At 73.5% G+C, this 230686-nt stretch carries 188 protein-coding genes, 1 pseudogene and 1 riboswitch (2 of these 190 cut by a window edge); of the genes and pseudogenes, 104 read left to right on the plus strand and 85 right to left on the minus strand.

All coding sequences use genetic code 11. The annotated features are described in order from the left end of the window. Together BJ982_RS28510 and BJ982_RS28515 are read left to right on the plus strand one after the other, a co-directional pair. Positions 1–156, plus strand: the 3' portion of a protein-coding gene (locus BJ982_RS28510) for a hypothetical protein (protein ID WP_184885094.1). The gene continues 18 nt to the left of window position 1, outside the view; the window shows 156 of its 174 coding nt (coding positions 19–174); the start codon falls outside the window, past its left edge; it ends in the stop codon at positions 154–156. A 309-nt stretch (positions 157–465) separates the two neighbouring features. Further along, on the plus strand, positions 466–1410 hold the full coding sequence (locus tag BJ982_RS28515) for an exonuclease domain-containing protein (protein WP_184885096.1): 945 nt from the start codon (positions 466–468) through the stop codon (positions 1408–1410). Here BJ982_RS28515 and BJ982_RS28520 read toward each other — a convergent pair. The 6 genes from BJ982_RS28520 to BJ982_RS28545 all read right to left on the minus strand — a co-directional run bounded on the left by BJ982_RS28520 (position 1388) and on the right by BJ982_RS28545 (position 6841). Beyond that, positions 1388–2044: a response regulator gene (locus tag BJ982_RS28520; RefSeq protein ID WP_184885098.1), complete on the minus strand. Its 657-nt coding sequence runs from the start codon at positions 2042–2044 to the stop codon at positions 1388–1390. The genes BJ982_RS28515 and BJ982_RS28520 overlap by 23 nt on opposite strands. Beyond that, entirely contained in the window at positions 2035–3861 is a 1827-nt protein-coding gene (locus BJ982_RS40635; RefSeq protein WP_184885100.1) for a sensor histidine kinase, read from the minus strand. The genes BJ982_RS28520 and BJ982_RS40635 overlap by 10 nt, the downstream gene beginning before the upstream one ends. After that, complete coding sequence (locus BJ982_RS28530) at positions 3858–4220, minus strand: response regulator (protein ID WP_184885102.1); 363 nt, start codon at positions 4218–4220, stop codon at positions 3858–3860. The genes BJ982_RS40635 and BJ982_RS28530 overlap by 4 nt, the downstream gene beginning before the upstream one ends. Positions 4221–4459: 239 nt before the next feature. Continuing rightward, positions 4460–5275: an SAM-dependent methyltransferase gene (locus BJ982_RS28535; RefSeq protein WP_239123006.1), complete on the minus strand. Its 816-nt coding sequence runs from the start codon at positions 5273–5275 to the stop codon at positions 4460–4462. Positions 5276–5369: 94 nt separating this feature from the next. Next, positions 5370–6179 carry an SAM-dependent methyltransferase gene (locus BJ982_RS28540; protein WP_184885104.1) on the minus strand — a complete coding sequence of 270 codons (810 nt, stop codon included), beginning with the start codon at positions 6177–6179 and terminating at the stop codon, positions 5370–5372. A 182-nt stretch (positions 6180–6361) separates the two neighbouring features. Beyond that, positions 6362–6841: a GNAT family N-acetyltransferase gene (locus BJ982_RS28545; protein WP_184885107.1), complete on the minus strand. Its 480-nt coding sequence runs from the start codon at positions 6839–6841 to the stop codon at positions 6362–6364. Positions 6842–7025: 184 nt separating this feature from the next. Here BJ982_RS28545 and BJ982_RS28550 point away from each other — a divergent pair, with 184 nt between their 5' ends. The 3 genes from BJ982_RS28550 to BJ982_RS28560 are packed head-to-tail and all read left to right on the plus strand — an operon-like array spanning position 7026 to position 9483. Beyond that, entirely contained in the window at positions 7026–7466 is a 441-nt protein-coding gene (locus tag BJ982_RS28550) for a hypothetical protein (protein WP_184885109.1), read from the plus strand. Beyond that, positions 7463–8686 (plus strand): NRAMP family divalent metal transporter, encoded by a 1224-nt coding sequence (locus tag BJ982_RS28555; protein ID WP_184885111.1) that lies wholly within the window; start codon positions 7463–7465, stop codon positions 8684–8686. Before BJ982_RS28550 ends, BJ982_RS28555 begins: the two co-directional genes overlap by 4 nt. Beyond that, positions 8683–9483, plus strand: coding sequence for a hypothetical protein (locus tag BJ982_RS28560; protein ID WP_184885114.1), 801 nt, complete (start codon positions 8683–8685; stop codon positions 9481–9483). Before BJ982_RS28555 ends, BJ982_RS28560 begins: the two co-directional genes overlap by 4 nt. 87 nt (positions 9484–9570) lie before the next feature. Here the strand turns inward: BJ982_RS28560 and BJ982_RS28565 are convergent, their stop codons facing one another. Both BJ982_RS28565 and BJ982_RS28570 read right to left on the minus strand, forming a co-directional pair. Next, a complete protein-coding gene (locus tag BJ982_RS28565) occupies positions 9571–10005 on the minus strand; it encodes a YjdF family protein (RefSeq protein ID WP_184885116.1) in 435 nt (144 codons plus the stop codon). 214 nt (positions 10006–10219) lie between these two features. Further along, a complete protein-coding gene (locus BJ982_RS28570) occupies positions 10220–10960 on the minus strand; it encodes an aspartate/glutamate racemase family protein (RefSeq protein ID WP_184885118.1) in 741 nt (246 codons plus the stop codon). A gap of 489 nt (positions 10961–11449) precedes the next feature. Between BJ982_RS28570 and BJ982_RS28575 the strand changes: the two genes are divergently transcribed. The 10 genes from BJ982_RS28575 (at position 11450) to hpnR (ending at position 23864) form a co-directional block, all read left to right on the plus strand. After that, positions 11450–12865 (plus strand): CBM96 family carbohydrate-binding protein, encoded by a 1416-nt coding sequence (locus BJ982_RS28575; RefSeq protein ID WP_184885127.1) that lies wholly within the window; start codon positions 11450–11452, stop codon positions 12863–12865. Between the two features lie 126 nt (positions 12866–12991). Next, a complete protein-coding gene (locus BJ982_RS28580; RefSeq protein WP_184885128.1) occupies positions 12992–13987 on the plus strand; it encodes a TolB-like translocation protein in 996 nt (331 codons plus the stop codon). Positions 13988–14167: 180 nt separating this feature from the next. After that, a complete protein-coding gene (locus BJ982_RS28585; protein WP_184885130.1) occupies positions 14168–15982 on the plus strand; it encodes an ABC transporter ATP-binding protein in 1815 nt (604 codons plus the stop codon). Further along, positions 15979–17865, plus strand: a complete 1887-nt coding sequence (locus tag BJ982_RS28590) for an ABC transporter ATP-binding protein (RefSeq protein WP_184885131.1) — start codon at positions 15979–15981, stop codon at positions 17863–17865. Before BJ982_RS28585 ends, BJ982_RS28590 begins: the two co-directional genes overlap by 4 nt. 18 nt (positions 17866–17883) lie before the next feature. Next, a complete protein-coding gene (locus BJ982_RS28595; protein ID WP_184885133.1) occupies positions 17884–18960 on the plus strand; it encodes an iron-siderophore ABC transporter substrate-binding protein in 1077 nt (358 codons plus the stop codon). A gap of 117 nt (positions 18961–19077) precedes the next feature. Then, on the plus strand, positions 19078–19347 hold the full coding sequence (locus tag BJ982_RS28600) for a metal-sensitive transcriptional regulator (protein ID WP_184885135.1): 270 nt from the start codon (positions 19078–19080) through the stop codon (positions 19345–19347). Between the two features lie 77 nt (positions 19348–19424). Beyond that, positions 19425–20804, plus strand: coding sequence for an MBL fold metallo-hydrolase (locus BJ982_RS28605; RefSeq protein ID WP_184885137.1), 1380 nt, complete (start codon positions 19425–19427; stop codon positions 20802–20804). Positions 20805–20869: 65 nt separating this feature from the next. Beyond that, positions 20870–21448 carry a rhodanese-like domain-containing protein gene (locus BJ982_RS28610; RefSeq protein WP_239123005.1) on the plus strand — a complete coding sequence of 193 codons (579 nt, stop codon included), beginning with the start codon at positions 20870–20872 and terminating at the stop codon, positions 21446–21448. A 58-nt stretch (positions 21449–21506) separates the two neighbouring features. Next, positions 21507–22259 carry a sulfite exporter TauE/SafE family protein gene (locus BJ982_RS28615; protein WP_184885139.1) on the plus strand — a complete coding sequence of 251 codons (753 nt, stop codon included), beginning with the start codon at positions 21507–21509 and terminating at the stop codon, positions 22257–22259. A gap of 129 nt (positions 22260–22388) precedes the next feature. Further along, positions 22389–23864 (plus strand): hopanoid C-3 methylase HpnR, encoded by a 1476-nt coding sequence (hpnR, locus tag BJ982_RS28620; RefSeq protein ID WP_184885141.1) that lies wholly within the window; start codon positions 22389–22391, stop codon positions 23862–23864. Between the two features lie 47 nt (positions 23865–23911). On the opposite strand, the gene BJ982_RS28625 is transcribed toward hpnR, so the two are convergent. The 3 genes from BJ982_RS28625 to BJ982_RS40640 all read right to left on the minus strand — a co-directional run bounded on the left by BJ982_RS28625 (position 23912) and on the right by BJ982_RS40640 (position 46611). Continuing rightward, positions 23912–25402, minus strand: coding sequence for an MFS transporter (locus tag BJ982_RS28625; protein WP_184885142.1), 1491 nt, complete (start codon positions 25400–25402; stop codon positions 23912–23914). 372 nt (positions 25403–25774) lie between these two features. Continuing rightward, positions 25775–25984, minus strand: coding sequence for an MbtH family protein (locus BJ982_RS28630; protein WP_184885143.1), 210 nt, complete (start codon positions 25982–25984; stop codon positions 25775–25777). Positions 25985–26040: 56 nt separating this feature from the next. Next, the gene (locus tag BJ982_RS40640; RefSeq protein WP_203959082.1) at positions 26041–46611 is read right to left on the minus strand and encodes a non-ribosomal peptide synthetase; all 20571 of its coding nucleotides are present in this window, start codon (positions 46609–46611) and stop codon (positions 26041–26043) included. A 162-nt stretch (positions 46612–46773) separates the two neighbouring features. On the opposite strand from BJ982_RS40640, the gene BJ982_RS28640 reads away from it, so the two are divergent. The 4 genes from BJ982_RS28640 (at position 46774) to BJ982_RS28655 (ending at position 50984) form a co-directional block, all read left to right on the plus strand. Beyond that, entirely contained in the window at positions 46774–47799 is a 1026-nt protein-coding gene (locus BJ982_RS28640; RefSeq protein WP_184885144.1) for a FecCD family ABC transporter permease, read from the plus strand. A gap of 3 nt (positions 47800–47802) precedes the next feature. Next, a complete protein-coding gene (locus tag BJ982_RS28645) occupies positions 47803–48891 on the plus strand; it encodes a FecCD family ABC transporter permease (RefSeq protein ID WP_184885145.1) in 1089 nt (362 codons plus the stop codon). A gap of 3 nt (positions 48892–48894) precedes the next feature. After that, positions 48895–49689: an ABC transporter ATP-binding protein gene (locus tag BJ982_RS28650; protein WP_184885146.1), complete on the plus strand. Its 795-nt coding sequence runs from the start codon at positions 48895–48897 to the stop codon at positions 49687–49689. Between the two features lie 113 nt (positions 49690–49802). Continuing rightward, the gene (locus tag BJ982_RS28655) at positions 49803–50984 is read left to right on the plus strand and encodes an anhydro-N-acetylmuramic acid kinase (protein WP_184885148.1); all 1182 of its coding nucleotides are present in this window, start codon (positions 49803–49805) and stop codon (positions 50982–50984) included. Positions 50985–51032: 48 nt separating this feature from the next. Here the strand turns inward: BJ982_RS28655 and BJ982_RS28660 are convergent, their stop codons facing one another. Continuing rightward, entirely contained in the window at positions 51033–51980 is a 948-nt protein-coding gene (locus tag BJ982_RS28660) for a methionyl-tRNA formyltransferase (RefSeq protein ID WP_184885149.1), read from the minus strand. Between the two features lie 115 nt (positions 51981–52095). On the opposite strand from BJ982_RS28660, the gene BJ982_RS28665 reads away from it, so the two are divergent. Both BJ982_RS28665 and BJ982_RS28670 read left to right on the plus strand, forming a co-directional pair. Then, positions 52096–53430: a lysine N(6)-hydroxylase/L-ornithine N(5)-oxygenase family protein gene (locus BJ982_RS28665; protein ID WP_184885150.1), complete on the plus strand. Its 1335-nt coding sequence runs from the start codon at positions 52096–52098 to the stop codon at positions 53428–53430. Between the two features lie 53 nt (positions 53431–53483). Continuing rightward, positions 53484–55061 carry an SIP domain-containing protein gene (locus BJ982_RS28670; RefSeq protein ID WP_184885151.1) on the plus strand — a complete coding sequence of 526 codons (1578 nt, stop codon included), beginning with the start codon at positions 53484–53486 and terminating at the stop codon, positions 55059–55061. Positions 55062–55143: 82 nt separating this feature from the next. On the opposite strand, the gene BJ982_RS40645 is transcribed toward BJ982_RS28670, so the two are convergent. Then, the gene (locus tag BJ982_RS40645) at positions 55144–55968 is read right to left on the minus strand and encodes a hypothetical protein (RefSeq protein WP_184885152.1); all 825 of its coding nucleotides are present in this window, start codon (positions 55966–55968) and stop codon (positions 55144–55146) included. Positions 55969–56357: 389 nt separating this feature from the next. Between BJ982_RS40645 and BJ982_RS28680 the strand changes: the two genes are divergently transcribed. Beyond that, on the plus strand, positions 56358–56954 hold the full coding sequence (locus BJ982_RS28680; RefSeq protein WP_184885153.1) for an HD domain-containing protein: 597 nt from the start codon (positions 56358–56360) through the stop codon (positions 56952–56954). 30 nt (positions 56955–56984) lie between these two features. Here BJ982_RS28680 and BJ982_RS28685 read toward each other — a convergent pair whose 3' ends face one another. Next, positions 56985–59387, minus strand: coding sequence for a S8 family serine peptidase (locus BJ982_RS28685; protein WP_184885155.1), 2403 nt, complete (start codon positions 59385–59387; stop codon positions 56985–56987). Between the two features lie 108 nt (positions 59388–59495). Beyond that, complete coding sequence (locus BJ982_RS28690; RefSeq protein ID WP_184885157.1) at positions 59496–62123, minus strand: ATP-binding protein; 2628 nt, start codon at positions 62121–62123, stop codon at positions 59496–59498. Positions 62124–62283: 160 nt separating this feature from the next. Here BJ982_RS28690 and BJ982_RS28695 point away from each other — a divergent pair, with 160 nt between their 5' ends. Then, positions 62284–62763: a hypothetical protein gene (locus tag BJ982_RS28695; RefSeq protein ID WP_184885159.1), complete on the plus strand. Its 480-nt coding sequence runs from the start codon at positions 62284–62286 to the stop codon at positions 62761–62763. Positions 62764–62935: 172 nt separating this feature from the next. Here the strand turns inward: BJ982_RS28695 and BJ982_RS28700 are convergent, their stop codons facing one another. After that, a complete protein-coding gene (locus tag BJ982_RS28700) occupies positions 62936–63472 on the minus strand; it encodes a hypothetical protein (protein ID WP_184885161.1) in 537 nt (178 codons plus the stop codon). A gap of 360 nt (positions 63473–63832) precedes the next feature. Here BJ982_RS28700 and BJ982_RS28705 point away from each other — a divergent pair, with 360 nt between their 5' ends. Beyond that, positions 63833–66151: an ATP-binding protein gene (locus tag BJ982_RS28705; RefSeq protein ID WP_184885162.1), complete on the plus strand. Its 2319-nt coding sequence runs from the start codon at positions 63833–63835 to the stop codon at positions 66149–66151. An 83-nt stretch (positions 66152–66234) separates the two neighbouring features. Beyond that, positions 66235–68244: a hypothetical protein gene (locus BJ982_RS28710; RefSeq protein ID WP_184885164.1), complete on the plus strand. Its 2010-nt coding sequence runs from the start codon at positions 66235–66237 to the stop codon at positions 68242–68244. Positions 68245–68255: 11 nt separating this feature from the next. Here BJ982_RS28710 and BJ982_RS28715 read toward each other — a convergent pair whose 3' ends face one another. Then, positions 68256–69188: a DMT family transporter gene (locus tag BJ982_RS28715; protein ID WP_184885166.1), complete on the minus strand. Its 933-nt coding sequence runs from the start codon at positions 69186–69188 to the stop codon at positions 68256–68258. A gap of 120 nt (positions 69189–69308) precedes the next feature. Between BJ982_RS28715 and BJ982_RS40650 the strand changes: the two genes are divergently transcribed. Next, the gene (locus BJ982_RS40650) at positions 69309–69938 is read left to right on the plus strand and encodes a TetR/AcrR family transcriptional regulator (protein WP_184885168.1); all 630 of its coding nucleotides are present in this window, start codon (positions 69309–69311) and stop codon (positions 69936–69938) included. Between the two features lie 135 nt (positions 69939–70073). After that, positions 70074–70448, plus strand: coding sequence for a VOC family protein (locus BJ982_RS28725; RefSeq protein WP_184885170.1), 375 nt, complete (start codon positions 70074–70076; stop codon positions 70446–70448). 97 nt (positions 70449–70545) lie between these two features. Here BJ982_RS28725 and BJ982_RS28730 read toward each other — a convergent pair whose 3' ends face one another. After that, positions 70546–71964 (minus strand): LVIVD repeat-containing protein, encoded by a 1419-nt coding sequence (locus BJ982_RS28730; RefSeq protein WP_260414592.1) that lies wholly within the window; start codon positions 71962–71964, stop codon positions 70546–70548. Between the two features lie 187 nt (positions 71965–72151). Here BJ982_RS28730 and BJ982_RS39800 point away from each other — a divergent pair, with 187 nt between their 5' ends. Together BJ982_RS39800 and BJ982_RS28740 are read left to right on the plus strand one after the other, a co-directional pair. Continuing rightward, positions 72152–72787, plus strand: a complete 636-nt coding sequence (locus BJ982_RS39800) for a DUF305 domain-containing protein (protein WP_184885172.1) — start codon at positions 72152–72154, stop codon at positions 72785–72787. 107 nt (positions 72788–72894) lie between these two features. After that, a complete protein-coding gene (locus tag BJ982_RS28740) occupies positions 72895–73659 on the plus strand; it encodes a lytic polysaccharide monooxygenase (RefSeq protein ID WP_184885174.1) in 765 nt (254 codons plus the stop codon). A 286-nt stretch (positions 73660–73945) separates the two neighbouring features. On the opposite strand, the gene BJ982_RS28745 is transcribed toward BJ982_RS28740, so the two are convergent. Next, positions 73946–75454, minus strand: coding sequence for an FAD-dependent monooxygenase (locus tag BJ982_RS28745; RefSeq protein WP_184885176.1), 1509 nt, complete (start codon positions 75452–75454; stop codon positions 73946–73948). Positions 75455–75553: 99 nt separating this feature from the next. On the opposite strand from BJ982_RS28745, the gene BJ982_RS28750 reads away from it, so the two are divergent. The 4 genes from BJ982_RS28750 to BJ982_RS38655 all read left to right on the plus strand — a co-directional run bounded on the left by BJ982_RS28750 (position 75554) and on the right by BJ982_RS38655 (position 78328). Further along, positions 75554–75757 (plus strand): helix-turn-helix domain-containing protein, encoded by a 204-nt coding sequence (locus tag BJ982_RS28750; RefSeq protein ID WP_184885178.1) that lies wholly within the window; start codon positions 75554–75556, stop codon positions 75755–75757. A 7-nt stretch (positions 75758–75764) separates the two neighbouring features. Continuing rightward, positions 75765–76244 carry a Clp protease N-terminal domain-containing protein gene (locus tag BJ982_RS28755; RefSeq protein ID WP_184885180.1) on the plus strand — a complete coding sequence of 160 codons (480 nt, stop codon included), beginning with the start codon at positions 75765–75767 and terminating at the stop codon, positions 76242–76244. Positions 76245–76419: 175 nt separating this feature from the next. Then, positions 76420–77532 carry a nitronate monooxygenase gene (locus BJ982_RS28760; RefSeq protein ID WP_184885182.1) on the plus strand — a complete coding sequence of 371 codons (1113 nt, stop codon included), beginning with the start codon at positions 76420–76422 and terminating at the stop codon, positions 77530–77532. A gap of 529 nt (positions 77533–78061) precedes the next feature. Continuing rightward, a complete protein-coding gene (locus tag BJ982_RS38655; RefSeq protein WP_221482386.1) occupies positions 78062–78328 on the plus strand; it encodes a hypothetical protein in 267 nt (88 codons plus the stop codon). A 265-nt stretch (positions 78329–78593) separates the two neighbouring features. Here the strand turns inward: BJ982_RS38655 and BJ982_RS28770 are convergent, their stop codons facing one another. From BJ982_RS28770 to BJ982_RS28785, 4 genes are all read right to left on the minus strand, one after another. Next, on the minus strand, positions 78594–78764 hold the full coding sequence (locus BJ982_RS28770) for a recombinase family protein (RefSeq protein WP_184885186.1): 171 nt from the start codon (positions 78762–78764) through the stop codon (positions 78594–78596). 62 nt (positions 78765–78826) lie between these two features. After that, positions 78827–79015: a hypothetical protein gene (locus BJ982_RS28775; protein WP_184885188.1), complete on the minus strand. Its 189-nt coding sequence runs from the start codon at positions 79013–79015 to the stop codon at positions 78827–78829. A gap of 462 nt (positions 79016–79477) precedes the next feature. Further along, complete coding sequence (locus BJ982_RS28780; protein ID WP_184885190.1) at positions 79478–79696, minus strand: DUF397 domain-containing protein; 219 nt, start codon at positions 79694–79696, stop codon at positions 79478–79480. Then, on the minus strand, positions 79693–80568 hold the full coding sequence (locus BJ982_RS28785) for a helix-turn-helix domain-containing protein (RefSeq protein ID WP_239123003.1): 876 nt from the start codon (positions 80566–80568) through the stop codon (positions 79693–79695). Before BJ982_RS28785 ends, BJ982_RS28780 begins: the two co-directional genes overlap by 4 nt. A 222-nt stretch (positions 80569–80790) precedes the next feature. Between BJ982_RS28785 and BJ982_RS28790 the strand changes: the two genes are divergently transcribed. Next, positions 80791–81243: an ATP-binding protein gene (locus BJ982_RS28790; protein ID WP_376697701.1), complete on the plus strand. Its 453-nt coding sequence runs from the start codon at positions 80791–80793 to the stop codon at positions 81241–81243. Positions 81244–81278: 35 nt separating this feature from the next. On the opposite strand, the gene BJ982_RS28795 is transcribed toward BJ982_RS28790, so the two are convergent. Then, positions 81279–82082, minus strand: a complete 804-nt coding sequence (locus BJ982_RS28795) for a helix-turn-helix transcriptional regulator (RefSeq protein WP_184885193.1) — start codon at positions 82080–82082, stop codon at positions 81279–81281. 105 nt (positions 82083–82187) lie between these two features. On the opposite strand from BJ982_RS28795, the gene BJ982_RS28800 reads away from it, so the two are divergent. After that, positions 82188–83015: an SDR family NAD(P)-dependent oxidoreductase gene (locus tag BJ982_RS28800; RefSeq protein ID WP_203959081.1), complete on the plus strand. Its 828-nt coding sequence runs from the start codon at positions 82188–82190 to the stop codon at positions 83013–83015. A 140-nt stretch (positions 83016–83155) separates the two neighbouring features. Here the strand turns inward: BJ982_RS28800 and BJ982_RS28805 are convergent, their stop codons facing one another. Beyond that, positions 83156–83431 carry an isoamylase early set domain-containing protein gene (locus BJ982_RS28805; RefSeq protein WP_184885195.1) on the minus strand — a complete coding sequence of 92 codons (276 nt, stop codon included), beginning with the start codon at positions 83429–83431 and terminating at the stop codon, positions 83156–83158. A 305-nt stretch (positions 83432–83736) separates the two neighbouring features. Between BJ982_RS28805 and BJ982_RS28810 the strand changes: the two genes are divergently transcribed. The 5 genes from BJ982_RS28810 (at position 83737) to BJ982_RS28830 (ending at position 88326) form a co-directional block, all read left to right on the plus strand. Then, complete coding sequence (locus BJ982_RS28810) at positions 83737–84051, plus strand: hypothetical protein (protein ID WP_184885196.1); 315 nt, start codon at positions 83737–83739, stop codon at positions 84049–84051. A 315-nt stretch (positions 84052–84366) separates the two neighbouring features. Then, positions 84367–85539 carry an ATP-binding cassette domain-containing protein gene (locus tag BJ982_RS39810; protein ID WP_239123002.1) on the plus strand — a complete coding sequence of 391 codons (1173 nt, stop codon included), beginning with the start codon at positions 84367–84369 and terminating at the stop codon, positions 85537–85539. 332 nt (positions 85540–85871) lie between these two features. Continuing rightward, on the plus strand, positions 85872–86630 hold the full coding sequence (locus tag BJ982_RS28820; RefSeq protein WP_184885198.1) for an ABC transporter permease: 759 nt from the start codon (positions 85872–85874) through the stop codon (positions 86628–86630). 69 nt (positions 86631–86699) lie between these two features. Further along, a complete protein-coding gene (locus BJ982_RS28825; RefSeq protein ID WP_184885200.1) occupies positions 86700–87560 on the plus strand; it encodes a class I SAM-dependent methyltransferase in 861 nt (286 codons plus the stop codon). A gap of 109 nt (positions 87561–87669) precedes the next feature. Continuing rightward, positions 87670–88326 (plus strand): TetR/AcrR family transcriptional regulator, encoded by a 657-nt coding sequence (locus BJ982_RS28830; RefSeq protein WP_184885202.1) that lies wholly within the window; start codon positions 87670–87672, stop codon positions 88324–88326. Between the two features lie 14 nt (positions 88327–88340). On the opposite strand, the gene BJ982_RS28835 is transcribed toward BJ982_RS28830, so the two are convergent. Then, complete coding sequence (locus tag BJ982_RS28835) at positions 88341–89333, minus strand: glucosyl-3-phosphoglycerate synthase (protein WP_184885203.1); 993 nt, start codon at positions 89331–89333, stop codon at positions 88341–88343. Positions 89334–89476: 143 nt separating this feature from the next. Next, positions 89477–91003 carry a sensor histidine kinase gene (locus BJ982_RS28840; RefSeq protein ID WP_184885205.1) on the minus strand — a complete coding sequence of 509 codons (1527 nt, stop codon included), beginning with the start codon at positions 91001–91003 and terminating at the stop codon, positions 89477–89479. A gap of 170 nt (positions 91004–91173) precedes the next feature. Here BJ982_RS28840 and BJ982_RS28845 point away from each other — a divergent pair, with 170 nt between their 5' ends. Further along, on the plus strand, positions 91174–91833 hold the full coding sequence (locus tag BJ982_RS28845; RefSeq protein ID WP_184885207.1) for a response regulator: 660 nt from the start codon (positions 91174–91176) through the stop codon (positions 91831–91833). A 28-nt stretch (positions 91834–91861) separates the two neighbouring features. Here BJ982_RS28845 and BJ982_RS28850 read toward each other — a convergent pair whose 3' ends face one another. Then, positions 91862–92245, minus strand: a complete 384-nt coding sequence (locus BJ982_RS28850; protein ID WP_184885209.1) for a response regulator — start codon at positions 92243–92245, stop codon at positions 91862–91864. A 261-nt stretch (positions 92246–92506) separates the two neighbouring features. Between BJ982_RS28850 and BJ982_RS28855 the strand changes: the two genes are divergently transcribed. Beyond that, entirely contained in the window at positions 92507–93271 is a 765-nt protein-coding gene (locus tag BJ982_RS28855; RefSeq protein ID WP_184885211.1) for a sensor histidine kinase, read from the plus strand. Here BJ982_RS28855 and BJ982_RS28860 read toward each other — a convergent pair. Beyond that, on the minus strand, positions 93256–94731 hold the full coding sequence (locus BJ982_RS28860) for an XRE family transcriptional regulator (protein ID WP_239123000.1): 1476 nt from the start codon (positions 94729–94731) through the stop codon (positions 93256–93258). The two genes, BJ982_RS28855 and BJ982_RS28860, sit on opposite strands and share 16 nt — an antisense overlap. 367 nt (positions 94732–95098) lie before the next feature. Here BJ982_RS28860 and aceA point away from each other — a divergent pair, with 367 nt between their 5' ends. The 4 genes from aceA to BJ982_RS28880 all read left to right on the plus strand — a co-directional run bounded on the left by aceA (position 95099) and on the right by BJ982_RS28880 (position 100699). Continuing rightward, positions 95099–96388 (plus strand): isocitrate lyase, encoded by a 1290-nt coding sequence (gene aceA, locus BJ982_RS28865; protein WP_184885213.1) that lies wholly within the window; start codon positions 95099–95101, stop codon positions 96386–96388. Between the two features lie 186 nt (positions 96389–96574). Next, positions 96575–97846 (plus strand): carboxylate-amine ligase, encoded by a 1272-nt coding sequence (locus tag BJ982_RS28870; protein WP_184885215.1) that lies wholly within the window; start codon positions 96575–96577, stop codon positions 97844–97846. A 423-nt stretch (positions 97847–98269) separates the two neighbouring features. Beyond that, on the plus strand, positions 98270–99751 hold the full coding sequence (locus BJ982_RS28875; RefSeq protein WP_184885217.1) for a cation:proton antiporter: 1482 nt from the start codon (positions 98270–98272) through the stop codon (positions 99749–99751). 48 nt (positions 99752–99799) lie between these two features. Beyond that, positions 99800–100699: an aminoglycoside phosphotransferase family protein gene (locus tag BJ982_RS28880; RefSeq protein WP_184885219.1), complete on the plus strand. Its 900-nt coding sequence runs from the start codon at positions 99800–99802 to the stop codon at positions 100697–100699. Positions 100700–100758: 59 nt separating this feature from the next. On the opposite strand, the gene BJ982_RS28885 is transcribed toward BJ982_RS28880, so the two are convergent. The 9 genes from BJ982_RS28885 to BJ982_RS40670 form a co-directional block, all read right to left on the minus strand. Then, positions 100759–101598 (minus strand): ABC transporter ATP-binding protein, encoded by an 840-nt coding sequence (locus BJ982_RS28885; protein WP_184885221.1) that lies wholly within the window; start codon positions 101596–101598, stop codon positions 100759–100761. A 184-nt stretch (positions 101599–101782) separates the two neighbouring features. Next, positions 101783–103399, minus strand: a complete 1617-nt coding sequence (locus BJ982_RS40655; protein WP_184885223.1) for a serine/threonine-protein kinase — start codon at positions 103397–103399, stop codon at positions 101783–101785. A 284-nt stretch (positions 103400–103683) separates the two neighbouring features. Continuing rightward, complete coding sequence (locus BJ982_RS40660; protein WP_275411686.1) at positions 103684–105105, minus strand: alpha/beta hydrolase; 1422 nt, start codon at positions 105103–105105, stop codon at positions 103684–103686. A 125-nt stretch (positions 105106–105230) separates the two neighbouring features. Next, positions 105231–105644 (minus strand): MarR family winged helix-turn-helix transcriptional regulator, encoded by a 414-nt coding sequence (locus BJ982_RS28900; RefSeq protein ID WP_239122999.1) that lies wholly within the window; start codon positions 105642–105644, stop codon positions 105231–105233. A 194-nt stretch (positions 105645–105838) separates the two neighbouring features. Beyond that, entirely contained in the window at positions 105839–107377 is a 1539-nt protein-coding gene (locus BJ982_RS28905) for a serine hydrolase domain-containing protein (RefSeq protein WP_239122998.1), read from the minus strand. Positions 107378–107561: 184 nt separating this feature from the next. Then, complete coding sequence (locus tag BJ982_RS28910; RefSeq protein ID WP_260413873.1) at positions 107562–107915, minus strand: VOC family protein; 354 nt, start codon at positions 107913–107915, stop codon at positions 107562–107564. A gap of 154 nt (positions 107916–108069) precedes the next feature. Then, a complete protein-coding gene (locus tag BJ982_RS28915; RefSeq protein ID WP_184885227.1) occupies positions 108070–108963 on the minus strand; it encodes a LysR family transcriptional regulator in 894 nt (297 codons plus the stop codon). Between the two features lie 175 nt (positions 108964–109138). Next, on the minus strand, positions 109139–109306 hold the full coding sequence (locus BJ982_RS40665; RefSeq protein WP_203959080.1) for an AAA family ATPase: 168 nt from the start codon (positions 109304–109306) through the stop codon (positions 109139–109141). 185 nt (positions 109307–109491) lie between these two features. Further along, positions 109492–109689, minus strand: a complete 198-nt coding sequence (locus BJ982_RS40670; protein ID WP_307784633.1) for a hypothetical protein — start codon at positions 109687–109689, stop codon at positions 109492–109494. On the opposite strand from BJ982_RS40670, the gene BJ982_RS28925 reads away from it, so the two are divergent. The 3 genes from BJ982_RS28925 to BJ982_RS28935 are packed head-to-tail and all read left to right on the plus strand — an operon-like array spanning position 109631 to position 111872. After that, the gene (locus tag BJ982_RS28925; RefSeq protein WP_311772307.1) at positions 109631–110269 is read left to right on the plus strand and encodes an ABC transporter permease; all 639 of its coding nucleotides are present in this window, start codon (positions 109631–109633) and stop codon (positions 110267–110269) included. The genes BJ982_RS40670 and BJ982_RS28925 overlap by 59 nt on opposite strands. Continuing rightward, entirely contained in the window at positions 110262–111068 is an 807-nt protein-coding gene (locus tag BJ982_RS28930; RefSeq protein ID WP_239122997.1) for an ABC transporter permease, read from the plus strand. Before BJ982_RS28925 ends, BJ982_RS28930 begins: the two co-directional genes overlap by 8 nt. A 6-nt stretch (positions 111069–111074) precedes the next feature. Next, positions 111075–111872 (plus strand): ABC transporter ATP-binding protein, encoded by a 798-nt coding sequence (locus BJ982_RS28935; protein WP_373869637.1) that lies wholly within the window; start codon positions 111075–111077, stop codon positions 111870–111872. Between the two features lie 57 nt (positions 111873–111929). Here the strand turns inward: BJ982_RS28935 and BJ982_RS28940 are convergent, their stop codons facing one another. Then, positions 111930–112436 carry a hypothetical protein gene (locus BJ982_RS28940; RefSeq protein WP_184885229.1) on the minus strand — a complete coding sequence of 169 codons (507 nt, stop codon included), beginning with the start codon at positions 112434–112436 and terminating at the stop codon, positions 111930–111932. A 190-nt stretch (positions 112437–112626) separates the two neighbouring features. Here BJ982_RS28940 and BJ982_RS28945 point away from each other — a divergent pair, with 190 nt between their 5' ends. Continuing rightward, positions 112627–113202 carry an MFS transporter gene (locus tag BJ982_RS28945; protein ID WP_184885231.1) on the plus strand — a complete coding sequence of 192 codons (576 nt, stop codon included), beginning with the start codon at positions 112627–112629 and terminating at the stop codon, positions 113200–113202. Between the two features lie 155 nt (positions 113203–113357). Continuing rightward, positions 113358–114128 carry a YcnI family copper-binding membrane protein gene (locus BJ982_RS28950; RefSeq protein ID WP_184885233.1) on the plus strand — a complete coding sequence of 257 codons (771 nt, stop codon included), beginning with the start codon at positions 113358–113360 and terminating at the stop codon, positions 114126–114128. Positions 114129–114166: 38 nt separating this feature from the next. On the opposite strand, the gene BJ982_RS28955 is transcribed toward BJ982_RS28950, so the two are convergent. From BJ982_RS28955 to BJ982_RS28965, 3 genes are all read right to left on the minus strand, one after another. Further along, positions 114167–115189 (minus strand): ABC transporter permease, encoded by a 1023-nt coding sequence (locus BJ982_RS28955; RefSeq protein ID WP_184885235.1) that lies wholly within the window; start codon positions 115187–115189, stop codon positions 114167–114169. Then, a complete protein-coding gene (locus BJ982_RS28960) occupies positions 115176–116132 on the minus strand; it encodes an ABC transporter ATP-binding protein (RefSeq protein ID WP_239122996.1) in 957 nt (318 codons plus the stop codon). The genes BJ982_RS28955 and BJ982_RS28960 overlap by 14 nt, the downstream gene beginning before the upstream one ends. A gap of 104 nt (positions 116133–116236) precedes the next feature. Continuing rightward, positions 116237–117343 carry a LolA family protein gene (locus BJ982_RS28965; protein WP_239122995.1) on the minus strand — a complete coding sequence of 369 codons (1107 nt, stop codon included), beginning with the start codon at positions 117341–117343 and terminating at the stop codon, positions 116237–116239. A 243-nt stretch (positions 117344–117586) separates the two neighbouring features. On the opposite strand from BJ982_RS28965, the gene BJ982_RS28970 reads away from it, so the two are divergent. The 3 genes from BJ982_RS28970 to BJ982_RS28980 all read left to right on the plus strand — a co-directional run bounded on the left by BJ982_RS28970 (position 117587) and on the right by BJ982_RS28980 (position 121480). After that, positions 117587–118261, plus strand: a complete 675-nt coding sequence (locus BJ982_RS28970) for a response regulator transcription factor (RefSeq protein ID WP_184885239.1) — start codon at positions 117587–117589, stop codon at positions 118259–118261. After that, a complete protein-coding gene (locus BJ982_RS28975) occupies positions 118251–119771 on the plus strand; it encodes a sensor histidine kinase (protein ID WP_184885241.1) in 1521 nt (506 codons plus the stop codon). Before BJ982_RS28970 ends, BJ982_RS28975 begins: the two co-directional genes overlap by 11 nt. 269 nt (positions 119772–120040) lie before the next feature. After that, on the plus strand, positions 120041–121480 hold the full coding sequence (locus tag BJ982_RS28980) for a pyridoxal phosphate-dependent decarboxylase family protein (protein WP_184885243.1): 1440 nt from the start codon (positions 120041–120043) through the stop codon (positions 121478–121480). A 65-nt stretch (positions 121481–121545) separates the two neighbouring features. On the opposite strand, the gene folP is transcribed toward BJ982_RS28980, so the two are convergent. Both folP and BJ982_RS28990 read right to left on the minus strand, forming a co-directional pair. After that, entirely contained in the window at positions 121546–122394 is an 849-nt protein-coding gene (folP, locus tag BJ982_RS28985; protein ID WP_184885245.1) for a dihydropteroate synthase, read from the minus strand. A gap of 108 nt (positions 122395–122502) precedes the next feature. Beyond that, on the minus strand, positions 122503–123372 hold the full coding sequence (locus BJ982_RS28990; protein ID WP_184885247.1) for a LysR family transcriptional regulator: 870 nt from the start codon (positions 123370–123372) through the stop codon (positions 122503–122505). Between the two features lie 1065 nt (positions 123373–124437). Here BJ982_RS28990 and BJ982_RS39835 point away from each other — a divergent pair. Then, positions 124438–125409: a neutral zinc metallopeptidase gene (locus BJ982_RS39835; protein WP_311772287.1), complete on the plus strand. Its 972-nt coding sequence runs from the start codon at positions 124438–124440 to the stop codon at positions 125407–125409. A 269-nt stretch (positions 125410–125678) separates the two neighbouring features. Then, the gene (locus BJ982_RS40675; RefSeq protein ID WP_184885249.1) at positions 125679–127256 is read left to right on the plus strand and encodes an LCP family protein; all 1578 of its coding nucleotides are present in this window, start codon (positions 125679–125681) and stop codon (positions 127254–127256) included. A gap of 30 nt (positions 127257–127286) precedes the next feature. On the opposite strand, the gene BJ982_RS29005 is transcribed toward BJ982_RS40675, so the two are convergent. Next, positions 127287–129332, minus strand: a complete 2046-nt coding sequence (locus BJ982_RS29005) for a spermine/spermidine synthase domain-containing protein (RefSeq protein WP_184885251.1) — start codon at positions 129330–129332, stop codon at positions 127287–127289. 211 nt (positions 129333–129543) lie between these two features. Between BJ982_RS29005 and BJ982_RS29010 the strand changes: the two genes are divergently transcribed. Then, a complete protein-coding gene (locus tag BJ982_RS29010) occupies positions 129544–130911 on the plus strand; it encodes a S8 family serine peptidase (protein ID WP_184885253.1) in 1368 nt (455 codons plus the stop codon). A gap of 57 nt (positions 130912–130968) precedes the next feature. Continuing rightward, entirely contained in the window at positions 130969–131199 is a 231-nt protein-coding gene (locus BJ982_RS29015; RefSeq protein WP_184885255.1) for a hypothetical protein, read from the plus strand. Positions 131200–131230: 31 nt separating this feature from the next. Here the strand turns inward: BJ982_RS29015 and BJ982_RS29020 are convergent, their stop codons facing one another. The 5 genes from BJ982_RS29020 to rpsD form a co-directional block, all read right to left on the minus strand. Then, positions 131231–132730, minus strand: coding sequence for a sensor histidine kinase (locus BJ982_RS29020; protein WP_203959074.1), 1500 nt, complete (start codon positions 132728–132730; stop codon positions 131231–131233). Continuing rightward, complete coding sequence (locus BJ982_RS29025) at positions 132727–133458, minus strand: response regulator transcription factor (protein WP_184885257.1); 732 nt, start codon at positions 133456–133458, stop codon at positions 132727–132729. Before BJ982_RS29025 ends, BJ982_RS29020 begins: the two co-directional genes overlap by 4 nt. Positions 133459–133491: 33 nt before the next feature. Beyond that, positions 133492–134370 (minus strand): ABC transporter permease, encoded by an 879-nt coding sequence (locus BJ982_RS29030; RefSeq protein WP_184885259.1) that lies wholly within the window; start codon positions 134368–134370, stop codon positions 133492–133494. Beyond that, positions 134367–135314, minus strand: coding sequence for an ATP-binding cassette domain-containing protein (locus tag BJ982_RS29035; RefSeq protein WP_184885261.1), 948 nt, complete (start codon positions 135312–135314; stop codon positions 134367–134369). Before BJ982_RS29035 ends, BJ982_RS29030 begins: the two co-directional genes overlap by 4 nt. Positions 135315–135515: 201 nt before the next feature. After that, on the minus strand, positions 135516–136130 hold the full coding sequence (gene rpsD, locus BJ982_RS29040) for a 30S ribosomal protein S4 (RefSeq protein ID WP_184885263.1): 615 nt from the start codon (positions 136128–136130) through the stop codon (positions 135516–135518). 142 nt (positions 136131–136272) lie between these two features. Between rpsD and BJ982_RS29045 the strand changes: the two genes are divergently transcribed. Then, entirely contained in the window at positions 136273–136950 is a 678-nt protein-coding gene (locus BJ982_RS29045; RefSeq protein ID WP_239122990.1) for a DUF2470 domain-containing protein, read from the plus strand. On the opposite strand, the gene BJ982_RS29050 is transcribed toward BJ982_RS29045, so the two are convergent. After that, positions 136868–138130, minus strand: coding sequence for an ROK family transcriptional regulator (locus BJ982_RS29050; protein WP_184885267.1), 1263 nt, complete (start codon positions 138128–138130; stop codon positions 136868–136870). The genes BJ982_RS29045 and BJ982_RS29050 overlap by 83 nt on opposite strands. A 152-nt stretch (positions 138131–138282) precedes the next feature. On the opposite strand from BJ982_RS29050, the gene zwf reads away from it, so the two are divergent. The 4 genes from zwf to eda are packed head-to-tail and all read left to right on the plus strand — an operon-like array spanning position 138283 to position 143433. Continuing rightward, positions 138283–139818 (plus strand): glucose-6-phosphate dehydrogenase, encoded by a 1536-nt coding sequence (gene zwf, locus BJ982_RS29055; RefSeq protein ID WP_184885269.1) that lies wholly within the window; start codon positions 138283–138285, stop codon positions 139816–139818. Continuing rightward, positions 139815–141776 carry a phosphogluconate dehydratase gene (gene edd, locus BJ982_RS29060; RefSeq protein WP_184885272.1) on the plus strand — a complete coding sequence of 654 codons (1962 nt, stop codon included), beginning with the start codon at positions 139815–139817 and terminating at the stop codon, positions 141774–141776. The genes zwf and edd overlap by 4 nt, the downstream gene beginning before the upstream one ends. Then, complete coding sequence (locus tag BJ982_RS29065) at positions 141773–142822, plus strand: glucokinase (protein ID WP_184885274.1); 1050 nt, start codon at positions 141773–141775, stop codon at positions 142820–142822. Before edd ends, BJ982_RS29065 begins: the two co-directional genes overlap by 4 nt. Next, complete coding sequence (gene eda, locus BJ982_RS29070) at positions 142819–143433, plus strand: bifunctional 4-hydroxy-2-oxoglutarate aldolase/2-dehydro-3-deoxy-phosphogluconate aldolase (RefSeq protein WP_184885276.1); 615 nt, start codon at positions 142819–142821, stop codon at positions 143431–143433. The genes BJ982_RS29065 and eda overlap by 4 nt, the downstream gene beginning before the upstream one ends. A gap of 255 nt (positions 143434–143688) precedes the next feature. Here the strand turns inward: eda and BJ982_RS29075 are convergent, their stop codons facing one another. The 3 genes from BJ982_RS29075 to BJ982_RS29085 all read right to left on the minus strand — a co-directional run bounded on the left by BJ982_RS29075 (position 143689) and on the right by BJ982_RS29085 (position 147704). After that, positions 143689–145125 carry an MFS transporter gene (locus BJ982_RS29075; RefSeq protein ID WP_184885278.1) on the minus strand — a complete coding sequence of 479 codons (1437 nt, stop codon included), beginning with the start codon at positions 145123–145125 and terminating at the stop codon, positions 143689–143691. An 88-nt stretch (positions 145126–145213) separates the two neighbouring features. Further along, a complete protein-coding gene (locus tag BJ982_RS29080; RefSeq protein WP_239122989.1) occupies positions 145214–146593 on the minus strand; it encodes an MFS transporter in 1380 nt (459 codons plus the stop codon). 169 nt (positions 146594–146762) lie between these two features. Continuing rightward, the gene (locus BJ982_RS29085; RefSeq protein ID WP_239122988.1) at positions 146763–147704 is read right to left on the minus strand and encodes a DUF418 domain-containing protein; all 942 of its coding nucleotides are present in this window, start codon (positions 147702–147704) and stop codon (positions 146763–146765) included. Between the two features lie 333 nt (positions 147705–148037). Here BJ982_RS29085 and BJ982_RS40680 point away from each other — a divergent pair, with 333 nt between their 5' ends. Next, positions 148038–148823 carry a histidine kinase dimerization/phosphoacceptor domain-containing protein gene (locus BJ982_RS40680; RefSeq protein WP_239122987.1) on the plus strand — a complete coding sequence of 262 codons (786 nt, stop codon included), beginning with the start codon at positions 148038–148040 and terminating at the stop codon, positions 148821–148823. After that, positions 148820–149464 (plus strand): annotated as a pseudogene (locus tag BJ982_RS29095) (response regulator); the annotation flags it as partial. The gene BJ982_RS40680 and the pseudogene BJ982_RS29095, both read left to right, overlap by 4 nt. A 39-nt stretch (positions 149465–149503) precedes the next feature. On the opposite strand, the gene BJ982_RS29100 reads toward BJ982_RS29095, so the two are convergent. Continuing rightward, entirely contained in the window at positions 149504–150355 is an 852-nt protein-coding gene (locus BJ982_RS29100) for a LysR family transcriptional regulator (RefSeq protein WP_184885284.1), read from the minus strand. Positions 150356–150482: 127 nt separating this feature from the next. On the opposite strand from BJ982_RS29100, the gene BJ982_RS29105 reads away from it, so the two are divergent. Continuing rightward, positions 150483–151376, plus strand: a complete 894-nt coding sequence (locus tag BJ982_RS29105) for an MBL fold metallo-hydrolase (RefSeq protein ID WP_184885286.1) — start codon at positions 150483–150485, stop codon at positions 151374–151376. 269 nt (positions 151377–151645) lie between these two features. Beyond that, on the plus strand, positions 151646–152353 hold the full coding sequence (locus BJ982_RS29110; RefSeq protein ID WP_184885288.1) for a polysaccharide deacetylase family protein: 708 nt from the start codon (positions 151646–151648) through the stop codon (positions 152351–152353). Positions 152354–152634: 281 nt separating this feature from the next. Here the strand turns inward: BJ982_RS29110 and BJ982_RS29115 are convergent, their stop codons facing one another. The 5 genes from BJ982_RS29115 to BJ982_RS29135 are packed head-to-tail and all read right to left on the minus strand — an operon-like array spanning position 152635 to position 158448. Then, positions 152635–153651, minus strand: coding sequence for a LacI family DNA-binding transcriptional regulator (locus BJ982_RS29115; RefSeq protein ID WP_203959073.1), 1017 nt, complete (start codon positions 153649–153651; stop codon positions 152635–152637). A gap of 10 nt (positions 153652–153661) precedes the next feature. Next, entirely contained in the window at positions 153662–155290 is a 1629-nt protein-coding gene (locus BJ982_RS29120) for a glycoside hydrolase family 13 protein (RefSeq protein WP_184885291.1), read from the minus strand. Positions 155291–155338: 48 nt separating this feature from the next. Beyond that, complete coding sequence (locus BJ982_RS29125) at positions 155339–156187, minus strand: sugar ABC transporter permease (RefSeq protein WP_239122986.1); 849 nt, start codon at positions 156185–156187, stop codon at positions 155339–155341. Further along, a complete protein-coding gene (locus BJ982_RS29130; RefSeq protein ID WP_184885293.1) occupies positions 156184–157152 on the minus strand; it encodes a carbohydrate ABC transporter permease in 969 nt (322 codons plus the stop codon). Before BJ982_RS29130 ends, BJ982_RS29125 begins: the two co-directional genes overlap by 4 nt. A 3-nt stretch (positions 157153–157155) precedes the next feature. Further along, positions 157156–158448: an extracellular solute-binding protein gene (locus tag BJ982_RS29135; protein WP_184885294.1), complete on the minus strand. Its 1293-nt coding sequence runs from the start codon at positions 158446–158448 to the stop codon at positions 157156–157158. A gap of 412 nt (positions 158449–158860) precedes the next feature. On the opposite strand from BJ982_RS29135, the gene BJ982_RS29140 reads away from it, so the two are divergent. Beyond that, positions 158861–160144 (plus strand): ABC transporter ATP-binding protein, encoded by a 1284-nt coding sequence (locus tag BJ982_RS29140; protein ID WP_184885295.1) that lies wholly within the window; start codon positions 158861–158863, stop codon positions 160142–160144. Positions 160145–160158: 14 nt separating this feature from the next. On the opposite strand, the gene BJ982_RS29145 is transcribed toward BJ982_RS29140, so the two are convergent. Continuing rightward, positions 160159–160788, minus strand: coding sequence for an ACT domain-containing protein (locus BJ982_RS29145; RefSeq protein ID WP_184885296.1), 630 nt, complete (start codon positions 160786–160788; stop codon positions 160159–160161). Between the two features lie 153 nt (positions 160789–160941). Next, positions 160942–162240, minus strand: a complete 1299-nt coding sequence (locus BJ982_RS29150; protein ID WP_184885297.1) for a right-handed parallel beta-helix repeat-containing protein — start codon at positions 162238–162240, stop codon at positions 160942–160944. Positions 162241–162463: 223 nt separating this feature from the next. Here BJ982_RS29150 and BJ982_RS29155 point away from each other — a divergent pair, with 223 nt between their 5' ends. The 4 genes from BJ982_RS29155 (at position 162464) to BJ982_RS29170 (ending at position 168411) form a co-directional block, all read left to right on the plus strand. Next, positions 162464–163816, plus strand: coding sequence for a sensor histidine kinase (locus BJ982_RS29155; RefSeq protein ID WP_184885299.1), 1353 nt, complete (start codon positions 162464–162466; stop codon positions 163814–163816). Between the two features lie 232 nt (positions 163817–164048). Then, complete coding sequence (locus BJ982_RS29160) at positions 164049–166109, plus strand: N-acetylneuraminate synthase family protein (RefSeq protein WP_184885301.1); 2061 nt, start codon at positions 164049–164051, stop codon at positions 166107–166109. Positions 166110–166178: 69 nt separating this feature from the next. After that, complete coding sequence (locus BJ982_RS29165; protein WP_184885303.1) at positions 166179–167123, plus strand: glycosyltransferase family 2 protein; 945 nt, start codon at positions 166179–166181, stop codon at positions 167121–167123. Positions 167124–167142: 19 nt separating this feature from the next. Further along, on the plus strand, positions 167143–168411 hold the full coding sequence (locus tag BJ982_RS29170; protein WP_184885305.1) for a polysialyltransferase family glycosyltransferase: 1269 nt from the start codon (positions 167143–167145) through the stop codon (positions 168409–168411). Between the two features lie 68 nt (positions 168412–168479). On the opposite strand, the gene BJ982_RS29175 is transcribed toward BJ982_RS29170, so the two are convergent. Continuing rightward, complete coding sequence (locus tag BJ982_RS29175) at positions 168480–168905, minus strand: DUF4267 domain-containing protein (protein WP_184885307.1); 426 nt, start codon at positions 168903–168905, stop codon at positions 168480–168482. A gap of 79 nt (positions 168906–168984) precedes the next feature. After that, positions 168985–169626, minus strand: coding sequence for a hemerythrin domain-containing protein (locus BJ982_RS29180; protein WP_184885309.1), 642 nt, complete (start codon positions 169624–169626; stop codon positions 168985–168987). A gap of 106 nt (positions 169627–169732) precedes the next feature. Between BJ982_RS29180 and BJ982_RS29185 the strand changes: the two genes are divergently transcribed. Continuing rightward, on the plus strand, positions 169733–172987 hold the full coding sequence (locus tag BJ982_RS29185) for an ATP-binding protein (RefSeq protein WP_184885311.1): 3255 nt from the start codon (positions 169733–169735) through the stop codon (positions 172985–172987). On the opposite strand, the gene BJ982_RS29190 is transcribed toward BJ982_RS29185, so the two are convergent. Continuing rightward, the gene (locus tag BJ982_RS29190) at positions 172984–174249 is read right to left on the minus strand and encodes a DUF6716 putative glycosyltransferase (protein ID WP_239122985.1); all 1266 of its coding nucleotides are present in this window, start codon (positions 174247–174249) and stop codon (positions 172984–172986) included. The two genes, BJ982_RS29185 and BJ982_RS29190, sit on opposite strands and share 4 nt — an antisense overlap. A gap of 14 nt (positions 174250–174263) precedes the next feature. Continuing rightward, positions 174264–175250, minus strand: a complete 987-nt coding sequence (locus tag BJ982_RS29195; protein WP_239122984.1) for a hypothetical protein — start codon at positions 175248–175250, stop codon at positions 174264–174266. A 703-nt stretch (positions 175251–175953) separates the two neighbouring features. Further along, positions 175954–176105, plus strand: a riboswitch (cyclic di-AMP (ydaO/yuaA leader). A 14-nt stretch (positions 176106–176119) separates the two neighbouring features. Here BJ982_RS29195 and BJ982_RS29200 point away from each other — a divergent pair. The 9 genes from BJ982_RS29200 to BJ982_RS29240 all read left to right on the plus strand — a co-directional run bounded on the left by BJ982_RS29200 (position 176120) and on the right by BJ982_RS29240 (position 186687). Next, complete coding sequence (locus tag BJ982_RS29200; protein WP_184885317.1) at positions 176120–176836, plus strand: CHAP domain-containing protein; 717 nt, start codon at positions 176120–176122, stop codon at positions 176834–176836. A gap of 395 nt (positions 176837–177231) precedes the next feature. Then, positions 177232–178572, plus strand: a complete 1341-nt coding sequence (locus tag BJ982_RS29205) for an ABC transporter substrate-binding protein (RefSeq protein ID WP_184885319.1) — start codon at positions 177232–177234, stop codon at positions 178570–178572. A 113-nt stretch (positions 178573–178685) separates the two neighbouring features. After that, a complete protein-coding gene (locus BJ982_RS29210) occupies positions 178686–179651 on the plus strand; it encodes a carbohydrate ABC transporter permease (RefSeq protein WP_184885321.1) in 966 nt (321 codons plus the stop codon). Next, entirely contained in the window at positions 179648–180520 is an 873-nt protein-coding gene (locus tag BJ982_RS29215) for a carbohydrate ABC transporter permease (protein WP_184885324.1), read from the plus strand. The genes BJ982_RS29210 and BJ982_RS29215 overlap by 4 nt, the downstream gene beginning before the upstream one ends. Continuing rightward, positions 180517–181974 carry a GH1 family beta-glucosidase gene (locus BJ982_RS29220; RefSeq protein ID WP_184885326.1) on the plus strand — a complete coding sequence of 486 codons (1458 nt, stop codon included), beginning with the start codon at positions 180517–180519 and terminating at the stop codon, positions 181972–181974. The genes BJ982_RS29215 and BJ982_RS29220 overlap by 4 nt, the downstream gene beginning before the upstream one ends. Positions 181975–182002: 28 nt before the next feature. Further along, positions 182003–183022, plus strand: a complete 1020-nt coding sequence (locus BJ982_RS29225; protein ID WP_184885328.1) for a LacI family DNA-binding transcriptional regulator — start codon at positions 182003–182005, stop codon at positions 183020–183022. Positions 183023–183191: 169 nt separating this feature from the next. Next, a complete protein-coding gene (locus BJ982_RS29230; RefSeq protein ID WP_184885330.1) occupies positions 183192–184388 on the plus strand; it encodes a cytochrome P450 in 1197 nt (398 codons plus the stop codon). 280 nt (positions 184389–184668) lie between these two features. Next, entirely contained in the window at positions 184669–185562 is an 894-nt protein-coding gene (locus BJ982_RS29235) for an aldose 1-epimerase family protein (RefSeq protein ID WP_184885332.1), read from the plus strand. 126 nt (positions 185563–185688) lie between these two features. Then, positions 185689–186687 carry a phosphotransferase family protein gene (locus BJ982_RS29240; protein WP_184885334.1) on the plus strand — a complete coding sequence of 333 codons (999 nt, stop codon included), beginning with the start codon at positions 185689–185691 and terminating at the stop codon, positions 186685–186687. A 147-nt stretch (positions 186688–186834) separates the two neighbouring features. Here BJ982_RS29240 and BJ982_RS29245 read toward each other — a convergent pair whose 3' ends face one another. Then, complete coding sequence (locus BJ982_RS29245) at positions 186835–187398, minus strand: hypothetical protein (RefSeq protein WP_184885336.1); 564 nt, start codon at positions 187396–187398, stop codon at positions 186835–186837. 307 nt (positions 187399–187705) lie between these two features. On the opposite strand from BJ982_RS29245, the gene BJ982_RS29250 reads away from it, so the two are divergent. Further along, positions 187706–189046, plus strand: coding sequence for a class II 3-deoxy-7-phosphoheptulonate synthase (locus BJ982_RS29250; protein WP_184885339.1), 1341 nt, complete (start codon positions 187706–187708; stop codon positions 189044–189046). A gap of 63 nt (positions 189047–189109) precedes the next feature. Here BJ982_RS29250 and trxA read toward each other — a convergent pair whose 3' ends face one another. Both trxA and BJ982_RS29260 read right to left on the minus strand, forming a co-directional pair. Next, positions 189110–189508, minus strand: a complete 399-nt coding sequence (gene trxA / locus BJ982_RS29255; RefSeq protein ID WP_184885340.1) for a thioredoxin — start codon at positions 189506–189508, stop codon at positions 189110–189112. Positions 189509–189613: 105 nt separating this feature from the next. Continuing rightward, a complete protein-coding gene (locus tag BJ982_RS29260) occupies positions 189614–190576 on the minus strand; it encodes a LysR family transcriptional regulator (protein ID WP_184885341.1) in 963 nt (320 codons plus the stop codon). Positions 190577–190706: 130 nt separating this feature from the next. Here BJ982_RS29260 and BJ982_RS29265 point away from each other — a divergent pair, with 130 nt between their 5' ends. The 5 genes from BJ982_RS29265 (at position 190707) to BJ982_RS29280 (ending at position 194690) form a co-directional block, all read left to right on the plus strand. Beyond that, the gene (locus tag BJ982_RS29265; RefSeq protein ID WP_184885342.1) at positions 190707–191558 is read left to right on the plus strand and encodes an SDR family oxidoreductase; all 852 of its coding nucleotides are present in this window, start codon (positions 190707–190709) and stop codon (positions 191556–191558) included. Positions 191559–191889: 331 nt separating this feature from the next. Then, a complete protein-coding gene (locus tag BJ982_RS29270; RefSeq protein WP_184885343.1) occupies positions 191890–192099 on the plus strand; it encodes a ferredoxin in 210 nt (69 codons plus the stop codon). Beyond that, complete coding sequence (locus tag BJ982_RS29275) at positions 192089–193117, plus strand: NAD(P)/FAD-dependent oxidoreductase (RefSeq protein ID WP_239122983.1); 1029 nt, start codon at positions 192089–192091, stop codon at positions 193115–193117. Before BJ982_RS29270 ends, BJ982_RS29275 begins: the two co-directional genes overlap by 11 nt. Beyond that, the gene (locus BJ982_RS39845) at positions 193114–193458 is read left to right on the plus strand and encodes a hypothetical protein (protein ID WP_239122982.1); all 345 of its coding nucleotides are present in this window, start codon (positions 193114–193116) and stop codon (positions 193456–193458) included. The genes BJ982_RS29275 and BJ982_RS39845 overlap by 4 nt, the downstream gene beginning before the upstream one ends. A gap of 35 nt (positions 193459–193493) precedes the next feature. Further along, positions 193494–194690: a cytochrome P450 gene (locus tag BJ982_RS29280; protein WP_184885344.1), complete on the plus strand. Its 1197-nt coding sequence runs from the start codon at positions 193494–193496 to the stop codon at positions 194688–194690. A 72-nt stretch (positions 194691–194762) separates the two neighbouring features. Here the strand turns inward: BJ982_RS29280 and BJ982_RS29285 are convergent, their stop codons facing one another. The 3 genes from BJ982_RS29285 to BJ982_RS29295 form a co-directional block, all read right to left on the minus strand. Continuing rightward, positions 194763–195143, minus strand: coding sequence for a DUF8711 family protein (locus BJ982_RS29285; RefSeq protein ID WP_184885345.1), 381 nt, complete (start codon positions 195141–195143; stop codon positions 194763–194765). 114 nt (positions 195144–195257) lie between these two features. Beyond that, complete coding sequence (locus tag BJ982_RS29290; RefSeq protein WP_184885347.1) at positions 195258–195800, minus strand: hypothetical protein; 543 nt, start codon at positions 195798–195800, stop codon at positions 195258–195260. Between the two features lie 131 nt (positions 195801–195931). Beyond that, on the minus strand, positions 195932–198364 hold the full coding sequence (locus BJ982_RS29295; protein ID WP_184885349.1) for an ExeM/NucH family extracellular endonuclease: 2433 nt from the start codon (positions 198362–198364) through the stop codon (positions 195932–195934). A 208-nt stretch (positions 198365–198572) separates the two neighbouring features. Here BJ982_RS29295 and BJ982_RS29300 point away from each other — a divergent pair, with 208 nt between their 5' ends. Next, a complete protein-coding gene (locus BJ982_RS29300; protein WP_184885351.1) occupies positions 198573–200057 on the plus strand; it encodes a pentapeptide repeat-containing protein in 1485 nt (494 codons plus the stop codon). Between the two features lie 172 nt (positions 200058–200229). Next, entirely contained in the window at positions 200230–200511 is a 282-nt protein-coding gene (locus BJ982_RS29305) for a hypothetical protein (RefSeq protein ID WP_184885353.1), read from the plus strand. Positions 200512–200556: 45 nt separating this feature from the next. Here the strand turns inward: BJ982_RS29305 and BJ982_RS29310 are convergent, their stop codons facing one another. After that, a complete protein-coding gene (locus tag BJ982_RS29310; protein ID WP_184885354.1) occupies positions 200557–201999 on the minus strand; it encodes an alpha/beta hydrolase in 1443 nt (480 codons plus the stop codon). 149 nt (positions 202000–202148) lie between these two features. Between BJ982_RS29310 and BJ982_RS39850 the strand changes: the two genes are divergently transcribed. Beyond that, positions 202149–203471 carry a sensor histidine kinase gene (locus BJ982_RS39850; protein ID WP_239122981.1) on the plus strand — a complete coding sequence of 441 codons (1323 nt, stop codon included), beginning with the start codon at positions 202149–202151 and terminating at the stop codon, positions 203469–203471. Further along, on the plus strand, positions 203459–204106 hold the full coding sequence (locus BJ982_RS38675; protein WP_203959071.1) for a response regulator transcription factor: 648 nt from the start codon (positions 203459–203461) through the stop codon (positions 204104–204106). The genes BJ982_RS39850 and BJ982_RS38675 overlap by 13 nt, the downstream gene beginning before the upstream one ends. A 31-nt stretch (positions 204107–204137) precedes the next feature. Here BJ982_RS38675 and BJ982_RS29320 read toward each other — a convergent pair whose 3' ends face one another. Beyond that, a complete protein-coding gene (locus BJ982_RS29320) occupies positions 204138–205019 on the minus strand; it encodes an NmrA/HSCARG family protein (protein ID WP_184885356.1) in 882 nt (293 codons plus the stop codon). A gap of 110 nt (positions 205020–205129) precedes the next feature. On the opposite strand from BJ982_RS29320, the gene BJ982_RS29325 reads away from it, so the two are divergent. Continuing rightward, the gene (locus BJ982_RS29325) at positions 205130–205666 is read left to right on the plus strand and encodes a TetR/AcrR family transcriptional regulator (protein ID WP_184885358.1); all 537 of its coding nucleotides are present in this window, start codon (positions 205130–205132) and stop codon (positions 205664–205666) included. A gap of 24 nt (positions 205667–205690) precedes the next feature. Here BJ982_RS29325 and BJ982_RS29330 read toward each other — a convergent pair whose 3' ends face one another. Together BJ982_RS29330 and BJ982_RS29335 are read right to left on the minus strand one after the other, a co-directional pair. Further along, positions 205691–206749: a peptidase gene (locus BJ982_RS29330; protein ID WP_184885360.1), complete on the minus strand. Its 1059-nt coding sequence runs from the start codon at positions 206747–206749 to the stop codon at positions 205691–205693. Beyond that, the gene (locus BJ982_RS29335) at positions 206742–207326 is read right to left on the minus strand and encodes a hypothetical protein (protein ID WP_239122980.1); all 585 of its coding nucleotides are present in this window, start codon (positions 207324–207326) and stop codon (positions 206742–206744) included. The genes BJ982_RS29330 and BJ982_RS29335 overlap by 8 nt, the downstream gene beginning before the upstream one ends. A gap of 479 nt (positions 207327–207805) precedes the next feature. On the opposite strand from BJ982_RS29335, the gene BJ982_RS29340 reads away from it, so the two are divergent. Both BJ982_RS29340 and BJ982_RS29345 read left to right on the plus strand, forming a co-directional pair. Then, a complete protein-coding gene (locus tag BJ982_RS29340; RefSeq protein WP_184885362.1) occupies positions 207806–208717 on the plus strand; it encodes a hypothetical protein in 912 nt (303 codons plus the stop codon). A gap of 177 nt (positions 208718–208894) precedes the next feature. Beyond that, entirely contained in the window at positions 208895–210007 is a 1113-nt protein-coding gene (locus BJ982_RS29345; protein ID WP_184885364.1) for a Vgb family protein, read from the plus strand. Positions 210008–210025: 18 nt separating this feature from the next. Here BJ982_RS29345 and BJ982_RS29350 read toward each other — a convergent pair whose 3' ends face one another. Beyond that, positions 210026–210529, minus strand: a complete 504-nt coding sequence (locus tag BJ982_RS29350; RefSeq protein WP_239122979.1) for a GNAT family N-acetyltransferase — start codon at positions 210527–210529, stop codon at positions 210026–210028. A gap of 216 nt (positions 210530–210745) precedes the next feature. Here BJ982_RS29350 and BJ982_RS29355 point away from each other — a divergent pair, with 216 nt between their 5' ends. Further along, entirely contained in the window at positions 210746–211438 is a 693-nt protein-coding gene (locus tag BJ982_RS29355; protein ID WP_184885366.1) for a permease prefix domain 1-containing protein, read from the plus strand. Positions 211439–211460: 22 nt separating this feature from the next. Here the strand turns inward: BJ982_RS29355 and BJ982_RS29360 are convergent, their stop codons facing one another. Then, positions 211461–211799 (minus strand): PadR family transcriptional regulator, encoded by a 339-nt coding sequence (locus BJ982_RS29360; RefSeq protein WP_184885368.1) that lies wholly within the window; start codon positions 211797–211799, stop codon positions 211461–211463. 84 nt (positions 211800–211883) lie between these two features. Here BJ982_RS29360 and BJ982_RS29365 point away from each other — a divergent pair, with 84 nt between their 5' ends. Genes BJ982_RS29365 through cydC form a run of 4 tightly spaced genes read left to right on the plus strand, consistent with a single transcriptional unit; the run spans position 211884 to position 217493 of the window. Continuing rightward, a complete protein-coding gene (locus BJ982_RS29365; protein ID WP_184885370.1) occupies positions 211884–213068 on the plus strand; it encodes a cytochrome ubiquinol oxidase subunit I in 1185 nt (394 codons plus the stop codon). A 33-nt stretch (positions 213069–213101) separates the two neighbouring features. Then, positions 213102–213908 (plus strand): cytochrome d ubiquinol oxidase subunit II, encoded by an 807-nt coding sequence (locus BJ982_RS29370; RefSeq protein ID WP_184885372.1) that lies wholly within the window; start codon positions 213102–213104, stop codon positions 213906–213908. A gap of 7 nt (positions 213909–213915) precedes the next feature. Beyond that, complete coding sequence (gene cydD, locus BJ982_RS29375) at positions 213916–215742, plus strand: thiol reductant ABC exporter subunit CydD (RefSeq protein ID WP_184885375.1); 1827 nt, start codon at positions 213916–213918, stop codon at positions 215740–215742. 8 nt (positions 215743–215750) lie between these two features. After that, on the plus strand, positions 215751–217493 hold the full coding sequence (gene cydC / locus BJ982_RS29380) for a thiol reductant ABC exporter subunit CydC (protein WP_184885377.1): 1743 nt from the start codon (positions 215751–215753) through the stop codon (positions 217491–217493). A 174-nt stretch (positions 217494–217667) separates the two neighbouring features. Here cydC and BJ982_RS29385 read toward each other — a convergent pair whose 3' ends face one another. After that, entirely contained in the window at positions 217668–218984 is a 1317-nt protein-coding gene (locus BJ982_RS29385) for a S1C family serine protease (protein ID WP_184885379.1), read from the minus strand. 313 nt (positions 218985–219297) lie between these two features. Here BJ982_RS29385 and BJ982_RS29390 point away from each other — a divergent pair, with 313 nt between their 5' ends. Beyond that, a complete protein-coding gene (locus BJ982_RS29390; RefSeq protein ID WP_239122993.1) occupies positions 219298–220212 on the plus strand; it encodes a M12 family metallopeptidase in 915 nt (304 codons plus the stop codon). A gap of 117 nt (positions 220213–220329) precedes the next feature. Here BJ982_RS29390 and lon read toward each other — a convergent pair whose 3' ends face one another. Further along, on the minus strand, positions 220330–222708 hold the full coding sequence (lon, locus tag BJ982_RS29395) for an endopeptidase La (RefSeq protein WP_184885384.1): 2379 nt from the start codon (positions 222706–222708) through the stop codon (positions 220330–220332). A gap of 492 nt (positions 222709–223200) precedes the next feature. On the opposite strand from lon, the gene BJ982_RS29400 reads away from it, so the two are divergent. Further along, on the plus strand, positions 223201–224847 hold the full coding sequence (locus BJ982_RS29400; protein ID WP_184885386.1) for an MFS transporter: 1647 nt from the start codon (positions 223201–223203) through the stop codon (positions 224845–224847). A gap of 122 nt (positions 224848–224969) precedes the next feature. Here the strand turns inward: BJ982_RS29400 and BJ982_RS29405 are convergent, their stop codons facing one another. Together BJ982_RS29405 and BJ982_RS29410 are read right to left on the minus strand one after the other, a co-directional pair. Further along, complete coding sequence (locus BJ982_RS29405) at positions 224970–225659, minus strand: hypothetical protein (RefSeq protein ID WP_184885388.1); 690 nt, start codon at positions 225657–225659, stop codon at positions 224970–224972. Positions 225660–226249: 590 nt separating this feature from the next. After that, positions 226250–226879, minus strand: a complete 630-nt coding sequence (locus BJ982_RS29410; protein WP_184885390.1) for a Uma2 family endonuclease — start codon at positions 226877–226879, stop codon at positions 226250–226252. Positions 226880–227479: 600 nt separating this feature from the next. Here BJ982_RS29410 and BJ982_RS29415 point away from each other — a divergent pair. Then, a complete protein-coding gene (locus BJ982_RS29415) occupies positions 227480–228379 on the plus strand; it encodes a hypothetical protein (protein ID WP_184885392.1) in 900 nt (299 codons plus the stop codon). A 175-nt stretch (positions 228380–228554) separates the two neighbouring features. On the opposite strand, the gene BJ982_RS29420 is transcribed toward BJ982_RS29415, so the two are convergent. From BJ982_RS29420 to BJ982_RS29425, 3 genes are all read right to left on the minus strand, one after another. After that, positions 228555–228764: a DUF397 domain-containing protein gene (locus tag BJ982_RS29420; protein WP_184885394.1), complete on the minus strand. Its 210-nt coding sequence runs from the start codon at positions 228762–228764 to the stop codon at positions 228555–228557. Next, positions 228746–228919 carry a Scr1 family TA system antitoxin-like transcriptional regulator gene (locus BJ982_RS41005; RefSeq protein ID WP_376697703.1) on the minus strand — a complete coding sequence of 58 codons (174 nt, stop codon included), beginning with the start codon at positions 228917–228919 and terminating at the stop codon, positions 228746–228748. The genes BJ982_RS29420 and BJ982_RS41005 overlap by 19 nt, the downstream gene beginning before the upstream one ends. A 174-nt stretch (positions 228920–229093) precedes the next feature. Then, on the minus strand, positions 229094–229747 hold the full coding sequence (locus BJ982_RS29425) for a TetR/AcrR family transcriptional regulator (RefSeq protein ID WP_184885396.1): 654 nt from the start codon (positions 229745–229747) through the stop codon (positions 229094–229096). Positions 229748–229864: 117 nt separating this feature from the next. Between BJ982_RS29425 and BJ982_RS29430 the strand changes: the two genes are divergently transcribed. Continuing rightward, positions 229865–230686 carry the 5' portion of a glycoside hydrolase family 113 protein gene (locus tag BJ982_RS29430; protein WP_184885398.1) on the plus strand. 204 nt of this gene lie beyond the right edge of the window, so 822 of the gene's 1026 nt are visible here — the first part of the coding sequence; its start codon is at positions 229865–229867; its stop codon lies beyond the right edge, outside the window.

Here is a 230686-nt window from a genome sequence, read left to right on the forward strand (position 1 = left end):
CGGCTCATCGTCATCGCCGTCGTCGCCACCGGGGGGTTCGTGACGGCCGGCGCCATGACCTCGGCCCACGCCGCGTCGCACGTCGTGCGGATCGCCGACCACGCTCACGCGAGTTCGCCGCACACGGTGTGGCGGGGCAACACGCCCTGGGGCTGAGCCCCTTCGCGGCGGGGCCGGCGCGGACACGGACGCGGCGGTGGTCACGGGACCGCCGCCGCGTCCGCCTTTTTTTCGCGCCGATTCCCATTCCCGCGCGCTTTCCGGCGCGCCGGGACATGATGTGGGAATGATGCGGCACCCCGCCGTCCGGCCCACGTCGTTTCCCGCGTCCTTCCCCCGGAATCGAACCGGCGAACGGCCCGCCCGGCGCCCGGTGACGAGCCGGTCACGGTCCCCCGTTTCCGTGATCATCGGCCGCGCGCCGGGTGAGATCATCGGATGAGGCGGCGACCGAAAGGCGATCCGATGGCGCACGACCTCGCGGATCCCGCGAGCTCTTCCGAGGCGGCGGACCCGCCCGGTTACGCGGTGGTCGACCTGGAGACGACCGGCCTGCGGTCCTCGTGGCACGACCGCGTGATAGAGATCGGCGTCGTCCACCTGAGCCCGGCCGGCGAGGTCACCGGCGAGTGGAGCACGCTGGTGAACCCCGGCCGCGACCTCGGGCCCCAGCACGTCCACGGCGTCCGCGCCGCCGACGTCCGCCTCGCCCCCGCCTTCGGGCAGGTCGCCCGCCGGCTCGCCGGGCTGCTGCGCGGGCGTGTCCTGGCCGCGCACAACCTGCCCTTCGAGGTCGGCTTCCTGGCCCGCGAGTTCGAGCGGCTCGGCGTCCGCGCGCCGCTGCGCACCGAGCTCGGCGTCTGCACGATGGCCGAGGCCGCGCGGTTCCTCCCGTACGGCGGGCGGGGGCTGGCCCGGTGCTGCGCGCTGGCGGGCGTGCCGCTGCAGGACCACCACGACGCGCTCGCCGACGCCCGCGCCGCCGCGGGGCTGCTGCGCCACTACATCCGATTATCCGGCGGGTGGCGGGAGCGGCTGGAGGCCGCCGCCGCCACCGTCTGGCCCGCGCCGTCCGGCCCCGACCTGCCGTGGGTGCGGCGTGGCGCGGCCGGTCCCCGCACCCGGCCCGCGGGACCGGAGCTGCGGCTGAGGCCGGGAGACCTGGTGGCGTTCACCGGGGACCTGCCCGGCGGCCGGGAGGGCTGGGAGGCGCGCGCCGAGCGGGCCGGGTACACCGTGCACCCGCGCGTGACCCGGCGGGTGCGCGTGCTGGTGGCCGCCGACCCCGACACTCTCTCGCGCAAGGCCGGCACGGCGCGCGCGTACGGCGTCCCCATCCTCACCCCGCCGGAGTTCGCCGGCCTGATTCCCCCCGACGTCCCGGTCCTCACGCCTCGACGCGGCCGGTGAGGTAGGCCAGGACGGCGTTGACGCGCCGGTTGCTCGCCGGGGCGTCGGCGATGCCGAGCTTGCGGAACACGTTGTGCGTGTGGGTGCCGACGGTCGTGACCGACAGGGTGAGCCGGTCGGCGATGCCCCGGTCGGACAGGCCCTGCGCCATGAGCGCCAGCACGTCGCGCTCGCGCCCGGTGAGGCGGGCCAGGGCGTCGTGCTCCCGGCGCGGCGCGAGCAGGTGGGCCACGACGTCGGGGTCCACGGCGGTGCCGCCGGCGTGCAGGCGGCGCAGCACCTCGTCCAGCATGGCGGCGTCGAGCAGGCGCTCCTTGAGCAGGTATCCCAGCCGGGCGGCGCCGTTCTCCAGCAGCGCGGCGGCGTAGGAGTTCTCCAGGTAGTGGGACAGGATGAGCACCGCCACCCGCGGGTGCCTGCGGCGGATCGCGGCGGCCAGGCGCAGCCCCTCGTCGGTGAAGGTCGGGGGGAGGCGGATGTCCAGCACGACCGCGTCGGGGCCGTGCCGGGCCACCAGGCCGAGCACCTGCTCGGCGCGGGTCGCCGTGGCGACGACCTGGTGGCCGAGCCCGCCCAGCAGGCGGTTCAGCCCCTCCCTGACCAGCAGCGAGTCCTCGGCGATGATCAGGCGCATGACGGGTCCACGGTGAGCTCCACGGTGAGCACGGTGCCTTCCCCTGGCGGGCTGTGAAGGGTGAACACGCCGTCCACGGCGGCGACCCGGTCGGCGAGCCCGGCGAGGCCGGAGCCGGGGCGGGGGGCCGCGCCGCCCGCCCCGTCGTCGGACACCGAGACGACCAGCCTGCCGTCCGCGGCCGAGGCGGCGACCTCCACGCGGCGGGCCGCCGCGTGCCGCAGCGCGTTGGTCAGCGCCTCGGCGGCGACGAAGTAGGCCGTGGCCTCCACCGCCTCGGGCAGGCGGGGCAGCTCCCCCGCCCGCAGGCTCACCGAGGGCCCGGCGCGGAGGACGAGCTGGCGCAGCGCGGCGCGCAGCCCCTGGATGGTGAGCACGGCGGGGTGGATGCCGCGTGCCAGCTCGCGCAGCTCGCGCGTCGCCGCGTGCAGTTCCTCCTCGGCCTCGCGCAGCAGCTCCAGCGTCTCGGCGGTCGCCTCGCCCAGGCTCTGGCGCAGCAGGTTGAGGGCGAGGCCGACGGCGAGCATGCGCTGCTGGGCGCCGTCGTGCAGGTCGCGTTCGAGCCGGCGCCGCGCCTCGTCGCCCGCGGCCACGATGCGGGCGCGCGAGGCGCGGACCTCGGCGAGCCGCGCCCGCACCGCGGCCTGCAGCCGGGCGTTCTCCAGGGCGAGGCGCGCGGTGGCGCTGACGGCCTCCAGCAGCGCGGGCTCGGTGCGCAGGCTCGGGTCGTGGACGAGCACGGCGACCGGGGCGCGGGGGTCGCCGACGACGGTGAACCGGCGCGGGTCCAGCTGCACGGGCACCTCCAGCGGCGCCCCGGAGGCGTCGACGTACCCGCCGGGCACCGGGAAGGCGACCCGCAGGTGGGGGTCGCCGAGCGCCTCCGCCAGCGCGGGCCCGAGCCGCTCCGCGGGCATGGCGGCGATCTCCCGGACCAGGTCGGAGACCCGCGCCTCGTCCAGCCGCTCGCGCAGCAGGCCGAGGAAGAACGAGGCGGGCACCGCGACGAGCGCGGCGAACTGGGCGAGCGCCAGGGTGGAGTCGCCCTCGGAGGACCAGTCGCCCGGCGCCCGGGCGGCCAGCAGGCCGACCGCCGCCCACAGCAGCGCGGTGGCGACCATCGCCGTTGCGGGAAAGGCCAGCAGGCGCCGCTCCCTGGTCCCGGCGCGGACCGCGCGCCGTACGATGACGCCACCGCCGACCAGCACGAACACCGCGGTCCCGAGCGAGACGCCCCGGGCCGCGGCCTCGGCGAGGCCGGGCGCGTCGAGCAGCGGCATGGGCGCGCACACGTCGCGGCAGCCCCGCACCGGCACGGCGGGCCCGGCCAGGAGCAGCGTCAGGGCGGTGAGCCCGCCGAAGGCGTAGCCGGCGCGCATGACGACCCGTCCCATGCGGTCGCGGATGACGCCGGAGGGGTAGGCGAGGAAGACGTGCGCGCCGAGCGGGAGCTGGAGCGCCGTGAGCAGCAGCGCGACGGTGACGAGGACGCGCATCCCGGCGCCGCCGGCCTCCAGCGCGAACGCGGCGGGCGCGTCGGCCGCGAGCAGCACGCCGAGCAGGGCCATCAGCACGCCCATGGGCGTGCCGGGGCGCACCCGCTCGACCAGGAAGCCCGCGGCCAGCCACACCAGGATCTGGGTGACCTCTTTGACGTAGAAGAGCGGTTCGGCCGCGCCCCAGCGGGTGGCGAACCAGACGTCCAGGGCGGTGAGGGCGAGCCCGGCCAGGACCAGGGCGCCGTGCCGGCGCCGGGTGCCCTCCGTTCCCGCGGGCGGCGGGGCGACGGCGGCCGGGGAAGGGAGGGGCGTGGTCACGGGCGTAACCCGGCCAGCTCGGCGAGGCGCTGGGCGGTCAGCTCGTCCTTGGGCAGGAAGCCGCGCACGTTCGGGGCGCCCGCCTCGGCCCCGAGCTCCAGGGGCGAGTGGCTGGAGATCAGCACGACCGCCGGGGGGTCGGGCAGCTCGGCGAGCATCGCGGCCACGGCGAACCCGTCGATGTCGGGCAGCAGGACGTCGAGGACCACGACCTCGGGGCGCAGTTCGGCGGCCAGGGCCACGGCCTGCCGCCCGTCGGCGGCCTCCCCTATCACGCGGAGCCCGCCGGCCTCCAGGAGCCGCCGCGCCATGCGGCGGAATCCCGGGTGGTCGTCCACCAGGAGAATGCCCTCGTCCATCGCCTCATGATGACATTCCACGAGGACGCGGAGATCTTCGCCGGGCGTTCCCCCACGGTTCTCAAGGTTTTCCAGGAAGACTTGTGAACCCAGTCCTCGGGCACGCCGGTGGCCTGACCGAGGAGTGGGCGAGCGCGAGGAACGAGTGCTCGTCCACGACGAGGGAAGGCCGCCGGCTCAAAGGCGCCCGAGCACCGCGCGAACGGAGTTCGCGCCATGGACACGAGGCGGCGCTCCGCTCAGGAGATCGTGCCGACGGCGCCCACGATGCCGATGCCGCCCCGGTGCGGGAGGATCACCGTCTCGGGGTCGGGACGCCACTCCTCCACCGGCACCACGCCGGGCGCGAGCAGTTCGAAGCCCTCGAAGTAGGAGCGGATCCGCGCGTGGGTGCGCGGGATGATCCCGCCGGTGGCGGTCGCGGTGTAGACGTCGCGGCCCCGCCGGATGTCCTCCTCGCTGAGGTCGCCGGGGGTGATGTGCGAGATGGCCACCATGCTCCCCGGGGCCAGGGCGCGGCGCACGGTGCGGACGATCTCGACGGACTCGGCGTCGTCGACGACGAAGTGCAGGATGGCCAGGAGCAGCAGCCCCACCGGCCGGTCGAAGTCCAGGTGGGCCCGCACCTCGGGGTGGTCCACGATGCCCTGCGGGTCGCGCATGTCGGCGGAGACGACGACGGTCCTGGCGTTGTCGGCGAGCAGGGCGCGGGCGTGGGCGAGCACGATCGGGTCGTTGTCGACGTAGGCGGTGCGCGCGTCCGGGTTCACCCGCTGCGCCACCTGGTGGACGTTCTCCTGGGTGGGCAGGCCGGTGCCGATGTCCAGGAACTGGTCGACGCCGGACTCGACCATGACGCGCACGCTCCTGCGCAGGAATGCGCGGTTGGACCGCGCGATCTCCCTGGCGTTCGGCACCAGCTTGATGATCTTCTCGGCGGCTTCGCGGTCGGCGGCGAAATTGTCCTTACCGCCCAGGTAGTAGTCGTACATGCGGGCGACGCTGGGAGTGGTGGGGTCGACGACCCAGGGTTGAGCCCTGTCCCGTTCGGTCACGTCGCCGCCTCCCCCACGCCGTACGATCTTCCGTCCTGACCAATCTATCGATCATGTGGGCACGATTTCCGGATTCTTCATGGCGCGTCGCGGATCATGGCTTTATGCCGACACCTCCCCATGCGTCCACATCGACGATGGTGGAGGGGTCCGTCTCAGGACGCCACCGGGCGATCGGCACCACGCCCGGCTCGACCGGTTCCAGCCCGTCGAAGAAGCCGGCGAGCTCGGCGGGGCCGCGCAGGTGGTACGGCGCCGCGCCGGACTCGTTGTAGCGCCGGGTGGCCTCCAGGTTGGCCGCGTTGGTGTCGGCGCTGTCGTTGAACGCCAGGTAGCTGCCGGACGGGAGCCCGGCCATCAGGCGGCGTACGAGAGCGTGCGCCTCCCCGGTGTCGTGGACGTGCCCGGTGATCTGCATGAGCACCAGCGCGACCGGTCGCGTCAGGTCCAGGGTGCGGCCGGCGGCGGCGAGGATCGCCTCGGGGTCGCGCAGGTCCGCGTCGATGAAGCTGGTCGCGCCCTGCGGGGTGCTCGTGAGCAGGGCGTGGGCGTGCACGAGCACCAGCGGATCGTTGTCGACGTACACCACGCGCGACTCCGGGGCCACCCGCTGGGCCACCTCGTGGGTGTTGTCCACGGTGGGCAGGCCGGTGCCGACGTCCAGGAACTGCCGGATTCCGGCCTCGCCCGCGAGGTGGCGCACCGCGCGGCTCAGGAAGTGCCGGGACGCCCTGGCGAGCTGCTCGATCCCCGGGAAGACCCGCGCGAAGCGGTCCCCGGCCTCCCGGTCGACGGGGTAGTTGTCCCGGCCGCCGAGCCAGTGGTTCCAGATGCGGGCCGAATGCGGCACCGAGGTGTCGATCTTCACCGACTCCGGGACGGGAAAGGCCGCGTCGTCCGGCACTGGACACCAACTCCCGAGGAGAACGTAATCCGATTTTCACCGAATAACGTAGATCCTGATTCGGTCGCGTGCCAGAGCGCGCCGACGTGACGGTTTCCTTTACCGCCGGGGCGAGCGGGCCGAAAATCCGGACGCCGATGCCCTGCCGCCGCGCGCCGATGAGACGGGATCACCGGGGCCTTTCACAGATCGCGCCCGAAACCGAGCAGCCGGAGGTTCGGCACGGGAGCCCAGTCGAGCTCGGGCCTGCGCGTGAACCCTTCGGCGAGATAGATGCGCTGGGCGCCGGCCATCGCGGGCTGGCTGGACAGCAGCAGCGCCCGGACCCCTCTCAGCGCGGCGCGCTCGACGACCGCCCGCACCAGCGCGGTGCCGACGCCGCGCCCGCGCGCCTCCGGGGCGACGGCCAGCCCTCGGATCTCGGCCTCGTCCGGCCTTTTGGCCACCTCGCTCCCGGCGTGCCAGGTCTCCAGCATGACGGTCCCGAGCAGCCGGTCGCCGTCCACCGCGACCAGGACCTCGCCGGCGCCGTCCGTCCCGAGGGCGCGCAGCGCGCCGGCGTAGGAGGGGTTGGCGTCCAGCAGCCGGTCGGCCTGGTAGGCCGCCACGCGCAGCGCGCCGGCGGCGTCCATCTCGTCGGGAAGAGCGTCACGCACCACCATGGCGGCATTCAACCAGCATCCCCGCGCGGAACCCGCGCCGGGTTCCCGCCCGGCCCCGGCATGAGGCCACGGCGGGCGGGCAGTGGGGCCGGGTGGTGGACGAAGGGCTGGTGCTCCTGCTGGCGTGGGGCCAGATGCTGGTCCTGCTCGGCTTACTGGGATATTTCCTGCTGAGAGGCCGGTCATGAGACGCGCGGCCGCCGTCCCGCCCGTCCTGCTCGCGGCGCTCCTCCTGTCCGGGTGCGTCAGCCCGGCCTGGGACGACCACGACTACGGGCTCAAGGCCGCCGCGACCGCCGAGGCCGCCGCCTCCGGGGTGGAGCTGGCGCGGCAGGCCGTGCGCGGGGCCGGCCGGCTGACCACGCCGTACCTGAAGACGCTGCTCACCCAGGCGGCCGACGACGTGGGCGGCGTCGGCGACCAGTTCGGCCGCGTCCAGCCGCCCTCCGACGACTCCGACCGGCTGCGCGCCGAGGTCACCGGCCTGACCTCCGCGGCCGAGGACGAACTGCGCGGCCTCCTCATCGAGGTCAGGCGGGACGGGCTGCACGACCCGGCGAAGGCGGACCGGGAACTCGGCGACCTGGCGCGGCGGCTGCGCGCCATTGAGGAGACGTACGGGTGAAGCGGCTGTTCGCGGTGACGCTCGGCATCCTCACCGCCTTCGGCGGGTTCGTCGACATCGGCGACCTGGTGGCCAACGCGCTGGTCGGGGCCAGGTTCGGCATGTCGCTCGCCTGGGTCGTCGTGGTCGGGGTGGTCGGCATCTGCCTGTTCGCCGAGATGTCCGGCCGCATCGCCGTGGCCTCGCGGCGGCCGGTGTTCGACCTGGTGCGCGAGCGGCTCGGCCCCCGCGCGGGCCTGGCGAACCTCGGGGCGTCCTTCTTCATCAACGTGCTCACGCTGGCCGCCGAGATCGGCGGCGCCTCCCTGGCGCTGGAGCTGGTCACCGGCGTGAACTACCTGCTGTGGGTGCCCGCTGTGGCGCTGGTGGCCTGGCTGGTGATGTGGCGGGTCAAGTTCGAGACCATGGAGAAGGTCTTCGGGCTGGCCGGGCTGGCGCTGGTGGTGTTCGCCGTCGCGGCGTGGCGGCTCGGCCCCGACTGGGGCGAGCTGGCCCGCCAGGTGACCCATCCCCCGCCCGACGAGGGCGCGCCGACGTACTGGTACTACGCGGTCGCGCTGCTCGGCGGCGCGATGACGCCGTACGAGGTGTTCTTCTTCTCCTCCGGCGGCGTCGAGGAGCGCTGGACGGCCAAGGACCTGCTGACCTCGCGGGCCAACGTGTTCGTCGGCTTCCCCCTCGGCGGCTTCCTGTCGCTGGCCATCGCCGCGTGCGCGGCCACCGTCTTCCTGCCCCTCCACATCCAGGTCGGCACGCTGGACCAGATGCTGCTGCCCGTCGGGCTCGCCCTCGGGAAGGCCGGGCTGGTGGTGGTGATCTTCGGCGTGTTCGCGGCGACGTTCGGCGCGACGCTGGAGACCGCGCTGTCGTCGGGGTACACGCTCAGCCAGTACTTCGGCTGGCAGTGGGGCAAGTACGTGCGGCCCAAGGACGCGGCGCGCTTCCACGCCGTCGTCCTGGTCGCCACGATCGTGGCCGCCGCGCTGGTGCTCACCACGGTCGACCCGATCAAGGTGACCGAGTACTCCCTGGTCTTCTCCGCCGCCGCGCTGCCGCTGACCTACCTGCCGGTGCTGATGATCGCCAACGACCCCGACTACATGGGCGAACGCGTGAACGGGAAGTTCTCCAACGCGCTCGGGACCGCGTACATGGTGCTGCTGCTGGTGGTCGCCGTGGCGGCGATCCCGCTGATGCTCGCGACGAAGGCGGGGCAATGACCGGAGCGCGGATCCTGCACGCCCAGCTCCACCTGCTGGACCGCCAGGTGGTGCGCGCCCGCGACGGCCGGCAGGTCTGCAAGGCCGACGACCTGGAGCTGAAGCACGACGCCGAGGGCCGCCCGTACGTGTCGGCGATCCTCGCCGGGCCGCTCGCGCTCGGGCCGAGGATCGGCGGCGTGCCCGGCAGGCTGATCGTCGCCGTCACCGAGCTGTTCCGGCCCGAGGAGGACCCTGCGCCGCGGCGCGTCGACATGGCGCAGGTCTCCGGCATCGACGCCGCCCTGTCGGTGGACGGCGACCCGGAGGAGCCGGCCCTCGAACGCTGGACGCGGCGCAACCTCATCGCCCCCATCCCCGGCAGCGGCGCCGGGGAGGACACCGCCGCGCCGCCGGGACCGGCCGGAGTGCGGGCGGAGGAGGGCGCGACGCGGATCAGCGAGATCATCGGCCGTCCCGTGAGCGACGCGACCGGCACGCCGATGGGCCAGGTGGCCGACGTCCAGCTCACCCAGGACGGCCCGCTGCTGCGCGGCGTCCAGCACGCCTTCCGCGTGTCCGGCCTCATCGTGGCGCCCCGGCACACCGGCCAGCTCTTCGGCTACGAACGCGGCCCCGGCGGGCAGGCCCCCCTGCTCGTGCGGATGATCGTCCGGCGCCTGCACCGGGGCAGCAGGTACGTCACCTGGGACCAGGTGGCCTCTCTCGGCACCCCGCCCGCCCCGATCCGCCTGTCCGTCCCCGCCGCGGAGACCGCCCCGTTGACGGAGCTCTACGAACGCGACCCGGCCACGTAGGGGCCGCCCCTGCCGGGCCACCTGGACCGGCGAGGTCTCGCGAACGCTCTCCCATCGGCACGGACGGCGCCGGTCCGGGCGGCGGGATCAGTGGCCGCGCTTGCGTTCGCGGCGCTTGGCGCGGGCGGCCTCGTAGCGGCGCTCGGCGTCGGCCGCCTTCCTGGCCCGCAGCCCGGCGGACGCCTCGGCCTTGCGTTCCTCGTACTCCAGGCGGACGGCCTCCTGCGACGCCGTGCTCCGCCGGCCCCGCGCCACGCGGGCGGCCTCCCGGGCGGCCAGCTTCGCGGCCCGCTTGGGGTTGGGCCGCCGCAGGGGCCGCGCGTCGCTCGGGACGGGCGGGTTCGCGGCGGCCCTGGCGAGCAGGGCGGAGCCGTCGCGCAGCAGGAAGTCGTGCAGCTCGGCGTCCGTCGGCTCACCGCCGAACACCACCCGGGTGGCGCGCACGGCACCGCCCTCGTCGATCTCCAGGTAACCGACCCAGAACGGGTCGGCGAAGCACACGGTCAGCGTCACGGCGCTCATGTCCCCTCCAGCGGGCATACCGATCACCGGCCTGACGAGGCCGGATTCCGGCATGCCGGACATCCCTGGAGAGGGCGGATACAAACCGTCGGACGACGGCGCCTGGGCTACCGACCAGGCCGCGTTTTCGCATGCGCCGACGAGTATATCGGCCCTGGTCCGCCCGGCCCTGGTCCACTCGACCCCGGGCCACTCGACCCCGGGCCGCCCGGCCTCAGCTCGGCGACGGGCCGGGGCCGCCGCGCCAGGCCGGCACGGGGCGCAGGCCGGTGGCCACCTCGAAGGCGGCGCGGGCGAGCAGGCGGGTCGAGTCGAGCGTCGGAAGCGGGGACACCTCGGGCGTCACCAGAAGCGGGATCTCGGTGCAGACCAGCGCCACCGCGTCGCAGCCCCGCGCGGCGAGCCGCCCGATCACCTCGGCGTACCTGCGGCGCGACTCTTCGCTGAAGACGCCTTCCAGCAGCTCGGTGAAGATGATCTCGTCCACGGCCGCGCGGTCGGCGGCCGCGGGCACCTCGGCGGCGATCCCCCGGGCGGCGAGCGCGCGCGGGTAGAGCGGGCCGTCCATGGTGTACCGGGTGCCGAGCACGCCGACGCGGGTGCGGCCGTCCCGGGCGGCACGGTCGGCGACGACCTCGGCGATGTGCAACCCCGGGAGGGCGAGGTCCTCGCCCGGCAGGTCCAGGGCCATGTGCGCGGTGTTGTCGGGGCAGGCGAAGAAGTCGGCGCCCGCGCCGGCGAGCCGCCGCACGCTTTCGGCGAGCGTGTCCCGGATGGGCGCGTGGTCGCCCGCGTCCCAGTACGGCATGCTGCGCGCCAGCGGAATCAGGTCCAGGGTCACGTCGGGATGCCGGTGCGGCCCGAGCGCGCGGAACCCCTCCCCGCAGAAGGCCCGGAAGCACAACGCGGCCCCCTCGGCGCTGTGCCCCAGGATCCCGAAGTGCAACGTCTCCACCCCATCACCCCACTGAACGCCGAACCGGACATCCCACCTTCACCCTACTGATGGCGTCCACGGTGCCGCGGGCCCGCCGCGACGGCGGGCGCGACGGGGGCTCAGGACCGACCGGCACACGCGGGACGGGCCGCTCGGCACGGTCGCGCGACGGAACCCGCCCGATCCGGGGACCGGCACGACGCTGTCCGAACGGTCGTACGGCAGGACTCGCCGGAATCCGGGGGGCACGACGCCGGTCGGCACGACGACCTCACCTTCCGTTAACGCGTCCGTGGTCGTGTACCGCCATCGCGGCGGCGTGACGGCGCCGGATGCGCCGCCCGCGGGGCTGCGCGATATGTCGGCTTCGTACCTCACGCCGCGCGACCGGGCACTCCCGGCATTAACCCTCTGGACTCCCTTCGCTCTCTCGCCGCTCATCGGGCCGAGCGGAAGCCGATCTAGCGTCCGTGTAGCCCCCCCGACCCCCGCACGAGGAGCAAGCACATGTTCCGACGCAAGACCCTGACGGCGGTGTTCGTGGCCGCCGTCTCGGGCGCGGTCGCGATCGCGGCCGTGACGCTGCCGGGAGGCGTGGCCAACGCGGCCACGTCGACCTTCGCCCCGGTCGCGGACACCTACGTGGACAACGGCGCGACCGGCACGAACTACGGCACCTCCGGGCAGCTCGGCATCGACAACTCGCCGGTCAAGCGGTTGTTCCTGCGGTTCACGGTGTCCGGCGTCTCCGGCACGGTCACCAGCGCCAAGCTCCGCCTGCACACCGACGACGTCAGCGGCGCGGAGAGCCCGAACGGCGGCACGTTCCGCGCGGTGAGCAGCACGACGTGGTCGGAGACCGCCACCACCTGGAACGACCAGCCGGCCATCGACGGCGCGACGCTCGGCACGATCGGCTCGGTGGCCAGGAACGCCTGGTACGAGGTCGACGTGACCTCGTACGTGACCGGCGACGGCTCCTACAGCATCGGCGTGACCTCGCCGAGCTCCGACGGCGCCGACTACGACGCGCGCGAGAGCGGCGCGGCGACGGCGCCCCAGCTCGTGGTGACCACCGGCACGACCTCCAGCCCGACGCCCACGGTGACCACGTCGTCGGCCGCGGACCCGGTGCTGGTCGGCGCGGGCGACATCTCCAACTCCGGCTCGGGCGACACCGCGACAGCGGCGCTGCTCGACGGCATCGCGGGCACGGTGTTCACCCTCGGCGACAACGTGTACGACAACGGGACCGCCTCCGAGTTCAACACCTACTACAACCCGACCTGGGGCCGGCACAAGGCGCGCACCCGGCCGGTGCCGGGCAACCACGACTACAACACCTCGGGCGCGTCGGGGTACTACGGCTACTTCGGCGCGAGCGCCGGCGACCCGAGCAAGGGGTACTACTCCTACAACATCGGCTCGAACTGGCATGTCGTCGTGCTGAACTCCAACTGCTCGGCCATCGGCGGCTGCGGCGCTACGTCCGCGCAGGTGCAGTGGCTCCGCTCGGACCTGCAGGCCAACCCCAGGCCGTGCACGGTCGCGATGTGGCACCACCCGCGCTTCACCTCCGGAGCCAACCACTCGCCCGACACCTCGGTCGCGCCGCTCGTGCAGGCGCTGTACGACAACAACGCCGACCTGATCCTGACCGGCCACAACCACCAGTACGAGCGGTTCGCGCCGATCAACCCTTCCAACCAGCTCGACAACGCGCGCGGCATCCGTCACTTCGTCGTCGGGTCCGGCGGCGCCGGCCACTACGGGTTCGGCACGATCCTGGCGAACAGCCAGGTGCGCAACAGCGACACCTACGGCGTGCTGAAGCTGACCCTCCACGCCAACAGCTACGACTGGCAGTTCGTCCCGCAGTCGGGCAAGACGTTCACCGACAGCGGCACCACCGCCTGCCACTGAACGTGCGCCTGAGCGGCCTCGACGGAAGCGGCGCCGCCGGTGGGCCCATCGGGTCCCGCGGCGGCGCCGTGCCCGCCCGGGGCGCCGGCCTCCGCCGTCCCGTCCTCCTCCCACCGCGAGGTCCCGATGACCCTCAGCACGCGCACCCGCGTCCTCGTCACCGTCCTGGCGGCCCTGCTGCTCGCCGGGGCCGCCGTCGCCTACGCGGCCTCCGCCCGGTCGGCGCGGTCGGCCGCCGAGGACAGGCGGGCCGCCGCCGTCCCGTCCGGTCCCGTGGGCGGCGGGCCGCGCCTGCAGGTGCTGACCAACGGCCTGCTGTCGACCGTCTCCCGCGCCGACCCCGGCGGACCGCGCGAGGTGTCCCGCCGGACGTGCGACCGCGCCTACGCCGCCGCCGGGACGGTCGCCTGTCTCACGCCGGTGGACCCGCTCGGCGCGACCTCGCTGCTGGTGCTGGACGCGTCCCTGCGGGAGCGGAGGTCCGTGCCGCTCCGCGGCTTCCCGAACCGGCTGCGCGTGTCGGCGTCGGGGCGCATGGTGGCCTGGACGCTGTTCATCGACGGCCACTCCTACGCCACGACCGGCTTCTCCACCCAGGCCGGCGTCCTGGACACCCGTACGGGACGGCTGGTGAAGTCCCTGGAGGGCTTCACGATCACCCTGGACGGGCGGCCGTACCGGAACCCGGACGTCAACTTCTGGGGCGTCACCTTCACGCGCGACGACAACCGGTTCTACGCGACCCTGTCCACGGGCGGGCGCCGCTACCTGGTGGAGGGCGACTTCGCCGCGGGGACGGTGCGGACGCTGCGCGACAACGTGGAGTGCCCGTCGCTGTCCCCCGACGGCGCGCGGATCGCCTACAAGTCGGCGGTGGGCGGCGACCCGAAGAAGGGCTGGCGTCTGTCGGTGCTGGACCTGGCCTCGGGACGGATCACGCCGCTGGCCGAGACACGCAGCGTGGACGACCAGGCGGTGTGGCTGGACGAGCGGACGGTCGCCTACGCCCTGCAGACGAGCGACGGCACCAACAACACCTGGGCGACCCCCGCCGACGGCACCGGCACGCCCCGCCTCCTCGTCCCCGGCGCCAACTCCCTCTCACCCACCGACGGATCCTGATCCGCGGACTTCCCCATGCCCGCCGGCGGATCCTGATGCCGCCGGTCTTCCGGCCTCCGGCTGCCCCGGAGGCCGTTTCCTTCCCGTCCTGTCCCGACGGGACCAGGGGTCTCCTGCTGCCAGATGTACTTAGTGTAGCCTTACCTAAGTTCTGTGGCGGGCGGTTCCGGAGGGAGACGTGTGGGCACGTCAGGGCGGCAGGTACTGGCCCGTTCGATCAAGGGGCAATGGCGCGGCGTGGCCACCGGCTCGGCGCTCGGCTGCGCCCACCAGGCCGGCGAGGCGCTGGTCCCCGTTCTGATCGGCGTCGTGGTCGACCAGGCCGTGGCCAAGGGCGACGCCGGGGCGCTGCTGTGGTGGCTGGCCGTCCTCGCCGTCGTCTACGTCGCCCTGTCGTTCGGCTTCCGCTTCGGCGCCCGCGCCGGGGAACGCGCCGCCGAGCAGGCCGCCCACCTGCTGCGGGTCGCGCTCGTCCAGCGCGTGCTGCACCCGGGCGGCGGCGCGGAGACCGGCAGGCCGCCCGGCGCCCTCACCTCGATCGCCACCGAGGACGCCCGGCGCGTCGGCGCGGTCAACATGGCGGTGATACTCGGCGTGGCGGCGCTGGCCGGCGTGCTCGTCGGCGCGGTGGCGCTGCTGCGCACCTCGGTGCCGCTCGGCCTGACCGTGCTGGCCGGCACGCCGGTGCTCCTCTGGCTCGGCCACCTGCTGAGCAAGCCGCTCGAACGCCGCAGCGAGGCCGAGCAGGAACGCGCCGCGCACGCCTCCGGCGTCGCCGCCGACCTGGTCGCCGGGCTGCGCGTGCTCAAGGGGCTCGGCGCGGAGGCCGCCGCGGTCGCCCGCTACCGGCGCACCAGCCGCGCCTCGCTCGCCGCCACGCTGCGCGCGACGCGCGCCGAGGCCGTCCAGAACGGCGTCGTCGTCGCCCTGACCGGGGTCTTCATCGCCGTCGTCGCCCTCGTCGGCGGTCGGCTCGCCGCGCAGGGGGACATCAGCCTCGGGCAGCTCGTGTCGGCGGTCGGGCTCGCGCTGTTCCTGATCGGCCCGCTGGAGACGTTCTCCTGGGTCAACGCCGAGCTGGCCCAGGGCCGCGCCTCGGCCGCCCGCGTCGCCGCGGTCCTGTCCGCGCCCCCCGCGGTGTCCGGCGGCGCCTGGCCGCCGGCCTCCGGCCCCGTACGCGGGACGGTGCGCATGCGGGGGGTCGTGTACGGCGGGCTGCGGGGGTTGGACCTGGACGTGGCGGCCGGAGAAATCCTCGGCGTGGCCGCGACCGGCCCGTCGGACGCCACGGCGCTCCTGCGCCTGCTCGACCGCAGGGCGGATCCCGACGAAGGCGTCGTCGAACTGGACGGCGTCCCGCTGTGCGACCTCGACCCGGCCGGCCTGCGCACGGCGCTCCTGGTCGCCGAACACGACGCCGAACTGTTCGCGGGCACCCTGCACGAGAACGTGACCGCCCCCGGCGCCTCCGAGGCCCGGCAGACCATGCGCGCCGCAGAGGCCGACGTGGCACGGGTGATGCGCCCCGTCGCGGCCGAAGCCGAGGTTTTGCAGGAAGGACACACCGTCGAGGCGGAGGTCCCGCAGGGGATGCGCGCCCCCGAGGTCGAGTGGGCGATGCGGGCCGCCGCGGCCGACGAGGTGGCTCAGGCCTTGCCGGACGGCGCGGCGTCGATGATCGGTGAGCGCGGGCGCTCCCTGTCGGGGGGGCAGCGGCAGCGGGTCGCGCTGGCGCGGGCGCTGGCGGCCCGCCGTCCCGTGCTCGTCCTGCACGACCCGACGACCGCGGTCGACGCCGTCACCGAGGCCCGCGTCGCGGCCGGGATCCGCGAGACGCGCGCGGGCCGCACGACGATCCTCGTCACGACCAGCCCCGCGCTGCTCGCCGCCGCCGACCGCGTCGTGCTTGTCCACGAGGGCCGCGTCACCGCCTCGGCCCCGCACGCCGAGCTTCTCCGTCACCACGCCCCCTACCGGACGGCGGTCCTGGCATGAGCGATCTCCGCGCAGAACCCTCGCCCCGGGCCCCGCTGCGGCTGCCCGTGGCCACCCCCGCGCGGACGCGGGCCGCGGTGCGGGAGCTGGTGCGCCCGCACCGGCGGCTGGCCACGGCCGGGTTCGCGGCGCTGGTGGCGGCCACCGCCATCGGCCTGCTCGTCCAGCCGCTGCTCGGCCGGGTCGTGGACCTGGTCGCCGGGCGGCATCCGGCCGCCGCGCTCACCCTGCCCGTGGTACTGCTGGCCGCCGTCGCGGTCGCGCAGGGCCTCGCGACCATGCTCGGGCTGTCGCTGGTGTCCCGCCTCGGCGAGACCGTGCTGGCCCGGCTGCGGGAGCGGTTCGTCGACCGGACGCTGCGGCTGCCGCTGGAGCGCCTGGAGCGCGCGGGCTCGGGTGACCTGACGGCCCGCGTCACCTCCGACGTCTCGCGGGTGGCCGAGGCCGTGCGCACGGCGCTGCCCGAGCTGGCCCGCTCGCTTCTGGCCATCGTCCTCACCCTCGCCGCGATGGCCGTGCTGGACTGGCGGTTCCTGCTCGCGGCGCTGGTGGCGGTGCCCGTCCAGGCGCACACCGCCCGCTGGTACGTGCGCCGCGCCGTCCCGCTGTACGCCGAGCAGCGCGTCGCCGCCGGGGACATGCAGCAGCAGCTCCTGGACACGATCGGCGGCGCCGCCACCGTGCGGGCGTTCCGGCTGGAGGAGGAGCACGCCGAGAAGGCGGCCGAGCGGTCGCGGTGGGCGCTGCTGCTGACGATGCGCGGGGTCCGGCTGGTGCTGCGCTTCTACAGCCGCCTGCACGTCGCCGAGTACGCGGGGCTGGCCGCGGTGCTGGTGACGGGGTTCCTGCTGGTGCGCGGCGGTTCGGCCTCCATCGGCACGGCGACGGCCGCCGCCCTGTACTTCCACAGCCTGTTCGGCCCGGTCAACTCCGCCCTGGTGCTGATGGACGACGCGCAGGTGGCCGTCGCGGGCCTGGCCCGCCTGGTCGGCGTCACCGACCTCGCGGATCCCTCGAAGCTCACAGAAGCCTCTGATGGCACCGCCCCCTCCGGACCGGAGGACCGCCCGGCGCCCACGGCGAACGCGGCGCCCCGTCCAGAGGTGGCCCCGGCCACCGCGGCGGACGGCGGCGCGGCGGTGGCGGTGGCCGGGCTTGAGCACTCCTACGAGCCCGGCAGGCCCGTGCTGCGCGGGGTGGACCTCGCCCTGGCGCCCGGCGAGCGGGTGGCGCTGATCGGGGCGAGCGGGGCGGGCAAGACCACGCTGGCCAAGCTCGTCGCCGGCGTACACTCCCCCACCGCGGGCACCGTGCGGGTGGCCGTCCCTGGAACCGAGGACCCGGCGAAGGTGGTGCTGGTCACCCAGGAGACGCACGTCTTCTCCGGGCCGCTGGCCGAGGACCTGCGCCTGGCCGGGCCGGACGCCGGCGACGACGAGCTGCGCGCGGCGCTGGCCCGCGTCGGCGCGCTCGGCTGGGCCGAGGCGCTGCCCGAGGGCCTGGCCACCGAGGTCGGCGAGGGCGGGCACCGCCTCACCGCCACGCAGGTGCAGCAGCTCGCCCTCGCCCGCCTGGTGCTGGCCGCCCCGCCGGTGGCCGTCCTGGACGAGGCGACGGCCGAGGCGGGCAGCGCCGGCGCCCGCGTGCTGGAGGAGTCCGCCGAGCGGGCGGTCGAGGGCCGTACCGCCCTGGTGGTCGCCCACCGGCTCACCCAGGCCGCCTCCGCGGACCGCGTCGTCGTCATGGACGGCGGCCAGGTCGTGGAGAGCGGCGGCCACGACGACCTTCGCGCCGCGGGCGGCCCGTACGCCGCGCTGTGGGAGGCGTGGTCGGACGCGAGGTCCGGCCTCCCCTCCGCCCACGACCCTTCCACCCATGTCTGAAACACAAAGGATCCACTGATGTTCCGCATTCTGAGAGGGGCCAGGACCGCCGCGGCCCTCGCGTCCGTCCTGTTCCTCGGCACCGTCGCCGCCTGCGGCTCCGGCTCCGGCGACGGCTCCGCCGAGCCCTCCGGCTCCGCGGCCCCGGCCACGTCCGGCCAGGCGGGCGCGGCCTACCCGGTGACCATCGAGCACAAGTACGGCAGCACGACCATTCCCGCGCAGCCGAAGCGCGTCGTCACGGTGGGGCTGACCGACCAGGACGCCGCGCTGGCGGTCGGCACGGTCCCGGTCGGCACCACCGAGTGGCTCGGCGGCTACCCGGGCGCGGTCGGCCCGTGGGCCAAGGACAAGCTGGGCACGGCCACCGCCCCGACCGTCCTCAAGGACACCGGGACCGGCCCGCAGGTGGAGAAGATCGCGGCGCTGGCCCCGGACCTGATCCTCGCCCTCTACTCGGGGGTGACCAAGGAGCAGTACGAGACGCTGTCGAAGATCGCTCCGGTGGTGGCCCAGCCCAAGGACTTCCCTGACTACGGGGTCCCCTGGGAGCGGCAGACGGAGATCATCGGGAAGGCGCTGGGCAAGGAGGCGGAGGCCAAGGCGCTGGTGCGGGACGTCGAGGGCCGTTTCGCCCAGGCGCAGTCGCAGCACCCGGACTTCGCGGGCGCGACCGGCGTCGTCGCCACGCCGTACGAGGGGATCTTCGTGTACGGCCCGCAGGACAACCGCGCGCGCATCCTGTCCTCGCTGGGCTTCACGTCACCCGAGGGCCTGGACAAGGCCGTCGGGGCGGAGTTCGGCGCCAACATCAGCAAGGAGCGCACCGACCTGCTGGACGCCAAGGCCGTCGTGTGGATCGTCGCCGACCCGGCCGCCGACGCCGCCAAGCTGCACCAGGACAAGCTGTACGCCGACCTGGACGTGGTCGCGCAGGGCCGCGAGGTGTTCGTCAAGGAGACCGGCGACTACGGCAACGCCTTCTCGTTCGTGTCAGTGCTGAGCCTGCCGTACACCCTGGACCGGCTGGTGCCGCAGCTCGCCGCCGCCGTCGACGGCGACCCCGCCACCGAGGTCGCGCAGCCGCAGTCGTAACCCCCTGCCCTGACCGCACGCCGCCGCCCGGCCCCCGGGCGGCGGCGTCGTGCGTACGAGGCCGGTGAGCTGGGTGGATTTGCGATCTCGGATACGCCCGGGGGTATAGTGGCAGGCATGGAGCTGAACGAGGGCATGATCGGTGACGCGCTGACCCGGTTGAAGCGGGCGCAGGGCCAGCTCGCCGGCGTGATCGCGATGATCGAGGCAGGCGAGGACTGCACGAAGGTCCTCACCCAGCTCGCCGCCGTCTCCAAGGCGCTCGACCGCGCCGGTTTCAAGATCGTGGCTACGGGGCTGCGGCACTGCCAGGACGCGCAGAACCGCGGCGACCAGCCGCCCATGAGCGTGGCCGAGCTGGAACGGCTCTTCCTCGCGCTCGCCTAGACACGCGGCCGCGGAGGCTCCGCGGCCGCCTCTTTTTGACACCGTGATACCCCCGGGGGTATGGAAAGGAGCAGGCGATGGAGGTCGTGACCTTCCGGACGCCCGGCCTGGGCGACCAGACCTACCTGCTGACACATCAGGGCCAGGGCGTCCTCGTCGATCCCCAGCGCGACATCGGCCGCTTCCTGCGCGCCGCCGCCGAGCGCGACGTGGACCTGCGGTTCGTGCTGGAGACCCACCTGCACAACGACTACGCCTCCGGGGCGGAGCAGGCGGCGCTGCGCACCGGGGCCGAACTGGTGATGCCCGCCGCCGCGGCGCCCGCCTACCGGCACACGCCCGCCTTCCACCAGGAGGAGATCGACGGCGGCGCGCTGACCGTGCGTCCCCTCCACACGCCGGGCCACACGCCCGAGCACACCAGCTACCTGGTACTCATCGAGGGAGAGCCGGTCGCGTTGTTCTCCGGTGGCAGCCTGCTGGTCGCCTCGGCCGGGCGGCCCGATCTGCTCGGCCCCGAGCGGGCCCGCTCGCTGGCCCGCCTCCAGTACGCGTCGCTGCGCAGGCTCGCCGCGCTGCCCCCCGCCGTGGGCCTCTACCCGACGCACGGCGAAGGGTCCTTCTGCACGGTCTCCGGCGCCGGGCGGACGACCTCGACGATCGGGGACGAGCGCGCCGGCAACCCGCTGCTGGCCCTCGCCGGTCCCGACGAGTTCGCCGACGCGCTGCTGGCCGCCCCCATGCCCATCCCGGCCTTCTACCAGCACATGAGCCCCGCCAACACGCGCGGCGTTCCGCCCATGCCGCCCCTGCGCGTCCCCGAACTGGGGGTGGCGGAGATCCCCGCCGGGTCGCACGTGGTCGATATCCGGCCCCGCCAGGCGCAGGCCCAGGGCATGCTGCCCGGCTCGCTCGGCGTCGAGCTGGACGACGACTTCGGAAGCTGGGCGGGCTGGCTGCTGCCGTACGCCGAGCCGATCACCCTGGTCGCGGAGCCGGGCCAGGACGTCGCCGAGGCGGTCACCCAGCTCGCCAGGATCGGCGCCGACACCGTCCAGGGCGTCGTCCTCGACCTCGGCGCGACCGCCACGCAGACCTACGAGCTGCTGGAGCTCGACGCCTTCACCACCCTGCTCGCCCGCCCGGACGCCCAGCTCCTCGACGTGCGCATGCCCGCGGAACACGAGCAGGCGCGGCTGGAGGGCGCGACCGAGCGGTTCCTGCCCGATCTCATCACCCTGGGCATCCCCGACGCGCTGGACCCGGCGCGGCCGGTCCTGGTCGCCTGCGCCTCGGGCCGCCGCGCGAGCATCGCCGCCTCCCACCTCGCCCGCGAGGGCTTCCGCCCGATCGCCCTGACCGGCGCCGGCCTCGCCGAGGCCGCCGCCGCGCTCCGCGATCGCGACCGCGCCCCCGACACCGACACCGACACCGACACCGACACCGACACCATCTGACCGGCGCGACGGCCGGTCCGCCCCATCGCTCGTCCGTGAGCTCGACAGAACCTGGAGAAGTCCCCGTGTCCCGTATCGACGCCGCCACCGCCCGCTCGTGGATGGCATCCGATCCCGGCGTCCGCGTCCTGGACGTCCGCACCCCGGGCGAGTTCGCGTCCGCGCACATCGCCGGGGCCGTCAACCTGCCCCTCGACCAGGCCGCCGCCCACCTGCGGCGCGCCGTCGCCGGCGTGGACGGCCGCGTGCTGCTCGTCTGCCAGTCCGGCGCGCGCGCCGAGCGGGCCAGGACGGCGCTCGGCGACACCGGGCCGGCCGGGGTCGCGGTCCTGGACGGCGGCATGAACGCCTGGACCGCGTCCGGAGGGCCCGTCGCGCGGGGACGCGCGCGCTGGTCGCTGGAGCGGCAGGTCCGCCTCGTCGCCGGGAGCGTCGTGCTCGCCTCGGTCGTGGCGAGCCTGTGGATCCCCGCCGCGGCGGCGGTCGCCGCCCTGATCGGGGCGGGGCTGACGGTGGCGGCGCTCACCGACACCTGCGCCATGGGCATGCTGCTCGCCAAGCTGCCCTACAACCGGGCGGGAGGCGTGAACGTCGAGGCCGCCATCGCCCGGCTGCGTCAGGGCCCGTCCGAAGCGGGCGCCTGATCGTGGCACGCGGCGCACCGGGCCGGCCCATGTCTCCCGAATACCCCCCGGGGTATCGATGTTCGCCCTGACCCTCGCCGCCGCCGTCCTGGTCGGCGTGACGCTCGGCCTGTTCGGCGGCGGCGGGTCGATTCTCACCGTGCCGGTGCTGGTCTACCTCGCCGGGGCGCCGGCCAAGGCGGCCATCGCGATCTCGCTGTTCGTCGTGGCCGTGACCAGCGCGGTCAGCGTCATCGGGCACGCCAGGGCGGGGCGGGTCCGCTGGCGTACCGGGCTCCTGTTCGGCGTGGCGGGCATGGCGGGCGCGTACGGCGGCGGGCTGATCGGCCCCTACCTGCCCGAGTCGCTGCTCATGGCGGCCTTCGCCGCCATGATGCTCGCCACCGCCCTCGCCATGATCCGCGGCCGCCGCACCCCCGCCCCCGCCGCACGGCACCGCGAGCCGCCCGTCGCGCACGTGGCCGCGGAAGGCGTCGCCGTGGGGCTGGTGACCGGGCTCGTCGGGGCGGGCGGAGGGTTCCTGGTGGTGCCCGCCCTCGCGCTGCTCGGCGGCCTGCCCATGGACGTGGCGGTGGGCACCTCGCTGCTGGTCATCACCATGAAGTCCCTGGCCGGCCTCGCCGGATACCTCCACAGCACACCCGTCGACTGGAGCCTGGCGCTCCCGTTCAGCGTGGCCGCCGCCCTGGGCGGCCTGGTCGGCGGCGCCCTGACCGCACGCCTCGACGCCACCCGCCTCCGCACGGCATTCGGCTGGTTCGTCCTGGCGATGGGCGCTTTCGTCCTCCTCCAGCAACTGCCGGCCACCTGACCCACGCCCCCGCGGCCCCGGCGCGCACGGCCCGTCGATTACGCGGAGCCACGACCGGGTAGCAGGCTGCTATGGGGCGTCGTGGGCGCCGCCGGCCGACGCGCGGTCCGACCAGGACGGGGAGGGTGGATGCGCACCCTGTTGGTACACCCCAGCGGCCTGATGTACTCCGAGATCTTCCTCCGGCTGGAGCCGCTCGGCCTGGAACGGGTGGCCGCCGCGCTGCGCCGGGCGGGACATGAGGTGCGCCTGCTGGACCTGCAGATCTTCACGCACCGTGACCTGCGCCGCGAACTGCTCGCCTTCGAGCCTCAGGCCGTCGGATTCGGCCTCAACTATCTCCCCAACGTGCCGGAGGTCCTCGATCTGGCCAAACGGGTGAAAAGTCTGCTGCCACGCTGTTTCGTCTTCGCGGGCGGGCACAGCGTCTCGTTCATCGCCGCGCACGTCCTCGCGCAGTCCGAGGGCGCCCTGGACGCGATCCTGCGCGGCGAGGGCGAGGCGGCGGCCCCGCTGCTGCTGGCCGCCGCGCGGGACGGCGGTCTCAGCGAGGTTCCCGGCGCCGTGACCGCCGAGGGGTCGTGCGCGAAGCCGCCGCTGCTGCTGGACAGCCTGGACGAGCCTCGCCCCGCGCGGGACCTGACCCGGCGCCGCGACAAGTACTTCATCGGCGTGATGGACCCCGCGGCCTCGGTCGAGTTCACCCGCGGCTGCCCGTGGGACTGCTCGTTCTGCAGCGCGTGGACCTTCTACGGCCGCAGCTACCGCAAGATGTCGCCGGAGGCCGCGGCCGAGGAGGTGGCCTCGATCCGGGAGCCGGGCGTGTTCATCGTGGACGACGTCGCCTTCATCCGGCCCGAGCACGGCGACGCCATCGCCGCGGAGCTGGAGAAACGGAAGGTGAGGAAGGAGTACTACCTGGAGACGCGCGCCGACGTGCTGCTGCGCCATCCCGAGGTGTTCGAGCGATGGCGGCGGCTCGGGCTGAACTACATGTTCCTCGGCATGGAGGCGCTCGACGAGCAGGGCCTGGACCTGTATCGCAAGCGGACCAGCCCCGACCAGAACGTCAAGGCGCTCGAAGTCGCCCGCGACATGGGACTCACCGTCGCGATCAACCTCATCGTCGACCCGGCCTGGGACACCGCGCGGTTCCGGCTCGTACGCCGGTGGGCGCTGTCGGTGCCCGAGATCGTCAACCTCACCGTCATGACGCCCTATCCCGGCACCGAGATCTGGCACACCGAGTCGCGCAAGCTCACCTCGCGCGACTACCGGCTGTTCGACATCCAGCACGCCGTGGTCCCGACCACGCTCCCTTTGCACGAGTTCTACCGCGAGCTGGTGCGGACCCAGGCGGTGATGAACCGCAAACACCTCGGCGTGGCGGGCGCGGCCAAGACCCTGCGGATCATCGGCCGCAACCTGCTGCGCGGGCAGACCAACTTCGCCACGGCGGTGTGGAAGTTCCGGTCGGTGTACGACGCCGACCGGCAACATGGCGATCATTTCCGTGAGGTCCGCTACGAACTGCCGGTTCCCGACCGGCGTGCCGTCGGGCCGGCCGACCGGCGCGAGCTGTACGTCCACCGGCGTCCCCGCTGAGCCCTGCCGGACCCACCCCGCTACCGAGCCGTGCCGGGCACGCTCGGCTACGGGTGTCCCCGCGCGCCACCGGAGGCCGGGCCGCGCAGCCGCGTGTTCTCCTCGGAGACGACGGCCGCCGCGACGTCCTCCGGGTAGGAACGCCGGGCCCACAGCAGGATGGCCCCGTTGGCCGCCAAGGGGATCAACATGAGCAGGAAGGTGTACTCCAGGCCGTCCGCCCTGCCTCCGTGGCTGAGCGCGTCCGCCAGCATGCCGAACACCACCGGCGCGCCGGCCTCCGCCGACATCCGCAACGCCGTGCGCACGCTCTCCGCCCGGCCCCAGAGCCGGTGGTGGACCACGTCGAGGCGCGCGGCGTCCAGCGGCGGGTTGGCCGCCGCCAGGCAGAACGCCGCCGCGGTGAACAACGGGAGGGCCTTCTCGGTCGACGTGGTCATCAGCGCGGGCAGGAACAGCACGGCGGAGACGAGGTAGGCGATCGCGGGCACGCCGACCCGGGCTTCCACGTGCCCGCGGCGCACCAGCCGGTCGGCGAGGCGTCCCCCGGTCAGCACCCCGAGCAGCGCGCCGGCCCCCACGATCGGCAGTATGCCGCTCACCTGGATCTTGGTCAGCCCGAAGTGGGCGGACACGAACTCGACCGCGAACGTGCGCAGCCCGGCGAAGAAGAAGTACCCGACGACCGAGGCGATGATCATCAGCCGGTTGGTGGGGATGCGCAGCACGTAGATCACCGCCGCGCGCAGCGACATGTCCGTCGGATCCTCGTGCAGGACCAGGGCGGGGTCCGGGGCCACTCCCCGGCGCCGGATCTGCCGGCGCGCCGTCGCCTCCGGTTGAGGGCGCACGCCGTGCTTCCCGCCCAGGGCCGGCATCCGGTCGCGGCCGCCGCGCGCCGGTTCGCGCAGATGGCGGACCACGACGTAGAGCAGGGCCAGCGCGATCAGCGCGAGAAGGCCGAAGGACCAGCGCCACGACAGCAGGTACCCGAGGTCGCCCACCATGATCAGCCCGAAGCCGGCGCCGAGCGTCTCACCCGCCAGGATGAACCCGTAGACGCGCCCCCGTTCGGCGACGGGGAAGTAGTCGCCGATCAGGGACGCCAGTGTCGGCCCCGCGGTGGCCGTCACCGCGCCCAGCGCCACGCGCGACATCAGCAGCGTCGAGAACGACCCGGCCAGCGCGCCCGCGACCATGGCCGCGCTCCACAGGACGATGCTGGCGGCGAGCAGCCGGACGCGGTTCACCCGGTCGGTCAGCATGCCGACGGGCACGGCCGCCAGCGCCCCGACACCGGAGGAGATCGCGACCAGGGCGCCGATCTCGGTGTTGCCGACGTGGAGGTCGCGCTCCAGTTCGGGGGCCAGCGCGCCGACCGTCCCCTTGTCGGCGGCGTCGAGGGCCATCACGCAGGCGAGGATGACGATCACCTCGGTGCGCGCCGGACCGCCCAGCGCGGCGTTGAGCCGCGCCAGCCCCCATTGCGCGGCCCTCCGGAGAGGGCCGCTCTTTTTCCTGGCAAAGCGGTATGGCATGGGCATAACCGACTTCGCTCAACGCTCTCCGGCAGGTCCGGGCCACCGGCCCCGCCACCAGGCCTGACGCCTCCATTGTCCCGGTCCGCCCTCGGCCCCCCACCGCGGCCCCGCCCCCGAACGGCGCGCCCTCGCACGCCGGCCACCGACGGCGCGACGGCCGCCTGCCCGCAGGTTTTCCCAGGTCGATGCGCTACGCGTGAACCAGCACGACCTGGCACGGGCAGAGCCCGGCTTGACCGCCCACCGAGCGGAAAACCTCGGCAAGCGTTACGGCCACGCGTCCAACACCGGGCAAAAGGCCGCCGCCCCCGGAAACCGCCGGGGACGGCCGATCACGCCACGCCGCCGAGCGCTCCGCCTGTCACCCGGTCAGGTCGTCATGTGGTCGATGAGGCTCTGCGGGCGCATGTCGGTCCAGACGGACTCGATGTGCTCCAGGCACTCCTGGCGGGTGCCGGGGCCGTGGGCGACCGTCCAGCCCGCGGGGACCTCGGCGAACTCCGGCCACAGGCTGTACTGCCCCTCGTCGTTGACGAGCACGGAGTAGACACCGTCGGGGTTCTCGAAGGGGTTGGTCACTTTCTCTCCTCTGAATCGATGTGCGGTTGACGTGCGGATGGTGGTGACGTGCCGGGTCAACGCCCGTCGCCGGTGGCGCGGGCGACCAGGGCCCGCAGCACCTGGAACCAGGTGCCGGCCAGGTCCTCGATCTGGGCCTCGGTCAGCAGCTCCCCGGCGAAGGACCACTGGGCGACGAGCACCGGCCCGCCGGGGCGGTCCTCGGTGAGGGCGTTGACCGTCAGCGGGTGCGACAGCGGCATGCCCGGGTCGGCGTCCAGGTCGGTGACGTCGCCCTCCGGCGCGTACGCCCAGTCGTCCTCGTCGAGGCCGCCGAAGCGTCCCAGGTAGTTGAACTCGATCCCCGGCGAGCCCAGCCGGGCCAACTCGGGACCGGCCTGCGGGTCCAGGTGGCGCAGCAGGCCGTACCCGATGCCCGCCGTGGGCAGCGCGGCCAGCCGCTCCCTGACCCTGGCCACCGCCGCGTCCAGCGCGGGGCCGCCCGCGAGCGCGTCGTCCAGGCCGGGGCCCGGGTCCAGCAGGACGGGGACGACGCTCGTGAACCAGCCGACCGTCCGCGACAGGTCCGCCTCGCCCGCCAGCGCCTCCTCGCGACCGTGGCCCTCTAGGTCCACGAGGACGCCGTGCCCGGCGTCGCCCGCGTGCCGTCGCCGCCACCCGGCGACGGCGACGGCGAGCGCGGTGAGCAGCACGTCGTTGACGGTCGCGCCATATGCGGCCGGGACGCGGCCGAGCAGCGGCTCGGTGACGTCCTCGGGCAGCGTGCGGGACAGGTAGCGGGCGGTCGCGACCACGTCGCGGGACGGGTCCAGCGGGCGGGGCGCCGGGAGCGGGGAACCGCCCTCCAGCGTCCGCCGCCACAGCGGCAGCTCGCCGCGCAGGACCGGATCGGCGGCGCGCTCGCCGAGCAGCTCCGCCCAGCGGCGGAACGACGTCTCCACCGGCGGCAGGTCCGGAGTCCTGTCCTCGGTGACGTCCCGCCAGGCCGAGGCGAGGTCGGGCAGCAGGACGCGCCACGAGACGCCGTCGACCGCCAGGTGGTGGATCGTGAGCAGCAGACGTCCCTGCCCCTCCGGCCCCGCGTCGAACCAGACGGCCCGCACCATGACGCCCGCGTCCGGGTCGAGACCGGACCGCGCGGCGAGCGCGTGCCCGGCGATGACCGCCCGCAGGTCATCGCCTTCGACGCCACGAACATCGACCCTGGTCACCAGCCCCGCCGCGTCCACGGCTCCCGCGGCCGGCACCCGCAGCACCCACCGCTGAGCCTCGTTCGCCGCAGACCCCTCCGCGGGCCGGTCCAGGCGGGCGCGGAGCATGTCGTGGTGGTCGAGCAGGGCCTGCAGGACGCGGCGCAGCCGGTCCTCGTCCAGGTCGCGCGGGGTGCGCAGGAGAGCCGCCTGGTGGAAGCCCCCGATCGGACCGCCCAGCTCGCGCACGGCGTGCATGATCGGCGTCAGCGGGACGGTGCCGGTGCCGTCGTCGTGGGTCGCGGGGGCCCCGCCGGGGCCGGTCACGACGGCGACGGTGGCCAGGGCCGCGACCGTGCGGTGCAGGAAGAGCTGGCGGGGGCTGAACCGCACCCCCGCCTCCCGGGCCCGCGCGGCCAGGCGTATCGCGACGATGCTGTCGCCGCCGCAGGCGAAGAAGTCGTCGTCGGCGCCGATGCGCGGCAGGCCCAGTACTTCGGTGAACACGGCGGCCAGGGCGCGCTCGACCTCGCCGGACGGTTCCCTGCCGCTCGCGGCGAGGGTGAAGTCCGGCGCGGGGAGCGCCTTGCGGTCGAGCTTGCCGTTGGGCAGCAGCGGCAGCGCGTCCAGAACGACCACGGCCGCGGGCACCATGTAATCCGGCAACGCCGCCGCCACGAAGGCCCGCAACTCCGCCGAATCAGGCCCACTCGTCTTCCTGGCGAACGCACCGCTCCCAGCGGCCTCGTCCGGGACCTCCGCAGGACGCGATCCATCCGAAGACGGACCGTCCAGGGAAGGAGCATCCGGAGAAGCGCCGTCGACCGGAGAGTCGTCGCCGGTGAGGACCACGTAGGCGACCAGGCGGGTGACGCCTGGGGTGTCCGTGCGGGGGGTGACGACGGCCTGGGCGACGGACGGGTGGCGGTCGAGGACGGCTTCGATCTCGGCGGGCTCGACGCGGAACCCGCGAATCTTGACCTGGTCGTCGGCGCGCCCGCCGTACTCCAGCCGCCCGTCGCGGGTCCAGCGGGCCAGGTCGCCGGTGCGGTACATGCGCGTGCCGGGCACGCCGTACGGGTCGGCGACGAACCGTTCCGCCGACTGGCCGGGACGGCCCAGGTACCCGCGAGCCAGACCCTCGCCCGCCAGGTACAGCTCCCCGGTCACGCCGGGCGGCACCGGCCGCAGCCGGTCGTCCAGCACGTAGGCGCGGGCCCCGGAGACCGGGCGGCCGACCAGGGGCCGCTCGCTGTCACGGATCCGGGCGGCCAGGGCGTCCACGGTGGCCTCGGTGGGGCCGTACAGGTTGAACGCCTCGGTGGCCGGCAGCGCGGCCAGCCGCCGCCACAGCGAGTCGGGCACCGCCTCGCCGCCCACGCCGACCACGGCCAGCGGGCAGACGCCGTCCTCGATCAGCCCCGCCTCGGCCATCTGCGCGAAGAAGGACGGCGTGACCTCGATGAAGTCCAGCCTCTCCCGCCGGGCGAACGCGGCGGCCAGCTCGGCGTCGCGGCGCTCCTCATCGTTCAGGATGTGCAGGGCGTGCCCGTCGAGCAACCACAGCTGCGGCTGCCAGGAGGCGTCGAAGGAGAACGACCAGGCGTGCCCGACGCGCAGGGCGGTCCTGCCGGTGGCCCGCTTGGCCGGGTCGTACAGCGTCGCGCGGTGGCTGTGGAACAGGTTGACGACCCCGCGGTGGCTCACCACGACGCCCTTCGGGCGGCCGGTGGAGCCGGAGGTGTAGATGACGTAGGCGGGGTTGAGCGGGTGCGGCCCGGCGTCCAGGTCCTCGCCGGGCAGCCCGGCCAGCGCCGCGACCGTCCCTGGGTCGTCCAGACGCAGAACGGGCACGCCCGCGTCGGTCGGTGACGACCTACCAGGCCCGGCCTTCTGCGGCGATTCCGCCTCCGGCGACGGTCCGGCGTCGTCGCCCGTGGTCAGGACGAGTACGGGGCGGGCGTCGCCGAGCATGTCCCGCACCCGGTCGGCCGGGAGTCCGGGATCGACGGGCAGGTAGGCGGCGCCGGACTTCATCACGGCCAGGATCGCCGTGACGAAGTCCGCCGAGCGCGGCAGCGCCAGGGCGACGACGCGTTCGGGGCCGGCGCCGCGCGCGGCGAGCAGGCGGGCGAGCCGGTTGGCGCGCTCGTTCAGCTCGGCGAACGTCCACCGGACCGCGCCGCAGACGACGGCGACGGCATCCGGCGTGGCCACGACCTGCGCCTCGAACAGCGCGGGAACCGTGGCCGGACCACCCGCGACCAAAGCGGCCGTCTCCGCAACCGCGGTGACACCGTCCGCCGCCGAGGCGTGCCCGTGCGCGGCCGTGGCGGACCCCTCTGGAGCCGCGGTGACGCCGGTCGTCGCGGGAGTGCGCGAAGGCGTGGGGAGGGGGGTGGTGCTCCAGGTGGTGAGGATGGTGTGGCGTTCTTCGGCGGCCAGGAGGTCGATCTGGCCGACCGGACGTTCGGGGGCCTCGGCGATCTGGGTGAGGACGCGGACCAGGCGGGTGGCGAGGAGGCCGGCGGTGTCGGCGTCGAACAGGTCGGCGCTGTACTCGATCCAGCCCGAGATGCCCCGGCCCTCGCCGTGGTCGACGAAGTCGAAGCTCAGGTCGAACTTGGCGGACTCCTGGCCGAGCGGCTCGGGGCTCGCGGTCAGCCCGGCCAGCGCGGGGGTGGCGCCGCCGCCGGTGAGGTAGGCGACCATCACCTGGAACAGCGGGTGCCTGGCCAGCGAGCGGGCGGGGTTGAGCGCCTCCACCAGCCGCTCGAACGGCACCTCCTGGTGCTCGTAGGCGGCGAGGTCGGCCGCGCGGACCCGGGCGAGCAGTTCGGCGAAGGTGGGGTCGCCGGACACGTCCGTGCGCAGCACGAGGGTGTTGATGAAGAACCCGACCAGGTCCTCCAGGCGCTCGTCGGCGCGGCCGGAGATGGGCGCGCCGATCGGGATGTCGTCGCCCGCGCCGAGCCGGTGCAGCAGCGTGGCCACGGCGGCCTGGACGACCATGAACATGCTGACGCCGTGCTCGCGTGCCAGGCGGCGCAGGCCCGGCTCCAGGCCGGACGGCAGCGTGAACCCGGCCGCGCCACCGCGGTGGCCGCTCTCGGACGGCCGGGGGCGGTCGGCGGGCAGCGGCAGTTCCTCGGGCAGCCCGGCGAGGGCCCGCGTCCAGTAGGCGATCTCGCGGGAGTGACGGCTTCCGGGGTCGGCGGGGTCGCCGAGCCGTTCGCGCTGCCAGAGGGTGTAGTCGGCGTACTGGAGGGGCAGCGGCGCCCAGTCCGGGGCGTCCCCGGACAGCCGGGCCCGGTAGGCGGTGGCGAGGTCGCGCCACAGCGGCGCGTCGGACCATTCGTCGCCGGCGATGTGGTGGACGACGAGCGCGAGCACGTGCTCCTGTGGTCCCACCCGGAACACCCGGGCGCGCAGCGGCGGCTCGTGGTCCAGCGCGAAGCGGTGCCCGGCGGCCTCGGCCAGCCTGCCGGGCAGCTCCTCCTCGGTGACCGGCTCCGGCTCCCGGACGTCCAGCGCGCCGGCGAGCCGGCCGGGGGGAAGGACGAGCTGGCAGGGGTGGCCGTCGCGTTCGGGGAAGACCGTGCGCAGGCTCTCGTGCCGCTCGGCCAGGTCGCGCAGCGCGGCCTCCAGCGCGGACGGGTCGAGCGGGCCGGTCAGGCGCCAGGCCATGGGGATGTTGTAGGTGTCGGTCGGGCCTTCCAGCCGGTACAGCACCCACAGGCGCCGCTGGGCGAACGACAGCGGCATCGGCTCGTGCCGTGCCACGGCGGCCAGGTCCGTGCCGCCGCCGTCGCGTGCCTGTTCCAGCCTGCGGGCCAGGCGGGCGACGGTGGGCGCCTCGAACACCTCGCGCAGGGTGACCTCGGCGCCGAGCGCGGTGCGGATCCGGCTGACCAGCCGCATGGCCAGCAGCGAGTGGCCGCCGAGCGCGAAGAAGTCGTCGTGGACGCCGACGCGCCCGGTGCCGAGGACGGCGGCGAACAGCTCGGCGAGGATCTCCTCACGAGCGTCCCTCGGCCGCCGCCCCGGCGCCTCGCCGGCCGAGTCCGGCGGTGCGGGCAGAGCGCGCCGGTCCAGCTTCCCTCCGGCCGACCTCGGCAGCGAGGCCACGGTCACGTAGACGGCCGGCACCATGTGCTCCGGCAGCGTACGCGCGAGGTGCGCCCGCAGCCCGGCGGAGTCCGGCGCGGCCGGGGCCAGGGCGGGGATCGCGGCGGGGACCACGTAGGCGACGAGGCGGCGGACGCCGGGGGTGTCCTCGCGGACGGTGACGGCCGCCTGGGCGACGGAGGGGTGGGCGCGCAGGGCGGCCTCGATCTCGCCGAGTTCGACGCGGAAGCCGCGCAGCTTGACCTGGTCGTCGGCGCGGCCGAGGAAGACCAGGGTGCCGTCGGCGCGGCGCCGGGCGAGGTCGCCGGTGCGGTACATGCGGGTGCCGGGCGGGCCGTAGGGGTCGGCGACGAACCGTTCCGCGGTGAGCGCGGGACGGTTCAGGTACCCCTGGGCGAGTCCGGCCCCGGCCAGGTACAGCTCGCCGGGCACGCCGGGGGGCACGGGCCGCAGCGCGGCGTCGAGCACGTGGGCGCGGATGTTGGCCACCGGCGCCGCCCAGACGCCCTGGCCGCCCGCGTGCCAGCCGTAGGCGTCCACGGCGCACTCGGTCGGCCCGTACATGTCGTGGACCGCCGTGCCGGGCGGCGCGGTCAGCCGTTCCCACAGCTCGGCGGGGGTGGCCTCGCCGCCGACGGTGATGACGCCCGGCTGGTGCGCTCCGGGCGCGAGGAACCCGTGGTGCAGCAGTTCCTGGACGTAGGTGGGGGTGAGGTCGACGTAGTCGAGGCGCTCGGTCTCCAGGTAGGCGAGCAGGGCGGCGGGGTCGGTCATCGTGGCCTCGTCCAGGACGTGCAGCTCGTGCCCGGCGAGCAGCCACAGCATCGGCTCCCATGAGCCGTCGAAGCCGAACGAGGCCGCGTGCATGGCGCGCAGGGTCTCGCGCCCGGCGGCACGGCGCGCGGGTTCGATGACGTCCTCGTACTGGCCGCCGAACAGGTTGCTCAGCCCGCCGTGCGTCCCGACGACGCCCTTCGGCGTGCCGGTGGACCCGGAGGTGTAGATGACGTACGCGGCGGCCTGCGGCGGCGTCCCGACGCGCGCCGGGACGGTGCGGTCCCGCCTCGGCGGCGCGTCGCCCCGTTCCGGCGCGGGCGTCCCGGTCGCGTCATCGGCGGACGGCGGCACGGACAGGCCGGGGGCCGGATCATCGACGCGATCGTCCGGTACGGAGGAACCGTCCGGATCGCCGAGGACCAGGGACGGCAAGCCGCCCGGGAGCGGCGGGGCGGCGTCGGTGGTCAGGACCAGCGTGGGGGCGGCGTCGGAGAGCACGTATGCCAGCCGCTCGGCCGGGAGGCCGGAGTCGAGGGGCAGGTAGGCGGCGCCGGCCGTCAGGACGCCCAGGATCGCGGGGACCATCTCGGAACGGGGCAGCGCGAGCCCGACCAGGTCGCCCCGGCCGACGCCGCGCCAGCGCAGCAGGCCGGCGATGCCGTTCACCTTGGCCGCCAGATCGGCGAACGTCAGCCTGCGCCCGCCCGCGACCAGCGCGACCCGCTCGCCGTGGGCGCGGGCCGCCGCGGCGAAGATCTCGGGCACGGTGCGCCGTTCGACGGGCCTGGCGGCGCCGTTCCACGCGCCGAGGCTCGCCGCGTGCTCTTCGGCGGTGAGCACCGGCGCCTGCCCGATCGGCTGCCGGGGGTGGGTGGCCAGGTGGCCGAGCAGCGCGACGGTGCGCGCGACCAGGGCGTGGGCGGTCTCCTCGTCGGCGAGGTCGGCGGCGTACTCCAGCAGGACGACGACGCGGTCCTCGCCGGTGTGGTCGGCGAAGGTGAAGTCCAGGTCGAACTTGGCGGTGGTGATGCGGGCGGGCAGCCACTCGGTGGGCATGCCGAGCACGTCGGGATCGCCGCCGGGGCGGTGGTGGTAGCCCATCATCACCTGGAACAGCGGGTTGCGGCCGGGCACGCGCGGCGGGTTGAGCGCCTCGACGAGCCGCTCGAACGGGAGGTCCTGGTGCTCGAAGGCGGCCAGGTCCGCCTCGCGCACCCGGGCGAGCAGCTCGGTGAAGGCGGGGTCGCCGGACAGGTCGGCGCGCAGGACGAGGGTGTTGACGAAGAAGCCCACCATGTCGTCCAGCGCGCTGTCGGTGCGCCCGGCGATGGGCGAGCCGACGACGATGTCGGTGCCCGCGCCCATGCGGTGCAGCAGGACGGCGAGCGCGGCGTGGAACAGCATGAACATGCTGGTGCCGGTCTCGGCGGACAGGGCGCGTAGTGCCCTGACGGTCTCGGCGGGCAGTTCGGCGCGCACGGTGCCGCCCCGGCCGGTGGGGTCGGCGGGCCGGGGCCGGTCGAGGGGCAGCGGCGTCTCCTCGGGCAGGCCGGCCAGCGCGGCCGTCCAGTGGGCGAGCTGCCGGGCGGCCTCGCCGCCGGGGTCGGCGGGGTCGCCGAGCAGGCGGCGCTGCCACAGGGTGTAGTCGGCGTACTGGACGGGCAGCGGCGCCCAGTCCGGGGCGCGCCCGTCGCGGCGCGCCCGGTAGGCGGTGGCGAGGTCGGCGAGGAAGGGCCGGTCGGACCATTCGTCGGTGGTGATGTGGTGCAGGACGACGGCCACCACGTGGTCGTCGGGCCCGAGCCGCAGCACCTCGGCGCGCACGGGCAGCCCGGCGGCGAGGTCGAACGGGCGTGCCACGGCGGCGGCGACCCGGGCCTCGACGTCCCCGGCGACGCAGTCGGCGACGGCGAACTCGGGCCGCGCCTCGGCGGCGGGGACGACGTGCTGGTACGGCTCGCCCTCGTGCTCGGGGAACCGGGTGCGCAGGGCCTCGTGCCGGGCGACGACGTCGCCGAGCGCCTCCCGCAGCGCGGCCGTGTCGAGGGCGCCGCGCAGCCGGAAGACCAGCGGGAAGTGGTAGGCGTCGCCGCCGCTGAGGCGTTCCGCCAGCCACAGGCGGCGCTGCGCCGGGGAGGCGGGGACGCGCTCGGGCCGTTCGGCCGCGCGCGCGACGGCCGGGCGGGCGGGCCGTCCGGTCTCGGCGCGGGCGGCGAGCGCCTCGGGGGTGGGGGCCTCGAACAGGTCGCGGATGGCCAGCTCGGCGCCGAGCTCGGTGCGGGCGCGGCTGACCAGGCGGGTGGCGAGCAGCGAGTGGCCGCCGAGGTCGAAGAAGTCGTCCTCGGCGCTCACCTTCGGCAGGCCGAGCAGCTCGGCGTACAGGCGGCAGAGCACCTGCTCCTCGCGGGTGCGCGGCTCGCGCCCGCCCGTGGCGGTCACCGGCTCGGGGTCGGGCAGCGCGCGCACGTCCAGCTTGCCGTTGTCGTTCATGGGCAGCCCGTCCACGACGACCAGCGCGGTGGGCACCATGTAGTCGGGCAGGGCGGCGCGCAGGTCGTCGCGCACGCGCCGCACCAGCCCGCTCGCGCCGCGCGCCACGCCCGGGGCGTTGGCGTACGGGGGCGTGCCGCCGCCGGGGCGGTACAGGCCGCCGGTCAGGCGGGCCGCGCCGCGCACGAGGACGGCGTCGTAGTGGCCGGGCTCGGCGGACGGGGTGGTGAGCAGCCGGTGGCCGTGCTCGGCGGCCAGGGCGTGCAGGGCTTCGGGCTCCACTCCCCCGGCGATCGCCGAGCCGGGTTCGGAGGCGGCGCGGGCGTCGGGGACGCCGGTCACCCGCAGCGGGCCGGCGCCGTGGTCGCGCAGGAGGCGGCCGAGCGCGTCCGCGCGTCCGGCGGGCCAGGCGATCTCGGGCCCGGCGCCGAGCGCGACGTCCGGGTTCCCCTGGTACAGGACGACGTCGTAGCGGTGGCGGGTGAGCTCGTCGTGGTGGTGGCCGCGCTTGGTGCGCAGGTCGGCGCCGTAGCCGAGGGTGGTGAAGAAGTCGGGGTGGACCAGCAGTTCCTTCTCCAGCGCGAGGCCGCGGTCCACGGCGCGGCGCACGGCCTCGTGGTCGGCTCCCTCTCCGGCGCGGGTGAGCTGGATGGCGGTGTGGAAGGCGCGGGCGGTGCGCAGGTCGCGCACGTCGCCGACGAACAGGGCGCCGCCCGGGGCCAGCAGCCGCATCGCGCCGTGGATCACCTCGGCCAGGTGGCCGGCGCTCGGGAAGTACTGGACCACCGAGTTGATCACGACGGTGTCGAAGAAGTCCCGCGGCAGGCCGTCGGTGACGTGGGCGGCCTGGCAGCGCAGCTCCACCTTGGCGGCCAGCGCGGGGTCGCGCCGCAGGTCCGCGCCGAGCTTGCGGATCACGGGGGCGGCGAAGTCGGTGGCCCAGTACGCCTCGGCGTCCGGGGCCAGCCGCGACAGCAGCAGGCCCGAGCCGACGCCGATCTCCAGGATCCGGCGCGGGCGCAGCTCGCGGATCCGCTCGACCGTGCGCTCGCGCCACTCGCGCATGTGCTCCAGCGGGATCGGCCGCCCGTCGTAGCTGCTGTCCCACCCGGCGAAGTCCTCGGCGAACAGCGCGGTGCCGATGCGCTCGTACTCGTCGGAGTAGATGTCGCGCCACTCGCCGATCTGCTCGCGCTCGGCGGACTCGCGCTCCTCTCCGTCCTGCTCGGCGGGCACGAGGTAGCCGACGAGGCGGCGGGTGCCGGGGGCGGCCGGGTCGTCGCGGGCGACGACGGCCGCGTGCGCGACCTCCGGGTGGCGGGCCAGCGCGGTCTCGACCTCGCCGGGCTCGACGCGGTGCCCGCGGATCTTCACCTGGTCGTCGGTGCGGCCGAGGAAGTCCAGGTTGCCGTCCGTGCGGCGCCGCACCAGGTCGCCGGTGCGGTACATGCGCTCGCCCGGCGCGCCGAACGGGTCGGCGACGAACCGCTCGGCGGTCAGGCCGGGCCGGTCCAGGTAGCCGCGGGCCAGGCCGACGCCCGCGATGTACAGCTCGCCGGGGACGCCGGCGGGGACGGGCCGCAGCCAGGGGTCCAGGATCCGGGCGCGGGTGGCGCGGATGGGACGGCCGACGGTGGGCGTGGCGCTGTCGCCGGTGCCGCCGCCGAGGGTGTTGATGGTGTACTCGGTCGGCCCGTACAGGTTGTAGCCGTAGGTGCCGTCGGTGTCGCGCAGCCGGTTCCACACCGTCTCGGACACGGCCTCGCCGCCGAGCAGCACCAGCGGCGGCCGGTGCCCCTCCAGCAGGCCCTCCTCGATCAGCAGGTGGGCGTAGGTGGGGGTGACGTTGACGACGTCGATCCTGTGCGCCTGGCAGTAGGCGACCAGGGCCCGCGCGTCGCGCCGCAGCTCCTCGTCGCAGACGTGCACCTCGTGTCCCTCGACGAGCCAGAGCAGCTCCTCCCAGGACATGTCGAACGCGAACGACACCGTGTGGGCGACGCGCAGCCCGCGTCCCCCGGCGGAGGCGACGGCCGGGGCGAAGATCTCCTTCTGGTGGTTGAGCTGCATGTTCGTCAGGCCGCGGTATGGCGTGACGACGCCCTTGGGGCGGCCGGTGGACCCGGAGGTGTAGATGACGTACGCCGGGTGGTCCAGGCTGAAGGCGGGACGGTCGGCCTCGGTGACCGGACCGGCGTCCAGCCCGGCGAGCGCTTCGGCGACGGCGGGGTCGTCGAGGACGATCCGCCGCCCGTCCGGGACGCCGCCCGCCAGGCGGGCCGAGACGGCCGAGGTGCACAGCATGAGCGCCGGGTCGGCGTCGTCGAGCGTGGCGACGAGCCGGTCGGCCGGGTGGTCCAGTTCCAGGGGCAGGTAGGCGGCGCCGGTCCGCAGCACGGCGAACAGCGCGGCCACCATGTCGATCGAGCGGGGCAGGCCGAGCGCGACGACCTTCTCCGGGGCGGCGCCGCGCGCGAGCAGCAGCCTGGCCAGGCGGTTGACCCGGGCGTCCAGCTCGGCGTAGGTGACCGACAGGTCGCCGAACACCAGGGCGGTGGCCTCAGGAGTGCGGGCGGCCTGGGCGGCGAGCAGGTCGGCGATGGTCTGCTCGGGGACGGGGACGCGGCTGGCGGCGTCCTCGCCTTCGAGGGCGGCGCGCTCGCCGGGCAGGAGCGGGTCGAGGCGGCCGGTGGGCGCGCCGAGGTCGCGGACCAGCCGTGCCAGGGTGGCGGTGAAGCGGTCGAGCAGGGCGCGCGCCCGGTCGGCGCCGACGACGTCCGGCCGGTGGGCCAGGGTGACGCGGACGCGGCGGCCCGGGGTGACGATGACGGTCACCGGGTAGTGGGTGGCGTCCACGTTGGCGACGGCGGTCGCGCCGTGCCGTGCCGCCAGCTCGGCCAGCCGGTCCTCGGTGTCGGCGTTGCGCAGCACGAACAGGGTGTCGAACAGCCGCCGGTGCCCGGTCTCGGCCTGCAGCACGCCCAGGCTGAAGTACTCGTACGGCATCAGGGCGAGGCGCTCGCGCTGGACGCGGCGCAGCAGGTCCAGCACCGGCTCCTCGGGGGCGAAGGCGACGCGGGCGGGGACGGTGTTGAGGAACATGCCGATGACGTTCTCGACGTCCGGCACCTCGCTCGGCCGCCCGGCGACGGTCGTGCCGAAGACCACGTCGCCGCGCCCGGTGACGGCGGCCAGCGTGAGGCCCCAGGCGGCGGTCAGGACGGTGTTGAGCGTGAGGCCGTTGCCCCGGGTGACCTCGCGCAGCCGTTCGCCGAGGGCGGCGGGCAGGTCGGCGTCGAGGCTCTCGGGGATGACCGGGTCCAGGTCCTGGCCGGCGGTCCCGGCGATCAGCGTCGGCTCCTCCAGGCCGGCCAGCGCGCCGCGCCAGGCGCGGGCGGCCTCGCCGGCGTCCTGGGACTCCAGCCAGGTGAGGTAGTCGCGGTAGGACCCGGGGCGGGCAAGGCCGGCCGCGTCGCCCCCGGACTCGTACAGGGCGAACAGCTCCTCCAGGAACACCCAGGCCGACCAGCCGTCCCACAGCAGCAGGTGGCGTCCGATGACCAGGCGGTCGCCCAGCCCCGCGCCGCGGTGGATCAGCAGCATGCGGAACAGCGGCGGCGCGGCCAGGTCGAAGCCGCGGGTCCGCTCCTCCTCGACGAGCGCGCGCATCCGCGCGTCCCGTTCGGCCTCGGGAAGGCCGGACAGGTCCGCCTCCTCCAGCGGGATCTCGGGGTCGCGGACGATGAACTGCAGCGGGCTGCGCAGGCCGTCGGCGGTGAACCCGGCGCGCAGGCCGGGGGTGCGGGCCAGCAGCGCGCGGGCGGCGGCGCGCAGCCGGTCCGGGTCCAGCGGCGCGGCGAAGTCGAACGTCTCGTGGACGGTGTAGACGTCCAGGACGCCCTGGTCGTAGGTGGAGTGGAAGAACAGGCCCTCCTGCAGCGGCGCCAGCGGCCAGACGTCCTCGACGTCCCCCGCCGTCCGCCGCACCCGGGCGACCTCCTCCTCGTCCAGGCCGAACCCCGTCCCGGCCTCCTCGTCGAGGCCGAACCTCGTCCCGGCCCGTGGCTGCGGGGCGGTCGCCCCGGCCTTCGCCGCCGCGGCGACCGCGAGCGCGGCCGGGGTGCGGTGCTCGAAGACGTCGCGCGGATCCAGCTCCAGGCCGGCCCGGCGGGCGCGGCCCGCGACGCCGATGGAGGAGATGCTGTCGCCGCCGAGCATGAAGAAGTCGTCGTCGGGCCCGGCCTCGTCCAGGCGCAGCACGGCGGCGAAGATCTCGGTGAGGACGCGCTCGCGCTCGTCACGCGGCGCGCGGCTCTCGGCGCGCACCGCCTCGGGGGCGGGCAGCGCGTCACGGTCCAGCTTGCCGCTCGGGGTCAGCGGCAGCGCGTCCAGCACCACGTACGCGCCGGGCACCATGGCCGCGGGCAACACCCCGGCCACCTCGGCCGCGAGGGCCCGCACATCGATCCCGCCCGCGACCCCGCCGTCCTGGCCGCCGCCGGTCCCGCCACCGCTCCCGTCCCCGGCCACGACATCGGTCACGGAGCCGGTCCCGGCCACGGCCACGGCGCCGGTCCCGTCCTCCGTCACGGATGCGATCGCAGAGGCGGTCGCGGGGGCGGTTTCGGGGGCGGTTTCGGGGGCGGTTTCGGGGGCGGTCGCGCCGGGCTGTGGGGAGGCGGGGACGACGTAGGCCACGAGCGTGGTGCCGCGGACGGCCACCGCCGCCTGGGCCACCGACGGCCGGGCGGTCAGCGCCGCCTCGATTTCGCCCGGCTCGATGCGGTTGCCGCGCAGCTTGACCTGCCGGTCGGTGCGGCCCAGGTACTCGACCGCGCCGTCGCCGCCGACGCGCACGAGGTCGCCGGTGCGGTACATGCGGGTGCCGGGCGGGCCGTAGGGGTCGGCCACGAACCGCTCGGCGGTCAGGCCGGGACGGGCGTGGTAGCCGCGGGCGAGCTGGACGCCGGTCAGGTACAGCTCGCCGGGCACGCCGCGCGGCACCGGCCGCAGCGCGGCGTCCAGCACGCGCAGCCCGGTGTTCCACACCGGCCGCCCGATCGGGACGGCGGACTCCCCGGACCTGGCCCCCGAGGACCCGGCCTTCTCGATCGGCGACGAGGCGGCGACGCTGGGCCCGTCGCAGGGGTGGTAGGTCACGTCCACGGCCGCCTCCGTGGGGCCGTAGAGGTTGTGCAGGGAGACGCCGGTCAGCTCCCGCCAGCGGGCGGCGGCAGGGCCTGGCAGCGCCTCGCCGCTGCTGAACACCCGGCGCAGCGACACCGCCCAGGACGGGTCGGCGGTGATCTCGCCCGCCGCGAGGAACGCCTCCAGCATCGACGGCACGAAGTGCATCGTGGTGATCCGCCGCTCGCGAATCAGCTCGGCCAGGTAGGCGGGGTCGCGGTGCCCGTCGGGCCGGGCGAGCACGACGGCGGCGCCCTCGCACAGCGCCCAGAAGAACTCCCAGACGCTGACGTCGAAGCTCGACGGCGTCTTCTGCAACACCCGGTCGTCGGCGCGCAGCCCGTACTCGCCCTGCATCCAGGCCAGCCGGTTGACGATCGCGCGATGCGTCACCACGACGCCCTTGGGGCGTCCGGTGGATCCCGAGGTGTAGATGAGGTAGGCGGCGTCGTCCGGCCCCGCCTCCACCGCGTTCCCCGACGCGTCGGCCTCGTCCGCTTCCGCGGTCAGCGCGTGTTCCTGCGCGTCGGCGGGAGGCTCGTTCCCGGGCTCGGGGGCGTCGAGGAGCAGCGGGGTGAGGGTGGCGAGGCGGGGCAGGCGCGGCGCGGCGGAGGTCGTCGTGACCACGGTGTCCGCGCCCGAGTCGGCGAGCATGTAGGCGATGCGGTCGGCCGGGTAGTCCAGGTCGACGGGGAGGTAGGCCGCGCCCGACTTCAGCACGCCCAGCAGGGCGACCATCAGCTCCGCCGAGCGCGGCACGGCGACGGCGACCACGCGCCCCGGTCCCGCGCCGAGCCCGCGCAGGCGGCCCGCCAGGGCGGTGGCGTGGGCGTCCAGCTCACGGTAGGAGAGGGTCTCGTCCTCGTAGACGACCGCCGTGGCGTCCGGGGTCCTGGCGACCTGGGCCGCGAAGGCGGCGGCCAGCGTGGTCGCGGGGACCTCCACGACCTCCCCCTCGGGGGTGGCGGCGGCCAGGTCCTCGGGAGCGGCCGGGTCCACGCGGGCGACCAGGCCCCGGGGCGTCTCGGCGACGGCCCGCAGGACGCGGCCCAGACGGTCGGCGAGGGCGCGGACGGCGTCCCCGGCCAGGCGCTCGGCGTGGTGCTTGAGGCGCAGGTCCAGCCGCCGGCCGGGCTTGACGATCAGGGCGAGCGGGTAGTGGACGGCGTCGTGGAACTCGTGGCCGGTGACGGCGACCGTACCGGTGGGGTCGGTCAGGCCGGTGGCGGAAGGGTAGTTCTCGACCACGACCAGCGTGTCGAACAGCTCACCGCCGCCCGCGAACCCGGCGACGCGCTGGATCTCGGCCAGGCCGAGGTGCTGGTGGTCCAGCAGGCGGGCCTGCTCGTCCTGGAACCGCTCCAGCAGGCCGGAGAGCGTGTCGGCGGGGCTCCAGCGCAGGCGGGTCGGCAGGGTGTTGATGAACAGGCCGACCATGGACTCGATCCCGTCCACCTCGGCGTCGCGGCCGGAGACGGTGGTGCCGAAGACGACGTCCTGGCGCCCGGTCAGCCGCCCGAGCACCAGACCCCACGCGACCTGCACGATCGTCCCCAGGGTGACGCCCCGTTCCCGCGCCACGGCGGCCAGCCCGGCGGTGATCCGCTCAGACACCTCGACCCGCACCTGCGCGGGCCGAAGCGGCGCGCCACCCGCCGGCACACCGGCCAGCCGTGCGGGCTCCTCGACGCCCGCCAGAGCCTCCCGCCACGCGGCGCGCGCCCCCTCCCGATCGGCCCGCGCCAGACGCCGCAGGTGCTCACGGTACGGGGCGGGCGCGGGGAGAGACGCGACATCCACGCGACGATCCCGCGTGCCCGTCTCCGCGTCGGTCGCCTTTGCCGCCTCGGGTACCCCGGTGGCCTGGGGCGCCTGCGCCACTTCGGCCACGGGCACGTGGCTGGCCTGGGCCGCCTCGCCCACCCGGCCCGACTCCACCACGTCGTGTCGCGTGCCGTCCGGCAGTTCCCAGGGATGGGCGTACAGGGCCATCAGTTCGCGGTGCAGGATCGGGAGGGACCAGCCGTCCGCGATGATGTGGTGGAAGGTGAGGAGCAGGCGGCTGCGGTCGTCGGCGAACCTGACCAGCGCGCAGCGCACCAGCGGCGGCCGGGCCAGGTCGAAGCGCCGGGTGCGCTCCTCCCTCGCCACCGACCGCGCCCGCTCCTCCGCCGCCGCCGGGCCGTCCGCCCGCAGGTCCACCTCGCGCCAGGGCAGGTCGAGGTGCTCGGCGATGAGCTGCACGGGGCCGCCGTCGGCGCGCCTGCGGAAGAAGGCGCGCAGGGGGGCGTGCCGGTCCAGGAGGCCCTGGGCGGCGCGGCGCAGGGCCGCGCCGTCGACGGGTCCGCGCAGGTCGAGCGCCTGCTGGACGACGTACGCGTCCCCTGCCGGGCCGTCGATCACGGAGTGGAAGAAGAACCCCTGCTGCAACGGGCCGAGCGGCAGGACCTCCTCGACGGGGATCGGGTCCTCGCCCTGCAGTTCCGCGATCTCGTCCGGGGCGAGGGTCAGCAGCGGGCCGCCGGCCTCCTCGCCGGGCGGGGTCCCGGCGTCCTCGGTCCGTCCGACCACCTGGGCGAGCGCGGCGACGGTGCGGTGGCGGAAGACGTCGCGCGAGGTCAGGCGCAGGCCGCACTCGCGGGCGCGGACGAGCAGCCGGATCGCCACGATGCTGTCGCCGCCGAAGGCGAAGAAGTCGTCGTCGACGGTGACCGACTCGACACCCAGCACCTCGGCGTACAGCGCGCAGAGCAGTTTCTCGCGCGGGTCGCGGGGCGCGCGGCCGGAGCTGAGCGCGGCCGGGTCGGGCAGGGGCAGCGCGGCGCCGTCCAGCTTCCCGCTCGGGGTGACCGGCAGCCGGTGCAACGGCACGAACGCGGACGGCACCATGTACTCGGGCAGCCACTCGGCGGCATACGCACGCAACGTCTTCATGAGAACCGCGACATCCCGGAACGGCACCGGCCGATTGGCCTGCGGGAACGCCCCCGCACTCCGATAGACGCCCTGGAGCGCGCCGCCACCGGCCACGTCCTCCGCGTGACCGGGCACGTCGTACGTCCGGCCGGCGTCGTGCGGGTAGGCGGCCGTGTCGTGCGAGTGAGCAGGCACGTCGTGCAGGTCGGCGGGCACGTCGTACGCCTGGCCGGGCGCGTTGTGCGAATGGTCGGGTGCGTCATACGTCCAGCCAGGCGCGTCGTCCGGGTGGGTGGGCGTGTCGTGCGAGTGGGTGGGGAACTGGGCTTGGGCGTCTTGGTGGGTGGCGGGGGTGAAGAGGGCGTCGAGGGCGCCGTCGGCGGCGTGGGCGTTCCAGGTGACCGCCACGTGGCGGTGGTGGCGGGCGGCGAGGGCGTGCAGTGCCTCGGGGTCGGCGCCCGAGAGTGGCAGGGCCGGGCCGCCCTCTTCCTCGACGGCGTACAGCGCGGCCAGGTCGTCGGTGAGACGGGCGTTGGGCACGCCGACGACGCGCAGCGGACCGGGGTGCCCGGCGAGGCGCGCCTCCAGCGCCTCCAGGGCATCCAGCGCGTCCCGGACATCCAGCGCGTCCCGGACATCCAGCGTGTCCCCAACATCCAGCGAATCTCGGGCATCCAGCGAATCTCGGGCATCCAGCGAGTCAAGCGCGTTCAGCCTGCCAAGATCGGCCCACCGGACTTCCTCGGCATCGGCCCGTGACCCGCCGTCGGCGTCCCGGGAGGCTCGGTCCGGCTCTGTGTCGCCGACCTCCCCTGAGGTGGCGTTCTCGAGGCGGGCGTCGGTGGGATGGAGGACGACGTCGTATCGATAACGGGTCAGCTCGTTGTGGAAGACGCCGCGCTTGACGCGGATGTCGGCGTCGAAGCCGGGCAGCGCGGCGAAGTAGTCGGGGTCGAGGAGCAGCTCGCCCTCCCAGGCGACCGACCGCTCGACCGCCGTCCGCAGCGCGTGCTTGTCCTGCCCGTCACGCCCGTCCCCGGCACGCCCGTCTTCGGCACGCCCGTCTTCGGCACGGACGGCGCTGTTACGCCCGTCCCCTTCGCGTCCGTCCCCGGCACGGACGGCGCCGGGCGACTGGCGGCGGGTTTCGACGGCTGCGCGCAGGCAGCGGAGGAGGCGCAGGTTGCGCACGTCGCCGACGAAGACGCGGCCGCCCGGTACGAGCAGCTCGCTCGCCTGGCGCAGGACGCCGGTCAGGTATTCGGCGTCGGGGAAGTACTGGGCGACGGAGTTGATCACGATGGTGTCGAAGAAGCCCTCGGGCACCCCGGCGAGGTCGTGCGCGGGGCGGGTGAGCAGTTCGACACGCCCGACGAGCTCGGGCATGGCGGCGACCTGGGCGCGCAGGGCGTCCACGGCCTCGTGCGACAGGTCGGTGCCCCAGTACGCCTCGCAGCCGGGCGCGACGCGGGACAGGATGAGCCCGCTGCCGACGCCGATCTCCAGCACCCTGCGGGGCCGCAGTTCACGGATGGCGGCGACGGTGGCCTCCCGCCACTCGCGCATCTCCTCGACCGGGATCGGCAGCCCGTCGTACATGCTGTTCCAGCCCGCGAAGTTCTCCCGGATCCCGCCCGCGCCCGCGAAGCCGGCGGCCTGGGAGGCGTCCGCGCCGAAGCCCTCCTGGACGCCACCCGCGAAGCCGGCGGCCTGCGAGACGTCCGCGTCGAAGCCCTCCTGGACGCCGGCGCTCGCGTAGGCGCCGTCGGATCCTGCGGCCGAGTACAGCAGGTCGTGGAGGTCCTTCCATTCCTCGACCCGGCCGGGGCCGTCGGAGCCGGTCTCCGGGGCGAGGGCGGGGACGACGTAGGCGGCCAGCCGCCGGTCGCCGGGACGGTCCTCGCGGACGACCACCGCGACCTGGTCGACGGCGGGGTGGGCGCGCAGCACGGACTCGATCTCGCCGGGCTCGACGCGGAAGCCGCGGATCTTCACCTGGGTGTCGGCGCGGCCGAGGAAGTCCAGCCGTCCGTCGGCCCGCCACCGGACGAGGTCGCCGGTGCGGTACAGCCGCTCGCCGGGCTCGCCGAAGGGGTCGGCGACGAACCGCTCGGCGGTCAGGCCGGGCCGTCCGAGGTAGCCGCGCGCGAGCCCGGCGCCGCCGAGGTACAGCTCGCCGGTGACCCCGGCGGGGACCGGGCGCAGGCGGGCGTCGAGGACGTAGGCGCGGGTGCCGGGGTCGGGGACGCCGATGGGGACGATGGACCCGGCGGGGGTGCCGGGGTCGCACAGGCCGAGGGTGGAGTTGGTGGTGGCCTCGGTGGGGCCGTAGGCGTTGAACATGTGGCGGCCGCGCGCGTAGCGGGCGACCAGCTCGGGTGAGACGCGCTCGGTGCCGGCGAGCAGGGTCGCGGGCGGCAGTTCGACGTCGCCGGGCATCGCGGCCAGCAGGGCCGGGGGCAGGATCATGAACGTGATGCCGTTGGCGTGCGCGTAGTCGGCGAGCGCGGCTCCCGGCACGCGCAGCTCGGCGGGGACGACGACGAGCCGGCCGCCGGACAGCAGGCCGAGGCACAGGTCCCAGAAGGCGACGTCGAAGCTCGGGGAGGCGAACTGCAGGACGCGGCTGTCGGGGCCGACGCCGAACCGCTCGCTCTGGGTGGCGACGAGCTTGGCCACGCCGGCGTGGGACAGCACCACGCCCTTGGGGCGGCCGGTCGAGCCGGAGGTGTAGATGACGTAGGCGGCGTTGGCGACCGACAGCGGCCCCCGGTCGTCCTCGCCCGGGTCGTGGGCGGGGCCGGCGGCCAGTTCGCGGACGGTGCCGGCGGCGTCGAGGACGAGCGTGCCCGTGCCGGGGGGCGGTTCGGGCAGGTCGCCGGCGACCTCGTCCGTGGTGACGAGGCAGGCGGGGGCGGCGTCGGCGAGCATGTAGGCGACGCGGTCGGCCGGGTAGTCGGTGTCCACGGGCAGGTAGGCGGCGCCGGACTTGAGCACGGCGACCTCGGCGACGATGAGCTCGGCCGAGCGGGGCACGGCGAGGGCGACGACGCGCTCGGGGCCGGCGCCGCGCGCGATGAGGGCGTGGGCGAGGCGGTTGGCGCGTTCGTCCAGTTCGGCGTAGGTGAGGCGGGTGTCCTCGAAGACCAGCGCGACGGCGTCCGGCCGCTGCCGCACCTGCGCGGCGAACATCTCGGGCCAGGTCAGGAGCGGGACGTCGTGCGCGGTGTCGTTCCACTCGTGCAGGACGCGGCGCAGTTCGTCCGCGCCGAGCATGTGCAGGTCCCCGACCGGAGCCTCCGGCCGCGCGAGCGCGTCGGCGAGCAACGTCGTGTAGTGCCCGAGAATCCGCTCAACGGTCTCCTCCAGGAACAGATCCCCCCGGCATTCGACCCGGACCTCGTCCCCGACGACTCCAAGCACCAGATCCAGCCCCTGGCTCCCGGCGTGACCGCCCTCGCCGTCAGCGACGGCCCGTCCGGCCACGCCCGAGTCCTGCGTATGAAGCGCGCCGTAGGAGGAGGCGGGGTCTGTGGTGAAGGCGGTGTTGAAGAGGAGGCCGCCGCCTCGCATCGGGGCCGGGCGCAGGGCGTCGAGCAGGGCCGGCAGAGGGACGCGGTGGGCGCGGGCCTCCGTGCGGGCGGTCTCGACGCGCCGGGTCAGGTCGGCGAAGGTGGTGTCCCCGGTGACGGCGACGCGCAGCGGCAGCCCCTCGTACCCGACCGTGACGTCCCCCGCGCCTCCGTACCGGTGGAGCAGCGCGACGAACGCGGCGAGCAGCACCGGCTCGGGCGCGGCGACGTCGAGGGCGCGGACGCGGGTGTCCCAGTGCCCGGTGGGCGACAGCGGGTACGGGAGGTCGGCCGGCAGCGCGGCTTCCTGCGGAAGCGGGGAGAGACGCCGGTTCCAGTACTCCGTTGCTTCTTCGATGCCGGACACAGGTGACAAAGCCTCCCAACTCAACGAATCAGGGCCGAGATCCAGCCGTGACCGGCCACATACTAAGGTAAGGTTTACCTAAGTCACATCCCTGGGGCGCATGGTTTTCCGACCGAAAATCAGGTATGCCTCACTTAAGGAAGTCACAGTGGAGACATCGCGGTGACCCGCGCCCAAGGGCTACGGCCCGCGTTCCTCCTGGTGCTGCTCGGTGCCGTCCTGCTCGTCCTGTGCCTGCTCTCCATCGCGCTCGGCGCACGAGGGATCCCCCTGGACCAGGTGCTGCGCGCGCTCGCCGGCCATCCCGACAGCCGTCTCGTCGACAACGTCGTCTGGACGGTCCGCGTGCCGCGCACGGCGCTCGGGGTGACCGCCGGCGCGGCGCTCGGCCTGGCGGGCGCGCTCATGCAGGCCCTCACCCGCAACCCGCTCGCCGACCCCGGCGTGCTCGGCGTCAGCGCCGGCGCCGCGTTCGCCATTGTGTTCTCCGTCGCCGTGCTCGGCCTCGGATCGCTGCTCGGGTACATCTGGTTCGCCTTCGCCGGCGCCTTCGCCGCGGGCGTCCTGGTGTTCCTGCTCGGCAGAATGGGACGCTCGGGGCTGACACCGGTCAAGCTCGCGCTCGCGGGCATCGCGATGACGTCGCTGCTCACCTCGCTGACCAGCGCCATCGTCCTGACCGCCCCCGACGCGCTGAACCGCTACCGCTTCTGGTCGGCGGGGTCGCTCGCCGACCAGGGAAGCGAGACCGTGCTGCGGGTGCTGCCGTTCGTGGTCGCGGGGGCGCTGCTGGCCATGGCGTGCGCGCCCGCCCTGAACAGCCTCGCGCTCGGGGACGACGTGGCCGCCTCGCTGGGCCGGCGCCTCGGGCTCGTCCGCCTGCAGGGCGTGGCCGCGGTCACGCTGCTGACCGGCGCCACGGTGTCGGTCATCGGCCCGGTGGTCTTCCTCGGCCTGGTCATCCCGCACGCCGCCCGCGCGCTCGCGCAACGTGCCGGGATAGGGCCGGACCACCGCTGGCTGCTTCCGCTGTCGGCGGTGCTCGCGCCCTGCCTGCTGCTGGCCGCGGACATCGCCGGGCGCATGGTCGCGCGGCCGGTCGAGATCCAGGCCGGGGTGCTCATCGCGTTCCTCGGCGGGCCGTTCTTCATCGCCATGGTCCGCCGTCGCAAGCTCGCGGAGGTGTGAGCCGTGGTCCGCACCTCCGGCGAGACCCGGGCCGGCGACACCGCCGCCGTCCCCGCGCGCCGGCACTTCCGCCTCGCCGTCCCGCCCGTCTCCGGCGTCCTGCGGCCCCGCCTGGTCGCGGTGTGCGCGGCGCTGCTGGCCGCGACGTTCCTGGTGTTCTGCTGGGGCGTCTCGATGGGCGACGTCCCCATCGGGCTCACCGCCGTGATGAAGGCCCTGGCAGGCCAGGGCGACCCGGGGACGCTGCTGGTCGTCAGGGAGCTGCGGCTGCCGCGCGCCCTGGTCGGGCTGCTCGCGGGCGTCGCCTTCGCCGTGTCCGGCGCCCTGTTCCAGACGATGACCCGCAACCCGCTGGCCTCCCCCGACATGATCGGCCTCACCGAGGGCGCGGGGACGGCCGTGGTCGCGGGGATCGTGCTCGGCTGGGACGCCGGCATCGGCGTGCAGGCGCTCGGCCTGACCGGCGCGCTCGCCACCGCGCTGCTGGTCTACCTGCTGGCCTGGCGGCGCGGCACGACCGGCTACCGCATCATCCTCGTCGGCATCGGCCTGTCGTGGATCTGCACCAGCGCCACCGACTTCCTGGTGGCGCGGGGCGGACGGTTCCAGGCGCAGGCGGCGCTCGGCTGGCTGGTGGGCAACCTCAACGGCCGCTCGTTCGAGGACGCGATCCCGCTCGCCGTCGCCGTCGCCGTGCTGGTGCCCGCGACACTGGTCCTCGGCCGCCTGCTGCGCACCCTGCAGCTCGGCGACGACGTGGCCGCCGCGCTCGGCACCCGCGTCCAGGCCGTGCGGCTCGGCCTGATGCTGACCGGCGTGGGGCTGGTGGCGTTCGCGACCGCGGCGGCGGGGCCGATCGCGTTCGTGGCGCTGGCCGCGCCGCAGATCGCCCAGCGGCTGGCCGGGGCCGCCCACCCTCCCCCGGTCGCCTCCGCGCTGACCGGGGCCCTGGTGGTGCTCGGCGGCGACCTCGCCGCCCGCACGATCATCCCCGGCACCGAGCTCCCCGTCGGCGTCGTCACCGGCGTCCTCGGGGCGCCCGTCCTGCTCTGGCTGCTCATCCGCGTCAACCGCGCGGGGTCAGGAGGCTGAATCATGGATCCGGACCTGCGGGCGAGCGGCCTGCGCCTGGCGTACGGCGACCGTACGGTGGTCGACGGCCTGGACGTGGTGGTCCCGCCGGGGCGCATCACGGCCATCGTGGGCGCCAACGCGTGCGGCAAGTCGACGCTGTTGCGGGCGCTGGCCCGGCTGCTGGCGCCTTTGGAGGGCGCGGTGCGGCTGGACGGCCGGGCGTTGCGCTCGATCCCGACCCGCGAGCTGGCCCAGCGTCTCGGCATCCTGCCGCAGACGCCGGTCGCGCCCGAGGGGCTGACCGTCATCGACCTGGTCGGCCGGGGCCGGTCGCCGTACCAGACGTGGTGGCGGCAGTGGTCGGCGGCCGACGAGCAGGCCGTGCACGGCGCGCTCGCCGCCACCGGGCTGACCGCCCTGGCCCACCGCCCGGTGGACGAGCTGTCCGGGGGGCAGCGGCAGCGCGCCTGGATCGCCATGGCGGTCGCGCAGGGCACGCAGGTGCTGCTGCTCGACGAGCCGACGACGTACCTGGACCTGGCGCACCAGATCGACGTGCTGGACCTCATCACCGACCTGAACCGTCGCGAGGGCCGGACCATCGTCATGGTGCTGCACGACCTCAACCAGGCCTGCCGGTACGCCGACCACATGATCGCCATGAAGTCCGGCAAGATCGTCACCGAGGGCGCCCCCGCCGACGTCGTCACCGCCGCCACGGTCGAGGACATCTTCGGCCTCCGCTGCCAGGTCACCATGGACCCGATCAGCGCCACCCCCCTGGTGATCCCGAAGGGCCGCCACCACGACGCCTAGCCCGACCGGCGCGGCGCCGGGTCTCGCTCTTCCCCGTTCTCCCAGGTGACGGCTGTCCCGGTCGGGAACGGGAGCGGCGGTAGGCTGCCTGTGGGCGTACGCGGAGAGCGGTCATGAGAATTCTCGGCATGATTTCCGGCACCTCCCACGACGGCATCGACGTGGGCGTGGTCGGCTTCGACCCGGCCTACGCCGGGGGCACGCTGGCCGGGGCGGTCGAGTACACGGCGGTCACCCCCTACCCGTCCGGGTTGCGCGCGCGCCTGGTCAGGGCGCTTCCGCCCGCGGCGGTGACGTTCGCCGAGGTGTGCGAGCTGGACACGCTCATCGGCCAGAGCTTCGCCGAGGCCGCCGGGACGGCGATCGAGCGGGCCGGGCCGGTGGACCTGATCGTCTCGCACGGTCAGACCGTCTTCCACTGGGTCGACGGTCCGCGTGCCCGGGGGACGCTGCAGATCGGCGCCCCCGCCTGGATCGCCGAGCGCACGGGGACGCCTGTGCTGTCGGATGTGCGCGTGCGCGACATCACGGCCGGCGGGCACGGCGCCCCGCTGGTGTGCCTGCTCGACGTCCTGCTGCTCGCCGGGCACCCGGGGACCGCCGCCGTGCTCAACGTGGGAGGGATCGCGAACATGACGGTGGTGCGCGGCCCGGACGAGCCGCTCGCCTACGACATCGGACCGGGCAACGCGCTCATCGACGCCGTCGTGGCGGACCGAGGGCTGAACGCTGACGGGTTCGACCGGGACGGGCGCATCGCCGCCTCCGGGACGGTCGACGAACGCCTTCTCGCGGTGCTGCTCGACGACCCGTTCTACCGGTTGCCCGCCCCCAGGAGCACCGGCAAAGAACTCTTCCACGGGGCCTACGTCGAGGACGCGATGGCGAGGGCGGGCGTGCGGCCGGACGACGCCGGCCTCGTCGCCACCCTCACCGAGCTCACCGTGCGCACCGTCGCCCGCGAGGTGACGGAGTCCGGCGCCGACCTGCTCGTCGTCTCCGGCGGCGGATGCCACAACCCCGTGCTGATGGACGGCCTGCGCCGCGCGTGCCCGGGGGTGACCGTCACCTTCTCCGACGACTACGGCGCGCCGGCCGACGCCAAGGAGGCCATCGCCTTCGCCCTCATCGGCTGGCACACCGCCCACGGCCTGCCGGCAACCGTGCCCGCCGGCACCGGAGCACGCGGCCCGCGCATCCTCGGCGCCCTCACCCCGGGCTCGGGACCGCTCGTCCTCCCGGCCCCGCTCCCCGAGCCTCCCCGGGCTCTGAAGCTGACCCGGCGACGACCCTGACCCGGCGCGGCGGCGGCCCTGAAGACGACCGCCGCCGCGCGGGCCGTGTCAGGGGTGGGCGGTGAGGTAGCCGCCCATGGTGGTGAAGTAGTCGGTCGCGGAGTGCTCGGCGCCGTCGTCGGTGCGCACGCGCCGGACGAGCAGGCCGGGGAGGCGGCCGGTGTGGGCGTCGGCGCCGGCGACGATCACCACGCCGTCGCCCTCGCGGATGAACACCCGGCCGGGGGTTCCGCCGTACCTGGCCTCCGAGACGGCGGCGGAGACGATGCGGATCCTGCGGCCGTCGTGGTAGGTGTACGCGTTGGGGTAGGGGTCGGACTGGGCGCGGACGAGGCGTTCCAGCCGTTCGGCGGGCCAGGTCCAGTCGATGCGGCCGTCCTCGATGGAACGCTTGTGGAAGAAGCTCGCCCGGGCGCGGTCCTGCGGCGTCCAGCGGGCCCGGCCGGAGGCGATGAGGTCGAGCGACTCGCGCACGACCGGGCCGATGAGGTCGACGGTGCGGTGGAACAGGTCGGTCGCGGTGTCGTCCGGCCGGACGGTCACGGCGCGCTGGAGGACGATGTCGCCGGCGTCCAGGCCGGCGTCCATGCGGTGCGCGGTGACGCCGACCTCCTGCTCTCCGTTGATGAGGGCCCAGATGATGGGGGAGAAGCCCGCGTACGCCGGCAGCAGCGAGTCGTGGACGTTGAGCGTGCCGTGCGGCGGCAGGTCGAAGATCTCCGGCGGGAGCCAGGTGCGCCAGTTGTTGGCGACGATGATGTCGGGGGCGGCGTCCTTCACGGCCTGGAGCAGCTCGGCGTCGCCGGGGCGGCGGCGCAGCAGGACGGGCACGTCGTGCTTGGCGGCCAGCTCGGCGACGGAGTCGTCCCAGATCTTCTCGTAGGCGTGGTCGCTCTTGGGGTGGGTGACGACGAGGGTCACCTCGTGACCGGACTCGATCAGGGCCTGCAGCGTGCGATGGCCCCAGGTCTGGTACCCGAACATGACGACCCGCATAAATGGTTCCCCTCTCGAAACCACGAAGACAAAGAAGGTTAGCCTAACCTCATGATTGCAAGGTAAGGCTAACCTTATCTAGCATGTCCATGGCGAAAAAGGAGGAGATGCCGCGGTGAACGCACTGCCCAGCGGGCCGGACGTCGTCTACGACATCCTCGGAGTGGGATTCGGGCCGTCCAATCTGGCACTGGCCATAGCACTCGACGAGCACAACGCGAAGGCCGGCGCGGCGGACCGCCTGCGGGCGGGGTTCCTGGAGAGGCAGCCGAGCTTCGGATGGCACCGCGGCATGCTGATCGACGACGCGACGATGCAGGTCTCGTTCCTGAAGGACCTGGTCACCCTGCGCGACCCGTGCAGTGACTACAGCTTCCTGTGCTACCTGCGCGAACGCGGCAGGCTCGTCGACTTCCTCAACCAGAAGACCCTGTTCCCGCTGCGGGCCGAGTTCCACGACTACCTGGAATGGGCCGCCGCCCGGGTGGACCACCTGGTGGACTACTCCTCGGAGGTGCTCGCCGTCGAGCCGGTCACCTCCCCCGGCGGCGAGATCGCCTGGTTCGACGTGGTCGGCCGCGGCGCCGACGGCCGCACGGTCGTGCGCCGCGCCCGCAACGTCTGCCTGGCCGTCGGCATGGAGCCGCACCTGCCGCCGGACACCGTGCTGTCCGACCGCGTCTTCCACAACAGCGAGCTCGTCCCCCGCGTGGCCGCCCTGGTCGCGGGCGGCTCCCCGGTGCGGCGCGCGCTGGTGCTCGGCGCCGGGCAGAGCGCGGCCGAGGCCGTCGAATACCTGCATCGCTCGTTCGGCGACGCCGAGGTGTGCGCGGTGTTCGCCAAGTACGGCTTCACCCCGGCCGACGACAGCCCGTTCGCCAACCGTATCTTCGACCCCGAGGCGGTGGACGTCTACTTCAACTCCCCGCCCCACGTGAAGCGGTCGCTGTTCGACTACCACCGCGGCACCAACTACTCGGTGGTCGACATGGAGCTGATCGAGGCGCTGTACGCCACCAGCTACCGGGAGAAGGTGCAGGGCCGCGAACGGCTGCGCATGCTCAACGTCTCGCGCATCCGCGACGTGCGGGAGACCGGCGAGGGCCTGGAGGTCACCGTGGAGTACCTGCCCACCGGCGAGCGCGAGGTGCTGGCCGCCGACATACTCGTCCACGCCACCGGCTACCGCTCCCGCGACATCTCCGCGCTGCTCGGCGAGGCCGCCAAGCTGTGCCTGCGCGACGAGGAGGACGGCGTGCGGGTCGGGCGCGACCACCGCGTGGCGGTCGCTCCCCCGGTCACCGCGGGCGTCTACCTGCAGGGCGGCACCGAGCACACGCACGGCATCTCCTCCACGCTGCTGTCGACGACGGCGATCCGCGCGGGCGAGATCCGTGACTCGCTGCTGACGCACCGCGCCACGGCCGCCGTCCTGTCCCCGCCCCGCTGACGCCCCCTCCCCGGGCGGCGCCGCGCCGCACGTCATCCCCGAAAGGCCCGCTCGTGACCGACCTGCTCAGCGCCCCGGCGCCCGGCCTGCCCGACGCCTACGCCGAGGCCGAGATCGACACCGCCTTGGAGGCCCTCGCGCAGGCGGGCGCCCAGCGCTACAGCGGCGGAACGTTCGCCGACGTCGGCTGCGGCCCTGGCGAGGTGGCGGCGGCGATGGCCGAGGACGAGTTCACCGTCACCGCGCGCGACGCCTCCCCGGCGTGGGTCGCGGCGACCCGGGCGCGGTGCGCGGGCCTCGCCGTCACGGCCGAGGTCCGCGAACCGGGCGCGCCGCTGGACGAGGGCGCCTACGACGTCGTCCACTCCTCCTGGGCGCTGCACACCGTGGCCGACGCGGGCGCCGCCGTGCGGTCGATGGCGCGGGCGGTGCGGCCGGGCGGGCTGCTGGTCCTGCAGTGGAGCTTCGCCCAGCCGCGCGCGGAGGGGTTCGTGCTGCGCGACGTCGTGCGGTCGCTCGCCGCCGGGCCCGTGTGGCGCGACCGGCTCGCCGCGGTCCCGTTCGCGCCGCACGCCCACCCGCTGGACGAGGTGCGCGCCGTCCTCGCGGCCGAGGGGCTGGAGGTCCTGCTCGCCGAGGGCGTGCGGGTCACCGACGGGCCCGGCCACGAGGAGGCGTGCCGGGCGGCGGTCGCCGCGCAGGTGCGCGCGCTCGGCGCGGACGGCGCCCGGTTCGCCGGCGCCGTGGTCGAGGCGCTCGCCGCCGCCGGGGCGCTGGACGCGCGCACCGTGCGGCTGACGGCGCGCCGCCCCCGCGCGGAGGAGGCCGCGACCGGCGCCGCGTCGCGGCCGAGGTCGCCGGTGCGCGCGTTCCCGCTGGCCACCGGCATGCTGGAGGTCGTCTCCGCCACGCGGCTGTCCCCGCTGATGCGGCGGATGGTGCTGCGCGTGGACGGCGACCCGCTGCCCGTCGAGGAGCCCGGCGAGATCATCACGCTGGTGTGGCCGGCCCCGGGCGCCGACGTCGTCCTGCCCGAGCGCGGGCGCTGGCGCTTCCCGCCGGGCACCGGGCCGCAGCACGCGGTCAACTACACCGTGCGCCGCCACGACCCGCGGGCCGGGCTCGTGACGATCGACTTCTTCGACCACGGGGAGGAGGCACTCGCCTCGCGGTGGGCGCGGCACGCGGCGCCGGGCGACCGCGTCGGCTACGCCGGCACCCGCGTGCACTGGGCCGCCGACCCCTTCGCCTCCTGGACGCTGCTGGCCGGGGACGAGACCGCGCTGCCCTCGATCGCCGCCGTCACCGAGACGCTTCCGCCGGGAGGGCGCCACATCGCGGTGGTCGAGGTGCGCGACGCCGCCGAGCGCGCGGCGCTGGACGTGGCCCATCCGGAGGTGCACTGGGTGTACCGGGGCGAGCGCGCGCCGGGCGTGGGGCGGGCGATCGAGGACGTCGTGCGCGGCCTGGACCTGCCGCCGGGGCGGGGCCAGGTCTGGGCGGGCGGCGAGTCGCTGATGATCCAGAGCCTGCGCCGGCATCTGACCCGCGAGCGGGGCGTGCCGCGCGACCAGGTGTGCGCGCTCGGGTACTGGAGCATCCCGCGCGACCGGCGCGGGGCGGGGTCCTGACGGACCCCGAGGGACGGGGCGGCCGCGGTGGAGGGTGCCCGCCGCGGCCGCCCGCGTGCTGCTCAGGGGCGCCGGTGTCCGGTCAGGGCGTCGGAGTCGGCGCGGGGGTGGTCGGCACGTCCGTCGGCGACCCGGTCGGCGAACCCGTCGGCGTGGGCAGGTCCGTCGGGAGGTCGGTCGGCGAGCCGGTCGGCGTCGCCGTGGGGGTCCCGGGCGGGACGCTCGGCGACGAGGTGGGGGTGGGGACGGGCGGGGTGGGGCACGGCTTGGGCGTGCGCCACTTCGAGGGCCTGCCGTGCCTCCACTGCCACTGGGGCGGGTACCACCGGTCGTTGTCCCGCCAGAGGTTCCTGACGGGCCGGGACAGGTCGTAGACGTAGGCCGCGGTCGGCGTCTCGACACCGGTCGCGGAGGTCACCGACAGCCAGTCGCCCTGCCTGACCTCGCGGTCACGGCCACCGGCGAAGACCTTGGTGGTGTCGTCCACGATGTAGACCTTCTCGAAGCCGTCGCGGCTGCGGACGGTGATCGAGTCCTCCGCCACGGCGGTGGCCTCGCCGGTCTGGGTGAGCACGGTCACGAAGACGCAGGGGTCCTTCGTGCCGAGGACGATCTCCCCGTGCGGCGCCCCGCTGAGCGCCCACGCGCCGGGGCGTGGCACGCTCGGCGCCGGGGAGGGCGCCGTGGGGGTCGGGGTGGGGAGGTCCGTGGGACCGGCCGTGGGCGTGCCCGTCGGCAGGTCGGTCGGGATCCCCGTGGGAGACTCCGTCGGGAGCGTCGGCGTCCCGGTCGGGGTCTCGCTGACGGTCGGCGTCGGCGACGCGGGCGGCTCGGGAGCCGAGGCCGCCGCCGCGGCCACGCCCACGCCCCCGGACGCCAGGAGCACGGTGGCGGTGGCGACGATCATCGGTCGGTTGATACGGCGGTGCGGCCCACCCTGTTCGTCTCGTCCTTTGTCCGGCTTTCCAGGGTTGGTCGGCATAAGTACGTCCTCCATGCGGTTCGATCGCATCGACGCCCCGCTCGGCACCAGGGTGGCGTGAGGGGGGTGTCCTGGTCCGTCCCCTCCGACACGTTCATGAGCCTCCTCCGTTTTCGCCCGCATCGAGGGGACCGCGAATGACTGCCCGCTTCCCCCGCGCCCATGCCCCTCGCGCCCGCGCCGCCCGCGCGGCGGCGGGCTTCTCTCCTGGTCATCCCGGGGTCCGGGCGGCAAAGAAAAAAGCGGCTTTTGACATTAGACGTACGAAGTCGCCACCTGGGTCCGTCAATCGGACCCTCGCTAGGCTGCCGGGCATGAGGATTCCGTCCGCCGAAGAGATCCGCTCGCTGCACGAGCGGCACGCCCCCTCGCCCGCGGCGTTCGAGGCCGTGTTCACGCACGGGCTGATCGTCGCGGAGATCGCCGCACGGGTCGCCGGCGACGCCGGGCTCGACGTGGACGCGGAGCTGGTCCGGGCCGGGGCGCTGCTGCACGACATCGGGGTGTACCGGCTGTACGGCCCGGACGGGCGGCCCGATTACGCGCAGTACGTGCGCCACGGGATCCTCGGGCACGAGCTGCTGCGCGAGGAGGGGCTGCCCGAGGCGGTCCGCCGCTTCTGCTCGCGCCACACCGGGGTGGGCATCACCCGCGAGGACGTGCGGGCGCAGGGCCTGCCGTTGCCGCCCGGCGACTACGTGGCGGAGACGCCGGAGGAACGGCTCGTCATGTACGCGGACAAGTTCCACAGCAAGAGCGACCCCCCGACGTTCGTGTCCGCTCTGACCTACGCCGCCCGCGTCCGCCGCTTCGGCGAGGACAAGACCCTCGCCTTCAAGGCGATGTGCGAGGACTTCGGCGTGCCCGACCTCACGCCCCTCGCCGCCGCGTACGGGCACGCCGTGGTCTGATCCCGCCCCCACGGCGCGACGTCATGCCGGTCAGCGGACGCGGGTCAGGGTCTCGCCGTTGGAGGCCACCAGGGCGAAGTCCTGGCGGGCGTCGGTGGTGAGCGCCGCGCGGCGGGCGTTGCGCGTCACCGAGGCGCCGAACACCTGGATGACGTACGGGCCCTCGGCCGGGGCGCCGACCACGATCCGCTGGACGTTGTTGACCGGGTGGGGGAACGGGCTCACGTCCCCGGCGGCCACGCCGCCGCCCGGCAGCGCCACGCGCAGGTACAGCTCGTTGACCAGGCCCCCGTTGCCGTTCAGCGACGGCGCGTCGGTCCACACCAGCGTGACGGCGAGCGGCAGCCCCGGGTCGACGCCCTCCAGCCGGTAGAGCCTGCCCTCCCCCGTGCGCACCGCCTCGGCGGGGTCGTCGGCGAACAGCGTCCAGTTCTCGGGCCGCGGCGTGACCGACCGGGCGACGTCCACCCGGCCGAACCCCGACACCATGTTGGGGCCGGAGGGCACCTCGCCGGGGAACTGGCCCGCCATCGGCACCGCCCCGTTGACCAGGAACGCCTTGAGCAGGGCCGCCGACGGTTCGTGCCGGCGCTCGTGCACGAGGTGCTGGCGCACCAGGGCCGCCGCGCCCGCCACGAGCGGCGTCGCCATGCTGGTGCCGCCGCTCCAGCAGTAGAACGGCCGCAGCGCCTCCCCCTGCGCCACCCGGCCCCACAGCGGTTCGGCGTCGGCGGGGAGCACCGAGGACAGCAGGGACAGGATATTGGTGCCGGGGGCCACCACGTCGGGCTTGATCCGCCCGCCCGCGGCCGGGCCCCGCGAGGAGAACGCGGCCATCCCGTCGGCGTTGTCGGAGACGTGCCCGGCCGCGGCGAGTCTCGGCCAGCGCAGCGCGCCGTTCCTGTCGCGTATCCGGTCCCAGGTGACGTCGCGGCCCGGCCGCGGCCGCGAGCCCGCGGGACGGTCGTTCTCGCCCGCGCCCACCGCCAGGCAGTTCTTCGCCGTCGCCGGGGAGCCGACCGAGGTCTGGTCGATGACCCCGTCGGCGTCGCGGTCGGCGCCCTCGTTGCCCGCCGCGAAAAGGATGAGCATGTCGGGGTTGTTCCAGATGAAGTCGTCGAGGACGCGCGCCTTGTCCGGGTAGGCCCCGGCCGTGGCGGCGCCCCAGGAGTTGGTGTGGATGCGCGCCCCCGCCTCGTACGCCTGCCGGAACAGCACGCTCAGGTCGTCGGGCAGCCCGTACAGGCCGGTCGCGGGCGGCGGCCACTCCTCGTCCGGCGGGTCGCCGAGCTCGGCCGCGCTCTTCCACGCCAGCCGCTGGCCGATCGCCTGGAAGAACACCCGCGCCTCCGGCGCCACCCCGGCCGGGACGGTCGGGTCGCCGAGCGAGGCGGCGGCGCGGCCGTCGCCGAGCACGGAGCCGGTGACGTGGGTGCCGTGGCCGGAGTCCCGGTCGGCGGGCCCGTCGTCGTGGCCGGGCGCGTCGTGCGTGAACGGCGCGAGGACCGCGCGGGCCGGCCAGCTCACGATACCGGCCACCCGCCCCCGCACGTCGGGGTGCACGGTGGCCGGGTCACCGGTGTCGAGCCCGGAGTCGGCGACCGCGACGATCTGGTCGGCGCCGGTGAGCCGGTGCCCGGAGAAGACGTTGTCGGGCGGCACCCGCATCACCGTACGCGCGCGGTCGTTCAGCTCGCGCGGGAACACGTGCGGCAGGACCGCCTGCACGCCGCGCACGCCCGCGAGCGCGGCCAGGTCGCCGGCCCGCACGCTGGCCACCAGCGTGCGGTCGGTGGACCACAGGACGCTGCCGCCCGCCTCGCGGACCGCGCCGGACACCTCGCGCAGGCTCTCCCCCGGGAACACCGACACCTCCACCATGCGGCGCCGGTCGCCGTCCCCGTCCTCCCCGTCCATCGCGGCCAGCGCCGCGACGCCGAGCGTGCCGCCGTCGCGGCGCCGCACCTCGGGCGACACCTTCATCGCCGGACGGTAGGGGGTGACCCCGTCCACCCACGGCTTGTCCCGCAGCTCGGCCACGCGCGCGACGGGCATGCCGGCCAGCAGCGTGAACCCGGCCAGGCTGTCGTGGACGGCCGCGCCCAGGGCCCTCAGCTCGGCCAGCCACTCGGGGGCGGGCGGCCCGGCGAGCCGCACCAGGTAGTAGGCGGTGCGGTCCGGCGGCGGCTCCACCGGGGCCGACGCGTCGGCCAGCACCGCGTCGGTGAACGAGAACGAGTTGCCGTTCGTGAAGACCTCCTGCTCGCCGAGCGTCGTGGTCTCGACGCCGAGCCGTTCGACACCGCGCACCTGCGCGCCGGAGCCGCGGACGAGCATGGAGTTCGGGTACCGCGCGAGCACCTCGACGCCGGTCGCGCGGACCGCGCCGTCCTCATCGTTGGACCTCAGGGTCACGAGCACAGTGGTGGACATTCCAACCTCCCGAAGACGCTGCTCCGAGTGTGGGAGCGGGCGCCGGCGGGTTGACGGATCCGTACGCAACTGGCCGGAAGCACGCGGAACCCGGCGATTAGGGGCCGCTCAGGCCAGGGAGGCGAGGAGGGCGCGGACCTCGGCGGCGGCCGGGACGCCGAGGGACTCGTAGATCTCCGCGCAGGCCTGCCATGACCGCCGCGCCTCGCCCGTCCGCCCCGCCGCGCGATCCAGGTGCGCCAGCCCGGACAGCGCGCGAGCCTCCTCCAGGCGGTCGCCGGTGCGGCCGGTGAGGGTGACCGCGGATCCGTAGGCGTGCGCGGCCTCCTCGTCCCGCCCGAGCGCGCGCAGCGCCTCGCCCAGGTCGACCAGGGCGCCCGCCTCGACCTCCACGTCCCCGATCTCGTGGGCCAGGGCGACGGCCCGCCGCAGGCAGGGGACGGCCTCCTCCCCTCGGCCCGCCCACAGGTGCAGCGCGCCGATGCCGTGCAGCCCGTCGGCCTCGCCGACGCGGTAGCCGCAGCGCCGGTAGAGGGGCAGGGCCTCCTCGTGGCGGGCCATGGCCTCGGCGAACCGGCCGAGCCGCGCCGAGGACCAGCCGAGGTTCGTGAGCGCCACCGCCTCCCCCACCTGGTTGCCGATCTCACGGTTGCGGGTGAGCGCCTGCCGGTAGTGGTCGAAGGCCCGCTCGTACTCGCCCATGCGCTCCAGGGTCGTGCCGAGGTTGTTCAGCACGCGGCTCTCGCCGATCCTGTCGCCGCACTCGCGGTAGATCTCCAGGGCGCCGCGCTGGTGGGCCAGCGCGCGCGGGTAGTCGCCGAGCTGCCGGAACACCGTGCCGAGGTTGTAGAGCGAGGCGCCCTCGCCGGGCCGGTCGCCGAGCCCGCGCCGGATCGCCAGGGCGGCCTCCAGGTGCCCGCGCGCCTCGCCGGTGTCGCCGAGCCGCCAGGCCATCGTGCCGAGGCCGTGCAGGGCGGCGGCCTGCCCCGCCAGGTCGCCGGTCTCGCGGTGGGCGGCGAGCGCGCGGCGGTAGTGGTCGATGGCCTCGGGGTAGGCGCCGGTCCGCATGTGGGCGGTGCCGAGCCTGACCAGGGCTCCGGCCTCGCCCGCGCGGTCGCCCGCGGCGCGGGCCGCGCGTGCCGCCAGGCCGTGCAGGGTGAGCCCGTCGCGGTAGTGCGCCCGGGTGTCCAGCCACTCGGCCAGGCGCCCGGACAGCTCCCAGGTGTGCCGGGGCGACACCTCGGCGGCGGCCGCCGCGACGGCCAGCAGGTTCGGCCGCTCGGCGGTGAGCCACCCGTCGTCCCACCGGGCGCCCTCGGCGGCGCGCCCGGCCGTCTCCAGGTAGTGGTCGAAGAGCCGGGCCAGCGCGGCGCCGCGGCCGGGGTGCCCGGTGGACCGTTCCTGGGCGTAGGCGCGCAGCAGGTCGTGCATGCCGTACCGGCCGGGGGCGCTCTCTTCGAGCAGGTGGACGCGCAGCAGCGCCTCCAGCAGGCGGTAGGTCTCCGAGCGGCCGGCGCCGAACAGGGCGGCGGCGGCGTCGACGTCGATGTCCCGCCCCGGGTGCGCGCCGAGCGACTGGAAGGCGGCGAGGACGTCGGCGGGCAGGTGGCGGCACGACCAGGAGAACACCGCGCGCACCGCCGTGTAGTCGTCCTCGCCCGCGGCCAGCAGGTCGAGCCTGCGCGACTCGTCGCCGAGCTCGGCCACCAGCCCGGCCAGTGGCACCGACCGGCGTGCGGCGGCCAGTTCGGCGGCGATCCGCAGCGCGAGCGGCAGCCGGGCGCACCGCGCGGCGAGCTCCGCCGCCTGGCCGGGCTCGGCGTCCAGGCGGGGGCCGACGAGCCGGCGCAGCAGCGCGACCGCCTCGGCGGCGGACAGGACGTCCAGGTCGATGCGGATCGCGCCGTCCCTGGCGACCAGGCCGGGCAGCGTGCTGCGGCTGGTCACCAGCACCAGGCAGCGGGGTGTGCCGGGCAGCAGGTCGCGGACCTGGCCGGCCGAGTGGGCGTTGTCCAGCAGGACGAGCACGCGCCGGTCGGCCAGCAGCGTGCGGTAGCGCGCGGCGCGCGCGTCCAGGCCCGGGGGCACGGCCGCGTCGGGGACGCCGAGGGCGCGCAGGAACGTCTCCAGCGCCTCGGACGCGCGCACGGGGCTGTCGCGGTCGTAGCCGCGCAGGTTGATGTAGAGCTGGCCGTCGGGGAACGCGGCGGCGACGCGGTGCGCCCAGTGGACGGCGAGCGCCGTCTTGCCCACGCCCGCGGTGCCGGACAGGGCGAGGATGGGGACGGCGGTCGTGCCGGCGGCGGCCTCGGCGTGCAGGCGGTCCAGGTCGGCGAGCTGGGCCTCCCTGCCGGTGAACGCCGAGACGTCCCCGGGGAGCTGGCGTGGCCGCGCCGCCCTGTCGCCGGTGGGAGCCACGGGCACGAGGGAGGCGGTCACCGGCCCCGCGGGCGGCGTGTCCGGCGGGGCGGGCACGATCGTGCGTCCCGCCGCCAGCCACAGGTCGTGGAAGCGGGCGACGTCGCCGCCCAGCATCTCGGCGATCAGCTCGACCAGGCCCCAGCGCGGCAGGTTCGGCCCGGAGAACGCGGCCGAGATCGTGGTGTGGCTGCACCCGACCTCCCTGGCCATGGCGCGCAGGCTCGGCCACCCCGCCCGGTGGTGCTGCTCGTGCAGGACGTCGAAGAAGGCGCGGACGGGACCGTCGGGCACCGCCGGCCTGGGTAGAGCTCCCATTTCTGGCCTCCCCCGGGGATTGTCCCTCAGGAAAGCGGCCCATGGGGGGCCGTACCGGGAATGGGCCCGTGACGTGACGGCCAGTTCTGTAAGGATCCGTCAATTCAAGGCCGGAGCGCGGAACGCTGGAAGCGTCACCGACGAGAAGGAGCGACCCGAAATGGCCGCGATCGAGGACGCCACCCTGCTGGGGCTCGCCGTGCGGGGTTTTCTCGCGCATCCGCCCCTGGACCTGATGGCGCGTGAGCCGCTGCCCGCATCGGCACTCAAGGAGAGAATCGAGGATTCCCTGGCCTATCTGGAGGCCAGCGGAATCCTGTCCGTGAACGACCACAATTCCTTACTGAATTTCGTCACCAAGGACGTCGTCCCCGGCGAACGGCCGGCCGAGCACCCGCCGGCCGTCGGCGCGGTGCTGGCGACCGTGGCGCGGCGCCTGCACGGCGACCCGGGCGCGGCGGCCGCGCTGGCGCACGTGGCGGACGCGGCGGTGTCCGGTGCGGCCCACGGGGGCCCGCACGGCGCGCTGGCCTGCGCCTCGATCGCCGGCGTCCGCGTGCTGTCGGGCACCAAGAGCGACGACGACCTCGCCCTCCTGCGGGACAAGGCACTCGGCACCAAGAGCGCCTTCCGGCTCTGACCTGATCTGGCCTGACTTGATCTGGCTTGATCTGGGGGAGGTTCCGCGCCGGGCGGGTGTCGCGGGGGTCTTGTCGGTCACCCGCCCGGCGCCGCTGGGCGGCCGGGGCCTGTGCTGTGCCCCCACCCTCCAGCCGCACGGCGGGCACAGGACGGCCCTCGCGGCCGGGGCGTCAGCCCATGCTGATGACGATGTCGAAGCGGGGCGTGGAGTAGGAGCTCAGGGGGCTGCGCAGCTTCTCCACGCCGAGCCGGTAGGTGCCGGAGGACAGGCCGCGCAGCGGCAGCCAGCGGCCGGTGAAGTTGGGCGAGTCACCGGTCCAGAACCCGTGGCTGCTGGAGGTCCGCACGGTCCAGGCGCCGGAGGCGAGGCGCGGGTGCACCGCCGCGTTCTGGGAGCCGGTCAGGCGGAACCGGGCGCCGGCGACGGCGTTGGCGCCGGGGGTGCCCATGGCGAAGATGAAGTAGCGGCGGTTGTAGGGCGTGCCGGAGGTCAGCGGCGCGCAGCCGGTGACGATCAAGGTGCCGCGCACGGTGCCGAGGCGCAGCGGGTCGCTGTAGGAGCCCGATCCGTACAGCGCGCCACAGCCGACGACGATCGCCGACGACGCGTGCGCGGGCTGGGCGCCCGTCGCGGCCAGGGACCCCGCGGCCAGCGCCAGCGAGCCGAGGACCGTTCCAAACGCCCGCCTGGCGCGAGCGATTCCCATCTTCCCCATCGGTGCCTTCCAGGTCGCTGTGAGATGAGCGGGCGAATGCGGCCGACGGCCCCGGAAACGCGGATTCACGTGCGACGATCCGGTACTCACGTGTTTCCGCGCCTTCTTTTCCGATACCGGTCGGTATCGCCCGGCCGTGTTCTTCCGTGGTTCCTGCGTGCCCCGCCCGACGCGGCGCCCGCCGGTTCCTCCCCCGGCGATCACCGCTCTGGCGCAGAACTTATCGCGCTTCTCCGCCCACGGCCATGTGAGTGACCCACAGGTTCACCCACAGGTCTTTTCGTGTGAACGATGGCGCGCGGGCGGCACCGGGCTTATCGTTACCGTCGGGTGCGATGGAGGGGGATTCCTTTGTCCGGCGAATCTTTCGCCCACCTGCTCAAACGGCTCCGTCGTTCGGCCGGCCTGACGCAGGAGGAACTGGCGAACAAAGCCGGGATCAGCGCCAGGGCGGTGAGCGACCTGGAAAGGGGAATCAACCGCTCCGCCCGCAAGGACACCGCCCGCCTCCTCGCCGACGCCCTCGGCCTCACCGGACAGATCCACGAGGAGTTCACGAGCGGCCGCAGGAAGCCGCCCTCGGTCGGCGGCGCGCGCCTGCCCGTGCCGCTGACGCCCCTCGTCGGCAGGGAGCGCGAAGTGCGGGCGGGGTGCGAGCGGCTGCGCGGGCCGAGCCGCCTGCTCACCCTCACCGGTCTCGGCGGCGTCGGCAAGACCCGCACGGCCCTGGCCATCGTCCACGAGCTGGCCCCCGACCTGCCCGACGGCGCCTACCTCGCCGACTTCTCCGAGGTGCGCGACGAGCAGACGATGCTGCACACGCTCGCCCGCGCCCTGGACGTCCGCGACAGCGGCACCCGCCCCCCGGCCGAGTCGCTGGCCACGGCCCTGGAGGGCCGCGGGCCGCTGCTCGTGCTGGACAACTTCGAGCACCTGGTCGACAGCGCGCACGCCCTGTCCACGCTGCTCACGCGGTGCCCGGGGGTGAGGTTCCTGGTCACCAGCAGGCGTCCCCTGCGGGTGTACGGGGAGGACGAGTTCGTCGTCGGGCCGCTGCCGCCGCCCCCGCCGGGCGCGTCCCTGGAGGAGATTCGCGCCAACCCGGCCGTCACCCTGTTCACCCAGCGGGCGCGGGCCGTCCACGCCGGGTGGGAGGTGCACGAGGGCAACGCGGCCGTCGTCACCGGCATCTGCGCGCGCCTCGACGGCCTGCCCTTGGCGCTGGAGCTGGCCGCCGCCCGCATGAACGTCCTGTCCGCGGAGGCGCTGCACGAACGGCTCGGCGGCGCGCCGGGCGTGCTGGCGGCGGGGCCGCGCGACGCCACCCCGCGGCACCGCAGCCTGAACGCCACGCTGGACTGGAGCTACGAGCTGCTCGACGGCGACGCCCAGCGCCTGCTGCGCGAGCTGACCGTCTTCGCGGGCGGGTGGTCGCTGGAGGCGATGGAGCGGGTCTGCGGCGCCGGGCTGGACACGCTCGCCACCCTCATCGAGAACAACCTGGTGTGGCGGACCGACCACCCGGGCGGCCCGCGCTACACCCTGCCGCACACCGTCCGCGAGTACGCCACCGCGCTCCCGCCCGCGGAGGGCGCCGCCGCCGCACCCGGCGGTGCCGCCGCGACCGCGCCGGGCGGGAACCCGGCGACGGCGGACGCGCATCTGCGCTGGATGTGCGGCTTCGCCGAGACGGCCGCGCACGAACTGACCGGCGCGGGCCAGCGGGCGTGGATCGACAACCTGGACCGCGAGTACGAGAACGCCCGCCAGGCGCTGCGCCACGCGGTCGCCGTCCGCGACGCCGAGAGCGCGCAACGCCTCGCCGGCGCGCTGTGGCGGTACTGGGAGATGCGGGGGCTGCTCATCGAGGGACGCCAATGGCTGGACCGGGCGCTCGCGCTCCCCGGGCCGACGCCGCCGTCGCTCGGCGCGCAGGCCCGCAAGGGCGCGGGCAACCTGGCCCGCGACCAGGGCGACCTGAAGGCCGCCGAGGCGTTCTACCGCTCCGCGCTGCTGCTGTTCGAGGCGGCCTCCGACAAGGCGGGCGTGGCCAGCGTCATCAACAACCTCGGCAACCTCTGGCTGGACGAGGGCGACCACGAGGCGGCGGCCCACTTCTACCAGGACGGGCTGGCGCGGTTCCAGGCCATCGGCGACGAGTGGAACGTGGCACTGCTGCTCAACAACCTCGCGCTGGCCCTGCGGCTCACCTCGGACCTGGCGCGCGCGGGCGAGCTGGCCGAGCGCAGCGCGGCGCTGTTCCGCCGGCTCGGCGACCAGCGGGGCGAGGGCCGCGCGCTGGAGACCGTGGCCCGCGTCCTCGACCTGCGCGGCGAGCACGCCCGGGCGCTGCCGGTGCACCGGCGCGCGCTGCTGCTGCGGCACCGGGTGGGCGACCTGGCCGGGGTCGCCCGTTCCCTCGAAGGGCTGGCCCGCTCGCACAGCGAGGTGGGCGACCTGAACCTGGCGGCCCGGCTGCTCGGCCAGGCCGAGTGCCTGCGCCAGACCACCGGCGAGGCGTTCACCCACGACGACGGCGTCGAGTACGCCAGAACCCTCAACGCCCTGCGCGACGGTCTGACCCCCGCCGTCCTCACCGCCACCATGGACGCCGGCCGCGCCGCGGACCTGGCGGAGGTGATCACCTCACTGGACCTGGAACGGATGTAGCGGCCGTCCCGCCGGCCCGAGGCGCTCGCGGAACCCGCTCACCGCGGCGGCTGGCCAGGCCCTGGGTGATCGATGATGGAGACGTGACAATCTTCGAAAGCCTCACTCCGGTGGAGGAAAGGCTCAGGGGGGCCTTCACTCGGGGGGAATGGCTGGACCTGCGGCAGGCGAAGGACCGGGTGGTCCGGGCCGCGGTCGTGCAAGGGCTGCTGCTCGGCGCGGTCGCGGCCGGGGAGGGGTACGCGCCGGCGATCCGGCTGCGCGGGGCGCGGGTCACCGGACGCCTGGACCTGATGGGCGCGGTCACCGAGTACCCGCTCATCCTGGAGCACTGCCGTCTGGAGGAGGAGGTGCGCCTGGTCGAGGCGGCCACCCGGACGGTGCGGATCGTGCACAGCAGGCTGACCGCGCTGAACGGCGCCCGGCTGCGCCTGGAGGGCCTGCTCAACCTGTACGGCAGCACGGTCGCGAAGGGGGTGCGGCTGGACCGGGCGAAGGTGACCGGGGAGATCTACCTGCGCGACGCCGTCCTCGGCGCCGACGCCGAGGGTGTCGCCCTGTCGGCCGACGGGCTCGCGGTGGACGGCCGGTTCGCCGCCGCCGGGCTGACCGCGCGGGGCATGCTGCGGCTGCGCGCCCTGCGCGTCTCCGGATCGCTCGACCTGTCGGAGGCGCGCGTGACCGGGACGGGGACGATGGCCGTCGACGCCGAGGCGAGCGTCGTCGACGGGCAGTTCCACGCCGAGCGGCTGCGCACCGACGGCGAGCTGCGGCTGCGGCACGCCCGGATCGGGGCGAGCCTGCAACTCGTGGGCGCGCGGCTGATCAACCCCACCGGCTGCGCGCTGTCGGCGGGCGGCATGGCGGTGACGGGAGGCACGTGGTGCGTGGCGCCGTTCACGGCGTCCGGCGAGGTGCGCCTCATCGGCGCGCGCCTCGGCGCGAACTTCTCCTTCAAGGGCGCCGCGCTCGGCAACGACGACGGCGCGGCGCTGACCCTGGACCACGCCGTCGTCGAAGGCGGCGTGATCGGGGACGACGCCACGCTGTCCGGCGGGCACCTCAGCATGCGGCACGCGGCGCTGAACGGCGGCATCACCCTGCGCCGCGCCCGCCTTTCCGCGGCCAAGGACGGGGAGCCGCTGCGCATGGAAGGCGCCGCCATCGAAGGGCTGGCCGGGTTCGACGACGTCCACGCCGAAGGCGGCCTGTACATCCGCGACTGCCGCTTCGGCGGCCCGGTCAGCTTCGCCGGCGCCCGGCTGGAGGCCCCCGACGGTGCGGCGCTGCGCTTCGTGCGCAACGAGACCGCCGGGCGGGTCGGCTGCGAGCGGATGACCGCGCGCGGCGAGGTCCGGTTCGAACACACCCGCGTCGGCCGCGACCTCGACTTACGGGAGGCCGTGCTGTCCGCGCAGGACGGGACCGCGCTGGACGCGACGGGGCTGCACGCGGCCGAGCTGGCGCTGCTGGCCCGTGGGACGCGTGGCCGGATCGTCCTCGACCACGCGCGGATCGGCCTCCTGCGCGACGACCCCGAACGGTGGCCCCGGGCGCTGCACGTCAACGGCCTGGCCTACGAGGCGCTGGAGCCCCGCCTTCCGGCCGAGAGCCGGCTGGGCTGGCTGCGGCGCGACGCCCGCGGGTACCAGCCGCAGCCGTACGAGCAGCTCGCCGCGCACTACACGGCGAGCGGCCACCTGGCCGACGCGCGCGCGGTCATGTTCGCCAAGGAGCGGGCGCAGCGCGCGGGCAAGACCGTGCTCGGCCGGCTGTGGAGCGGGTTGCAGGAGGTCACGGTCGGGTTCGGGTACAAGCCGGGACGCGCCGCGCTGTGGCTGGCGGTCCTGGTGGCGGCGGGCGCCGTCGTGTACGGGGCCGCGCACCCCGCTCCGCTGAAGAAGGGCGAGGCCCCCGACTTCAACCCCATCGTGTACACCCTCGACCTGCTCCTGCCGTTCGTCGACCTCGGCCAGCAGAACGCCTACAACCCCTCGGGCGGCGCCCAGTGGTTCTCCTACTGCCTGGTCGCGGCCGGCTGGATCCTCGCCACCACCATCGCCCGGGGCGTCGCCCGCGTCGTCGGCCGCTGAACGCCGGCGTCTCAGGCCAGTTGCACGAGCGCCGAGCCCGCGACGAGCAGGGCGAGGCCGGCGAGCCGGGCGGCCGTGAGGGGGCGCCGGGGCAGGCGGAACAGGCCGGCGCCGTCGATGAGCGCCGACGCCGCCTGCTGGCCGGTCACGGTCAGGGCCACGGTGGCGGCGGCGCCGATCTCGGGGATGAGCGTGAACGTCGCGGTCACGTACGCGGCGGCGCAGGCCCCGCCGAGCCAGCCCCACCATGGCATGCCCCCGAGTGGGCGGAGCCGGGGCCGGGGGGTGCGGCCGAGGGCGAGCAGGGTCAGCAGCACCGCGACGATGGTCACGGCCGCGACGGCGAAGCTGATCACGGCGACGGCGAGCGGCTCGTGCAGGTCGGCGCGCAACCGGGCGTTGACCGCCCCCTGCACGGGCAGCACGCCCCCGGCGACCAGGCCGAGCAGGATCCATCCCACCCGTCCCGTCCCGCCTGACGCTGTGACGGCGGGGGTGGCGCGCTGGCCGCGGATGACGACGACGATGCCGGCCAGGACGGCGAGCGCGCCGAGCGCGACGCCGGCGCCCAGGGGTGTGCGCGGCAGGCCGAACAGGCCGAACAGGTCGAGGCCGAGCGAGGCGAACACTTGCCCGGTGACGAACAGCCCCACCGAGGCCAGCGCCCCGAGGCGGGGGAACAGCAGGATGCCGCTGGTGATGTAGAGCGGGCTGGCGAGCCCGCCGAGCAGGTGCCAGAGCGGCACCTGCGGCACGAGGCGGACCGCGCCGATCGCGCCCGCGGCCACGGCCAGGACGGCGAGGAGCAGCACGGCCACGCCCAACTGGACCGACGAGGCGCCGTACGGCGTGCCGACGGCCTTGTTGAGCTGCAGGTTCACCGACGTCTGCACGGCCAGGAGGCAGCCGATCAGCAGCGCGGCCGCGAGAAGGAGGGCATGCATGAGGGGTCCCAACGCCAAAGGGGAAGCAGAACTGGACACACTGTCCGGTTAAGCGAGCCCCAGCGTACGCCAGAACTGGACGGGTCGTCCACTTCGCTCCGAGGCCCCTACGATGGCCCTATGACCGAGCGGCTCCCGGCGGGCGACACCAGCCCCCTCGACAGGGACACCCCCGCGCCCGAGACCCCACCGGCGCGGGAGCGGTCCGACGCGGCGCGGAACCGGGCGCGGGTGCTCGCCGCGGCGGAGCGGCTCTTCGCCACGACGGACGCCCGGCAGGTGACGATGGAGGACATCGCACGCGCCGCCGGAGTCGGCCGCGCGACGCTGTACCGCCGCTACCCCGACCCCGCCTCGATCGCCGTCGCCCTGCTCGACGAGCACGAGCGCCGCCTGCAGGAGCACATCCTGCGCGGCGAGCCGCCCCTCGGCCCCGGCGCCTCCCCCGCCGACCGGCTCGCCGCCTTCTACGCGGCGTCGGTGACCCTGCTGGAGGACCACCTCCACCTGGCGCTCGGCGCCGAGGTGGGGCAGGCGAGGTTCGCCGCGGGAGCGTACGGCTTCTGGCGGGCCCACGTGCGCGTGCTGCTCGCCGAGGCCGGCGTCCCCGACCCCGACGCGGCCGCCGACACCGCCCTGGCCCCCCTCGCCCCGGATCTGTACCGCTTCCAGCGCCACACCGCCGGCCTGTCCAAGGAGCGCCTCGTCACGTCGCTGACGTGGCTGGCCCGCCGCCTGACGACCACCTGACCCGGCCTCACGGGGCCCTGCCCCGTGTGCCACGACCCGTGCCGGTAGCGCGGCGTACGGCGGCACGGCCGGGGTAGCGTGCGGGGGCGGGGCCGCGCGGGTGCGCGGTCCGGGTGACGAGACGCGGGAGGCGACGTGGCGGAGGGGCCGAGGCTCACGGTGTCAGGGACCAACATCGGCGCGCCGGACGCGCGCGAGCTGGCCGACTTCTACCGGCGGCTGCTCGGCTGGACGGTCACGGCGTCGGAGCCGGACTGGGTGAAGCTGACGCCGCCCGGCGGCGGGCCGAGCCTGTCGTTCCAGACCGAGGAGGGGTACGCCAGGCCGGTGTGGCCGGCGGGTTCCGGCGACCAGCAGATGATGATGCACCTGGAGATTCAGGTGGACGACCTGGCCGCCGCCACGGCGCACGCCCTGGCGGCCGGGGCGACGCTCGCCGGGCACCAGCCGCAGGACGACGTGCGCGTCTGCCTCGACCCGGCGGGCCATCCGTTCTGCCTGTGGATCTGACGGCGGACGTCGCCCCGGGCACGCCGGAACACGGGAACGCGGGCCCGGAACATCCGGGCCCGCGTTCTTGTGGGTCACTCGCCGGGACGGCGGGGCGTCAGTCGTCCTCGTCGCCCCAGAACCAGTCGCCGTGGTGGCCGCGTTCGCGGTAGGAGCCCTGGTCCTGGACGTTCAGGCGGTCCACCCTGACCCGCTTGGCGGAGTCGGTGAGCCGGTCGTCGATCCTGAGGACGTCGAGGCCCTTGTTGAAGTCGCTCGCGTAGATGTGGCCGTTGTAGTAGTACGCGGACCAGAACCCGCCGAAGCCCTCGGACGCCGGGCCGCGCTCGAAGTACCCGATCTCCCTGGGGTGCGCGGAGTCGGTGAAGTCCCAGATCGAGGCGCCGCCCTGGTACCACGCCTGCACCATGATGTCGCGGCCCCTCACCGGGATGAGCGAGCCGTTGTGCGCGACGCAGTTCTCCGAGTCGGCCTGGTAGCGCGGGATCTTGAAGTAGCTCTTGAACACGAGCCGGCCGCGCACGATGTCGAAGATGGCGTCGGCGCCGTGCGTGGGGCCGACGGCCTCGTTGCAGGTCGCCTGGCCGCCGCCGCCGAGCTCGTCGGTGAAGACGACCTTGGTGCCCTCGTTGTTGAACGTCGCCGAGTGCCAGAAGGCGAAGTTCGGGTCGGTCACGCGGGCCGTGACCCTCGGGTTCTCGGGGTTCCTGATGTCGAACAGCACGCCGTCGCCCATGCAGGCCCCGGCCGCGATGCCCTTCTCGGGGTACACGGTGATGTCGTGGCAGCCGGTGGTCGGCAGCAGCAGGTTCGGCTGGGTCTCGTTGCCGCCGTCCGGGAACACCACCGGGGTGGCGACCACGGCCGCCGACGCGGGGTCGCGCAGCGGGATCTTGATGATGGAGATCTTGTCGTGCGGCGGGAGGCAGTCGGGGTAGGTCGCGTTGGGCAGGTAGGAGGAGACGTACAGGTAGACGTTCCCGCGTCGCCTGTCCGGGAGCAGCGTCTGGGTGTGGGAGCCGCAGTTGGTCTCGACGGACTTGATGTACTTGGGGTTCGCCTTGTCGCTCACGTCGAAGATGCGGATGCCCTCCCAGGACTCCTTGACCGTCGCCGGCTGCGGCGTGCTGGCGCAGGAGTCGTTGCTCCGCGACTGGTCCACGGAGGCGAAGAGCAGGTTGCCGTACACCGACACGTCCATCTGCGACCCGGGACAGACGACCGAACTCACCACGGTCGGCTTCTTGGGGTTCCGAATGTCGTAGATGGAGAAACCGCCATAGTTACCTACATAGGCGTAACCATCCTGGAAGGCGAGGTCGGTGTTGATGGTGGTGGCGATGTTCGCCGGTTTCGGGATGTTCGCCACGTGCTTGACGTTCGCGCTCATCACGATCTGATCGGTGCCTGGGATGTCCGACGCCTGGGCGGGCAAGGCCGACAGCACCAGGGCCGCGGCGCCGCCCACCAGGGCGAGGATCCGGCCTAAGCGGCCGGCTCTGGGGGGAATCGACAACACGCAGGGACCCTCCTTGGTAACTTATGCCGCAGGAGATCATAGATGGGCAGATTTTCTCCCAAACAGGACCTGTAAGCCATAGGTCACCTTGTCAGAAAGAGCTTCCGACCTGACGACTTACTCGCATGTCGGCGACGAGTTAAGGTGCACGCGCACAACGAAAGAGATCTTTCTAGGAGGCCGGGTGCGCGCCGTGTCCCTCATCGCCGTCGCGGCCGTCGCGTTCGCCGTCGCGGGCTGCACCGGTGGACCGGCCCCCGCGCCCACCTCCACCGCCCCCGTCATCGCGCCGGGCAGGCCGGGCGAGCCCGCGAGGACGCTCGCCCCGTCCGAGGCGCTGACCGCCGTCCCCTCTCCCACGGCCGGCGCGGCGGACGTGCTGTTCATGCAGAACATGATCGTCCACCATCGGCAGGCCCTGGACATGAGCACAGGCGCCGCCACGCGGGCCGGATCCGACCAGGTCAAACGCCTCGCCGCCCGCATCACCGCCGCCCAGGGACCGGAGATCAGGGCCATGACGCGCTGGCTGCTCGAACAGGGCCGGAGCGTCCCCGACGCCCGCGCCGCGCACCCGGGCATGCCGGGCATGGCCACCCCCGAGCAGCTCGCCGAACTGCGGGCCGCGAGCGGTGGGGACTTCGACCGCCTCTACCTACGGCTCATGATCGCCCACCACATGGGCGCCCTCACGATGGTCTCGGAGGTGCTGGCGAAGGGCTCGCATGTCTTCGTCCAGGAGATGGCCGAGGACATCTCGGTGTCCCAGACGGCCGAGGTGAATCGCATGCGCCGGCTTCAGGCCACCGAAGGCGGCTGACGGCCGCCATATCACGCAGGCGCGGAATTCTGGGCCGGTCACAGACTTCTCTGTTAAGAAAGTTTCCTTTACATTGAGTTTACCCCCTCAGCAAAGGAAGCAGGAAGATGCGAAGAGCCATCACGTACGCCATGGCGATGGTGATCGCCGCGGCGACGGTCGTGTTCGTCGCCACCCCGGCCTCGGCACACGGCTACGTCGCCTCGCCGCCGAGCCGGCAGGCCAACTGCGCCCAGGGCAAGGTCTCCAACTGCGGCGAGATCATCTACGAGCCGCAGAGCGTGGAAGGGCCCAAGGGCCTGCGCAACTGCAGCGGCGGCGACTCCCGGTGGGCGCCGCTGGACAACGACAGCAAGGCATGGCCCGCGGCGAGCGTCGGCGACACCGTCAGCTTCCGCTGGACCCTCCCGGTCGCGCACGCCACCAGGGACTGGGAGTACTACGTCGGCAACACGCGTCTCGCGGTGTTCAGCGGCGGCGGCAGGCAGCCCGGCTCCAGCGTGACGCACTCGGTGAGCCTCGGCGGCAGGACGGGCCGGATCAAGCTGCTGGCCATCTGGAACATCGCCGACACGGCGATGGCGTTCTACAGCTGCGTCGACCTGCAGGTGGGCCCCGGCGGTCCCGACCCGACGCCCACGCCCACGCCCACCGTGACGCCCACCGTGACGCCCACGCCGACCGTCACCCCGACCCGCACGCCCACGCCCTCCGTGACGCCGACCCCGGGCGGCACCTGGACCGCGGGCACCGCCTACACGAGCGGCACGGTCGTCACCTACAACGGTGCCGGCTACAGGTGCCTCCAGCCGCACACCGCCCTGCCGGGCTGGGAGCCGCCGAACGTGCCCGCCCTGTGGGCCCGCGTCTGAGCCCGCGCTCCCGCACCGCGGTCGCCCTCTGACCGCACCCGATCCACACCGCCGCCCGCGCGCGTCCGGCGTCCCCTCCGCCCAAGACGCCGGACGCGCCCCGGGCGGCGGTGTCATGCGTGGACGCTGTCACATCAGGGCCGCGTCACATCAGGGCCGCGTCACATCAGGGCCGCGTCCGGGGTCATATCCGTATTCGGAACCAGGTCCACATTCGGGGCCATGTCACATCAGGGGGCCCCACATCCGGGGCGAGAGGGCACGTTCCCGCTCCCGGACCGGCGTCTCAGGGGCCGAACCAGTGCGACAACGCGGCCCGCAGTCCCGCCCGCGCGGTCTCGTCCACCGGGCCGGAATGCGCGAAGGCCACGTAGCCGTCGGGGCGGACCAGCAGCGCCCGCGCGGGCGGCGCCGACGCGCGTGCGGCGACGACGGTTACGCGGTCCTCCCAAGGGCCGGCGGCATCACGCAGCCCCGCTTCCCCGGTCAGGTCCACCAGGACGGCCCGGGCCGGCCGCATGAGCGCGGCGACGCCGGCCGTACCCTCCCCCACCGTGGTCAGCGCGAGATCGGGGACGAACCGGCCGAGCAGCGGGTGGTCCGGCACGGAGCCCGGCATGTCGTAGCGGACATCCGAGCCCTCCAGCACGCCCGCGAGATGCCGTAGCGGCGCCTCGTAGGCGAACAGCTCGGCGAGCAGCTCGCGCAGCGCGGCGCCGTTCTCGCCCTCGGCATGCTCCAGGGCCGCCTGCGCGCGGGTCTGCAGAAGGTTGTGCTCCCCCACGGGGTGGCGCTCGGAGTGGTAGCTGTCCAGCAGGCCCTCCGGCGCACCGCCGCGCAGGACGGCGGCCAGTTTCCAGCCGAGGTTGACGGCGTCGGTCATGCCGACGTTGAGCGCCGCCCCGCCCGCGGGGAACAGGTGCGCCGCGTCGCCGGCCAGGAACACGCGCCCCGCCCGGTACCGCTCGGCCAGCCGCGCCTGGCTCACCGTCTCCGACAGCCAGATCGGCTCGCCGAGCGGCGGCGGGTCGCCGCCGAGCACCCTGCGGAGGCTCGCCCGGAACTCCTCCAGCGTCAGCGCGCCGCGCGCCCGGGGCGGCCCGGCGGCCTCGCGGACGCCGACGATGTCGACGCCCGGCTGGAGCGAGGTGACGATCACCCGGCCGCGTGGCGTGCGGTTCCAGCCCGGCCGCAGCGGGCCGGCGCCGGGCGTGTCGAAGAAGCCGGTGGTGACGTTCCCTTGGAAGTGCCCGATCCGCAGCACCTCGGTGTCGGTCGTGCCCGGGAAGGCGACCCCGGCCAGCTCGCGGACGGTGCTGTGCCCGCCGTCGCAGCCGACGACGTACCGGGCGGCCATGGTGTGACGGGTGCCGTCCGGGTCGAGCGTCTCCAGCGTGACCCCGGCGTCGTCCTGGCGCAGCGCGACGACTTCGTGGCCGCGCCGGATCTCGGCGCCCAGCTCGCCGGCCCGCGCGTCGAGCAGGCGCTCCAGGCGGGGCTGCGGGAGCAGCAGGACGTTCATCGCCGTGTCGGTGAGCGTCGCGAGCCGCAGCGGAACCGAGCCGAACGGGAAACCGGGAACAGGGCCGGCGTAGCCGCTCTCGGCGGCGAACCGCTCCAGCAGGCCGCGATGGTCGAGCACGCGGACGATCTGACCGCCGAGCCCGTTGGCCTTCGGCGCGTCGCCGATCTCGGCACGGCGCTCCAACACGAGCGCGCGCACCCCGGCCAGACGCAGCTCGCACGCGAGCATGAGCCCGACGGGACCGGCGCCCACGATGATGACTTCCGCCATGAAATGGCCTCCTCACGCAGGTGAACATGCATGCAGGTGTCGGCCGACGGCTGTCAGGCTAGATTGACAAACGGATCGCTGTCAACCTAGACTGACGACATGGAGACGGAGGAGCTCGTGCGACGCGTCAGGTCCGGCGACCCCGCGCTGGGGCTGCGGGCGGTCGGCGCGCTGCACCGGCTGGCCGAACAGATCGAGGCCGTGTCGGTCGCGCTCGCCCGCGAGCAAGGGTGGACGTGGGAGCAGATCGGCGACGCCCTCGGCATGTCCCGCCAGTCCGTGCACGCCCGGTACGGAAAGTGAGACGCGAATGGCAGAGAAGGCGAGAAGCCCGTTCCCCGCGGTCGTCAAGGCGGCCCTGGCGGAGGCGCGGCGGCGCGGCGACCGGCGGCTCGGCACCGAGCACCTGTTCCTCGGGCTGCTCCACGACCCGGCGTCGGCGACCGCGCGTGCCGTCGGCGTGAGCCTCGCCGACGCCCGCGCGGCCATGGACGCGCTCGACCGCGCCGCCCTGCTGGCGATCGGCATCGACGTCGGCGCCTTCCCCGACGACGTCCCCGTGCCACGCCGGCACCCGCCGGTCACGATGAGCGCGGTCACCTCCAGTGCCCGGGCGACTCTCGACCAAGCCGTCAGGTCGACCACCCGGCGTACCCGCGCCACGGCCCCCGCCCACCTCCTGCGCGCCCTACTCGACCGCCGCCCCCCGGACCCCGTGGCCGCCCTGATCAGCTACCTCCACATCGACCCCGCGACCGTCCACACCCACATCGCCCCACCCACCACCTGACCCGCCAGCCGACCCCACCGAACCCGGCATCGACCCGCGCACCACCTGACTCAATAGCCGACCCCATCAAGCACCCCGGGATCGCCCCCGCGACCGCCCATCCCCGGCATGAACCCGCCCGCCGCCTGACCATCGGGGCGGCGGTGTGTTTCAACGGCCGCGCTAGTGTGGCCGGGTGGAGTTGAGCGCGTTGCCGCATCCGATCGTTCAGGCACCGCTGGCCGGGGGGCCTTCCACGCCCGAGCTGGCGGTCGCGGTGTCCGGTGCGGGCGGGCTCGGCTTTCTCGCGGCCGGGTACCGGGCGCCCGGCGACCTCGACGCCGAGATCGCCTTCGTGCGGGAGCGCACCGACGCGCCGTTCGGCGTCAACCTCTTCGTGCCCTCCCCGGGCGAGCCGGACCGTGCCGCGGTCGAGGCGTACGCGGCCCGGTTGCGCCCCGAGGCGGACAGGTCAGGCGTCACGCTCGGCGTGCCCGCCTACGACGACGACGGGTGGGAGGACAAGCTCGCGATCGTCGTCGCGCGGCGCGTGCCCGTGGTGTCGTTCACCTTCGGGCTGCCCTCGCGGGAGGTCATCGCGCGGGTCCGCGCCGCCGGTACCTCCGTGCTGGTCACGGTGACCACGCCGGAGGAGGCCGTCGCCGCGGCCGAGGCCGGGGCGGACGGACTGGTCGCGCAGGGCATCGAGGCGGGCGGCCACCGGGGCGGGTTCCGCGACGACGCCGGAGACCTCGGCCTGCTCGCGCTGCTCCGGCTCGTCCTGCGCGCCACGCCTCTGCCCGTGGTCGCCTCGGGCGGCATCGCGGACGGCGAGGGCGTCGCCGCGGTCCTGGCGGCGGGCGCGGTGGCCGCCCAGCTCGGCACCGCCTTCCTCCGCACCCCGGAGGCCGGAACGAACCCCGCCCACCGCGCGGCCCTCACCGCCCACGACCGCCCCACCCCGGAGACCGGGACGCCCGCCGCTCACCGCGAGGCGCTCACCGCCTACGACCGCACGGAGATCACCCGCGCGTTCACCGGACGCCGTGCCCGCGGCCTGGTCAACCGCTTCCTCCGCGAACACTCCGCCGCCGCCCCGCCCGCATACCCGCACATCCACCACCTGACCGCTCCCCTGCGCGCGGCGGCCAGAAAGTCCGGCGACCCCGACATGCTCAACCTCTGGGCCGGCCAGACCTACCCCCTCACCGAAGAGCTCCCCGCCGCCGACCTCGTCCACCGCCTCTCCACCGACGCACGAGCGGCCCTCGCCCGCGCCGCCCGCCGCTACCCGACCGGAAATCCGTAGCCGCCCGACCGAAAACGATCATGGTTGGCGTGCGGACGCCGTTGCCGCTTGGATGATCACGTTCGATTGTCCGTCGCGGAAGGAGCCGTTCGTGAACATGAGGATCGATAGGCGCGTGACCACCCTCGCGTCGTCAGGCGCGCTGGCAGTGGCCCTGCTGTCAGTAGGCGGAGTGGCCACCGCCTCGTCGGTCTCACCGGAAGTCCATGCTTGTGTGGGCAAGGTGACCCGTCTCGTCCGCATCGTCGACTCGGCAGCCTTATGTCTCGCCACCGAGGCCCACGTCGCATGGGCCGCCGAAGGCCCCGCAGGACCTGCCGGACCTGCGGGCGAGCCCGGTCCCCAAGGAGAGCAGGGCCCCAAGGGGGACGCCGGACCCACCGGACCCAAGGGAGACACGGGTCCCGCCGGATCTCAAGGCGACACCGGTCCCGCCGGGCCCGCAGGGGACACCGGCCCTGCCGGCCCGAAGGGCGAGACAGGAGAGACCGGCCCGCAGGGACCGCAGGGCCCTCAAGGACCGCAGGGTGTGCCGGGCCCCAAGGGCGACGCGGGCGGCATCCGGGGCGTCCAGGTCAAGACCGCGCCCTTCAGCGGTTCCAGTGGCGGCGTGATGTGCGACCCCGGCCGTATCGCCACAGGCGGCGGCTACAAGGTCAACAACGGCAACGGAACGGTCTACCAGAGCCTCCCCGTCTTCGGGACGGACAACCTGCCGGACGGCTGGGAGATCGCGGTCGCGACCGGCGGCAGCGCCTCGGGAACCATCTACGTCATCTGCGCCCCATGGGGCTGACCCCAACGAACTCCAAGACGAGACACCGAGACCAGGACCCCGCATGACCGCAACCGACCTCACGTCGGCACGCTGGGCCTGACCAGCCGGAAGGCCCTCACCAACTAGCCGGCGAGGGCCTTCCCGATGTCAGGAGCGACGTAGCCGACCGTCGCCTCGGACGCAGACCGGCTGTGCACACGCTCGACAAGGTCACCACTTCATCGACCATAGAGGTGGACTCCGCTCAGTCCACAAGGTCGCCTACCCTCCCAGTGCGCACTGGTCACTCCATGTGAGACACCCGCCGGGCGTGCTGGGTGTGCAGGAGCCGGTCGACGTGGGACTTCCCCCACGGCGCCCGGCCCATGGGCGTCGGCACACCCTCCGCGTTCAGCACCTCACTGATCGCCTTGAGGCTGAGCCCCTGGCCGTGCAGCTCACGAACGCGAACCACGACCGCAGGCGGGCAGACAGGCGGCCGGCCGGGCTCCTTGCGAGGCGGCCGGGCAGCGGAGCTCACCGCTCCTGCCTGCGGAACAACCGCAGCAGGTCACGGAAGATTCGGTACCGAACCTTCGCCTGCCGCTCATCCGTAGCGCGTAAGGCCGCCACCATGGCGATCCCTACGTACAGCGTGAACGCGGCGACGATCGCCGCGGCGAACACGGCAACCCATGCGGCCGCCGGTCCCATCTCCGCCAGCATTCGGCGAAGCAAACCCACCATTCATGTCTCCCCGGTCGGGGCGGGGAGCGTTGTCCTAGCCAGGTGCCAGGGCGCTCCTCCACCATCGCCCGAGACGGAGGTCGAACAGCGACACCGGAGCAACGACGCTGATCTCGGATCCGTCTGGGAGCCGAGATGAGGGCGAGAGGCTCGTCATCGCCTGAACAGCCGCTCCTGCGAATGTGAACAAGCAGCACGACAGCAACATCAGCAGAGTCGCAGCAGCGGAAGGCAAACCCATCGGCACCATTTCGCGCATGTCGTCCTCCTGGACCACCGAACCAGACCAAGGCTGTTGTCCCTGGGTCTCCGACGGTAACTCTTCAGGGAAGCCGTACCGGTAATTCGCGGATCCGATACACGTACCATCTCCCATTACCAGCAGGTGGGTCGCTCCCCGGGTCCTTCGCCGACACTGAAGACGCTTGAGCCCGAGAACTGCTAGAAGTCGAACTCCGCGGCCCGGACGCCGGCCAAGAAGGCATCCCACTCGGCCCGCGTGTAGATGATCACAGCCCCGTGCGGATCCTTACTGTGCCGCACGGCGACCCGCCCCGACCCGTCCAGAAGAGGTCCCGCCTCGACACAATTCGGCCCGACATCAGGACTAAAGCTACTGACCTGCCACGCCACCACCGGATGATCCCGAGAGTCACTCACGTTCTGGCCTCCGTTTTGGACGAGCGCAACCTTCTAATGGCTGCGTCAATCATTCCAACGGACTCCATGGAACCATGACACTCACGCATAAGTCGATCGAACCTCAACATAAGTGGGCGAACCTGGTCGCCTTCGACGTAGAGTCCGCCTGCCGCGGTCTCCACATACGCAATCTCGGGATATGGGTCAGGTAGTTCGAAGATTCTGAAGGGACCCTCGTGACTGGCGTGGCCCCCTGACGCGAAGGGGAGCACACGAATGTCGATATGGGAGTACTCGGAAAGGGCGAGGAGGTGATCCAGTTGCTCGGCATGGATATGCGCATCGCCGATGACCCGATGAAGGATGCTCTCGTCGAGCACGGCGACGATGGACGGCGGCTCATGCTCCGCTAGCACCTTCTGACGCTCTAGCCGAAACTCCACACCCCTATCGACTTGGGAAGAGCAACCGTTTCCCGCACAACTCATGATCACTTCCATATAGCCACGCGTCTGCAGGATTCCCGGAATGACGAGAGCGTCGAACGAACTGATCCCGCTGGCACGCGACTCCACCCAGGCGTAGTCGACCACGATCCTGGAGAGATCTTCGGAGTACGCATCCCACCAGCCGCTTTGCCAGACCTCACCGGCTAGCCGCATAAGGCCCCTTCTGCGTAGCGGCGCAACGACGCCGTACAAGTCCAACAGGGCGCTGACGTCCGGCGTACGCGCGGGATAGATCCCTGCCTCGAACCGACTGATGGTGCCACTGTCACGCTGAATGAAGGCTCCCGCCTCTTTCAGGGTCAGCCCCGCAGCCTCACGAAGTTCTCGCAACTGCCGCCCCAGCCATTGAGCTCGGAGCGTCATCGCGAACTTGGCACTCATACAGCCCCTTTTCTCCCACTCTTGCAGTATTTGCTCAGCAACCCGCACGGCCTCGGAGGTTTTCACTCATGTGCCACACAAAATTGTGGGGCACATGCGATGCTCTGCGTGAGCGATCGTACACGCTATGCATCCAAGCGGGACGAGCGGCGGAGAACCGTCCCCGTCCCTCGGCGCGGGAGGTTCGGGGTCGTGGAGTTCAGGCGGACGGTGTTGTTCGGGATGGATCCTCGGTGGAGGGTGGCTCAGGGGGCGGAGGCCGGTGCGGCGGTGGTGTCGCCGGTGTGTTCTCGGCGGTTCGGGAATGCGGCGTGTCAGGTCAGGTCGGCGCGGGCGTTCGTGGCGGGGCTGCTGGGCGAGGAGCATCCGTATCGGGACGACGCCGTGCTGCTCACCAGCGAACTCGCGGGCAACGCGGTCCGGCACGCCGCCGGCCATGACTTCCTTGTCTCAGTGGCCTTCGCGGCCGGCCGGGTGCTGGTGGCCGTGGAGGACGGCGGCTCGGCGAAGATCCCGACGCTGAGGCGGCCGGACGTGGAGGCGACCGAGGGGCGCGGGCTGATGCTGGTGAACGACATCGCCGGAAAGTGGGGCTTCCAGCGCGACACGGGCGGGACGGTGGTGTGGTTCGAGCTCGGCGAGCCGACGGGTTCGTCACCCGCCGAACCGGTCTAGGGCTGTTGCGGAGCAGGGCACCGAGCAGCGGATCGCTACTGGGGTCGCTGCCGGTGCCAGCGGGCGGCCAGTTCGGTGCGGGTGGTGGAGGCGGTTTCGGCGAGGACGCGGGTCAGGTGCTTTTTGACGGTGTCCACGCCGATGAACAGGCGGGCGGCGATCTGCTGGTTGGTCAGGCCCTGCGCGGCGAGGGCGGCCACGTCCCACTCGCGGGGGGTCAGCCGCCAGTCGGCGCGGGCGGCGAGGCGCTCGCGGTGCCGGGTGAGCCGGTCGATCGCCAGGGGGGCGAGGTGGCGCCGTAACACCCGCAGCACGGCCAGGTCGCGTGCTGGGACGCGCGGGGTGTCCCTGATCGCGATGCCCACGTAGATCACGCCGGCGGGGCCGCCGTCCACGACCATGCCCGCCTTGTCGGTGATGCCGTGCGGCCTCAGGAACCGTTCGGCGTAGTCCCCGGACGGGTCCAGCTCCTCCAAGGTGACCACGCCGTCGGCCAGAAGTCTTTGGTAGGCCCGTTCGGTGCGGAACGGGTCCAGGTCCCGCCAGCGGGCGGCGTACTCGGCGATGAACGCGGGCGCGTAGCCGCCCTGGATGCCGCAGCCCTCCTCGATCGCCGCCGCCAGGGTGTCCCCGTGCAGGACGGCGACCCCCGCGTACCCGAACCAGCTCCGCAGGGCCAGCAGCAGCCGCTCGCGGAACTCCGGCAGGTCGGCCGCGGTGTCCACGGACTCCAGGACGCCGACCAGGCGGCGGTAGTCCGCGGCCGTCATCGGCTCGCCGTCGGGCAGCGGACGGGGCCCGCGAGGGGACCCGGTGATCGCGTCGGGCACGCTTCCCATCTTCCACCTTCGGGCCATACCGGCGCTGAAGATCGTTGGGCATCGTGGGGGCGGCCTCCGGGCATCCGCGCCCGGGGCGCGTACATCGTCGAAGGGATTTTCCTGGTGAGCAACGATCCGGCGCCGCGCCGCTGGCTGATCACGGGTGCGAACAGCGGGTTCGGGGACTCGTTCGCGCGCGCCGCGCTCGCGGCGGGGGACGTGGTCGTCGCGGCGGTGCGCCGCCCGGAGACCGTGGCCGCGCTGGCGGCGGCGCATCCGGGCCGGGTGACCGTCGTCGAGCTGGACGTCCGCGACGCCGCCGCCTGCGCGCGTGCGGTCGAGGCCGCGGGACGGGTGGACGTGCTGGTCAACAACGCCGGGTACGGCATCGTCGGCGCTGTCGAGGAGACGAGCGAGGAGGAGTTCCGCGACGCGCTGGAGGTGATGTTCCACGGGCCGCTGCGGCTGACCCGGCTGGTGCTGCCGCAGATGCGCGCGCGGCGCGGCGGCACGATCGTCCAGGTCACGAGCATGGGCGGGCTGCTGGCCTTCGCGGGCACCGGCGCGTACTGCGCGGCCAAGGGCGCGCTCGAACAGGCCAGCGAGGCGCTGGCCGTGGAGGTGCGCCCGCTCGGGATCGGGATCCTCATCGTCGAGCCCGGCGCCTTCCGCACGAGCTTCGCCGGGCCGGCCCTGCGGCGCAGCGCCCCGCTCGACGACTACGCCGCCACCGCGGGCGCGACCGCCGCCACGCTGTCCGCCTCGGACGGCACGCAGCCCGGCGACCCGGACAAGGCCGCCGCCGCCGTACTCGCCGCCCTCGACCTGCCGGAGCCGCCGCTGCGGCTGGCGCTCGGCGATGACGCGATCGCGGCCATCCGTGCCAAGCTCGCCGCCGTGGCCGAGGACCTGGACGCGACCGCGCACCTCGGCCAGTACACCTCCGTCTGACAGGCCACACTGTCCGGCAGCCCGGCGGGGCCCCAGGCGCATGCCGAGGCCCCGCCGCGAAGCGGCCCCAGCCGTGCGGTCAGAGCCGTGCGCGGCCTGCGCCGCGAGGGGCGCACTGCCGGATTGTCGCAGGTGGGGGGTCAGAGGCGGATCAGGCTGCCTTGCTGGTCGATGCGGTCCGCGTTGTCGTCGTCGAACCAGAGGCCGCCGGTGGCCAGGTAGCGGAAGCGGTGTACGCCCTCGGGGAGGATGACCGAGACCGTGCGGGTGCCGTTGGGGCGGCGGCGTAGCTCGTGCCGGCCCGGTATCCAGTCGTTGAAGTCGCCCACGACGCTGACCACGCCGTTCGGCTGGTCCATGGGCAGCAGGAAGGTGACGCGGGTCTTACGGCCGAAGAGCCGGTTGCGCTTGAGCATGAGGAGCCTCCGGGGATCGTGGCAGCCATAGCCTGGCGTGCGCCCCCTTTGCCGTGTATGCGGACACGCCATCCGTTACACGGAGTTCACCATCGTTTCTGGGCCGTCCCATGGCGGAACCCCGAACACCGCACGACCAGGCTTTCGCCGGAACCTGCCCCCAAGTGGGGGTGAATCAGCGGACAATGACAGGAACCGGTCACCGGCCGGTGACTTTCTGCCGCCATCCTCCCTGGCGGCCGGGCCCGCGCCCGCGCACAGTGGAAGTGCGGGGACCGTCCGGGGACCGAGCAGAGGATCCAGCCATGTTGGTCGTGTTGACCATGCGGCGCGCCAGGCCGTCGTGCGCCTCGCCCGTCGAGGGCATCCGGATCCTGGCGCTGCTGCCCCGGCAGTGGCGCAAGGACCTGACCCAGGCCGTCGGATACATCGCCCTCCGCATCCAGACCGACGAGGAGGTCACCGCGGCGCAGATCCGCGCCCAGGTGGCCGCGATCCTCGCCAACCCCGAGATCGGGCACTGGGAACTGCTCACCTGCGAGACCCTCGCCCACCACGACGGCGAGCACCGGTCGGCCGCCGCGACCCGCCACGCCCACCAGCACGCCGCCTGGAACTGACCCCGATCCGGCACGCGAAAGACCCCGCGCCTTCCCCCACGCCCGCGCCGGCGGTCCGGCGGAACTTTTCTCCCGCGTCTCGTCCGCGGGCGGAGAAAGCGCAGGCGGGCGGGGGTGTGGCCGCCGGAAATCGACCTCCGCGCGTTCACCGGCCCCGTAGAGGTTCTGGCTGGTCAGGGGCGTATATGAACGCGGCGTTCACGTTTGCCAGATCGCCGGGGACTGGCGGAAGATGAGCCGATCCCGCCGAGCCCCCGAAGGGGTTTTCTTCGGCGTGCCCATACACCGTCCGCCCGTACTCCCCAGGAGGCGACGATGATCCATGCCCGAGCCCTGACCCGGCGGTTCAAGGTCAAGGGAGGCGCCGAGGTCGAGGCCGTGCGCGGGCTCGACCTCGACGTCGAGCCCGGCACGCTGGTGGCCTTCCTCGGCCCCAACGGCGCCGGGAAGTCCACCAGCCTGCGCATGCTGACCTCGCTGCTGCGGCCCACGTCGGGGACAGCCGTCGTGGCCGGTCACGACGTCGTGTCCGACCCGGCGGGGGTGCGCGGGCGCATCGGGTACGTCGGGCAGAAGAGCGGCGCCGGCGACAACTTCCGGGTGCGCGACGAACTGGTCACCCAGGGCCGCTGCTACGGCGTCACCTGGGCGGAGGCCCGGCGCAGGGCCGACGAGATCATGGACGCGCTGGAGCTCACGCCGCTGGCCGAGCGCGGGCCAGGGACGCTCTCGGGCGGGCAGCGGCGGCGCCTCGACATCGCCCTCGGCCTGGTGCACCGGCCGGACCTGCTGTTCCTGGACGAGCCGACGACCGGCCTCGACCCGCAGAGCCGCGCCGACGTCTGGCGGCACATCCTGCGGCTGCGTGAACGGCACGGCACGACCCTGTTCCTGACCACCCACTACCTGGAGGAGGCCGACACGATGGCCGAACGGGTGGTCATCATCGACCACGGACGGATCATCGCCGACGGCACCGCCGCCGAGCTCAAAACCGCCCTCGCCGGCGACCACATCACCGTGACCCTGCACACCGAGGAGATCCTCCCCGACGCAGAGAACCATAGGAGCACCACAACCCCGAACCACAGCGAGAACCCCCGGGTCCGGCACGCGGACCCCGACGAGAACGCCCATGCCCGGCAGGCGGAGCACACGGAGAACGCACAGGTCCGGCAGACGGAGCACACGGAAAAGACGCAGGTCCGGCGCGTGGCACAGTCCGGAAGGTCCGGATACGCGGCGGGCGTCGGCAAGGCGGCCGAGATCGCCGCGCGCCTGGGCACGCCGGAGGACGTGACCGTCGAGGGCGCGACCGTCCGGGTACGCGTCCCCCGGGCGGACCTCGCCATGCCGAGGCTGCTGCGCGCGCTGGAGGCCGCGGGCCTGGAGGTCGCCACCGCCGAGACCACCCGCCCGACCTTGGACGACGTCTTCCTGGCCTTGACCGGCCGCAGCCTCCGCGAATCCCACCAAGACGACGCCTGAGCCGTACAAAAGGGATTCAACTGCCCCGGACACCCGCCCGCACCGCCGAAGCTCCCAACCCACCGCCGCACCCCGAACTCTCGCGGCTCGCCCTGCCTCGCCGCGCTCGGGGCCCACGTGAGTCCACGTCACCGTGGCGGGCCGAGTCGCCGTACTCTTGCACGTTTGCGGCTTCCCCCTGGTAACACCGCAGCTCTCCGCCTCCCCTCCCCCGCTCGTACGCCGGCGCCCGTCGGGCAGGCCCCTCCAATGCTCTGCGACCCGCTCGTCCCGCATGCCCACGTGCCCGCGAGGGCTGCGCTTCCCCTGCCCCTTGTACGAAAGGACCCCGGATGACCAGGCAGTTTCTTCGTGATGTCGCGACCGTGTTCGTGCGGGAGGTGGCGCCGGTGTCGCGTGCGCCGGTGTTGTTGTTCCTCGCGATGGTGCAGCCGCTGCTGTTGTTGTTCCTCTTCGGCCCGATGCTGGCGGGCGCGCAGGGCTTCGGCGGCGGCGCGCCGTGGCAGTGGTTCGTGCCGGGCATCCTGATCATGATGTGCCTGACCGGGCCGATGATGGCGGGCTACTCGATGCTGATCGAGCTGATGGGCGGCTCGCTGGAGCGCATGCTGGTCACGCCGCTCAACCGCACGGCGATGCTGGTCGGCCGGGTCCTCAAGGAGTTCGTGATCCTCCTGGTGCAGGCCGTGCTGATCATCGGCCTGGCGCTGCCGCTGGGGTTCCGGCCCTCGCCGGCCGGGGTGCTCGCCGGGCTGGCCCTGCTGATCGTGTTCGGCACCGGGCTGGGCGCGCTGTCGTTCGTGCTGGCGATCGCCTCGCGCCCGGACGGCAACCTCTTCTGGGGCGTGACGCAGATGCTGCTGTTCCCGCTCATGCTGCTGTCGGGGGTGCTGCTGCCGACCGATTACGGCCCCGCCTGGCTTCGGACGGCCGCAGCCTTCAATCCCGTCTCCTACATCGTCGAGGCCGAACGCGCGCTGTTCGCCGGGCGGGCCGTGGACCTCGCCGTGCTGTACGGGGCGCTCTCGGCGTGCGCGGTCGGCGCGGTCGGGCTGGCCCTCGGCACGCGGGCGGTCCGGCGGGGCATCTGACCGCGGTGCTATCGTGGTGAACGTACGTTCATGAACGTACGTTCACCGTGAGCACGAGGGGATGGACGCGTGAGCATCGTCAACGTCGAGCAGGCCGAGGCGTGGAACGGCTACGAGGGCGGCCACTGGGCCGGCAACCACGCCCGCTACGACGCCGTGAACAGCGGCTTCAACGCCCCGCTCCTGGAGGCCGCCGCGATCGGCCCCGCTGACCGGGTGCTGGACGTCGGCTGCGGCACCGGCCAGGTCACCCGCCTGGCGGCGCGCACGGCCCGGCACGGGCACGCGACGGGCGTCGACCTCTCCGGGCCGATGCTGCGGCGCGCCCGCGCCCTCGCCGCCGAGGAGGGCGTGGCGAACGCGACCTTCGAGCAGGGCGACGCGCAGGTCCATCCCTTCCCCGATGGTGCCTACGACGTCGCGGTCAGCAGGTTCGCGATCATGTTCTTCTCCGACCCGGTCGCGGCGTTCGCCAACATCCGCCGCGCCCTCCGCCCCGGCGGACGGGTGGCGTTCCTGAGCATGCGCGGTGTCGCCGAGGGCGACCTCGGCCGGGTCTTCGCCGCGATCGCGCCGCACGTGCCCGCCCTCGCCGCTCCCCGGGAGCAGGGCGCCGCGGGCCCGGAGTCGCTGGCCGACCCCGGCCGCGTCCGGCAGGTGCTGACCGCCGCGGGCTTCACCGAGGTGACCGTGACCCCGGTGGACGCGCCGCAGGTGTGGGGCGCGGACGCCGAGGACGCCGCCGCGTTCCTCGGCGCCTGGGGCCCGATCCGCCACCTGCTCTCGCGCACGTCTCCGGGGACGGACGCCCTGGTCCACGAGGCCCTGGTGGAGGCCATGCGCCCGTTCGCCGAAGAGGGGGCGGTCCGGTTGCGCGGCGCCGCCTGGCTGATCAGGGCCGCCCGTCCCGGCGGCCTGGCGCGGGGGTGAGACGCCCCAGCTCATCCGCGTTTACGAAGGCCGGCTCGGGGCGCGCGCGAAGGCCGCGCCGTCCCCCGGGGCCGGGGGTACCGTTCATGGTCAAATACGATGGGCCGTGATGTCTCCGAGGAAAGCGGCCGCGCTCAGGGAGGGCGGTGGCGAGGTGAGCCTGCGTGACCACCTGATCGCCACCGCCGTACGGCTCATCGCCACGCATGGCACGGCCGGGCTCACCGTGCGGGCCATCGCCCGGGAGGCGCGGGTGGCCGACGGCGTGCTCTACAACCACTTCGCCGACAAGGAGGAGTTGCTCGCCCTCGCCCTGCACGCGCACGTGCGCGCCGCGGAGGCCGGGCTGGGCGAACCGCTCTGGCGGGCGGGCGAGGGCACGGTCGAGGGGAATCTGCGGGCCTATATCCGGTACGGGCTGGCCCTGCACATCGCGATCCTGCCCGCCTTCGCGGGCCTGGGGAACCAGCCGAAGGTGCTCGCGCGGTTCCAGGAGCTGCCCAATCCGCTGGCGGGCGGGCTCGGGCTGCGCGCGGGCCTGGCGGCCTACCTGGGCGAGGAGCAGCGGCTCGGCCGGGTCGCAGCGGGGGCGAGCCCCGACGCCGCCGCCACCATGATCGTCGGCGCCTGCCACGAGCTGATCCTGCCGCGCCTGCTGTTCGGCGGCACCGCGCTCACCGCCGACCAGGTGCCCGCCGGCTTCGCCGACGACCTCGTCACGGTCGCGCTCACCGGCATCGGTCCCCGCACGACCGGCGACGACTGACGGGGCATCCCCATTCAGAGGGTCGGCTGGGTTTCGGGGTTCGGGGTGGACCGGTGGTGGCCGGGATAGTCCGGGACGTCGCGCATGGGGGGGCGCTCGCCTATCGAGATGTCCCTGGCCACCGGGAGGTGGCCCACCTCACCGCGGGCGAACTGCGTCAGCTCGGCGGCGGGGGTGTGCAGCGGGACCATCTTGCACTGGCGGTCCAGCCGGGCCCAGGCGGTGTGCATGATCTGCCCGGCCATGACGCCGAGGTCCTCGGTGGACTGGTGGGAGTGGACGCGCCGGCCGAGGTCCACCTGCGCGAGCGCGCCGAGCCCTTCGGCTTCCAGCAGGTCGATCAGCAGGCCGAGCTCGACGCCGTATCCGGTGGCGAACGGCAGGCGTTCGAGCACGGCGCGGCGCCCGGCGTACTCGCCGGCCAGCGGCTGGACGAAGCCGGCCAGCAGCGGCCAGTGCATGTTCAGCAGCGGCCGGGCCACCAGCTCGGTGACGCGGCCGCCCGCCTCCTGGGCGTCGCGCAGGGGACGGTCGTAGGAGCCTTTGACGAAGACCACCGAGGGGTCGGCGAGCAGCGGCCCGAGGAGCCCGGTGACGTAGGAGGTGCGGAACTCGCGCAGGTCGGCGTCGACGAAGACGAGCAGGTCGCCCGAGGTGACCGCGAGGGACTTCCACAGCACGTCGCCCTTGCCGTCCAGGCGGCCGAGGGCGGGCAGGATCTCGTCCTGGGCGAAGACCTTGGCGCCCGCGCGCAGGGCGACCTCGGCGGTGCCGTCGGTGGAGCGGGAGTCGACGACGACGAGCTCGTCGACGAGCGGGACCTCCTCGCGCAGGTCGCGGCGGATGGCCGCGACGATGTCGCCGACCGTCTCGGCCTCGTTCCTCGCCGGGAGCACGACGCTGATCGTCGCCGCGTGGGCCCGCTTGGCGGCGAGCAGCGCGCCCACCGGCCAGTCCGCCGAGGCGGTCGTACGCTCGCGCAGCCACACCTCGACCTCAGGCAGCACGACCCCTCCGTCGCCTCGTCCACCGCTCGACACTCTATGCGCCGCCGGAAGCGTACGACGCCCGGCGGGTGGCTTTTGTACCGGCACCGCGCTAACCGGCATTTCGCGATATTTCTGGTTACGTCCCGGGGCGGCCGCGGGCGTCACGATCCGCCGGTGACGGGAATGCGGGCGGACAGCGTCGTCCCGGCCCCGGCCGGGCTGTGGAGGTCCAGCGTGCCGCCGAGCGCCTCGACGCGGTCCTTGAGCCCGATCAGCCCCGACCCCTCGCCCGGGTCGCTCCCGCCGACGCCGTCGTCGCGGATCGACAGCTCGGCCGCGCCGTCCGCCACCCGCAGCCGGACCTCGGCGACCGACGCGCGCGCGTGCTTGGCCACGTTGGTCAGCGCCTCGGACACGACGTAGTAGATCGCGACCTCGACCCGCTCCTGCAGGGGCGGCACGCCGCCGACGTCCAGCTCGACGGGGACGGCCGAGCGGCGCGCGAGAGTCCTGAGCGCGGGCTCGACGCCGCCCATGGACAGGATCGCCGGGTGCAGGCCCCGGGAGATCTCCCGCAGGTCGTCCACGACGTCGTTGATGCGCGTGACGGCGTGGTCCAGCCGCCGCCGCAGGTCACCGTGGCCGGGCGGGACGGCCAGCGCCGCGGTGCGCAGTTCCAGGGCGAGCGAGACCAGGTGCTGCTGGGTGCCGTCGTGCAGGTCGCGTTCGATGCGTCGGCGGGTGGCGTCGGTGGCGGCGACCACGCGGGCGCGCGAGGCTGCCAGCTCGGCGAGGCTCTCGGCGTTGGCGACGGCGGTGGCGACCAGCTCGGTGAACTCCAGCATGTGCTCCTCGGCGTCGCCGGGGTAGGGGTGGTCGGCGGACGACCAGGCGATCACCGTGCCCCACAGGGCGCCGCGGACCACGACGGGGCATCCGATCGCGCCGGCGGCGCCACGGGCCCGGGCCCAGTCGACGAACCCGCCCCGCAGCTCGCCGATCATGGCCCGCGCGGGCCGTCCGGTGCGCCGCACGATGTCGGCCGCGCCGTTCTCGACGATCTCCCAGCGCGATCCGACGCGCGGCGCCGCCGCGTCGCCGTCGCGGCTCCACGAACCGACGACGCCCACCCGGGCGCCGGGTTCGTACCGGGTGATGGCGATGTGGTCGGCGTGGACCACACGCCCGATCTCGCAGGCGACCGCCTGGAAGATCTCCTGGGCGGAGATGCCCTGCGCGACCAGCGTCGCGACCCGGCGCAGGGCGCTCTGCTCCTCGGCGATGCGGCGGGCCCGCCGGGCGGCCAGGTCGGCCTCGGCCTGGCGTGCGCGCGCCTCGGCGGCCGAGGTGCGGGCCAGGCCGGTGATCGAGCTGGCCAGGATGCCGACGATGAGGAACATCGGCAGTTCGAGCAGGTCGGTCGGGTCGCCGGACCTGGAGAGGTAGAAGAACTGGAAGGCGGCGGTGCTGAGCAGCGCGGTGACCAGCGCGAGCGCCAGGCCCCACACGGTGGAGACCAGCAGGACACCGAGCAGGTACACCATGCCGAGCGCGGTGACGGGGACGAAGCCCTTGATCAGATAGACCAGGCCCGACTCGACCGCCACGCAGACCGCGCTGACTCCCAGGCCGAGGATGAACGAGGGGCGCGGTGCGCGCAACAGGGACGCCAGAACGCCCTCGGGCACGTCGCAAGTCTACGCGAGGCCGTCGGGCACGCCGCCGTGCGGCCTTTTCCATGCCTCTTGGTAGCCGATTCTTGCCCATTACCGGGGGTTCACCGGCTTTCCGCCCGTCATACGCTTGGCGAAGGTACGCATTCCAACCCGTCGACCGGGTCACTCTACGGCGTGAGTAAATGGGCGGACAGGTGAAGCGGATAGCTCTCGCGGAGGACGACGTCCTGCTCCGCGAGGGCATGGCCACCCTGCTGGAGAGCGCGGGATACGACGTCGTCTGCCGCGCGGGCGACGCGGCCGAGCTGCTGGACTTCCTGCGCGGCGCCGAGCCTGAGATGATCGTCGTGGACATCCGCATGCCGCCCACCTGCACCACCGAGGGCCTGGACGCCGCCCGCGCGATCCGCGAGGACCACCCGAAGGCCGGCATCCTGGTGTTGTCGGCGCACGTCGAGGTCGACCAGGCCATGGAGCTGCTGGCCACGGGCCGGCGGATCGGCTACCTGCTCAAGCAGCGGGTGGCGAGCGTGGACGGGTTCATCGAGGCCATCGAGCGCGTCCGCGGCGGCGACTCGGTGGTGGACCCGGTGCTGGTGAGCGAGCTGTTCGCGGCCCGGCGCCGCGAGGACCCGCTGGCGCTGCTCAGCCCGCGCGAGCGCGAGGTGCTCGCCCTGATGGCCGAGGGCCGTTCGAACGCCGGGATCGCCCACCGGCTGTGGATCAGCGAGGGGACCGTCGAGAAGCACGTCCGCAGCATCATGGCCCGGCTGCGGCTGCCCGACACCGGGGACGACCACCGGCGCGTGCTGGCCGTGATCGCCTTCCTGGAGAGTCGCTGAGCGACGCGCTCTCACCCGGGACCGTTCCTTACGCGTGCCGGTGCCGCGCGTGCCCGCCGAGGATGGCGCGGATCACGTTGCCCGAGAGGCGGGACTTGGACAGGAACGCGACGGCCGGGCACGTGGCGATCATGTCGGAGAAGTCGTGCTCGGCGTAGGTCGAGATCAGGATCACGATGGGACGCCCGCCGGGCCGGGCGTCGACGAGGCGCCGGGCGAGCTCGAACCCGGGCTCACCGCCCAGGTTGATGTCGACGAGCGTCACGTCGGGACGCAGCTCGTCGAACCGCCGAAGTGCCTCGTCGATCGTCGACGCCACGCCCACCACGGTGATCTGTTCGTGTTCGAGGAGTTCGCGAGCCGCGGCGAGGAACCCCGGGTTGTCGTCGACGATCAAGCACCGGACTGCCACCCTTCAAGGATTCCAGCAGCCTCCCGGCCGGGCATTGCGGCCAGCCCCCATCTCACGGGTCCCGCTGGCATGGAAGCCCGAGTGGGTGCTGCCCGCGATGACAGCCGCATACCGGACAAGGCACCCTAGAGATAACCAAGGGCGTCTATATCAACACAAAACTGCGTATACCGTAGATGTATACCGTAGACGGGAGAAGGCATACAGCCTGCCACGGAGACGCCAGGACCGCAGCAGCTTCAGGGGGATCACGGTACGGCCATGACGGAGCACCACGGATGTGAGCACGCCGGCGGCGTCGCCGACCGGCCGCGCGAGGATGCCGTGGACCTGCCGGCGTACCGGCGGGAGCCGCTGCTGCACCAGCAGCGGCGGTTCATCGCCGACGCCTCGCACGAGCTGTGCACCCCCGTGGCGGGCCTGCGGGCCCAGCTCGAAGAGGCGCAGATGCACCCCGAGCAGACCGACCTGCCGACCCTGCTCGCCAGCGCCCTGCGGGACGTGGACCGGCTGCAGGCCATCGTCACCGACCTGCTCCTGCTCGCCCGCCTGAAGGGCCAGGTCTCCGAGCGGGAGACGGTGGACCTCGCCGAGCTGGCCGGCTGGCAGCTCTCCGCCCGCGCCGACGGCGACGCCGCGCGGCTGCGCGCCGAGCCCGGGGTGCTCGTCTCCTGCGTCCCGCACCAGGTCGCCCGGCTGATCAACGTCCTGCTCGACAACGCCCACCGGCACACCAGCGGCACGGTGTGGGTCGAGGTGCGCCGCAACGGCCGGTGGGCCGAGCTGACCGTGAGCGACGACGGCGCCGGGATCACCGACGCCGACCGCGAGCGGGTCTTCGAGCCCTTCGCCCGGCTCGACACCGCCCGCAGCCGCGACCGGGGCGGCACGGGCCTCGGCCTGGCCATCGCCCGCGACATCGCCCACGCCCACCAGGGCACCCTCGACGTCGAGGACGCCCCCGCGGGCGGCGCCCGCTTCGTCCTGCGGCTCCCTCTCTGGGAGGACGCTCAGCCGCCCGCGTGACGTTCGAGGAAGGCGTAGACGTCGGCCTCGTCCACGCCGGGGAACGAGCCGGGGGGCAGGGCGGCCAGCACGTGCGAGTTCGCGCGGGCCGACGGCCAGGCGTACCCCTCCCAGCGCTGGGTCAGCTCGGCGGGCGGGCGGCGGCAGCACTCCCCTGACGGGCAGTTCGAGCGGGTCCTGGTCGTGGTCTCCCGCCCGCGGAACCAGCGCGACTCGCGGTACGGCACGCCGAGCGTGATCGCGAAGTCCCGCTCCCCCTCGCGCGAGGGGTCGACGTGGGCGACGCAGAAGTAGGTGCCGGTGGGCGAGTCGGAGTACTGGTAGAAGATCGAGAACCGGTCGGGGGTGGCGAACACCTGGCGGCCCGCCCAGCGCAGGCACATCCGCTGCCCCTCGATCGCGCCCTGGGCGTCGGCGGGGAACACGATGCCGTCGTTCTCGTAGGCCTTGTAGATGATCCCCTGGGCGTCGTTGCGCACGAAGTGGCAGGTCAGCTCCAGGTGGTGGGTGGCCAGGTTGGTGAAGCGGTGGGCGGCCATCTCGTAGGAGACCGCGAACACGTCGCGCAGGTCCTCCACCGACAGGGCGCGGTCCTGCTTGGCCTCGCGCAGGAACGTCACGGCGGCCGCCTCGGGGACCAGCACGGCGGCGGCGAAGTAGTTGGCCTCGGTGCGCTGGCGCAGGAAGTCGGCGAAGTCGCGCGGCTTGTGGTGGCCGAGCGCCAGGTGGCCGATGGTCTGGAGCAGGATCGTGCGCGGGGAGTGCATGCCGAGCTGCTCGTGCTTGACGTAGATGCGCCGGTTGCGCAGGTCGGTGATCGACCGGACCGTCCTCGGCAGGTCCTGGACGGTCTGCACGGTGTAGCCGAAGTGGGTGACCAGGGCCTGGACGGTGCCGGCCGACAGCGCGCCGGCGCGGTACCCGACGGCGGCCAGGGCCTCGGCGGCGGCCTTCTCGATCTCGGGGAAGTAGTTGTCCTGCTCGCGCTGCTTGCGGCGCAGCTCGGCGTTGGCGGCCCTGGCCTCCTCGGGCGTGGCGGTGCCCTTGGCCTCCCGGGCGCGCAGCTCCTCGTACAGCCCGAGGATGTGCTCCAGCACGTCGTTCGGGACCCGCGCGGACACCTTCAGCCGGGGCAGGCCGATCGAGGCGTAGATGGGGTCGCGCTGGGCCTCCTCCAGGGCGATCTCCAGCTGGGCCCTGCGATTCGGGGCCTGGCGCCGCAGCAGCTCCTCGACGGGCACGGCCAGGGCCACGGCCAGCGCCTTCAGCAGGGAGAGCTTGGGCTCGCGCTTGCCGTTCTCCAGCAGTGAGAGCTGGCTCGGGGCGCGGCCGACCCGCTCGCCGAGCTCCGACAAGGTGAGCCCGCGCTGCTTGCGCAGGTGCCTCAAACGCTGGCCGAACGCGAGGAGGTCGAGCTCCTGCGTCAAAGACAGCGGTTCTTCTCCCACCAAAGAGGCCATAGCACGATCCTAGGCGTAATTTCCACAGATCTTCCACCTGCCGCGCGGGGGCGGGCCCGGGAGGCCGTCCCGGGAGTGCTCCGCACTCGGTCATGTAGATCTTGACACTCCGACGAAGAGCCCAAACCAACCGAAACCACCCTGCATATCGGGACAAACAGGGATATAACCGGCATGCCGGTCGAGATGTGGATCCTGAGATTGGTCTAGTCCATAGCGAAAAGTTTGCGTTTCTTGCCATGGGAATACCGTCCAGTATTCGCGTATGGCGAAAGTTCTGGCCATTTTCTCTCGATCACTATTGAGCCGGATCGCCCAACCGTCGCAGACTCGAACCAAGCGCCCAGAGGACGCAAAGGGAGACGAAATGACAAATCGCCTCAAGGGAGCTGCAGAGGAACTGCGGCGAGAGTGGGAGAGCGACCCGCGCTGGAAGAACGTCGAGCGGACCTACACGGCCGAGGACGTCGTTCGCCTGCGCGGCTCGGTGCAAGAGGAGCACACGCTCGCCCGCCTCGGCGCGGAGCGGCTGTGGTCTCTGCTGCAAACCGAGGACTACGTGCACGCGCTGGGCGCCCTCACGGGCAACCAGGCCGTCCAGCAGGTCAAGGCGGGGCTGAAGGCCATCTACCTGTCCGGCTGGCAGGTCGCCGCCGACGCCAACCTCGGCGCCCAGACCTACCCCGACCAGAGCCTGTACCCGGCCAACTCGGTCCCGGCCGTGGTGCGCCGGATCAACAACGCGCTGCTGCGCGCCGACCAGATCACCTGGTCGGAGGGCGACGACGCGGCCCCCCACTGGCTGGCCCCGATCGTGGCCGACGCCGAGGCCGGCTTCGGCGGCGTGCTGAACGCCTTCGAACTGATGAAGGGCATGATCGCCGCGGGCGCGGCGGGCGTGCACTGGGAGGACCAGCTCGCCTCGGAGAAGAAGTGCGGCCACCTGGGCGGCAAGGTGCTCATCCCCACCGGCCAGCACATCAAGACGCTCAACGCCGCCCGTCTCGCCGCGGACATCTGCGACGTGCCGAGCCTGATCATCGCGCGGACCGACGCCCAGGCCGCGACGCTGCTGACCAGTGACGTCGACCCTCGCGACCAGGCGTTCACCACCGGCGAGCGCACCGCCGAGGGTTTCTACCGCGTGCGCAACGGCGTCGACTCCTGCGTCGCGCGCGGCCTGGCCTACGCGCCGTACGCCGACCTGCTGTGGATGGAGACCTCCACGCCCGACCTGGACGTGGCGCGGCGGTTCGCCGAGGCGGTCAAGGCCGAGTACCCCGACCAGTTGCTCGCCTACAACTGCTCGCCGTCGTTCAACTGGAAGCGGCACCTGGACGACTCCGCCATCGCCAAGTTCCAGCGCGAGCTCGGCCACATGGGGTACAAGTTCCAGTTCATCACCCTGGCCGGCTTCCACTCGCTCAACCACGCCATGTTCACGCTCGCCCGCGGCTACGCCGAGGAGGGCATGACGGCCTACGTGAGCCTCCAGGAGGAGGAGTTCGCCGCCGAGTCCAAGGGCTACACGGCCACACGCCACCAGCGCGAGGTCGGCACCGGGTACTTCGACCTGGTCAGCACCGCGGTCGCGCCCGACTCCTCGACGGTCGCGCTCAAGGACTCCACCGAGGCCGAGCAGTTCGCCCGGCACTGATCCCGCCCCCGCGGCGCCCATGAACCCGCGGGCCCGTCCGGTAAAGATCCGCTTTGGGCGGCGGCCCCCTCCGGACGGGCCCGCGCGGCACGCGCGGGCCCCATGGCACCACGACTCATGTACGGCCGGATACGGACAGCGCCGGGCCATCGGCGGGCGTCGGTCGCCCGTCTAGACTGGGCATCGATGGATGAACAGTCGGAAAACCGGCAAGTCCAGTACCGCTCACCCGTCGCCTCTGCCGCCGGCGCGCACCACCCCCCGGCCGAGGACCCGCGACCACCCGGCGACGGGGCGACGCTCGGCGTCGAAGAGGAGTTCCTGCTCGTCGACCCCTGCGACGGCGTCCCCACCCTCGCCAACGCCCGCGTCCTGGCCGACCTCGCCGAACCCGTCGACCCGGCCGGCGAACGGCGGGCCGGGGCGTCCGGCGCCGGGAACGCCGACGTCGAATCCGCCGGGCACACGGAGGACGCCGAGTACAAGGCCGAGCTGCTGGCCTCCATGATGGAATCCATCTCCCCCGTCTGCACGAGCCTCCACCAGCTCCGCGCCCGCCTGATCTCCGGCAGGCGCCGCCTGGCGGACGCCGCGACCCGGGCGGGCGTGCGCGCGGTCGCCACCGGCACCCCCGTCGTCCCGGGCCGTGCCCCGCGCGAGGTGTCGGCCAAGAGCCGGTACCGCGAGATGCGCGAGCTGTACGGCCTGCTGGTCACCCAGCAGGAGACGTGCGGCTGCCACGTCCACGTGGGAGTGGCCGACCGGGAGACGGCCGTCGCGGTGGCCAACCGGATCAGGCCGTGGCTGCCCACCCTGCTGGCGCTGTCGGTCAACTCGCCGTTCTGCGAGGGCGTGGACACCGGGTACGCGAGCTGGCGCACCGTCGCCCTGTCCCGCTGGCCCGCCACCGACATCCCGCCCCGGTTCTCCTCGGCCGCGCACTACGACCGCGTCACGGCCATGCTGCACGCCGGCGGCGCCCTGGTCGCCGCCGCCCACCCGTACTGGCTCGTCCGGCCGTCGGGCCGCTTCCCCACCGTGGAGATCCGCGCCGCCGACGTGGCCGCCACCGTGGACGAGGCCGTCCTGCAGGCGGCGCTCAGCCGGGCCCTGGTCCGCACCGCGCTCGCCGACCCCGAGGACCCTCCGGTGCCGGACGAGGACCAGATCCTCAAGGCCGCCCTGTGGGCCGCGGCCCGCTACGGCCTGGCCGGTGGCGGCGTCCACCCCAGGACCGGGAAGCGGGTGCCCGCCATGGCCCTGCTGGAGGAGATGCTGGCCTGGATCGGCCCCGCCCTGCGCGACCTCGGCGACGAGGAGGAGACCGTCAGGCTCCTGGCGGACCTGACCCGCACCGGGACCGGCGCCGACCGGCAGCGCGCCCTGGCCGCGCCGGGCCTGGACCAGGCGGCCCTTCAGGTGATCGACGCCTTCGATCTCGCCAAGACCACCCCCTGACGACCCTCCGACTCGACGGAGCGCGGGCGGGCTCGGGGAGATCCTTGTACACGCGGGGCGCGGGCAGCGTACCCAGGAAGGTATGCACGCCGCACCGCGACGGGCGCGCCTTGGCCGACGGGGACCCGGCAAGGCCATGAACCACCGGCAGCCCGAACAGCACCGGCCCGAACACCGCGCCCTCCCCCGCGTCTCACACCGACTCCGCTGTGTCCCACACCGGCTCCTCTCCCGGCTCTCACACCAGGTCCCACACCGCGTCCGCCCTTTCTCACACCGGTTCCTCTCCCGGCTCCCACAGCGGGTCCTCGGCCGGTTTCTCGCCGCGTCCCGGGTCCCCCTAAGTCGTCAAATCGTGGGCGGATGCCATACCGCCCAGTGGCACGGCCGTTCGCCGGGCGGCCGGGCGGACAGGAGCGTGCGATGAGCAGGCCCGCCACCGAGGACTCCAAGGCCATCGGGCCGGGCGAGGCCGGCGAGGCTCGGCCGCGACACCAGACCGCCGTCTGGGGCGGGCCGCGGCTCCGGGCGGCCGTCCCCACCTATCTGCTCGTCGTCGCCGTGCCCGCCCTGATCGCGGTCGCGCTGCTGCTCACGGCCGGCGAGTCGTCCCAAGCCCGGACGGCGGGTGGGGCCATGGCCGGCGACCACGGGGTTCAGCTGTTCATCTCGGTCGCCCTGGTGATCCTCGCCGCCGAGCTGTTCGGCCGGGTCGCCGTGCGGCTGGGGCAGCCCATGGTCGTCGGGGAAATCTTCGCGGGCATCTGCCTGGGCCCGTCGGTGCTCGGCGGGTTGGCTCCCGGGATGGTCTCGTGGCTGTTCCCGGCCGAGTTGCGGCCCGTTCTTCAGGGCCTCGCCGACCTGGGGCTGGTCGCGCTGATGTTCTGCGTGGGCCAGGAGACCCGCCACGCCCCCCTCAAGGGCCAGAAGCGGACCGCCATGGCCGTCGCGCACGCGGGCATCGCGGGCCCGTTCCTGGGCGGTGTGCTGCTGGCGACGTTCCTGTACCGCGACTGGGCGGGGCCGCAGGCCAATCCGGTGATCTTCGCGATGTTCCTCGGCTCGGCGCTGTCCATCACGGCCTTCCCCGTGCTGGCCCGCATCCTCGTCGAGCGGGACATGCTGCGCACCATGGCCGGCAGGATGAGCATGCTGTGCGCCGCGATCGCCGACGTGGTCGCCTGGTGCCTGATCGCCGCCATGACAGCGGTCGCGGGCCGCGACACCCCCACCCACGCCGTGATCACCGTGGTGCTCGTGGTCGTCTACGGCGCCGCCATGGCGACGCTCGGACGCCGCCTGCTGGCGCGGCTGTTCGCGGCGCTGGAGGGCCGGGGCGACGAGCTGCGGCTGCTGGTGCTGCTGGCCGGGCTCCTGCTGTCCGCGGCGGCGACGTCGGCGATCGGCATCCACGCGATCTTCGGCGCGTTCCTGTACGGCCTCTGCTGCCCCACCGGGGCCCTCAGCAAGCTGACCGAGCAGATCAACGTCGTCTCGGCCACGCTGCTGCTGCCGTTCTTCTTCGTCGGCACCGGCCTGCGGACCGACCTCTGGCGCAGCGGCTTCGACCTCGCCCTCGCGGGCGTGACCGCGCTCATCGTCGTGGTCGCGATGGCGGGCAAGGTGGCCGGCCCCGTCCTGATGGCCCGCGCCTCAGGGCTGGAACGGCATGACGCGATCACCGTCGGCGTGCTGCTCAACACGCGCGGCCTCACCGAGCTGGTGGTGCTCAACCTCGGGCTCGCGCTCGGCCTGCTCAGCGACCGGCTGTTCGTCGCCCTGGTGCTCATGGCCCTGATCACCACCGCGATGACGGCCCCCCTGCTCGACCTGCTGAAGCGGAGCCTGCCGGTGACCGGTCCGGCCGGGAAATCCGGTCGACAGGCGAGCGCGCGGCGCATTTGATGGTGGCCACCGTCCGCCGTCCGGAGCGGGCCGGCCACAGGAGCCTCCTTGGCAGACGCGAGTACCGCGGAAACCCGTCCCGTCATCACCGACGCGCTGGTCAGGCGCCTGGTCGGCGCGCAGTACCCGCGCTGGGCCGGCCTGCCTCTCGAACCGCTCGGCCCCGCCGGCTCCGACCATGTGATCTACCGGCTCGGCGACGAGCTGTCGGTCCGTCTGCCCCGCCACGCCGGCGCCATCAGGCAGGCCGAGAAGGAGGCCGAATGGCTGCCCCGGCTGGCCCCGCACCTGCCCCTGGCCATCCCGGTGCCGGTGGCGGTCGGCGAGCCCGCCTTCGGCTACCCCTGGCCGTGGGCGGTGTCCCGATGGCTGGAAGGCGAGGCGGCGACCGTCGAGGCGCTGGCCGATTCGACCCGGGCCGCCGTCGAGCTGGCGGAGTTCCTGACCGCCCTCCAGCGGTTCGCGCCCGAGGACGTCCCGGCCGCGGGTACGCGCGCCGAACTCACGGCCCGGCCGCTGGCCGACCGGGACCACGCGACCCGAGCCGCCATCGCGGCGGCCGGCGGCGTGTTCGACACCGCCGCCATGACCGCCTTGTGGGATGCCGCCCTCAGTGCCCGCCCATGGGATCGCCCGCCGGTCTGGTTCCACGGCGACTTCCACACCGGCAACCTGCTGACCGTCGATGGCCGTCTCAGCGCGGTCATCGACTTCGGCGAGCTCGGCGTCGGTGATCCGGCGTGCGACATGACCATCGCCTTCACCCTGATGTCGGCCGGGAGCCGCGCCGCCTTCCGCGACGCGCTCGGCGTGGACGAGGCCACCTGGACCCGGGGCCGCGGCTGGGCGCTGGCCACCGGCCTGAACGCCTACACCGCCTACGCCGCCGTCGACCCGCGGGTCGCCGCGCAGACCACCCGCCAGATCACCGAGGCCCTGATCGGCTGAAGGTGCCCTACCCCAGGGCCTTTACATTGTAGATTTATAAAATCACCGTTCGGGCGGGGTCAGCGCGGCCGGCGGGCCGCGCGCACGTACCAGCGGCCGTCGGCGCGGTCCAGGTGCAGAGGACGCCCGTAGCACCGGGAGAGGTTCTCGCCGGTCAGGACCTCCTGGACCGGGCCCGCGGCCAGGACGCGGGCGTCGCGGACCAGCAGGGCGTGGGTCGTGGTGGCGGGCACCTCCTCCAGGTGGTGGGTCACCAGCACCGTGGTCAGCGCGGGACGGCTGTTCGCCAGGTCCTCGATCGCGGTGATCAGGTCCTCGCGGGCGGGCAGGTCCAGGCCGGTGAAGGGCTCGTCGAGCATCAGGATCGCGGGGTCGGCCATCAGCGCGCGGGCGATGCGCACCCGTCCCCGCTCGCCCTGGGAGCACACGGCGAACGGCCGGTCGGCCAGGTCCTTGCAGCCGAGGTCGGCGAGCAGGGAGTGCGCCTTCTCGTGTTCCCGGGGCCCGTAGCGGTCCCACAGGGGGACGCTGCTGCCGGTGTACCCGGTGAGCACGACCGTGTGGGCCGTCAGGGACTCCTCCTCCATCAGGGCCTCGTCGACGAGCCGCCCGCCCGCCGCGACCAGGCCGATGTGGCGGCGCAGCTCGCGCAGGTCCACCCGCCCGAGCCGGTGTCCGAGCACCGCCGCCGTGCCGGAGCTGGGGAAACGCACGGCCGAGGCCACCGACAGCAGCGTGGTCTTTCCCGCGCCGTTCGGGCCGAGGATGACCCAGTGCTCGCCGTACTCCACCTGCCAGTCCACCTCGGCGAGAAGCGTGCGCCCGACGACCTTCACGGTCATCCCGGCGATCTCCACCGCCGCGCCCGACCCGCCGTCCCGGCCGTTTTCCCGATTCATGGACACCCCTTTCCCGAAGCAGGATAGGGGCAGGCCCGCGAGAGAGGTCACGCGAGGCCGGACGACACGGCGCCCACGGTGCGGCACCCCCGGCCCCGTGAGCCTCGCACGAGCAGGCGAACGGGCCATAGAGGACTTCGTGGTCGCACGAATCGACGACGGATTTCTCCGGACGCGCGGGCGGTCAGGCCGTGGAGGACTCCGTGCTCGTGGGGATCGGGGACGGCTGCGGGGACTCGCCGTCGCCCCACTCGGGGATCTGGCTGATGCTGACCGTGGGCTTCGGGGTCTTGGTGGGGGTCTTGGTGGCCGTGCGGGTCGGCGTCGGGCGGGGTTCCTTGGTGGGCTTGCACGGACGTTCCTTGCCGCGCTTGTTCGTGCAGGGCGGGTCCCCGGCGGGCGGCGGCGGGGGTGGAGTGGTGCGCTCGGGCTCGGGCCGCGGCGAGGGCGCCCCGGTCTCCCACGGGTCCCCTCCGTCCACCGGGCCGCCGGTGGGGCCGGACCGCCGCGTCGCCGCCGGGGAGGGCACGTAGGTGAGCTGCGGCGGCCGGGACCCGGGGGCCTCGGTGCCGTGCGAGGCCGTCCCGGAGACGGCCACGCGCACCGAGGGGTCCGGCACCTCCACCGGCACGCGGCTGCCCTGGATGGGGACGACCGCGGGGGCCGTGCCGGGGCGGTCCGCCCGGGGTTCGACGGTGGTCCGGCCGGCCCCGGCCGCGACGACGGTCAGCGCCGCGATCGACACGGTGGCCAGGGCCGCGAACCCGGCGTGCGAGGCGTGCCCGCGCCGCGCGGCCGAACGGCGGGCCGCCCGCGCGCCGGTGGTGGTGCCCGGGTCGCCGTCCCCGGGGCCGTTGGCCCGGCCGCGCCGTACGGCCGGGTACGGCACGGGGGCCCAGATCTCCTCCATGACGGCGTCCACGGCGTCCCTGCGGTCCCAGGCCCGCTCCACTCCCCCGGCCTCCAGCAGCCATGCCAGCAGCGCGGCGGCGCCGGGCCGCTGTCCGGGCTCCTTGGCCAGCGCGGCCGCCACCGGGTCGGCCAGGAGCTTGGGGACCGCCGACAGGCGTGGGCGCTCGACCAGGATGCGCCGGGTGACCACGTCGGCCTCGCCCGTGCCGAAGGGGTGGTGGCCGGTGGCGGCGTAGGCGACCAGGCACCCCCAGGCGAAGATGTCGGAGGCGGGGATGGCCGGGCCGCCGGTCAGCCGCTCGGGGGCGACCCAGCCGGGGCTGCCCATCACCTGGCCGGCCTGGGTGTGGGCCACGGCGGCGTCCAGGTCCCGTGCGATGCCGAAGTCGATGACCCGCGGCCCCCGCGGGGACAGCAGGATGTTGCCCGGCTTCAGGTCGCGGTGGACGAACCCGGCCTCGTGGATGGCGGACAGCGCCGCCGCCGCGCCGAGCGCGACGCCGTAGGCGAGGTCGGGGGTCAGCGGGCCGCGCGCGGCGACGACCTGCGACAGGGACGGGCCGGGGATGTACTCGGTGACGAGGAAGGGGCGGTCGCGGTCCACACCGTGCTCCAGCACCGCCGCCGTGCAGAAAGGGACGACGCGGCGGGAGAACTCGACCTCCTCGGTGAACCGGGCGCGCAGCGTGGGGTCGGCGAGGTGGACGGCGTGCGGGGTCTTGAGCGCGACCAGGCCGCCCTCGGGGTGCTCGGCGAGGTACACCACGCCCATTCCGCCGGCGCCGAGACGGCCGAGCAGAAGGCAGCGCCCGATGATCACCGGGTCGCCCACCGTCAACGGCCGGACGCCTGGAGGCACCCCGTCGGGGACGCCCGCTGCACGTGCCATCCGCAGATGACCTCTCTTCGAGAACTTTTTCGAGCACTACGGCACAGGCCACTGTGTCGCTCCCGAAGCCCGTTCGGCATCAACTAGCGCGAAGCGGCATGGAAGGTAAGGCGAATCATCCCTCCAGGTAAGGCACTGCTGTGCCTTCTGTGACGATTGAGCCCAGAGGGACCATGACGCGACCGGGCACGGCGGGTCGTACGACGAGGGTCCGGCGAGCGCCGGCCATGCGCGATCACACGGCGAACGGGCAGGTGGCGATCGTCAGGAGGCAGGGGCCGAGGTCACGCGGCGGCGGAATCGGGCTCCGGTTCCGGTGGGGGGACGACGTCCAACGCGGACAGCGTGGCGGGATCAGCCGGGGAGTCGGCGTGCGCGGCGCAGGTGACCTCGGTGGCGGAGGCGGCCGACCAGGATGCGGAGGAGGACTCGGCGGGGGTGGTGCCGGAGACGGCGAGGAGGAAGCGTTCGATGTGGCGGAAGATGAGACGGGCCTCGGGGAGGACGTCGGCGAGGATCGGGAAGGCGTGTGGCATGCGGTGCCACTCCTCGTAGGTGACCTTCACGCCGGCTCGCCGCGCCTGGAGGGCCACGCGCCGTCCCTCGTCGCGCAGGACCTCGGTGGAACCGGTGACGACCATGAGCGGCGGCAGGCCGGAGTAGTCGCCGTACACCGGGGAGACCAGGGGGTCGCGGCGGTCCAGCCCGGCCGTCCACCTGCGGGCCAGCCAGTCGACCCGCCCGGCGGGCAGGATGGGGTCGGCCCACCGGTTGGCGCTGCGCCGCGCGCCGGACAGGTCGGCCCACGGCGACAGGCAGATGGCCGCCGCGGGCAGGGGCGCGCCACGGTCGCGCAGGGCGAGCAGCGCGGCCAGGGTCAGGTGGCCGCCCGCCGAGTCGCCGGCGAGCACGACGTCGCGGGCGTCGTACCCGCGGTCGAGCAGCTCGTCATAGGCGCCGAGGGCGTCGGACAGGGACTCGGCGAGCGAGTGCTCCGGGCCCTGGCGGTAGTCGAAGGCGAAGACGGGACGGCGGGCGACGGCGGACAGCCGCCAGGTGATCGGGCGGTGCGTCGCCGGCGAGCAGAGGAAGTACGCCCCGCCGTGGAAGTAGAGCACCACCTTGTGCTCGTCCAGATCATGCCCGGCCCGCACCCACTCCGACCCACACGCGCTCCCGCGCCGCTGCCGGGCCCGCGCGACCGCTTCCCCGGCCTGCCCCGTGTCCCGGCCGCCATCCCCGGACCCGCCACCGCATCCGAATCTCTCGGCGCACCGCTTCCCGCTCCCGTCGGCGGACTCCGGCGGGTCTTCCGCGGCGTCGGCGTCCCAGATGGTGGGAGGGCCGGCCTCTCCGGCGGGGCGTACCGCGCCGGACCGGGCGGCTTCGGAGGTGGCTTCGCTGGGCGCCCGTTCTGGGGCGTGGTCCGTCGTGGGGACGAGGGGCGGTTCGGAGGGGTTTCGGGTGGTGATGTGGGTGGGGCGGAGGAGGTCGGAGTCTTTGATGATCTCTACTTCGGGGGGCGCCATGAGGGGGAGGCGCTCGCCGAGGGCGGCGAGGCGGGCGAGGACGGTCATCCCGACGCTGTGGCGCAGGAGGATCGCCGAGATGGGCTTGGTGGTGCCGCGCAGCAGGCCGTTGAAGGCGCCGGCGCGCCAGCTCACCGGGTACACCGGATGGACGTCCACGTCGATCTCTTGCTCCACGGGTCCCTCCTCGCGCCGTCGCGTGGCTGTTTACCAGCGGTAATATCCCGGTTTACACGGACGTTACGCGTTTTGTCGAGACCGTTCACGCACATTTGACCCGACCGAATACCCGCCGGACGCCCTCAGGAGACGTTCCTGCGGATCTCCCCCAGGAAGCGGACCAACTGGTCCCGCTCGGCGGCGTTCAGCGTGCGCAGCGCGCGCTCGCTGAGCCGGAGCATCTCGTCCGCGATGACGTTCTCCAGCTCCCGGCCGCGGTCGGTCAGCCGCAGGCGGACGAGCCGGGCGTCGGTGGGGTGCGGCTCGCGGCGCAGCAGCCCCGCCGCCTCCATGCGGGTGGTCGCGCGGGTGACGGTGGGCGTGGCCAGTTCCAGGCGCCGCGCGATCTCGCCGGGCGCGAGGCCGTCGGTCTCCCACAGGCACTGCAGGATGAACTGCTGCCCCGCGCGCACGCCGTGACGGTTGTAGGCCGCCTCTGCGGCGATCGCCATCGCCCGCTTGGCCGTCCAGAAAGCGGTCTGGAACTCGTCGGCCACCGCTCCCCCTCTCCGCGCCGCGTCCCCGGATGAGCGCAACGTACCAGGAAAGAGCCCGGCACCCCTTTGCCCGCCGGCCTCACCCGCCCAATGCGAGGATGGGAGGCCGGGGGCCGGTGGGCGGCCGCGTGTCCCGTCAGCTCGCCTACCGGCAGGTACGTCCCCCGGGGTGGTTCCGGTGCTTCGAGCCCCGGTTATTGGGCCGGTCCGGCCTGGCCGCTGCCGAACACCTCGGCGACGAGACGCGGCGTCGCCCGCTGGAACGCCGCACCCACGGACATGGCGGCGTCGTCCACGTAGTTCAGCGCGGCGGTCAGCGTCCTGCCTCCGTCGGGCGTGCTGTACATCAGCGCCGCGTGGCCCGCCATGCCGCCGTTGTGCGTGATGACCGTGCCGCCGGCCGGCGTCGGCTGCACGAACACGCCCAGCCCATAGCCGGCCTTGGACTCCGGCGTGCACATCTCTGCCAGCAGCTCGGCCGGCAGCAGCTTGCCGCCCAGCAGCGCGGTGATGAACGTCTGCAGGTCCCGGGGGGTGGAGATCATGTCGCCGCCGCTGGAGATCCAGGAGGGGTTGTGCCGGGTGACGTCGACCGTCCGGGTCTGGCCGTCCTCCTCGTAGCGGTAGTAGGCGTGGGCGTACGGTGCGGGGATGTCCTGCTCGGTGGTCGGCTGGACGGTGCCCGTCAGGCCGAGCGGCCCGAGGATGAGGCGCCGCATCTCCTCGGCGACCGGGCGGCCGGTGACCTTCTCGATCAGCAGCCGGGCCAGCACATAGTTGGTGTTGGAGTAGCTCCAGTCGGTGCCCGGCTCGAACCTCGCCGGCTTGGACAGCGCCAGCCGCACCAGCTCCTGCGGCCGGTAGGTGTGGAACCGGTTGTCCACCCACTCCTTGCCCGCGGGGGTGGCGGGGATCCCCGGCACGAACGTGCCGTCCTCGAAGTACTCGCCGGTGAAGTTGAACACCCCGCTGGTGTGCTGCAGCAGCATCCGCACCGTGATCCGCCGGTCCATCCCGAACTCGGGCAGGTAGTCATCCACCGGGCTGTCCAGGCCGATCCGGCCCTCGGCCACCAACTGCAGCACCACGGTGGCGGTGAACGTCTTGGTGTTGCTGCCGATCCGAACATGCCCGTTCGCCGGCGGGGCTTCGGTTTCTCCGAGCTCGCCCGCCCCGGCGCTGCCGACCCACTCGCCTTGCTCGTCATGCACGCGCAGCGTCACCCCGACGAAACCGGACTCGACCATCTCCTGAATGATCTTCCGCAACTCCGGGCGATCCGGTCCGGCGACGGCCCGCGGCGCGCCCCCGCCGTCCGCGCTGCCGGACGGGGCGGCATCGAGGGCCTCAGTGATCTTTCGCGCCATCTCCGCCAGGGTGGGGCCAGGCGCGCCCAGCTGGGGCCGGGTGCTTGCTTCGATGGCAACAAGGACGGTACGACGGAAGTTACCGGCCTCGGCCGGATCCTGCTGATTGAGCAGGCTCATGGATGCCGTCAAGGCCGGCAGCACCTGGTCGGCCAGTTCGGCCACCGTCTTGCCGTACTTCACCCCCTTGGGCGCCTTGGCGAGCACGTGCCCCACCAGGCCGGTCGCTGAGGTCAAAGCGATGGAGCCCTCGGTGGCGACCTTGTGGGCCGAACCGGCGGCACCGGCGGCCGACATCAGCGATACTGCGCCCCACTCGGCCGTTCGAAGGGTGAATTCGTCCTGCTCGGACAGAGTGATGGACATGCTGCATGCTCCTTGCACCGAATCGGAAATCGCTTGAACGGACCGATCATGGATTCGCGGTCCGCTGGTGCCCGAGGTGTCTGGATGCGCTCGGGCCGGGGCGGGCGGGCAGACCGCCGGCGTCGAGGCCGCGATCACCGATGCCCGTGATGGCGGCTGACATGACGCGTCGGCCGGGTCGGCGTCAGCTCGTAGGCGGCGGGATCCACTCGGTGAGCTGGATCGCCACGCCGTTGGGGTCGCTGAGCCGCATCGTCAGCTCCCCCCATGGCTCCCGCCGGAGCGGGACGGTGATGGCGGCGCCTTCGCGACGCAGCCGTTCGCACTCTGCGGCCAGGCCGGTGACGGCGAACACCACGACCGCGTCCGTGTGTTCCTGCCTTGGGCGCCAGTGCTCGGCGTCGCGCTCCACCAGGAGCAGATCGACGGCCGCGTCGTCACGGCCGAGCGCGATGAATCCGTCGCCGGCCAGGGTTTCGCGGAAGCCGAGGTGACTGGTGAAGAACCGGCTGGAAGCGGCCGGATCGTCAACGGTCAAGGAAACCGCGGAAGAGACGATGTTCATGCCTTAGCACCAGAAAAGGACACGTTCCCATTCACCTCCCGACAGGCGTGTTCTTCAGACGGAACAAGCATCACGTCGGCCGGTGCCGGGATCAACGGCGACCATCGCAACGATCATCAACCTGGGGTCAATGGTCCCAGCCGGGCAGCGGTCCCACCTCGCGCACCACCTGGGCGAGGGCGCGGATCATGTCGTTCTCCGCGTCGCTGCGCCACACCAGCACGTATGGCAGCGGCTCCATGTCGGTGACCGGCCGGTAGACGATGCCGGGGCGCGGGAAGTAGCGGGTCACGTGGGCCGGGAACAGGGAGACCGTTTCCCCCATGGTCGTGTACAGGAGGATGTCCTCGATGTTGCGCACGACGGCGGTGCGTTCGATCGGCCGGCCCTTGGGCGTGAACCTGGGTACGTAGCGGTCCATCCAGTCACCGGGCACCGACTCGACGATCACGTGCCGGTGGTCGCCGATCGCCTCGATGGAGGCCGTGGACCACTTGGCCAGGTCGTTGTCGTCGGCCATGGCCAGCACCCTGGGCTCGGCGAACAGCCGTGGCCCCACGGTCAGGTCGGGCTCTTCCGGCGGCCAGGTGACCAGGACATCGACCTCCCCGTCGCGCAGCTGGGCGAACGGATCCGGATAGGCCGACACCCGCAGCCGCAGCTCCCACTGCGGGTGTCGGGAACGGAAGGTCTCCCAGTACCGGCGCATCTCCTGGACGTTGACGGGAAACAGGCTGACCCGCAGCGTGCCGGTCTTGCCCCGGGCCGCCAACCGAGCCCGCTCCAAACTGTTCGTCAACCCCTGATGCAGCTCACGTAGGTCGTCGCGAAGCTGCTCCCCCACCGGCGTCAGCCGTACATTGCGGCTGTTCCGGGCGAACAGCTCGACCCCGATGGCCCGTTCCTGCTTCTTGAGCGCCTTGCTCACCGCCGCCACCGACACGTGCAGCCGCTCAGCGGTACGGCCGAAGTGCAACTCCTCGGCCAGGGTCAGGAAGATCTCGATGTCACGCAGCTCCACCTGTACCCTCTCCCTCGTCCCACCTGCCAAAACTGTTCATTCCGTGCGAAGTATGACATGTCGAAAGTGCGAATCCGAGACGGTTGACACCGCTCTTGTAGGCCTGTAACTCGGCGTCCAGTCGCGAGGGTCACAGACCGCATCAGAGACAGGACGGAGTTCTTCGCCGACCACCTCACCGAGTACAGCCTGCGCGTGCGACGACCTGTTCCTCTGCGGTGAACTTGCTGAGCAGGGTCTCCCGGTAGCGCGCCCCGGCGACGCGCCCGGTCAGCTCGCGAGCAAGCTCGGACCTGGCCGTTCCTGGCGGGCCGAGCAGCAGGCCGTGCTGACGGGCCGGCACCGTGACCGTGCCTGTGCACCTATGCCCGCCGATCCGGTTCGGTGGCGTCGTTCGACCGGACGGCGGCGACGGGTGTGACGGCCGAGTGGCGGCGCGCAGGGGCGCGGAAAATGCCGGGATCCGCGCGGCGCCTCCGCCTACAATGCCTCCGGGCCCGTTTCCTGGAGGTGTGCGACCTTCTCGCTCTACCTGACGATCTTCGTCTTCGGTTTCCGCCGCCACGCGGCGTACCGGACCGCCGCACTCGCCGGGGCGTTCACCAACACCGTCTTCGGCGTCCTGCGCGCGTACGTCCTGATCGCCCTGTGGCAGGCGAGGCCGGGCCTGGCCGGGTACGACGTCACCGACGCGGTCACGTTCTGCTTCCTCAGCCAGGCGTTCATCGGCCCCATGCAGGTCTTCGGCGGCGGCCTGGAGCTCGGCCAGCGGGTCCGCACCGGGGACATCGCGCTCGACCTGGTGCGCCCGGCGTCGCTGCAGATGTGGAGCCTCGCCGACGACCTCGGCAGGGCCGGGTACCTGATCCTGCTCAGGAGCGTCCCGCCCACGGTGGCCGGGGCCGTGCTGTTCGGCATCCGGTTCCCTCCGGACGCGGCGATGTGGGCGTGGTCGCTGGCCTCGATGCTGCTCGGCATCGTGGTCAGCTTCGGGCTGCGCTACCTGGTGGCCATCGCCACCTGCTGGATCGTGGACGACCGCGGCCTGCAGTCCCTGTCCCTGGTGATGACGACCTTCTTCAGCGGCATGGTGCTGCCGCTGGTGCTGTTCCCGGGCCTGCTCGGCACGCTGGCGCAGGCGCTCCCGTGGGCGGCGATGGTCCAGGTGCCCGCCGACGTGTTCCTCGGCAAGCGCGACCCGCTCGGCGCGCTCGCGCTGCAGGCCGCGTGGGTGGCCGTCCTGCTCGGCCTGGGCGCCCTGCTGACCCGGTCGGCGCGCCGCCGGGTGGTGATCCAGGGTGGGTGAGGCGGCCGGCCTCGTCAGGACCTACGTCCTGCTCGCGGTGACGTGGCTGCGCGCCGCCGCGCAGTACCCGCTGTCGATGACGATGCTCATGGCCGGGTCCTTCGTGGTCAGCGGCCTGGACATGGCCGCGATCGCGATGATCTTCGCGCACACCGGCTCCCTCGGCGGGTTCACCCTGAACGAGGTGATGTTCCTCTACGGCACCTCGGGCGTCTCCTTCGCGCTGGCCGACATCCTCTTCGGCAACGTGGAGCGGCTCAGCCGCCACGTGCGGACCGGCTCCTTCGACACGATGCTGATCCGGCCGGTCAGCCCGTTCGTGCAGATGGCGGTGGACCAGTTCAGCTTCCAGCGTCTCGGCCGCGTGCTGCAGTCGGTCGTCGTGCTCGCCATCGCGCTGCCCGCGCTGGACGTGCCGTGGCGGCGCCTGTGGATGCTGCCGGTCATGCTGCTGTGCGGCATCGTGCTGTTCACGGCGATCTGGACCCTCGGCGGCGCGCTGCAGTTCCTGCTGACCGACGCCCCCGAGGTCGCCAACGCCTTCACCTACGGCGGCGGCCAGCTCACCCAGTACCCGTTCAGCGTCTACGGCGGGGAGCTGGTGCGAGCGGTCACCTTCATCGTGCCGCTGGCGTTCGTCAACTGGCAGCCCGCCCTGTACGTCCTCGGCCGCCCCGACCCGCTCGGGCTGCCGCACTGGCTGCGCTTCGCCGCGCCCGCGGCGGCGCTCGCGCTGGCGTGCGTGGCGGCGTGGGCGTGGCGGGCCGGGCTGCGCCGCTACCGATCGACGGGGAGTTGAGGCCGCGTGAGCCAGGTGATCCAGGTCCAGGACGTCGCCAGGACGTTCACGGTCCGCCGCAAGAAGGGGCTGCTGCGCGCCGACCGGCTGGTGGTGGAGGCCGTGCGCGACCTGTCCTTCGATGTGACGGCCGGGGAGTTCGTCGGCTACCTCGGGCCGAACGGCGCGGGCAAGTCGACGACGATCAAGATGCTGACCGGCATCCTCGCGCCCTCGGCCGGGCGCGTCCGCGTGGCCGGCCTGGACCCGTCCCGCCGGCGTACGGCGCTGGCCCGGCGCGTCGGGGTGGTGTTCGGGCAGCGGACGACGCTGTGGTGGGACCTGCCGCTCAAGGACAGCTTCACCCTGGTCCGCCACCTTTACAAGGTAGATCGGGAGCGGCACCGCGCGCGGCTCGCCGAGCTGTGCGACGTCCTGGACCTGGGGCCGTTCCTGCACAAACCGGTCCGCCAGCTCAGCCTGGGCCAGCGGATGCGCGGCGACATCGCCGCCGCGCTGCTGCACGACCCCCCGGTGCTGATCCTGGACGAGCCCACCATCGGCCTCGACGTGGTGACCAAGGCGGCCGTGCGCGGCTTCCTGCGCGGCCTCAACGCCGAACGGGGCACCACCGTGCTCCTCACCACGCACGACCTCGGCGACATCGAACGCCTGTGCCGCCGGGTGATGCTCATCGACCACGGCCGGCTCGCCTTCGACGGCACCGTGGACCAGCTCATGGCCACCGCCCCGGAGGAGAGCTCCATCGAGGACGTCGTCACCCGCCTCTACACGGGCGCGGCCCCCGAGACGCCGCGCGCCTGAGAACACTCCCGTGCCCGCCCGGCCGGCCTCCCGGCGAAGCGGGCCCGTGGCCGCCGGTCAGTAGTAGCCGTGGGGTGATTCCGCGCCCTCCTCGTAGTCGTCGTCGAGGTCGTCGCGGCGGCCCACCCAGCGGGAGGGCATGAGGACGGGGATGAACAGGGCGATCCCGGCCAGGGCGAAGACGCCGCGGGCCAGCAGGTCCTGCATGCCCTTGCCCGCCTGGACGATCAGCGGGTCCAGCGCGGGGTCGGTGGGGGCCAGCGACAGCGCGCGGTTGACGTCGAGGGCGTAGATGACGGTCCAGGCCAGCAGCGCCATGGACGGCACGAACGTCGCCAGCGGCGACACCCGGCCCGCGAGGACCAGGCCGAGCACCAGCCCGGCCGCCAGCATCGCGGCGAGGCCCACCAGCGCCTTGGTGTCGCGCACGGGATCGACCGCGCCGGCGGCGCCCGCCGCCACGCTCGCCATGCCCCGGGCCGCGTCCTGGGACGCCCAGCCCGTCCCCGCCAGGAGGACCGCCGTCACCACCACACCGAGAAGCAGGCCGAGAAAGTGCCGCATGGTGTCTCACCTCGCGCTTCACGCATGTTGCGAACGCGGGCAACAGTAGCGACAAAATTCGTATAGCGGCAGACGTTCCACCGGGTGGGGCGAAACATCCACCATCACCGACCGCCCCTCCCCTAACCCCCGATATGGGGCGGGCCTCCGCGGGACAGGCGGCCCCGTCCCATGGCACGATGTGGGCGTCATGCGTGCCCGCCTCCCCCTGCGCCTCGCGCGGTCGGCCGCCTTCACGGTCGTCTGCGTCGCGCTCGCCGTGCTCGGCCACCGTGCCGCCGGCGGGCAGGGGCCCGCGTCGTGGGCGGTGGCGGCGGGGGCCGCGGCGGTCGCCGCGCTGGCGACGCTCGTCGCCGGGCGCGAGCGCTCGCCCCAGACGGTGGTCGGCTTCCTCGTCGGCACCCAGGTGTTCCTGCACCTGCTGTTCGGCGCCTCGGGCGACGACGGGGCCGCCCTGCACGTCCACCTCGGGCACGGGCAGACCCTCGGCGCCGACCTCGGCATGGTCATCGCCCACCTCACCGCGACGCTCATCACCGGCTGGTGGCTCGCCCGGGGCGAGTCCGCGCTGTGGTCGGTGCTGCGCCGCCTCGGCACGCTCGCCGTGCGCCGGGCGCGCCGGCTGCTGGCCGTGCTGCACCACGGCGCGCACGTCCCCCGGCGGCCCCGCGCGCGAGCGGCCGTCCACCTGGGGCCCGCGCCGGCACGGCGCGCGCTCCGCCACTCCGTCCGCAGGCGCGGTCCTCCGCTTCCCGCCGCCTTCTGACGTCCTTCCGCGAGCCTTCCGGTCCGCGCGCGCCCTCCCGCGCCCATCGCGCGGGCCCGGTCGCGTGCCGGTAACGGGCGCCTTCCCGCGTGTTCCCGCCCGGGGAGCCGCCGCTCGCGTTCCCGACCGCTTTTCCCACCGAAGTGGAGACATCCATGTCGTCGAGCATTTCCATGCGCACCGCCGTGCGCCGCGCCGCCGCCGTCACCGCGGGCGCGCTGGCCCTCACCGTGGGCCTGGCCCTCCCGGCCCTCGCCCACGTGTCCATCCAGCCGGGCAGCGCCGAGAAGGGCGGCTTCTCCAAGGTCGCCTTCCGCGTCCCCAACGAGCGGGACGACGCCTCGACCACCAAGCTGGAGGTGCGATTCCCGACCGACCACCCGCTGCCGTTCGTCTCGGTGCGCCCGCTTCCCGGCTGGAAGGCCGAGGTGACCCGGGGCAAGCTGCCCACGCCGGTCAAGTCGAAGTACGGCGAGATCACCGAGGCCGTCACGAAGATCACCTGGACCGGCGGCAAGGTGGAGCCGGGCCAGTTCCAGGAGTTCGAGGTGTCGCTGGGCGGCCTGCCCGAGGACACCGACCAGTTGTTCTTCCCCACGACCCAGACCTACTCCGGCGGCGAGGTCGTGAAGTGGGCCGACGAGCCGAAGGCCGACGGGTCCGAGGCCGAGCACCCCGTGCCCACGCTGAAGCTCGTCGACCCGGCGCCCGGCGGCGGCGAGCACGGCGCCGCCGCCTCCCCGAGCGCGGCGGCCTCGACGGCGCCCGCGGTGTCGGTCCAGGCGAAGAACGCCTCCGGTGACGAGGAGGCCGGCTCGGACGGCACGGCCCGCCTGCTGGCGGGCATCGGCATCGTCGCCGGTGTCGTGGGCGTCGCGGTCGGCGTCGCCGGCCTGCGCCGGGGCCGGGGCGTCTCGGGCGGCTGAGGTGACACGCCGGGTCCGGCCCCCGCCGGACCCGGCGTTCAGCTCGTGATGTCCCGGCCGGAGAAGCGGCCCCACGCGATCGCGCCGAAGACGAACGCGTAGGCGGCGAACACCAGCAACCCCTGGCCCATCACGTCGGTCGCGACGGGATCGCGCAGCGCCCCGTCGAAGGAGGACCACCACGAGGTCAGCAGGTAGGGGCGCACGGGGTCGAGCTGCGGGATGGCCCCGGCGACCTGGGAGAACACCACGGTCACCACGGTGGCGGCGACCGCGCCGATCGGCACCTCGGTGAACGTGGACAGCGCCAGGCCGACGATGCCGAACGCGGCCATGCCGGCGGCGGCGTACCCGGTGACGATGAGCAGGCGCAGCAGGCCGTCGGCGAGCGGCACGGTGGTGCCCGACAGCAGCGTGACCGGGCCCACCGGGAACAGCACGAGGCCGATGACCAGGCCGGACACGGCGACCACAGTGCAGGCGGCCAGCGCGAATACGACCACGTTGGCGGCCTTGACGCCCAGCAGCCGGGCACGCCCGGCGGGCGCGGTGAGCAGGTAGCGCAGCGTGCCCGCGCCGGCCTCCCCGGCGACGGACTCGCCCGCGACCACGCCGACGGCCACGGGCAGCAGCAGCGCGGTCAGCAGCGACATCGACACGAACGTCAGCATCAGCCCGTTGCCCGCCACCTGGGTGACCAGCGACGGCGCGTCGTCGTCCGCGCCGACCAGCCGCAGCACGACGCCGATCACCACGGGGACGACCGCGAGGGCGCCCAGCATCGCGATGTTGCGCGGCCTGCGGAAGGTGAGCCGCACCTCCGAGCCGAGCAGCCGCAGCCCGGACCGTCCCGCCCACGACGCCCCGGCCCCCGGCCCCGCCGCACGACCGGCCACGGAACCGGCCGCCTCCCCCTCGGGGGAACTCGCCCCGGACGGCGCCCCGGAACCGGTCGCGTCCCCCTCCGGGGAACTCGCCCGGGACGGCGCCACGGGGCCGGAGTCCGGGTCGCCCGCGGCGGGCGCGGCGGCCGTGCCGCGCGCGGTGTCAACCGTCGACATCGAAACCCTCTCCCGTCAGTCCCACGAACAGCTCCTCAAGGCTCGGCCGCACGACCGCGAAGCCGCGCACCGCCACCCCGTCCCCGACCAGCTCCGCGCACACGGCCTCGGGCGCGCGGTCGCCGAGGTCGGCGGTGACCTCGTCGTCCCCGGTACGCACGCCCGTGAGCCCGAGCCGGTCGAGCACGGCCGCCGCCTGCCCCGGGTGCGGGGTCTCGACGCGGACGCGGGGCGGGTGCCCGGCCCGCAGCCCGGTGATGGTCCCCTGCGCCACCAGGCGGCCGGCGCGCATCACGCCGATGTCGGTGCACATCTGCTCCACCTCGGCCAGCAGGTGGGAGGAGACGAAGACGGTGGTGCCGTCGGCCGCGACCTCCTTGATCAGCGCGCGGACCTCGCGGGTGCCCTGCGGGTCCAGCCCGTTGGTGGGCTCGTCCAGCACCAGCAGCTCGCGCGGGCCGAGCAGCGCCCCGGCGATGGCCAGGCGCTGGCGCATGCCGAGCGAGTACGCCCGGAACCGTTTGCCCGCGGCGGCGCCGAGACCGACGCGGTCCAGCGCGGCGCCCACGCGACGCTTGGCCGTGCGCGGGTCGGCCATGGGGTCGGCGGCGTCGAAGCGCAGCAGGTTGTCCCGGCCGGAGAGGTAGGGGTAGAAGGCGGGCCCCTCGACGAGGGCGCCGACCTTCGGCAGCGCGGCGGCGAGCCCCGCGGGCATCGGCCGCCCGAGCACCTCGCAGGAGCCGCCGGTCGGCGCGACCAGGCCGAGCAGCATGCGGATGGTGGTGGTCTTGCCCGACCCGTTGGGGCCGAGGAAGCCGAACACCGAACCGCGCGGCACGTCCAGGTGGAGGTCGTCCACGGCGACCTGGCCGCCGCGGAACCGCTTGGTCAGCCCGAGCGCGACGATCGCGGACCCTTCGCCGGAGGCTCGGCCGGGGTTCACGCGAACGCCGGAGTCTCGGCCGGGGTTCACGTGAGCGCCGGAGGCTCGGCCCGGGGTCACGCGAGGGGGCGCCGCCTCGTGCGCCCCCTCCCCCGTCATCGTCGTCACCGGCGCCCGGCGGCCTTCACCAGTGCCTCGGGCGTGACCGCGCCCGCGAACAGCCGGCCGTCGTCGGTCACCAGCACCGACAGCAGCTTGGTCTTGACGACCTTGCCGCCGCCCCACGGCCCGGAGACCGGCGTGGCGGACTTCAGCACCGACTCCAGCAGCCGGGACGGGTCGCCGCCCTTGGCCGGGCCGTCGCCGTCCGCCTTCAGGCTCACGGCCGAGAGCGGCACCTCGGCGACGGTGCCCCAGCCGCTGCCGAGGATGCGCAGCGCCGCCCCCGCGACGTCCGCGGCCCTGTCGCCGGGCCCGTCCGTCCCGCCGAACGTCTGCTGCTTGACCGTGGCCCCGGCGGGCGGGGTGAAGGCGAAGTTCTCCGGCGCGGGCGCCGAGAACGACACCTGCGTGAAGCCGACCTCGAACGCGGGCTCGGCCGCGCCCTTGGCGAAGACCCGCACGCGCAGCGGCACGTAGGTCTCCCCGTCCAGCGCCAGCGTCACCTTGTCGACCAGGGACGCCGGGTCCTTGGGGGTGAGCACGAGCTGGTAGGCGGCGCGGCCGGCGACGTGCTCGCCGTTCTCGACGCGCACCGCGGTGTTCTCCTCGGCGGCCTTCAGCGCCTGGGCCGCGAAGTCGCGCGGGGTGACGGCCGTGGGCGCGGGCGTGGGGTCGGGCCCAGCCGCGGCGTCGCCGGGCACGGTCAGGCGGGTGGCGGTGTTGCCGGCGCTCTCCCACAGCCACGCCGTGCCCTTGCCGTCCGAGATGACGTCGGTCTCGCTCATCTGGCCGGGCAGGGCCAGCCGGAGCCGTCCCTCGCCGCCGTACCAGACCTTGACGGTGTGCGAGCCGGACAGCAGGGACAGCGGCGAGCTGCTCGCGCCCTGCGGCAGCGGCAGCGCGGGCAGGCCCAGCGACGCGGTCTCCACGACGGTGCCGGACATGGCGGGCGGCGCGTGGTCCCGCGCGGTCCTGGCGGCCTCGGCGAGCAGCTGCTCGGCGGTGCGGTCGGGCAGGGAGGGCTCTCCCTGGACGGCGGCGATGACGGGGCCCGCACTGATCGCGGCGCCCACCACGGCGATGGCCGCGACGGGGACGCCCCACCTCACGGCGCGCTTCCTTGTCCACGTGGACTGCATGTCACTCCTCAACGGTATGCCGGATGATCCGTCACCACGCAGACTGCGCCGAATGCCCTGAGCCGACGCTGAGACGGGCTGAGAAGGCTCTCAGCCCGGCCGCCGCGCGCCGGCCTTCGCGCTGGTGGCGGGCGGGAGGGGCCGCGCCGGGATTCTCAGCCGCGTCTCAGGGCGGACGCGCCAAGATTGGAGGGACACATCAGGAGGTACCGGATGCGCGTGCTCGTCGTCGAGGACGAGAGGCGGATGGCCGCGGCGCTCAGGCGCGGGCTGGTCGCCGAGGGGTTCGCCGTGGACCTGGCGCACGACGGCGAGGAGGGGCTGCACCTGGCGCGGGCCGGCGACTACGACGTCGTCGTGCTGGACATCATGCTGCCCCGGCTGTCGGGCTACAACGTGTGCAAGCGGCTGCGGGCCGAGGAGAACTGGGTGCCGATCCTGATGCTGTCGGCCAAGGACGGCGAGTACGACATGGCCGACGGCCTCGACCTCGGCGCCGACGACTACCTGACCAAGCCGTTCTCCTACGTGGTGCTGGTCGCGCGGCTGCGGGCGCTCATGCGGCGCGGCGCCCGCCGCCGTCCCGCCGTGCTGCGGGCCGGGGACCTGGCCCTGGACCCGGCCGGGCGGACGGTGACGCGCGGCGGCGCGCCGATCGAGCTCACCCCGCGCGAGTTCGGGCTGCTGGAGTTCCTCATGCGCAGGCCCGGCGAGGTGGTGGCCAAGTCGGAGATCCTGGAGCACGTCTGGGACACCTACGACACCGACCCCAACGTGGTCGAGGTGTACGTCGGCTACCTGCGCAGGAAGATCGACGCCCCGTTCGGGCGCAACGCGTTGCAGACCGTGCGGGGCGCGGGCTACCGGCTGGTGGGCGATGGCGGCTGACACCGCACCCGCCGGAACGCCCGACAGGACGCCCCGCGGAACACCCGACAAGACGCCCACGGGAACGCGCGACAGGACGCCCGCCGAGACGCGCGGCGGTGCGGGGGCGGGGCGCGAGACCGCAGAGGCCGTGCCCGCCGGGGCGGCCGGTCCCGTGCGGCGGTCGCCGCTGGCCTGGTGGCGACGCCAGAGCCTGCGGTTCCGGCTCACCGCGACCGCCTCCGCCGCCCTCGCGGTGGCGCTGGCCGTGGCGGCGTACCTGCTGGTCGGCGTGCTGGGCCGGGCGCTGACGGCCTCCACCGAGGCGATCGCCTACCAGCGGGCCAGGGAGGTGGTCGCGCTCGCCGACGACGAGCGCCTGCCGGACCCGATCGCCGTCACCGACGGCACGATCGTCCAGGTCGTGGACGCCCGGAGGCGCATCACCCACGTCACGGCGGGCGCCGACCGGCTGGTGCCGCTGGCCGACCCGCGCGTGCCGTCCGGCGACCGGGGGCGGATGGTCGACGGCGGCCCGTTCGGCATCCCGGGCCCGCTGCTGGTGGTGGTGCTGCGCGCCGACGACGGCCGTACGGTGATCGCCGCCCGGCCGTTCAAGGACGTCGCCGACAGCCTCACCACGACCGTCCACATGCTGGCCCTGGCCACGCCGGTGCTGCTCGTGCTGCTCGGCGCGGCGACCTGGCTGATCGTCGGCAGGACGCTGCGGCCGATCGCGGCGCTGCGCCGGGGCGCCGCCGAGATCAGCGGGACGGCGCGGGCGCGGCGCCTTCCGGTGCCCGAGGCCCGGGACGAGGTGCACGAGCTCGCCACGACGCTGAACGACATGCTGGCCCGGCTGGAGGCCACCGAGGCGTCCCAGCGCGCGCTGGTGTCGGACGCCGCGCACGAGCTGCGCAGCCCGCTGGCCAGCATCCGCCTGCAACTGGAGGTGGCGCTCGGCCACCCCGACGGGCAGGACTGGCCCGAGACCGCCGAGGGCGTGCTGGAGGACACCCTGCGGCTCAGCAGGCTCGCCGAGGGCCTGCTCACCCTGGCCCGGCTGGACGAGCGGCGCCGCCCGGCGCGGTGGGAGCCGGTGGAGCTCGCCGACCTGGCCCGCGCCATGGCCGGGCGGTACGACGAGGCGGTGGTGACGGTGGAGCGCGCCGAGCGCGCGGTCGTGCGCGGCGACGCCCTCGACCTCGGGCGGGTGCTGGTCAACCTGCTCGACAACGCCGTGCGGCACGCGAGCGCGCGGGTGAGCCTGGATCTGCGGGCGTCGCCGGAGGACGCGGTGATCACGGTGACCGACGACGGTCCGGGGATCCCGGAGCAGGACAGGGAGCGGGTGTTCAACAGGTTCACCCGTCTCGACGGGGCGCGCAGCCGCGACGACGGCGGGGCGGGCCTCGGCCTCGCCATCGTCCGCGAGACCGTCCGCGCCCACGGCGGCGCCGTCCACCTGGAGGACGCCGCCCCCGGCCTGCGCGCGGTCGTCCGCCTGCCGCTCAGCCCCTCCCCGGAGTGACGCGCCTCCACCGTCCACCCCGGCACCCCCGGCCGGCTCGTCCGCCTGTCACTCGGCCCCTCCCGGAGTGACCCTGCGCTCTCTCCGCGGAACGCCCGCGCGGGGCGAGGACCGCGCGTCGACGCGGCCGGGGGCCGTGCGGGGACACCGAGGCCCCCACGTGTGCCCGGTTTGCCGGGACCGGCGTGGTAATGTCCCTCGCCGATCGTGCGGCGGGCCCGTGCCGTCCGGCAGGGCATCCCGCGCCGACCAGTTGAGGGGGAATCGCGTTGCTTCCCGAGAACGGCCGTTCCGCGCAGGACATCCTCACCGAGCTCGCGCGGCTCAGAGGGGACGATCTGGCGGTGCGGGGCGGCACGGTGACCGCCTACGTGTACGACACCGGCCGGCCCGAGGTGCACGACGTGGCGGCGCGGGCCTACCTGGAGATGCTGGAGGTCAACACCCTCGACCCGACCGCGTTCCCGAGCATCGTCGCCCTGGAGCGGCAGGTGGTCGGGTGGGTGGCCGGGACGCTCGGCGGCGGGCCGCACACCCCGGGCATCTTCACCAGCGGCGGCACCGAGTCGATCATGCTGGCGGTGAAGGCGGCCAGGGACACCCGCCCGGTCGCGGGACGGCCGGGCGTCGTGGCCCCGGTGACCGCCCACCCGGCGTTCCACAAGGCCGCGCACTACCTGGGCGCGCGGGTCGTGCCCGTGGACGTGGACCCCGTGACCTTCCGCGCCGACCCCGCCGCCGTCGCCGCCGCGATCGACGCCGACACCGTCCTCGTGGTCGCCTCCGCGCCCTCCTACCCGCAAGGGGTCGTCGACCCGGTGCCGGAGATCGCCGCCCTGGCCGCCGAGCGCGGGGTGCCGTGCCACGTCGACGCGTGCGTGGGCGGCTGGCTGCTGCCGTGGCTGGCCGAGGCCGGGGCCGAGGTGCCGCCCTTCGACCTGTCGGTGCCCGGGGTGACGTCCCTGTCGTGCGACCTGCACAAGTTCGGGTACGCCCCCAAGGGCGCCTCGGTGGTGCTGTTCGCCGACCCGGCGCTGCGCCGCGCCGCGTACTTCGCCTCGGCCGCCTGGCCCGGCTACACGGTGATCAACACGGGCGTGCAGAGCTCGAAGTCGGCCGGGCCGCTGGCCGGGGCCTGGGCCACGCTCAACGCGCTCGGCCGCGAGGGGTACCTGGCGCTGGCGCGGGACGCGCTGGCCGCGGCGCGCCGGCTCGTCGAGGGCATCGGCGCGATCCCCGGCCTGCGGGTGCTGGGCGCGCCGGACGCCTCGCTGGTGGCGTTCACCGGCGAGAACGATGGCGGGGACGGCGTGGACGTGTTCGTGCTCGCCGACGAGGCGCGCCGGCGCGGCTGGTTCCTGCAGCCGCAGCTCTCCTACGCGGGCATCCCGGCCAACCTGCACATCACCGTCACCGGGGTCACGCTCGCGGGGGTGGACGCGCTGCTGGAGGTGATCGGCGCGTCGGCGGAGGCCGCGCGGCGGCGGGGCCCGGCGCGGCTGCCGGACGGACTCGCCGAGATCCTGGCCACGCTGGACCTGGACGCGCTGGACGACGCCGCCTTCGCCGAGCTCGCCGCCTCGGTGGGCGTGGACCTGGCCGGGCCGGGCGGGCCGGACATGGCCGTGGTCAACACGGTGCTCGACGCGCTGCCCGCGGCGAACCGCGAGGCGATCCTGATCAGGTTCCTGTCGGTGCTCTACGGCTGAGCGGCGCACGGTGCTGCACGGCTGAGCGGCGCACGGTGCTCTGTGGCTGAGCGGCCCGCGGCGTCTCAGGCCGGTGGGGCCTCCGCGCGCAGGCGGCGGACGGCGGCGAGCGCGGTCGCGGCGGCGGCGGGGTCGTGTACGCGGAAGACCCGTGCGCCCTGCCAGGCGGAGACGGCGAGCGTGGCCAGGGTTCCGGCGTGCCGCTCCTCCACGGGAAGGCCGCCGAGGGTCTCGCCGACGAAGTCCTTGTTGGAGACGGCGACCAGCACGGGCCAGCCCGTGGCGACCATCTCGTCCAGCCTGCGGCCGACCTCCAGGGAGTGCCGCGTGTTCTTGCCGAAGTCGTGCGCGGGGTCGATGAGGATCGCCTCCGGGCGCACCCCGGCGCGCACGGCGCGTTCGGCCAGGGCCTCGGTGTGCGCGATCACGTCGGCGACCACGTCGGCGTAGGCGATGCGATGCGGCCGCGTCCTCGGGGTCACACCGCCCGCGTGGGCGCAGACCAGCCCGATGCCGTGCTCGGCGGCCACCTCGGCCAGCGCGGGGTCGGGTCCGCCCCAGGTGTCGTTCAGAAGGTCCGCCCCCGCCCGGGCCACGACGTCGGCGACCTCGGCACGGTAGGTGTCCACGCTGATGACCAGCGACGGGTGGGCGGCGCGCACGGCGGCCACCAGGCCGGCGACCCTGCGGATCTCCTCCTCGGCGTCGACCGTGTCTCCGGGGCCCGCCTTGACCCCGCCGATGTCGACGATGTCCGCTCCGGCGCGGACGGCGGAGTCCACCGCGGCGAGCGCGGCCTCGAAGCCGTACGTCCTGCCCTGGTCGTAGAAGGAGTCGGGGGTGCGGTTGACGACGGCCATGACGGCGAAGTCGCCCGGCGGGAACTCGCGGTCGCGCAGGCGCAAAGTATGCATCGCCGCCAGCGTACGCCCGCTGCGCCGCGGGCGGCGCCGGGGAGCGCCGTGGGGAAGATCGGCGTCACCGGCAGGCGTTCCGATTCGCCGGGAACGCTCCAAAATCGACTACATCGCACGCCCGGTCTCCGCCAGGGTCAGGAAATCCTGGGCCACGACGGTGAGCCGCCTGCGCGCGTGCACGAGCGCGATGACCCGCCGCAGCGGAGGGTCCAGGGAGCGCACCACCAGCCCGGCGCGCACCGCCTGGTCGGCCGTCCCCCGGTACCAGAGCAGGGACGCCGAGGCGGTGCGGACCACCGTGTGCCAGCCGCCGCGCTCGTCGGTCTCGGCCGCGACGATGGGCCGCACGCCGTAGGTCGCGAAGAGCTGGTCGAACTCCCTGCGCCGCGCGCTGCCCATCGGGGGCAGGATCAGGCGCATGCCGTTCAGGCGGATCATCGGCACCGTGTCGGGCAGTTCGAGCCCGGGCGGGGAGATGAGCACGATCTCCTGGCGTTCCAGCGGATGGCTCACCAGGTCGGCGGGCACCGGCAGGTCGGTCAGCCCGAGATCGGCGCGCTGCTCGCGGATGGCGTGCACGACGCCGTCCCTGCCGTCGGACCTGACGATCTGCACGCGCACGCCCGGGTGCTCGGCGACGTAGGCGGGCAGCAGGCGTCCCGCCAGGCCGGACTCCAGGGTCGGGGGCGAGGCGATGCGCAGCTCGCCGCCTCCCGTGTGCGTGGTCGTGGCGAGCGCCTCGATTTCGGATACGGCCTCGAGCGCTTCCTTGGCGAGTTTCACCACGCGGCGGCCTTGCGCGGTCACCACCACTCCACGGCCGGACCTGGCGAATAGGGTCATCCCCAGTTCGCGTTCCAGGTCGCGAATGGCCCGCGAAAGGGCGGGCTGGGCGATGTACAAGGACCTGGCCGCGTCGGTCATGGTGCGGTGCTCCGCAGTGGCGACCACATAACGGAGCTGCTGCAGATTCATGGAATCGAAGCTAGGGCAGACAGGTCCGGCGATTCCGGAACATCGCGGAGATCACCTTGGATGATTTCAGAATGTAACCATATACGGCTACATCCGTGACTGCTGAGAATTGAGTAGAGTTCTGCCCTAAATCGCATGAATTGCGGAATCGGTGACAGGGGAGCACGGTCTCGGTCCAGCGTGACCGGGAAGGGGGCAGCCGGAATGTCCACCTACGGGGGCGGCAACGGTCGGGGTCCGAAACCACCACAGGGGGCACCTCATCCCTACACGGGGCCACCCGGCGCGAGGGACTCCCCCGCGCCCCAGGACGCCGGCCACGGCGCGCCGCACCCCGGCCGGGACCCGCTGCGCCCACCCCCCGGGTACCCGCACCAGCCCTCCGGGCACCCGTCTCGGTTCCCGCCTCCCGGCCAGGCGCCGCCGGAGGCGTACGCCGGCCAGGGTTCCCCGGGGACGCACCCGGGCCAGGCCTTAGGAAACCCGTCGTACCCCGGGCGCGCACCCCAGCCGGGCCAGGCACCGTACCGAGGCCAGACGCCGCATCCAGGGCAAGCGCCATATCCGGGCCAGGCTCCACCTCCAGGCCAAGGACCGTACCCAGGCCAGGCGCCGCCGCCAGGTCAGGGGCCGTACCCAGGCCAGGCTCCACCGCCAGGCCAAGGACCGTACCCAGGCCAGGCTCCACCGCCAGGTCAGGGGCCGTACCCAGGCCAGGCTCCACCTCCAGGCCAAGGACCGTACCCAGGCCAGGCTCCACCGCCAGGTCAAGGCCCGTACCCCGGTCAGGCGCCGCCGCCGGGCCACGCGCCGTATCCCGGGCAGGGGCCCGCCGGACCGCCGCAGAGCCCGCCCCAGCAGTACGGGCAGCCCTATCCGCCGCCGGGGGCCGGGGCGCCCCAAGGACCCGGGTACCGACCTCCTTCCCCGGCCGGACGGCCGGCGCCGCCGCCCGGGCACGCCCCCGCGCCGCAAGGCCCCCACGGGCCGCAGGGCGGCTGGGGCGCGCCGGGGTGGCGTCCGCCGCCCAAGCGCCGGTCGAGCGCCGGCGCGGTCATCGGCGGCGTGCTGGGGGCGATCGCGGCGGTGTTCGTGCTGCTGGTGATCGGCGGCGCGCTGCTGGCGAACGCCACGCGGACCAGCACCACCTCCCCGGTGGCCATCCCGACGTACGACTCCGCCACGCCGGAGGCGCGCCCGTCCGCCACGGAGGTCCTGCCGCGGCCGACGCGCGGGACCACCGGCACGGACCGGGACACCTCCACCCGGCCGGACACGACCACGCGGCCGAGCAGGCCGGCGCGCAACACGACGCTGACCCGCAACTCGCTCTACCTGGCCGGGACGCTGCCGCGCACGAGCTGCCGGGGCCGCGCGACCAACGTCTACAACGACGCCCAGCTCAAGGCACTGATCCTGACCACGAGCACGTGCATGAACCGGACGTGGTCCGCCGCGCTCGGCAAGGTGGGCATCCCGTTCTCACCGCCGGGTTACGCGATCACGGCGCGCGGCGGGCGCGGCGCGTGCGGCGACTTCCCGCACAAGGGCGGCATCGTGCCGTACTACTGCCCGCGCAACTCGACGATCTACGCCTCCACCTCGGCGATGGCGGACGGGACCGGCAGGCAGCGCGGGTACGCCTCGCTGTCGAACTGGCACGGGGCGTTCACGGCGATGTTCGCCCACGAGTACGGTCACCACGTCCAGCACCTGTCGGGGCTGGAGGACTCCTGGTGGTCCAAGACGCTGGCCTCGCGGTCCTCAAGCGGCAAGCTCGGGCTCAGCAGGCGGTACGAGCTGCAGGCGAACTGCCTGAGCGGCCTGTGGATGCGGTCGGTGGCCGCGAGCTATCCGATCAACTCGGCGCGCCGCAACACGCTGTACTACTTCTTCTCCAATGTCGGGGACTGGCCGGGCTACCCGCGCGACCACGGCTCTCCGCCGAACAGCGGCCGCTGGTTCCGGCAGGGATACGAACGGGTGAAGACGTTCCAGTGCAACACCTGGCTCGCCCCGGCCTCCACGACATCCTGAGCGGATCCTGAGCCGATCCTGACCTGCGCCCCAGACCCCACCGGGGACGGCTTTGCGTCTGACAGCCGTTCCCGGTGGGCTGACTATCACCCGTCAGGTGACATCAGTCATTAAGCTGCTGGTTACCAGCCGATTCCCCGATATTGCGCTTGCGTCTGTGATGTCCATGTATGGGGGTTAGAATCCTGGGCATCCGTTAACGCGCGGGGGCCCGTCACGGCGTTTCGCCTGATCGACGGCTTGATCCGGAAACGTCATGGGGAGCGCTTGTGACCACGCCGCTTGACCGAACAGGTGAGGAGGCGGTGAACGGCCCGGGCGACCCCGCGTCGAAGCGCGCGGCCGCTCCCCGCTACGCCAAGGCGCCCAGCACCGCCGCCGTCATCGGATGGACGGGCCTGTCGGCCCTCGTCCCCGGCGCCGCGCACCTGCGCGCCGGACGCCGCCGGACCGGTTTCGTCCTCCTCGGGGTCTTCGGCGCGATCCTGGTGGCCGCGCTCGCCTTCGCCCTGATCGTGCGCGCCAACCTGGGGCTGGCCCTGAAGGACAGCACGCTCGTGGTGGTGACCGTCATCGCCGCCGTCGGCGCGCTGGCCTGGTTCGCGCTCGTCCTCACCTCCTACGTCGCCCTGCGCCCCGACCGGCTGCCCCAGAGCGGGCAGGTCGTCTCCGGCGGCGTCGTCGGCGTGCTGTGCGTGACGGTGATGGCGCCGTTCGCGCTGACCGCGAGCAGCATCGTCACCGTGCGGCAGACCGCCAACGCCGTCTTCCCCTCCGACGGCGGCGCGGGCGCCTCGATCGCGCCGGTGAAGCAGGAGGACCCCTGGAACGGCCGCCGCCGGGTCAACTTCCTGCTCGTCGGCGGCGACGCCGCGGGCAACAGGACCGGCGTGCGCACCGACAGCATGACCGTGGCCAGCGTCGACGTCCGCACCGGCAACGCGGTCATGTTCAGCCTGCCGCGCAACCTGCAGTACGTGCACTTCCCCAAGGGCGACCCGCTGGCGGCGCGGTTCCCGAACGGGTTCACCGGCGACTCGGGGCAGGGCCTGCTCAACGAGGTGTGGCAGTACGCCGAGGACCATCTCGGCAAGGGCAAGGGGCCCCAGGAGCTCAAGAACGCCATCGGCCACACGCTCGGACTCAAGATCGATTACTACGCGATCGTCGACATGTACGGTTTCGCCGCGCTGATCGACGCCATCGGCGGCCTGCGGATCCGGGTCGAGCAGGACGTCCCGTGGGGCGGGCACTTCGGGACCGCGGGCACGATCAAGGCCGGCTACCAGCTGCTCGACGGCGAGCACGTGCTCTGGTACGGCCGCTCGCGCGTCAACAGCGATGACTTCTCCCGCATGTCCCGCCAGCGGTGCGTCATGGGCGCGCTGCTCGAACAGGCCACCCCGAGCGTCGTGCTGGCCAACTTCGGCAAGATCGCCAGCGCGACGCGGCACATGTTCCGCACCGACATCCCGCGCGACCTGCTGGAGCACCTGGTGCCGCTGGCGCTGAAGGTCAAGGACGCCAAGACCACCAGCCTGCAGTTCGTGCCGCCGACGATCTGGCCGGGCGCGGCCGACTGGGTGAAGATCCGCCGCCTGGCCGCCAAGGCGCTCAAGGAGTCGGAGCAGTCGCGCCGCCCCACCCTGGCCGCGGGCGCCACCCCCGGCGTCCGGCCGTCCGGCGCCACCCCGGGCGCCACGCCCGCCACCTCGCCGTCCGGAGCCGAGAACGCCACGCCGAGCCCCACCCGCTCGCGCGCCTCGGCCCCCGCCACCCCGCTGAAGACCCCGACCCCGAACGACCAGGGCTCCGCCAAGACCCTCGCCGACGCCTGCGGCTTCTGATCCCGCTGGGCGGCGAGGGCCGACGGGACCTCAGAGCGCCCGTGCGGCGCGCGGCATCAGGGCGAAGGCGCCGAGGTACAGCAGGCCCGCGACGACCAGCAGGCCCTCGTAGCCGATGATCAGGCTGAGGTACTCCAGGCAGCCGCCGAGGATGGCGCCGAGCAGGTTCGCGCCGAACGACACCGTGGCGTCGGCGGTGTCGGCGAACCGCTTGGCGAACACGACGTTCGCCGCGAAGATCGGCAGGAAGGCGATCACGACGGCGAGCACCGCGCGGAGCGGCACGGGCAGGCCGAGCAGCCACGAGTTCGGGACGAACGCCGCGAGCACCAGCCCGCCGAGCAGGATGGCGTACATCACCGGCAGGGACGGCATGCGGAAGCGGCGGGTGACCTCGACCGCGGCGAGCACCGCCACGAGCACGCCCGCGAACACCACCGCGTTGACCACCCAGGTCGTGCCGAACAGCAGCGCGAACCCGGTGACGTTCTTGGTCTCCAGCAGCAGGAACGACACGCCCAGCAGGAACAGGTCGGCGTAGGGGCGCATGCGGCGGAACGGCCCGGCCACGGCCCGGACGGCCACGATGCTGACCAGCAGGATCAGGCCGAGCGCGATCAGGTAGATGGACGGGATGTCGCGCCCGTGCAGGTACAGGAACGGCCGGTCGTCCACGGCCGGGGGCGGGGTGTCGGCCTTGGCGCCCGCCCACTCGGCCGCGCAGCGCTGGGCGGCCTGCGTGACGCCCGCGGTGATCACCGCCTGCCGGCCGGAGCCGACCTCGTCGACGCAGGGCTTGTGGCCGAAGGCGGTCTGCGCGGTGAGCGCGAGGCGGTCCACCAGCCACTGCTCGCGGTAGTAGTTGTACATCGCGAACGCGCCGCCGGGCTTGAGATGGTCGCGGGCGGCGGCCATGGCCTGCTCGGTGAACAGGTAGCTCTCCAGGCGCAGTGAGCTGGCGCCGGAGACCAGGGTGAGCGAGTCGGGCAGCGCGAACAGGATCAGGTCGTACTTCTTGCCGGTGCGCTCCAGGTAGGCGCGGCCGTCGGTGATGTGGGTGGTGACGCGCGGGTCACTGTAGGGCCGGTCGGGGTGGTAGGTGGCGCCGAGCTCGCGCAGCTTGGGGTCGATCTCGACGGCGTCGACGTGCTTGGCCCCCTTGGACAGGGCGATCGCGACGTCGGTGCCGCTGCCCGCGCCGACGATGAGCACGTCGTCGAGGGAGGACGTGGCCGCCCTCTCGTACGGCAGGGCGTACTGGCGCTCCCATTCCAGGCGGTTGGCGGCCGGGATGGCCTGCTGGTGCGGGATGCCGTTGACCGAGATGGTCATGACCGGCACGCCGCCGTACACCGATCGCTCGTAGGTGACCTTGTAGTACGGCGACCACAGCGCGCCCGCGGTCAGGCTCTCGGAGGCGAGCGCCGCGACGACCACCAGCGACGGCAGGGTGACCAGCACGAGGTAGCGGCTGAGCGAGCGCGGCTGCAGCAGCACGCCGTAGGCCACGGCGACGATGACGCCCCAGACGACGGGCGGGGCGCTCGCGAACGACAGCAGCGAGAAGAGGGCGATGCCGGTCAGGCTGCCGATCAGGTCGTAGCGGTAGGCCTCGAGCCGGGGCAGCTCGGGGAAGCACCGGCCGACGAGCTCGGCGGGGCCCATGAGCACCAGGGCCGCCGCGGCGAACACCACCGGCAGGATCGCCCAGGCGGGCGGGCCGCTGGTGGACAGGCTGGTGAAGTACAGCACGCCGTCGGTCTCGCGGTCCACGGTGACCGGGAAGATCAGGACGACCAGCACCAGCAGCGCCAGCACGACCGGCGAGTAGTACGGCTGGGCCTTGCCGCGGCCGACGCGCAGGAACCCGAGCCCGATGCCGAGGAAGGACCCGAGCAGGACGAAGTTCGTGAAATAGCTGAGGTGGACGATGTTGGAGCCCGTCCAGCGGATCAGCGCCAGTTCGAGGAAGAGCATGAAGGCGCTGGCGACCACCAGCCTCGGGCGCACCGGCAGCCGGCGCCCTTCACCGGTTCCGGATTCTGGACGTGACGGCGTGTCGACCTCGGCGATCATGCGTCACAACGTAGTCATCCCGCGCCGTCGGCGGAAGGGATTACGGAAGACCGGACAGGAACGACGAACCCGCGGAGAAATTCGGCCCGCGGTTTCGTGGCGTCTCGCGGTGAAATGCCAATTAGCACGGCATTTCTGCAGGTAGACGAGCCGGACATTGATACAGCACCGTGGTGACGTCCGCTTCTTCGCGATCTCAGGTGGTGACCTCATGCGGGTCCTGATCCAGCTCCGCCCCTCTCCCGACATCGTCGCCGCCGTCGCGGCGCCCGATCTCACCGCGACGACCGCGGACGTCACCGGCGAGCTGCCCGGGGTCGCGCTCGACCACGACTACACCCCGGTGCCGCTCCCCCGCGCCCGCCCCGCCGTCCCCGGCGGCGACCCGCTCTCGCTCAACCAGCCGCTCGACTTCTCCATGGCGCCCGAGGAGGCGTCCGTGCTGGTCAGGGGCGAGATCTCCGACGACGACCGCGCGGCGCGCATGGCGCTGCTGCCCGGCCGCGGGGGTTCGGTCGTCGGCGTCTACGCCGACCCGGTGATCGAGACCAGCCTCACCTGCGGCGGCACCCCGCCGGTCGGCACCTGGCGGGACGTCGAGCGGCTGCTCGCGGTGCCCCGGCTCACCGCCGAGGGGTACGACGGGACGGGCGTGGCGCTCGCCATCTGCGACACGGGCATCAACGCCGCGCACGTCACCCGTCAGATGGGCCGGAGCTTCACGATCGACGCCGACCGGAGCTGGAGCCCCTCCGGCGTCTCGGACACCCCGGGCCGGTACCGGGTCGACCACGGCAGCATGTGCGCCTTCGACGCGCTCATCGCCGCGCCCAAGGCGTCGTTCATCGACATCCCGGTGCTGCTGTCGCGGCGGCAGGGCGACACGGTCATGGACGGCCTGCTGTCCGACGCGATCGCGGCGTTCTCCCACCTGCGCACCGTGCTCGACGCCCAGCCCGCCGCCTCGCGCGCCCTGGTGGTGAGCAACAGCTGGGGGTCGTTCTCCCCGCTGTGGGACATGGCGCCCGGCCAGCCCGGCAACTACTCCGACAACCCCGCCCACCCGTTCAACATCATCGTGGGCAGCCTGGAGCGCGCGGGCGCCGACATCCTGTTCGCGGCCGGCAACTGCGGCGTCGAGTGCAAGGACCGCAGGTGCGCGTTCCCCGCGCGGCCGATCGTCGGCGCCAACTCCCACCCGCAGGTGCTGTCGATCGGCGGGGTCGACACCAAGGGCCTGCGCGTCGGCTACTCCTCGCAGGGGCCGGGGCGGCTCACCGACCGCAAGCCCGACATCTGCTCCTACACCCACTTCGCCGGGTCGAAGGCGTTCGGCCCCGGCACGCCGGACTCCGGCACCTCGGCGGCCTGCCCGGTGGCGGCCGGGCTGGTGGCCGCCGTCCGCACCCGCTGGCCCGCCTCGGCGATCAGCCCCGCCCAGCTCCGCACGCTGCTCTACCGCACCGCCACCGACCGCAGCACCGTCGGGTTCGACTACGACTACGGCTACGGCGTCGCCGACCCGCCGGCCCTGCTGTCCGCGCTCGAACGGCACGCCGACGCGACGGCCAAGGTATGACAAGGGCCCGCCGGGGCGCGCGGGACGGAGCGCCGCGGGGCGCGTAACGTGGAGGCCATGGTCCTGATCACGGTGCGGCTTCCACCGGAGGCGACGCTGGAGCAGGCCGTACACCGGCTCGGCCTGTCGGAGGACGAGGTCGACACCGGTTACGGCCTGGTCCCCCTCGACCCCGACCAGGGCCTGTACGCCTTGCGCGTCACCGAGTCCGCCGGCCACCGCGTCGCCCCCGACGCCGGCGGCCCCTTCTCCGACCCGCCGATCGAACCCTTCGGTCCCCCGCACTGAGCGATACGACGCCTAGGTATTCCGCGCCGGGTCAGTGATGGGCGGGGAGCGCCAGGGTGAAGCGGGCTCCCTCGCCGGGGGAGGTGCGCAGGGTGATGCGGCCCCCGTGCGCCTCGGCCAGGGAGCGGGCGATGGCGAGGCCGAGCCCGGCGCCGCCGGGTCCGGTCCTGCTGCGGGAGGGGTCGGCCCGGTAGAACCGGTCGAACACCTTGCCCGCCTGGCCGGGCGTCATGCCCGGGCCCCGGTCCTCGATCACCAGCACGGCCTCGCCGCCCGCGGTGCCGACGCCGACGCGCACCGGGGTGCCGTCCGGGGTGTGCGCGACGACGTTGCCGACCAGGTTGCTCACCACCTGGCGCAGCCGGGCCTCGTCGCCGAGCACCGGCGCCGACCCCGGCGGCCCGCCGTCCGGGCCGGTCAGCGCGACCTGCCGTCCCGGGGCGAGGGCGCGCAGGTCCAGCCGGGCGTCGGCGGCGAGCGTGCGCAGGTCCATGGGCGCGAGGTCCAGGGCGGGCGCGTCGCCGCCCTCGTCGAGCCTGGCGAGCAGCAGCAGGTCCTCCACCAGGCGGGTCAGCCGCCCGGCCTCGCTCTCGATGCGGGCCATCGCGGGCCCGGCGTCCGGCAGCCCGCCCATGCGGTACAGCTCGGAGAACCCCTTGATGCCGACGAGAGGCGTGCGCAGCTCGTGGCCGACGTCGGCGACGAACCGCCGCAGCCGCGCCTCGGACTCGGTGCGCGCGGCGAAGGCCCGCTCGATCTGGCCGAGCATGCCGTTGAGCGAGGCCGACAGGCGCCCGACCTCGGTGTCCGGGGCCTCGGGGCCGGGCATCCTGCGGCCGAGGTCGCCGGAGGCGATGGCCGCGGCGGTCTCCTCGATGCGCCGCAGCGGGCGCAGCCCGGCCCCGATCGCGAAGCGCCCGGCCAGCGTCAGCAGGCCGAGCAGCGCCGCGCCGGTGACGAGGTAGGTGGCGCGCAGCCGTCCGACGGTGGCGCCGACCGCGTCGAGGGACGCGGCGACCACCACGCCGCCGCCCTGGCCGGGGGAGGTTCGCGTGGCGAACGGCGTTCCGCGCGCGGGCCGGGGCAGGGCGAGCACCCGCCACGCCCCTGCCCCGTCCTTGTCGGGGACGTCGAACGGGCGGCCTTCGGTGCGGGCGACGGCGGCGGCGTCCAGTTTCGGCAGCACGGGACCGCCGCTGCCGCCGGGCAGGCGTGCCTGCGCCCCGAGCGTGCCGTCCGGGGCGAGGTAGGCGACGTACAGGCGGTCGATGAGGTCGAGCTTGGCGGCGAACGCGTTCCCGGCTTCGCCTCCGGATGCGCCGCGGGCCGGCAGGCCGGGCGGGAGTACGGCCGCCACCCGCCCGAACGTGCCGAGCTGGGTGTCGACCCGGCTCACGAGGCCGGCGCGCAGGATGCCGACGACGATGGACCCGCTGAGGAGCAGCCCGGTGGCCAGCAGCGCGCTGGTGATCAGCAGCAGCCGCGCCCGCAGCGACATCCCGCCCCACCGCCGCGCGACCACCCCGGTCATCGGGGCTCGCGCAGGACGTAGCCGACGCCGTGCACGGTGTGGATCAGCCGGGGCCCCGACGCCTCCAGCTTGCGGCGCAGATAGCTGACGTAGGTGTCGACGATGCTGGTGTCCCCGGCGAAGTCGTACTGCCAGACGTCCTCGATGATCCGGGTCTTGGAGACCACGCGCCCCGCCTGGGAGGCCAGGTAGGACAGCAGGCGGAACTCGGTGGGAGACAGCCGCACCGGGACGCCGCCCCGCGCGACCCGGTGGCCCTCGACGTCGATCTCCAGGTCGCCGACGACGAGCGCGGGCGCGTGCGGACGGCCGGTGCGGCGCAGGATGGCGCGGATCCGGGCGAGCAGTTCCTCCAGGTCGAAGGGCTTGGTGACGTAGTCGTCGCCGCCGAGCGTGAGCCCGGTGACCTTGTCCGCGGGCGAGTCGCGCGCGGTGAGGAACAGCACGGGGACCGGAGGGCGATCCAGCTCGCGCAGCCGGCGCACGACCTGGAAGCCGTCCAGGTCGGGAAGCATGACGTCGAGCAGGATCAGGTCGGGCCTGCGGGCGCGGGCGGCCGCGACGGCCTCGGCGCCGGTGGCCGCCGAGGTGACGCGGAATCCGGCGAAGCGCAGCGTGGCCGCCAGCAGCTCGCGCACGGTCGGCTCGTCGTCCACGACCAGCAGCCGCTCCCCGGCCCCGCGCGCCACGGGCTCGTCCTCGCCGGGCCCCCGCCCGTCCTGGTCCATCGTCGTCTTCCCCTCCGTGGTCCCCGTCGGCCCTCAGGCGTCTCTGCGGCGCAGGACCGCGTAGGCGGCGAGCAGCAGTGCGGCGGCCCAGGCGCAGGTCACGGCGATCCCGGCCCAGGGACCCGGCAGCGCGGGGTCGTGGTCGAGGCTGAGCAGCCGCAGGCCCGCGGTGATCGGCCAGTAGCCGAGGACGAGCCGCGCCGGCCATTCAGGGTACAGCGGGGCCATGGCCGGGATCAGGACGCCCATCGTGCCGAGGACGCTGAGCGCGCCCGCCGTGTTGCGGACCAGGCAGCCGAGCGCGAGCCCGATCAGGCTCACCAGCGCGAGCAGCACCCCGGTCCCGGCGAGGACGCGGATCATGCCGGGCTGGCCGAGGGCGTTGACCGGCACGTCCTTGGCGGTCAGCACGGCCCGGCCGGCGAACAGGGCAGCCCAGCCGGACAGCCAGCCCACCACCAGCGTGACCCCGGCGCAGACGACGGCCTTGGCGGTGAGGAGCCGGCCCCGGCGCGGCTCCGCGGCGAGGGTCACGGAGATCGTGCGGGTGGCGTACTCGACGGTGAACGCCCGCAGCCCCACATAGCCGATGATCAGGTGGACGAAGATGAAGGCGCGGAAGTCCGGCACCGGCCGGAACGCGGCGCGCTCGGCCGCGGTGAGCCGGGCGTACTCGGTGGCGCCCGCGCCGCCGAACAGCGCACCGAAGAGGGCGCCGAGCGCGACGGCGACGGCGAGGGTGATCCAGGTGGATCGCATCGTGGCGGTCTTGGACCACTCCGCGCGGATGGCGTCGCCCAGTCCCGGCCGCCGGTGCGGGGCGACCCGCGTGCGTCCCGTCTCGATCGCCGGACGTCCCGGCTCCGCCGTCGCGGTTCCGGGTCCGGTGATCGCGGATCCGGTCCCGCTCATCGGACGGCCCCGTTCGCGGCGCCGTACTCGACGGCGTCCCGGGTCAGCTCCATGAACGCGTCCTCCAGGGAGGCGCGGCGGGGTGTCAGCTCGTGCAGGACGACGCCCTCGGCGGCGGCGAGCCGTCCGATCTCCTCGGCGGTCATCCCGCTCACGACCAGCTCCCCGCCGTCCGGGACGTCCTGGAGACCCCGGCCGCCGTGGCCGGGGTCGTGGTGGACGGCCGAGGCGCCGGAGGCGACCAGGGCGCGGGCGAACGCGCGGGCGGCCGGGGTGCGCACGAGGACGCCTTCGGGGCGGGCGAAGGCGTCGACGGTGGTGTCGGCGACGAGCCGACCCCGGGCGATGACGACGAGCCGGTCGGCGGTGAGCGCCATCTCGGCCATCAGGTGACTGGAGACCAGCAGTGTGCGCCCTTCGGCGGCGAGGTCGCGCAGCATCGTGCGGATCCAGACGATGCCCTCGGGGTCGAGCCCGTTGACCGGTTCGTCGAGCACCAGCACCTCGGGGTCGCCGAGCATGGCGGCGGCGATGCCGAGCCGCTGGAGCATGCCGAGGGAGAACCCGCCGGCGCGGCGGCCGGCCGCCGCGGTGAGGCCGACGAGGTCGAGCACCTCCTCGACGCGGCCCCGGGGCAGCCGGTTGCTCAGCGCGAGCCATCTGAGGTGGTCGCGGGCGGTGCGGCGCGGGTGGACGGCGCCGGCGTCGAGCAGCGCGCCGACCGCCCGCATGGGCGCGGGGAGGTCGGCGGGCCGTGATCCGAGCACCCGTGCGCCGCCCTCGCTCGGCGCGTCCAGGCCGAGGATCACCCGCATCGTGGTGGACTTGCCGGCGCCGTTGGGACCGAGGAACCCGGTCACCACCCCGGGCCTGACGTCGAAGGTCAGCCCGTCGACCGCCGGGACGTCGCCGTGGCGTTTGCCGAGTCCCCGTACCTCGATCATCGGCCCGTCCCCGGGCGCGGTGTGTGTCGTGTCATGCCCCCGAGCCTGCGCGGTCCCGCTGCGGAGATCCTGCGCGGGCCGCGGGGGTTTCTGGGAGTTCTCTGTGCGCCGCGCGGGCGCACGGCCCGGCTGACCGGCGGGCACGCCCGGGGACGCCTCGGGCGGCGGCCGGGATCTCCCAGGGCATTCGCAGACGGGCGTTCAGCGGGAGTAGTGCTCGACGACGAGTTGTTCGTCGACCAGGAGGGGGATCTGCCGGCGTTCCGGTCTGGCGTTCAGGGTGAAGCTCAGCTCCCTGAGGTCAACGGTCAGGTAGGGCGCGGTGACCTCGTCGGCGTAGACGCCCTCGGCGGCGGCGACGAAGGGCTGCATGCCGCGGGACTTCTGGCGTACGGCGATGGTCTGGCCGGGCGTGACCAGGTAGCTGGGGATGTCGACCTTGCGGCCGTCGACGGTGATGTGGCCGTGGGTGACGTACTGGCGGGCCGCGTAGATGGACGGCGCCAGGCCGGCGCGGAGCACCAGGGACGCCAGGCGGCTCTCCAGGATGATGACGAGTTCGGCGCCCGAACGGCCGGGACGGCGCAGGGCCAGGTCCCAGTACCTGCGCATCTGCTTCTCCGAGACGTCGTAGTACCAGCGGAGCTTCTGCTTCTCCAGCCGGCGGACGCCGTAGTCGCCGGCGGTGCGGCGGCTGGTGGTGCGGCCGTGCTGTCCCGGCGGGTAGGGCCGCCGTTCGAAGTAGCGGACCGCCTTGCGGGTCAGCGGCAGCCCCGCCCTCCGGGAAAGCCGCACCTTGGGTCCTGTGTAGCGCACGATGACCTCGCTGTGATTAGGTAAGCCTTACTAAGGTGAGCCTAACCTTAGCGGGAGGCTCGCCATGAACGCGAAAGACCCCAGGAGCCACGCCATGCCCGTGACGGTCCCCCCCATTTCCGAACGTATCCGGAGCCTCGCCATGTCCGCCGCGCCGACCCACGTCTCGCTCGACGGCTCGGCCCACGCGACGCGCGGCGGAGTGGACGGCGACGGACGGCCGTTGCTGCTGGTCAAGCCGGGCGAGCCGCTGCACCTGCTGCCGGCCGCCGAGGACGTCGTGGTCACCGTGGACCTGGCGGCCACCCGCACCCTCGGCGGCGTGGACCACCCGCGCGGGCTGCTCAAGATGCAGGGCTGGGCCCGCCGGGTGCCGGCCGCCGAGACCAGGGACGCGGCCGTCGCGGTGGCCGCGCGGTGCCCGGACGAGGCGCTGTTCGCGGCGGTGGAGGGCGGCCCGTGCGCCCCCGGGCTGTTCCGCGTGGACGTCGGGTACGTGATCTACCTGACCGGCCAGGAGTCGGGCATGCTGGACGCCGAGGACTACCTGGGCACCGGGCCCGACCCGTTCCTCGACGCCGCCGAGAGCATGCTGGACCACGTGAACGCCGCCCACCGCGAGGGGCTGCGCCGGGCCGTCGAGGCGCTCACCGGCGAGCCCGCGCCCGAGGCGTGGCTGTGGGAGCTGGACCGCTACGGCGCGACCGTGCGGGCCGGGACCGGGCGGCCCGCGCTGATCAGGATCCCCTGGCAGCGACCGGCCGCCGGGCCGCGTGACCTGGAGCGCGCGCTGGCCCACCTGATGGGCCCGTCCCACTGACGCCCGGTGCGCCGAGGGACGCGTCGACCGCCTCGGGCGCCAGGATGTGGTCGATGACCATGAGGGCGCAGCCGGTGATGCCCGCGCCGGGCCCGAGGCGGCTGCGCTCGATGCGCAGGCTGCGGGTGGACAGGGCCGTCGAGCGCCGGTGCACCGCCTCGCGCACCCCGGAGACCAGCGGCTGGAACTTCTCGGCGACGTCGCCGCCGAGCACCACCACGGCCGGGTTGAGGATGTTGACGGCGCTCGCGACCACCTCGCCGAGCATGCGGCCCGCCCGGCGCACGACCGTCATCGTCTCGGCGTCGCCGGCGCGCACCAGCGTGACGACGTCGTCGAGCGAGGAGACCTCGCGCCCGCGCGCCCGCAGGTCGCGCAGGATGGCGGTGCCGCTCGCCACCGAGTCGACGCAGTCGATGTTGCCGCACCGGCACAGCACCCCTCCCCCGTCGGTGACGGGGATGTGCCCGATCTCGCCCGCCGCGCCGAGCGCGCCGCGCAGGATCTCGCCCCCGGCGATCACCCCGGCGCCGATGCGGGTGGACACCTTCACGAACAGCAGGTCGGCGACCTCGCGGGCGTAGGCGGCGCGGTACTCGCCCATGGCGACGACGTTGACGTCGTTGTCCACGAAGACCGGCACGGGGTAGCGGGCGGCGATCAGCGGCGGGATCGCCACGCCGGTCCAGCTCGCCATGACCCGGGCGCTCTCGGTGCGCCCGGCGGCGAACTCGACGGTGGCGGGCACGCCGAGCCCGGCGCCGCGCACCGCGGAGCCGGGCCTTTCGTCGAGCAGGTCCGCCCAGATGTCCAGCAGCAGGGGCAGCACCACGCCGGGGCCGCGCTCGACGTCGATCTCCAGGTCCGTGCGGGCCAGCTCGGCGCCGGCGAGGTCGCACAGCGCGACCTGGGTGCGGCTCGCGCCGAGCGAGGCGACCAGGATGACGCCTCCCGAGGCGTTGAACGCCAGGCGCGCCGGCGGGCGCCCGCCGGTGGAGGGGCCCTCGGTGTCCTCCACGACCAGGCCGTGGTCGAGCAGCTCGGCCACGCGCAGGGCCACGGCGGGGCGCGAGAGGCCGGTCACCCTGCCGATGTCCGCCCGTGTGACGGCCTCGCCGTCGCGGATGAGGCGGAGCACTTCGCCGGTGGTGGCGAGCGCGGGGCCTGATCGTCGAGCCATCGGCCAAGTCTAACCCCACGCTTTTGTAATGAGAAGTTCCTAAGTTCCACATCTCAAATGTCAAAACTACGGTTGTGCGCGACCAAAGGTTCGGGCTACTGTCCGATCTGTCCTGGTTGGCAAAGACTTGGCAGATCTTCGGAGCCCCTCCCGTGCCTCAGCCCTCGACCGCGTCGCCCGCCGCACCACCGGACGGCCGCGAGCGCCCCGTCGCGCACGCGGCCGACCTCGTCGTCTTCGGCGGCACCGGCGACCTCTCCATGCGCAAGCTGCTCCCGGCCCTCTACCACTGCGACCGGGACGGACGGCTCGCGCCGGACGCCCGGATCATCGCGGTGTCCCGCGGCGGGCTGGACGACGCCGACTTCCGCGGCAAGGTCGAGGCCGAGGTGCGGCCGGGCCTGCACGCCGGCGACGCCGCGGGCTGGGGCCGCTTCCTGCGCCGCCTGCACCACGTGTGCGCGGACGTCCCGGCCGGCCACGACGCCCCCGTCCACCCGGGGTGGGGCCGGCTCACCCGCATGCTCGCCGGCCGCGAGGACACCGGCAGGGTCTTCTACCTCGCCAGCCCGCCGATGACGTTCGGCCCGTTCTGCCGGGCCGCGGGCCGGGCGGGCCTGGTGACCCCGTCCTCGCGCGTGGTGCTGGAGAAGCCCCTCGGCCGCGACCTGGCGGGCGCCCGCCGCATCAACGACGAGGTCGGCGCCGTCTTCGGCGAGCACCAGATCTTCCGCATCGACCACTACCTCGGCAAGGAGACCGTCCAGAACCTGCTCGTGCTGCGGTTCGCCAACGCCTTCCTGGAGCCGATCTGGAACTCTCTGTGGATCGACCACGTGCAGATCACCGCCGCCGAGTCGGTCGGCACGCCGGGGCGGCGCGGCTACTACGACCACGCGGGCGCGCTGCGCGACATGGTGCAGAACCACCTGCTGCAACTGCTGTGCCTGGTCGCGATGGAGCCGCCGGCGCGCAACGACCGCGAGGCGATCCGGGACGAGAAGCTCAAGGTGCTGCAGTCGCTGCGGCCGATCAGCGGGACCGAGGCGGCGCGGTTCACCGTGCGCGGCCAGTACACCGCCGGGCGCGTGGACGGCCGCGCCGTCCCCGGCTACCTGGACGAGCCGGACGACACCCCCCCGACGGACGCCTCGCGGCATGTGGAGACCTTCGCCGCGATCCGCGCCGAGGTGAAGAACTGGCGGTGGGCCGGGGTGCCGTTCTACCTGCGCACGGGCAAGCGCATGCCCTACCGCCGCTCGGAGATCGTCGTCCAGTTCAAGGACGTGCCGCACTCGATCTTCCCCGGGGGCGAGCCCAACCGGCTGGTGCTGCGCCTGCAGCCCGGCGAGGGCATCCACCTGCGGATCATGGCCAAGGAGCCGGGCGCCGGCGAGGTGGTCCCGCGGCCGGTCCCGCTCAGCCTGAGCTTCGCCGACACCTTCCACGCCCGCGTCCCCGACGCCTACGAGCGGCTGCTGACCGACGTGCTGGCCGGCGACCCGACCCTGTTCATGCGGCGCGACGAGGTCGAGGCTGCCTGGGGCTGGATCGACCCGGTCATCGCCACCTGGGAGTCCACCGGCGGCCTCCCCGAGCCGTACGCCGCCGGGACCAGCGGGCCGGTGGGCGCCCACGAACTGCTCGGCCGCAGCGGCCGCGCCTGGCACGAGGAGGACCTGCCGTGAACCGCACCGTCCAGGAGGTCACCGAGCGCCTCGCGGAACGCAGCGCGGCCACCCGCGGCGCCTACCTGGCCCGCGCCGGCGCCGCGGCGGCCGAGGCCCGGCGGCGCGGCCCGGCACGCACGGCGCTCGGCTGCGCCAACCTCGCCCACGGCTTCGCCGCCTGCTCCCCCGGTGACAAACTCGCCCTGCGCGGCGCCGAGCGTCCCGGCGTGGCGATCGTGTCGGCGTACAACGACATGCTCTCGGCGCACCAGCCGTTCGAGACCTACCCGGCGATCCTGAAGCGGGCCGTGCGGGAGGCGGGCGGCGTCGCGCAGTTCGCGGGCGGGGTGCCGGCGATGTGCGACGGCGTCACCCAGGGCCGCGCGGGCATGGAGCTGTCGCTCTACAGCCGCGAGGTGATCGCGATGGCCACCGCGGTCGCGCTGGCGCACGACATGTTCGACGGGGCGCTGCTGCTCGGCGTCTGCGACAAGATCGTGCCGGGGCTGCTCATCGGGGCGCTGCACTTCGGGCACCTGCCCGCCGTCTTCGTCCCCGCGGGGCCCATGCCGTCCGGGCTGCCCAACAAGGTCAAGGCGCGCACGCGGCAGCTCTTCGCCGAGGGCAAGGTGGGGCGCGAGGAGATGCTGGACGCCGAGGCGCGCTCCTACCACTCCCCCGGCACCTGCACCTTCTACGGCACCGCCAACTCCAACCAGGTGCTCATGGAGGTCATGGGCCTGCACCTGCCGGGCGCCACGTTCGTCAACCCCGGCACCGAGCTGCGCGACGCCCTCACCGCGGCGGCGGCCGAGCGGGTCGTCCAGATCACCGCGCACGGCGCCGCCTACACGCCGGTCGCCGAGGTGGTGGACGAGAAGGCGCTGGTCAACGCGGCCGTGGCGCTGCTGGCCACCGGCGGGTCCACCAACCACACCCTGCACCTGGTCGCGATCGCCGCCGCCGCGGGCATCGAGCTGCTGTGGGACGACCTCGCGGCGCTGTCCACGGCCGTCCCCCTGCTGACGCGGATGTACCCCAACGGGCAGGCCGACGTGAACCACTTCCAGGCGGCGGGCGGCATGCAGGCGCTGATCGGCGACCTGCTCGACGCCGGGCTGCTGCACGAGGACGTGCTGACCGTCGCCGGGCACGGCCTCGGCCACTACCGCGGCGCGCCCGCCCTCAAGGAGGGGACGCTGGTCTGGGAGGAACGGACCGCCGGCAGCGCCGACCTCGACGTGCTGCGGCCGGTGTCCGCGCCGTTCTCCGCCGACGGCGGCATCCACATGGTCAGCGGCAACCTGGGCCGCGCGGTGAGCAAGGTGTCGGCCGTGCGGCCCGAGCACCTGGTGGTCGAGGCGCCCGCCCGGGTCTTCGACGACCAGTCCGAGCTGCTGGCGGCGTTCGAGGCCGGGGAACTGGACGGCCGGGACTTCGTCGCGGTGATCCGCTACCAGGGGCCGCGCGCCAACGGCATGCCCGAGCTGCACAAGCTCACCCCGCCGCTGGCCGTCCTGCTGGACCGGGGGCAGCGGGTTGCGCTGGTCACCGACGGCCGCATGTCCGGGGCGTCGGGCAAGGTGCCCGCCGCGATCCACCTGTCGCCCGAGGCCGCCGACGGCGGGCCGATCGCGCTGGTGCGCGACGGCGACCTCCTGCGGCTGGACGCGGCGGCCGGCACCCTCGACCTGCTCGTCCCGGAGTCCGAGCTCGCCGCCCGCACGCCCGCGGGCCGGCCACTGCGGGACGACGAGTGGGTCGGCACCGGGCGCGAGCTGTTCGCCGTCTTCCGCCACGCCGCGGGCCCGGCCGAGCGCGGCGGCGGCATCTTCGCGCCGAGCGGCGCGGAGGGCCCGGCGACGCCCGCGGCCGGAACCGGCGGCGCGACGTCCGCGGCCCACGGGACCGGCGGCGCGGCGTCCGCGGATCTCGGCGCCGGCGAGGCTCCGGCGTTCGCGGCGAGCGGCGCGTGAGCGCGCCGCCGCCTCCGACCCCGGAGGCTCCCTGGCTGGTCGCCGACGTCGGCGGCACCAACGCCCGGTTCGGGCTGGTGACCCGGCCGGGTGGACGTCCGGAGCGGGTCGTCGTGCTCCCGGGGGCTGAGCACGACGGCCTGCCCGGCGCCGTCCACGCCTACCTGACCGTCCACGCGGGCGTGCGGGCCGCGGCGGCGTGCCTGGCCATCGCGGGCCCGGTCAACGCCGACCGCTACCGGCTCACCAACGCGGGCTGGTCGGGCTCGGTCAACGACCTCGGCATCCCGCACGTCGAGCTGCTCAACGACTTCGAGGCGCTCGCCCTGGCCCTGCCCCGCCTGGACGGCGGCGACCTCGCCTCCCTCGGCGGGCCCGCCCCGGCGCAGGGCATGGTCAAGGCCGTGCTGGGGCCGGGCACGGGCCTCGGCGTGGCCGGGCTGGTGCCCGCGCGCGGCGGCTGGGTGCCGGTGCCCGGCGAGGGCGGCCACGTGACCGCGCCCGCCGTCACCGAGCTGGAGTACGAGATCGTGCGCGCGCTGCGGGCCGACGGGATGCCGTTCGTGGACGCCGAACACCTGCTGTCCGGGCCGGGCCTGACCCGGCTGCGGCACGGGCTCGCCCTGGTGGAGGGCATCCACGCCGCCCCGCTGCCCGCCTCGGAGGTCGTGGCGCGCCTGGACGACTCGCTGTGCGCGCGTACGGTGGAGGTGTTCTGCGGGCTGCTCGGCAGCTTCGCGGCCAACGTCGCGCTCACCTTGGGGGCCAGGGGCGGCGTCTATCTCGGAGGGGGCATCGTGCCGAGGATCGTCGAACGGATCCGCGCGAGCGACTTCCGGCGCCGGTTCGAGGCCAACCTCGTCCTGTCCGGCTACCTGACCGGCATCGCCACCACCGCGATCGTCGCCGAGCAGCCCGCGCTGACCGGCGCGGCGGCCTGGCTCGCCCAGCGGGCGGCCCTGCCCTCTCCCACCGCCCCCGTCCCGTCCTCCGCCGGCCCGGCGCCGGGCCGGACCACCCTCACCGCAAGGAGCACCACCCCGTGAGCATCCTCGACCTCGCCCCCGTCATCCCCGTCGTGGTCGTCGACGACGCGCGGGCGGCCGTCCCCCTCGCCCGCGCCCTGGTGGCGGGCGGGCTGCCGGCCATCGAGGTGACGCTGCGCACGCCCGCCGCCCTCGCGGCCATCGCCGCCATCGCCGCCGAGGTGCCGGGGGCCGTGGTCGGCGCGGGCACGGTGCGCACCCCGGCCGACGTGGCCGCCGCCGCGGGCGTGGGCGCGCGGTTCCTGGTCAGCCCCGGCGCGACGCCCGGCCTGCTCGACGCCATGGACGGCAGCGGCCTGCCGTTCCTGCCGGGCGCGGCGACCGCCTCGGAGGTGCTGGCGCTGGCCGAGCGCGGGCTGACCGAGATGAAGTTCTTCCCCGCGGGCCCGGCGGGCGGGGTCGGCTACCTCAAGGCCCTGGCCGGGCCGATCCCCGACGTGCGGTTCTGCCCGACCGGCGGCATCCGGCCGGAGACGGCCGCCGAGTACCTGGCGCTGCCCAACGTCGGCTGCGTCGGCGGCACCTGGCTCACCCCGGCCGACGCGCTCGCCGCCGGCGACTACGCCCGCGTCGAGAAGCTCGCCGCCGAGGCCGCCGCACTTAGCGCCTGACCTGGTGCGCGGGCCACGTCCCCGCCAGGGTACGGTTAGGGGCCGCGTGATCGGCGAAGCGGCCGGCGTCCGGGCAGGGTAGCCGCCCGGTGGCTGGCATGTTCCGGCTTCGCCCTGTCAAGCCGGCCACGACCTCGTCCGCGCCCATCCTCCCTCGGGCGCCGGGCGAACGACCATGGAGGTCGCCGTGACCCGATGCGACGTTCATGGATCACGGGCCCGCGTGCGCCTCACCCGGCGCCCGCGGGCCCGCACTCAGCCGCGGGCCGCCAAGGGCGGGGTCAGGTCCTCCAGCGATCTGCCTTCGGCGTCCACCGCGAGCACCAGCGCCACCAGCCCCGCGGCGATCATCATGGCGGCGGCGAACGCGTACCCGTAGAAGAGCCGGTCGGGGTCGGCGTGCCCGGGTTCGCCGATCAGCGCGCCGAAGATCGCGGGGCCGAGCGCGCCGAACCCCTGGGCGATCGAGAAGAACAGCGCGATGACCAGCGCCCTGATCTCCAGCGGGAACAGCTCGCTCACGGTCAGGTAGCCGGAGCTGGCCGCGGCCGAGGCGAAGAAGAAGATCACCGACCACAGCAAAGTCTGCGTGGTCGCGGTGAGCGCGCCCTGCTTGAACAGCCATCCGGTCCCGGCCAGCAGCGCGCCCGACAGTAGGTACGTACCCGAGATCATCACCCGGCGGCCCAGCGTGTCGAACAGGTGGCCCAGCACGAGCGGCCCGGCGAGGTTGCCGAGCGCGAACGCGAACAGGTACTTGGAGGCGTCGTGCGGGGTGACGCCGTAGTAGGTGCCGAGCACGAGCACGTAGGTGAAGAAGATCGCGTTGTAGAGGAACGACTGGCTGATCATCAACGTGGCGCCGAGCACCGTGCGGCGGGGGTGCTCGCGGACCAGCACCCGGGCGATCTCGGCGTAGGAGGGCGCGCCGCGCGGGCGGATCTCCAGGGCCTTGCTCTCGTCCACGGGCGGCAGCGGGCGCCCGCTCGCGGCCACCGCGCGCTCCACCGCCGCGGCGGCGCGCTCGGCCTCCTCGGGGTGGCCGTGCATGAGCAGCCAGCGGGGGCTCTCGGGCAGGTGACGGCGCAGCGTCCAGATGGCGGCCCCGAGCACGGGGCCGATCAGCAGGCCGACACGCCAGCCCACGTTGATCGGCAGGATGGCGGGATTCAGCAGGACGTAGGTGCTCGCCGTGCCGATCATCGCGCCGAGCCAGTACGTCCCGCTCACCGCCAGGTCCGCCCGGCCCCGGTACCGGGCGGGGATCAGCTCGTCGATCGCCGAGTGGATGGCCGCGTACTCGCCGCCGATGCCCGCCCCGGCGAAGAACCGGAAGAACAACAGGAACGCCAGGTTCGGCGAGAACGCCGTGACGCCGTTGGCCGCCAGGTACAGCCCCAGGGTCAGCACGAACAGCTTGCGCCGGCCGAACCGGTCCGACATCCGCCCGAAGAACAGCGCCCCCGCGACCTGGCCCGCCAGGTACACCGTCGCGGTCAGCCCGACCTGGAAGGCCGACAGGCCCAGCGTGCGCCGGTCCTCCAGCACCGAGCCGACCGCCCCCGCGATCGTGATCTCCATGCCGTCCAGCACCCACGCGACCCCGAGCGCCAGCACCAGCCGGGTGTGGAACCCCGACCACGGCAGCCGGTCCAGCCGCGCGGGCACCAGACTCCGGACGACCTCCCCCATGATCACCCAGCGTATCCGCCGATCACCCCGGGCGCCGGGTCCCGCACCGGTACGGGACGGCTCCGGCGCGCCGGAGCCGTCCCGGTCCTCAGGTCGAGGCGTGCTGGGCGTCGCGCATGGACAGCGACGGCGCCAGCTCCTCCAGGGAGCGGCGTTCGGCGTTCACCGCGAAGAACCACGCCACCAGGCCGCCCGCCACCATCAGCGCCGAGGCGAACAGGTAGCCGTAGAACAGGCGGGTGGGGTCGGGGTTGTCCTGGTCGCCGATCAGCGCGCCGAAGATCGTCGGGCCGAGCGCGCCGAACGCCTGGGCGACCGAGAAGAACAGCGCGATCGCCAGCGCCCTGATCTCCAGCGGGAACAGCTCACTGACGGTCAGGTAGCCGGAGCTTGCCGCGGCCGAGGCGATGAAGAAGATCACCGACCACAGGATCGTCTGGGTGGTCGCGGTCAGCATGCCTTCCTTGAACATCCAGCCCGTGATCGCCAGCAGCACCCCCGACGTGACGTACGTGCTGGTGATCATGACCCGGCGTCCCACCGTGTCGAACAACGGGCCCAGGATGAACGGCCCCGCCAGGTTGCCCACCGCGAAGGCCAGCATGAACTTGGAGGCGTCGCTCGCCGAGATGCCGTAGAACGTGCCGAGCACGATGACGTACGTGAAGAAGATCGCGTTGTAGAGGAACGACTGGCTGATCATCATGGTCAGGCCGAGGATCGTGCGGGTCGGGTACTCGCGGAAGACGACCTTGAGGATCTCCCGGTACGTCGGCGACCCGTGCGGGCGCAGCTCCATCGCCTTGCTCTCGTCCACCGGCGGCACCGGGCGCCCGCTCGCGGCCACCGCGCGCTCCACCGCCTCGGCGGCCTGCTCGGCCTCCTCGTGCCTGCCGTGCATGAGCAGCCAGCGCGGGCTCTCGGGCAGGTGACGGCGCAGCACCCAGATCATCGCGCCCAGCACCGGGCCGATCAGCAGGCCCAGGCGCCAGCCGAGGTCGATGGGCAGCAGGTCGGGGTTCAGCAGGATGTAGGTGCTCGCCGTGCCGATGATCGCGCCGAGCCAGTAGGTGCCGCTCACCGCCAGGTCCACCCGGCCCCGGTAGCGGGACGGGATCAGCTCGTCGATCGCCGAGTGGATGGCCGCGTACTCGCCGCCGATGCCCGCCCCGGCGAAGAACCGGAAGAACAACAGGAACGCCAGGTTCGGCGAGAACGCCGTGATCCCGTTGGCCGCCAGATAGAGGGCCAGGGTGATGATGAACAGCTTCCGCCTGCCGAAACGGTCCGACAGCCGTCCGAACACCAGGGCCCCGGCCACCTGGCCGATCAGGTAGACCGTCGCCGTGAAGCCCACCTCCACGGCCGTCAGCCCCAGCGTCTGCCGTTCCTGCAGCACCGACCCGATCGCGCTCGCGATCGTGATCTCCATGCCGTCCAGCACCCACGCGACCCCGAGCGCCAGCACCAGCCGAGTGTGAAACCCGGACCACGGCAATCGATCCAGCCGCGCCGGCACCAGCGTGCGCACACTTTCCATGGCGACCCGCCTAACGTCCAGGCATGCCGGAACAGACCCCGACCAGGCCCATCCCGGCAGCAACGATGGCGAACCCACTGCCCGTCCGATCCCCGCCCTAACCAGCGGTTCCCCGGCGCAGCGGCGGGCGGCGGGCCCAGGTGGCCCAGCGCCAGAGCCATTCCAGAGGGCCTTGGCGGTGGCGGCGCAGCCAGAGCGTCGACACCAGCCACTGGGCGACGAGGATCGCCGCGGCGAGCAGGAGCACCGTCGCCGTGGACCAGCCGTCCGGGTCGCCGCCGGTGAGACGGGCGGCCACCAGGACCAGGACCGTGGCCGACAGGTAGTTGGTCAGCGCCATGCGGCCCAGCGGCGCGAACACCCCGAGGAGCAGCGGCCGGAGCGGCGTCCTCAGCAGGAGCAGCAGCACGCACACGTAGACGCCGGCCGTCAGCAGCCCGGCGACGGCGAACCACGAGCTGAAACCGTCCGTCCCGGCGGCGCCCGCCCGGATCTGCAGCCACGCGGCCGGCACCGCACCCGCCGCGAGGACCAGGCCCAGCAAGGCCGGGACGCGGGTGGAGCGCTCGATCCGGTCCACCACGCCGTACCTGGTCAGCGCCGAGCCCAGCAGGAACAGGCCCGGCACCAGCGGGATGCCGTTGGCGCCGAGGACCGGCGGCACCGCGATGAGCACCACGGCGAGCCCCGCGACGACCCGGCGCGGCAGCCAGGTCGAGGGCAGCAGCACCAGCAGGCCGGCGACGGCGTAGACCGTCAGGATGTCGCCCCGCCACAGCAGGAACATGTGCGCCGACCCGAGGGCGAGCAGCGCCAGCAGCCGGCGCAGCAGAACCAGCCGCGGGCGGGCGGCACGGCCCCGCGCGGACTCCAGCAGCAGCGAGAACCCGACACCGAACAGCAACGAGAAGATCGGAAAGAAGCGCTGGTCGACGAACAGCCCCAGCCCGAACCAGCCGTCGTCCGCACGCGCCGCCACCACCGGCTCGGCGGCCGACACGACGTGGACCATGTGCGCGATCGGTTTCACGTTGGCCACCAGGATCCCGCACAACGCGAACCCACGGACGACGTCGAGCGCGGCGATCCGCGGACGCCCGTCCGGTCGTGGCTCTCCCTGTCCGAGGGTCGGGCTCTCCGCGTCGAAGGCGGAAGCGGACGGACCTGGCACCGGAGTGGCGGGATCGTCGGGTCCGTGGCGATCGGGGCGTCGCCGGACCTGATGGACCGGAGGATGTTCTTCACGGGACATGGGCACCCATGCTGCAGATCAGGCACGTGAGCGGCACGGGTCGGAAGCAGGGTTCACGGCGGGCGGGATCATACTTATGGCCGGTTCCGGCGGAGAGGCCGGCGTCCTAGCCTGAGGCGGGTGAAAGGCCGGGATCGACGAGACGGCGGCGTGGAGGGCGGGACCGGCACGCCCATCGCGGCGGAGGTCGGTCTCGGTGTCGCGTTCGCCGGGCTGCTGGCGTTCTGGGCTTATCGGGTCGCTGACAGCTGGGGCGGCGGGTACTGGCCGTTCGGGTGCGTGGCCGGGGCGGTCGTGTGCGGGCTCGCGCTGGTGCGGCGGCGCGGCCGGGCGCGGGCGGCGGTCGCCGGGCTGGCGGTCGCGGCGACCGCGGTTCTGATCTCCTGGTCCGCCGGCTTGCCGTCCGAGCCGGGCCCGGCCATGGCGCTGGCGCTGTCCGTGCTGGTCGCGTCGGCGGTCGGCACGCTCCCGGTACTGACCGCCTGCGCCGTCGCGGCCGGCGGGCTGGCGGTGGCCGCGTCCGGCCTGCTCACCGCCCATCCGTCCGCCTCTCCCCTTCCACCCGTGACGGTGCTGAACGGCGGCGCGTGGCTCGCCGGGGTCGCGCTCGGCCTGTGCTCACGGCTGCCGGCCGCCCGCCGCCGGGCCGTCGCTCAGGAGGTGCGCCGCCACGAGCGCCTCCGGGTCGCCAGGGAGCTGCACGACGTCGCCGGCCACCACATCACGGGCATCGTGCTCCAAGCCCAGGCCGCCCGCATCCTCGCCCGCAAGCGGCCCGACGAGCTGAGCGGCTCCCTGTCCGGCATCGAGACCGCCGGCTCCGACGCCCTGGCCGCCACCGACCGCCTCGTCGGCCTGCTCCGCGACGACGCCCCACCCGCGCCGCCGCGTGCGAGCCGCCGGTGACGATCGGCGTCCTGCTGGCCGACGACCAGGCGATGGTGCGGGCGAGCCTGCGGGTCATCCTGGAGGACGAGCCCGGTATCGAGATCGTCGCCGAGGCGGCCGACGGCGCCGAGGCGGTCGCCCTGGCCCGGCGGCTGCGCCCGGATGTGTGCCTGGTCGACGTCCAGATGCCCGGCCTCGACGGCATCGAGGTCACCCGCGCCCTGGCCGGGCCCGGCGTGCCCGGCCCGCTGCGGGTGGTCGTGGTCACCACGTTCGACCTCGACGAGTACGTCTACGGCGCGCTCCGCGGCGGCGCCGTCGGTTTCGTGCTCAAGGACGCGGGACCGGACCTGCTGGTGCGGGCCGTGCGGGCGGCGCACGCCGGGGACGCACTCATCTCCCCGTCGGTCACCGTGCGGCTGCTGCGCCACATGACGTCCTCCGGCGCCCAGGCCGCCCGCCGGCCCGCGCAGCCGCTGTCGGAACGGGAGGTCGAGGTCGTCCGCGCGATGGCCGAAGGCCGCACCAACCAGGAGATCGCCGCCGACCTGTTCATCTCGCTCAGCACGGTCAAAGGCCACGTCTCCACCGTCCTCACCAAACTCGGCGTCCGCAACCGCGTCGAAATCGTCTCCTGGGCCTGGGAGACCGGCCTGATGACACCTGGAGCGCCTTCCCGCCCGAGTAACGCTGTCCGGTCAAGGGCGGTAGGCGGCCGTCGCGATCTGGACGAACGAGCGAATGAGCGGGTTCACATCGCCCGCCTTCCACGCCACCACCACGCGGCTCGGCGCCATGTCGGCCAGCGGCACCACGATCAGTTCCTCGGGCGGTTCGTGGCCGAGCGGGCTCATGCCGACCGTGCCGTTCCAGAGCACCGCCTGCAGGCACTCCTGGACGGCGCGCACCACCGGACCCTCGCGGGGCTCGCCGCCGTTCCAGTACGACCGCCAGAGCGGGTCGGTGCCGCCCGGGAACTGGAACCAGCGCCGTCCGGCGAGGTCGGCCAGCCTCAGACGGTCGCGGCGGGCGAGCGGGTCGTCGGCGCGCAGCACCGCGCCCACCGGGTCGGCGCGCAGCTCGCGCACCGTCAGACCGGTCTCCTCGAACGGCCCGCGGGTCAGGGCGACGTCGACGAGCCCGGCGCGCAGCCCGCAGGTCGGATCGGTCAGGTCGGTCTCGCGGACGCGGACCTCGACGCCCGGATGCCGCCGGCGGTACGCGGCGGCCAGCCGCATGGCACCCGGGTCGGAGCCGTCGCCGAGGATGCCGACGGTGATGGTCGCCGCGCCGGCCGCCACCGCCACCCGCACGCGTATCCGATCCGCCCGGTCGAGCAGGGTGCGGGCCTCGTCCAGCAGCACCGTCCCGGCCGGGGTGAGCGTGACGCCCGCGGCGGAGCGGTGCAGCAGGACGGCGCCGACATCGGCCTCCAGCCGCCTGATCGCCCGGCTCAGCGGCGGCTGGCTCATGTACAGCCGGGCGGCGGCCCGTCCGAAGTGGAGTTCCTCTGCGACGGCCACGAAATAGCGCAGCGTGCGTAGCTCCATGACCGGCGACGATACCCGTACGGTATCGGCACCACCTAACAGGACTTGGACGGCCCCGCCGCCCGGGCGGTCGAATCAGAGCATGACCCCCGAACCGACGACCGACGAACCAACGGCGGAGACGCCGATGACGGACATACCTCTGCCCGATCCCGCCGTGCGGGTCGCCGGCGCGCAGGAGATCGCCCCCGACCTGCTCGTGATCCCGAACCACCGGGCCGGGCTGGTTCCCAACATCGGCGTCGTCGGCGGTACGAAGGCCGTCCTGGTCGTCGAGACGGGTATCGGCGTCGCCAACGCCGAGCAGGTCCTCGCCTTCGCCGCCGAGGTCGCGAAGGGCCGCCGCCTGTATCTGACCACGACGCACTTCCACCCCGAACACGCCGGCGGCGCCCAGGTCTTCGCGGGCGAGGCCACGTACCTGGTCAACCGCGCCCAGGCGGACGACCTGAGGACGAAGGGGCCGGGCTACCTGGAGATGTTCCGTGGGTTCGGCGGGGCGATCGCCCGTCGCCTCGACGGCGTCCACGTGCCCACCCCTGATGTGGTCTACGACGACGGGTACGACCTGGAGCTCGGCGGCCGGACCGTTCGGCTGCGGCCCACCGGCCGGGGCCACACGAAGGGCGACCAGGTGATCGAGGTCCCGGACGCCGGCGTGCTGTTCACCGGCGACCTCGCCGAGACCGGCCAGTTCGCCATCTTCCCGTGGTTCCCGCCGCACGACACGGACGTCTCCGGCGTGCGCTGGCTCGCGGTGATGGACCGCCTGGCCGCCACCGGTCCCCGCGTGGTGGTCCCCGGCCACGGTGACATCGGCGGCCGGGAGATCCTCACCACCGTCCGCGACTACCTGCGCGAACTCCGCGACGAAACCTGGCTCCGCCGCGCCTCCGCGATGCCCGGCCCCGAGATCCTCACCGAGGTCCGCGCCCTGCTCCTGGAACGCCACCCCACCTGGACCGGCCGCGAATGGATAGCCCCAGGCATCACCTGCCTGTGCACCGAACAGCCCACCTGACCCCCGCCCTGGTCCGGCCTGGAGCCGCCCCCACGAAACGGTCCTCGCCTCCGGCTCGGGCCGTGCTTCCCAGGGAGGGCTACCGCCCCCCTTCCCCCCCGGACGAGGGGCCGCCCCGCCGACTCGTTCAGCAGGCCGAGCTCCTGGCCTGGTTGAAAACCGCCTGACCCCGGGCACCCGCTGGACCCACGCGAATCGAGATGAACCGATCACTGGACGGACCCGACTTATATATGGACAGGCCAGTTGGTCGAGGCCAATATGGCACCATGCCAAGATCAAAGCTGTGCTGCGCCTTACGCGCCGCACTGGCCGCCCTCATCCCGGTAGCGCTCATCGGCGCGCTGACCGGCCCCGCGCACGCGTCGGTCTCTCAGTCGTCGGCCGCCTGGCCCGAGCCCGTTCCGGTCGTCTCCCACATTGAGACCACCGACCCGGTCGTGTTCGTCACCATCGACGACGGCTGGAACCACGATCCGGCCGCCGCGAAGCTGCTCCTCGACCGCCGGGTGCCCGCCTCGCTGTTTCTGCTGCCGGGTGCGTACTCCTACGATGACGTCTACTTCCGCACCCTGCTCAACCATGGACCTGTCCGAGTCGAGAATCACAGCGTCAACCACCCCGACCTGTCCACGCTCGACGCCGCCGGGCAGCGGGCGGAGATCTGCGGGGCACGCGACCAGCATCTCGCCAAGTTCGGCGACAGCCCGCGCCTGCTGCGTCCCCCGTACGGGGCGTACTCGGAGACCACCCGGACCGCCGCTCGCGCCTGCGGCGCGGAAGCCCTGGTCATGTGGACGTACGACTTCACCACCTGGGGAACGGACCCCGTTCCGGTTCCCCGCCTGAAGGCCGGCGACATCATCCTGCTGCACTTCAACGGGACCGTGGCGGAGGACCTGCGAAGGGTCCTGGACGCGGCGAACGCGGCCGGGCTGAAGCCCGCCCCACTGCGGGAGTACATCGGCAGACGGTGATGCCGGCATGGAGGGTGAGTTCCGCAGCGAACCCGGCGGCGCCCTCGTGTACCGGGCTGTGGCGAGAAGCCGGCCCGAGATCGGCGGCAGTCACCTTGACCATGGCACGTACGACCGGTTCGCCCTCGCGGCTCATCGTCTCGCGCTGACCCCGGCCTCGGGAGCACGAGGGCGGGCCCTCGTTCGGGGGGCGAAGGGGGGGCGGTAGCCCCCGGGGAAACACAGCCAGAGGCGAGGACCGTTTCCGGGGGCGGCGCCGGCTTCCCTACCGCCGTGGGAGTTCAGCGGGGGGCGGGGGCGGTGGAGCGGCGGACTATCAGTTCGGGTTGGAAGATGAGTTCCAGGTTTTTGGGTGGGGCGCCGGCTATGCCCTCTAGCAATGTTTGGACGGCGGCGACGGCCATGGGGCCGATGGGCTTGCGGATGGTGGTCAACGGTGGGTCGGTGAAGGGGATCAGGGGGCTGTCGTCGAAGCCGACGACCGAGACGTCGCCGGGTACGGACAGGCCGCGGTCGCGGGCCGCGCGGATCGCGCCGAGGGCCATGAGGTCGCTGGCGCACACGATGGCGGTGCAGCCGTCGTCGATCAGGGCGGACGCGGCGGCCTGCCCGCCTTCGACGGAGAACAGGGAGTGCCGGACGAACGGCTCGCAGTCGGCGACGCCGAGCAGGTCGGCCATGACCCTGGCGAAGCCCTCGATCTTCCGGATGACGGGCACGAAACGCCGCTGACCTACGGCGAGGCCGATGCGCTCGTGGCCGAGGTCGACCAGGTGGCGGACGGCGAGGCGGGCCGCGAGCCGGTCGTCGGGCGAGATGAACGGCGCCTCGATGTGCTCGCTGTAGCCGTCGATGAGGACGATGGGCAGCCCGCGGTCGGTGAGCCGGGTGTAACGGTCCATCCGGGAGGTGGTGTCGGCGTGCAGGCCGGAGACGAAGACGATGCCACTGACGTCGCGTTCGAGCAGCAGCTCGGTGAACTCGTCCTCGGGGGCGCCGCCGGGGCTCTGGGTGCACAGCACGGGGGTGTAGCCGTGCTGGGTGAGCGACCGCTCGATGGCCTGGGCGAACGCGGGGAAGATGGGGTTGTCCAGCTCGGGGGTGACCAGGCCGACGAGGCCGTTGCTGCGCTGGCGCAGGCGCTGCGGGCGTTCGTACCCCATCAGGTCCAGCGCGGTGAGGACGAGCCGGCGGGTGTTCGCCGACACCCCGGACCTGCCGTTCAACACCCGGCTGACGGTGGCCTCGCTGACGCCCGCCTGGGCCGCGATGTCGGCGAGCCGGGCATTACCGTTCATGAACGTTACTTTACGCATCGCCGGGCGCCCACCACGCGCAGGAGTCGGGCGGCAGCCGGACGACGCCGCCTTCCTCCATGGGCGCGGTGGCGAGCAGAAGCCGGCCGGGGCGGGGCAGCGCGACGGGGGCGGGGCCGGTGTTGACGGTGCACAGGAAGCCGTCGCCCCGGGAGAAGACCAGGGTGCCAGGGGGCGAGGCGTGCCAGGTGAGATGGCCGTCCCCGAGGGCGGGGTGCTCGCGCCGCAGCCGCAGGGCGGCCCGGTACAGCGACAGGGTGGAGCCGGGGTCGGCGAGCTGGGACTCGACGGTGAGGGGGCCCCAGGTGGCGGGGACGGGCAGCCAGGTGACGGTGATGCCGGGCGGGCTGAACCCGAACGGCGGCTCGGCGTGGGCCCAGGGCATGGGGACGCGGCAGCCGTCGCGGCCGTCGCCGGGGGCGCGCAGCCGCTGCGGGTCCTGGCAGACCTCCTCGGGCAGGTCGAGCACCTCGGGGAGGCCGAGCTCCTCGCCCTGGTAGAGGTAGGCGGAGCCGGGCAGGGCGAGCATCAGCAGCGCCGCCGCGCGTGCCCTGCGCAGGCCGAGGTCGCCGTCCCCGTAGCGGGTGACGTGCCGCTTGACGTCGTGGTTGGACAGCACCCACGTGCTCGGCGCGCCGACGAGGGCGGCGCCGGCCAGCGACTCGTCGATGACGGCGCGCAGCGCCGCCGCGTCCCACGGGGTCTTCAGGTAGTGGAAGTTGAACGCCTGGTGCAGCTCGTCGGGCCGGACGTAGAGGGCGAGGCGCTCCTGGGTGGGCGCCCACGCCTCGGCGACGCCGATGCGCTCCCCGTCGTAGGAGTCGAGGAGGCGGCGCCAGCGGCGGTGGATCTCGTGGACGCCGTCCTGGTCGAAGTAGGGCAGCACGGCGGTGCCGAGCATCTCGGTCTGCCCGGTCACGCCGATGTCGGGCAGCCCAGGGGCCTTGACCATGCCGTGGGCGACGTCGACGCGGAAGCCGTCCACGCCGAGGTCCAGCCAGAAGCGCATGATCGCCTCGAACTCGGCGTGGACCTCGGGGTGGTCCCAGTTGAGGTCGGGCTGTTCGGCGGCGAACAGGTGCAGGTACCACTCGCCGTCGGGCAGCCGCGTCCAGGCGGGTCCGCCGAAGACCGACTCCCAGTCGTTGGGCGGCAGCTCCCCGTCCCGGCCGCGGCCGGGACGGAAGACGTAACGGTCCCGCGCGGGGGCGCCGGGGCCGGCCCGGAGCGCCTCCTGGAACCAGGCGTGCCGGTCGGAGGTGTGGTTGGGCACGACGTCGAGGATGATCCGCAGGCCGTGCCGGTGGGCGTCCTCGATGAGGGCGCGGGCGTCGGCGAGCGTGCCGAAGACCGGGTCGACGTCGCGGTAGTCGGCGACGTCGTACCCGAAGTCGGCCATCGGCGAGGTGTAGAACGGCGTGAGCCAGACGGCGTCCACGCCGAGCCCGGCCAGGTAGCCGAGCCGGCCGCGCACCCCGAGCAGGTCGCCGATCCCGTCGCCGTCGCCGTCGGCGAAGCTGCGGACGTAGACCTGGTAGATCACCGCGTCGCGCCACCAGCGGGTGGCCGCGCGGGCCTCGCGGACCGCTCCGGTCAGGGCGTCGGTCGCGGCGTCGGTCATGGGATCCCCCGATCGGCGGGTACGGCTGGGACGGTCACCACCGGCGTATCACGCCTTGGTGGCGCCGGCGGTGAGGCCGGTGACGAGGTGGCGTTGCACGAGGAGGAACACCACGGCGGCGGGCACGGCGATCAGCACCGAGGACGCGGTGAGCAGACCCCACTCGGCCTTGTGCTGGCCGACGAACTGCCCGAGCCCGACGGCGAGAGTGTACTTGTCGTCGCCGGTCATGAACGCGGTCGCGTACGCCACCTCCGCCCACGCGGTGATGAAGGAGTAGAACGCGGCGACGGCGAGGCCGGGCTTGGACAGCGGCAGGATCAGCCGCCAGAACGTGCCGAACGGCGTGAGCCCGTCCACCCGCCCCGCCTCGTCGATCTCGACGGGGACGGTGTCGAAGTAGCCCTTCATCATCCACGCGCAGAAGGGGACGGTGGTGGTGAGGTAGGCGATGACCAGCCCGGGGAACTGGTTGATCAGCCCGAGCGCGGCCAGCAGGTTGTAGATCGGCACGATCAGGGTGGCCACGGGGAACATCTGCGTGACCAGCAGCATCCACATGATCGAGCGGAAGCCGGGGAAGCGGAAGCGGCTGACGGCGTACCCGGTGGTGGCCGCGAGCAGCACGCCGAGCACGGTGGTCAGCGCCGCGACGAACAGCGAGTTGACCAGCCAGCGCGGGAAGGCGGTGTCGCCGAGCACCTGGGCGTAGTTGGCCAGGGTGGGGTCGCGGAACAGTTCCACCCGGCTGGACTGCCAGGCGTCGCGCGGCTTGAGGGAGGTCAGCACGAGCCAGGCGACGGGGAAGACCGCCACGACGCTCGCCACGACCAGCGTGGCGTGCAGGGCCAGAGACGCGCCGAGCCTCCGCGCGCCCCGGCGACCCACCGCGCTCACCACGCCTCCCCTCGGGTGCGCAGGGCCCGCCGGTAGACGACGGCCATGACGACGAGCAGCGCGAGGATCAGCACGCCCCACGCCGCCGAGCCCGAATAGTCGCGGATGCCCTCGAACGCCTGCCGGTAGGCGTAGGTGACCAGGATCTCGCTGGAGCCTCCCGGGCCGCCCCGGGTGACCAGGTAGATGACGGGGAACTGGTTGAAGGTCCAGATCGTGCCGAGCAGCACCACCGTGCCGGCGACCGGCCGCAGTCCGGGCAGGGTGATGTGCCGGAAGCGCCGCCACGGGGTCGCGCCGTCGACCTCGGCCGCCTCGTACAGCTCGCGCGGGATGGCCTGCAGGCCGCCCAGCAGGGCGAGCATCATGAACGGCACGCCGAGCCACACGTTGACCGCGATCACCGACACCTTGGCCCAGAGCGGGTCGTCCAGCCAGTCGATCCCGCCGAGCCCGGCGGCGCGCAGCATGGCGTTGACGACGCCGAACTCGCCGTTGAGCAGGTACCGCCAGATGAACGCCGACACGAACGCCGGGACGGCCCACGGCAGCACGAGCAGCACGCGGTAGAGCGAGCGCAGCCGCAGCGGCCGGTTCAGGAGCATCGCCAGGCCCAGGCCGAGGCCGTAGTGCAGGGCGACGCACACCACCGTCCAGGTGACGGTCCAGCCGAGCCGGGTCAGGAACTCGGCGGAGGTGACGATGCCGGCGTAGTTGGACAGGCCGACGAACTCGTAGGTCGAGGGGATGGTGTTCATCCCGATCGTCCGGCCCATGGTGGCCTCGGTCGCGTCGGTGAGGGACAGGTAGACCCCGCGCGCCAGGGGGTAGCCGACGAGGACCAGCGTGACGATCACGACGGGCGCGCACATGGCCCACGCGTACCAGTGCCGGGCTCCGGCGCGGGGGCGGCGGCCACGGGCGCGGGGGCCCGGGGCCGCCGTGTCAACGACCTGGGTCGTCATGGGTCAGAGGCTCCAGCCCTTGAGCAGCCCCTGGTACGCCTTGGCGACGTCGCCCAGCATCGGTCCGGCGGGCCGCTGCCCGGCGGCGAGCTTCTGGTAGCCCTCCAGCAGCGGCTGGAAGAGCTGGCCGCCCTCGGGGATCCAGGGACGCTCGACCGCGGCGGCCATCGGCTCCCGCCACTTGGCGATCATCGGGTTGGCCTGCGCCTCGGGCATGGTGTAGGCGGGGCGGCGAGTGGGCAGCAGGCCGAGCTTCCCGGCGATCTTCGCCTGGGTCTCGGCGGAGGCCATGTACCGGACGAACAGGTAGGAGGCGTCCAGGTCGCCGGAGCCCGCGTAGACGGCGTAGTCGTGGCCGCCGGTCGGGGACCCGGCCTTCGCCGACCCGGCGGGGACGGGCGCGACCCCGAAGTCGTCCGGGTCGTCCTTGAAGACGGCGCCGCCGAGGTTGTCGGTGTTCGACCACGGGCCGTTGAAGATCATCGCGACCTTGCCTTCCTTGAAGGCGGTCTCGGCGTTGGTGTAGCTGTCCTGGATGGCGGGCTTGGCCGCCGCGCCGGAGGCGATCAGGTCCTCGACGACCTTGACCCCCGCCACCGACGGGGGCGCGGCGACGGTGATCTTCTTGCCGGCGACGTCCAGCAGGTCGCCGCCCTCGCCGTAGATGAACGGCAGCAGGAAGTAGGCGTCGACGTTGAGCGCGAGACCGTCGGCGCCGGCCTTGGACTTCACGTCCAGGGCGGTCTGTTTGAGCTCGGCGAACGTCTTCGGCGGGGCGTCGTGCCCGGCCTTCTTCAGCAGCTCCTTGTTGTAGAGGAGGCCGAGGGTGTCGGTGACCTGCGGGACGGCGTACGTCTTGCCGGCGTACTTCCCGCTGCCGGCCGGGCTCGGGAGGAACTCCTCGGGCTTGTCGAGCGCCGGGGTGCCGTCCAGGGGCGCCAGGTAGCCGAGGGAGGCGAACTCGGCCACCCAGCCGACCTCGGCGCGCAGCACGTCGGGGGCGCCGGAGCCGCTCTGCGCGGCGGTCTTGAACTTGTTCTGCGCGTCGGCGAAGGGGACGTTGACGTAATCGACCTTGATCTTCGGGTACTTCGCCGTGAAGTCCTTGATCACTTCCTGGAAGACCGGCGCCTCGTTGGTGGCGTCGGAGGTGTCCCACCACGTCACCTGGCCGGAGACGGCGGCGGGGTCGGAGGCCGGTGCGGCCGTCCGCCGGGGGGATTCCTCGCCGCCGCAGGCGGAGACCGCCAGCGCGAGCGCCGCGGCGACCGCCGCGGCCGAGATGCCTCGCCGCATGTTCGTGCACTCTCCTCGCTCAGCTTCATCGCTCAGTGGATCGGCGCACACCGCCCTGCTTCCCCCGAGGGGACGGCATCACCGGGGTAGGCGGAACGTAACAGTCGTGTGAACGACTCTGAAAGACCTTTCGGAAACTTTCTGCAAACTCTGTCAGGTACCGGCCGGGCGCGCCATTAGATGCTCCGAGCGAGCGGCCCGCGACCCGTTTCGCGCACGCGGTCATGACGACGGTCGTCCGGGACGTTTGCGCCTGTCCTGACCTCGACGACGCGGCGACGGTCAAGTAACCGGCGGATGAGCGTTTTCTCACCCCATGTATGGACACAGCGCCCCACGACGCGATGTACTACCTCATCAATCACAATGACGGCTGGGATCCGGGCGTGACGCCCGGGAGGAACGAGTGACGATGAGTACCGTCGTTCTCGACAGCGTGACTAAGGTGTACCCGGGGGGGCATCTCGCGGTCGATCGAATGAGCCTGCGTGCGGAAGAGGGGGAGCTTCTCGTCCTACTCGGGCCATCCGGCTGTGGCAAGTCGACGCTGTTGCGCATGATCGCCGGCCTTGAGGAGATCACCTCCGGCGACCTCTATCTCGACGGACGGCACGCCAACGACCTGATCCCACGGGACCGCGACGTCGCGATGGTCTTCCAGAACGGCGCGCTGTACCCGCACAGGACCGTACGCCGCAACCTCTCGTTCCCGCTGGAGATCGCCAAGGCCGACCCCGCGCTCGTCAGGGAGCGGGTGGTCGAGCTCTCCCGCGCGCTGCACATCGACGAGACGCTCGACCGCCGCCCTGGAACGCTCTCCGGCGGCCAGCGGCAGCGGGTGGCCATGGGCAGGGCCATCGTGCGCCAGCCGTCGCTGTTCCTGATGGACGAGCCGCTGTCGAACCTCGACGCCGGCATGCGCACCGAGCTGCGCATGGAGATCTCCTCGCTCGTGCGCGCCCTCGGCGTGACGACGATCTACGTGACGCACGACCAGGTCGAGGCGCTGACGCTGGCCGACCGCATCGCGATCATGAACCGCGGCGTGCTGCAGGACGTCGGCACCCCCGGCCAGATCTACAACGACCCGGCGACGGCCTTCGTGGCCTCGTTCCTCAGCTCGCAGCAGCTCAACCTGCTCTCGGCCACCGTGCGGACCCCGCAGAACCAGTACATCATGCTGGACTTCGGCCTCCACCAGATCACGATGCCGTGGACCGACCCGCGCGCCTACGCGGTCTCGCAGCACACCGGCAGCCAGATCATCGTCGGGATCCGCCCGGACGGCCTGACGCCGATCGGTGAGGGTGTGGACGGCCCCTTCTTCAGCGGGCGGGTCAGGACGCTGGAGTACCACGGCCACGAGTGGCTGGCCTACCTGGAGGTCGGCATCCCCGCGGTGCCCGCGCCGGAGCCGCCGCACCGCCAGAACGTGCACGCCAACGGCGACGGCAACGGCACCGCGGGCGGTGGCAAGATCCGCTCGATGATGCGTCGCCTGATGGCCACCGGCGACGAGCGCCCCGATCAGGAGATCGCCGTGGGCAGCGGCCACCACCGCAGGGCCGACCTGGTCGTGCGGCTCGGCGCCCGCCCGGCCTGGCGGGCCGGAGAGCACGGCAGGGTGGCCGTGGACCTCAGCAGGCTGATGCTGTTCACCGTGGAGGGCAACAGGATCGACCCGCCCCGCCGCTGAGCGCCGGGCGCGGCTCAGGCCACGGTGCGGTCGGCGTCCGTGGCCGCGAGCAGCGAGACGATCTCCACGAGGCGGACGATCTTGTCCACCTCGACCTGGTGGAAGGCGGGTCCCTGGGCGCGGGCCACCACCAGGTGCAGGCCCGCGGCGTGCACGGGCAGGCTCACCAGGTGGAGCGGTCCCTCGCTGAAGGCGGAGGGCCGCAGCGGCGTGAGCTCGGGCATCGCGGCCACGCCCGGCGCCTGCCAGCTTCCGTGCACCACCGCGCCGGTGCGGGAGTCCACCGCGACCGCCCACTCGGCGCCGACCAGGTCGGGGGCGGCGTCCACCAGCGTGACGAAGGCCCTGCCGGTGTCGGAGGCGACGTGGCCGAGCAGGTCGTAGTCGGGGCTCACGCCGGGCGACTCGCGCGTCGGCCACACGCCCTCGATGCGCACGCCGGGCACGACCGCGAGGCGCTCGCGCAGTTCGCCGGCGGCGGACCCGCCCTGCCAGGACAGCGTGAAGTCGTCCACCGCCCGGCCGCCCTCCCGCTCCAGGACCGTGACCTGGAGGATGTCCGCCCCGAGTACGCCGAAGGCCCGGGCCACCTGCCCGAGCACGCCCGGACGGTCGGGCAGCGAGACTCGTACCCGTAGCATCATCGTGACCACCTCTGTTCGCGCCGTGCCGCCATGAGGGAGCCGCCCCGCGTACGGGCCGACCTGGTATTTCTTTCATCTACTGCACCACGCCACACAGCATGCCGAACCGAGGTTTCGCGGATGTTCCACGAAAATGTCCGAAATAATGCGAAATCAGTATTGATAGGCGCCTGAGTCTGGATTCTTCAGCGGGATGCGCCGCCCCGCCGCGTCGTACGCCAGCGCCGCGCCGCCGTACCAGGAGGGCCCGATCGGCACTCCCCTGCCGATGGCCGGCGATCCCGGCCGCAGCCGCAGGTCGTCGTGGCCCCGGAAACGCGGGTCGGCGCGCACCGAGCGGGCGCCGGGGGTGAACCGGCCGCGCCTGCCGTCGTAGACGCCGCCCGCGTCGTCGGCGCCCGAGCCGTCCTCGAAGCCCACGAGCCCGCCGACCTTGACGACGTTGTTGCGCAGCCTGAGGATCTTCGCCGAGCAGCCGTCGGCGCACGAGACGCCGATCGTGTGCCGTCCCGGCAGGTAGACCGAGTTCCCCGCGGCCAGAGTGCCGGTGACCGGCCCGACGCCGTGCCCCCGGCCGCGCGTGATGAGGAACGATCCACGATCGTGGGAGGACGTCACCACGTTGGTCGCGAAGACGTTGTCCCGGGCGGTGCCGCCGGGCTCGTGGCCGAGCTCGGTGAAGGTCTCGTTGTCGCGGGCGACGTTGCGGGCGACGAGGTTGCGGTCGCCGCCGTAGATCTCCACGGCGGCGCCGTCGTAGACGTAGTCGTGGCTCGGCGCGTAGCTGCCGGTGATCACGTTGCCGATCACCCGGTTGTCGTCGCCGTTCAGCAGCACCCCGAACGCGCCGGAGTCGTTGTCGGGCACGTCGTCGTTGACGCTCATGCGGTTGTTCTCGGCGATGCGGCTGTCGCGGATCAGGTTGTGCGCGCCGCTCTCGGTCACCCACACCCCCGCCACGTTGTGGTCGGCGAGGACGTCCCCCAGGGCGTTGTGGCGTCCCTCGACGCGGAACCCGGCCCAGCCGCACGCGGTGGCCCGCAGGCCCGACACCCGCCAGCGCGCGCCGGCGAGCACCACGCACGCCTCCTCGCCGCCGCTGATCACCGGCCGCGGCCCCTCGCCGTAGGAGCCGGCCGTGATGGGCCGCGCGGCGGTGCCCTCGCCCGACAGCGTCAGCGTGCCCTTCCACCGGCCGCCGCGCCGGAACAGCAGCGCGTCGCCGGGCCGCAGCCGGGCCCGGCCCGCCCGCTCCAGCGACCGCCACGCCTTGCCCGGCGTGGTGCCCGCGGCCTCGTCGTCGCCCTCGCGGGCGTCCACGTAGAAGATCCGCGCCGCCCCCGCCCCGGCTCCCGCTGCGGCGGCCTGCCCGGAGGGGACCGCCGCGGGGGCGGCGAGCAGCACGAGGGCAAGCGGGGACGGCAGGAACGCCCGGCGGAGGAACCGCGCCATGTGACCACACCCAGTAATCGATCGCTGCCGCACACCGTAGCGGCCATGGGGCCCCGGCGGGAGACCTCGGTCCGCCGGGGACCGGAATCGTGATCCGGCACGCGGGACGGTAGGCCGCGCCCGCGGCCGGGCAGGAGCGCGGCCGGAGGAGTTTGCCATGCCTTGGACACCTCTTTCCCGCCGCGCGGATCTCGGCGGAGATACGCGCCGTTAGCCTTTGCCAATGTCCCTCCGCCGGGCCGCCGTCTGGCCTCGATCGATCCGGGGGCGGGTCACCCTTCTCGCCCTGGGCGTGGCCGGCCTCTTCCTGATCCCTCTGGCGGTCGCGGCCGACACGGTCATCAGGCACGCCGTGGCCACGTCGCTGGCGCGGGAGACAAGGGAGGCCGCCTCCCGCGCCGCCTCGGCCGTCCGCGCCTCGACGCTGCGCAACCCCATCTCCCCCGTGCCCGAGGGCGCCGACCTGATCCAGGTGATCGGGCCGGGCGGCCACGTGCTCGCGGCCAGCGACGGCGCGGACCTGGACCCGATCAGCACCACGCGCCCGGCCGGGCGCCGCCGCGTCGCGCAGTTCACCGCCTGCCCCGGCGCCGCCGCCCGCTGCTACGAGGTCACCGCGATGGTCACCGGAGCCACCCCGGGGGCGCCGCTGGTGTACGCGGCCAAGCGGGCGCCGCTGCTGGTCTCCACCCCCGCCCTGGAGGCCGCCATCGGCCTGCAGACCGCGGCCCTCGCCGCGCTGGTCGGCTGGGTGGCCTGGAAGGCGTCCGACCGGGGGCTGCGCACGATCGACAACATCAAGGCCGAGCTGGCGCACATCACCGTGAGCGACCTGTCGCGGCGCGTCGCCGAGCCGCGCGGCGACACCGAGATCGCCCGGCTCGCCAGGACCGTCAACACCACGCTGGCGCGCCTGGAGAACTCGGTGGAGCAGCAGCGCAGGTTCGCCGCCGACGCCTCCCACGAGCTGCGCACGCCGATCGCCGGGCTGCGCGCCCAACTGGAGGAGGCGCGGCTGCACCCCGAGCACACCGACCTGGCCGTCCTCGTGGACGGCGCGCTGCGCGACACCGACCGCCTGCAGAACATCATCACCGACCTGCTGTTCATGGCCAGGCTCGGCTCGGGAGGCCCGGCGGCGCAGGAGCGGGTGGACCTGGCCCGGCTGGCGGCGGAGGAGGCCGAGCGGCGGCGCGGGCGCGTGCCGGTGGAGACCGACGCGCGGGAGGAGGTGACCGTGCTCGGCGTCAGCACGCACCTGTCCCGCGTGATCGGCAACCTGCTGGACAACGCCCAGCGGCACGCCGACGCGCTGGTCAGGGTCGAGGTGCGCGCCCGCGACGGCACCGCCGTCCTCACCGTCACCAACGACGGCGACCGCATCCCCGAGGCCGACCGCGAGCGCGTCTTCCAGCGGTTCGCCCGGCTCGACGACTCCCGCAGCAGGGACCGCGGCGGCACCGGGCTGGGCCTGGCCATCGCCCGCGACGTCGCCATCGCCCACGGCGGGACGCTGCACGCCGAGGACGTCCCCGAGGGCACCAGGTTCGTGCTGCGGCTTCCGACCGCCGGGTGAACGCGCGCGCCTCCGGGTGAACGCCGGCGGGTGCGGGTGAACCCGCGCCGACCAGGGGATGACTCCCGCGTGACCGCAGTTCATACGGCCCCCAAGAGTTAACAGGAGTGACGTCAGGCGTTCAGCTCTGGCACCCCCTTCCGGGCAGTACCGATGGTTAGCGTGCTCGACATCCTCAGGCGCCCTCCCCCGTTCCGGCGGGCGCCGCCGCGTCGCACACCAAGGAGTCATCTTGCGAGTCCTGGCCGTCGTCCCCGCCCGCGGAGGTTCTGCGGGCGTCCCGCTCAAGAACCTGGCCAAGGTGGGCGGCACGCCCCTGGTCGCCCGCGCGGTGGCCTCCTGCGCGGCGGCCGGGCTCATCGACGAGGTCGTCGTCAGCACCGACCACGAGGGCATCGCCGCCGCCGCCGAGGCCGCGGGCGCCCGGGTCGTCCGCCGCCCCGAGGAGCTGAGCGGCGCGACCGCCTCCAGCGAGTCGGCCGTGCTGCACGCCCTCGACCAGCTCGGCGCCGACCCCGAGGTGGTCGTCCTGGTGCAGTGCACCAGCGCGTTCATCGACCCCGCCGACCTCGACGCCGCGGTGTCCAAGGTGCTGGACGGCGCCGCCGACGTGGTCTTCTCCGGCCTGCGGACCCACGAGTTCGTCTGGGCGCTCCACGACGGCGCGGCCCGGGGCGTCAACCACGACCCCGCCCACCGTCCCCGCCGCCAGGACCGCGAGCCCGACTTCCGCGAGACCGGCGCCTTCTACGCCATCCGCGCCGCCGGGCTGCGCGAGCACGGCCACCGCTTCTTCGGCGCCGTCGCCGTCCAGCCCGTGCCGCCCCTCACCGCGGTCGAGGTGGACACCCCCGCGGACCTGGAGATCGTGCGGGCGCTCGCGCCGCTGGCCGACCGTCCCGTGCCGATCGACGTCGACGCCGTGATCACCGACTTCGACGGCGTCCACACCGACGACTCGGTCCAGATCGACCAGGACGGCCACGAGACCGTCACCGTCAGCCGCGCCGACGGCCACGGGATCTCCCTGCTCCGGCGCGCCGGGGTCAAGGTGCTGATCCTGTCCACCGAGCGGAACCCGGTCGTGACGGCCCGCGCCCGCAAGCTCGGCGTCCCCGTGCTGCAGGGCCTGGCCTCCAAGCACACCGCGCTCAGCGAGTGGCTGCGCGTGGAGGGCCTGGACCCGGCCCGCGTCGCCTACCTGGGCAACGACCTCAACGACCTCGGCTGCATGGACCTGGTGGGCTGGCCGGTCACCGTGGCGGAGGCCGGCCCGCGCGTGCGGTCCGCGGCCCGGGCCGTGCTGACCCGGCCGGGCGGCGCCGGGGCCGTCCGCGAGCTGGCCGACCGGGTGCTGCAGGCCCGGCCGGTCCCCGAGCAGCCGGCCGCCGCGGCGTCCCGCGCCACGCTGCGGGCCAAGGGCGCGCCGGTCCGCATCGGCGACTCCCTGGTCGGTCCCGGTCAGCCCGTGTACTTCATCGGCGAGATCGGCATCAACCACAACGGCGACCTGGACATCGCGCGCCGTCTGATCGACGTGGCCGCCGACGCCGGGTGCCAGGCCGTGAAGTTCCAGAAGCGCACCCCCGAGATCGCCGTCCCCCCGCACCAGCGCGACCAGATCCGGCAGACGCCGTGGGGCGAGATGACCTACCTGGAGTACAAGCACCGGGTGGAGTTCGGCCTCGACGAGTACACCCAGATCGCCAAGTACTGCGCCGAGCGCGGCCTGGACTGGTTCGCCTCGCCCTGGGACGTCCCCTCGGTGGACTTCCTGGAGGAGCTGGACGTCGTCTGCCACAAGGTGGCCTCGGCCAGCGTGACCGACCGCGAGCTGCTGCGCCGCCTCGCCGCCACCGGCAAGCCCGTCATCCTGTCGACCGGCATGTCCACGCTGGAGGAGATCGACGCCGCCGTGGACGTCCTCGGCACCTCCAAGCTGGTGATCATGCACGCGACCTCCACCTACCCGCTGCCTCCCGAGGAGGCCAACCTGCGCACGATCCTCACGCTGCAGGACAGGTACGGCGTCCCGGTCGGCTACTCCGGGCACGAGCGGGGCCTGCAGATCTCGCTGGCCGCCGTCACCCTCGGCGCGGTGACCGTGGAGCGCCACATCACGCTGGACCGCACGATGTGGGGCTCCGACCACGCCGCGTCGCTGGAGCCGAGCGGCCTGGAGCACCTGGTCCGCGACATCCGCATCATCGAGTCGGCCCTCGGCGACGGGGTCAAGCGGGTGTTCCCCGGCGAGGAGGCCCCGAAGTCGCGCCTCCGCCGCGTCACCGCCTGACCCCCGCGCCACAGTCCCCTCCCGCAGGACCAGGAGAACCCCCGCAGTGACGCACGCCGAGGACCGCCCGTGATCACGCTGTCCGTCGTGGTTCCCGTACGGGACGCGGAGCCGTACATCGCCGACGCGCTCACCTCGCTCCGGCTCAACGCCCGGCCCGACTTCGAGTTCATCGTCGTCGACGACGGCTCGGTGGACGCGACCCCCCGGATCATCGACGACTTCCGCGCCGAACTGCCCGGGCTGACAGTCCTGCGCAACGCCACCGCCGTGGGACTGGCCGACGCCCGCAACCACGGCCTGTCCCTCGCCTCCGGCCGGTACGTCACCTTCCTCGACGGCGACGACTGGCTGGGGCGGGGGTACCTGGCCCGGCTCGTGGCGGCCATCGAGGGGCTCGGCTGCGACTTCGTCCGGGTGGACCACGTCCAGGTGGAGGGGCGCAAGCGCGTCGTGCACCGCGCGCCGGAGGCGCGGCGCGGCGTGGTGCTGAAGCCGCGCGACCGCATCCTGCCGGCCGGGGCCAAGACCATGGTCGACTACCCCTACGCCTGGGCGGGCGTCTACCGGCGCGAGCTCGGCGACCTGCTCACCTTCCCCGGCCACCTGCACACCGCCGAGGACCGGCCCTGGATCTGGCGGCTGCACCGCGAGGCCAGGTCCTTCGCGGTGGTCTCGCTGGCCGGGGTGTTCTACCGGCGGCTCGTGTCCACGTCGCTGACCCAGATCGGCGACGAGCGCCAGCTGCACTTCTTCACGGCGTTCGAGCTGGTCTTCGAGCAGGTCGAGAACGAGCCCGACCTGCTGCCCAAGGCCGTGCGCACCTTCTGCGCCCTGCTCGCGCACCACCTGGAGCTGAGCGAGCGCTTCTCCCCCGACCTGCTGGCCCGCTTCACGGCCCGCGCGCGGGAGGTCCTCGCCACGCTGCCGCCGGGGATGGTGGACGGGACGGGCATGGAACCCGAGCGCGCCGAGCTGCTGCGACCGCTGCTACCCCCCACGCATCGCGGATGACCCCAAGGAGCGCCCCGTCGTGACCCAGGTCTTCTACAGCTCCACGCTCTTCGGGGCGATGACGCTCGCCGCCGCGATGGACGCCGGGAGGTTCGGCGGCCACGACGGCCGCCGGATCCTGCTGGTGTCCAACAACGCCGCGATCCCCGAGGTCACCCCGTCGCTGGACGAGGCGCCCGGCTTCGCGGCGCTGCGGTCCCGGTTCGACGAGGTCCGCTCGTGGAACGAGATCATCGCGCCGCTGCACCCGTCGGACTGGAAGGCGCGCGTCATCGAGGTGCCGATGCTGTCGCGCCTGATCACCGCGGCGCTGCGGCTGGAGGACGGCCCGGCCGAGCTGGTCGTGGAGTCGGTGGCCGTGCCGCCCGCCCGCACGGTGGCGGCCCTGGTCCGCGACTGCCCGATGACCGTCTACTCCGACGGCCTGATGAGCTACGGGCCGACGCGCGACCCGCTGCCGCAGGAGATCTCCGGCCGGATCTCCCGCCTGCTGCACCTGGATCTGGTCCCCGAGCTGACCCCGCTGCTGCTGCGGGAGGTCGGCGTCGAGCCCGACCCGCTGCCGGACGCCGCGTTCCTCGGCGTGCTGGAGCGCATGCCCCTCCCCGAGGGCCTGTCCGGCCGCGCGGTGATCCTCGGCCAGTACCTGTCGGCCCTGGACATCGTCACGGCCGAGGAGGAGGCCGGGCTGCACGCCGCGATGCTGCGGGGGCTCGCGGCGCGCGGGATCACCGACGTGCTGTTCAAGCCGCACCCGGCGGCGGGCCGCCGCCACGGCCAGGAGATGCGCGAGGCCGCCGACGGGCTCGGCGTGAAGCTGACGGTGGCGGGCGAGACCGTGCCGGCCGAGCTGTGCTTCCTGGCGGCGCGCCCCGAGCTGGTGGTCGGCTGCTTCTCCACGGCGCTGATGACGGCCCGCCGCCTGTTCGGGATTCCCGTCGCGACGATGGGCTGCGATCTGGTGCTGCGGCGGCTGACGCCGTACGAGAACAGCAACCGGGTGCCCGTCACGATCGTGGACGCCACCGTGCCGCGGCTGGACGAGGACGGCTCCCTCTCCGACCCGCCCCCGGTGGACCTGCCGGCGCTGGTCCAGGCGGTCGGCTTCTGCATGCAGAGCGAGCACTACCCGGAGCTGCGCGAGGTCGCCGCGAGCTACATCGCGGCCAACGGCGCGCAGGCACGCTACTTCAAGAACCGCCGCCTGGCCTCGGTGGGGCTGGCCCCCGCGGTCCCGTCCCAGAAGCGCTCGGCCCTCGGCCGGCTGCGCCGCGTCCTGTCGCGCTGACGCGGCGCTCGCCCGGGCCGCTGGGATGTGATCGACGGGATCAAACGCCGGCACGCGCCAAGGTGGCGTCAGGCGGGCCGCGGGGCGGGTGTCACCGGAGCGGCCGCGACCTCGCGGGTTTCGCGCATCATCAGCAGGCCGTTGGCCACCATCAGCGTCGCGGTCAGGCCGTGGACGCCGAGCGCGGTGGCCACGGAGCCGTGGTGGGCCAGCACGGTGGTCATGTCTCCGTACGCGGCGAGGGCCTCCACCAGCAGCACCCAGCCCAGCGCCCGGCGGTGGCCCGTCACCAGCAGGATGCCCAGGACCAGGGCCAGGACGACGTCGCGGATTCCCTTGACGATCAGGAAGCCGCCGCCGTCGCCGGGCGGCCGGCTCGGCAGGCCGAAGCCCGGCGCCGTCGTCTCCGGGCTCAGAATGAACTCCACCCCGAACCAGAGGATGAAGAGGATGAAGGCGGTGGCCAGGACGGTGTTGATCTTCTTCAGCGACATGGTCCTTCTCCCTGCGAAGTCTGTGTGCGCTTGGTGAGCTTCGTGGAGCCGGGTGGGCTCGTGAGTCCTGTGGGTCTGGTCAGGCGGCGCGGACGCGCCTGATGTGGCGGGCGTAGCGGGGGCGGCCGATGATGTGCCAGATGCCGCGTACCGGAGCGGGAAGGGCGGACAGGAGCGTGGCGCGCTCGGCCGGGTTCGCGTCCTCCAGGACGAGGCCGAAGAGGGTGAGCAGGGTGAGCTTGGGCGTGTTGGCCACCAGGTGGTCGCCCAGGGAGGCCCATTCCTTTTCGGTGATGTGCTGGGCCGCGAGCGGAAGGAGAGTGGCCTCCTCGTCGTCGAGGTGTTCGAGAAGCACGGCCCGGTGGTCGGCCAGGGCGGCCACGAGCGTGTCGCGCTCTTCCGCCCCGGCGGCGGCCTCCCACGCGGGGACCGCTACGTCCAGCCTGGTCAGCGTGGCCGCGACGCGCTCGTGCTGGGCCTCCATGCGCAGCACGATGTCGGCCTGCAGATCGACCCGGGACAGCAGCGGCGGCCACAGCAGCTCGTCCTCGCCCTCGTGGTGGTTCCTCAGTCCCAGCCGGTAGTCGCGGAAGTGGTCGGCGATCACCTTGGCGCGAGCGGTGTCACCCGGGGCGACCGCCGTGACGAGCTCCATCAGCAGCCGCGACTCGCGACGGAAGGCGCGGTGGACGATCTCCATGTCCTGGGTGTCGACGCTCATTTCGTTCCTGCCCTTCATCGGTTTCGACGTGTTAAGGCTGCTTACGGCGCTTGGAAGGCACTTGGAGCCGATATGGAACGCCCACGCGCGTAGGATGTTCCAGGTCATGGTCTTGATCCGGGTTCTGGGCTCTTTCGGTGCCGAAAGCAACGGTGAGTCCGTCCCCCTGGGCGGGCCGCGGCAGCGCGGCGTCCTGGCCCTCTTGGTCGCGGCGCGCGGACAGGTCGTGTCGGTCGACCGGATGATCGAGGACCTCTGGCGCGGTGAGCCGCCATCCCGTGCGCTGGCCTCCCTGCAGGCGTACGTCTCCAACCTGCGCCGGCTGCTGGAGCCCGGCCGCCCGCCCCGGACCCCGGCCCGCCTCCTGGTGAGCGCCTCCCCCGGCTACGCGCTGCGGCTGCCGCCGGAGTCGGTGGACGCCTGGCGTTTCGAGGACCTGCTCGACGAGGCCCGCGCGCTCACCGAGCCTCGGGCCGCCCGCGCCCGGCTGGCCGAGGCACTGCGCCTATGGCAGGGACCCGCGTTCGCCGAGGTCGCCGACGAGCCGTGGGCCGCCGCCGAGACCGCCCGCCTGAACGAGCTGCGCCTGGTCGCCCGCGAGCTCCACGTCGCGGCGGGCCTGCGGTCGGGCGACCCGGTCTTGGTGGTCCCCGAGGCCGAGCGCCTCACCCGCGACGAACCCCTGCGTGAGGAGGGCTGGCGCCTGCACGCCCTGGCGCTGTGGAGCAGCGCCCGCCGTGCCGACGCCCTGGCGACGCTCCGCCGCGCCCGCGCCACCTTCGCCGACGAACTCGGGCTCGACCCCGGCCCCGACCTGGTCGCCCTGGAAGAGGCGATCCTCGCCCAGCGCATCGACGTCCTGCGCACGGCCGTCCCCCCACCCCCGGCCACCAGGCCTCCACACGCCACGCCCTCGCCCGACGCGTCCCCGCTCCGCGCGGCCTCCCACGACGCGATCCCGCCTCGCGCCGCCTCTTTCGTGGGGCGAGAGGGCGAGCTCGCCGCGCTGGTCTCGGCCGCCGGGGAGGCCGCCGCCGACGGGGCGCGCGTCGCTCTTGTCACCGGGGAAGCGGGGCTGGGCAAGTCGACGCTCTTGGAGCACCTCGGCGCGCGGTTGGAGCGCGACGGCTGGCTCGTCGCCGCCGGGCGCTGTCCAGAGGTCGACGGCGCGCCGCCCGCGTGGGCGTGGGTCGAGGCGCTGCGGGCCGTCGCCGCGACCGTTCCTCCGGGGGAGTTCGCGGAAGACCTGGCGCCGCTGCTCTCCGACTCCATGCCGGTGGACGGCGACGCCGCCGCGGGGCGGTTCCGGCTACGCCGGGCCGTGTGGGGCTGGCTCGCGGCGGCCGCCACGGATCGACCGGTCGCCGTCGTGCTGGACGACCTGCACGGGGCGGACACGACCACGCTGGGGCTGCTCGGCGGCGGCGTCGGCGTGCGGGCCCCGATCCTGGTCGTCGCGGCGTACCGCCCGGACGAGAGCGAGCACCTCACCGAGACGCTGGGCGCGCTCGCCCGCACCGCGCCGCTCCGGATCGCGCTGCCCGGGCTCGACGGCGCGGCGGTGGCCGAGCTCGTACGGGCCGAAAGCGAGGCCGACGACGCGACGGTGGCGGGGATCGCGGAGCGCACCGGCGGCAACCCGTTCTACGTGCGGGAGAGCGCGCGGCTGCTGAACGGCGAGGGTGCGCTGGTCGCGCTCTCCGAGGTCCCCGAGGGCGTGCGGGACGTGCTGCGGCGCCGGCTGGCGAGGCTTCCCGAGAGCGGTGTGTCCGTCCTGCGGCTGGCGGCGGTGGCCGGCAGGGAGAGTTCGGTGGACGTACTCGTGCGGGCCGCCGACTCCGACGGGGACGGCGTGCTGGACGCGCTGGACGCGGGCGTCATCGCCGGGTTGCTCGACGAGCCGGCGCCGGGGCGCGTCCGGTTCGTTCACGCGCTGGTCAGGGACACACTGGTCGCCGACATCAGCCGGTTGCGTGCCGCAAGGATGCACGCCCGGATCGCCGCCGCCCTGGAGGGCACCGGCGACGTCGCGGCGCTCGCCCATCACTATGCGCGAGCGGGATCGCCGAAGGCCGTCGGCTATTGCGTGCGGGCCGCCGAGCTGGCCGAGGCGCGCTACGCCCACGACGTGGCGGCCGCCCTCCTCACCGACGCGGTCGCCAACTCCAGCGAACCGGACGAGCGCGTCGGGCTGCTCGGGAGGCTGCTCCGGGCGCAGATCAGGGCCGGGGCCGTCGCCGCGGCCAGGGACACGCGCGAGCAGGCCGTGGAGTACGCCGAGTCGATCGGCCGCGACGACCTGATGATCGCCGCGTTCACCGCCTGGACCGAGCCCACTCCCTGGCGGGCCCGCACGTACGGCACGGTCGACCGTCCCATCGTCGGCCGCCTCAGCCGCCTGCTCAAGCGGACCGGCCTCGCCCCCGACGTGCGGTCCCGCCTCCTCATCGCGTACGCCAACGAGCTGGTGGGCGAGGACGATCCGACGGTCATGGCGGCGGCGCGGGAAGCCCTCGACCTCGCCACCGATCCCCGCCTCCGGGCCGCGGCGCTCCTCGTCCTCGCCGGCGACCCCGGGCGGGAGGAGTACGCCCGCGAGCTGGTGGAGATCGGCGTCGAGCACGACCTGCCCGTCTACCGCGTGACCGGGCTGCTCAACCAGGCCGCGAACGCCGCCGCGGCCAACGATCCGGCGGCGATGCGCCGCGTGACCGGGGAGGCGCTCGACCTCGCCCGCGCCTACCGGATGCCGGAGGCGATCGGCGCCGCTGAGATCGCGCTGGCGAGCCTGGTGCTCATCGAGGGCCGGTTCGCCGACGCCGAGCGCCTCTACGTCGAGGCCACCGAACGCCTGGAACGCGCCGGATCGGTGCACGCCGGCTTCATCGGCCTCGCGCGGGCGGCGATCTGGCTGAACGACGGCACGCTCGGCGACCACCTGGACGATGTGCGCGCTCTCCACGAGGCGCTCGGCCCGATGGTCGCCGACCTGCTCGCGCTCGCCCTCCACGCCGCCGGCCGCGGCGACGAGGCACGCCGGGCCCGCACGTCACCGAGCCCGATCCGGCCCGACTTCTTCTTCACCTTCCTGAGCACCCTGCGCGCCATGGCCGTCATCGCACTGAACGACACCGGCGCCGCCGAGGAGTGCCACGCGGCCCTGCTCCCCCATCGCGACGGTCCTCCGGCCGGCGCCACCAGCCTGTCGCTGGCCGTGCGCCCGGCCGCCCACACGCTCGGCGAGCTGGCGCTGCTGCTCGGCCGCGACGACGAGGCCGCCGCCCACTTCGCCAGGGCCGCCGCCATCGCCGACCGCTGGAACGCACCCCACTGGGCCGCCGAGGCCCGGTCACGGCACTAGCGGAGGGCCTTGAGGTAGCGGCGCATGCGGCGGCTGGCGCGGTAGCCCGCGCGCAGGACGTTCGGGGGGAGCTCGACGCGCAGCCGGGCGCGGCGGCGGGCGGCGGCGTGGGCGGGGCCGTCCAGGAGCGGCCTGACCGGGGGCAGGCCGGTGGTGCGGGCCCGCTCCACCAGGGCGTCCAGGCGGGTGATCCAGTCGCTCGCGGCGCGGTCGTGGAAGTAGTTGGCGTCGCACCAGGCCGCCGTGGGCCGCCGGAACTCGCCCCGGGCCAGGTCCTCCAGGGAGCCGAGGCAGCCGCTGTCCTCGAACACCAGGTTGATCATCTCGGCGCTGACCCCGAAGTCGGACAGCACCAGCAGCGGCACCTCGCCCGCGATGGCCTCCAGCGCGGCCGTGGAGCTGACCGTGACGAAGCCCGCCGCCTCGGCCAGGTGCTCGTGCATCGGCCCCACCGCGAACCGCACCGCCCCCGGCCGCACCGCCCCGGCCGCCTCCAGGGACGCCCACAGGCTCTCGTAGTGGTAGCGCTCGTTGTGGGTCTGGCGCTCGGTGGTGAGGGCGCGCAGCTTGACCACCACGTCGAGGTCGGGCCGCGCGGCGGCGAGCCCGTCCAGGGCGAGCAGGACGCTTTCGCGGTCCTCGCGGCGCTTGGGCACCTTGGCCTGCGTCGCGAACACCACCCGCCGCCCGGCCGGCGTGACCGGGTCGAGGGCGAGCGAGGCGGCCAGGGACGGCGCCGCGTCCAGGGGGACGGGGTGGGCCGGGGTGGCGGTCTTCAGCAGCCCGTCGAGGTAGGGCAGGCGGGCCAGGGCCGTGACGCCGGACGCGCCGAGTTCCGTGCCGATGCGGGTGAACTCCTCGACCTCGCGCCCGCTGTGGACCACGAACAGGTCGCAGCCGCCGCGGAACATCCACGCCTTCTCGGTGGCGGGGATCGAGATGCCCGGCAGGCCGGACACGAACACCGGCCGCGGGCTGAGATCGTCGAGCACGTCGCTGACCAGGACGTCCACGACGGGGCCCGTGCAGGCGACGAGGACGGCGTCGGGCCTGAGCCGTTCGGCGAGCCGCCGGACGGCCCGCGCCGAGACCACCGCGGGAGGCTCGCCGCCGGCCGCGCGGGTGCCGCTGACGGCCGCCGCGATCTGGGCGGGCGAGGGCACGATCGGGGTGCGCACGACGGCGAGCGTCGAGGACCACCCCTCCGGCAACTGGTCGAGCAGGCCCGCCGCCCACTTCAGGTAGGAATCGGAATCGGCCACGGCGAGAACCCGGCTCAAGGAGCAGCCCTTTCGTGCGCGAACATCTGGAGGTGTGATCGGAGCGAGACCGACGCGGAGGGCGTCCACCAGTCGTCGGGGACGTCCACCGTCTCGACGGGGACGCCGCGTGCCGACAGCAGGACGCGCAAGGAGGTCACCGCCGTGGACGGGAGGCTGAGGACGCGCTGCCCGGGACGCAGGTCCCGCAGGGTCATCTCGACGGGGACGCCGCCGTCGTACACGGTCACGCCGGGGTGGCCGCGGACGGCGGCGAGGTCGCCGGGGTCCTCGCGGCGGTGCGGATAGTAGGCGAGCGGTCCCTTCAGGGCGAAGAGCCAGGACAGGTACCGGTCGCGGTGGATCAGCCCGTTGCGCACCAGCGAGGTGCCGAGCACGACGGTCTCCTCGCGGGGGCGGGGGTGCCGGACGGCGGGCTGGGAGCGCAGCCAGGCGAAGTCGTGGGTGATCAGCTCGGCCCCGAGGCGGCGCACGGCGGCGGCCAGGTCGGCGGGGACCGGCAGCGCGGTGAAGACGGTGAGGCGCCCGGCGCGTGCGGCGGCCCGCAGGCGCAGCGCGGCGGCCAGGCCGAGGACGCGCCGCGAGGGGGTGGCCTGGACGCGGGCGCGCAGCAGGGACGTGCCGGCGCGGGAGGTGAGCTGTTCGAGGACGCGGATCGTGGCGAGGCCGTCGTCCACCAGCACGAGGCGCGACGGCAGGGCGGTGAGCGAGGTGAGCTGCACCCGGCCGGAGAAGGCGTCGCCGAGCACCCAGGCGGCGCGGCGCCCCGGGCGGGGCATACGGCCGGCGGCGGTCTCGATCGTGAGCCCCGGCGGCAGGTCGAGCGAGGTGAGCTCGGCGCGTGTGACGCGCAGGGCCGGGAGCTTGGCGCGGGTGACCACGCGCATCTCCGGTCCCGCGACTCCGGCGTGCCGCGCCTCGACCGCGCAGAGCAACTGGAGGGGTGACTCCACCCAGGCGACGGCCGACCCCTGCTCCCGCACGCGGCTTCGACCGTTCCTCTCCACGCCGGGGATTGACGCTTTCACGACGCAAGCAAGGTAGCCGCGTGACGCGACGCGTGAGGTAACAACCGATGAACACGGTCTTACGGCCGCTGGACCAGGTTTGGAGCAACGGGCGCGGGATCGTGCCCGACACGCCACCGGAGCCTCGCATGACAGGAAACGCCCTCGGCGGCCGAACCCGCCCGGCCGGTGCCGTATCCGCCCTCGGGGTCCCTCAGAAGGGGGAACCACCTCCGTTCCCGGCTTCGGGGGTGAGACGCGGGGCCGCCGGGACGCGTCCCCGCCCTTCCGTCATAGGCGACGCCGGGCCGTCCGGCAACCCCCTGCGGGGACGCCTTGACATTCCCGCCGCCATGTCGCCCGGATATCCATTTCGTGCCACCGTGTCTCCCAGGTCACATCAGCCCCAGTGCCCTCGGCGGCCGGTGCCGGGATCCGTACGATGGGCGGATCGTCGCAGGTAAAGAGCGGGTCGGGAACGGCCCACGATCACCGGCCCCGTGACGCTTGGCGTCCCCGATCCCCACTCCAGACCAGAGATTTGTCCTGTTTGCATCTGTTTGTCCGATGTATTACGGTGGGTGGACTCCAGGCGGGGGAACGTCCGGATCGGACGCCTTCTTCATGCCGTGGAGCTTGCATAGCGTGACCGGTCCTCTGGGAGATCCCTCTCCCGCCGGCGCGTGCACCGCCGAGTCCGCCCTGTGCGGAGCCGGGGACCCACTTCTCTCCCCGGGGTGAATCGGGGCGCCATTCCCACGGACGCTCCGTAGGGCGAACTTCCACGCCCGAACCCGTCAGCTAACCCGGTAGGCGGCCGTGGAAGAAGGAGTCTCCCTTTGTCCATGTCCGACAACTTCGACAAGTTCGTACATCGGCTTCAGGATGCCCCGAAGAACCACTTGAAGTCTTTCGCGCTGGCCGGCCTGGTGGCCGCCCAGCTCGTGACGGGCGCCGCCTTCGCCGCCAACGCCGACACCGGTCCCGGGGGCTCCGGAGTCGCCAAGGTCGCCGGCGCCGAGGCCGCCCGCCTGGCGGAGGGCCTCAGCGCGCCCTCCGGAGCGCGGCACGTCTCCGCGCAGCAGCTCCTGACCCTGGCCGAGAGCCAGGTCGGCATCAGCGAGAACGCCTACGGCGGTGGCACGAAGTTCCACCGCTGGTACATGGAGAGCCCGCGGGCCCGTGAGACCGTCGCCCGTGACGGCGGCGCGATCAGCGCCTACGCCAACGCGCCCTGGTGCGACATGTTCGTCTCCTGGGTCGGCGACCAGCTCGGCATGCAGGACACCATGGGCTCGGACGCCTACACCGTCGCGCACGCCAAGTGGTTCGCCCAGCAGGGCCGCTTCGGCGAGACCCCGAGGCCCGGCGCGGTCGCGTTCTTCGCCTGGAACGGCACCAAGAGCGTCGACGCGATCGAGCACGTCGGGTTCGTCATCAAGGACAACGGCGACGGCACCATCAAGACCGTCGAGGGCAACACGGGCAACGGCAAGGTCGAGGTCCGCACCCGCACGACCGGCTCGGTCGCCGGGTACGGCTACCCCAACTACGCCGCCTGAGCCCCCGGCCGCCCGCGAGGCGGCCCCCATGACCACCAGCGGCGCGCCCCGCCTCCCGCGAGCGCCCGTCCTCCCCGACCGTACGGCCCGGCGTTTCCCGCTTCGCCGGGCCGTACGGCCTTTTCTGGACACGTTATGGGAGCGCTCCCAGAACATCCCGAACAGGGCCTGGCCGGGGCGCACCGCCGGGTGACCGACGCGGCGTAACAGTTCTGTTTCAACGTATTGACGGCGGTGTCGCCGATCGGCGACTCTTCGTGGGAGCGCTCCCAACCTCGCGCACGAGACCGCTCGTGGGACCACGGACGAGGTTCCAGCCACATCGCGGGGCCCGATATCGGGGCCGGCCCTCGATGCACCTCCCACTGACGGGCAACCACCGAGAGGGGTCCGGAATGAACCACAAGGCGCGCCGCGGCGGGAAGCTCGCCGCCGCGATGACGATGGCCGCCGCGCTGGGCGTCACCGCAGCCTGCTCCTCCGGCGGCACCGCCGCCGAGGGCACCTCGTCGGCCGCACCGGCGGAGAAGATCACCCTGACGCTGCAGACCTTCGGCGGCGGCACCAACTTCGGCTACAAGGCCGCCGTCGAGAAGTGGAACGCCGAGCACCCGGACGTCCAGGTCAAGTACACCAACCTCACCGACAGCTTCGAGAACGTCTACTGGCCCCAGATGCTCCAGTGGCTCCAGTCGGGCACCGGCGCCGGCGACGTCGTGGGCATCGACGAGGGCGGCATGGGCCTGGCCAAGGCGCGCCCGCAGTTCTTCACCGACCTCGGCCAGTACGGGCTGAACTCCCGCAAGGCCGACTTCCCCGCCTGGAAGTGGGAGAACGGCCTCACCGCCGACGGCAAGCTGTTCGCCCTCGGCACCGACGTCGGCGGCATGAGCATCTGCTACCGCGCCGACCTGTTCGAGAAGGCCGGGCTGCCGGCGAACCGCGACGAGGTCTCCAAGCTGTGGAGCGGCGGCTGGGACGACTTCATCAAGGCCGGCCAGAACTTCCAGGCGAAGGTCAAGGACGCCAAGTTCGTGGACAGCGTCAACACCATCTACAACGTGGTGCTGTCGCAGGAGTCCGCCAAGAACGGCAACGTCACCTACTTCGACCGCGACCAGAAGCTCATCGCCGGCACCAACCCGGCGGTCAGGACGGCCTTCGACCTCACCCAGAAGATCAGCCAGGCCGGGCTGACGGCCAAGCTGCAGAACTTCACCGACCCCTGGAACACCGGCTTCGTGAAGTCGCAGTTCGCCACGCTCGGCTGCCCCGGCTGGATGCTCGGCGTCGTCTCCGGCACCGCGGGCGACGCGTTCAAGGGCAAGTGGGACGTCGCCACCGTCCCGGGCGGCGGCGGCAACTGGGGCGGCTCCTGGCTCGCCGTGCCCAAGCAGTCCAAGCACCCCAAGGAGGCCGCCGAGCTGGCCGGTTATCTGACCGGCCCCGAGGCCCAGCTCATGGCGTTCAAGGAGGGCGGCAACCTGCCGAGCACGCTGGCCGCGCAGGACGACCCCGCGCTGCAGGGCGCGACCAACCCCTACTTCGGCGACGCGCCGATCGGCAAGATCTTCGGGCCGTCCATCAAGTCGCTCCAGCCGACGTTCCTCGGCGAGCGGCACGCGCAGGTCAAGCGCGAGGTGGAACAGGTCATCACCGGCATGGACCAGGGCTCGGTGCCGTACGCCGAAGCCTGGGACAAGTTCGTCGCCGCGGGTGAGAAGGCGGCGCGCTGACCGCCGCCCCCGCCACCGGCTCCGCCCATCGACCGTCACCGACGAACGAAGGAGTCCAGGGCTCCCCCGCCCGCGCCGCGGAACCCGCGGCCGGGCGGGGCCCCGCACCGCCGATGAGCGTCAACACCCAACCCCGGCGGGCGGACCCGGCGCCACCCGAGCGCCGCCCGCGCGCCCCGCGCCTCACCTGGTCCAGGTTCGACGTCAAGGCCGCCCCCTACCTGCTGATCTCGCCGTACTTCCTGCTCTTCGCGGTCTTCGGGCTGTTCCCGCTGGTGTTCACCCTGTGGGTCTCGCTGCGGGACTACGGCCTGGCCGGCGGCGAGGCGACCTACACCGGGCTGGACAACTACGCCGCGCTGCTGGCCGACGCCGACTTCTGGAACGCGGTGGTCAACACGATCGGCATCTTCGCGCTGGCCACGGTCCCGCAGCTCGTGCTGGCGCTGCTGCTGGCCAACGCGCTCAACAAGCGGCTGCGCGGACGGCTGCTGCTGCGCCTCGGGGTGCTGGTGCCGCTGGTCACCTCGGTGGTGGCCGTGGCCGTCGTCTTCACCCAGCTCTACGGCCGCGACTACGGCCTGGTCAACTGGCTGCTCGACCTGCTCGGCCTGGACCGGCACATCGACTGGCAGAGCACCAGGTGGTCGTCCTGGACGGCGATCGCCACCATGGTGGACTGGCGGTGGACCGGCTACAACGCGATCATCTACCTGGCCGCCATGCAGACCATCCCCCGCCAGCTCTACGAGGCGGCGGCGATCGACGGGGCCTCGGGCCGCCGGCAGTTCTGGAGCATCACGCTGCCGATGATCCGGCCCACGGTCCTGTTCACCGTCTTCGTGTCCACGATCGGCGGCCTCACCCTGTTCGCCGAGCCGGTCATGTTCGCCGGCAACCGCATGGACGGCGGCACCACCGGCCAGTTCCAGACGATCGCGATGTACATCGTCGAGCAGGGGTTCAGGAACTTCGACTACGGCTACGCGGCCGCCGCCGCCTGGCTGCTGTTCGTCCTCATCCTCCTCGGCGTCGGGCTCAACTACACCCTCGCCCGCAGGATTGGAGGCTCACGATGACCGCGATCACCTCACCCGCGGCGGCGGAGCGCGACCGGCGGGACCCGTTCCGCGCCACGCCCCTCACCAGGATCGGCCTCGGCGTCACGCTCGTCCTGTCGATCTTCCCGATCTACTGGATGATCATCATCGCCTCGCGGACCAACTCCGACGCCGTGGACGTGCCGCCCCCGCTGCTGCCGGGCGGCAACCTCGGCGAGAACGTCCGCAGGGTGCTCGCCACCGAGGACGCCCACTTCCTCGCCGGCCTGCTCAACTCGCTGGTCGTCACCTCCACCGTGACGGTGTCGGTCGTGGTCATCTCGACGTTCGCGGGCTTCGCGTTCGCCCGGCTGCGCTTCCGCGGCAGGAAGCTGCTGCTCGGCTCGATCCTGCTGACGATGATGGTGCCGCTCCAGCAGATGGGCGTGGTGCCGCTCTACCAGCTCATGGTGGACCTCGGCTGGGTCGGCTCGCTCAAGGCCGTGATCCTGCCGTACCTGCTGAACGGCTTCGGCGTGTTCATGATGACGCAGTACACCGAGCAGGCCGTGCCCGAGGAACTGGTCGAGGCGGCCCGGGTGGACGGCGCGTCCACGCTGCGCGTCTGGTGGAACGTGATCCTGCCGGCCGTGCGGCCCGGCATGGCCGTCCTGGCGCTGCAGACGTTCATGCTCAACTGGAACGAGTTCATGTGGCCGCTGATCGTCCTCACCCCCGAGAACCCCACGGTGCAGGTGTCGATCAGCTTCCTCACCGCGGCCCACAGCACGGACTACGTGCTGATCTTCACCGGCACCGCCCTGTCGGTGCTCCCTCTCGTCGTCGTTTTCCTCGCGTTCGGCCGGCAGATCGTCGGCGGTCTCATGGAAGGTGCGGTCAAGGCGTGACCACGCAGGACACTCAACCCGGCCCCCGGCCCGGCGTTCGATCGGGCACCGACGCCCCGGCCCTGGCGTTCCCGCCCGGCTTCGTCTGGGGCGCGGCCACCTCGGCCTACCAGATCGAGGGCGCGACGGACATCGACGGGCGCGGCCGGTCCATCTGGGACACCTTCGTCCGCGAGCCCGGCCGCGTGGTGAACGGCGACCACGCCGACCTCGCGGTGGACCATTACCACCGCTACCGCGACGACGTGGCGCTCATGGCCGAGCTGGGCCTCACCGCCTACCGGTTCTCGGTCTCCTGGCCGAGGATCATGCCCCAGGGCTCCGGCCGGGTGAACCAGGCCGGGCTCGACTTCTACCGGCGCCTGGTCGACGAGCTGCTCGGCCGCGGGATCGAGCCCTACCTGACGCTGTACCACTGGGATCTGCCGCAGGTCCTGGAGGACGCGGGCGGCTGGCCCGAGCGCGACACCGCGTTGCGCTTCGCCGACTTCACGGCGTGCGTGCACGAGGCGCTCGGCGACCGGGTGCGGCACTGGACCACGGTGAACGAGCCGTGGTGCGCGGCCTTCGTGGGGTACGCCTCGGGCGAGCACGCCCCCGGGCGGCGCGAGCCGGCCGCCGCGGTGCGGGCCGCCCACCACCTCAACCTGGCGCACGGCCTCGCGGTCCAGGCCATCCGGGCGCGGGACCCGCAGGCGCGGATCGGCGGCTCGGTGAACCTGTACGCGGTGACGCCGGCCACCGGCGCGCCCGCCGACCTCGACGCCGCCCGGCGCGTGGACGGGCTGCAGAACCGCTTCTTCCTGGACGCGCTGCTGAAGGGCTCCTATCCGGAGGACGTCGTGGCCGACCTGGCCGGGGTCACCGGGTTCGGCTTCGTCAGGGACGGCGACATGGAGGTCGTCTCCACGCCGTTCGACATGCTGATGGTCAACTACTACAGCCGGTACACCGTGTCGGGGTCGGCGGAGGGCTCGGCGTCGGCCTCGGCGGCGCCGACGGGCGCGGGCTCGCCGTGGCCGGGCAGCGAGGACGTGGGCTTCGTCAGGAGCGGGCGGCCCGTCACCTCCATGGGCTGGGAGATCGACGAGTTCGGCCTGTACGAGGTGCTGCAGCGGGTGGCCCTGAACTACCCGGCCATCCCTCTGGTCGTGTCGGAGAACGGCGCGGCGTTCGACGACGTCGTGTCCGGCGGGGTGGTGGACGACCGGGAGCGCGTGGCCTACCTCCACGCCCACCTGCGCGCCTGCCACGCGGCGATCGCGGCGGGCGTCCCGCTGCGGGGGTATTTCGCCTGGTCGCTGATGGACAATTTCGAGTGGGCCTGGGGCTACGGCAAGCGATTCGGGCTCGTGCACGTCGACTACGACACCCTGGTCAGGACGCCGAAGGCGAGCGCGCGCTGGTACTCCCGCGCGATCCGCCGAGGCGGCCTGCGGGGTCCGGCAGAATAAGCCGAAAAGCCAGGAGGGGGCACCTTCAATGAACGGGGACCGCCGCTCGGGAGCGCGACCGACCCTGGAGGCGGTGGCGGCGCGCGCCGGGGTCGGCCGGGGCACGGTGTCGCGCGTCATCAACGGCTCGCCGAAGGTCAGCGAGAAGGCGCGCGAGGCCGTGCGGCAGGCGATCGACGAGCTCGGCTACGTGCCCAACCGGGCGGCGCGCACCCTGGTCACCCGGCGCACCGACACCGTCGCGCTGGTCGTCTCGGAGTCCGAGCAGCGGGTGTTCGACGAGCCGTTCTTCGCGGGCATCATCCGCGGCATCGGCTCGTCGCTGGCCGAGACCGGGCTCCAGCTCATCCTCACCATGGCGCAGTCGCGCCAGGAGCACGAGCGCCTGGAGCCGTACCTGACCGGGCAGCACGTGGACGGCGTGCTGCTGATCTCGCTGCACGGCGCCGACCCGCTGCCGGGCCGCCTGGAGGACATGGGCGTGCCGACCGTGCTCGGCGGCCGCCCGGTCGGGTTCACGCCCTACAGCTACGTCGACATGGACAACAGGGCGGGCGCGCGGCAGGCGGTGAAGTACCTGCTCGGCAAGGGGCGGCGGCGCGTCGCCACGATCGCCGGGCCGCAGGACATGGGCGTGGGCGTGGACCGGCTGGCCGGTTACCGGGACGCGCTGCTCGCCACCGGCGTGCAGGAGCTGGTGGCGTTCGGCGACTTCAGCGAGGCCAGCGCGGTCGCGGCCACCGAGCGGCTGCTGGAGGCGCACCCGGACCTGGACGCGGTCTTCGCGGCCTCCGACGCCATGGCGATCGGCGCGATGCGGGTGCTGAAGGAGCACGGCAGGTCCATCCCGGGCGACGTCGCGGTGATCGGCTTCGAGGACTCGGCGATCGCGGCGCAGACCGTGCCGCCGCTGACCAGCGTCCACCAGCCGACCGAGCTGATGGGGCGGCAGATGGCGCAGCTCCTGGTCGCCCGGATCAACGGCGAGCGCCTGGAGCAGCCGGTGGTCATCCTCGACACCCACCTGGTGGAGCGCGGCTCGGCCTGAAATCCCGGCACGGTCCGGCACGGTCCGGCACGGGTCGGCACGGGTCGGCACGGGTCGGCACGGGTCGGGGCGCGGGCGTCTGCGCATTCTTTACGACTTCCGATAACTGCCTTAATTCACCGAAATTTCATGGCTTGTACGGTCTTAGCAGGAAAGGAAGGAGCACCTCGTGACCCAAGCCATGTCCAGCCCCGTGACCCTTCCCCTCGGCCGCCAGAACCCCTTCGACCCTCCCGCGGCGCTGCGCCGATGGCGCGAGGAGGGACCCATCCGCCCGATGCTCTACGCCGACGGCCACGTCGGCTGGCTGGTGACCGGCTATTCCACGGCACGTGCCGTGCTGGCCGACCCGCGGTTCACCACCGACACCAAGCTGCTGCACCCGCCGATCGGCCAGCGGGCGACCCAGCGGATCCTGGAGGACGTTCCCGGGTTCTTCCTGCAGAAGGACCCGCCCGAGCACACGCGCTTCCGCGGCCGTCTCGCGGGCCACTTCACCGTGCGCAGGGTGCAGGCGCTGGAGCCCAGGATCGCCGAGATCACCGGCGAGCACCTCGACGCCATGGAGGTGTCCGGCCCGCCCGCCGATCTGGTGCGGGAGTTCGCGCTGCCCATCCCGTCCCTGGTCATCTGCGAGGTGCTCGGCGTGCCCTACAGCGGGCACGAGCGGTTCCAGCGGCGCTCGGCCGCGCTGCTCGACCTGTCCTCCACGCCCGATCAGGTGCGCGAGGCGCTGGACGACCTGATGGACTTCACGCGCGAGCTGGTGGCGCTGAAGCGGGCCGAGCCGGGCGACGACCTGATCAGCGCGCTGGCCGCCGACCGGGGGCTCACCACCGACGAGGTCACCGGCGTGGCGGTGCTGCTGCTGGTGGCCGGGCACGAGACCACGGCCAACATGCTCGCGCTCGGCACCTTCACCCTGCTGCGCAACCCCGCCCAGCTCGCCGCCCTGCGCGCCGACCCCTCGCTGATCGGCTCGGCGGTGGAGGAGCTGCTCCGGTACCTGACGATCGTCCACCTCGGGCCGGTGCGCGCGGCGCGCGAGGACGTCGAGATCGACGGGCACGCGATCCGGGCGGGCGACTCGGTGACGCTCTCGCTGCCTGCCGCCAACCGCGACCCGGCCCGCTTCGAGAACCCCGAGAGCCTGGACATCACCCGGCAGGCCGCCGGGCACCTGTCCTTCGGGCACGGCGTCCACCAGTGCCTCGGCCAGCAGCTCGCCCGCATGGAGATGCGCGTGGCCTACCCCGCGCTGCTGCGGCGCTTCCCTGACCTGCGCCTGGACCTGCCGGCCGACCAGGTGCCGACCCGGACGAGCAGGGCCATCTACGGCGTCCACACGCTGCCGGTCGCCTGGTAGGGCGGCCCGCGTCCGCGGCCGGTTCCCCCGGGCGGCCGCGGACGGGCACTGGGAGCGATCCCATGACGGTGGCGCCACTAGAGGGGAACTTGACATGATGTGCAAGAAAATCCGACTTCATGCCTGACGATTGCGCGGGCCAGGCCGTGGGAGCGCTCCCTTGCCATACCCTCACAGCATGGCTAAATTTTGATCACCGCGCGGCAACGGGGATGATGGAGCCTGCCGCCCGGGTTTCTCCCGGTTCGCGGCGGTTCACCGGCCGACGAGAGGATCCCCCGTGCCTCAGTACGTTATCCAGGGTGGCGACTACCGCGCCGTGATATCCGGCTCGGGCGGCGCGCTGAGGATCCTCCGGCACGGTGACCGCGATCTGGTGACGAGCTGGCCGCAGGACGGCCCCGTCCCCTTCTACAGCGGCACGCTGCTCGCGCCGTGGCCGAACCGGGTGGCCCACGGGCGCTACACCTTCCGGGGCGAGACCTTCCAGGTGCCCGTCAACGAGCCGGAGCGCGGCCACGCTTTGCACGGCCTCGTCGCCTTCGCCGGCTGGCGGGCCGCCGGGCCGCACGCGGACGGCGACGCGTCCGTCCGGCTCACCCACACCGTCGAGCCCTCCCCCGGCTACCCGTTCCGGCTGCGCCTGGAGGTCCGGCACGCCCTCGGCCCCGGAGGGCTCACCACCACCCTCACCGCCGAGAACACCGGCGACCTGCCGGCCCCCTACGGCTGCGGCACCCACCCCTGGCTGATCGCCGGCGACGGCCCCGAGAGCGGCTGGGAGCTGGCGCTGCCCGCCGACCGGGTGCTGCTCACCGACGAGGAGCTCCTGCCCGCCGCCCTGCGGCCGGTCGAGGAGACCCCGTTCGACTTCCGCGACCCGCGCCCGATCGGCGGCACCTCCGCCGACCACGCCTTCACCGGCCTGGCCATGGGGCCGGACGGCCTCACCGGGGTGGGGCTGCGCGGCCCGGGCGGCGGCGGCGTGCGGATCGCCTGGGACCCCGCGGTGCTGCCGTGGGCCCAGGTCTGCACCGGCACCGGCTTCGGCCACCGGGGCATCGCCGTCGAGCCGATGACCTGCCCCGCGGACGCCTTCAACTCCGGCACGGACCTCGTGGTGCTCGACCCCGGAGCCAAGCACGAAGCCGGTTGGACGATCTCGGCCCTCTGAGCGTCCCTCCCCGGCTTCCACCGGCCGGGAACCGGCCCCGGCCGCGCGCCGTCCCGCCACGCCTGGTGACGGCTCGGCGTCGCCGCCGAACCCCTCATCCCCCGACGACCTAAGTGATGTGACCGAATGGAGAGCAGGACCAAGCGCCGGCTGACCCCCGCCCAACTCGACGCGCTCGCCGCCAGGGCGCTGGGCGCGGAGGTCGGCTCCGCCGAGGAGCTCCTGGACGGCTTCGCCAACGCGGTGTGGCGGCTGACCCTGAAGGACGGCCGCCAGGTCGTGCTGAAGGCCGGCCCGCCGCCCGGCCTGGAGGGACTCCGCTACGAACGCGACCTGCTGCGCACCGAGGCGCTGGTGTACCACCTGGCCACGCCCACGGGGCTCCCGCTGCCCCGGCTGCTGCAGTCGGGCTTCGACGACCCCGAGCTCGGCGGCGACTACCTGATCATGTCGGCGCTGGACGGCGTGCCGTGGAACCAGGCGCCCTCGCTCGGCGAGGCCGACCAGCGATCGCTGCGCCACCAGCTCGGCGGCCATATCGCCACGCTGCACGGCATCCCCGGCGACGGCGTGTACGGCTATCCGTACGCGGCGCTGACCGGGACGAACTGGCGCGACGCGTTCCTGACCATGACCGGCGCGCTGCTGGACGACGCCGTGCGGTACGCGACCCCGCTGCCGCGGACGCTGGTGGAGATCGCGGGCGCCGTCTACTCCAACGCCGCCGCGCTGGAGGAGGTCACCGCGCCGGCCCTGGTGCACTTCGACCTCTGGCCGGGCAACGTGTTCCTGACGCCGCCCTCGGAGGGGCCGCCGCGCATCCAGGCCCTGATCGACTACGAGCGGGCGTTCTGGGGCGATCCGCTGGCCGACTTCGTGTCGCCGACGATCTTCGGCGAGCTGGGCGACGACGACCCGGTCCTCGCCGGCTACCGCGAGGCGGGCGGCAAGGTGGAGCTGACGCCCGGGGCCCGCACCCGCGAGGCGATGTACCGCGTGTACCTGTACCTGGTGCTGCTGGTAGAGAACGGCCCCCGGCAGTACCCGGAGGAGTCCTACGGGCGGATCCGCGGCCTGGCCACCGAGGGGCTCTCCAAGAGCCTGGACGTGCTCACGAGGCGCTGAGCCCTCTCCTCCCGCGCGCCGCGACGGGCGTGGCGGTCCACGCAGCGGTGGCGCACCGGACGCGACAGGCGGCGGCGCGCGGGCAGGGCCGCCCAGGGACCCGGTCCCCGGACGGCCGGCCCGTCCTCACGCGTTGCCATCGCCGGGTCAGCGTCCCTCGTGCGCGCGGTCGCCCGCGACGAGCCGGTCGTTCGGCTCCGCCGGCCGGCGCGCACCCGCGCCCACGCGATCCTCCCGGCCCGCCCGGTCGGCCCGGTCCGCCCGGTCGGCCCTGTCCTCGGCCCGGTCGTCGACGCCGTCGCCGTCCTTGTCGTGGACGTGCGCGTGGCGTCCGAGCGGCCTCGCGGCCGACTCCGGCGCCGGGGCCTGGGCCGGGACGTAGCCGGTGGCGCGGGGCGCGGCCGCCGGGGTGGTGGACTCGGCCTCCAGCCGGCGCTCCAGCGTCCGCTTCTCCTCCTCCAGGCGCGCGACCTTGTCGGCCTCGGCGCGGACCTCGCGCAGGCGCCTGCGCCTGGCCCCCGAGCGGCGCATGCCGCCGGTGAGCACCATCAGGCCGATGAGGAAGACCGCCGCGGTCGCCGCGCCCGCGAGGAACAGCTCCAGCGCGGACATCTCGATCGTCCGGTCCAGCACGGTGACCGCCGCCACGCCGCCGGCGCCGTCGTTCGCCACCGCCACCAGGGCGGCGCCGGCGAGCACGACCAGTAACATGCCCAGTATGATCATGTGACCTCAACTCCACGTCGCTCGCTGCCAACCCCTTGCAGGGGCGCCCTCCGACTGCCCGCGACGCCGCCGGTTATGCCTGTCGCGGCTCCCCCGCGCCCCGCCCGGCGTCGCCGGCGCGCCCAGGCGGCGTTCCACCGGCCCGAACGCGCCTGCCGGGCACGCGCGAACCCCAGAAGCACCCCCTAAATCCTTGGCGGGCCCGGCATCCGCGGCGCCGGGTGCCGGAAATCTTTCTCACCCTGTGGACACGACCTCGGTGGGACCCCAGGACGTGCAATAGCCTTTCAGGGTGAGCGCCGAACCGATCAACCTCGATAGCTGGCGGGACCTCCCCGCCGCCCAGCAGCCCGACTGGCCCGACCGGTCCGCGCTGGAGTCCGTCGTCGCCGAGTTGCACGGCCTGCCGCCGCTGGTGTTCGCCGGGGAGTGCGACGAGCTCAAGGACCGTCTCGCCGCCGTCGCGCGGGGCGAGGCGTTCGTCCTCCAGGGCGGTGACTGCGCCGAGACCTTCGCCGGCGCCACCGCCGACAACGTCCGCAACAAGCTGAAGACGTTGTTGCAGATGGCCATCGTGCTCACCTACGCCGGCCGCGTCCCCGTCGTCAAGATCGGCCGCTTGGCGGGGCAGTTCGCCAAGCCGCGCTCCAAGCCGACCGAGACCCGCGGCGGGGTCGAGCTCCCGGCCTACCGCGGTGACATGGTCAACGGCTTCGACTTCACCCCCGAGGCCCGCACGCCCGACCCCGTGCGCCTGCTGCGGGCGTACCACTCCTCCGCGGTGACGCTCAACCTGGCCCGCGCCTTCACCAAGGGCGGGTACGCCGACCTGCGCCAGGTCCACGCCTGGAACCAGGACTTCGTGGCCGAGTCCCCGGCGGGCCGCCGCTACGAGCAGCTCGCCCGCGAGATCGACCAGGCCCTGGCGTTCATGCACGCCTGCCGCGCCGATCCCGAAGAGTTCCACACGGTCGAGTTCTACTCCTCGCACGAGGCGCTGATCCTCGACTACGACCGCGCCCTCACCCGCGTCGACTCCCGCACCGGCCTGCCGTACGACGTGTCGGCCCACATGGTCTGGATCGGCGAGCGCACCCGCCAGCTCGACGGCGCCCACGTGGAGTTCTTCAGCCGCATCCGCAACCCCATCGGCGTCAAGCTCGGCCCGACCACCTCGCCCGAGGACGCGCTGACGCTGATCGACAAGCTCAACCCGGCCAACGAGCCGGGGCGGCTCACCTTCATCGCGCGCATGGGCGCCTCCAAGGTGCGCGACGCGCTGCCGCCGCTGGTCGAGAAGATCCGGGCGAGCGGCGCGCAGATCGCCTGGATCTGCGACCCGATGCACGGCAACACCTTCGAGGCCCCGAGCGGGCACAAGACCCGCAGGCTCGACGACGTGCTCGACGAGGTGGCGGGCTTCTTCGAGGTGCACCGCGCGCTCGGCACCCATCCGGGCGGCATCCACATCGAGTTCACCGGCGACGACGTCACCGAGTGCGTCGGTGGCGGCCACCCGATCGTCGAGGAAGATCTGGCGCTGCGCTACGAGACCGCCTGCGACCCCCGCCTCAACCGCGGCCAGTCGCTGGACCTGGCCTTCCGCGTCGCCGAGCTCTACCGCCTGAGCTGATCGCACAGAAGAGCCGGCCCCCGCTGAGCGGAGGCCGGCTCTGTCACGTTCAGGCGGCGATCGTCACGGACGGCGGCCGTCCTCCGGGCCCTCGGCGCGGCCGGAGTCGATGTCGTTGGCGATCTCCTTGCGGATGGCCTCCATGTCCAGCGCGCGGACCTGGGTGATCAGGTCCTCCAGGGCGGGAGCGGGGAGGGCGCCCGGCTGGGCGAAGACCACGATGCCGTCCCGGATGGCCATCACGGTCGGGATCGAGGTGATGTCGAACCCTTCCGCCAGCGCCCGCTCGGCGTCGGTGTCGATCTTCCCGAAGGTGATGTCCGCGTGCTTCTGGGACGCCTTCTCGAAGATGGGGCCGAACGTGCGGCACGGCCCGCACCAGGCGGCCCAGAAGTCGAGGAGGACGATCCCCTCGTCGGCGATCTCGTTGAAGTTGGACTCGGTCACCGCGATCGTCGCCACAGATGGCTCCTCGGTCTCGTCTCTCGTCGTGTCGATCGGCATAACCACGTACCCGTTCACCGCATTCCGCACACGAACCCGCCCGGTCCGTACCTGGAATGCGGCTTAATCGTCGTGAGAAATCCCGCCGCCACTGACAGTGCCCTGGTGCGGCCGGCCGAGTTCCGCGGGGATGAAGGCTCCCGCGTCGCGTAGCTCGCGGATGACGTCGACGAGGGCCGCGACGGCCGGGCCGACGGCATCGCGCCGCCAGACGACGCTGTGGTCGGCGTAGGGACTCGGGTCGCTGAAAGGGCGGTAGACGACTCCGGCGAAGGGCCTGGCCGCGGCGGCGCCGACGATGGTGAGCCCGACGGCGGAGCCGGTGAGCACCAGAGGGAGGAGCCGGTCGAGGCTGGATATCTCCCGATGGATGGTCACCGTGGCGCCGCGGGCTTCGAGCTGGCCGACGAAGTGGTCGTGCAGCCATGGGTTGACGGCGCGCTCGACGGTGACCAGCGGCTCGTGCGACAGGCGGCGCGGATCGATCGTGTCGCAGCCCGCGAGGGGATGACCGGCGGACAGCGCGACCACGAGCGGTTCGCGGGTCACCAGGAGCGAGTCGAGGCCGGGCGGGAGCTCGGCGGTCCAGCAGAAGCCGACGTCGAGTCGGCGGTCGCCGAGCGCGGCGAGCTGGGCGGGGGTGGTCATCGGGCGCGGGGCCAGCCGGACCGAGGGGAGGCGGGCGCGCAACGCGGGCACCGCGAGCTGGAACAGCCGCGGGCCGAGGTCCTCGGCGTAGCCGACGCTCAGGTCGTCCAGCGTGCCGGCGGCGGCGCGGCGGCCGACGTCGAGGGCGTGGCGCGCGGCGGCCACCGCACCGCGCGCCTCGCGCAGGAACACCTCCCCCACCGCGGTCACCGTCACCCGCCGGCTGGTGCGGGTGAACAAAGGGGCGCCGAGTTCGCGTTCCAGGCGGCGGATCTGCTCGCTGACGGACTGCTGGGTGACGTGCAACCGCGCCGCGGCCCGGCCGAAGTGCAGTTCCTCCGCGACGGTGACGGCGTACTCCAACTGCCGAAGCTCCATACCCCATATTGACAGGCTCCGACTGTCGGACATGCCGGTGTTCGTCGTTGATGACCATCCGGACTCGGCGATGTCATGGGACATCGGAGACCGGCTTGGAAACCGGCACCGTGATCCGAGGAGCACTGACATGAGGACCTGGTTCATCACCGGCACGTCCAGCGGTTTCGGCCGAGAAATGACCGAGATCCTGCTCAGGCGCGGCGACCGTGTCGCCGCCACCCTGCGCGATCCCTCCCGGCTCGACGAACTGGCCGACCGCCACACCGGACGGCTGTGGCGTGCCGAGCTGGACGTCACCGACACCGCGCGGATGCGAGAGGTCGTCCGCCGGGCGTTCGCCGACCTCGGGCGGATCGACGTCGTCGTCTCCAACGCCGGCTACGGACTGATCGGCCTCGCCGAGGAGCTCACCGACGAGCAGATCCGGCGCCAGCTCGACACCAACGTCACGGCCCCGATCCAGCTCGTCCGCGCGGTCACACCGCGCCTGCGCGAGCAGGGCGGCGGCCGGATCCTGCAGACCTCCAGCATGGGCGGGCACATCGCCTACCCCGCGATGTCGCTATACCACGCGAGCAAGTGGGCGATCGAGGGGTTCTTCGAGGCCTACGCGCCGGAGGTCGAGCCGTTCGGCATCCGCACGACCCTCATCGAGCCGGGCATGGTCGCCACCGACTTCTACGCGTCGGCCGACGTCGCCCCCTCCGAACTCGCCGCCTACGCGGGCACCCAGGCCGCCGCCTTCACCCACGGCGAGTCCTCCGTGGCGTTGAAGGACATGCCCGGCGACCCGCGCAAGGTCGCCGAGGCGATGATCCGCATCGGCGTCTCCCCGGACCCGCCGCGCCGCCAACTGCTCGGCTCGGACGCCTACGAACTCGTCCACGACGCCCTGCACACCCGCCTGAACGCGGTGCGCGCCCAGCGCCCGATCGCCCTGACCACCGACCGCGACGACTTCACCCCCGCCGGCGTCTAGCGCCGCGACCAGAGAGCTTCGCCACGTGGGCCTACCACGCGCCTTCACCGGCCTGGGCCAAGGCGTTCGGGCTCGTGATCCTGGTCTCATCCGGTCCAACTAATCGTCTGAGTTGAGGCAAAGGCCCGGCTCGGCGTACCGGTGTCCAGGGCCGGACGCGCCAGACTGCTCACCAGGAGCGCGGCCGGCGGCGATGACCACGACGCCGCTGCGAGGACGATGACTCGTGTGAACGGATGACGGAACCTCCGGCGAAGCAGCCGGGCAGGCGCCTTCCTTCCCATGGCTGGAACGGAGACCGGGCGCCGCGGCGACTCAGGGGGTGGCGCGGATGCGGATCGTGGTGGACCTCACCCGCTGCCAGGGCTACGCGCAGTGCGTGTTCCTCGCCCCTCAGGTGTTCGAGCTGCACGGTGAGGAGGCGCTGCTGTACGACCCTGACGTGCCCGCCGGCCAACTCGACCGTGTACGCCAGGCCGCGGCGGCATGCCCCGTCCAGGCCATCCTCGTGGGTGAGCAGGTGAGGGTCGATGCCCGGTGACCTCGACCAGGGCCGCATCCTCATCGTGGGCGCGTCACTGGCCGGGCTGCGGGCCGCCGAGACGCTGCGCGAGGAGGGCTTCACCGGCTCGCTGACCATGGTGGGAGACGAGCCACACCCGCCCTACGACCGGCCGCCGCTGTCCAAACAGGTGCTGCTCGGCAAGGCCGCGGCGAACGCCACCGCGCTTCCCGCGCGCCGAGCCCTGGACGCGGACTGGCGGCTGGGGGTGGCGGCCACGGGTCTGGACGCGGCGGGGAAGCGGGTGCTGCTGGCCGACGGCACGTCACTGCCCTACGACCGGCTGCTGATCGCCACCGGGACGCGGGCACGACCCTGGCCCGACCCGGCGCAGGCGGCCCTGGACGGGGTTCTCACCCTGCGCACGAGCGACGACGCGGCGCGCCTGGCCGAGCGGCTGGCCGCGGGGCCGCGGCGGGTGCTGGTGATCGGCGCAGGCTTCACCGGCTCGGAGATCGCCTCGGCCTGCCGGGAGCGGGGCATCGAGGTAACCGTCGCGGAACGTGGCCCCGCACCGCTGGTGGGCGCGCTCGGCGGGACGCTGGCGAAGCTCGCGGCCGGCCTGCAGCGGGCGCACGGGGTGGACCTGCGCTGCGGGGTGACGGTGACCGCGCTGCGGGGGAACGGCCATTTCACCGGCGCGGATCTGTCGGACGGCGACCGCGTCGACGCGGAGGTGTGCGTCGTCGCGATGGGCGCGGTCCGTAACACCGAATGGCTGGCGGATTCCGGGCTGGCCGCGGGCCGGCTGGGGTCGCCTGCGACGCGGGGTGCCGTGTCTTCGACGCCTACGGCATCGTCACCGACGACGTCTTCGTGGCCGGTGACGTCGCCCGCTTCCCGCACCCGCTGTTCGAGTACCAGTTGCTCGCCCTGGAGCACTGGGGCAACGCGGTCGCGCAGGCCGAGGTCGCCGCCCACAACATGGTCAACCCGGGGCCGCTGCGGCGCCCGCACCTGGCGGTCCCGGTCTTCTGGTCCAGCCAGTTCGGGGTGAACATCAAGTCCGTCGGCGTCCCCTCCTTCTCCGACCAGGTGGTCGTCGCCCAAGGCTCGCTCGCCGAACGCCGTCTGGTGGCGGTCTACGGCTACCGGGGCCGCGTGACCGCCGCGGTCACCGTGAACATGGCCAAGTGGCTGGAGCACTACCAGGGCCTGATCGAGACCGCGGCCCCGTTCCCGCCCGGTCCCGGCGCGGCCGACGGCCACCCGCTGGTGACCGAATTCCCTGTTCCCTCCAACGTGCCCGACCCTCGGGGACTCCTGCACGGTCCCACCGTCGCGCTCACCGGCCATCTGCCCGACCGCCGGCTGACTCTCGTCCGGCCCGGCGGCTGATCTCCGCCATCCCTTCCCTGCCACCAGGAGCCCGCATGGCCGTCGACACCCTGCTGGAGCGGATCACCGACCAAGCCAACCGCCCGGACCCCTACCCGCTGTACGCCGAGCTCCGCGAGGCGGGGGTGGTACGGCAGACCGATGGAAGCTACCTGGTCGGCACCTACTACGACATCGCCGCGCTGCTGCACGACCCGCGGGTCAGCTCCGACCTCCGCAACCTCGCCGACCCGTACCGCGACGTGGTCCCGGAGGCGGGGCGGTTCTCCTTCATCCGGCTGGACGACCCCGAGCACCACAGGCTGCGCGACCTGGCCATGCGGCCGTTCGGCCCGCCGCACAGCCCGGGCCGTGTGGACGCGATGCGCGGCCAGATCGCCTCGATCACCGCGGAACTGGCCGAGGCGTTGGACGGCCGGACGCGGATCGACGTCGTGGAGGACTTCGCCTATCCGCTGCCGGTCACCGTCATCTGCCGGCTGCTCGGTGTGCCCCGGGAGGACGAGCCGGTCTTCCGGGAGTGGTCCACCGCGATCGTCGATGTCGCCGACATCAAGCCCGGCCGGGATCCCGGCGAACGGCGGGCGGCCGGCGAACAGGCTCTGACGGAGATGGGCCGGTATCTGGCGGACCTCGCCGAGGGACGCCGCGGCCGTCCCGGTGACGACATGCTCTCGGCGTTCGTCAACGAGCCGGAGGGGGCGTTCACCCGGGAGGAGCTGGCGGCCACCTCTGTGCTGCTGCTGGTCGCCGGACACGAGACCACGGTCAACCTGATCGCCAACGGGGTGCTCACCCTGCTGCGCCACCCCGGCGAGCTGGACCGGCTGCGCCGAGAACCCGAACTGCTCCCCGCGGCGGTGGAGGAAGTGCTGCGCTACGAGCCCCCGGTCCAGATCCGCAGGCGCACCCCTCTGGTCACCATCGACGTCGCCGGCGTCACCGTCCCCAAGGGCGTGCCCCTGATCCTGGTGCTGGCCTCGGCCAACCGCGACCCCAAGCGGTTCCGCGATCCCGAACGGTTCGACCCCGCCCGCACCGACAACCAGCACTTCGGCTTCGGCAGCGGCGTTCATCACTGCTACGGCGCGCCGCTGGCCCGAATCGAAACGCAGACCGCGCTCGGCGCTCTGATCCCCCGCCTCAGCACCGCGACCCTCCTGCGGGACCCTCCCGCCTACCGGCACAACGCCACGCTCCGCGGTCCCCGGCACCTCCCCATCGAACTCTGACACCTCCCCGGCTTCGCCAGGACATGAGGAAGCCCCGGCGGTGGCCGGGGCTCTTCGTGGGGGTGCCGGGCGCTACGAGCAGTTCTTGGCCAGGCGCTGGGTGGCGTCGGTGGCCTGGGTGCTGAACTTCGTCAGCTGGGTGGCCGCGGCGGGGTCGGAGACGTCGATCTTGAAGCCGCCCCAGGTGGTGGACAGGTCCGTCAGGGTGGCCTTCAGGTCGCCGTCGGCCTTGCCGGACAGGTCCTTGAGCTTGGCGGCCAGGTCGGCGGCCGCCGTGTTGAACGCCTCCAGGTTGCCGGCGCCCGCGGCGGCCTGGGTGCTGTAGTCCTGGAGCGCCTTGAGGGCGTCCTCGCAGACCGCCTTGGTGCTGCCACCGCCACATCCCGTCGTGAGCGAGACGAGCACCGCCGCCGCGACGACGGCGACAGCGTGACGGGGGAGGTTGAGGAGCATTATGTGCCTTTCCTTGTGATCTTCTAACGAGGACCACGCTAGGGGCGCCCCCTTACAAACCACTTACATCCCGCCTGCACCGGCGTCCTCGCCCCGGCCCCGTCGCCCGGCAGGTCAGGAGTAGGCGGCGATCATGCCGACCACGATCAGCACCAGGGACAGGGCGGTGACCGCCGATCCCGCGATCACGGCGGTCCTGCGCCCCCGCCTGGCCTTGAAGACGTACAGCAGGACGTAGGGCAGGAAGGCCAGCACGCCGAGGCCGGTGGCGGGGAGCGTCATGGCCCGCAGGACGCCCTTCGTGCCGGACGGCAGCGCCCGATCCCCCTCGGGGGTGAGCCGGGCCCTCGTCACGTCCCCCGCCTCCGAGTCGGGTGACGCGGCCACCATGACCGCGTCTCCCCCGCCGTCGGGGACGAACCTGCCCGTGCAGTCGTACCGTCCCTGGCCGAGGGAGACGCAGGAGACGACGGTGAGGGTGCCGGGAGTGCCGATCTTCCCGGTCGCGAGCCGGAAATCCGGCACCGCGGTCACGAACGGCAGCACGCCGAGCGCCGACCAGCAGATCAGGAGGATGCCCATACCGATCTTTCCCGGCATGCGGCGCCCCGGGGTCACGGTCGTGCTGAACGCCTCGGCAGCGTCGGTCAGGTCCATGGGACCAGCATGGTTTCGCGGACTTGGGGCTGACCTGTGACAGGCTTGCCAGGCCGTCTTCTCCGGCGGCGCATACCGCGAGCGGAACAGGAAGAACCCCGGCCGAGGCCGGGGTTCTCCGTCGTGCGCGGTCAGTTCTTCTTCAGGTCCAGGCCGAAGAGGAGGGGGTCGTGGTCGGAGGAGCGGAACGCCTCGGGTGAGTACAGGTAGGGCGGGTTGAACTCGGTGTTGTAGTCGAGGAACCTGCCCTCGTCGGCGTTGATGTGCCAGATGGTGGCGCCGGTGACGAGTTTGAGGAGCTTCTTGCCCACCAGGACGTGGTCGAGTTCACCGGAGAGGCCGCCGAAGACGTAGCTGTAGCGGTCCTTCTTGGTGAGGAACTTCTTGCTGACGCTGACCAGCTTGCCGTCCTCCAGGGTGTGGATCGGGTCCTCCTCGCCGTAGGCGTTGAGGTCGCCCAGCACGACCGGGTTGGGCAGGTTGTAGGTGTCGACGAGGCCGAGGACTGCCTGGGCCTGGCGGACGCGCTCGGCGTTGAAGCAGCTCTGGCCGTCGCCCTGGTCCTGGTCGGCCCCGGTGGCGCCGTCGCAGCCCTTGGACTTGAAGTGGTTGACGATCAGCGTGAACGAGGTGCCGTCGCCGCCCTTGGCCCGCTGGAACTGCTGGATCAGCGGCGGACGGCGGAACACCGGGTCGCCGGAGGAGGCCGGCGGGCCGATCGGCTTGACCACGGCGGGCTTGTAGATCAGCGCGACCTGGATCTCGTCCGTGCCGGTGTAGGGGGCGACGACGCCCTTGTAGGTGCCCGCGCCGGCCTCGGCGTTGAGGGCGTCGACGAGGGCGTTCAGCGCGGTGGTGCCGTTGTTCTCGACCTCCATGAGCCCGGCCACGTCGGGGTTGAGGCCGCGCAGGGTGGCGACGAGCTTGGCGAGCTGGCGGTCGCGCTCCTCGGCGGTGTTGGCGCCGCGCTTGTTCAGCGTCGTGAACCAGTTGAGGGTGTTGAGGCTCGCCACCCGGACGTCGCCGCCCACCTTGTCCGGCTTGGCCGGGCGGGGGTTGTCGGCCTGGAAGGCGACGGGCAGGGTCGGCTGGACGCGGTAGACGTTGAAGCCGTAGGTGAGGACGCCGGTGAGCGCGGTGGTCGTGTCACCGAGGCGCACGGTGTCCGAGCCCGCGGAGTGGTACGGCAGCGTGGGCGGGTTCTGCGCGTTGGAGCCGTCGTCGAGCAGGATCGTGCGGCGCGCGTTCAGGGCCGGGTCCACGCCCTCGCGGTCGGTGGGCTGGAACAGCCGCCCCTCGGACGACAGGGTGATCTCGCCGAAGCGGCCGAGGTTGTAGACCTCCGAGACGGTGAGCTTCTCGGGGAAGGTGACGAGCACGCCCTCCAGCGGTTCGAGGCTCGCGCCCTCGGCGACGGGGAGCTTCACCTTGGCGGGCTTGACCGTGCCGGTGCCGCAGACGTCCACGGCGGTCACCGGGGACAGTTCGGTGAGGCCGTTGAACTCGGTGACGGTGCCGCTGACCAGGACGCGGTCGCCGGTCGCGGCGGGCCGGGTGGTGAACACGAAGACGCCGTCGGAGGTGGCGGGGTCGGCGTCGGGGGTCGGGTCCTGGATGTAGATCCCGCCGGACTGGCCGGCGCCCTGGTAGTCGCCGGTGACGACGCCCTCGACGCGGACGGTGGCGCCGGCGAGGGGGCTGGCGGCGCCGTCACCCTGGATCTGGGCGATCTGGTGGGTGGCGGGGAGCTCGCACGGGGCGCCCGTGGGCGTCGGGCTGGGGGTCGGCGTCGGGGTTTCGGTCGGCGTGGGCGAGTCCGTCGGGGTCGGCGACTCCGTGGGAGTGGGCGAGTCCGTGGGGGTGGGGCTGCCGGTCGGCGTCGGGGACGGCGTCGGCTCGGCGCCGCAGGGGGCGGGGGTGGTGGCCGAGTTGCGCGGCGCGGGGGCGCCGGTGGTGAGGTCGGCGGCGTTGTCGTCGGTGTCGGCGCAGCCGTGCTCGCCGCGCAGCCCCGCGGTCGCGTTGGTCAGCGCCGGGGCGGGCGTGCCCTCGGAGAAGTTGGCCGTGCCGTATCCGACCAGGTCGGCGAGCAGCGCCCGCTGGTCGGCCGAACACGGGGCCGAGCCGCCGTTGCAGGCCAGGCCGTCGGCCGAGCGGACCAGGGCCACCTTGCCGGCGGTGCCGCTCAGGTTGAGCGTGCCGGTGGCGTCGGGGGCGGGCAGGGATCCGGACGGCGTCGTGCCCGCGGCGAGCTGCACCAGGTGGTACTGGCCGGGGGCCAGCGAACCGGCGAGGTTCAGCTTGCCGGCGGCGAAGTTCCCCGTGCCGGTGGCGCTTGCGTACTGCAGGGACCAGCCGTCGAGGGAGACGGCGGAACCGCTGCGGTTGAACAGTTCCACGAAGTCGTTGGTGAGGGGGGCGCCGGAGTTGCCGCCACCTCCGTACACCTGGCTGATCACGACGGTCCCCGGTTCCGCGGCGGCCGGGGACGTGGCGAGGACGGTGGCACCGGCGATGGCCACGCCGGCGGCGGCTAGGGCGGCGAGCGCCCGGGATAGAGCACGCATGATCCGGCAGCGTAAGCGCGTTAACTCGCTCTATCTCGTACTAGACCTAGATAGAAGGTGAAAAGGGGGAATCTTGACACTGGAGGTGGAGTGACGAGCCGTACGCTTGTGTCGTTCTGACCAGGGTCAACGAAATCATCGGCGACCGTGTGTCACCATTCCATCACGATTTAGCGACCTGTTGCCTGACATTGGGTATGAGTTTGCCATGGGATCCCCGCTGAAAATCGTCCCGCTCGATGTCGAATGGAGGACGTGCGACGCCTCGCCGCAGTGCGTGGGCGTCGCCGCCGGCCCGTACGCGCGCTGCCTGGCCCATCTCGGCCCCGCCGAGGTGGAGGAGGTCTTACGCGGCCTGGCCCCCGGCCAGGGCGTGGACCTGCGCGGCACGTCGCTCGACGAGGACCTGCTCACCCGGGTGCTCGACGCCGTGCGGCACCGTCTCGGCAGGGCGCGGTTCGACCGCGCCCGCTTCACCGGCCCCGCGCGCTTCGGCGAGGTCGTCTTCACCGGCGACGCGACGTTCGACAGCGCGCGGTTCGACCGGCTGGCCTCGTTCTTCGGGACCCGTTTCACGCGCAACGTGTCCTTCGGTGAGGCGCGCTTCCGCCGCGAGTTCTCGATGCACGGCTCACGGGTGCGCGGCCACGGCGCGTTCGACCACGCCCGCTTCGGCAGCGACGCGCTGTTCGGGGAGGCGCGCTTCGGCAGGGACGCCTCGTTCCGCGGCGCGGAGTTCCACGGGTTCGCGGCGTTCGACGGCGCGACGTTCGACGGCGACGCCATCTTCCGCGGCGCGCGCTTCCGCAGGGCGCTGTCGCTGCGCGCGGCGGCCTGCGGGGGGACGGCGGGGTTCGAGGGGGTGCGGTTCCACGGCCCGGCCTACCTCGGGCCGATGCGCGTCGGGCGGCGGCTGTCGCTGGCCGAGGCGCGCGCCTTCGCGGCGCTGAGCATGGACACCGGCGGCTGCCGGGTGGACATGCGCGCGGCCGATTTCGGCGGGCGGTTCGCCGCGCGCCTGTCGGACGCCGAGGTGGACCTGCGGGAGGCGACGCTCTCGGGGCCCGCGGCGCTCACCCGGCACGCGGGACGGCTGCGCGTCACGTCGCTGGACCGCCTGGACGCGCCCGCGCTCACGCTGACCGGGGCGGACCTGCGCGCGTGCGGGCTCGGCGAGCTGCTCCGCCCGGAGGGCCTGCGGCTGACGGGCTGCCTGTTCGCCCGCACGCCGCCGGGGGTGCGGCTCGGCCTGCGCTGGCCGCCGATCCGGTGGTGGACGAGGCGGCGGGTGCTGGCGGACGAGCACGCCTGGCGGGGCTGGTCGACCGGTGAGCGGGCCGCGGATCCGGGACGCCTGGCCGTCCTGTACGAGCGGCTGCGCCCGGCGGTGGACGACGCGCGGACCTCGTCGGACTTCCGCTTCGGCGCCATGGAGATGCGGCGGCTGGCGAGCCCGCCGGGCAGGGCCAGACTGCTGCTGTCGCTGTACTGGCTGGCCTGCGGGTACGGGCTGCGGATCGGGCGCACGCTCGGGTGGGTGGCGGTGGCCGCGGCGGTCACCGCGGGCGCGCTGTGCTGGATGGCGGCGCACCCCGCCCTCCGGCCGGTCGGCCATCCCCCGCCCACGCCCTCCGCGCACCGCCCCGCGGTCCCGCCCCCGGCCGTCCACCGGCTGATCACGCTGGCGCGCTGACCCGCCCCTCGGGCCGGCCCGTACGGGAGGCCGTCCGCTGAACCTCTATTTCCAGCCTGGACAGCAGGTAATACCGGTCCACCGGGCCTGGCGCCCCACGCCGGCCGACGTCCCCCCGGCACGGCCGCGCGTCCCTCCGGCGCGCGCGGACCCGCCCAAGGAGCCGCTCCCGATGACTTCACCGGTCCTGAACGCCCCCGCGCCCCTGGAGATCCCCGGCGATCCCCCGGCACGCGCCGCGCGGTCGCCGATCGCCGGCGTCCTCGCCCGGCTCACCACCCGGGCCCGCAGGCTCGCTGGCCTCGCGGCGATCCTGGTCCTCTGGCAGATCGGCGGCCGCGTCCCCGGCAGCCGACTGGACAAGAACCACCTGTTCACCGCCCGCCTGGCGGCCCGCCCTCCGGACGAGCCCGCCACACCCCGCGCTGACCCGCCCCCCACGCCACCGCGCTGACCCGCCGCCCGCGCCACGGATCGGGGTCGCACGCCGGGACGGGCGTCAGCGCGGGCAGCGGGTGCCGTCGGCCGGGACGCGCAGGTGCAGGAGGTAGTCGTCGATGGTGCGGCGGGTGCATGCGGTGCGCTGGTAGACGCCGTGCCCGGCGCCCTCGTAGGTCACCAGCACCCCGCTTCGTCCGAGCTGCCGGCGCACGTCGCGCGCCCACCCGTGCCCGGCGGCCGGGTCATGCCGGGCGTTGACCAGCAGGATCGTGGGGGTGCCATCGGCGGCCTTGAGGCGGTGCTGCGGGTTCGCGGACGTCACCGGCCAGAGGGCGCAGGCCAGCGCGAGCGGTTGCGTGTCCGGATGGGTGCGCATGTGCGGCGCGGCCCGGCGCATCCGCGCGGCGTAGGCGGCCCACCGCCGGTAATCCGGGATGTCCAGCCGCCAGTCCTGGCAGGCCGCGGGCGCCGGATGCTCGACCTCGCGCACCTCCGGCCCCGGCTGCCCGCGGACGACCCCGCGCGGCCCCGGCCTCCCCGACTCCAGGGACGCGATCCGCTCGCCGAACCACTTGTAGGACGGCTCCATGAACCCGCCCAGGTGCGCCTCGGTGGCCAGGTCGAAGGCGCTGATCACCCGTCCCGGCAGCGCGGGGTCACGCAGGGCGCCGCGGTCGGCCCTGGCCATCAGCCCGTCCCAGACCCGTCCGACGTCCCGGCCGTGCAGCGCGCACGCCTTCTCGGCGTCGCACCACCGGGCGAACGCGCCGAACGCGTCCTCGGCGTTGGCCGCCTGGCCGTGCAGGAAGCGCCCGGTGGGCAGGCTGTGGTCGACGACGCTGTCCAGCGCCATCGCCCGAATCCGCCGGCCGAACAGCTCGGCGTACTGCTGCCCGGTCAGGGTGCCCGCGGACACGCCGTAGTAGCTGAGCGTGCGCTCGCCGAGCGCGGCGCGCACGGCGTCGAGGTCGCGGACAACACTGACCGTGTCCAGGTGGTCGGCCACCGGGCCGGTACGGCGCCGGCAGTCCGCGGCCAGTTCCGCGCCGTACGCGCGCAGCCGGTCGAAGTCGGCCTGGTCGCGCGGGGTGGGCAGGGGCTCGCGCCGGACGATGTCGGCCGAGCACCGCACAGGGGCGCTGCGCCCGGTGCCGCGCGGGTCGAAGCCCACGACGTCGAACCTGGCCAGGATCTCCGCGCCGAAGTACCCGCGCGCCTCCGCCTGGACGAAGTCTGTCCCGGGTCCGCCGCCGATGTTCACCGCCAGGACCCCGACGCGCCGCTCCGGGTCGGTGGCCCGGTGCCGGGCCACCGCGAGGCCGAACGTCGCGCCGCCCGGCCGGGACCAGTCGACCGGCACGCGCAGCACGCCGCACTCCACGGCCCGGTCGCCCGCGCACGGGGCCCACTCGATCCGCGGTGTGTCCGCGGCGGCTCCTCCTGGGACGACGAGCGCGGCGCCGACGAGCACCGCGCCCAGTATGTGGCCGAATATCGCCATGAATCCTCTTCTCTCCCGCTGATGCCGGGACCCCATGCGGATCCGGTCGAATGCGCGCAGCCCCATCGAAGGCGGTGCGGCGGGCGAGCGCAGGAGTCCTTTCCCCCAGTCCCGGGGGTGGGCAGGCCCTACCTCGTACAGTGGCGGCCATGGAGGCGGCAGGGAGGACGGTGGCGGAGGCGTTCCGGGGCGCTCCCGTGCGCTTCGTCGTGTCGGCGTGGCCGCTGCGCACCGTGGCGTACGTGCTCACGGGCGTCGCGAGCGGCCTGCTGGCCCTGGTCTGGGTGCCGGCGGCGCTGGTGGCGGGCGCCTTCGTGCTGACCCCGCGGCTCACCTCCCCGCTGGTGGCGGTGGAGCGGCGGCGCGTCGCGCTCCTGGGCGGCCCCCCGCTGCCGGACCCGCGCCGGGCTCCCGACGGGCCCGTGGTCTCCGGGCGGCCCCGGGTCCGGCACGGCGAGCTCGCGTGGCGGGAGCTCGCCTACACGGTGCTGCACGGCAGCGTGCTACTGGTGGTGAACGTCACAGCGGTGCTGCTCGGGTCGGCCCCGGTGCTGATCTACCTGAGCGGCGTGGCCAACCTCGCCACGTCGGCGGCGGGCGGTACGGCGGGCGAACCGGCCATGGCGGCCGTCGGGGGCGCGGCGGGCGACCCGGCCGGCGCGTCCGGCACCGCCGGAGCCGGCCTCCACGCGGCGGGGGCGGATGGGCTGACGTTCGCGATGGTCGGCGGGGCGGCGCTGGCCGTCCTGCTCGCGGCCGTCCTGCTCGCCTACACCACCGCGGCCGCGGCGATGGCGCACGGCGAACTGGCCCGCGTGCTCCTCTCCCCCGCCGACCAGGCGCGCGTACGGTCGCTGACCCGCTCGCGGGCCCGCCTGATCGACGCGTTCGAGTCGGAGCGCCGCCGCATCGAGCGGGATCTGCACGACGGCGCGCAGCAGCGGCTGCTGCGGCTGGGCATGACCCTCGTCACGGCCCGGCTGGAGCTCGACCAGGACCCCGAGGCCGTCCGCCCGCTGCTCGCGCGGGCCGCCGACGAGGCCAGGTCCGCGCTGGCGGAACTGCGCGAGCTGGTCCGCGGGATCCACCCACGGGTGCTCACCGACCTGGGCCTGCCCGCCGCCGTCGCCGAGCTGGCCACCGGCCTCCCCGTGCCCGTCACCGTGGAGCTGGACGTGCCGGGACGGCTGCCCGCGGCGGTGGAGTCGACCGCGTACTTCGTGGTGGCCGAGGCGCTGGCCAACGCGGCCCGGCACGCGGCGGCGACCGTGGTCCGGGTGACGGGGTCGGTCGCCGGGGAGATCCTGACGGTCGAGGTGCGCGACGACGGCCGGGGCGGCGCGGACCCGGCCCGCGGCACCGGCCTGACCGGCCTCGCCGACCGGGTGGACGCCCTGGCCGGCGCCGTCACCGTGACCAGCCCGCCCGGCGGGCCGACCGTTCTGCGACTGGAGTTGCCGTGCTCCGCATAGTGCTCGCCGAGGACGCCTTGCTGCTGCGGGAGGGGCTCGCCGCGCTGCTGGCCCGTTTCGGGCACGAGGTGGTGGCCGCCGCGGGCGAGCCGGACGCGCTGGCCGCCGCGACGGCCGAGCACCGGCCGGACATCGTGGTCACCGACGTGCGGATGCCGCCGTCCTTCACCGACGAGGGCCTGCGCGCCGCCGTCCGCCTGCGGCACGCGCACCCCGGGCTGCCGGTCCTGATCCTGAGCCAGTACGTCGCCACCGCCTACGCCGCCGAGCTGCTGGGGTCCACGGAGGCCGGGGGTGTCGGGTACCTGCTCAAGGACCGCGTCCTGGAGGTCGGCGAGTTCGTCGGCGCGGTCGAACAGGTGGCCGCCGGAGGGTGCGTCATCGATCCCGAGGTCGTCCGCCGGCTGCTCACCCGCCACCGCGACCCGCTCACCCGCCTCACCCCGCGGGAGCGCCAGATCCTCTCGCTGATGGCCGAGGGCCGCTCCAACACCGCGATCACCGACGAGCTGGGGGTGAGCGAGAAGGTCGTCGGCAAGCACATCAACGCCATCTTCACCAAACTCGACCTCCCGCCCACCGCGACCGGCGAGCACCGCCGTGTGCGCGCCGTCCTGATGTACCTGGGCGCCTGACCGCCGGTCGGCGGGGATTCAGCGGGGGGACTCAGGCGGTGGACGTCGCCCAGGCGCGGAAGGTGGTGGTGGGCAGGCCGAAGGCGCGGGTGTGCTCGGGCCGGGCCGGGTTGCCCCCCTCGTTCATCCATTCCTGGGAGCGGACGAACGCCTCGGGCAGCCCTTGGGCCAGCGCCTGCTCGGGGGTGAGGTCCGGCGGCTCGATGGTGGTGCCCCAGACCTCGGAGAGGACGGCCGCGATCTCGGTCATCGACAGGCGGTCCCCGGCGAGCTCGATGATCGCGCCGTGGAAGGCCGCCGGGTCGCGGAAGGCGGCCGCGGCGGCCGTGCCGATGTCGCGGACCGCGATCAGCGACAGCCGCGTCTCCGGCCGCAGGGCGGTCAGGAAGCGGTCCTCCACGCCGTTGGCGAAGAGGAACGACGGGCGGATGAAGTTCTCCATGAAGAACGCCGGCCTCAGCTCGGTCCAGGAGGCGAAGCCGCCGTCCTGCCGCAGCAGCCCGCCGACGTAGGCCTTGCTCGCGGAGTAGTGCCGCATGTACGGGCCGTCCTCCGGCCGGGAGTCGCCCGCGCCGGAGACGGAGGTGTGGACGAACTGGCCGACACCGGCCTCCCTGGCGGCCTCCACCAGGTTGCGGCCGTGCACCCGCTCGGCGTCGCCCCTCACATCGGCCAGGTCGAGCGTCTGCACCGAGAAGACGCCACGCGCGCCGGTCGCCGCGGCCTTCAGCGACGCCGGATCGTTCAGGTCGCCCACGGCCAGTTCCGCTCCGAGGCCGGCGAGGTGGGCGGCCCGCCGCGGATCGCGGACCAGCGCCCGTACGGGCACGCCCTCGTCCAGCAGCGCCCGCGCCACCGCGCCGCCCTGTCTGCCCGTCGCGCCGGTGACCAGCACCGGCCTGTCGTCGCCCATCGCGACCTCCTCAGAAGTGGGGTGTCCCCCCGGTTAACACCCGCTACGATATGGGGGACCACCCCATCTTGTCGAGCGAGCGCGGTCACCCCGCGAGAGGAGAGGCGCCCATGCGGGCCGACGCCCAGCGCAGCCGCGACGCGATCCTGCGGGCCGCCCGTGCCGGTTTCGCCGCGCACGGCCCGGACGCGTCCCTGGAGGAGATCGCCCGGCGGGCCGGCGTCGGCTCCGCCACGCTGCACCGGCACTTCCCGTCCCGGAAGGCGCTGCTCCAGGCCGTCTTCCACGACCGCGCCGAGACCTTGTGCGCCCAGGCCGGCGAGCCGTCCGGCGTGCCGCCGCGCGACGCGCTCACGACCTGGCTGCGCGCCCTCGCCCGGTACGTCGCCTCCACCCGCGGGCTGGCCGCCGCGCTCGTCCCCGAGGTCCGGGCCACCACGGACAACGGCTGCCACCGCATGATCGTCGAGGCCGCGGAGGACCTGCTGCGCCCGCTGCGCGACACCGGCGCGGTCCGCCCCGGCGCCACCGGCCGCGACCTGATCGCGATCGTCACGGCCATCGCCGACGGCGCCGCGGACGAGACCGAGGCGGACCGGCTGGTCACGCTGGCGCTCACCGGCGTGTTCACCTCACCGGCCCCGTGACCGGCGTGCCGCGGGACGTCACGGTCAGGGCGCCGTGCCCCGGATGCGGAGGCGGCGGCGCAGGCCGGGGAAGAGCCACAGGAGCGCGACACCGGCCAGGCCGGCGGGGACGAGGAGCAGGAGCGCCAGTGGATGCCAGAACACGGCCGAGCGGGCCGGGGGCGCCGGGCCCGGCCCGAGCCTGAGGACGCCGGTGACGGTGCGGGTGACCCGTCCGCTCTGCAGGGTGAGGCGGTACTTCCACGGCCCGTCGGGCAGGTGGGCGCCGAGCGGTACGGCGACCTGCCCGCGCTCACCCGGGGCCAGGGTGGTGCCGCGGGTCGTCGGGAAGGGGCCGGCGTTGAGACTGCTCGGCCCCTCCAGCAGCGAGAGCTCTCCTTGGGGGTCGATGGCGCGGTGGCCGGTGTTGGTGACGGCCGCCACGACCCGCCGCCTGCCGTCCGCGGTGGTCTCGGGGCGGACGTCGCCGATCGCGAAGTCGGTGGGGGGCTCCCCGCCGGGGCCCACGTGGAGGTAGGCCCGGATTCCGACCTGGTTGACCAGCGCGACGTTCGCCCTGCGGTCGGGCTTGCCGGTGGCGACCCGCGCCCAGATGACGGCGTACCGCTCGCCCTCCGTGGCGTAGGACGGCACGGCGACGGTGGCCCTGACCAGCGCGTTGCGGTACGGGGGCAGGTCCAGCTCGGTGCGGTCGAGTGTGATCCAGGAGGCCAGCTCGTTGCCGGTGGACGGCGGCGCGAAGGTGAAGCGGTGGTCCTTGATGGCCGCGCCGCCGGCGTACAGCGTGATGTGCCGGGGCTTGGCGGAGATGTTGTAGACCTTCAGGCGCCGATGGAAGGTGGTGCCGGGGTTGACGTGGTCGTCGATGTAGACGCGGGCCCGAGGGTCGTCGATCCGGCTGGCGGGGATCTCGGCCAGCCCGATGCCGATCCGGCCGCCCGGGGCGGCCGGACGCGGAGACGTGGCGTCGGCGTGCGCGGCGACCGGCGCGAGGGCCGGCACGGCGAGCAGGAGCGCGGCGGCGACCAGGCGCCCGAGCGCTGTCGAGACGCGCGGGCGCCGCCGGGAAAGTGGGTTAGGCAACCTGGTGGCTCACCGTGCCCGTGTAGGTGCCCGCCACCGCCTGGGCGGGGATGGTGATGATCAGGGTCGGGTTCCAGGTCGCCGAGTTGTTGCCCGAACCGGTGGTCTTGGCGAACGCCGTGCGGGGCTGGTCCAGCGTCACCGCCGCCGCCGCGTTGGCCTGGCCGGGCACGAACGTGCCGGTTCCGGTGGTGGCGGTGGCCGGACCCGACCAGTACTGCACGGCGCTCGCGGGGATGGTCTCCGCGGCGGTGCCGCCGCCGGTGGTGAAGCTGCTGGCCGACACCGTCGCGGTCCAGGTGGCGGTGAGCGCGGCGCGCTGGTCGGAGACGGTGACCAGGCCGAGCTGGCCGGTGACCTGGTTGCCCGGGGTGTTGCCACCGATGTTGACCGGGCCGTCGGGCACGGTGATCGTGAGCGAGTCCGGCGCCGCCACCGTGAACGTCACGGTGGTGGGGCAGGTGGTCGAGGCGGGACAGGTGCCGGCCACGGCGGGCGCGGCGGGCAGGGCCACCAGCAGGGCGCCGGTGACGACGGCGGCGCCGAGCACGGCGCCGAGACGATGTGTGTGAGGCAAGGTGCCGGACCCCCTTGATTCACGCCACCACGCGGTGGCATTCGCAGGCGATCAGATCTTGCTCCCCGGCCGTCCCGGCGAAACCGGCGGGATGAACCGTCTGTCGATTTTTGATCGCCTCTTGAAGGGGCTGGCAATCATCGGGGGAAGACGATTGTTTTGGGCGGCGGAAGCGGGATGTGCGATGTTTTGCCGAGCGGAGGACGAACGGGGGCACCGGTCTGGGCGGATGCCGTCCCCGAGCATTTCTCCCTCAACATCATCAGCCGCTCCCACCTGATGATATGGCGATATAACCGTCCCACTCACCTCGGTCGCTCAGGCGTTTCGGTGCTTCTTTGTGTCGTATTTGCGGTACGCGGGGCCGGGGAAGTGACACTGCCCGCTCTGGAACCCTAGGCTGCCAATGCTTTGTCCGTCCGTTCGCGGGACCGGCGCCCAGATCGCGCGGTGCGTGCGAGTGCTTTCAGGGGAAATCGATGAGGAGATGGCACGGCGCCCGCCTGATGGCCTCGATCACATTGGCCGGCGCCCTGAGCGCGCCGGCGGCCCCGTCGGAGGCGGCCGTGCCGCGGGACCACCCGCCTCGCTCTCCGGCGGAGGCGCGGGAGCCCGAACCCGGCACCTCCCCCACCGGCGCGCCGGCCACGCCCGCCGGGGCGGCGACCCCGAACGGACACCCGGCGGTGGAACCGGTTTCCTCCCCGATCGGCCCTCCCTCGCCACCGCCGCTCCCGGGCTCCGCCTTCCCCACACCGCCACCGGACACCGGCCCGGCACCGTCCCCGGTCGCCCCGGAGGATCCGGGCACCCCTCCGCCGCACCCGGGCGACCGGCCCCGCGACGACGCGTCCGGCCACGACCACCCCGCGCGCGCCGAGCCCGGGACCGGTGAGACCCCGCGCGCCATCCGGGGAAGACGATCCGGCGCACGCCCGGCGCGCCGCCACAGGAGCGCGGCGCCGAACACGCTGACGATCACCGTGCCGAACTCGGCGAATCTCGGCAACGGCTACCTCGGCGGCACGCTCAGCGCCGAGATGGGCACGGTCAGCGTGGAGGACTCCCGCAACGGTTCCGCGGGCTGGACCGCCACGGTGTCCTCGACCAACTTCACCACCGGCGCCGGGTCGGCGGCCCAGACCATCCCCCGGGCCAACATCGCCTACTGGTCCGGCCCGGTCACCGCCTCCTCCGGCGGCGGCACCCGGACTCCGGGGCAGGCCACCGCGGACCAGCGCGTCTCCCTGTCGACCACCCGCACCGCCTTCAGGGGCACCAAGTCGCCGCTCGTCCAGATCACCAGCTGGCAGCCGACGCTGGTGATCACCATCCCCTCGTCCGTCGTCTCGGGCGTCTACACCGGCACCATCACCCACCAGGTCGCCTGAACCCCGCCTGGCGATCCGGTTACCCGGCGCGCCGAACCCGGCCCGTCGGTTGGCGCACTCCTGACCGGCCACGGACAGAGACGCCCCCGGTGAACCGGCGGCGCCGGGAGATATTTGGAGCGGCCGGGCCGGCCCGCTTTCCCAATGAACCCGGTCGACGTTTCTGGAAGGTATGCCATGCGTCGCAGCCTCAAACTGCTCGGATATCCGCTCATGGTCATGGCGCTGATCCTCGCGGCCCAGACGCCCGTCTCCGCCGCACCGCCACCCCACCCTCCCTCGCCGGCTCGCCCCTGGGTGAAGCTGTGCCTCAAGCTCAAGCTGCAGCCGCGTCACAAGCGGATCCGATGCGTGTTCCCCCCGGCTCCTAGGGTGGCGCAGGACGAGGCCGCGCGGCAGGCCCTGCGGACGCCGAGCATCAACGAGATCAACATCCCGACCAGCCCGTCCACGCCCGTCGGGATCACCTCCGGCCCCGACGGCAACGTGTGGTTCACCGAGAACTACGCCAACAAGATCGGCAAGGTGACGACGGGCGGTGTCTTCACCGAGTACTCTCTGCCCAACGCCGGGTCCCAGCCCGCGCACATCGTCACGGGGCCGGACGGGGCCCTGTGGTTCACCGAGGCCTTCGGCAACAGGATCGGGCGCATCACGACCTCGGGCACGATCACCGAGTACACCGTGCCGACCTCGGGCGCCTACCCCTGGTCGATCGCCGTGGGGCCGGACGACAACCTGTGGTTCACCGAGCCGGACGCCAACAAGATCGGGCGCATCACCACCGGGGGCACCATCACCGAGTACACCGTGCCGACCTCCGGCGCCTACCCGCTGTTCATCACCGCGGGACCGGACGGGAACCTGTGGTTCACCGAACCGCTGACCGGCATCGTCGGGAAGATCACCACCGGCGGGACGATCACCGAGTACGCCGCGCCGTCCGGCGCGATGCCGCTGGGCATCACCACCGGGTCGGACGGCAACCTGTGGTACGGCGACGGCAACGGCAAGGTCAGCTCGGTCGACACCTCGGGCGGCACCTTCACCGAATACGCCCTCGGCGACCCCAACGCCTTCCCGTGGGGAATGACGCTCGGCCCGGACGACAACGTGTGGTTCGTCGAGCAGTCCGCCGGCAACGTGGCCAACGTCACCACCACCGGCACGGTCAGCGAGTACGCCCTGCCCACCAGCGTCGCGGGACCGCTGCAGATCACCCTCGCCTCCGATGACAACCTGTGGGTCACCGAGGACTACGTCGACCAGCTCGCCATCGTCACGCCCTGACCGGACCGGGGCGGCGGTTCAGGCCCGTTCCCGGCGCCACACGCGTTCGCCGTCCTCGACGAGGCCGGTGGGGCGCAGGCCGATCCGGGCCGCCACATTCATGGACGCCTCGTGGCCCGGGTGGATGTGGGCCTGGAGGACCGTGACGCCCCGGCCCGCGAGCCACCGGGCCATCGCGGCGGCGGCCTCGGAGGCGTACCCGCGCCCCTGCCAGGCGGTCCCGACCACCCAGGCGATCGCGGCGCGCCGCCCCCCGCCAGTCACGGTGGCCTGGACGGTGCCGACCGCCCGGCCGTCGCGCTCCCGGCGCACGATCCAGTTCAGCCAGTCCTCCCCGCCGTCCGGGGACCGTCCCACGACCAGCCTGGCGTACCGGGAGCGCAGGCCGGCCAGGCCGGGCGGCGTGCCCCCGATGAAGGCGTACAGCTCCTCGCCGGCGAGGACCTCCACCATCTCGGCGGCGTCCTCCACCGTCAGGGGCGTCAACGTGAGCCGTGCCGTCCGGATGGGCTCCGCGGTCACGCGGCGACCGCCGTCCCCAGGTCCGCCCTCGTCTTCCATACGGCCACCGCCGCCGGGATCGTCCATGGTCGGCAGTCTCCCCCGGGCCGGACGGCCTGCGCCGGCCGGGTGCGGGGTCGCCAGGGACGGGTCAGGGATTCCCCTGATGCCTGGGCGGGCCGGTTAGCCACCAGAATGGTGAGACTTGGTCCATCACGGTCTGCACATGGGGAGCACATGGCCAGCGCGGGTGTCATCGACGACTACGTGACCGAGCTGCGCCGCACCCTTCGCGGGCCGATCCGGCTGCGGCGGGACATGGTCACCGAGGCCCGCGACAGCCTGGCCGACACCGCCGACGCCTACCACGCCGAGGGCCTGGACCGCACGGAGGCCGAGCGCCTGGCCGTGGCCGAGTTCGGGCCGGTGGACGAGATCGCGCCCGGGTACCAGGAGGAGCTGGCCGCCTGCCAGGGCCGCAGGACCGCCGCGGTGCTGTTCATCGCCGTCCCGGTGAACACGGGGATGTGGAGCCTGATCTGGCGGATCTACCCGGGGGACGAGTGGGCGCCGCTGAAGCCCGCCTGGTTCTCTCCCTTGGCGCACTTCCTGGACGTGTTCCAGTTCGCGATGGGCGTCGTCGGCGCCCTGATGCTGCTGGCCTTCACCCGGGGGCCGCGCAGGCTCCGCAGGCCGATGACGCTGACCAGGGCGATCGGCGTGCTGCTGTGGATCCAGGTGCCCGCGATCATCGGCATGTCCGCGGCGCTGACGTACGGCCGGGGCACCGTGCTGCAGGACACCACCTTCTTCCCCCCGGGCGTGGCCGCCTCGCTGTTCAGCTACGCCGTCGCGGGCTGGCTGCTGTGCGGCGCCACACGCTGCCTGCTGGTCACGCGCCGCGCGCCCGCGCCGCGGCCCGCCGCCTGACCGTGCCGCGAGGGGGCGCCGGTCAGGCGCCGTCCTCCGAGGAACGTGGCGCGAGGACGCTGCCGATGGCGTCGGTGAACGTCTTCCACGCCGAGCGCTCGCCGGCCAGCGCGGCCCGTCCCGCCGGCGTCAGGCGGTAGGTGCGGCGCTTGCGTCCGCCGACGGTCGCCCACTCGCTGACCAGGTAGCCCACGCGCTCCAGGCGGCGCAGCGCCGGATAGACGGTGCCGGTGGGGACGGTGAGCGCGCCACCGCTGCGGACCTGCAGGGCCTCGATGATCGCGTACCCGTGCAGGGGCTCGTGCTCCAGGACGGACAGGAGCAGGGCGTCCATGTGCCCGCGGAGCGCGTCGGTGTTCATCCGGGGAGCTTATCGAGCCGCTTCATGACGACAGTCTACATGTAGGCTGTCTATATGTAGACAGGCACAACTAAGGACGTGACGATGAACGTGCTCGACCTGGCCCGGTCGCAGTTCGCGGTGACGGGAAGCCTGCACTTCCTGTTCGTCGTGCTGACCCTGGGCCTGGCCCCCCTCGTGGCGATCATGCAGACCCGCTACGTGCTCACCGGCAAACCGGTGTTCGAGCGGATGACGAGGTTCTGGGGCCAGATCTATGTGATCAACTATGCCGTGGGAGTCTTCACCGGGCTGGTGATGGAGTTCCAGTTCGGCCTCTCCTGGAGCGGGCTCTCGCACTACGCGGGAGACGTCTTCGGCGCACCGCTGGCGATCGAGACGCTGGTGGCTTTCTTCCTGGAGTCCACCTTCCTCGGCCTGTGGATCTTCGGCTGGAACCGCCTGCCGAAGAAGCTGCACCTCGCGTGCATCTGGCTGGTGACGCTGACCGCCTACGCCAGCGCCTTCTGGATCATGGTGGCCAACTCCTTCCTCCAGAACCCGGCGGGCACCGTCCTGAAGGACGGGCGCCTGGCCCTCACCGACTTCGGCGCCCTCCTGTCCAACCCCAGCCTGGTCGCGGCGTTCCCGCACGTCATCGGGGCCGGACTGGTCACGGGCAGCCTCGTGATCATCGGCGCGAGCGCCTACCACCTGTTCCGCCGCACCGCCGAGCGGGAGTTCTTCCGCAGGTCGCTGCGCACCGGCGTGGTGTGGGCCAACATCGGCATCGTCATCGCCGTCGGCGCCGGCTACGCCCAGTTCGGCGCGATCGGCGACCTGCAGCCCGGCAAGTTCGACGGCGCGGCCCCCGGCGCGGCCCTCGGCTTCATGATCGGGTTCGCCAACATCCTCCACCTGATCCTTTTCGTCGTCCTGCTCCCGCTGCTGATCCGTGATGTCCTGGCCCGCTCGCGGTGGATCCACCCCATCCTCATGATCATGACGCCGCTGCCCTTCATGATCGCCATCGCGGGGTGGCTGGCCCGCGAGATCGGCCGCCAGCCGTGGGTCGTCTTCGGCAGGCTGCGCGTGCAGGACGCCATGTCGCCCGGCCTCACCCCGGGCATGGTGACGCTCTCGTTCGCCGCCTTCGCGGGCGTCCTCGGCATGCTCGCCATCGTCGACTACCTGCTGATCGCGCGGGCCGTACGGCGGGGCCCCGGACAGGTCGCCCTCGGCGCGGCCGAGGACGGCGCCCCCTCCCCCGCCCCGGCGCTCGCCCTGTGACGGCCTGACAACCCCTGTGAGGAGCTCCCCCCCATGGAGATCATCTGGCTCGCGGTCCTGGCCGTGCTGCTCGTGGGCTACTTCGCCCTGGAAGGCTTCGACATCGGCGTCGGCATGACGCTGCCCTGGCTCGCCCGCGCCGGCGAGCGCGCCGGGGAACCCGGCTCCCGCGCCCGGCAACGCGACCGCCTGGTCGCCGCGATCGCCCCCTACGTGCTGGCCAACGAGGTGTGGCTGGTCGCCCTGGCCGGGACGCTGTTCGGCGCGTTCCCCGCGCTGGAGGGCACCGTCATCAACGGGCTCTACCCCGTCGTGGTGCTGCTCCTGGTGTCCTGGATCCTGCGGGACGCGGGCCTGTGGTTCCGCCGCCGCCTGGACGGTGACCGCTGGCGCGGCTTCTGGGACGCGGTGCTGTGCGCCGGATCGTGGGGTCTCGCCCTGTCCTGGGGCGTGGCGCTGGCCGCGCTGGTCAGGGGCCTGCCCGACCGGCCGTTCGACGCGGCCGGCCTGCTGTACGGCGCGGTCGTGGCCGTCGTGTTCGCCGTGCACGCCCGCTCCTTCGTCGCCTGGCGCCTGTCCGGCCGGGCCGAGGGCGGGCGCACCGGGCGGCGGCTGCTGCTGACGGCCGTCCTCGCCGCCCTGCCCGCCGCCGTCCCGCTGGCCGTGGTCGCCTCCTCACTGCTCGGCCACACGGCGCCCCCGGAGACGCTGAATGTGCTCAGTTTCATCTCCCTGCCGGTCACACCCATCCTCATAGGCGCGCAAGTATGGGTATGGCGCACGTTCGGCCCCCTCGGGTCGGCCACGGGCGCCGCCGGCCGTATCCCGTCGTTCTTCTAGGGAAGCGATGCACAAAGATCTCCTGCTGCTGGCGCGGACCGAGCGGGCGGTCCGCCGCCATCTGCTCGTGTGCGTGGCGGCGGCCGTGCTCGCCGGGCTGCTGGTGCTGGCACAGGCCGAGCTGCTGTCCGGCGTGCTCTCGGGCGCGCTCACGACCGCGGCGCTGCTGCCCCTCGCCGGCGTCGTGGCGGCGCGGGCCCTGTTCGGCCTGCTCCACGGCGCGGCGGCCGGGCGCACCGCGTCCGCGCTGAAATCGGTGCTGCGCGGGCGGCTGCTGGCCCGGTTCGGCGAGCTCGGGCCCGCCCGGCTCGCCTCGCGCCGCTCCGGCGAGCTGGTCACCCTCGCCGGGCGCGGGCTGGACGCGCTGGACCCGTACGTCACCGGCTACCTGCCCGCGGTCGCGGTGGCCGGGGTGGTGCCCGTCGCCGTGCTGGCCCGGCTGTTCGCCGCCGACCTCGCCACCGCCGTGATCGTCCTGGTGACGCTGCCGCTGATCCCCGTGTTCGGCGCGCTGGTCGGGTGGCGCACCAAGGAGGTCACCGACCGGCAGTGGCGGGCGCTCTCCCAGCTCGGCGGCCACTTCCTGGACGTCGTGCGCGGGCTTCCCACGCTGCGCGCCTTCGGGCGGGCCCGCTACCAGGCCACGGTGATCCGCCAGGTCGCCGACGCCCACCGCGCGGCCACCATGCGGACGCTGCGGGTCGCCTTCCTGTCCTCGCTGGTCCTGGAGCTGGTGGCCTCGCTGTCGCTGGCCCTGGTCGCCGTCCCGGTCGGGCTGCGGCTGCTGTCCGGCTCCCTGGACCTGCGCGTCGCCCTGCTGGTCCTCCTGCTGGCCCCCGAGGCGTACATCCCGCTACGGGCGATGGGCACCAAGTTCCACGCGGCCATGGAAGGCGTCGCCGCGGCCGACGACGCCTTCGCCGTCCTCGACGACCGCGCCCCAGCGAACGACGCCGCCCCCGGGGAGAGGTGGACTTCGGCCGAGGAGACACCCTCCGTGGGCGCGGCACCCTCGGCCGCCCCCGAGCGCGAGGCCCTCGTCCGGTCCAGCGTGCACGCCGTACCCGAGGCCGTCCCGGTCCGGGGGACGGTGGCCGGGCGGATCGGCGCCGTTCCCGCCGGGGTGCCGGAGATCCGGCTGGAGGACGTCACCGTGCGGTACCCGGGCCGCGAGGACGCCGCGCTGAGCGGTGTCTCGCTGGTGATCGCGCCGGGCGAGCGGGTGGCGCTGACCGGGGAGAGCGGGGCGGGCAAGAGCACCCTGCTGCACCTGCTGCTCGGCTTCGTGACGCCGACGCGTGGCCGCGTGCTCGTCGGCGGCATAGACCTCGCCGATCTCGCCGAGGCGGACCTCGGCCTGTGGCGGGCACGGCTGGCGTTCGTGCCCCAGCGCCCGCACCTGTTCGCCGACACGGTGTCCGCGAACATCGCGATGGGCTCCGGGGCGTCCGCCGAGGACGTGCGGGCCGCGGCGGGGGCCGCGCGGGCCGCGGAGTTCGTGGCCGCCCTTCCCGACGGCTACGCGACCGTGCTCGGCGAGCGCGGCGCGGACCTGTCGGCGGGCCAGCGGCAGCGCCTGGCCCTGGCGCGCGCGTTCTGCCGTCCCGGCGCCGAGGTGCTGCTGCTGGACGAGCCCACCGCCCGCCTGGATGGCCGCAGCGAGGCCGCGATCGTCGAGGCGACCCGCGCGCTGGCCGAGGGCCGCACGGCGGTCATCGTGGCGCACCGCCCGGCGATGATCGACCTAGCCGACCGCGTCATCCGCGTCGAGGACGGCCGCGTCGTCTCCGACCACCCCGTCCCCCGCGTCCCCGCCGGCCTGACGGGAGAGTGAGACCACCCATGAACGCCCAAACCCCCACACCCGGTACTACCCCGCACTCCGCCGCCGGGTCGCCGCCGGCGCGGCGGGCGCGGGGGCGGCTCGTGGTGGCGGCGGCAGCGGGCGCGGCGGCGGAGCTGGCCGCGCTCGGGCTGATCGGGGCCGCCGCGTGGCTGATCACCCGGGCGGCCGAGCAGCCGGAGCTTGCGGCGCTGAGCGTGGCGATCGTCGCGGTCCGCGCGTTCGCGACCAGCCGGGGCCTGTTCCGGTACGGCGAGCGGCTGGCCGGGCACGACGTCGCGCTGCGCGCCCAGGCCACCACGCGCGAACGCCTGTACGAGGCGCTGATCCCCTCGGGTCCGCTCGGCCACCGAGGCGCCGACCTGCTGAGCCGCATGGTCGACGACACCGACGCCGTGCAGGACCTGCTCGTCCGCTGCCTGCTGCCCGCCGTCGCGGCGGCGGTGACCGCCGTCGCCGCCACCACGCTGGCCGTCTTCCTGCTGCCCGCCGCCGCGCTCGTCCTGCTCACCGGCCTGGCCGTGGCCGGGGTCGCGCTGCCCGCCGTGACGAACGCGGCCACGCGCCGCTGGTCGGCCAGGCTGGCCCCGGCGCGGGCCGACCTCGCGGCCCGGGTGGCCGACCTGGTGCACGGCGCCGCCGACCTGGCCGCCTACGGCGCGGGCGAGCGGGCCCGGGAGGCCGCCGCGGAGGCCGACGCCCGGCTGGCCGGGCTGGAGCGCCGCAGGTCGCTGGTGAACGCGGCGGCGCTGGCGCTCGGCACGCTGGTCCAGGGCCTGACCGTGGCGGCGATCGTCCTGGTGGCGGCGCGCGCCGGTCTCGGCCCCGTCCCGACGGCCGTCCTGGCGCTGACGGCGCTGGTGTCGTTCGAGCCGGTGCTGCCGCTGGCGGCGGCGGGCGAGCGGCTGGCGGGGGTCACCGCGGCGCTGCGCAGGCTCCGCGAGGTCCGCGCGACGCCGCCGGCCGTCCCCGCGCCCGCCGAGCCCGCCGCCCTGCCCGAGGGCCCGCTGACCGTCGTGGCGGAGGATCTGGTCGTCCGGCACTCCCCCGGCAGGCCGCCCGCGCTGGACGGCGTGTCGCTGACGCTCACGCCGGGCAAGCGGGTGGCCGTGGTCGGGCCGAGCGGCGCGGGCAAGAGCACGCTGCTGGCCGCCCTGATGCGCGTCGCCGACCCGTCCTCGGGGCGGATCACCCTGAACGGCGTGGACGTCCGCGCGCTGTCCCCCGACGACGTCCGTACCAGGATCACCGGCCTCACCCAGGACCCGTACGTGTTCCGCGCCTCGCTGCGCGACAACCTGCGCCTGGCGGGTCCTGATGCGGGCCAGGAGGAACTGGAGGCCGCGGTGCGGCGCGCCCGCCTGGACGCCTTCGTCGAGCGGACCGGCTGGGACGCGACGCTCGGCGAGGACGGGCGGACGGTCTCCGGCGGCCAGCTCCAGCGCCTGGCCTTGGCCCGCGCGCTGCTGCGCGACCCGGAGGTGCTGGTGCTGGACGAGCCCGCCGAGTCGCTGGACGAGCGCACGGCCGACGCGCTGATGGCCGACCTGCTGGACGTCACGCACGGCCGCACGACGGTGCTGGTGACCCACCGGCTGCGCGGCCTGGAGGACGTCGACGAGATCGTCGTCCTGGCGGACGGCCGGGTCGCGCAGCGCGGCCGCCACGAGGACCTGCTCGCCGAACCCGGCTACTACCGCGACCTGTGGGAGTCCGAGGCCCTCACCTCCGGCCACCGCTGAACCCTCGCCCACGGCGACGGCACTCCGCGAACGGCCTGCCGTCGCCGCCTCCGATTCTGTACCGGGCCGGATGACCGCGCGGCGCCCGGCATGAACACAGGGGCCGCCGGGACCGTGACGGTCCCGGCGGCCCCTTCCCTCGTCCGGCCACCCCCTCCTTCGGCCGGTCGGAGGTCAGCTCGACACGGTCCTCTCGGTGAGGGTGACCGTGACGGTGGCCGTGGCGCCGTTGCGCACGTAGGTGACGGTCACCTTGGTGCCCGGCCGGTAGCCGCGGACCGCGCCGACGACGGTCTCGGCGCCGGACACCGCCTTGCCGTCCAGCTTGGTGATCACGTCGCCCGCCTTGAGGCCCGCCTGCTCGGCCGGGCTGCCCTGCTGCACCGAGCCGATGACCGCGCCCTGGGCGTCGCCGGTCGCGTCGGCGAGGTTGACGCCGAGGTAGGCGTGGGTCGCCTTGCCGGTCTTGATGATCTGGTCGGCGACCTGCGAGGCGGTGTTGATCGGGATCGCGAAGCCGACGCCGATGTTGCCGTCCCCGCCGTTGGTGGCGATGGCGCTGTTGACGCCGACGACCTGGCCGGAGGCGTTGACCAGGGCGCCGCCGGAGTTGCCGGGGTTGATGGCCGCGTCGGTCTGGATGGCGCCGCCGATGGTCGTGCTCGTGTCCTGCGACTGCTGCTGCCGCCCGAACCCGCCGCCTGACCCCCAGCCGGGCGGGAGCTGCTGCTGTTGCTGGGACTCCCCGCCGACGGTCAGCGTGCGGTCCAGCGCGCTGACGATGCCGGCCGTGACCGAGCCCTCCAGGCCGAGGGGGCTGCCGATGGCGAGGACGGCGTCGCCGACCCGCAGCTTGTCGCTGTCGCCGAGCGTCGCCTTGGTCAGCCCGGACACCCCGCTCGCCCGCACGACCGCGAGGTCGGTGGTGGGGTCGGTGCCGACGATGCTCGCCGAGGCGGTCTTGCCGTCGCTGAACTTCACCTGGACCTGGCCGCCGTTCCCGGCGCCGGACACCACGTGGTTGTTGGTGAGGATCAGGCCGTCGGTGGAAAGGATCACGCCGGAGCCCTCGGCCTGCCCGGCGCCGCCCGACACGGTGATCGACACCACGGACGGCTGCACGGCCTTGGCCACGTCGGCCACGGTGGTCGCGCTGGAGTCGGACGCGGGCCTGACGATCGGGCTGCTGATCACGGGCCGGCCGTCGGTGGCCGCGGTGGCGACGAAGGCTCCCACGGCTCCGCCGCCGACCGCCACCGCGGCCAGGGCGAGGCCGGCGATCGCCTTGCGCCCGTTGGTCCACCAGGTGGTCTCGCCGGGGCGCGCGGGGACGGCACCCGTCACGGCGGGGCCCTCCTCACCGAGCCACGTCCGCTGGTAACCGCCCGTCTCCGGCGGCTTGCTGCCGAACTGGCTCCATCCCCGCGAACCCGGCGTCTGGACCGGGGTGGTGTTCTCCGTCGTCTGCTCACGCGGGTCTTCGGTGCTCATCGCTCCCCCACAATCATCCGCACTCGCCGCCATTCGGCGGCGGCCGGCTTGGGGCCGGTAAATCAAGGATGACAAACGTCCGATAAGAGCTGCCTAAGCCCTGACTGAGGGTTTGCTGAACGCGCCCGCGCGTCGCCGCGGCGGTGGCGGGACAGCCGGTCGGGGCGGCGACGGCGCAGGTCAGGACGGTGAGCGGCGTAATTGCCGAGGAATTCCCGCGAGCGGGCGGGGGTAGGTTGGCCCCGCGATGCCCGTGAACCTTACGGGCGCATTTCCGGGGGCATTCATGCGAATAATTGCGATATTGGGGATCATGTTGGCCGGGCTGGTGGCGGGCGCCGTCCCGGCCGCCGCGGAGGATGATCCGTTCGACCTGCTGGACGCGCTCTGGCGGCAGCAGACCGAGCACCCGCCGATGTCCGTCACCGTCCCGGACCCGGCCGGCCACCCGCGCACGATCGAGTACGTCGAGATCGACGGGCACGCGGTGACCGAAGGGGACATCGTCATCGGCACGGCTGAGGAGGCGGCGGCCGGCGCCTTCCGCTTCCCCGGCGCCCGGCGCGCGGGCCGCGTCCCGCCGGTCCCCGACGGGGTCCCGGCGCGCTCGCGGGACTGCCGCGCGCCCGGCGCGGGCACGGTGACCGCGCAGGACGGCGCGCTGTGGCCCGGCCGCACGGTGCCCTACGAGGTGTCCCCCACGCTGCCCGCGGCGGCGCGCGAGGCGCTGGAGGCCGCGGTGCGGGACTTCCACGGGCACACCTGCGTGCGGTTCGTGCCGAGGACCTCCGAGGAGCACTTCCTGCGCGTCGTGCCGGGGGACGGCTGCTACTCGTACGTGGGGCGCTCGGCCGGGGCCGGGCAGGACCTGTCGATCGGCCAGGGGTGCGAGCACAAGGGCATCGTGATCCACGAGCTGATGCACGCGATCGGCTTCTACCACGAGCACTCCCGCGCCGACCGCGACGCCGCGGTGACCGTCCACCTCGAGAACGTCATCAAAGGCTTCGAATCGCAGTTCAAGAAGCTGGACCCGGCGCGGACCCGGCTGTTCGGGCCGCTCGACTACGGTTCGGTGATGCTGTACGGCAGGAAGTTCTTCAGCAGCAACGGGCAGGACACGCTGGTTCCCGCGATCCCCGTCGAGATCGGCCAGAGGAGGGGTTTCAGCCTCGGCGACCTGGCCGCCGTGCGGACGCTCTACCAATGCCCTCCGCCCCGCCCCTGACCGCTGACCGCGCCCCACGGAAGTCAAGGTCCGCCGGACGCCCGGAGGCGGGCCACCCCGAAGGGTGACCCGCCTCCGTGACGGACCGCGGGGCCGCTCGGCCCCGGGGCGTCCGGTTCAGGCCGCGGCGCGCTCGGCCACCGTCGCCGGGGTGAGCGCGATCTCCAGCACCTCGCGCACGTCGCTGACGGCGTGGACCGTCAGCTCCCGGCGGACGGCCTCGGGCACGTCGTCCAGGTCGGGCTCGTTGCGCGCCGGGATGAGCACCGTGGTGATGCCCGCCCGGTGGGCGGCGAGCAGCTTCTGCTTGACGCCGCCGATGGGCAGCACCCGTCCGGTGAGCGACACCTCGCCGGTCATCGCCACGTCCGGGCGCACCGGGCGGCCGGACAGCAGCGAGGCCAGCGCGGTGGTCATCGTGACGCCCGCCGAGGGGCCGTCCTTGGGGATGGCGCCCGCGGGGACGTGGATGTGCACCGAGCGGTCCTTCAGCGACCCGACCGGCAGCTCCAGCTCCGCGCCGCGCGAGCGCAGGTAGGACAGCGCGATCTGGGCGGACTCCTTCATCACGTCGCCGAGCTGGCCGGTGAGCGTGACGGCGGTGGAGCCGGTCTCCGGGTCGGCCAGCGACGCCTCGACGTACAGGACGTCGCCGCCCGCGCCGGTCACCGCGAGGCCGGTGGCCACGCCGGCGACGGCGGTGCGCTGCGAGGACTCCGGCAGCGCGGACTCCGGGACGTGCCGCGGCCGACCGAGGTAGCCCTCCAGGTCGGGGGCGCCGACCGACACCGGCAGCGCGGCGTCGTCCAAGGCGGCCTTGGCGGTCACCTTGCGCAGCACGCGGGCGATCGCGCGCTCCAGCGAGCGCACGCCTGCCTCGCGGGTGTACTCGCCGGCGAGGCGGCGCAGGGCCTCCTCGTCCACGGTGACCTCGGAGGTGGTGAGGCCGGCCTTGTCGAGCTGGCGGGGCAGCAGGTGGTCGCGGGCGATCGCGACCTTCTCGTCCTCGGTGTAGCCGTCGAGGGTGACGACCTCCATGCGGTCGAGCAGGGGGCCGGGGATGGCCTCCAGGACGTTGGCGGTCGCCAGGAAGAGCACGTCCGACAGGTCGAGCTCGACCTCCAGGTAGTGGTCGCGGAAGGTGTGGTTCTGGGCCGGGTCCAGCACCTCCAGCAGGGCGGCCGTCGGGTCGCCGCGGTAGTCGGCGCCGACCTTGTCCACCTCGTCCAGCAGGACGACCGGGTTCATGCTGCCGGCCTCGCGGATGGCCCGCACGATCCGGCCGGGCAACGCGCCGACGTAGGTGCGCCGGTGGCCGCGGATCTCGGCCTCGTCGCGGACGCCGCCGAGGGCGACGCGGACGAACTTCCTGCCCATGGCGCGCGCCACGGACTCGCCGAGCGAGGTCTTGCCGACTCCGGGAGGGCCGGCCAGGGCCAGGACGGCGCCGCTGCGGCGCCCGCCGACGACGCCGAGCCCCTGGTCGGCGCGGCGCTTGCGCACGGCGAGGTATTCGACGATGCGGTCCTTGACGTCGTCGAGCCCGGTGTGGTCGGCGTCCAGCACGGCGCGGGCGGCGGCGATGTCGTAGCCGTCCTCGGTGCGGGTGTTCCAGGGGATGTCGAGGATCGTGTCCAGCCAGGTGCGGATCCAGCCGCTCTCGGGCGACTGGTCGGAGGTGCGCTCCAGCTTGTCGACCTCCTTGAGCGCGGCCTCGTGGACCTTCTCGGGCAGGTCGGCGGCCTCGACGCGGGCCCGGTAGTCCTCCTCCTCGGAGGCGGCCTCGCCGTTGAGCTCGGCCAGCTCCTTGCGGACGGCGGCGAGCTGCTGGCGCAGCAGGAACTCGCGCTGCTGCTTCTCCATGCCCTCCTGGACGTCCTTGCGGATGGTCTCGGCGACGTCCAGCTCGGCGAGGTGCTCGCGGGCCCATTCGACGAGCTTGACGAGGCGCTCGGTCGGGTCGGGGTTCTCCAGCAGCTCGACCTTCTGGGCGGTGGTCAGCCAGGGGGCGTAGCCGGAGCTGTCGGCGAGCTCTGAGGCGTCCTCGATCTGGTTCACGGCGTCGACGACCTGCCAGGCGCCGCGCTTCTGCAGGATCGTGGTGGCCAGCGCCTTGTACTCCTTGGCGTACTCGGCGGCGCGGCCGTCGGCGGGGATCGTGTCCATGCGGGTCGACTCCACCCAGAGCGCGGCACCCGGCCCGGTGGTCCCGGAGCCCACGCGCACGCGCTCCACACCACGGACAACGGCGGCGGGCTCGCCGCCGGGAAGCCTCCCGACCTGCTCGACGACCGCCGAGACGCCCACGGCGCCGTACTTGCCGTCGATCCGGGGCACGAGCAGCACCCGCGGCTTGCTCGGGGACGAGGTCGACGCCCGGGCGGCGTCGATGGCCGCGCGGACCTCACCGTCCGACAGGTCGAGGGGGACGACCATGCCGGGGAGGACGACCTCGTCGTCGAGCGGCAGAACCGGGAGGATCAAGCTCTGACTCATGCGAACTCCAATGGGTTGAGTTACATGGACTCAATTTATGAGAGCCCCGGATTGTTCCCGAGCCTGCGCGTGTTCGCGGCCAGCGATCGTAATTCTGTAATCCCCGCAGTGGACATCGCTCAGGAGAAGCGTCTGATCGTTGAGTTCTCCCAGGTCGGAGACGTGTTCGCTCCGGCACTGGCCGTTCCGCGCCCGAAGGCGGCCCTCGGTCACCACGGACCCGTTGGGCGATCACGGCCGGTGCGCTCGGCGTCCGGCTCCTATCACCCAGGGAAGGTCCCCGATGGCCTTGCCGCCCATAACACTCCCGCCCGCCGCGTTCATCCCGCGAGCCCGCCGCCGCCGTTCATCCCGCACAGACCGGCCTGAGCCGTCCATTCCCCGAGCCCGCGCGACCCGTCCGTCCGGCATCGGGTCCCGGTGACCGTCACCGGAGATCGAGACCGACGCCGGATGTCCGGATGAGGGCATTCGTCCAGCATGATGGGCAGCATGAGCGGCACACACGGCGCGGAGGACGACCCCCAAGGCACGCACGACACACCGGACACGCAGGCCACGCGGGGCCCGCACGCTCTCGCCGGCCCCGACGGCACGGGGCGCCGGAGCGGCACGGACGACGGCGACGGCACGGGCGGCGGCACCGGAGGTAACGGAGTCCGGGTGAACTCGGCCCAGGGGCGGTGGGTGCTGCTGGCCACCGTGCTCGGGTCCGGGATCGCCTTCCTCGACAGCACCGTGGTGAACGTCGCCCTCCCCACCCTCGGCGAGAGCCTCCACGCCTCCATGTCGGGCCTGCAGTGGACCGTGAACGCCTACACGCTCACGCTCGCGGGACTGATCCTCCTCGGCGGCTCCCTCGGCGACCGGTTCGGCAGGCGGAAGATATTCGTCATCGGCGTCGCCTGGTTCGCCCTCGCCTCGGCCCTGTGCGGCCTCGCCCCCGACATCAGGACGCTGATCCTCGCCCGCGCCCTGCAGGGCATCGGCGGGGCACTGCTCACCCCCGGATCACTGGCGATCATCCAGGCGTCGTTCGCCCGCGACGACCGTCCACGGGCCGTGGGCATCTGGTCCGGCCTCGGCGGGGTGGCGGGCGCGGTCGGGCCGCTGCTCGGCGGCTGGCTGGTGGAGTCGGCCGGGTGGCGGTGGGTCTTCCTGATCAACCTGCCGCTCGCCGTGCTGGTCGTGCTGATCGCCGTGCGGCACGTCCCGGAGACGCGGGACGAGTCGGCCACCGGGCGCTTCGACGTCCTCGGCGCGGCGCTCGCGGCCCTGGCGCTTGCCGGGATCACCTACGGGCTCATCGAACGCGACGCGGCGCTGCCGCCGCTGGCCGCGGGGCTCGGCGTGGCCCTGGGCGTGGCGTTCGTGGTCGTGGAGACGCGCCGCTCCCGTCCGGGGTCCCCGGTGCCCGCCCTGGTGCCGGTGCGGCTGTTCGCCCGCAAGGAGTTCACGGCCGTCAACGTCGTGACACTGATCATGTACGCGGGGCTCGGCGTGGTGACGTTCCTGCTGGTCGTCGAACTTCAGGTGGCCGCGGGGTTCTCCCCGGTCGCGGCCGGCACCTCGATGCTCCCGGTCATGCTGCTGATGCTGCTGCTGTCGCCGCGCGCGGGCGAGCTGGCCAGGCGGGTGGGCCCGCGCCTGCCGATGACCGCCGGCATCCTGCTGTGCGGGGCCGGGCTGCTCCTGCTGGCCCGGGTCGGCCCCGGGGCCTCGTACCTGACCGACGTGCTGCCCGGCGTGGTCCTGTTCGGGCTGGGACTGTCGGCGGCGGTGGCGCCGCTCACCGCGACCGTGCTGGCCACGGCCGACGAGCGGTACGCGGGAGTGGCGAGCGGCGTCAACAACGCGGTCGCCCGCACCGGCGGCCTGCTCGCGGTGGCGGCGATCCCCCCGCTGGTCGGCCTCACCGGCGCCGCCTACACCTCCGCGACCGCGTTCACCGGCGGCTTCCGCACCGCCATGCTGACCTGCGCGGCCATGATGGCCTGCTCCGCCCTCCTGACCTTCCTCACCATCAGAACGAACGTCCTCCGCACCGCCCCCACCGAACCCGAACGCCCCACCGCCTGCGACCTGTGCGCCCCGCCCCTGGAACGGCAACCTCCCGCGGGCAAGGCAGGCCGTCCCTAGCGCGGGGGCGCCCGGGTGGCACCGCGCCATGACCTCCCGGGCGCCGTCTCTTCGCCGTGTGACTCACCCGTGCCTTCATGGCGGTCGCGTGCCGGCCGGTCACGAAGGCGGCGGGTCGGCGTTCAGGGCTTCTGGAAGTAGAAGCGGTAGTCCGACCCGTCGTGCAGCATGGCCGCGCGGCCCACGTCGCTGTCGGCGGGGAAGCCGGTCAGCTTCAGCTCGGGGATGGAGTTGTGGGCGTACTGGTACTGCGAGGCGTCGGCGTTCCACGAGCCCTGGGCGAGCTGGTCGTTGCTGCCGTAGTGGAACGCGTAGATGCGGTAGGCGGAGCCGTCGTGGAGCATCGACCAGCGCGACCAGTCGGTGTCCGCGGGGAACCCGGTGACCTGCAGGGTGGGGACGTAGTCGCCGTAGGACCACTGGTAGGTGGTGGTGCCGGGCACGTAGACGAACTGGTAAAGGGTGGTCGGGTCGCCGAGGCGCCGCAGGTAGGCGTGGTACGCCTCACCGCTGTGCAGCAGCGAGATGCTGCTCGGGTCGGCGTCGGCGGGCGCGTTCGTCAGCGTGAGGACGGGGATGGAGTCGTGCCCGTAGGCATAGGAACTGCCGTTCCACGTGAACTGGTACAGCGTGTCGCGGCTGCTTCCCTTGAAGGCGTACAGGCGGTAGGTGGTGCCGTCGTGGAGCATCGACCAGCGCCGGAAGTTGGTGTCATCCGGCGCGCCGGTGACGGGGATATTGGGGATCGAGTTGTAGCCGTACTCGTACTTGTCGGTTCCCGGAACCCATAGGCCCTGGTTGAGAGAAATCACCCGTGCTCCTTCATGCCCTGCGCTGAGACTTGCGGCGATCCGTTACTCTCGCCGCGCGCAATTAAATCACCGTCCATCGGCCACGGAAGAGCGATACCCATTCGGCATTTCCGACGGCAAAGCTTCTTACGGATGTCCCGATGGGCGTCGCGGGGGTTTCGTGGGGCGCATGGGGCCGCGATGATCACCGAGCGAGATCCAGAAAATATGACAATTCATGATTTGACGGGTTTATCGACGTACGCCGGGTAACCGACTTTCGGATGTCCGGAACACCGGAGCGGGCGCTGTGGCGGGCGCCACCGGCGATCTCGGTGGTCGTCCGCCCATCTCTCGTTCCCGTCCGAGCGGAGACGGACAGCGGGCCGGGAGACGGCGTCATCACACCCCGGCGCAAGCGGTTGCCGCTTAAAGATCTTTGCTCTACAGTCCGAGGCTCATGCGTAAAGAACTGATCACGCGGGCCGCCCCCGCCGGCCTCGTAGCCTGACCGCCCCGCGCCCCTCTTTCAACCCGGCTCCATGCCCTGGTCCCCCCGACCACGTCCCGGCGCTCCTCTCAGGGCCGGGACCCACGTAGGGCAAGGCCCCTCAGGGCCGAGGCCGCCGCAGCCCGGTCAGCTCGGCCGGATCAAAGGCCACGTCGAAGGGATCGGTGAGCCGCACCGTCCGGCCCGGCCGAGCTCTCGCCACCGGCTCGTACTCACCGCCTCGCTCAGCGAACACCTCGACCAGCGGCATCGGCCCGTCCCCATGAAGCTCGACGCGCACGAAGACCGGCACCCCCGCCTCGGCATAGGAAGGGGGTTTGACCACGTAGTCGCGCTTCCGGTTCCCAGGGCTGACGATCTCGGCGACCAAGAGGACGTCGGCGGAGTCGAGCACCACGGCACCGCCGACGATCGGCTCGGCCCGGCCCACCACGACGTCGGGAATGAACCCCTCCTTGCCCACCTGGACGTTGGCGCTCTCGACCACTTCGACGTCATGGGGCGCGGCGTCGAGCAGGATGCGCACCAGCCGTTGCGCGCACAAGGCGTGGTCGGCCGCCGGGGCAGGACTCACCACGAAGCTCCCGTCGATGAGCTCGATGCGCTCCTCGGTCTCGGGGAGCGCAAGCCAGTCGTCGACGGTGTACGGGCCGGGATGATCTGGAAGCAGCACCAGATGAGCCGGCGACGCCTGCGCCTCCGGCCACCCCTCCTCGGGGAGCGCGCTCATCCGATCTCCTTCCACACCGAACAGTCTGCACCGCCCACGAGCATCAAGCCAGCCAACGCCAGCGGCCTCGGATGGCGTTGGCAATCTTAGGCACACGGCCCGACCCTGGAACGGTAATGGCACTTCAGAAGCTGTTACACGAGCCGCTGATCACAGTGATATCCACGGGATGAACTATTGTCCTGCGCTGCCCTCATCGCCCTGTTCAGCCATTCATAAGTACGCATCGATGGAACGCCGGCGGACATGAGGATCGGGACAATGATCACGAAGCCTCTGGACAGCCGGCGGGCGGCGCCGGAACGATTGGTGATCGTGAGCCAATGCTTCCGTGTGCGACCGGCTGAACCGGCTGACTACGGTCGCATCGTCAATGTGGTGGATGACCGGTGGGGGCGGCCGATGAGGTCGAATCTGCCGCGCCTCTTCCACGAACATCAAGGCGATCACCTCACCGCAACCGGACAGACCAAAAGGCCGATATGAGGAGATTCGCCAGAAAAACCGCGTGTGTCCGAGATTGGTCATGAGCATTGTCAGGGTGCTCGGTGAGGCGCACACTCGGCCCACCTCTGCCGGACGACGAGCGATGGAGGCACCGTGGGCGAGGTCAGCATCCCGGTCCGCCGCCTGGTGGCCGTCCTTGCGGCATTACTGGCGGCGGGGTACGTCGCGGTGCCCGCGCCGGCCGCCGCGCTGGCGTTTCCGCCCGATTTCGTGCCGAACCTGAACATGGAGTGCTTCAAGGCCGGTCCATACGTGCCGGCCCCTCTCGACCTGACGCTCAAGCACATTCATCCGGCGTTGGCCGCCATGCCGCCCGTCACGGTCCATCTCGATGAGCGCGAGCAGGTCTGCGGACCGATCGCCACCGCCGGGCAGATCCCGCCGTCGCCCGCTCTGGAGTCCATCAGGTACACCAATCTGTCGTGCTATTGGTTCACCGCAGATGGCGACATCGCCCCCAGGGAACTGGTGCTGAAGTACCTGAACCCGCTCTGGAAGAACGCGCCGCCCGTCTCCGTCAGGATGAGCGAGCCGGGCCGGCTCTGCCTCCCTGTGAGCATCGACACCTCCGGGCCGCCTCCCTGGGTGAAGCCGCTCGTTTCCCGCATCTCCCTGCTCTGCTACAAGGCGGCGGCCGTCACGTCGGCGAACAGAGCCGGCGTGACGATGAACTACATGGGCGTCGAGCAGCTCAACCCGACGCTCGCCTCACAGATCGGACCGACGGGCGTCGGGTTCGGCACACGTCGTCAACTCTGTGTGCCGGTCCAGATCGCCGGCGACGACATCCCGCCGGACGTGCTGGAGACCGTCCGCTACGTGAGCCTGGTGGCGCACGAGGCGAGCGCAGTGAACAACGGAGACATGGCATATCTGACTCTGCGGCACAACAACCCCAAGCTGATCAAACGACCGGGCGAACTAGCCTTACTCACCAACCCGACGCTCCTGGCCGTCCCCGTCGCCATAAACAACCAGCTCCCCCCAGGCTGATCGCGAGTCCCGCGTTCCTCACCGCCCCGTTCGATGCGCGCGTACTTATGGGTGGGCTAACGGCGAGCAACCACGACGGTCCCGCACGGGTGGGCTCACGACACCTCAACCAATTGGGCATCCACCAATGAGCGCAGCGTTCCGGCCTCCGCCCACTGGCTGTTCAGGCACTTGGTCAGAGGTCGAACTTCCCCTTCGCCGTGCCGTCGAGGAAGCGGGACCACTCGTGAGGAGGGAAGACCAGTGCGGGGCCGGAAGGATTCTTGGAGTCCCGGACCGCCACCAGGCCTGGGAGGTTGGTGGCCACCTCTACGCAGCTCCCGCCGTTGTCCCCGCTCCGCTTCGACTTGCGCCACTGCGCGTTCGTCAGACTCGGCTGCGCCATTGTTCGCATACGTCCTTAAGGATCTTGAGCGACGCCTTCTGAGGGAGAGCATCGGCTCGTATGGAGTCGTATCGGGTACGGATATAGTTCACGACGGCCTCCTCCGCCGTGACAACTTTTCCAGAGGCGGATTCCACGTACACGGTGTCGGGCACGGCGTCCGGATTGTTCCCCGGCCCCGTACCGCCGAATCGACGGATGAGAATAGGCGGGGACTCTAGATTTTTCGCGCTCTCGCGTAACGCTGGGCAGTTACCGCGACGGCACCCGCCGGGCCGTCTGGTTTCAGGTCGTCTTCCGGGAGGTCGTCTTCCGGGAATAGGACCATCTCACCGGCTGTGTCTCGGGGCTCGCGTCGCCGCTGGGGTCGCGGGCCTGCCACGTCGCCGGACCAGGGGGAGGTACACCTCGTCGACGATCTCCACGAGGACCTCGTCGGGGGCGTTGGGCACGCCGCGTACGACGAACTCGTTGCGGAGCAGGACGATGGCCACGGTGGCGACCCTCGGGTGGAGTGCCTCGGGGGCCGCTTCCCCGCGGGCGACGGCGCGGCCGAGGATGATCAACCAGGGGGCGGCCGCGGCGTCGCCGGACTTCTCGTGCAACTGCTCCAGGAGTTCCGACGCCCCGCCGGCCGCGGCGAGCAGTTCGCGCAGGATCGCGCCGAGGGGCGAGCTCCAGTAGCGGTTGGCCTGGCGGAGCAGTTCCAGGACGTCGCCGCGCAGATCGCCGGTGTCAGGGGGCGGAACCGTGGTCGTCAGCCGGCGATAGGCGGCTATGCCGAGGGCGAGGCGGTTGGGCCAGCGGCGGTAGACGGCGTTCTTGTTGGTGCCGGCTCGGGCGGCGACCTTGTCGATGGTGAGTCCGGCGTACCCGGAGTCGGTGAGTTCGGCCACCGCGGCGTCGAGGATCGCCTCCTCAAGGGCGGCTCCGCGTCGCCGCGTCCGCCCGGCGCCCGGCCGTGTCGTCGAACCCTCTGCCATGCCCCTCCCTGCGATCGGTACCGAGCGTACCCTCGATTTCCTGTTGCCATGGCCGCGGTTCAAAGCATTAAGGTACGGCGAGTACCTTATGAAACCCCTCTCCACGGAAGGTTCGACATGCGTGCCAAAGGCATCAGCTACGACACCGGCTTCGTCTACAAGGGCGCGATCGGACACAAGCGGTTCGACCCCGAGGTGGTCAGGCGCGAGATGCGGATCATCCGCGACGACCTGCACTGCACCGCGGTCCGCGTCATGGGCGGCGACCCGGAGCGGATCGAACTGGCGGCGGCGCACGCCGCCGACCTCGGCCTGGAGGTCTGGTTCTCTCCCTACCCGCTGGAACTGACCACCGGCGAGATGCTGTCGCTGTTCGCCGACTGCGCCGTGCGCGCGGAGCGGCTCCGGCTGCGGGGAGCCGAGGTCGTGTTCGTCACCGGGGCCGAGATCAGCCTGATGAACAAGGGATTCCTGCCCGGTGACGGCACCGACGAGCGGGTGGCGTGGCTGAGCGAGCCGGACCGCGTGCGCGAGCGGATCGGCGAGATCAGCGCACGGGTCAACGACTTCCTCGGCCAAGCCGTGAAAGTCGTCCGCGAGCACTTCGGCGGCAAGGTCACCTACGCCTCCGTCCCCCTTGAGGGCGTCGACTGGGCGCCCTTCGACATCCTGTCCGTGGACCTGTACCGGTCGGCCGAGATCGCCGACCGCTTCGCCGACGGCGTCCGCGGCCTGGTCGCGCAGGGCAAGCCGGTCGCGATCACCGAGTTCGGCTCGGCCGGCTATGAAGGCGCGGGCGCGAAGGGCGCTCGCGGCCTGGACGTCGTCGAGTACGACGAGGACACCCGCGCGCCGCTCCGGCTGAAGGACGTGTACGCCCGCGACGAGGCCGGTCAGGCCGCGTATCTGCGCGAGCTGCTGGAGGCGTTCGAAGCCGGG

Origin of the sequence: Sphaerisporangium siamense, assembly GCF_014205275.1 — a bacterium.
Taxonomy (GTDB): Bacteria; Actinomycetota; Actinomycetes; order Streptosporangiales; family Streptosporangiaceae; genus Sphaerisporangium; species Sphaerisporangium siamense.

Bases quoted from the DNA above. Each gene is read 5' to 3' on its own strand.
- BJ982_RS28515 (WP_184885096.1), top strand. From the start codon at position 466: ATGGCGCACGACCTCGCGGATCCCGCGAGCTCTTCCGAGGCGGCGGAC.
- BJ982_RS28520 (WP_184885098.1), bottom strand. From the start codon at position 2,044: ATGCGCCTGATCATCGCCGAGGACTCGCTGCTGGTCAGGGAGGGGCTG.
- BJ982_RS28530 (WP_184885102.1), bottom strand. From the start codon at position 4,220: ATGGACGAGGGCATTCTCCTGGTGGACGACCACCCGGGATTCCGCCGC.
- BJ982_RS28545 (WP_184885107.1), bottom strand. From the start codon at position 6,841: ATGGTGGTGCGTGACGCTCTTCCCGACGAGATGGACGCCGCCGGCGCG.
- BJ982_RS28550 (WP_184885109.1), top strand. From the start codon at position 7,026: ATGAGACGCGCGGCCGCCGTCCCGCCCGTCCTGCTCGCGGCGCTCCTC.
- BJ982_RS28560 (WP_184885114.1), top strand. From the start codon at position 8,683: ATGACCGGAGCGCGGATCCTGCACGCCCAGCTCCACCTGCTGGACCGC.
- BJ982_RS28565 (WP_184885116.1), bottom strand. From the start codon at position 10,005: ATGAGCGCCGTGACGCTGACCGTGTGCTTCGCCGACCCGTTCTGGGTC.
- BJ982_RS28575 (WP_184885127.1), top strand. From the start codon at position 11,450: ATGTTCCGACGCAAGACCCTGACGGCGGTGTTCGTGGCCGCCGTCTCG.
- BJ982_RS28580 (WP_184885128.1), top strand. From the start codon at position 12,992: ATGACCCTCAGCACGCGCACCCGCGTCCTCGTCACCGTCCTGGCGGCC.
- BJ982_RS28590 (WP_184885131.1), top strand. From the start codon at position 15,979: ATGAGCGATCTCCGCGCAGAACCCTCGCCCCGGGCCCCGCTGCGGCTG.
- BJ982_RS28595 (WP_184885133.1), top strand. From the start codon at position 17,884: ATGTTCCGCATTCTGAGAGGGGCCAGGACCGCCGCGGCCCTCGCGTCC.
- BJ982_RS28600 (WP_184885135.1), top strand. From the start codon at position 19,078: ATGGAGCTGAACGAGGGCATGATCGGTGACGCGCTGACCCGGTTGAAG.
- BJ982_RS28605 (WP_184885137.1), top strand. From the start codon at position 19,425: ATGGAGGTCGTGACCTTCCGGACGCCCGGCCTGGGCGACCAGACCTAC.
- BJ982_RS28615 (WP_184885139.1), top strand. From the start codon at position 21,507: ATGTTCGCCCTGACCCTCGCCGCCGCCGTCCTGGTCGGCGTGACGCTC.
- hpnR (WP_184885141.1), top strand. From the start codon at position 22,389: ATGCGCACCCTGTTGGTACACCCCAGCGGCCTGATGTACTCCGAGATC.
- BJ982_RS28625 (WP_184885142.1), bottom strand. From the start codon at position 25,402: ATGCCATACCGCTTTGCCAGGAAAAAGAGCGGCCCTCTCCGGAGGGCC.
- BJ982_RS28650 (WP_184885146.1), top strand. From the start codon at position 48,895: ATGGATCCGGACCTGCGGGCGAGCGGCCTGCGCCTGGCGTACGGCGAC.
- BJ982_RS28655 (WP_184885148.1), top strand. From the start codon at position 49,803: ATGAGAATTCTCGGCATGATTTCCGGCACCTCCCACGACGGCATCGAC.
- BJ982_RS28660 (WP_184885149.1), bottom strand. From the start codon at position 51,980: ATGCGGGTCGTCATGTTCGGGTACCAGACCTGGGGCCATCGCACGCTG.
- BJ982_RS40645 (WP_184885152.1), bottom strand. From the start codon at position 55,968: ATGATCGTCGCCACCGCCACCGTGCTCCTGGCGTCCGGGGGCGTGGGC.
- BJ982_RS28680 (WP_184885153.1), top strand. From the start codon at position 56,358: ATGAGGATTCCGTCCGCCGAAGAGATCCGCTCGCTGCACGAGCGGCAC.
- BJ982_RS28685 (WP_184885155.1), bottom strand. From the start codon at position 59,387: ATGTCCACCACTGTGCTCGTGACCCTGAGGTCCAACGATGAGGACGGC.
- BJ982_RS28690 (WP_184885157.1), bottom strand. From the start codon at position 62,123: ATGGGAGCTCTACCCAGGCCGGCGGTGCCCGACGGTCCCGTCCGCGCC.
- BJ982_RS28695 (WP_184885159.1), top strand. From the start codon at position 62,284: ATGGCCGCGATCGAGGACGCCACCCTGCTGGGGCTCGCCGTGCGGGGT.
- BJ982_RS28700 (WP_184885161.1), bottom strand. From the start codon at position 63,472: ATGGGAATCGCTCGCGCCAGGCGGGCGTTTGGAACGGTCCTCGGCTCG.
- BJ982_RS28715 (WP_184885166.1), bottom strand. From the start codon at position 69,188: ATGCATGCCCTCCTTCTCGCGGCCGCGCTGCTGATCGGCTGCCTCCTG.
- BJ982_RS40650 (WP_184885168.1), top strand. From the start codon at position 69,309: ATGACCGAGCGGCTCCCGGCGGGCGACACCAGCCCCCTCGACAGGGAC.
- BJ982_RS28740 (WP_184885174.1), top strand. From the start codon at position 72,895: ATGCGAAGAGCCATCACGTACGCCATGGCGATGGTGATCGCCGCGGCG.
- BJ982_RS28745 (WP_184885176.1), bottom strand. From the start codon at position 75,454: ATGGCGGAAGTCATCATCGTGGGCGCCGGTCCCGTCGGGCTCATGCTC.
- BJ982_RS28750 (WP_184885178.1), top strand. From the start codon at position 75,554: ATGGAGACGGAGGAGCTCGTGCGACGCGTCAGGTCCGGCGACCCCGCG.
- BJ982_RS28755 (WP_184885180.1), top strand. From the start codon at position 75,765: ATGGCAGAGAAGGCGAGAAGCCCGTTCCCCGCGGTCGTCAAGGCGGCC.
- BJ982_RS28775 (WP_184885188.1), bottom strand. From the start codon at position 79,015: ATGCTGGCGGAGATGGGACCGGCGGCCGCATGGGTTGCCGTGTTCGCC.
- BJ982_RS28785 (WP_239123003.1), bottom strand. From the start codon at position 80,568: ATGAGTGCCAAGTTCGCGATGACGCTCCGAGCTCAATGGCTGGGGCGG.
- BJ982_RS28790 (WP_376697701.1), top strand. From the start codon at position 80,791: ATGGATCCTCGGTGGAGGGTGGCTCAGGGGGCGGAGGCCGGTGCGGCG.
- BJ982_RS28795 (WP_184885193.1), bottom strand. From the start codon at position 82,082: ATGGGAAGCGTGCCCGACGCGATCACCGGGTCCCCTCGCGGGCCCCGT.
- BJ982_RS28805 (WP_184885195.1), bottom strand. From the start codon at position 83,431: ATGCTCAAGCGCAACCGGCTCTTCGGCCGTAAGACCCGCGTCACCTTC.
- BJ982_RS28810 (WP_184885196.1), top strand. From the start codon at position 83,737: ATGTTGGTCGTGTTGACCATGCGGCGCGCCAGGCCGTCGTGCGCCTCG.
- BJ982_RS39810 (WP_239123002.1), top strand. From the start codon at position 84,367: ATGATCCATGCCCGAGCCCTGACCCGGCGGTTCAAGGTCAAGGGAGGC.
- BJ982_RS28820 (WP_184885198.1), top strand. From the start codon at position 85,872: ATGACCAGGCAGTTTCTTCGTGATGTCGCGACCGTGTTCGTGCGGGAG.
- BJ982_RS28830 (WP_184885202.1), top strand. From the start codon at position 87,670: ATGTCTCCGAGGAAAGCGGCCGCGCTCAGGGAGGGCGGTGGCGAGGTG.
- BJ982_RS28845 (WP_184885207.1), top strand. From the start codon at position 91,174: ATGGGCGGACAGGTGAAGCGGATAGCTCTCGCGGAGGACGACGTCCTG.
- BJ982_RS28855 (WP_184885211.1), top strand. From the start codon at position 92,507: ATGACGGAGCACCACGGATGTGAGCACGCCGGCGGCGTCGCCGACCGG.
- BJ982_RS28860 (WP_239123000.1), bottom strand. From the start codon at position 94,731: ATGGCCTCTTTGGTGGGAGAAGAACCGCTGTCTTTGACGCAGGAGCTC.
- aceA (WP_184885213.1), top strand. From the start codon at position 95,099: ATGACAAATCGCCTCAAGGGAGCTGCAGAGGAACTGCGGCGAGAGTGG.
- BJ982_RS28870 (WP_184885215.1), top strand. From the start codon at position 96,575: ATGGATGAACAGTCGGAAAACCGGCAAGTCCAGTACCGCTCACCCGTC.
- BJ982_RS28875 (WP_184885217.1), top strand. From the start codon at position 98,270: ATGAGCAGGCCCGCCACCGAGGACTCCAAGGCCATCGGGCCGGGCGAG.
- BJ982_RS28885 (WP_184885221.1), bottom strand. From the start codon at position 101,598: ATGAATCGGGAAAACGGCCGGGACGGCGGGTCGGGCGCGGCGGTGGAG.
- BJ982_RS40655 (WP_184885223.1), bottom strand. From the start codon at position 103,399: ATGGCACGTGCAGCGGGCGTCCCCGACGGGGTGCCTCCAGGCGTCCGG.
- BJ982_RS28905 (WP_239122998.1), bottom strand. From the start codon at position 107,377: ATGTCCATCACTCTGTCCGAGCAGGACGAATTCACCCTTCGAACGGCC.
- BJ982_RS40670 (WP_307784633.1), bottom strand. From the start codon at position 109,689: ATGAACGCCTGGCTGAGGAAGCAGAACGTGACCGCGTCGGTGACGTCG.
- BJ982_RS28940 (WP_184885229.1), bottom strand. From the start codon at position 112,436: ATGCGGCACTTTCTCGGCCTGCTTCTCGGTGTGGTGGTGACGGCGGTC.
- BJ982_RS28945 (WP_184885231.1), top strand. From the start codon at position 112,627: ATGCGTGCCCGCCTCCCCCTGCGCCTCGCGCGGTCGGCCGCCTTCACG.
- BJ982_RS28950 (WP_184885233.1), top strand. From the start codon at position 113,358: ATGTCGTCGAGCATTTCCATGCGCACCGCCGTGCGCCGCGCCGCCGCC.
- BJ982_RS28955 (WP_184885235.1), bottom strand. From the start codon at position 115,189: ATGTCGACGGTTGACACCGCGCGCGGCACGGCCGCCGCGCCCGCCGCG.
- BJ982_RS28970 (WP_184885239.1), top strand. From the start codon at position 117,587: ATGCGCGTGCTCGTCGTCGAGGACGAGAGGCGGATGGCCGCGGCGCTC.
- BJ982_RS28975 (WP_184885241.1), top strand. From the start codon at position 118,251: ATGGCGGCTGACACCGCACCCGCCGGAACGCCCGACAGGACGCCCCGC.
- folP (WP_184885245.1), bottom strand. From the start codon at position 122,394: ATGCATACTTTGCGCCTGCGCGACCGCGAGTTCCCGCCGGGCGACTTC.
- BJ982_RS28990 (WP_184885247.1), bottom strand. From the start codon at position 123,372: ATGAATCTGCAGCAGCTCCGTTATGTGGTCGCCACTGCGGAGCACCGC.
- BJ982_RS29005 (WP_184885251.1), bottom strand. From the start codon at position 129,332: ATGATCGCCGAGGTCGACACGCCGTCACGTCCAGAATCCGGAACCGGT.
- BJ982_RS29010 (WP_184885253.1), top strand. From the start codon at position 129,544: ATGCGGGTCCTGATCCAGCTCCGCCCCTCTCCCGACATCGTCGCCGCC.
- BJ982_RS29015 (WP_184885255.1), top strand. From the start codon at position 130,969: ATGGTCCTGATCACGGTGCGGCTTCCACCGGAGGCGACGCTGGAGCAG.
- BJ982_RS29020 (WP_203959074.1), bottom strand. From the start codon at position 132,730: ATGACCGGGGTGGTCGCGCGGCGGTGGGGCGGGATGTCGCTGCGGGCG.
- BJ982_RS29025 (WP_184885257.1), bottom strand. From the start codon at position 133,458: ATGGACCAGGACGGGCGGGGGCCCGGCGAGGACGAGCCCGTGGCGCGC.
- BJ982_RS29030 (WP_184885259.1), bottom strand. From the start codon at position 134,370: ATGAGCGGGACCGGATCCGCGATCACCGGACCCGGAACCGCGACGGCG.
- BJ982_RS29035 (WP_184885261.1), bottom strand. From the start codon at position 135,314: ATGATCGAGGTACGGGGACTCGGCAAACGCCACGGCGACGTCCCGGCG.
- BJ982_RS29045 (WP_239122990.1), top strand. From the start codon at position 136,273: ATGTCCGCCGCGCCGACCCACGTCTCGCTCGACGGCTCGGCCCACGCG.
- BJ982_RS29050 (WP_184885267.1), bottom strand. From the start codon at position 138,130: ATGGCTCGACGATCAGGCCCCGCGCTCGCCACCACCGGCGAAGTGCTC.
- BJ982_RS29075 (WP_184885278.1), bottom strand. From the start codon at position 145,125: ATGGGGGAGGTCGTCCGGAGTCTGGTGCCCGCGCGGCTGGACCGGCTG.
- BJ982_RS29100 (WP_184885284.1), bottom strand. From the start codon at position 150,355: ATGGAGCTACGCACGCTGCGCTATTTCGTGGCCGTCGCAGAGGAACTC.
- BJ982_RS29105 (WP_184885286.1), top strand. From the start codon at position 150,483: ATGACGGACATACCTCTGCCCGATCCCGCCGTGCGGGTCGCCGGCGCG.
- BJ982_RS29110 (WP_184885288.1), top strand. From the start codon at position 151,646: ATGCCAAGATCAAAGCTGTGCTGCGCCTTACGCGCCGCACTGGCCGCC.
- BJ982_RS29115 (WP_203959073.1), bottom strand. From the start codon at position 153,651: ATGAACGGTAATGCCCGGCTCGCCGACATCGCGGCCCAGGCGGGCGTC.
- BJ982_RS29120 (WP_184885291.1), bottom strand. From the start codon at position 155,290: ATGACCGACGCCGCGACCGACGCCCTGACCGGAGCGGTCCGCGAGGCC.
- BJ982_RS29130 (WP_184885293.1), bottom strand. From the start codon at position 157,152: ATGACGACCCAGGTCGTTGACACGGCGGCCCCGGGCCCCCGCGCCCGT.
- BJ982_RS29135 (WP_184885294.1), bottom strand. From the start codon at position 158,448: ATGCGGCGAGGCATCTCGGCCGCGGCGGTCGCCGCGGCGCTCGCGCTG.
- BJ982_RS29140 (WP_184885295.1), top strand. From the start codon at position 158,861: ATGAGTACCGTCGTTCTCGACAGCGTGACTAAGGTGTACCCGGGGGGG.
- BJ982_RS29145 (WP_184885296.1), bottom strand. From the start codon at position 160,788: ATGATGCTACGGGTACGAGTCTCGCTGCCCGACCGTCCGGGCGTGCTC.
- BJ982_RS29150 (WP_184885297.1), bottom strand. From the start codon at position 162,240: ATGGCGCGGTTCCTCCGCCGGGCGTTCCTGCCGTCCCCGCTTGCCCTC.
- BJ982_RS29155 (WP_184885299.1), top strand. From the start codon at position 162,464: ATGTCCCTCCGCCGGGCCGCCGTCTGGCCTCGATCGATCCGGGGGCGG.
- BJ982_RS29175 (WP_184885307.1), bottom strand. From the start codon at position 168,905: ATGTCGCTGAAGAAGATCAACACCGTCCTGGCCACCGCCTTCATCCTC.
- BJ982_RS29180 (WP_184885309.1), bottom strand. From the start codon at position 169,626: ATGAGCGTCGACACCCAGGACATGGAGATCGTCCACCGCGCCTTCCGT.
- BJ982_RS29185 (WP_184885311.1), top strand. From the start codon at position 169,733: ATGGTCTTGATCCGGGTTCTGGGCTCTTTCGGTGCCGAAAGCAACGGT.
- BJ982_RS29200 (WP_184885317.1), top strand. From the start codon at position 176,120: ATGTCCGACAACTTCGACAAGTTCGTACATCGGCTTCAGGATGCCCCG.
- BJ982_RS29205 (WP_184885319.1), top strand. From the start codon at position 177,232: ATGAACCACAAGGCGCGCCGCGGCGGGAAGCTCGCCGCCGCGATGACG.
- BJ982_RS29210 (WP_184885321.1), top strand. From the start codon at position 178,686: ATGAGCGTCAACACCCAACCCCGGCGGGCGGACCCGGCGCCACCCGAG.
- BJ982_RS29215 (WP_184885324.1), top strand. From the start codon at position 179,648: ATGACCGCGATCACCTCACCCGCGGCGGCGGAGCGCGACCGGCGGGAC.
- BJ982_RS29225 (WP_184885328.1), top strand. From the start codon at position 182,003: ATGAACGGGGACCGCCGCTCGGGAGCGCGACCGACCCTGGAGGCGGTG.
- BJ982_RS29240 (WP_184885334.1), top strand. From the start codon at position 185,689: ATGGAGAGCAGGACCAAGCGCCGGCTGACCCCCGCCCAACTCGACGCG.
- BJ982_RS29245 (WP_184885336.1), bottom strand. From the start codon at position 187,398: ATGTTACTGGTCGTGCTCGCCGGCGCCGCCCTGGTGGCGGTGGCGAAC.
- BJ982_RS29260 (WP_184885341.1), bottom strand. From the start codon at position 190,576: ATGGAGCTTCGGCAGTTGGAGTACGCCGTCACCGTCGCGGAGGAACTG.
- BJ982_RS29265 (WP_184885342.1), top strand. From the start codon at position 190,707: ATGAGGACCTGGTTCATCACCGGCACGTCCAGCGGTTTCGGCCGAGAA.
- BJ982_RS29270 (WP_184885343.1), top strand. From the start codon at position 191,890: ATGCGGATCGTGGTGGACCTCACCCGCTGCCAGGGCTACGCGCAGTGC.
- BJ982_RS29275 (WP_239122983.1), top strand. From the start codon at position 192,089: ATGCCCGGTGACCTCGACCAGGGCCGCATCCTCATCGTGGGCGCGTCA.
- BJ982_RS29280 (WP_184885344.1), top strand. From the start codon at position 193,494: ATGGCCGTCGACACCCTGCTGGAGCGGATCACCGACCAAGCCAACCGC.
- BJ982_RS29285 (WP_184885345.1), bottom strand. From the start codon at position 195,143: ATGCTCCTCAACCTCCCCCGTCACGCTGTCGCCGTCGTCGCGGCGGCG.
- BJ982_RS29290 (WP_184885347.1), bottom strand. From the start codon at position 195,800: ATGGACCTGACCGACGCTGCCGAGGCGTTCAGCACGACCGTGACCCCG.
- BJ982_RS29295 (WP_184885349.1), bottom strand. From the start codon at position 198,364: ATGCGTGCTCTATCCCGGGCGCTCGCCGCCCTAGCCGCCGCCGGCGTG.
- BJ982_RS29300 (WP_184885351.1), top strand. From the start codon at position 198,573: ATGGGATCCCCGCTGAAAATCGTCCCGCTCGATGTCGAATGGAGGACG.
- BJ982_RS29305 (WP_184885353.1), top strand. From the start codon at position 200,230: ATGACTTCACCGGTCCTGAACGCCCCCGCGCCCCTGGAGATCCCCGGC.
- BJ982_RS29310 (WP_184885354.1), bottom strand. From the start codon at position 201,999: ATGGCGATATTCGGCCACATACTGGGCGCGGTGCTCGTCGGCGCCGCG.
- BJ982_RS39850 (WP_239122981.1), top strand. From the start codon at position 202,149: ATGGAGGCGGCAGGGAGGACGGTGGCGGAGGCGTTCCGGGGCGCTCCC.
- BJ982_RS29320 (WP_184885356.1), bottom strand. From the start codon at position 205,019: ATGGGCGACGACAGGCCGGTGCTGGTCACCGGCGCGACGGGCAGACAG.
- BJ982_RS29325 (WP_184885358.1), top strand. From the start codon at position 205,130: ATGCGGGCCGACGCCCAGCGCAGCCGCGACGCGATCCTGCGGGCCGCC.
- BJ982_RS29340 (WP_184885362.1), top strand. From the start codon at position 207,806: ATGAGGAGATGGCACGGCGCCCGCCTGATGGCCTCGATCACATTGGCC.
- BJ982_RS29345 (WP_184885364.1), top strand. From the start codon at position 208,895: ATGCGTCGCAGCCTCAAACTGCTCGGATATCCGCTCATGGTCATGGCG.
- BJ982_RS29355 (WP_184885366.1), top strand. From the start codon at position 210,746: ATGGCCAGCGCGGGTGTCATCGACGACTACGTGACCGAGCTGCGCCGC.
- BJ982_RS29360 (WP_184885368.1), bottom strand. From the start codon at position 211,799: ATGAACACCGACGCGCTCCGCGGGCACATGGACGCCCTGCTCCTGTCC.
- BJ982_RS29365 (WP_184885370.1), top strand. From the start codon at position 211,884: ATGAACGTGCTCGACCTGGCCCGGTCGCAGTTCGCGGTGACGGGAAGC.
- BJ982_RS29370 (WP_184885372.1), top strand. From the start codon at position 213,102: ATGGAGATCATCTGGCTCGCGGTCCTGGCCGTGCTGCTCGTGGGCTAC.
- cydD (WP_184885375.1), top strand. From the start codon at position 213,916: ATGCACAAAGATCTCCTGCTGCTGGCGCGGACCGAGCGGGCGGTCCGC.
- cydC (WP_184885377.1), top strand. From the start codon at position 215,751: ATGAACGCCCAAACCCCCACACCCGGTACTACCCCGCACTCCGCCGCC.
- BJ982_RS29385 (WP_184885379.1), bottom strand. From the start codon at position 218,984: ATGAGCACCGAAGACCCGCGTGAGCAGACGACGGAGAACACCACCCCG.
- BJ982_RS29390 (WP_239122993.1), top strand. From the start codon at position 219,298: ATGTTGGCCGGGCTGGTGGCGGGCGCCGTCCCGGCCGCCGCGGAGGAT.
- lon (WP_184885384.1), bottom strand. From the start codon at position 222,708: ATGAGTCAGAGCTTGATCCTCCCGGTTCTGCCGCTCGACGACGAGGTC.
- BJ982_RS29400 (WP_184885386.1), top strand. From the start codon at position 223,201: ATGAGCGGCACACACGGCGCGGAGGACGACCCCCAAGGCACGCACGAC.
- BJ982_RS29410 (WP_184885390.1), bottom strand. From the start codon at position 226,879: ATGAGCGCGCTCCCCGAGGAGGGGTGGCCGGAGGCGCAGGCGTCGCCG.
- BJ982_RS29420 (WP_184885394.1), bottom strand. From the start codon at position 228,764: ATGGCGCAGCCGAGTCTGACGAACGCGCAGTGGCGCAAGTCGAAGCGG.
- BJ982_RS29425 (WP_184885396.1), bottom strand. From the start codon at position 229,747: ATGGCAGAGGGTTCGACGACACGGCCGGGCGCCGGGCGGACGCGGCGA.